The organism is Photobacterium angustum (assembly GCF_002954615.1).
Classification (GTDB): Bacteria; Pseudomonadota; Gammaproteobacteria; order Enterobacterales; family Vibrionaceae; genus Photobacterium; species Photobacterium angustum_A.
Genome location: NZ_MSCJ01000001.1, coordinates 2,479,871 through 2,710,556 on the forward strand (window position 1 = coordinate 2,479,871; position 230,686 = coordinate 2,710,556).

The window sequence follows — 230,686 nt, forward strand, 5'->3', positions numbered from 1 at the left end:
GTACTTACCAAAGAAGTGCTCACGTACATAAGCGCCATCTTTAGATTTAAATGTTTGGTAGTCACCATCGATAGTTTCGTTCATAAGCTGTAGTAGCTTACCAGACGTATCTTTCGCTAGTAGTGCATCCCAGTTGTTACCCCAGATAACTTTAACAACGTTCCAACCAGCACCTTTAAATAGACCTTCAAGCTCTTGAATGATCTTACCGTTACCCATTACTGGGCCGTCTAGACGCTGTAGGTTACAGTTGATTAGGAAACATAGGTTGTCTAGTTTCTCACGCGCAGCGAAAGAAATAGCACCGCGTGATTCTGGCTCATCCATCTCACCATCGCCCAAGAACGCATATACGCGCTGAGCTGAAGTATCTTTAAGGCCACGACCTTCTAGATACTTAAGGAAACGAGCTTGGTAGATCGCAGAAATTGGACCTAGACCCATAGAAACCGTTGGGAACTGCCAGAATTCAGGCATTAGTTTAGGGTGTGGGTATGAAGGAATACCTTTACCATCAACTTCTTGACGGAAGTTATCTAGCTGCTCTTCAGTTAGACGACCTTCAACAAACGCACGAGAGTAAATCCCTGGAGAAATGTGACCTTGGTAGTAAACCAAGTCACCGCCATCAACATCGTTAGGTGCACGGAAGAAGTGGTTGAAACATACTTCGTAAAAAGCAGAAGCAGACTGGTAAGAAGCCATGTGGCCGCCTAAGTCTAAATCTTTCTTAGAAGCACGTAGAACGATCATGATTGCGTTCCAACGGATGATAGAACGGATACGACGCTCTAATGTTACATCACCTGGGTACGCTGGTTCTTGTGCTGCTGGAATTGTGTTGATGTAGTTTGTGTTTACGCCAGTCGGCATATCTACACCATCTAAACGAGCTTTTTCTAATACTTGCTCAAGTAAGAACTGTGCGCGTTCTACACCTTCTTCACGGACAACTGATTCAAGTGCTTCTAGCCAATCTTGAGTTTCCAGTACATCCACGTCACTTTTCATGACTTCAGACATGCGATCTATCCTTTCGTTGATAATCTACTAACAATGTCGCGACTAGGTCCAACTTCGTTTTTAGGTATGAAGTTAAGACTCTAACCCGTCCTTGCGCTGTTGAATCCGACGAAGAGAGCGTTCACGCCTGCTATCTTCACGCGATAAATCCAACAAGGTTTCCTCGATGTAAGCCAAATGTGCGTGCGATGCTTCACGGGCCTTTTCAGGCTCACCAGAAACAATCGCCTGCACAATATTAGCTCGGTGCTTTCTTACTTTCTCCACCACTTCAGGTCGGCGGTTTAGGAGTTCGAAATTTTGTAATACGTTTTGCTCAAGTAGCGGTGCTAAACTACGAATAATATGCAGTAACACCACATTGTGAGCCGATTCTGTTACCGCAATAAGATATTGCATCACTGCGCTAGCTTCTAAGGGTAAATCCCCTTGTTGCTGCGCGTCTTGAATACGCTGATGACAATCGCGAATGCGAACAAAATCTTCTTCGTTACCTCGCAATGCCGCAAAATAAGAGGCTAAGCCTTCTAGTGCATGGCGAGATTCCAATAAATCTAATTGTGTTTCCGGATGAGTCGCTAATAGATCCAATAAAGGTTCAGAAAAGCTTTGCCATAACTTTTCTTTTACGAATGTCCCGCCACCTTGACGGCGAGTAAGCAAATGCTTTGCTTCTAAACGTTGGATCGCCTCACGAACGGAAGGACGAGAAACATCGAATTGTTTTGCCAACTCTCGCTCTGGAGGTAATTGCTGACCTGGGGACAAAATTCCCTCTAAGATCAAGCGCTCCAATTCCTGCTCAATAGCATCAGAAAGCTTTGGTTGTTTAATGCGTTTATAAGTCATTTTTATCGACGCTTCTTATATTAAATCCGTTTCATAAAGACCGAATCATCGGATAATTGGTATTACCAATTATTTTACAGGGGCAAAGTGTACAGAAATAAATAAAGATGTCCACACGCAACTTGATTGAAATCATAGAACGAAGTGGGTTTTAACAAAAATTTAAACTTTTGATACATTACTAAAACACTGAATCTTCAGAGCTAGAAACAGCCAAGCAACGAAAAAGGTGAAAGGAAGAGATAAAAAGCGGAGTGATTGTGGAAATTGGTCAGACCAATATGACCAATTTCCATTCGTAAATAAAACTTTAGTCTAATAACTGCCCTTTTAAAGCTGTTTTTTAAACCGTCGCCAATCAAAAGATAAACCGGGATCGGTTTTTCGCCCAGGGGCAATAAATTCATGCCCTGTTACACGATTTCGAGTAATGGCTGGGTAATTAGACATCAAAGATTGAGTCAATTTTGTCAGCATTTGATATTGCTCAGAAGTATACGGTAGGTGATCTGTGCCTTCCAATTCGATACCAATTGAAAAGTCATTACACTTATCCCGATCTTCAAACTTTGATACCCCCGCATGCCAAGCACGCTGATTAAAAGGTACAAACTGCACTATCTCACCATCTCGGCGGATCAAACAGTGAGCAGAAACACGAAACTGATGGATAATTTCAAAATACGGATCATCAGCAGGGTTTAATTGCCCAGTAAATAGCTGCTCAATATAAGGCCCACCAAATTTACCCGGTGGTAAGCTTATATTATGTACCACCAGCAATGACATCTCGTCATGAGGTCGCGCATCACAAAAAGGCGACGGCACATGCCTTGCTGTCTTTAACCAATGATCATCGTTAATCAATAACGTCATAATCCATCTTCTATTTACGTGTTACTAAAACCAAACAAGCACGTAAAGTATCATTAGCTTATATTGAAAAGCCAATTTCTTCTCATCGCTTTTGCCTATCGCAGTAATAGATAAAAACAACCAAATATTTCGTTATTAACATTCGATTAACCCGTATTCACTTTATCCCACTCCTTTCTCACGGTATGATTTGCACCATCATTCGCAGCACTTTTGCTGCTAAACGCGCAATGGATACAAGAAGACAGATATGGAACACAAACACGATAGCAGTGCCCGCCTCGCTTACCTAAAACAACTTCTCCCAATCGAGATCAGCCGTACTGTTGCCGACACACTTCGAGAAGATTTAGGTGGCGAGATTGATGCCAATCTCGATATTACTGCCAATCTAATTCCAGCCGATAGCCAAGGCGTTGCCACCATCATTACCCGTGAACATGGCGTATTTTGCGGAAAAATGTGGGCAGATGAAGTATTTAAGCAACTCGGTGGCGAAGTCACCATTGATTGGCACGTAGAAGATGGTGATGTAGTCGAGCCTAATCAAACCTTGTGTACCCTATCAGGCCCGTCACGAGCACTACTTACTGGCGAGCGTAATGCGATGAACTTTATTCAAACCCTATCTGGTTGCGCGACATTAACCGCCGAATATGTCAAACAACTGGAAGGCACCAACACTCGCCTACTTGATACCCGTAAAACCGTTCCTTGTCTGCGTAGCGCATTAAAATATGCAGTAACTTGTGGTGGTGGCTTTAATCATCGTATTGGCGTGTTTGATGCCTACCTAATAAAAGAGAACCACATCATTGCTTGTGGTGGTATTGAACAAGCAATTCGTACAGCAAAACAGCTAAATCCAAATAAACCCGTCGAAGTGGAAACAGAAAGCCTTGCAGAGCTAAAACAAGCCATTGAAGCCGGCGCTGATATTGTGATGCTGGATAACTTTACCTTAGCCATGATGCGTGAAGCAGTCGCGTTTAACGCAGGACGTGTGGCATTGGAAAACTCAGGTGATATAACCCTAAGCAATATCCGCGAATGCGCTGAAACGGGGGTGGATTATATTTCGGTAGGCGCACTGACTAAGCACGTTAAAGCGATGGATTTATCGATGCGTTTTAAGTAGCACCTCTCTAACATCAGATTTTTGTGACAAAAATATTTAACTGATACTTTTATTTACAAAGAAAGAGAAAAATAACCACCCATTTTTCTCTTTCCACTTCACATCTTACTGAATTAAATAAAAATCAAATCTAATTACGAGCGGTTACTCGCTTTGAGCTTTGCAACTTCTGCAACGCATTATTTATTTTTACCACCCGTGCCGAGCTATCCCTTTTTCGTTATTCACTCTAACAATAAAGCCTCTATTCTGAACTTAATTCCATTCGCGAATTTATGACGTTAACTCATTTATTATTTTGTTACTTAAGGACAGAGAAATGAAAAAACAACAGGGTTTTACACTTATTGAATTGATGATCGTAGTCGCGATCATTGGCGTATTAAGTGCTTTTGCTATTCCGGCATACCAAAGTTATGTTGCAAAATCAGAAGCCTCAACAGCTGTTGCCTCTGTAAGAGCTGTACTGACAAACTACGACATGCATGTGCAAGAAAATAATGCAGCACCTACAACATTAGCTCAAATTGGTACATCTGCATCAGCAGCAGGATCTTTGGGTGCTTTATCTTTAGTTGCAAGTGGAGCCAAATTTACATTTTCGTCAGGATCATTAAGTAATGCAACAGTAACATTTACCAGAAGTGCTTCTGGATGGGTGTGTTCTACCACAAACATCGCATCTGATTATATGCCTAAAGGCTGTCAATAATATCAATGCAAACCAATCTCGCTTCTATCTTGGCTCAAGCTAATTTAATTAGCCCAGAGCAAGAACAACAAGTAGTCGAGTTTGTAACGGCGGAAGGGATTAACGTCCCGACCGCCTTAACCCGTTTAGGTGTCCTCAGTGACCTAGATTTAGCCGATAACTTAGCTAACTTATTTGGATTACAAAAAGTCGATGTTCATCACTACGACTATGACGGTTGTTGTCAAAGTGTCTACCAACGTGAATTAGTGCTACGTCATCGTGCGCTGCCATTAACCCAAGATGCTAATAGTTTATTTTTAGGCGTCAGCGATCCTACTAATATGGATGCGCAAGACGAGTTTCGTTTTGCGGTAGGAAAAACCGTTGAGTTTCTGGTTTTAGAAAACAAACAGTTAGAATCAGCCATTCGCCGTGTTTATGGTAGCGATATTGGTGAAACCAGCCACAGTAAACAAGTCAGTGATGCAGATTTAGGTGAACTGGTTGATATTAGTGATGCTGAACTCGATGACGCTACCGATTTAAGCCAAGACAGCGCACCCGTTACCCGCTATATCAACCAAGTATTATTAGATGCAGTACGCCGTAAAGCATCTGATATTCATTTTGAGCCTTATGAACATAATTACCGTATTCGCTTTCGCTGTGACGGTATATTGCATCAACATTTAACTCCACCCGCCAGTTTATCGCGCCGTTTATCAACCCGTTTAAAGGTCATGTCAAAGCTCAACATTGCCGAGCGACGTCAACCACAAGATGGACGAATAAAACTAAAGCTCTCTGATAATTTGGCGATTGATTTACGTGTATCAACCCTGCCCACCCTATGGGGAGAGAAAGTCGTACTACGGATATTAGATAGCTCCGCTGCTAATCTTAATATTGATATTTTAGGCTATAACGATAAACAAAAATCCGATTATTTAACCGCCCTTGAGCGCCCACAAGGAATGATATTAATTACCGGCCCAACAGGTAGTGGTAAAACCGTCTCGTTATATACAGGGCTCAATATTTTAAATACCGATGAGCGCAATATTTCTACTGCTGAAGATCCAGTTGAAATTAACCTACCCGGTATTAACCAAGTACAAATTAATCAGCAAGTCGGTTTAAGCTTTGCCGATGCCTTGCGTTCATTTTTGCGTCAAGATCCCGACATTGTCATGGTAGGGGAAATTCGTGATTTAGAAACTGCCTCCATTGCAGTAAAGGCTGCTCAAACGGGACACTTAGTATTATCAACTCTGCATACGAATTCTGCTGCCGAAACCATTACCCGCTTAACCAATATGGGAGTGGAAGATTTTAACCTCGCCTCATCGCTAAGTTTAATTATCGCCCAACGGCTTGCCCGTCGTTTATGTAAAAGCTGCAAACAACCACACCCGCTTGATCCGATCACCTGCCAGCGATTAAGCCTACCGCAAAACTCCAGTGTTTATAAAGCTAATAACGCAGGGTGTGATGATTGTAATAAAGGCTACGCCGGACGCGTCGGTATTTATGAAGTCATGGTATTTAGCCGTGAGATCGCCGAAGCCTTAATGACCAATGCTACCGCACTGCAATTAGAAGATATTGCCGCCCAACAAGGGATGAAACGGCTTAAAGAATCCGGCATTGAAAAGTTAACCGATGGCATTACTAGCCTTGCCGAATTACAACGGGTATTACAATTATAACCTTCCTTACTTTGTATTAATTGTTTGATAGAGAGTTCCGCTTATGAGTACAGCAGCCACTAAAATTCGTTATTACAACTGGCGGGGAACCAACCAAGCAGGGCGTAAAGTCTCTGGCACCACTTTAGGATTTCAAGAACAAGAAGTGCGCCATCAACTGCTTGAACAGAAAATTGTTGTCAAAAAAATAAAGAAAACCTCACCTTCAACATTAACGAAGCTACGCGATCAAATGAAGGGGGAAGACGTCACTGCAGTAACCCGTCAGCTTGCCACCATGATCGAATCTGGCGTACCTGTGGTGCAAGCGCTGCAATTAATGGCGAGTAGTTACAACAAAGCCGAAATGCGTGCTACCTTGCTCCAAATCACCACCCAAGTTGAATCTGGCGCCTCGCTGTCTAGCGCGATGCGCTCAAGCTCGCCTCTGTTTGACAAATTCTTTTGTGATTTAGTCGCTACCGGTGAACAAACCGGCCACCTCGGGCAAGTCTTTGCCCGTATTGCGGTATACCGTGAAAAAAATGAAGCTATGCGTAAAAAAGTCATCAAGGCGATGATTTATCCTGCAATGGTCACTCTTACAGCAGTGCTTGTTACCGTAATGATGCTGGTATTTGTTATTCCTCAGTTTGCTCAAGTCTTTTCAAGCTTTAATGCTGAACTACCATTATTTACACAATTTGTTGTTCATGCTTCAGATTTTCTTATTGCTTATGGCGTCTATCTTGGGGCTGGTGTTGGAATAGCCGTTTTTCTTTACCGTTATTTTTATAAAAAATCTGATGATTTTCGCTATAAAGCTAATAAATTTGCCTTAACGTTGCCTATCTTTGGTGATGTGTTATTAAAAGCCACCACTGCCCGTTTTGCCCGCACCTTAGCTACCACCTTTATGGCAGGTATTCCACTGCTATCAGGGATTCAATCAGCAGGCAGAACCTGTGGTAACTTGTATATAGAAAAAGCAATTGAAGAAGTGTACGAAAGTACCGCTGGCGGTATGCCACTGTATTTAGCCCTGCGTCAATCAGGGGTTTTCCCTGAGCTCATGCTGCAAATGGTAATGATTGGTGAAGAATCAGGCTCGCTCGATGACATGCTAAATAAAATGGCGCAAATCTATGAAGCCGATGTTGATAATACCGTTGATAACCTTGGGCAAATTTTAGAGCCTTTCATTATCATTATTTTGGGTGGCTTAATCGGTGGCTTACTGGTTGCTATGTATATGCCAATCTTCACCTTAATGAGTGTGATGGGTTAATACTATTTTAGTAATCACCTTATAAGTTAATCGCATTATTCACTTCCCATAATCATCGGCTAGGATCACCTAGCTGTTTGCCTTACAATAACCGCCTAATTTTTAAGAGATCCTCACATGGCAGTACTTTCCTATTACCCTTGGTTATATCCCCTTTTTGCCGTTATTTTTGGTCTGTTAGTCGGCAGTTTTTTAAATGTGGTGATTTACCGCTTGCCGATCATGATGGAGCGTCAATGGCGTAAAGAGTGCCAAGAGTGTTTTCCTGAAATGGATAACCAGCCAGACGATTCGGTCTTTAATTTAAGTGTGCCACGTTCACGCTGCCCACACTGTAATCACGCCATTAGTGCACTGGAAAATATTCCAGTGATCAGTTGGCTAGCTCTGGGCGGCAAATGCAAAGAATGCAAAGCGCCAATAAGCAAACGCTACCCAGCGATTGAATTACTAACTGCAGCAATGAGCTTAACGGTATCGCTGATGTTGCCACCGACATGGTGGGCAATCGTGGTGATCTTTTTCACCTTCGCGTTAATTGCGCTTACCTTTATCGATGTCGATAAAATGCTATTGCCCGATCAAATTACCTTACCGCTAATGTGGGCGGGTATTTTACTCTCTGTAATGGGTATTAGCCCTGTATCTCTGACCGATTCGGTGATTGGTGCAATGGCAGGTTACTTATCACTGTGGAGCGTATTCTGGGTCTTTAAATTACTGACTAAAAAAGACGGCATGGGCTATGGCGACTTTAAATTACTCGCCGCATTAGGTGCATGGCTTGGCTGGCAGTTACTACCGTTTGTAGTGTTACTCTCATCTTTAGTCGGCGCGCTGTGCGGTATTGTGTTACTCAAAATGCAAGATGCTGATAACCAGACGCCATTCTCATTCGGCCCTTACCTTGCGGTTGCTGGTTGGATTGCATTGTTATGGGGCGAGCCTATTGTGAATTGGTATGTTACTTCGTACTTAGGAATGTAGATAATGAGTATTGTCATTGGCCTAACAGGCGGAATTGGTAGCGGTAAAACCACGGTTGCTAACTTATTTGCTGATAACTACGGCATTGATATTATTGATGCAGATATTGTTGCACGTGAAGTCGTCGAGCCGAATACCGTCGGTTTGAACACTATTATCGAAAAACTTGGTGCTGATATTTTACTTAAAGATGGTACGTTAAATCGGGCAAAACTGCGTGAGGCTATTTTTAGTCAGCCTGAATTAAAGCAATGGTTAAATGAGCTACTTCACCCATTGATCCGTGAAAAGATGCTCCATGATATTAAATTGAGCAAATCTCCCTATTGTTTATTAGTCGTGCCATTGATGGTTGAAAATAACCTACAAACCCTAACCAACCGTTTACTGGTTGTTGATGTCGATGAGCAAACCCAAATCGAACGAACGCAACAACGTGATAATGTCTCGATTGAGCAAATCAAAAATATCTTAGCGAGCCAAGCAACGCGCCAACAACGGTTAGATGCCGCAGATGATGTCATTACTAATTTTGGTGATAGTCCAGCATTAACATTACAAATCGCGCAACTTCACAGGCAATATCTCAAAATGGATCATGATCTGTAGTAAAATAGCGTCTTAACTATGATAATTCTTATTACGATCTTGGCTCCTCTTTGGTATTCCCTTTATGCAAGCTACGCAAATGACGCGCTATGAACACCCTTTGACAGAAAAAGTCCGTATTTATTTACGCCTTGATTATCTCTTGCGACAAATGCATCACAGCAGCAACCAAAATGATCCTTGGCAATATAAAATCTTCTTCAATGCCCTTTTTGATTTGCTTGAGATCTTAGACCAAGTACAAGTTAAAACCGATCTTGCCAAAGATATAGAGAAACAACGTCAGCAACTAATGAATTGGTTAAACATTGATGATGTTGACCAGTATGCTCTGCAACAAATGATCGATTCGATGGAGCAAGCCCATAAAGCGTTAATTTCATCCCCTCGCCTAGGACAGAACTTACGAGAAGATCGTTTTCTTTCTAGCATAAAGCAACGTTTTTCTATTCCCGGTGGTAGTTGTTGTTTTGATCTCCCTTCACTACATCATTGGTTGCATCTTAGCGATGAGCATAAACAACAGGCAATGAAAGGCTGGCTACATGAGCTTTCAGAGCTTGATGAAGCGCTCAGTCTCTGGTTGAAGTTAACCCGAGAAAGCGCACAATATAAAACCAATCATGCACGTAATGGCTTCTTCCAGTATGACGCTGAAGATGCCTGTTTATTACGGCTAGAAATTTGCGCTAAAGATGGCGTTTATCCTATGATATCGGGACATCGTAGTCGCTTTGCTATTCGTTTCTCTCCCTTTGTGGAAGGGGATCCTGTTGCAAGCGATATTGAATTTAAATTAGCCATTTGCTGAGGTTTTTGTGTCTCAATCAACAACCAATACCAATATTACTGTCGTAAAGTGTCCTACCTGTAAAACTGAAGTTGTTTGGGGTGAGCAGAGTCCATTTCGTCCTTTTTGCAGTAAGCGCTGCCAATTGATCGATCTTGGCGAATGGGCGGAAGAAGAAAAATCAATTCCAGGCGCACCTGATCTATCAGATTCTGATGGTTGGTCTGACGATATGGGTTATTAATAACATGGATAAGAAGCAAGTTTGGATTGCGGCAGGCATTATTTTAGATTCAGAGAAAAAGCATATTTTCATTACCCGCCGTGCAAATAAAGCACATCAAGGTGGCTTATGGGAGTTTGCTGGCGGAAAAGTAGAAACAGGTGAAACAGCAAAGCAAGCAGTGATCCGTGAGCTACAAGAAGAAGTCGGTATTCATGCCACTGACGTTGAACCTTTTATTGCCCTTGCTCATGATTATTCAGATAAATCACTAAAATTTGATTTCTTTCTGATCCATCAATTTGATGGCAAAGCCTTTGGTAAAGAAGGCCAACCAGGTGAGTGGGTCGCTATCAATGCATTAGCTAATTACCCTTTCCCTGATGCTAATAAACCTGTGCTAGATAAAATACAGCAATGTTTTGCCTAATGAATTAGCTTAAAGATCGACTAGAGTCTGAATCTTTGACCTTGATTTTAAGCCAATAAAAAAGTCGCCCGAGAGCGACTTTTTTTAATATCTACAATATGATCAATCTTAGTTGATCTTACCGTGACATTGCTTGTACTTCTTACCAGAACCACAAGGGCAAGGCTCATTACGGCCTACTTTACGCTCTTCACGCTCGTAAGTACCTTGTTGAGCTTCTACCTCTTCATTTGATGATTCATCAGTGATTTGGCTTTCTGCACTTTGATGTTGGAACTGTTGACGACGAGCTAGCATTTCTGCCATTTGGCGACGTTCTTCTTCCATGCGATCAACTTCTTCCTGCTGCTGTACACGTACCTTACTTAAGATAGCAACAACATCACTCTTCAAGTTATCTAGCATTTCTTCAAACAGTTCAAACGATTCACGCTTGTATTCCTGCTTAGGGTTCTTTTGTGCGTAACCACGTAGGTGAATACCTTGACGCAGGTGATCCATTGCCGCTAGGTGTTCTTTCCATAGCGTATCAAGGTTCTGTAGCATCACTGTTTTCTCGAAGTTACGTAGCACTTCAGCACCAACAACTGATTCTTTCTCACGGTAAACTTCAAGCGCTTTTTCTACAATGCGCTCACGAAGTGCTTCTTCGTAAAGTTTATCTTCGCTATCAAGCCAGTGTTGAATTGGTAGCTCAAGATCATAATCATCTTTCAGGCGAGTTTCTAACCCTTTGATGTCCCACATCTCTTCAAGCGATTGTGGTGGAATGTAGCTATCCATTAATGCATTTAGCACGTCTTCACGGTTGTGCTCAATCATTTCGCTGATATCTTCAGCATGCATTAATTCATCACGTAATTCGTAAACAACTTTACGCTGATCGTTGGCAACATCATCAAATTCAAGCAACTGCTTACGAATATCGAAGTTACGACCTTCAACTTTACGTTGGGCGTTCTCGATAGCCTTTGATACCCAAGGGTGCTCAATCGCTTCGCCTTGCTCCATACCTAACTTCTTCATCATGCCTGAAACACGATCTGAAGCGAAGATACGCATTAAGCCATCTTCCATCGATAGGTAGAAACGAGAAGAACCAGCATCACCCTGACGACCCGCACGACCACGTAGCTGGTTATCGATACGACGAGATTCGTGACGCTCAGTACCAATGATGTGCAAGCCACCTGACGCTAATACCGCATCGTGTTTTTCTTGCCATTTGCCTTTGATCTTCGCGATTTGATCTTCAGTTGGGTTATCTAGTTTTTCAACATCAGTCTTCCACGAACCACCAAGCATGATATCGGTACCACGACCGGCCATGTTAGTTGCAATAGTTACCGCACCCGGCGCACCAGCTTCTGCGATAATATCCGCTTCTTTTTCGTGGAATTTTGCGTTTAGTACGTTGTGTTTAATGCCTTCTTTCTTAAGTGCATTAGACAGTAACTCTGATTTTTCAATCGATACCGTACCCACCAAACAAGGCTGACCGTTTTGTACACGCTCTTTAATGTCTTGGCTAATTGCAGCAAACTTTTCAGTTTCTGTCATGTAAACCAAGTCACCGTTATCGATACGTGCCATTGGACGGTTAGTAGGAAGTACAACCGTATCTAGACCGTAGATAGACTGGAATTCAAATGCTTCTGTATCAGCTGTACCTGTCATACCAGAAAGCTTATCGTATAAACGGAAGTAATTCTGGAAGGTAATCGATGCTAGCGTTTGGTTCTCATTTTGGATCTTCACGCCTTCTTTCGCTTCAACGGCTTGGTGAAGACCTTCAGACCAACGACGACCTGGCATTGTACGGCCAGTGTGTTCGTCAACGATGATCACTTCGTCGTCTTGGACGATGTAATCAACATCTTTTTCAAATAGCACGTGTGCACGTAAACCCGCATTTACGTGGTGCAACAAGCTAATGTTTGCTGGAGAGTACAATGTATCGTGCTCTGCCATTAAGCCATTTTTGATTAATAGCTCTTCAACAAACTCCTGACCATTTTCAGTTAGATAAGCTTGCTTCGATTTTTCATCTACTGTGTAGTGACCTTCGCCACGGTACTCTTCGCTATCTTCTTTATCTTGACGAACAAGTAGAGGAATTAATTCATTAATCTTAATGTACATTTCAGAGCTGTCTTCAGCAGGGCCTGAAATGATAAGCGGAGTACGTGCTTCATCAATTAAGATGGAGTCAACTTCATCGACAACCGCGAAGAAACGTTCGCGTTGAACACGATCTTCTGGGCGGAATGCCATGTTATCGCGCAAGTAGTCAAAGCCAAATTCGTTATTCGTTCCGTAAAGAACATCTGCTGCATATGCTTCTTTTTTCGCAGGTGGTGACATATTAGGTACGTTTACACCTACAGTCATGCCGAGGAATTCAAATAACTCGCGGTTAGTTTCGGCATCACGTGCTGCTAGGTAATCGTTCACGGTTACGATATGAACGCCTTTACCTGTTAAAGCATTTAAGTATGAAGGAAGAGTTGCAGTCAGAGTTTTACCTTCACCGGTACGCATTTCTGCAATTTTACAATCATTCAATACCATACCGCCAAGCAGCTGGACATCGAAGTGGCGCATACCGTAAATACGCTTGGATGCTTCACGAACGGTCGCGAAGGCTTCTGGTAGTAGTTGATCTAGCGTTTCACCTTGCTCTAAACGCTCACGAAATTCAGCTGTTTTTGCTTTCAGCTCATGATCTTGTAGGCTTTCAAATTGAGGCTCTAGCTTATTGATTTGATCAACAATTTTGCGCATACGACGCAGAGTGCGGTCGTTACGGCTACCGATAACTTTAGTCAGTAGTTTTGATAACATGGCGATGCCGTTTTCTCTTTGTTATATCAGCGTATCTATTGCTGAATCGCTTAATCTGGTTTCATTCTCTGGGGGACCGTAAGCAATCCCTGTCCCACTAGAATCGCCACAATGGTGACTAAGAGGATAATCCTGAAACTGTGTCATACTAACATTGTGCCATGAAAACCACTTTTCAAGGGGTCTTCATTAATAACCATCACCACATAAAACGAGATAGCAATTTAACGCTTAAACACGACGGTGACAGTAACAACACTTGCAGGTACATCTTTCAAGTTATATTAACCTATATGAGTGATATAATAAGTCATATTAGTGTCATCGCCTATGGGAAAAGCAGGCTTAGCACTTTTTATATTCGAAAAATTAGGATCATATCCGCAATTTTTCAACTTTGAGCAACATCATTACTTAGGATCACTGACGATGAGAGATCGCCGTCCCCAAACTACCGGGGATCTTTTAGAAGAAACTGGGTTTAATAATATTCAACAACGAGCTATCGCATTAAGTCAGTTAAATACTGCGGTAAAGCAGCATGTTAATTGTGCTGAACATTGCCGTGTAAGTAATTATCGTCATGGAATATTAATTATAGAAACCGAATCTGCTGCGTGGTCGATGCGTCTTAATTACGAACGCCACACTTTGATGATGAAGTTACGAGAAAAACTATTGCCAAAGTTGCAAGATATTGAAATAAAAGTGAACCCTTCTCTTGCTGCGGTACAGAAACAGCGACAAGAAAAAATACCCGATATTATACAAAAGCCAATCACAGAAGTTGCTGCCCAGCATCTCTTAGCAACGGCCGCAAGCGCACCTGAAAAAGTTAAAAAGCGTTTAGAACGCCTTGCCCTGCTAGCACAAAAACAAAAACGCTAGTGTAAATAAAATCCAGATACAAAAACGCCGAGCAACAGCTCGGCGTTTTTTAATTCTTTTCGCATTTGGTATTAAGCGAGAACCATTCCTGGTTGAGCAAAAGTAACCGGTACCTGCTGCTCATCTTCAAAAGTGGACCATTCATAGGCTTCTTGATCAGCAAGTACTGCACGTAGTAATTGGTTATTTAACGCATGTCCTGATTTATAAGCACGCATCTCACCAATAATGTTATGACCACACATGTAGAGATCACCAATGGCATCCAATACTTTGTGAGTCACTAACTCATTGTCAAAACGCAAACCGTCATCATTAAGAATACGATAATCATCCAATACAATAGCGTTATCGAAACTACCACCTAAACATAAGTTTTGTGATTGTAAGTATTCGATATCACGCATAAAACCAAAGGTTCGTGCGCGGCTGATATTTTTAACAAAAGACTTACTTGAAAAATCTAACACTAGACGCTGCTGATCTGATTCAATCGCAGGGTGGTTAAACTCGATAGCAAAATCCAGACGGAAACCGTTATAAGGAACAAGTTCCGCCCATTTGTCGCCATCTTCAATGCGAACAGGTTTTTTGATACGTAAAAAACGCTTAGGCGCATTCAACGTTTCAATACCTGCAGATTGAAGCAGGTAGATAAATGGGCTCGCGCTACCATCCATAATAGGAATTTCTGGTGCGTTAACTTCGATAATCACGTTATCGATACCCATACCTGCTAGTGCAGCATTCAAGTGCTCAACCGTTGAAATACGCACGCCCTCTTCATTTACAAGAGCTGTACATAACATGGTATCGCGCACAGAGTCTGCATTTGCAGGAAAATCCACAGGGGGATTTAAATCTGTTCGACGATAAATCACGCCTGTATTAGCGGCTGCAGGACGCAGAATAAGCGTCACTTTACGTCCAGAGTGGAGACCCACACCAGTCGTTTGCACAATGCTTTTAAGTGTACGTTGTCTGATCATCTGCTCATATCTCAACTGTTAAACAAACTTTTGTCACAAAGCAACAAGGCTAAATAACACCCATTATCAAGTACAATTACGCAAAATGGGCATAAATAATACCATAAGCTACTAAATATCCAAAATAATTTGAAATAGGCTAAATGAGTGCCTTTAAACTAATCGTCAAAGGCACTAATAAGTTACTGATTATGTAGCGATAAAAGCATAATATTTCAATATAGAAATATCTAATATCATAAAGCTTTTATATACCCAATCAGCATTACCCTATTAACTATAGATATTAATCAGCTTGTTTACGCAAAAATGCAGGAATATCTAAGTAATCATGATCAGCTTGTGGCTTAGCCGCCGTCGCTTGACCATCATTATTAGTTACTGTCTTTTCTTCAGCAACAACTGTTTTTTCTTGTGCTACTGTCGCTTGTACAGGCTTAGATGAAGTCACTAGCGTAATATCCGCTTTCACTTCTTTACCAATACCTGTAGCAACAACTGTTACACGTAGTTCATCAGTCATATCTGGATCTAAAGATGTACCGATAACAACAGTTGCGTTATCAGAAGCGAATGCTTTCACTGTGTTACCCACAGTTTCGAATTCGTCTAGACGCATGTCCATACCTGCAGTGATGTTAACAAGAACACCACGTGCACCAGCTAGATCGATATCTTCTAGTAGTGGACTAGAAATTGCCATTTCAGCCGCTTCTTCAGCACGGTCGTCGCCAGAAGCAACACCGCTACCCATCATCGCATGACCCATTTCAGACATTACTGTACGTACGTCAGCAAAGTCGACGTTGATCATACCAGGGCGTGTGATTAGCTCAGCAATACCTTGAACAGCGTTCTTAAGAACGTCATTTGCTTTAGCAAAAGCGTCAAGCAATGTGATTCCACGACCAAGTACTTTTAGTAGCTTTTCGTTTGGAATCGTAATCAATGAATCAACATGCTTAGAAAGCTCATCGATACCTTGCTCAGCAAAAGCCATACGCTTCTTACCTTCGAAGCTAAATGGTTTAGTCACCACCGCAACAGTAAGAATGCCTAGCTCTTTTGCCACTTCAGCAATGATTGGAGCAGCACCTGTACCAGTACCACCACCCATACCAGCAGCAATGAAGATCATATCAGAGCCTTCTAGCTCTTTTTTGATTGCTTCACGGTCTTCTAGTGCAGAATCACGACCTACTTGTGGGTTAGCACCCGCACCCAAACCTTTAGTGATATCACCACCGATTTGAATAACTGTACTTACGCTTGTTTTACGTAGTGCTTGTGCATCAGTGTTAACACTAATGAACTGCACGCCTTCGATAGATTCACGTACCATGTGATCGACAGCATTACCGCCGCCGCCGCCAACGCCAATGACCTTAATTACCGCTTCATCAGACATTTCCATCATCGGTTCAAACATGTGTTCTCTCCGTTATCCTGTTCGCATCAGGTTTAAAATTCTTTTTTTAACCAACCACTGATTCGTGAAAATAAACCAGTAACTGAACGTTTAGGTTCTAGCTCATTTTCATCAAATGATTGACTGTCCTTTCCGTAATGCAGTAATCCTACTGCAGTTGCATAAGTTGGGGCCTGAACATAGTCAGTTAAACCACTTAACTCTAAAGGTTGACCAATACGCACTTGGTGACGGAACACCCGTTCTGCACATTCAGTCAAACCTTCCATTTGTGCAGCGCCCCCGGTTAGGACGATGCCCGCGGCTAAGTGGTGTTTAACACCCGCTTCACGCAACTGTTCTTGTACTGTTAACAGCTTTTGATTAACCAGCCCCAGCAATTCGCTGTAACGAGGCTCTATCACTTCTGCTAGTGTCTGGCTTTGTAAGCTACGAGATGGTCGACCTCCAACACTTGGGACATCAACCTTAGCATCTTTACTCACCAATTCACTCAGCGCACAGCCGTATTTCACTTTAATATCTTCAGCGTCACCCGGCGGTGTACCAAATGCATAAGCAATATCACTGGTTACCACATTACCTGCATACGGAATTACTGCCGCATGACGTAATGCACCACCAGACCAAATAGCAAGATCCATCGTACCGCCGCCAATATCGACAACACATACGCCGAGCTCTCGCTCATCCGGTGTCAGTACAGCATAGCTTGATGCTAATCCTGAGAAAATCAGATGATCAACTTTCAAGTCACAACGCTCTACTGCTTTAACGATGTTTTTCGCCATGTCATTGTGACACGTGATCAAATGAACACTGGCTTCCATACGAACTCCTGATAAACCAACAGGGTTTTTAATCCCCTCCTGATAATCAATAGCAAATTCCTGAGGAATTACATGTAAAGTTCGTTGTTCATCGCTTAATTTTACTGACTTCGCCGTATGAATAACATTATCGACGTCGTCTTGAGTTACTTCTTTTTCAGAAATTGGCACCATGCCTTTCTCTGTTTGGCAACTAATATGTTTACCTGATAACGACAAGTACACGGAACTGATTTGGCATTCAGCCATTAACTCAGCTTTATCAACGGCTCGTTGCACTGATTTAACAACAGATTCAAGGTCATTGACCCCGCCTTTATCCATTCCGCGTGACGGACTGCTTCCCATACCGATAACATTTACTGTGTTATCGGGCAGCACTTCCCCAACCAAAGCCGTAACTTCGGATGTGCCGATATCAAGACCAACGATAAGTTTTTGATCTGCAGCCTTAGTCATTAACACACGCTCTTATTTGGTATCCGATACATGAGCATCATGTTCCGGTATTGTTTTCCAACCCACAGCTGCGCCAGTATCATAACGCAAATCCACATATTCTATCGGTTTATTCAGTTTTACTAATTCTGGATAAATTTCGATAAAACGCTTAAGACGCTCCATTCGAGCCTCTCGGCCCAAGTCAAGCGTAATGCCATTGGCTAATAAGATTCGCCAAGCTCGACGTTCATTTAATGATAACGACGCGATACTTAAGCCAGCTTTCTTCAGTAAGGGACGCATTTCTCGCAATGCAGCTAATACCTCTTCACTACTAGCCTCAGGGCCAGAGAGATTAGTCAGGTTTAAATCTGCAACTTGCTCAGCAGGCGCTTTAAAGACTTGGCCATCTTTATTAACCAAATATTTATGATCCCATTGCGCTACTGGTTGGTTTTCTACAATGAAAACTTTGATCGTATCAGGCCACTGTTTTCGTACTGCAGCATGAGCAACCCACGGCAGAGCCTCTACATGAGCCTGAATCGTATTGACATCTTGGGTCATAAAAGTACCAAGATGATCAATTGTTAATATCGTCTGGCGTACATTGTCTTTGGTTAGATAATGCAATTGCCCTTGAATCACTAATTGTGACAAGGGCAGACGGTTAGTATCTGTCATCCAGCTTTTTGTTGCACTGAATAACCAAACCGTAAAACCAATGACAAAGAGGAAAAACGCCAACCCACCCCAACGTGACCACTTTTTTGGCGATGGATGCATATACTCTTGGTCTACGACTTCTTCAGTCATTGTTTACTCTTCGCTTTACTCATTCAGCTTAACCTTACCATACAGGTATAAATTAGCCGTCAGCTATCTCAGATGTAATAAGCAAAGTTAAACGATTATACCGAGCAACTCGACCCACTCCAACACTCATGAGGCGTTTTATGTGCACAACCTGAGAATAATTTTCTATATATCCACCAAAATATCGAAAAAAACAAAATAACTGGCTATTGTGTACACAATCTATAGCCAGCTATTATCATTTTCGACGCATACATATTGCCATATACTAATTTATACGTCTTTTTTCATCGTCTCGATATTTAGCTTCATTTCTGCTAGCTGACGCGCTATTTTGCCGACATCACCTGCACCTTGTGTCAAAACTAAATCATCATTTTGAATAATATTTGCAAGAATAGCTGGCAGCTCTTCTGCTTCAGGTACGAAAATAGGATCAATTTTGCCACGAGAGCGGATAGTACGACATAACGCTCGACCATCAGCCCCTGCAATAGGTGCTTCACCCGCAGAATAAACATCAAGCATTACCAATACATCCACTTGATCGAGTACATTGGCAAAGTCATCATAGAGATCGCGAGTACGGCTATAACGGTGAGGCTGGAAAATCATCACTAAGCGTTTATCTGCCCACCCTGCACGCGCAGCTTGAATCGTTACATCCACTTCACTTGGGTGATGACCATAATCATCCACCAGCATTACATTACCATTGCCCGTTTCAAATTCACCTAAATGATCAAAACGTCGACCTGTACCCTCAAACTCAATTAACGCGCGCATGATGGCGTCATCATCAACGCCTTCTTCTGTAGCAACAGCAATCGCTGCTGTTGCATTTAAAGCATTATGTTTACCTGGGATATTTAGGGTGATATTAAGAGCAGGTTTATCTTTGCGTAGTACTGTGAAATGACCTTGATGCCCTGTTTGCGTATAATTGGTGATGCGAACATCAGCGTCTTCCGCAAAACCATAAGTGATCATTGGACGACCCACACGCGGCAGTAATTCACGTACTACAGGATCATCAATACACATAACGGCTAACCCATAAAATGGCAGATTATGTAGAAAATCAATGAAGGTTTGCTTTAATACTTCAAAATCGCCGCCATAAGTATCCATATGATCAGCTTCAATGTTAGTGACCACACACACCATAGGTTGAAGGTGTAAGAAAGAGGCGTCACTTTCATCAGCTTCTGCGATTAAATAACGGCTGCAACCTAAGCGTGCGTTAGTCCCTGCACTTTTTACTAATCCACCATTAACGAACGTTGGATCTAAGCCGGCTTCAGAATAAATCTGTGTCGTTAATGCTGTCGTTGTTGTCTTACCGTGTGTGCCAGCAATGGCAATACCATGGCGATAGCGCATTAATTCAGCTAACATTTCAGCACGACGAACTACGGGAATACGTAACTCAGTTGCTGCCATCAGCTCTGGGTTTTCTTTACTAATAGCTGTTGAAGCAACAACAACGCTAGCACCCTGAATATTTTCAGCAGAGTGACCAAAAAAGATCTCTGCACCTTTCGCTGTCAAACGGTTTGTTACAGCATTCGGCGCAATATCAGAACCACTAATACGGTAGCCTTCATTTACAAGTACTTCTGCAATCCCGCTCATACCTGCGCCGCCAATGCCAACAAAGTGAATTCGCTCAACACGGCGCATCTCTGGCACCATTGTACGAATTTTTGCTAATTGCTGGTTATCCAGTTTACTCATCACTTTGTTCCCGTATTAATTTTTTACTAGTGATTTAATCACGTTGGCTACTCGTTCATCGGCGTCAATAATAGCAGCCTCTCGTGCAGCACACGCCATTTTTTCAAGCGTATGACGATCTAATTTTTGGATCTCTTGCGCTAAACCTGACACTGTTAGATCCATTTGCTCTATCATTTTTGCTGCGCCACATTGCACCAAGTGATCAGCATTAAGTGCCTGTTGACGATCTTTGTGCATAAATGGAATAAAGATGGCACCAACACCAGCAGCAGACAATTCAGAAACAGTTAACGCTCCTGAGCGGCAAACCACTAAATCAGCCCAACTATAAGCTGCAGCAACATCATCAATAAACTCGGTGACTTTGTGAGGCGTTGTGGTTTGATCGTTATAAGCCTGTTCAGTTGATTGCTGGCTACCTTTACCTGCTTGATGCCAAATGGTAACGCTATCACCTAACACTTTTGCCACTTCAGGCATGGTCTGGTTCAAAATGCGTGCACCTTGACTGCCACCCATCACCAAAATGCGAATAGGGCCTGTACGCTCAGCAAATCGTTCAGCTGGAGCAGGTAAAACTGTCACATCATGGCGCACAGGATTACCCACTACTTCTTTATTAGCAAATGCTCCAGGAAATGCCTGTAGTACTTTCGCGGCAATTTTAGACAGCCACTGGTTTGTTAAACCAGCCACGGCATTTTGCTCATGCAATACAACAGGAACGCCTGATAGCCAAGCCGCAACACCGCCTGGACCGCTAACATAGCCACCCATGCCAAGTACAACATCAGGCTGCCATGCTTTAATATATTTACGTGCTTGTAAAATAGCACCCACAATCTTAAATGGCGCAGTCAGTAAACGCAGTACACCTTGACCACGTAACCCTTTCACTTTGATGAAGTCGATTTCAATGCCATGCTTAGGCACTAAATCCGCTTCCATACGATCTGCGGTACCTAACCAGCGGATCTCCCATCCCTGCTGTTGTAATTTTTGTGCAACAGCAAGACCAGGAAAAACATGACCGCCAGTACCACCAGCCATTACTAATAAACGTTTATTCTTTGTCATGAGCGTCTTTTTTATCATTATTTAATTGAGTAGGCTCACTAAGTAAAGCCTCAGGATCGGTAGCAACTTGCTGTACCGCTCCGTCCATATTATCAAGCGCTTCATCATCAATTTCAGCCGGCTCTGCTGACTCAAATTTCTCCGCGATGCGCTGCTCAAAATCAATACGAATAAGAATGGCAACTGCTGCTGCCATAATAAATAAACTGGAACCACCGTAACTGATAAGTGGTAGCGTTAGACCTTTGGTTGGAACAATACCTGCAGCTGCACCAACGTTAACAAGGGTTTGGAATGCAAACCAAAAACCGAAGCCAAATGCCAGAAATCCACCAAACAGCAAACCACTTTCAAGACATTTACGACCAATCATTAAGGCCTTGTAAACCAGCGCAAACAGTAAACACAGTACAACAATAACGCCAGCTAAGCCTAACTCTTCAGCCAATACCGCAAATACAAAGTCTGTGTGTGCTTCAGGAAGATAAGCCAACTTTTGGATTGAGTTACCTAAGCCTTGTCCGAACCATTCACCACGACCAAATGCCATTAATGATTGAGTGAGCTGATAACCACTACCGTAAGGATCTTGCCATGGGTTAAGAAATGACGTTACGCGGCGCATACGATATGGCTCTAAAACGATCAAAAAGGCTATCCCCACAAGAGCGGTACCTAGCATCATTAAAAATTGCCAGAGTTTTGCACCTGCAATAAATAGCATACCGATAGTGGTAACGAACATTACTACCGATGAACCTAAATCGGGCTGCATCAGTAATAGCACACAAAGAATCCCCAATACGGCCAGCGGTTTTAAGAAGCCAATAAAACTACCGCGCACTTGGTTATATTGTCTGACGAGGTAACCTGCGAGAAATATAAACAAAGAGAGCTTGGCAACTTCGGCTGGCTGAAGGTTAAATATGCCTAATGGGATCCAACGCGCAGCACCATTAACTGAACGGCCAATAATTAACACAACGGCGAGTAAAATTATGGATACCAACAGCATAGGGAAACTGTATTGCTTCCATTTAGCTAATGGTATTTGCAATACAATGGCAGCAATAAAAATCGCGCCACAAAGAAAGAATGCGTGACGATAAGCAAAATAAAAAGGAATGCCTGTAAGGCGTGTCGCGACAGGAACAGAAGCCGATGTCACCATCACAAGGCCTGTGATCATCAATGCAATTGCGATCCAAACCAATTGGCGATCATATAAACAGGGCTTACTTGGTTTAATAAACCAGCCCCCCACAGCGGCAAATCCATTACGGATCATACTAAACATCAAATATTTCCTGAAACCGAATCTTGTAACTGAATCGCTTGTTCAACAAAAGCATCGCCACGTGCCATGAAGTTGGCAAATTGATCCCAACTAGCACAAGCCGGCGATAATAAAACCATATCTCCAGATTGAACGGTGCGGCTAATACAGACCATAGCATCACTCATGGTTTCAACACTGATGGCGTTATCAACAACATCGTTAAATAAGTGTCGATCACGACCAAAGCTATACAACTGTACGTTTAAGTCAGCTAAAACAGGTTTTAGTTCACTGAACTCGGCCCCTTTGCTATCACCGCCCATCAATAGATGTAATTTACCCTCAAGCTGCAAACCATTCAGCGCTGCTAACGTGCTTGCAAGGTTCGTGGCTTTTGAATCATTAACCCATCGAACACCATGACGATTAACCGCAAGTTGGCAACGATGCGCAAGGCCGGTATAACGTTGCATTGCACGACATGCTGCATCACGCGGGATCCCTGCAGCATCAGCAAGTGCAAGTGCTGCTAAACAGTTGGCAACATTGTGGCGACCAACTAAAGCAATATCAGCCACAGCCATTACAACTTCACCGTTCACCGCTAGCCACTCTTTGCCATTCACTAAAACAATGCCATAGTCTTGATCATCAAAACCAAAGCTTGTCAATGCACCGTTAAACTGAATCGGTTTTGTTGCTAAATCATCACGGTTGAAAACAGCCAGCTTTGCGTGATCAAAAATACGCATTTTCGCTTGGCTATATTGTGCTAAACCGCCAGGGTAGCGATCCATGTGATCTTCAGAAAGGTTTAAGTAAACAGCGGCAGTTAACTCAAGAGAAGTCGTTGTTTCTAATTGGAAGCTCGATAGCTCTAACACATAAAGTGCATGTTGTTGCGCCAGCATATCAAGGGCTGCAAAGCCAATATTACCGCCAACGCCAACATTAACTCCCGCTTCTTTTGCCATTTCACCGACTAAGCTCGTCACGGTACTCTTACCGTTTGAGCCAGTAATTGCCACAACAGGTTTATCGACTTCACGAGCAAACAGCTCAATATCACCAATAATTTCAATACCCGCTTCTGCTGCAACAACAAGCTCTGGCGTTGCTAATGCAATACCAGGGCTTGCAACGATTAAGTCAGCGGACAATAACCACTCGGTATTCCATTGCCCGCTACATAACTCAACAGAATCTGGCAATTGATCTTGGCCGGGTGGATTGTCACGCGTATCAATCACTTTAATGGTCAATGATTGCGGTAGACGCATTAAATGATTTACAACCGATAGCCCTGTCATACCTAGACCGATAACAACGATCTTATTCACACCAGCCAAGCCTTTCATTTTTAACGAACCTTAAGCGTTGCTAACGCAATCAATACCAACATCAATGTAATAATCCAAAAGCGCACAATAACACGTGGCTCTGGCCAGCCTTTTAACTCGTAATGGTGATGGATAGGCGCCATACGGAAGATACGTTGGCCACGTAGTTTGTATGATCCTACTTGTAGAATTACCGATACGGTTTCCATTACAAACACACCACCCATGATCACTAACAATAGCTCTTGGCGAACAAGCACAGCAATCGTACCCAGTGCGCCACCTAATGCTAATGAGCCCACATCGCCCATAAAGACTTGTGCTGGGTAGGTGTTAAACCATAAGAAACCAAGACCGGCACCAACGATAGCAGTACATACAATCACCAGCTCGCCAGCATCTTTGATGTACGGAATATGAAGATATTCGGCGTAGTTAAAGTTACCTGTTGCCCATGCAATAAAAGCAAGGCCTGCCGATACCATGACGGTCGGCATAATCGCCAAGCCGTCAAGACCATCAGTTAGGTTAACTGCGTTACTGGTACCGACAATCACAAAGTAAGTCATGACGATGTAGAACAAACCTAGTTGTGGCATAACATCTTTAAAGAAAGGAACCACAAGCTGAGTCGCAGCCGTGTCTTTACCGTATGCATATAGTGCAAACGCGACAACAAGTGCAATCGCTGATTGCCAGAAGTACTTCCAGCGTGCAATCAAACCGTCCGTGTTTTTACGGACAACTTTGCGGTAATCATCAACAAAACCGACTGCACCATAACCCAACATGACCACTAAAACGGCCCAGACATAAGGGTTAGATAAATCACACCACAGTAATACCGTAAATGTGATCGCAGCAAGGATCATGATACCGCCCATCGTTGGAGTACCACGCTTGCTAAAGTGTGATTCAGGACCTTCGTTACGTACGACTTGACCAATTTGCAACATTTGCAAACGGGCAATCATACGAGGCCCCATCCATAACGAAAACAGCAACGCTGTCAGAATACTCATGATCGCTCGGAATGTTAGGTATTCGAACAATCTGAAAAAAGGGAGTGTTGACTGAAATTGTTCAGCTAACCAGTAAATCATTATTTATCTTCCTGCAAGGCTGCAATTACGTCTTCCATCTTTGAACTTCTTGCGCCTTTTACTAGCACAGTGACAGTCTCAGCATCAGGTTGACGAGAATATTGTTGTAATTGTTGTTTCAGTGACATGATTAGCGCACCTTTATCACTGAAATGTTGTCCTTGATTGCACTCACTAACCACAGCGCTTGAGTGACCAAACGTCATCACACAATCAAGCTGTTTTTCTAAAGCATATTCGCCCACTTCTCGGTGTAAATTATCACTTTCTTCACCCAGTTCAGCCATATCGCCAAAAATGAAGTAGCGCTTACCTTCAAAGCTTGCTAGCACATCAATCGCTGCTTTTACCGCAGCAACACTGGCGTTATAGGTATCATCAATCAGACGTAACCCGGCAAGAGGCTCTGTAATATCAAGGCGACCTTTTACATTCGCCATGGTTTCTAGTCCAGCTTTAACATCAGCTAATTTCGCCCCTAATGAGACAGTTAACGCAGCAGCAGCTAATGCATTTGACACATTATGCATTCCCGCAAGTGCTAAATTAATGTCGATCTTGCCAATTGGGGTGCACATTGTAAAACAGGCTAACCCTTGAGTGGTAATCTTTATCTTCTCGGCAAAATAATCCGCTTGATGCGAATCTGTCGAGAATGTTAATACTTGATGCTCTGCTAATAATGGCTGCCATAACGCTAAATCATTCGATTCAAGATTAATAATCGCAGTACCGTTTTGTACCAATCCTTCGAAGATTTCACCTTTTGCTTTTGCTACACCTTGTAGCGAGCCGAAACCTTCTAAATGTGCAGCCGCAATATTATTAATCAATGCCACATTAGGCTTAACTAAATTCGTGGTATACGAAATTTCATTTTGATGATTAGCACCAAGTTCAATAACTGCATATTGATATTCAGGCGTTAAACGCAATAACGTCAGTGGCGCACCAATGTCATTATTAAAATTACCGGCGGTTGCTAATACTTGACCTTTGTTGGCCAAAATCGCAGCAGACATTTCTTTTACGGTTGTTTTACCGCAACTCCCGGTTAATGCTACTGTCTGTAAACCGTACTTTTCTGTCATTTGTGCTTTAAGCCACGCCCCCATCATACCTAAAGCAATGCGTGTATCACTAACCACTAACTGTGGTAACTCAACAGGTAAGGGTTTACTTACCAACAGCGCTTTAGCACCGTTTTCTTTCGCTGTTTGACAGAAATCATGAGCATCAAAACGCTCACCCTTTAACGCGATAAATAACGTTTCTGATGGGATGTTACGTGTATCTGTCGATACTGCAGCAATTGAAACATCAGCGCCAATTAACTCGGCATTTAATACCGATGCAAGCTGACTTAGTTGAACGTCAATCATGCCAATTCCTTTAATAATGCAGCTACCGTTTCGCGGTCAGAGTAGTGAATAGTACGATCAGCGAGAATTTGATAGTCCTCATGTCCTTTACCAGCCACTAAGATAATATCTTGGCAAGAGGCATGAGTAAGTGCATGACGGCAAGCCGTTTCGCGATCATGAATAATGATTGCTGATTCTGGAGAAATAAGACCAGCAAGCATATCTTCAACAATCCGGTTTGGATCTTCACTGCGAGGGTTATCGTCAGTCAGAATAACTTGATCTGCAAGGCGCTCGGCAACTTCAGCCATCATAGGGCGTTTACCGCTATCACGATCACCACCGCAACCAAAAATACACCACAACTTACCGTCACAGTGCACACGTAGTGCTTGCAATGCTTTCTCTAACGCATCTGGTGTATGAGCATAATCGACCACCATCATAGCTTTGTCAGTGTCTTGAAAAACTTCCATACGTCCAATTACTGCTTGTAATTGGGGGGCTTTTTCAAGTAAATCCGCCATTGAATGGTTAGTTGCAAGTAATGTTGCTAGCGCTAATAACAAGTTGGTGGCATTAAATGATCCAACCAAAGGCGCGGTAAACTTACCGTGCCCCCAACTTGAGTCAAACTCAATGGTGACACCTTGTGTGCTAAACCGGACATCTGTCGCCCACAGCTTTAGTCCTGCATGGTTGGCAACCGCTTGTGGATCAATCGCCACTGCCACCGTATTCGGTATATCTTTAAGCCATGACGCCCCGACAGCATCATCTGCATTGATGATCGCAATGCCACTTTGATGTTCAGTAAACAATGACTTCTTAGCATCAGCATAATTTTGCATGTTGCCATGATAATCTAAATGATCACGACTTAAATTGGTAAAGATACTCGCTTTAAAACGAAGATCACGAATACGACCTTGAACCAATCCATGCGATGAAACCTCCATCGCAGCAAAATCAGCACCTTGCTCTACCAGTTGAGCTAAGGTTTGTTGAATTTCAATCGCGCTACCTGTGGTATTTGCAGCAGGTTTTAAATCAATCAACAAACCATTTCCGGTCGTCCCCATCACGCCAGCTTTGTAGCCAACAAGATTTGCCCATTGTGCTAATAATTGACTGATGGTGGTTTTACCATTTGTTCCCGTAACGGCATACAGTGCCAGCTTTTGATCGGGATGATCAAAGAAACGTCCAGCAATTGCGGAAAGCTTCTGATTAAGATCCTGAAGATAAATAATATACACACCATCTTTAAGTGCTATATCACCTTCATTAGCGATCCCATCAGCCTCAGCAATAATCGCACTTGCACCAGCCTTTATCGCCGTTTCAATAAATCGACGACCGTCAACAGTATGCCCATTCACCGCAGTAAATAAACTTCCAGCGGTGACTTCTCTACTATCTAATGTTATCGCGTCAATCAGGCTCTCTGTAAGTTCAAGAGGCAACTTATCAATAGCCAGCCATGGTGATAACAGCGCCCCTAATTTCATCACACTCTTCGACGATGCCATTATTTAGACTCCCTTATCCACATCAACTTTATGCAACGTATCTGCATCTGGCGGCACATTTAAAATCTGTAAAGCGCTACCTAATACTTTTGACAGAATTGGCGCAGCAACAGCACCACCATAGAAAACTTTACCTTTCGGCTCATTGACCATAACGACGATTGCTAAACGTGGGTTGCTGATCGGTGCAACACCGACGGTATAGGAGAAATAATCATCACCGTAACCACCAGCAATCGCTTTTTTCGCAGTACCCGTTTTCACACCAACACGATAACCAGGAACGGCCGCACGCCAGCCACCGCCACCACCTTTTTTATCGGTTACTGATTCAATCATTAACAATACTTTCTTAACGATCGCTGGATCGAGCACTTGCTCACCAGGTACGACTCTTTCAGTTTTTAGTATTGATAGTGGACGCTTAATGCCATACGCACCCAACGTAGTGTAGGCATGAAGCAACTGAATCGGCGTTAACGATAAGCCATAGCCGTACGCTAACGTTGCACGTTCAATATCAGACCAACGGTAACGGTTAGGGAAGTGGCCAGTTGTTTCACCGATCAAGTTAATACCTGATGGCTCATCAAAACCGACTTTACGATACGTATCAAGGATGTAGTCAACAGGCATAGCAAGTGACAACTTGGTCACACCGATGTTACTCGACTTTTGTAGAATGCGTTGTACCGTCGCTAACGGTTCAACACGTGAAACATCGGTTATAACCTTGCTTCCAACACGGAAGTGCTTACTTTGAGGGATCGCAATTAAAGTATGTTCATTCGCAATACCGTGTTTCATCGCGGTATACACGACAAACGGCTTAACCGTTGAGCCCGGTTCAAAAGTATCGGTAATGACGCGGTTACGCATCTTGTATGGTTGACGATCATTGCGATTATTTGGGTTGAACGACGGCGCATTAACCATCGCCAAAATTTCACCAGTACGCACATCTGATATGGCGATGCTAACTGACGTAGCTGGGATATCCATCACGCCTTCTTTTGCCGCTCGATAGGCGACGGCCTGAATTCTTTGGTCAATACTGAGCTGTAACGGTTTGCCCGGTTGACGCTTTTGTTGGGAAATATTTTCAACCACACGACCATAACGGTCTTTACGTACGGTACGGCGACCCGGCTCACCCGTTAACCAGCCATCATAGGTTTTCTCGACACCATCAAGACCATGGCCATCGATGCCAGTAAAACCTAATAAGTGTGCACTAACTTCACCTGAAGGATAAAAACGACGAGATTCATCTTTTAAGCCAATACCGGGAAGTTTTAATTTGTGGACGTAATTTGCCATGGCGGGGCTAACTTGACGGGCAAGATAAATAAAGCGGCGATTTTTCTTTGTTTCTAATTCATGTAATAGCCAAGTGCGATCGAGATCTAGCACATCAGCTAATGCATGCCATCGCTCTACATCACTTAAGCCACCATGCTTAAATATTTCTGCAGGGTTAGCGAATACAGCTTGAACAGGCACACTAACAGCCAACTGTTCACCGTTACGATCAGAGATAATACCGCGCGCAGAAGGCATCAACTTAGTACGTAAAGAACGCGCATCACCTTCTTGAATAAGGCGACCCGGTTCAAGTACCTGAATATAAGCGGCACGAGCAATTAAGCCGAAAAATCCTAACAGGATAAAAATACAAACAACAGTAAAGCGCCATTTAATAAATGGTTTGGCTTTCTTGGTTACGCTATTTTTCGACGTCGAACGATTGAATAATTTCATGTTTATTGGATAACAATTTCACTATCAGCGGATGGTCGTTGCATTTTGAGTTCAGTCTCAGCTAATCGTTCAATACGACTGTGCTCTGCAAGCGAATTTTCTTCGAGGATCTGATTTCGCCATTCCACATCATATCCTTCACGTTCAGTTAACAATTGTTCTTGTTTCACAATTTGCTGGCGTGTGTCATGGGTGATGTACACCACTGACAATGCTGATGCGAGAATAATAAAAGAAAGAATGAGAGGAACAAGCCCGACAGTGACGAGATCACGTCCAATCAGGCGAGCCAGATTCAATGATGATTCTGTAGGTTGCTTCATAGACGCTCAGCCAACCGTAGTACAGAGCTACGCGCTCGCGTGTTGTACCCTAATTCATCTTGAGAAGGTTTAATCGCTTTGCCTACCGTTTTAAGCGCAGCACTACCTAAGGCTTTAATTTGCTCTTCAGTAAGCGGTAAACCAGCAGGAACTTCAGGTCCTTTGCTCTGTTTACGAATAAAGCGTTTTACCATACGATCTTCCAAAGAGTGGAAACTGATCACTGATAAACGACCTTCAGGAGCTAAAATATTCACCGCACCGTTTAGCGCTGTTTCAATTTCATCTAACTCACTGTTGATGTAAATACGAATCGCTTGAAAACTACGTGTTGCTGGGTGTTTGTGCTTATCTTTAAACGGCGATACCGCCGCAATTAAGCTTGCTAATTCACGGGTACGTGTTAGTGGCTCTTTTTCTGGGTTTTCACGGTGCTCAACAATACCGCGAGCAATACGCTTGGCAAAGCGCTCTTCACCAAACTCTTTTAGTACCCATGCAATATCATCCGCTTCCGCTTCAGCCAACCATTCAGCGGCTGACTGACCCGATGTCGGATCCATACGCATATCAAGCGGGCCATCTCGCATAAAGCTAAAGCCGCGTTCAGCATCATCTAATTGCGGTGATGACACACCTAAATCCAGTAACACACCATCAACACGACCAATTAAATCACGCTCTTCCATGTATTTTTCCATGCCAGAGAATGGACCATGGATAATTTCGAAGCGAGGATCATCAATCTTCTGAGCTTCAGCAATCGCTTGAGGATCTCGGTCAATGCTGTATAGACGACCATTCTCACCTAAATGAGAAAGAATAAGGCGACTGTGTCCCCCACGGCCAAAGGTACCATCGATATAAATACCGTCGGGTTTAATTGCTAATCCGTCTACAGATTCATTCAGTAAAACGGAAACGTGCTCAAATTGTTCAGACATAAATATAAGTTCAGCTAAAGTGAAAGCTCACTAAGGCGCGATGACTGTGCTATCGCATCCTCAGCCTGAAGGTTGATATCGTGTTCAATTTGCTGTTGCCACAAAGATTCAGACCAAATTTCAAATTTATTTAATTGGCCTACAAGCATAATCTTATCTTGTAAGTGCGCGTATTGTCGTAAGGTAGCAGGAAGTAGGATTCGTCCCTGCCCATCCATATCACATTCACTAGCGTGGCCGAGTAACAAACGTTGAATTCGACGCTCCGCAGGATGAAGGCTTGATAATGTCGCTAACTTCGCTTCAATGTGTACCCATTCATTAATGGGATAGAGCAACAAGCAAGAAAACTGGTGATCAATAGTGCATACGAATAAGCCATCGCAATGATTTATTACCTCCGCACGATAACGCTTAGGGATCGCAATGCGTCCTTTGTTATCGAGCGATATAACCGTTGCGCCTCTTAACATTCACATGCCCATTCAATGATACTAAAAATCAGCCGTAGTAACCGACTTTAGCAGAATTAAAAACAAAGAGAATGAGACAGCACCACTTTTCCCCACAAATTCCCACCATAAAGTGTACGTATGAGACAAAAACGATGTCAAGCGTCTGACAGTAATTCAAACAGAGTTCTAACACACTCTGTAGTCATCAAGCGAAAGTTATGTTTATGCGGGAATAAGACGAAAAAAAGGTGGTGTTTGTTATCCAAACACCACCTTCTCTAAATGTAGGGAGTCGGTCGATAAGCCGGGTTTTGTTCCGCTTGCGCGGCGGCAATCATTCGTCTAGGTCTGCAATCGCTCACAGACTCAAGCAACCTACCCGTCCCCAACGCGGGCCGCGCCATTAGGGACCTATTTGGTCTTGCTCCGGGTGGAGTTTACCCTGCCACAAACTATTACTAGCTGCGCGGTGCGCTCTTACCGCACCCTTTCACCCTTACCTGTGCACTATTGCAAGCAATAGGCCATCGGCGGTTTGCTCTCTGCTGCACTTGTCGTGGGCTTGCGCCCCCCAGACGTTATCTGGCACCCTGCCCTGTGGAGCCCGGACTTTCCTCCCCTTCATCAGTCTCCCAAAGGACATCAATGAAGCAGCGATTACCTGACCAACTCCGGCACGGATTGTATAAGACAACGATCACAGTTGCTAGCGAAAAACGAAACAAAATTACAGCCTGACTAAAAAAACAGCAAAAAAAGCTAATTCCCACCAAATCTAGTCATACAGCACACAAAAAATTAGCGGCCGTTAATTTTATTTTTAGCCTAGGTTTTCTAAACCCCACTTATACAGCGCATTCTTTTTCGCACCATGAATTTCCGCTGTTAGTGCAGCAGCCTTTTTCAATGGTAATTCTTTGACTAACAAGCCCAGTGTGCGTAATGATTCTGCTGATAGCTCTTCTTTTTGCGCGCGATGACCAGCGACTAAAACCACCATCTCACCACGAACACGATTACTGTCTTCAGCAAGCCACTCAATTAACTCTCCTAATGGCGCACCATGGATTGTTTCATAAGTTTTTGTTAACTCACGCGCTAATACTACTTGGCGTTCAGCACCAAGCACGGCTAACATATCACTCAGGGAATCATTAATACGATGTGGCGATTCGTAAAAAATTAACGTACGCTCATCGTTTGCTAACGCTTGAAAACAGTCACGGCGACCTTTACTTTTGGGTGGTAAAAAGCCCTCAAAGCTAAATCGGTCAGATGGTAAGCCTGCACCACTCAAGGCAGTGATTACTGCACATGGGCCTGGTAATGGCACAACTTTAACCCCCGCTTGACGACAGCGATTAACAAGATGATACCCTGGATCACTGATCAGTGGCGTACCAGCATCTGACACCAATGCAATACTGGTACCTGACTGAAGCTTTTCAATCAAGAAGTCAGCTTTTTGCTGCTCATTATGATCATGAAGCGCAAAGGTGCGGGTTGAGATAGAGAAATGGGATAACAAGCGTGATGTATGGCGAGTATCTTCAGCAGCAATCAAATCTACATTTGCTAACACGTCTAATGCTCGTTGTGTTATATCAGCCAAATTACCGATGGGTGTAGGTACGATGTATAACGTAGCAACATCAACCATGCTTGAATTGGTTTCACTCATTTGTCTTAGATCTCATCTGCAATTAATATCAAGAGTAATTTGTCACAGTTGAATGAATTCAATGCCCAATTTTACCCATAAGCGTAAAAGTGTATCACGACTAATGGCGCCTGTAGCCCTTGCTGTTATTTTAGCAGGCTGTAGCACGCCAAACCTGTACAATCAGCAGGCTCCATTAACGGATATCACTGCGGCAGCCGCTCAAAGCTCAGCCGCCTACCTCAGTAAAGCTCAAGCCAGTAAGGGTGCAGAGCGTATTAACTGGGAAATATTAGCCCTTAAGGCAATGATAGAAGAAGGTAAATGGCAGCAAGCTGACCAACAAGTTACCAAACTATCACAACAATCTATGAGCCCTTTGCAAATTGCTGAATGGCAACTTGCTCGTGCTGCGATCCGCTATCATCAAGGGCAATATCAAGAAGCACTTAATAGTCTAAATTTCCAACCCTCATGGCAATTGACGAAAAGTCAGTACCAACGTTATTACACTTTCCGTGCTGAATTATTAGATCAACTTAACCATAAATTTCAAGCCGCGCGTGAACGCAGTAAACTTGATTTTTACTTAAGCAGCGATCAAAAAGCGGCCAACTGGAATAACCTATGGCATGACTTATCTGGCTACTCCAACGCACAGCTGAGTAACGCCAAAATTGGTAGTGATGAAGGCGTATTAAAAGGTTGGGTTGAGCTTGCGATGCTTAAAAATAGCGCCAGCCGTCAACCAGGAAAGCTAAAAGATGCGGTTGAACAATGGTTAAGCCAACACCCGTACCATCCAGCTAATCAATACTTACCCGCTGAACTTGAAGCGGTAATGAACCTTAAAGCCATCAAGCTAGATCGTGTTGCTTTGCTTTTACCATTAACAGGTCGCTTTGCCGCACAAGGTAAAACTGTTCGTGATGGCTTTATTGATGCAATGATGGATGATGCTGACAGAAGCGCTGATACAAATCTTAATATCTATGATACAGAAGCAGAATCAATGGCTTCTATCATGGCGAAATTGCAGCAAAATGGCACTCAATTTGTTGTTGGCCCATTGCGTAAGGATAAGATTTCAGAGTTTCAACAAGATAACACTACACACATCAATACGTTGGCGTTAAATATGCCACCTGAAATTAACAGTAACCATCCTAACGCGTGTTATTTTGCCCTGTCACCAGAGCAAAGTGCAGAGCAAGCTGCAGAGCATATTTTCAGTGAAGGTCATCGAAATCCTGTCGTACTTGTACCATCAAATAGTTATGGTCAGCGCGTAAGTACTGCCTTTAATCAAGAGTGGACAAGCTTAAATAGTCAACCGGCACAAGTGGCTACATTTGGTGCAAGCGATGAGATACCACAACAAATCCGTCAGGTATTTGGGCGCGCTCCCGGTAGTAAAACAGATGCGATATATATCGTTGCTAGCAAAAATGAATTAATGACTATAAAGCCATTTATTGAAGCATCATTGCCGCCAAGTGGTAACCCACCACAAATTTATGTTAGCTCTCGAAGTAACCCAGATCGCAAAGGATACTCTCAAGAGATCCAAGGTGTAGAACTCGGTGATATTCCACTTCTAATCAATCCGCCGGCAAGTTATATGGAGCGTTTCAACCAATTGTGGCCGAATGAAGGTAATACCAGTGTTCGTCTTCATGCTTTTGGTATGGATGCTTACCTTTTAAGTAATGAATTACCACAATTACGTGCGATGAGTGATTACACAACACAAGGTGCTACAGGCAAATTAAGTGCCGATAGCCAATGTGTGATCCATCGTCAAATTGACTGGGGAAAAATTACTGTCGACGGTATTCAACCTGAATAAACGACAACAGGGTCAAACTTATGAACGGATGGCGGAACAGTTTCTGTCTCGCCACCGTCTTAAGCTTATCGAACGAAATTTTAGCTGTCGCGGTGGTGAAATTGATTTAATCATGCGACAAGGTAAATGTTTTGTCTTTATTGAAGTAAAATACCGGACACATCGCCATTTCGGTTCAGCTTCAGAAGCGGTGAATTGGCATAAACAACAAAAAATCAAACGCACCGCCCTTTTTTGGTTACAGAAAAATGGCTTTTCAATCGATCAAACCGAATGTCGGTTTGATGTCGTGACAATTGAAGGTCATGAACACCATATTGAGTGGCATACCAACATCTTAGTTGAAGGTTAATCATGCTAGATAGCATTCGCGAAAGTTTTACCGAAAGTATTCAAACTCAAATAGCAGCAGCAGAAGCACTTCCAGATTCCATATCAAAAGCCGCCCAAGTTATGGTGCAAAGCCTATTAAACGGCAATAAGATTTTGTGTTGCGGTAATGGTGGCTCAGCAGCTAATTCACAACACTTTGCTTCATGTCTTATTAATCGTTTTGAAACTGAACGCCCAAGCCTTCCCGCTTTAGCATTAACCGCAGACACAACAATTCTGACGGCGATTGCTAATGATTATCACCACGACGAAGTATTTTCAAAACAAGTACGTGCACTCGGTCAAGCCGGTGATATTCTGTTTGTCTTATCAACCAGCGGTAATAGCAAAAACATTATCAAAGCAATGGAAGCTGCACTTACACGTGATATGACTATCATCGCCTTAACAGGTAAAGATGGCGGCGAAATGGCAGGGTTACTTGGTATACAAGATGTTGAAATTCGTATCCCATCTCAACGTACCGCACGTATTCAAGAAGTCCACTTACTAACAGTACATTGCTTGTGCGATCTTATTGACCAAGTACTCTTCCCGCACCACGAAGGATAATCAATGAACTGGGTATGCCGCCTATTGCTAATTTTTAGCATTGTATTACAAGGATGTTCGAGTTTTTCCACGCAAGATCCACGAGATATAGAGCAACATTGGCAAGATCAAAAAGTAGAAATGGATATTGCGGGTTTGGCAAATAGCCGCCAATTTACTCGCTCAATTAGTGCTAACAGTATATCGCTTAACGGTAAAGTGCTACTGATAGGTCAGGCGACTTCTGCCGCTGCAAAAACACAATTTGGTCAACAGGTTAAGCATATAGATAATGTACAAGATCTTTATAACCAACTTGAAGTGAGGCCTTTACTTAGCGTAGGTGATATTAGTTATGATGCTTGGCTAACCACCAAGGTAAAATCTCAACTTATCGCAAGTAAGCAGTTAACGGGAGCGGTGATCCAAGTGATCAGCGAGGGGGGGCAGGTCTACCTTTTAGGTTATGTGACGCCGCGCCAAAAAGAAATAGCGATCAATATTGCACGGAATATCAATGGCGTTAAAAAAGTTGTGACATTATTCGAACCGAGTCAAAGTCGCTAGTCGCCCTTTCATCGATACAAAAAAACGCAGCCTATTGGCTGCGTTTTTATTAAAGAGAAACTATCTATTTAACAACACGTAAGCTTGGACGACCGCGAGGACGTGGCGGCTCATCATCAGGCTCATCACCGGCAGTTTCCGTTTCACTAACCACGGCAAATGGAGAACTAGGCTCTGATGCTTCATCAATCATATCTTCGATATCATCAACATCATCAAAGACTGGCATATCTGATTCATAGCTAGGCTCTGGCTCAAACATTGTTCCTGCTCCGTTTTCACGCGCATAAACAGCAAGCACAGCGTACATAGGTACGATAACAGAATGTGGACGACCACTAAAACGCGCATTAAAGCTAACCGCTTCATTACCCAGTTCTAAATTACCCACAGCACGAGGAGCAACGTTTAGGATGATTTGACCATCACTAACGAACTCCATTGGTACTTGTACACCTGGTAATGTTGCATCAACAACCAAGTGTGGTGTGAGATCGTTATCCACTAACCAATCATAAAATGCCCGCAACAAATAAGGACGACGCGGTGTCATTTTTTCCATATCCATATTACTGGCCAGCTAAACGCATTTCACGTTCAGCTTCAGTCAATGAAGCTAGGAAAGAGTCACGTTCAAATACACGTGTCATGTAAGTTTTCACTTCTTTTGCGCCAGCACCACTTAGTTCAATACCCATTTCAGGTAGACGCCATAGTAGTGGAGCAAGGTAACAGTCAACCAAGCTGAACTCATCACTCATGAAGAATGGGAATTCTGCAAACACTGGTGCTAATGCAAGTAACTCTTCACGTAATTGCTTACGTGCTTTGTCAGCTTCATCGGCAGTACCAGCATTAATTTTCTCTGCAAGTGAGTACCAGTTACGCTCAACACGGTACATCATTAGACGGCTGTTACCACGAGCAACAGGGTAAACCGGCATTAGAGGTGGGTGAGGAAAACGCTCATCCAAGTACTCCATAATGATGTTCGCTTGGTATAGTGCTAATTCACGATCAACCAATGTTGGAACTGACTGGTATGGATTCAGCTCTAACAGATCTTCAGGTAGATTCAATGGATCAACCAGCTCGATTTCAACACTAACACCTTTCTCGGCTAGTACGATACGCACCTGATGGCTGTAGATGTCTGAAGCATCAGAATACAGAGTCATCACAGAGCGTTTATTGGCAGCAACAGCCATCAACCCCTCCAGTATATTTAATACACAAAAAGCAATGGAGGCTTAAGCCCCCATTGCGAGATTCTTAACCCACTAGATTACCTTATCAGTGGACATCACGCCAATATTCTTTCTTCAACAATACTGTTAAAACAAAGAATACCGCAATAAAGCCCATCACCCACAAGCCCATTTGTTGTCGTTCCAGTTTCATTGGCTCTGCAGAGTAATCAAGGAAGTTAACCAAATCACGTACCATATCGTCATATTCTTCGGCGTTCAGCTCTCCGGTACCATCAGATTCGATCCCAACAAACTCTTGAACTTTCTCACCGTCAATCATTTTGGTCTCAAATGCTTTATGTGGTGCACCTTGTAACTCTTCGAGAGCATGCGGCATACCTACACTTGGGAATACTAAATTATTAACACCAAATGGACGACTAGGATCGGCATAGAAGGATCGTAAGTAAGTATAGATCCAATCAGTACCTCGAACACGCGCAACCAAGGTTAAGTCAGGAGCAGGTGCGCCAAATGAGGCTGACGCATACTCGGTTGAAATTGCATTTGTCATCAAGTCACCAATTTTGGCATTTTGATCAAAAATCAAATTCTCTTTCATTAACTTTGGTGGAATACCAAGATCTTCTGCCACTCTCTCGTAGCGTTGGTATTCAGTTGAATGACATCCAGAACAATAATTCATAAATGTCTTTGCGCCACGTTGAAGTGATGCTTTGTCTGTTAAGTCATTATTCGCCGCATCTAAAGGTACATTGCTACCTGCCGCAAAAGCAAAAGTAGGAAGCATTGCCAGCAGCGTTACAATCAATTTTCTCATTTGAATGTCACCCTCTCTGGCAGCGGTTTCGTTGCCTCATTTTTACTGTAAAAGAACAATAAAATGAAGAACATAAAGTAAGCAAAGCTAAAGATCTGTGCAAGCAATGTATAAGTAGGAGTTGCCGGTAACGTACCTAAAACACCTAGTGCAATAAAGCTAACAGTGAACTGACAAATATTGATAAAGTGCACTTTGCTACGATAACGGAAAGAGCGAACTTTACAGCGATCGAACCACGGTAACAGGAATAAAAAGACAATCGATGCTCCCATTGCCGCCACACCTAATAACTTATCGGGTACCGCACGCAAAATCGCATAGAACGGCGTGAAATACCAAACTGGCGCAATGTGCTCAGGTGTTTTTAGTGGATTTGCAGCTTCAAAGTTTGGCGGCTCAAGGAAATATCCCCCCATTTCAGGGTTAAAAAAGATCACATAGCTAAAGAAAAAGGCGAAAACTGCAACACCAATCAGATCTTTAACTGTTCCATAAGGATGAAATGGGATTGAATCAATGATGTCATACTTGTTGCTGTAGTATTCATGAAAACGAAATTGTGTTTTATACCCTTCACCTTTAGAGCCCTTAGGCAGTTTTGTCTCAATACCATCTGGGTTATTTGAACCCACTTCATGAAGTGCTAATACGTGCAACACAATGAGCAACAACAATACGATTGGCAGCGCAATAACATGTAATGCAAAGAAACGGTTTAGCGTTGCCCCTGAGACAACATAGTCCCCTCGAATCCAAAGAGTTAGATCGTCACCGATTACAGGTATTGCCCCAAATAGCGAAATAATTACCTGTGCGCCCCAGAATGACATTTGTCCCCATGGCAACAAATATCCCATGAACGCTTCAGCCATAAGAATGAGAAAAATCAACATACCGAATAACCACAGTAGCTCACGAGGCTTTTGATAAGATCCGTAGATCAAGCCGCGGAACATATGCAGATAAATCACTACAAAAAATGCGGAAGCGCCTGTTGAGTGCATATAACGCAGTAACCAACCATATTCTACATCTCGCATGATATATTCAATGGAAGCAAATGCCCCCTCACCTGATGGTACATAGTTCATGGTTAACCAGATCCCAGTTACGATCTGATTAACAAGCACTAACATGGCAAGAGAACCAAAGATATACCAAAAGTTGAAGTTTTTCGGCATTGGATATTCAGATAAATGCTTTCTATAAGCATTCGTGACGGGTAAACGTTTTTCAATCCAACCTAGTAGCGCATTCATTATACGGCCTCCCCATCAACACCAACGATAATCGTGTTGTCATCTAAGAATTGATATGGAGGTATCACGAGATTCAATGGCGCAGGCACGCCTGCAAACACACGACCGGCCATATCAAAAGTAGATCCATGACATGGACAGAAGAACCCTGACGATACGCCATTTACTTGTTCATTAAAGCTATCGGGTAAGTAAGTGGGAGAGCAGCCAAGGTGAGTACAAATACCCAAGGCTAAAAAGATTTCAGGCTTTACTGAACGGAATTCATTTTGTGCATAAGATGGCTGCTGAGGCTCTTCTGATGAAGGATCTCGCAATTCACCATCATGGGTACTTAACTCTTGTAAAACAGCCTTGCTGCGACGAACAACCCACACAGGTTTGCCTCGCCACTCAACGCGAACCATTTGTCCATCTTCTAATTTACTGATATCAACTTCGACAGGGGCACCGGCGGCTTTTGCTTTTGCACTCGGATTCCATGATTTAATAAAAGGAACGGCAACAGCTGCAGCTCCTAACCCGCCAACAACCGAGGTTGTTGCGGTCAGAAAGCGACGTCGTCCTTTGCTTACTGGCGCATTGCTCATCCAATATTCTCCCTTACTCCCGACTTGGATTATTATTATGTCCTTATGCGTCCCTGGAGCTACGGCTAACTTCCAACGAAAAGGTAACAGTAAAATTACAAATTCAAACTGTTTCCAACATAAAAAGGATATGTAACAGACCATATTTTGACAAGTTAAAGCTACTTTTTTGCAATAAATGTGAGAAAAACACTCTTTTTTACAACCCAAAGATAACGTCGTTACTCAAAACTAATTTTTTGCTGCATAGAGAGCGGTGAGAAATGAAGAGGACAAAGTAGGAAGTTGATAGCTTACTTATTAATAAATAAAAAAAAGCCCAACCCGAAGGTTGAGCTTTCTGTACACAGTAACCAGATAAAATCTGGAAGCGAAAATTAACGCTTAGAGAACTGTGGACGACGACGTGCTTTACGTAGACCAACTTTCTTACGCTCAACGCAACGAGCGTCGCGAGTAACGTAGCCAGCTGCACGTAGAGCAGGACGTAGAGTTTCATCGTACTCCATAAGAGCGCGAGTGATACCGTGACGGATTGCACCAGATTGACCAGTGATACCACCACCTTTAACAGTGATGTATAGGTCTAGGTTCTCTGTCATTTCAACAAGCTCTAGAGGTTGACGAACAACCATACGCGCTGTTGGGCGGCCGAAGTATTCTTCGATGCTACGCTTGTTGATAACGATGTTGCCAGTACCCGGTTTGATGAAAACGCGAGCTGCTGAGCTTTTACGGCGACCAGTGCCGTAGTATTGATTCTCTGCCATTGTCATAATTCCCAATTAGATGTCTAGTACTTTAGGCTGTTGTGCAGCATGGTTGTGCTCAGTACCTGCGTAAACTTTTAGCTTACGGTACATAGCACGGCCTAGAGGACCTTTAGGAAGCATGCCTTTAACAGCAGTTTCAATAACCATTTCTGGTTTCTTGTCGATTAGCTTATCAAAGCTGATTGACTTAAGGCCGCCGATGTAGCCAGTGTGGTGGTGGTACATTTTATCTGTACGCTTGTTACCAGTAACTGCTACTTTCTCAGCATTGATAACTACAATGTAGTCACCAGTGTCAACGTGTGGAGTGTACTCCGGCTTGTGCTTACCACGTAGACGAGAAGCGATTTCAGTTGCAAGACGACCTAGAGTTTTACCTTCAGCGTCAACAACATACCAGTCACGTTTTACAGTTTCTGGTTTAGCAACGAAAGTTTTCATGCTAATTAATACCCAATAATTTAAATAGTTTCACTTACTAGAACCATCAAATGATGATTCCTCTGTATAAGAGCCCAGTCATCACCCCTTCGAGTGGTTGGCACTCCAGGCTTTCGCCTTCACAGGTACGGTGGGTCGCAAGATTATAGGGAAGGGTGAGGAAAAAATCACCTCTTTTCCTAAAAAAAAATGTCTTTTTTTCTTATTAGCTACAATTTAGGGCAAAAGCAGTCGATAAATGCTGATTATCGTTAAATACGATATCCGTTAACGAAACGGTTTTCATGCTAAATGAGGCTTTGCCAAGTAATCATGGCTTTGCATTTCGATTAAACGTGAACAGCATCGCTTAAACTCAAAGGTTAATCGCCCTTGTTGATAAAGTTGTTCAAGAGGTACAGCCGCTGAGATAATTAAAGTAACATTTCGCTCATAGAACTCATCAACCATAGCAATAAAGCGCCGTGCAGCATCGTCTTCCTGCCCCGTAATTTGCGGCACATCAGACAAAATAACCGTATGATAAATATGCGCTATTTCCATGTAATCGTTTTGACTTCGAGACGTTTGGCATAATTGGTTAAAACTGAACTGCACGACACCATCCGCTTCTCGCTGCACCATCAATTGCCGCGCATTAATCGTGATCATTGTTTGCTGATTACGAGGCTCTGAGGTTAATTGTTCGAAATAACGTTTTAAATTCTCTGTTGCACATTCATCTAATGGATAATGATAAATCTCAGCTTGTTCTAATGTTCGTAACCGATAATCAATACCAGCATCAACATTTACTATCTCACAATGCTGTTCTATCAATGCGATAGCTGGTAAAAATCGCGCACGTTGCAAACCATTTCGATATAACTCTGGCGGTGGAATATTCGATGTCGCGACTAAACTAATCCCCCGCTTAAATAACGCTTCAAGCAAGGTGCCTAAAATCATTGCATCGGTAATATCAGAAACAAAAAACTCATCAAAACAAATAATGTCTGTTTCTTGTTTGAATTTATCAGCAACGTGTTCAAGTGGATTTTCCACACCATCTAATTTTTTTAATTCATGATGTACACGATGCATAAACCGGTGAAAGTGCATACGTGTTTTACGTTCTAATGGTAAGCAGTCATAAAAAGTATCAACAAGATAAGTTTTACCTCGTCCTACCCCGCCCCAAAAATATAATCCTTTCACTGGCACAATATCTGCTTTGGTTGAATTAGATTTAAAATAACGTTGGATGAAAGACAGTTTAGGCTCAGGTTTAGGCGCCAATATGCGATGGTATAAATTATCAAGATGGGAAACAGCATTCGCTTGTGCAGGATCAGCAAAAAAATCCGTTTTCTGTAAATCATATTGATATTTTTCTAGTGGCGTCATTCTAACCTTACCTATTACATCCGTGAGTTATCTCTAATTATGAGAGGCAGAGCCACTACATAACTCTTACATCATATTTATTGAGTATCATGTCGCTTAACCTCACGGTATAGTAACGTGACAGCCATCGTTGATAAACATTGATACACGAATATTCGTATAAGTCACAAGGAGTTTATTCATGACCATGACTTGGGCCATTATTATATTTTTAGCAGGGATCTTAATTGGTGCTCTTGCTGTTCGTCTAACAAACAAAAGTGTAAAACAGCAAAAAACACTCAAAAAAGAGCTTGATAAATCAAAGTACGAGCTTGAACAGTTTCGTCAAGAACTCGTTGATCACTTCGCTCGCAGTGCTGATTTACTCGACAATGTAGCTAAAGATTACAGCAAACTTTATGAGCATATGGCGAAAACCTCTACTGAGTTAATGCCAAACCTTCCTGCGCAAGATAACCCTTTTGCAAAACGCATCACGAGTTTAGAAGCAGTGAAAGACGATGCAAAAGAAGATGAGGGTGTTGAGCAAGCACCTCGCGATTATGCCAATGGTGCGACAGGATTATTTAACGGTGAAAACACCGCAGTAACAGAAGAAGAAAAAGCTCAGCTACATGCAGAGCCAAAAGCGAGTTAATTGTCACATTTATTCACTTTCACTTGCTTTTTATTCGTAAAATAGTGAGTGAAAGTGAACTTTGACTTCTTTTTATAGGTCTTAATTTCACTTGTAAACTGGAGTTCAATAATGATTAAAAAGCCTTTTCTTGTTCTTACTGCGTTAGCATTAGGTATCAGTTCTGCTATTACCCCAGTAACTGCAACTGCTGCATTACCGACCTCTGTTAATAGCCAACCTATGCCAAGCCTTGCGCCAATGTTGGAACAAGTCACACCCGCAGTTGTCAGTATTGCCGTTGAAGGTAAACATGTTTCTAAACAGCGTTTACCTGAATCTTTCCGTTATTTTTTTGGTCCAGACTTTCCTTCAGAGCAAGTCCAAGAGCGTCCATTTAGAGGATTAGGCTCAGGGGTTATTGTTGATGCAAAGAAAGGCTATATCGTCACTAACCATCATGTGATTGATGGCGCAGATAAAATCAGTGTTCAACTTTTTGATGGACGTGAAGTCGATGCTAAACTAATTGGTAGCGATGGCATGTCAGACATTGCATTACTACAGATAGACAAACCAGAAAACTTAACAGAAGTAAAACTAGCGAACTCCGATAAATTACGTGTCGGTGATTTTGCTGTCGCAATTGGTAACCCATTTGGCTTAGGTCAAACAGTAACATCAGGGATTGTCTCGGCACTGGGCCGTAGTGGCTTAAATATCGAGAACTTTGAAAACTTTATTCAAACTGATGCTGCGATCAATAGTGGTAACTCAGGCGGTGCATTAGTTAATCTCAATGGTGAGCTAATTGGTATTAACACCGCGATTGTAGGTCCAAACGGCGGTAATGTCGGTATTGGCTTTGCTATTCCCTCTAATATGGTGAAAAGCTTAACTGATCAAATCTTAGAATTTGGTCAAGTAAAACGCGGAATTTTGGGTGTTCAAGGCGGTGAATTAACTGCAGAGCTCGCTAAAACCTTCGGTTATTCAACTAACCACGGTGCATTTGTCAACCAAGTCATGCCTGACTCTTCTGCTGAAAAAGCGGGGCTAAAAGCGGGTGATATCATTACCGAAGTAAACGGCAACCCTATCCGCACCTTCAGTGAGTTACGAGCGAAAATTGCAACAATGGGCGCTGGTAAGGCGCTAACTTTAGGTATTATTCGCGACGGCAAAAAGCAGACCGTTAATGTGACCTTAAAAGCGGCAAGTGAAAATAAAGTGAAGGCTGATAATCTCCACCCTAGCCTAGCCGGTGCTGAATTTACCAATACTGTTGCTGGCGATAAAGTCAAAGGGGTTAAGGTATCAAAACTTGATGAGCGATCTATCGCTGCACGTTATGGCCTACAAAAAGGTGACATTATTATTGGTCTTAACCGTAATAAGATAAATAACCTCGGAGAACTTCGTAAAGCACTTGAAGCAAAACCTGATGTACTTGCGATGGAAGTCAAACGTGGTAACAACGTCCTGTATCTGATCATTAGATAACAATACGTTTCTCATTAACCTTCAAATAAAGTCAGGGTGAAACGGTGCTCTGACTTTATTATTGGTCTCTATAAGTAGGAATGGTATTCTTCTTGCCATTCACTCTCTGTATTATTTTAAGGACTCTTGATGTTGGCTTTCCTTGGTCGTTCTATTTTGCTCGGCCTTATCACAGCATGTGTTGTACTTGTTGCTGTACCAAGTTTGCGCCCATCATCACCGGTGTCTTTACCCCAATTAGACGATGCGCCTGCCCCTTTATCATTTAACTACGCTGTTAAACGCGCTTCGCCTGCGGTGGTGAATATTTATAACCGTCGCTATGAAAATAATGAATCACGACCAGAGCCAGAGTTAATCACCCAAGGATTAGGATCGGGTGTGATCATGAGTGATAAAGGCTATATCGTGACGAACTATCACGTTGTAGCCAATGCTGATCAAGTCATTGTTGCACTGCAAGATGGCCGTATTTTAAACGCGCAACTGATCGGCTTAGATCAATTAACCGATCTCGCGGTTTTGAAAATTAATGCTGATAATTTACCCGTGATCCCAGTTAATCCAGACTACAAAGCGACAGTTGGTGATGTCGTTCTTGCCATCGGTAACCCCTATAACCTTGGTCAAACTACGACCTTTGGTATTATTTCAGCAACAGGGCGTTCAGGCATGAGCTTTTATGGCCCACAAGATTTTCTCCAAACGGATGCCGCGATTAACCGTGGTAACTCAGGTGGAGCATTAGTCAATACCCGTGGAGAGCTCGTTGGTATTAATACCGCTTCTTTCCAACAAGCAACGAATATTGAAACCTACGGTATTTCATTTGCGATTCCTTACCAACTAACCATAAAAATTATGAATAAGCTAATCGCTGATGGGCGCGTTATCCGTGGTTGGATTGGTATTCAAGGACGTGAGATAAACCCTGTTATGGCAAGACTGTATGATGCCAATCAGGTAAATGGGATCATCGTAGAAGGCATGGATCCTAACGGTCCTGCGTCAAAAGCAGGCTTTCAGAAAAATGATATTGTAGTCGAGATTGCAGGTAAACAAGTTACTAATGTGCAAAGCGTTAGAGATATTGTTACTGATATCCGCCCTGGTACGAATGTGAATGTGAAAATTCTACGTGATGGCAAACCAATGATCATTCCTGTAACGGTGGCTAATCGTCCAGCCTCTGAGAATAAGCCAATGCGGTAGTCGTCATTGCAAATAGTGACTATAAAAAACGCCTCACATGTGAGGCGTTTTTTTGTTTAGACATTTCTTATTTAAAAATAAGACACTTTAGATACGTTCGATGTTCATACCTAATGCGCTAAACTTCTGCTCGATAAACTCGTAACCTCGGTCGATATGGTAAATACGATCAACAATCGTCTCACCTTTCGCAATGCTACCTGCAATCACAAGGCTTGCTGATGCACGTAAATCTGTTGCCATCACTTGAGCACCACTTAAACCTGCAGTATCACCACAAATAACAGTGTTACCTTCAATCTCAGCGTGAGCGCCCATACGAATTAACTCAGGGATATGCATGAAACGGTTTTCAAAAATCGTTTCAGTAATAATACCTGTGCCTTTAGCAATGAGGTTCAATAGTGAAAATTGCGCTTGCATATCTGTTGGGAAACCAGGGTGGGGCGCTGTACGGATATTTACCGCTTTCAGCTCACGTCCTGTCATGTCAAGACTGATCCAGTCTTCACCCGTTTCAACCAACGCGCCTGCTTCTTCAAGCTTTGCTAATACCGCTTCCATTAATTCAGGCTTGGTATTACGACACATAATCTTGCCACCAGAAACAGCAGCAGCAACAAGGAAAGTTCCCGTTTCAATACGGTCAGCAACCACTTCGTGGTAACCACCACCAAGACGCTCAACGCCTTCAATGGTAATGGTTGCAGTACCTGCACCTGAAATTTTTGCGCCAAGCGCATTTAAAAATGCAGCTGTGTCTTCAATTTCAGGCTCACGTGCTGCATTTTCAATAACAGTTGTGCCTTCAGCCAATGTTGCTGCTGACATAATCGTTACTGTTGCACCAACACTGACTTTATCCATCACGATATGTGCGCCCTTCAGGCGACCATCAACACTCGCTTTCACGTAGCCTTCATCAAGCGTGATTGTTGCGCCTAATTGCTCTAAACCTACAATATGAAGATCAACCGGGCGTGCGCCAATCGCACAACCGCCAGGTAATGAAACCTGACCTTGACCAAAACGAGCAACCAATGGGCCAAGTGCCCAGATAGAAGCACGCATCGTTTTCACTAAATCGTAAGGAGCACAAAACTCATTCACATCACTTGCATCGATATGAACAGAGCCATTACGTGATACTTTTACGCCTAAACGAGAAAGGAGTTCCATTGTCGTATCGATATCACGTAATTTTGGAACATTTGCAATTTCTACAGGCTCTTCAGCAAGCAAAGCGGCGAATAAAATCGGCAATGCTGCATTCTTAGCGCCAGAAATTGACACTTCACCGCTTAGTGGACCACCGCCCTGAATACGAAACTTCTGCATCATTTACCTCGTTATAACGACATTAGCTTTTTATCACGCATCCATTCTTCAGGTGTATACGTTTTGATACTTAATGCGTGAATGTCGTTTGCTGCAATTCGATCCATCAACGGACCATAAATAGTTTGTTGTTTTTTCACTCGGCTCATGCCGTCAAAAATAGTACTCACTGCAATAACTTCGTAGTGACTACCTTCACCTTTAACAATCACTTCATCAAGATCTAAGGCATTTTCTAAAATTTGTTTAATCTCGGAGATTTCCACAAGCTATCCTCTCTAAAGCTCACTTTATACTAGCGGCTAAAATGGGTTCAACATGGCTCAAGCGTAACAATGTTTTTAGCTGCTCGGGCACATTAAGCAGGGTGAAGTCACATCCTGCGCTGCTTAATTGCTGGTGAAGATGCAATAACATCACCATGCCAGCTGAGTCTACTCGACTCAAACCACCTAGATCGAGCAAGACCTTGTTTGAATCAGGTACCCACTCGTTTCTACGTCGCCAAAAAGCTGGCACTGTGTCACGTTCTAAACAACCTGACAAGCAATATTGGTCATTACCGAGAGCTTGCCATTTGATCCTATCCTCAGACATGATCATTTTTTCTCGATCTGAATTGGCTTAGCAGCAAGATCGCGTAGGTTTTGCGTTACCGCATCGATACCCTTAGTGCGAAGCTCACCACTCCACTCGCTTTGCTTAGTCGAAATCATACTGACTCCTTCAGCAACCATGTCAAATCCTTGCCATTCTTTTGTCTTTTTATTTAAACGAAGTTTAAAATCAAGACGAATAGGTGGGCGTTGATTATCAACAATATCAACACGTACTGACACGATACTGCGATCAGCAGGAACCGCTTTGGCTGGCTCTATCTGGATTTTCTGATCGGTGTACTGCGTTAATACCTGAGCATAAGATGCGACCAAATATTCAGTGAACGCTTCTGTGAACGCATCACGTTGCTCTGCGGTGGTTTTCTTTAAATTTGAACCCAATACTTTATAAGCGGCATAACGTGTATTGATATAAGGCAATAGCTCTTTTTTAACAATAATGCGTAACTCTTCTGGGTTTGCTTGGATCTTCGGTTGCTCTGCTTTTAAGGTTTTAAATAACTGAACAGAAACTTTATCCATCATAGTATACGGATTCGTCTGATCGACTGTTGCCGCTTGTACCAACATCGGTAGGGCAAGAAAAGCCAACATTAGGCATCGTAAAAATTTCATAGGTGCTCCTAGTCTTTTTTGTCACCGCCAATGCTATATAGCACTTGGCCTATCATATCTTCTAATACTAACGCAGATTTCGTGTCTTCAATAAGATCGCCGTTATGTAGCATCTCGACATCGTCATCAACAAATCCTGGGGAAATACCTAAATACTGCTCACCTAAAAGGCCAGATGTTAAAATTGAAGCCGAGCTAGTTTCAGGGAAATAACCAAATTTTTTGTTAATCGATAAAGTAACCATCGGAATGTAGGTTTCTTTATCAAGGTTAATTGCTGTTACTTCACCGACGGTTACACCACCAACTTTCACGGGAGAGCGTACTTTTAAACCACCGATATTATCGAAATGGGCTTTTAATGTGTAACTTTCATTACTACCAAAGCTTTGTAGGTTAGCTACTTTGAAAGCTAAAACTAATAATGCTGCAATTCCGGCTAACATAAAAATGCCAACCCACAGTTCTAAACGTTTATTTTGTTGCATGCTTTTATCCATTTAATTTGTTTTGTCACACTAAGGTCATATTGGTTTCTTTACGAATTAGCTACCAAACATCAGTGCAGTCAAAATAAAATCTAAGCCCAATACGGCCAATGATGAATTCACCACTGTTCGTGTCGTTGCTCGGCTGATCCCTTCTGAAGTAGGAACGGCATCATAACCATTAAATACCGCAATCCAGGTTACCGTTATAGCAAAAGCAACAGCTTTAATTATGCTGTTACCTATGTCATAACTAAAGTTCACTGAAGATTGCATAACCGACCAGAAACTGCCGTAATCAATCCCTTTCCAGTCAACGCCAACAATTTGCGCCCCCCATAAACCAACAACACTAAACATCATCGCTAATAATGGCATTGAGATAACACCAGCCCAAAAGCGTGGCGCAATGACTCGACGCAGCGGATCAACCGCCATCATTTCCATACTTGAAAGCTGTTCAGTCGCTTTCATTAAACCTATTTCAGCGGTAAGTGCAGAGCCTGCTCGTCCAGCAAACAACAGCGCTGTCACTACTGGGCCTAATTCGCGTAGTAAAGACAATGCAACCATTTGTCCTAAGCTCGTTTCGGCACCAAAGTCAGCCAGTACAAGATAACCTTGTAAACTCAGTACCATGCCGATAAACAAGCCAGATACAAGAATAATCGCTATTGATAAAACACCAACTGAATACAGTTGCTTTATTAATAGCGGAAACATTTTTCTTGGCTGAGGCTTACTCACCAATGCGCCAAACAACATTAACGTTGCTCGTCCCATTGTTTGGCATTTTTCAATACCACCTCGCCCTAAATGGGCTATCGCATCAACAATCATTTTTTGCTCGTAATCCATCGAATAATAAATGCGTATAACACGCATCGTGAATAACGCTTAACCAAATAAATCTTGCTCTAATGGCTGCGCTGGGAACTTAAAAGGAACAGGCCCATCAGCATCGCCGTCTAAGAACTGACGTACGCGAGGATCAGGGTTTTCTCGTAATTCTTGAGGGCTACCACTGCCAATAATTTTACCACCTGATAGTAAGTAAACATGATCAGCGATACTCATCACTTCGGGTACATCATGAGAAACGACGACTGATGTCATACCTAATGCTTTATTGAGACTACTGATTAATTGAACTAACACCCCCATCGTAATGGGATCTTGTCCCACAAAAGGTTCGTCATACATCATTAATTCAGGATCTAGGGCAATTGCACGAGCTAATGCCGCTCGACGCGCCATACCACCAGATAACTCATTAGGCATCAATTGTGCCGCACCACGTAATCCTACTGCTTCTAATTTCAATAACACTAAACTACGTAACAAGTCTTCAGGTAAATCAGTATGTTCTCGCAATGGAAAAGCAATATTGTCGAAAACATTCATATCAGTAAAAAGCGCACCCGATTGAAACAACATACTCATTCGTTTACGTGCTTGGTATAAATCACTGCGTTTTAAGGTTGGGATATTCCACTCATCAAACCAAACTTCACCTTTATCTGGCGCAATTTGACCGCCAATCAAACGCAATAATGTTGTTTTACCTATTCCTGAAGGCCCCATGATTGCTGTTACTTTTCCTCGTGGCACATCAAGGGAAATATCATCAAAAATGAATCGTTCACCACGAGAAAAAGTTAGGTTTTTAATCGAAATCAGTATATCGCTTTTAGCCATTGCTTCGTATTCGCCTCTAATTACTGGTAATTTCTCATAAAAAACACTAATTATTATTAAAAATCAGTAAATTATGACTTAACCACAAGAAAAAATCATATTTATCACGTGAAAACCATTATAGCTAAGGATAATAAGGAGAATAAAACATCAACTCAAGTTAGTCGGTTCATATCTGATCTATTGTTACAGTGTTAAGGCATATTGCTGCTAATTCATACGCCAAATACTTGTGTAACAATTCTTATTAACCACATCTTATGTTATTTTAACTCAATAATTGAACGCCATTCAAATACTCATATCAGCCATCAAAAGTAGGACGGTTTTACAATCCTCCCCGATAAATTCACTGTGATTGTTATTTTCCCTCATAAATGTTCACAATAGAGAGAATTAGTCATTTGTTATACTTCCCTTTTGCTTTGCTAACCGTCAAAATCACTCCCTAATATCAAAAGCGATTCAACGCTGGATTTACTGTCCTCGTTTTTAACGTGCCATTTTTAAAAGGGATTAGAATGCTCGAAGCCATTGTATTGCTCTGTGTAGGGTTAGTTTTATTAGTATGGAGTGCCGATCGATTGGTATATGGCGCTGCTGCACTGGCTAAAAATTTTGGTGTTGCGCCACTTGTTATCGGTATGACAATACTGGCAATGGGCTCTTCGGCACCCGAAATGATGGTTTCAGCGACCGCAGCACTTGCCGGTAAAACCGATACAGCGGTAGGTAATGTGCTTGGTTCTAACATCGCTAATATTGCACTAATCTTAGGTATAACGGCAATGTTGAAGCCGCTGTCGATCGGTTCAACCATTATTCGCCGTGAATTACCGCTAATGTTAGGCGTAACCGTTATTGCCGGCCTCTTGCTATGGGATAATTATTTAGGCCGCATGGAAGGCGCTTTTCTTGCCGTGCTTTTTGTCCTGTTTTTACTTGCTATGTTAAAAATCAGCAAGTCGAGCAAAAACGATCCTCTTGCTGAAGAGCAAGAAGCAGAGATCCCAACGGGCGTTAAAAACTCGTCAGCCATTATCTGGGTCTTTATAGGTCTAGGTTTACTGCTTTACTCTTCTGATATGGTAGTAGAGTCAGCCGTTGTTATTGCTAAACACTACGGCATGAGCGACTTAGTGATTGGTTTAACGATCATTGCTGTTGGTACCAGTTTGCCTGAGCTTGCCGCTTCTATCGCAAGTATTTACAAGGGCGAAGATGATATGGCGGTGGGTAATATCATCGGCTCTAATGTCTTTAATATTTTAGCTGTAATGGGTATACCAGGACTGCTGAATCCATCAGTATTAAGCCCTCTCGCGATGGGGCGTGATTTTTATGTCATGCTCGGACTGTCTGTATTGTTATTATTAATGGCATTAGGTAAACGTCGTCGAATCAATCGTGTTGAAGGCGGTATTTTGGTACTGTGCTTCATTGCTTACCAAGCTTACCTATTCTTAAATATTTCCGCATAATGGAGAATAATCAGATGTCTCGCTCCTTTGACTTTAGTAGTCATGGCAAAAAAGTGCTGGATATTGAAATTCAAGCACTACAAAACATCAGCCGATATATTGATGATAGCTTTAACAAAGCCTGTCAGCTGGTACTCGATTGCCAAGGTAAAGTCATTGTGATGGGAATGGGTAAATCGGGCCATATTGGTAGAAAGCTAGCAGCAACACTTGCGAGTACCGGTACACCTGCCTTTTTCGTTCATCCTGGTGAAGCAAGCCATGGCGATTTAGGTATGATCAAACAAGAAGATGTTGTGATCGCAATTTCTAACTCTGGCGAAGCATCTGAAATTTTAGCGTTATTGCCTGTCATTAAACGATTGGGTATTCCCATGATCAGCATGACTGGCAAACCGACGTCCAGTATGGCAAAAATGGCAGTGATAAACTTGCAGATCACTGTAGAAAAAGAAGCTTGCCCCTTAAACCTTGCGCCAACCTCAAGTACGACAGCAACACTTGTGATGGGTGATGCATTAGCGATCTCAGTTATGGAAGCGCGTGGATTTACGGCTGATGATTTTGCTTTGTCTCATCCAGGAGGAGCACTTGGACGAAAATTATTAATGCGTATCGCGGATGTCATGCATACCGGTAAAATGCTGCCTATTATTGAAGAAACAGCCAGCATTAAAGATGCCTTGCTAGAAATATCAAAAAAAGGCTTAGGCATGACAGCTATCGTTAATAATAAGCAACAGCTTAGCGGGATATTTACCGATGGCGATCTACGCCGTTTACTCGATAACCATGTTGATATCCACAATACGAGTATCGGTGATGTGATGTCTTGTAACCCGCAGACCATTTCCCCTCAACTGCTCGCAGCTGAAGGGTTAAAGATAATGGAAGATCGTAAAATAAATGGGTTGCTTGTGACTGAAAACGCTCAACTGGTTGGTGCATTAAACATGCATGATTTATTAAAAGCAGGCGTGATGTAGTAGCATACTCAGTATAACGCGTAACGAATTAGAACAATGAAACATGATAAAGGCTTAAGTCTATGACTTTAAAAAGGCTACTCTATGTACTTCTGGTAATATTTTGTGCATGGTTAGGCTACAACCAACTTGAACAAGTATGGCAAAAAGATCATCAAGTAAAACCTGATGACGAAAAGCCGATGTTCATTGGTAACGATATCAGTAATACAACCTTTGATCCTTCAGGTATTCGTAGTTATCAAATCGATTCAGATCATCTTGAATACTTTGAGAAAAGTGGTCAGACCGATTTTGTAAAACCTGTATTATGGGTATTTAAAGAAGGTAAAAATGCAGAGTGGCGGATCAGTTCCAATACCGCTACCTTAGATAAAAATAATGTACTGAACCTTCATGGTAATGTTCGTATGTTTAACTTATTACCTGATTCAGATATCCAAGTGATCAAAACAGATAACTTGCAATTGAATATTGAAACTCAAGATTTTAATACTCAAGACCATGTCATGATTACAGGCCCTGCCTTCCAAAACCAAGGTGATGGTATGACTGGTAATATGAAACGTAAAGTCGCTAAACTCTTAAAAAATGTGAAAAGCAGATATGAACCGACTGAAAACTAGTGCTCTACTATGCTTATTATGTGTTAGCACATCGTCTTGGGCATTAAAAAGTGATACTAAACAACCTATTAATATCAGCTCTAATAGCCAAGAACTTGATGTACAAAATAACATTGCAACCTTTACTGGTGATGTAAGATTACGTCAGGGCACGATTGATATTCATGCTGATAAAGTTGTTGTAACGCGCCCAAATAGCAATGCCAAAGAGCAAACGATTATTGCTTATGGTAAGCCTGCCACCTTCCATCAAATTATGGATGATGGTAAGCCTATTGATGGCGAAGCATTAAAAATGCGCTATGACACAAAAACAGAATTTTTGAAAATGACGGATCACGCAGTCTTGATTCAAGATGGTAGCGAAATCAAAGGTAATGTCATCACTTATAAGATTGATGAACAACGTTTGGTTGCAAAAAGTGGCGATAAACAACGCGTAACTACCGTCATCCAACCAAATCAATTGAACAATAACAAGAAATAAACAGTATCTATGGCTATTCTAAAAGCAGAACACCTCGCAAAAAGCTATAACGGACGTAAAGTTGTTTCTGATGTTAGCCTTGAGGTTGAATCTGGAAAAATCGTCGGTCTATTAGGGCCTAACGGCGCAGGTAAAACGACATCGTTTTACATGATTGTAGGTTTAGTTGCACGAGATGAAGGTGTGATCACCATTGATGGTGACGATATAAGCCTACAACCCATGCATAACCGTTCACGTATGGGTATTGGTTATTTACCTCAAGAAGCATCGATTTTCCGCCGCTTAAGCGTTTACGATAACTTGATGGCAGTACTCCAGACGCGTAAAGAATTAACGAAAGAAGAGCGCCAGGATAAAGCAGAAGATTTATTGGATGAGTTTAACATCCAGCATATCCGTAACAGTCTTGGTCAATCATTATCAGGTGGTGAGCGACGCCGTGTTGAAATTGCACGTGCATTAGCCGCAAACCCTAAATTTATTTTACTTGATGAGCCATTTGCTGGTGTTGACCCCATCTCTGTGATCGACATCAAAAAGATCATTGAACACTTACGTGATCGTGGGCTTGGCGTCTTAATAACAGACCATAATGTAAGGGAAACACTTGATGTCTGTGAGCATGCGTATATCGTAAGTCAAGGACAGCTAATTGCGAACGGTACACCTGAGCATGTTCTAAACGATGAACATGTTAAGCGCGTTTACTTAGGTGACCAATTCCGCTTATAACACATTACATAGGTCTGCTATTGAAGAAAAAGCCACAGTATAAAAATAATAACGACAAGGTATATCTACGTTAATGAAAACTTCTCTCCAGCTTAAGCTAGGCCAACAACTGGCCATGACGCCGCAGCTACAGCAAGCTATTCGCCTGCTGCAGTTATCTACTTTGGATCTCCAACAGGAAATTCAAGAAGCCCTAGATGGAAATCCATTGCTAGAGCTGGAAGAAAATGAAGATCTTTCGACAAACGATGATAAAGCTGCGACAGAATCTTCAACAGACGATGCCTCTGACAATATTGATGATATTGAAAGCTTTGACACCGCCGATGTTATCGATACCAATGAAATGCCAGAAGAACTTCCCGTCGATACGACTTGGGATGATGTTTATAGCGCAGGAACAGGCAGTACAGGTATTGCACTTGACGACGATATTCCTGCCTATCAAGGGGAAACCACAGAATCGTTACAAGACTATCTAATGTGGCAAGTACAGCTAACCCCATTTAGTGAAACGGATCTTGCCATTGCAACGGCTATCATTGATGCCGTTGATGAAAAAGGATATTTATCCTGCTCTGCAGAAGATATTCTCGATAGTTTTGATGATGATGAACTTGAGTTAGATGAAGTTGAAGCGGTATTAAAACGCGTACAACAATTTGACCCTCTCGGTGTCGCTTCTCGCAATTTACAAGAATGTTTGTTACTTCAACTGGCGACCTACCCAAAAGATACCCAGTGGCTCACTGAAGCCAAAATGCTGCTGTCTGAACATATTGCTCTTTTAGGCAATCGTGATTACCGACAGCTCATGCGTGAAACCAAACTAAAAGAAGCTGATTTAAAAGCCGTGATGGCGTTGATCCATTCTCTCGATCCTCGTCCTGGCAATCGTGTTATTAATTCAGATACCGAATATGTGGTGCCAGATGTCTCTGTATTTAAAGATCACGGTAAATGGGTCGTCACGATCAACCCAGACAGCGTGCCACGCATTAAAGTTAATGAACAATACGCTGCATTGAGCAAAAACACCCGTAATAGTGCTGATAGCCAGTTTATTCGCACCCATCTGCAAGATGCTAAATGGCTGATAAAAAGCTTAGAAAGTCGAAATGAAACATTACTCAAAGTTGCTCGCTGCATTGTCGAACATCAGCAAGACTTCTTTGAATATGGCGAAGAAGCGATGAAACCTATGGTCTTAAATGATATCGCCCTTGCCGTAGAAATGCATGAATCCACCATATCTCGAGTCACAACGCAAAAATACATGCATACACCTCGAGGTATTTTTGAATTGAAATACTTCTTCTCAAGTCATGTCAGTACGGATAACGGTGGCGAATGCTCGTCTACTGCAATCCGCGCACTGGTGAAGAAACTTGTTGCAGCAGAAAACCAAGCGAAGCCATTAAGTGACAGCAAAATTGCGACACTATTGGCCGAACAAGGCATTATGGTAGCAAGGCGAACTATCGCTAAGTATCGTGAATCCTTAGGTATTCCGCCGTCGAATCAGCGAAAACGTCTAATCTAGATTAATAGATCAGATCCAACAAAAGGAAGATGTCTATGCAAATCAATATTACAGGGCACCATGTTGATGTAACCGATTCTCTTCGTGAATATGTCACGACCAAGTTTGAAAAACTTGAGCGCTTCTTCGATAAAATAAACAATGTCCAAGTTATTCTTAATGTTGAAAAGCTCCAACAGATAGCTGAAGCTACGCTACACATTAACTCAGGGGAAATCCACGCAAAAGCGGATTCTGAAAATATGTATGCTGCGATTGATGAATTGACTGATAAACTCGTCCGTCAATTAAACAAACACAAAGATAAGCTCAACAGCCACTAACTATGCAACTTAGTCATGTATTGAGCCTGGACTGCACTAAAAGTGCAGTCCCTTGCTCCAGCAAAAAGCGCGCGCTAGAACTCATAAGTGAGATAGCTGCCGCTCATCTCGATCAAAACCCACAGCCACTATTCGAATGTATGCTCAATCGTGAAAAGATGGGCACTACAGGTATTGGTAATGGTATTGCGATCCCTCATGGCCGTATCAGTAACAGCGATCAAGCCATTGCCGTACTGGTTCAATGCCAAGAACCGATTGATTTTGACGCGATTGATAATCAGCCTGTTGATCTTCTGTTTGCGCTGTTTGTACCAGAAGAACAATGTAAAGAGCATTTAAAAACGCTTGCAAGCATGGCTGAAAAGCTAGGTAACAAGCAAGTATGTAAACAACTGCGTCATGCAACTAGCGATCAAGAGCTGTATCATATCCTTACCGATGAATCGTGAGCTTTTACTCCATATCCCAATTACCGAGGTAAATAAACCATGATGTTAATGGTTGTAAGTGGCCGTTCTGGTTCAGGAAAATCTGTCGCCTTACGTGTGCTTGAAGATCTCGGCTATTACTGTGTCGATAATCTACCTGTTACTCTACTGCCGCAATTTGTCAAAGACATTGCCCATACTGAGCAAGATATAGCAGTCAGTATTGATGTACGTAACATGCCTCAACAGCCAGGTGAAATACAGCGTATTCTCAAATCACTTGAGAACGATGTTGATGTTAACGTTGTTTTTCTCGATGCTGATGATAAAGAGCTAGTTAAACGTTATAGCGAAACTCGTCGCTTACATCCTTTATCTCGGCAAAATATGACACTAGAACAAGCGATTACCTCTGAAAGTGCCATATTAGGTGATTTAAAAGAGCACGCTGATTTAGTTATCGATACAACGAATAAATCCATTCATGATTTAAGTGAAACCGTTCGTGCTCGCGTATTAGGTCGAGAAGCAAAAGAGCTGATTCTTGTTTTTGAATCATTTGGCTTTAAGCATGGTTTACCTTCAGATGCCGATTATGTATTTGATGTTCGCTTTTTACCCAACCCTCATTGGGTCCCTGAACTCAAACCCCAAACAGGGCTTGATCAAGGGGTAAAAGATTTTCTTTCCAGCCAAAGTGAAGTGAATCAACTTAATTACCAAATTCGTAATTTCATCGAAAGTTGGCTGCCAATGCTTGAAAAAAACAACCGTAGCTATGTCACGGTAGCCATTGGTTGTACTGGCGGCCAACATCGTTCTGTCTATATTGCGCAATCTCTTGCTGACTACTTTGAGCATCAAGGTCAACAAGTCCAAGTTCGTCACCGCACATTAGAAGAAAAACAATGACTGTCCAACGCGAATTATTTATTAAAAACCGACTCGGCTTACACGCACGCGCGGCAATTAAACTGGTTGAACTAGCACAAAGCTTTACCGCAGTGATCACCGTGAGTAATGCTGATGTATCAGCTACCGCAGATAGTGTCATGGGGCTTTTAATGCTTGATTCCGCGCAAGGACAAAAAATCATGGTAAGTGCTGAAGGTTCAGACGAAGTATCAGCACTTAACGCTATTTCCGCTTTAATTGAAGCCGGATTTGATGAAGAAAATTAAACATTACGTTTAAGACTCAATGCCACTCACTTTTCAATTACACTTTAAATAATTTTCTCATGTGTAATTGACAACTAAATCTGAAATTCTGCTTTAATTATCGCTATTATTAATAACTCTGTAGGCAACTGGTGATAACTTTCCGTTAAATAACCTAGTAATTGTGTATGTGATATATGTGAGAAGGATAAATCTACTCATTATACGTAAAACATGTGAGACAAAAGCTAGGTGATTACGTTAAAATTCAGCTTATTGCGCCATCAAAATATAAGTGGGCCTAATACCTATGGCGGATGTATTAGAACAAGATCAAACCCATCAACGACTCCAAGAAGTTAATACTGCATTAGAAAATGGCATGTTTGTCCATGTTCGCCGACTCCTTCAAGAAATGGAGCCGGAAGATATTGCACATCTGTTGGAAGCCTCTCCTCCGAAAGAACGTCAAGTACTATGGCAACTGACCGATCCTGAAGAGCAAGGTGAAATCCTTGATGAACTATCTGAAGATGTAAAAGATGGTATCGTCTCGCAAATGGAGCCAGAGAAACTGGCTGCTGTGACCGAGGGGATGGAAAGCGATGATGTCGCTTATGTACTGCGTAGTCTTCCTGATGAACGTTATCAAGAAGTACTGGCGCAAATGGATAGCACTGACCGTCATCGTATCGAGAAAGCGCTCGCGTACCCTGAAGATACTGCTGGCGGTATGATGAGTACCGACTTCATCACTATTCGTGGTGATGTTACTGCAGATGTTGTCTTACGTTATTTACGTATGCGAGGCGAGTTACCTGAAGCGACAGATGCTTTATATGTCGTTGATAGCAACGAAACCTTAATAGGTCATTTATCTCTTGCAGCACTAATTACGACACAGCCTGATATTGAAATCAAAGATGTGATGGAAGATGCAGATGAAGCCATTCCTGTCGATATGCCTGACAGTGAAATCGCCAATTTGTTTGAACGTCGTAACTGGGTTTCAGCGCCTGTTGTCGATCAAAATAATCTATTACTTGGTCGTATTACTATCGATGACGTGGTCGATCTTATTCGTGAAGAAGCCGAACACTCAATGATGAGTATGGCGGGTATGGATGATGATGAAGATACCTTTGCGCCAGTTTTAAAATCAGCCAAAAGTCGTAGCATCTGGCTCGGTGTTAACGTTTTAACAGCATTAGCGGCAGCATCTGTTTCCAACATGTTTGAAAACACTTTACAACAGATGGCTACTGTTGCTGTATTGATGACTATCGTTCCCTCAATGGGCGGTGTCGCAGGTAACCAAACTGTTGCTCTGGTTATTCGTGGTTTAGCCGTTGGTCACATCGGTGATACCAACACCCGCTGGCTACTAAGTAAAGAGGCACGTGTTGGTTTAATTAATGGCTTTGTTTGGGCGTTAATTATCGGTGCGGTTGTCGTTGTTTGGAAAGGCAGCTTTATGCTGGGAGCAATAATGGCCGGCGCAATGCTCGCAAACTTATTTGTTGCCGGTGTTGCTGGTGTACTGATCCCTATTGGATTGAAAAAACTCAAGATCGATCCAGCATTAGCTGGCGGTATGGCATTAACGACGTGTACTGATATTGTCGGTTTAATGGTATTCCTTGGTCTTGCGACTATCTTCATTACCCCCTAAAAACAGCTCTTTCCTGTAATATGAATAAATAAAAAAAGCCCGAATCATGTTGATTCGGGCTTTTCGTTTTAATCAATTTAGCAAAAATTACTCACCAGCAATCTTCATTGAATCTAATAACATCGAGCCAGTTAAGATCTGACTGCGAGTTTCAGTATCATTACCAATAGCAACGATATTCTGCATCATATCTTTTAAATTACCCGCAATCGTAATTTCAGACACTGGATATTGAATTTGACCATTCTCAACCCAGAATCCCGCGGCACCACGCGAGTAATCACCCGTTACGATATTCACGCCTTGACCCATTAGCTCTGTGACCAATAAACCTCGATCCATCTTCTTCAGCATTTGCTCAAAAGACTCACCGGTCGATTTCACCATCCAGTTATGAATACCACCCGCATGACCTGTTGGTTGCATATTCATTTTACGGGCAGCGTAGCTGGTCAATAAGTAAGTTTGTAGCACACCGTCGGTAATGATTTCACGGTCATAAGTGGCTAAACCTTCGCTATCAAACGGGGTACTCGCCATACCACGTAAAATATGTGGACGCTCGCTAATACCTAACCACTCAGGGAAAATTTGCTCACCTAACTTATCAACCAAGAAAGAAGATTTACGGTACAGATTAGCACCACTGATCCCCATCACTAAGTGACCAAACAAGCCTGTGGCAATATCAGCAGCAAACATTACAGGTGCTTCACGGGTCGTCAGTTTCTGCGCATCAACACGTCCCACAGTACGCTCGGCTGCATGGCGACCAACACGCTCTGGTGTCCACATCTCAGAGGCTAAACGTGAAGTGGTGTAGCTGTAATCTCGCTCCATCTCACCATTTTTACCTTCAGCTATCACACAACAACTGATGCTGTGACGACTTGAGGCATAACTTGCCAACATGCCGTGGCTGTTTCCATAAACACGGACACCGTAATGGCTATCATAGCTTGCGCCATCACTTTGTTTAATTCGAGGATCATAAGCTAATGCGGCTTCTTCTGCAGCAATAGCAATCGCGGCTGCGCGATCGGGTTCTGGCTCATCTGGGTGGAATAAATCCAAATCAGGAATATCACGTGCCATTAACTCTTTCGGTCCAGGCCCTGCAAAAGGATCTTCCGAAGTGTAATTAGCAATATCAAGTGCGGCTGCTACTGTCTGAGCAATTGCTGATTCACTTAAATCAGAAGTTGATGCGCTGCCTTTGCGATTTCCGCGATAAACAGTGATCCCTAATGCGCCATCACTATTAAATTCAACATTCTCAACATCACACATACGTGTAGAGACACTGATCCCTGTTGTTTTGTTAATGGCTACTTCGGCGGCATCCGCTTGTTTACCAGCGACTTCCAGTGCTTTCGCAACCGCAGCTTCCAGTTCAACACGCTGCTGGGCTACCTGTTCTCTTACGTCCATACAATCACTTAAGGTTAGAGTTTTGCTTATTGGTTATAGAATAATGTAATTTACGCCCAAAATCGTTATTAAACTGATAAAATAGAGCTATTGATAGTGTTAGTGAGCCCATTATGAGCCGTAAAAACAAGAAAGCCCCTTGGGATGAAGAAGAAGAAATCATCTGGGTAAGTAAATCCGAGATGAAACGCGACATGGATGCGCTACAAAAAATTGGTGAGGAGTTAGTTGAATTAACACCTAATGCACTTGCTAAGATGCCTCTTGATGACGAAATGATGGATGCAATTAAAGACGCTCAGCGCTTTAATAAAGAAGCACGTCGCCGTCAACTTCAATATATCGGTAAGCAAATGCGCTTTATCGACATTGAACCAATCCAAGCGGCATTAGATAAATTACGTAATAAGCACTCTCAGCATACCGTTGCGCTGAAAAAGCTTGAGCTAAAGCGTGATAAGTTAATCGAAAATGGCGATAGCATGATCAATGCTATCTTAGTCGATCACCCAGATGCTGATCGCCAACATTTACGCCAGCTTGTTCGCCAAGCAACAAAAGAAAAATCACAAGAGAAGCCAGGTAAGGCTTACCGTGAAATTTTCCAATATTTAAAATCTTTATATCTAGAAGACTAAGTGATCACTCACATTTTCTAGCACTGATAAAGTAAAAAAAGCCAGCAAGGTTTATCCCTGCTGGCTTTTTCTTTATCAAATAGACGTGCGAGAAGATTTACTCAGTACCGCCTACTGTCATTGAATCAATTTTCAGGGTTGGCTGACCAACACCAACAGGTACGCTTTGTCCCGCTTTACCACACACACCCACACCACGGTCGATATCTAAGTCATTACCAACCATAGAAACTTGCTGCATCGCTTCAATACCGCTACCAATTAAAGTCGCACCTTTAATTGGACGAGTGATCTTACCATTTTCAATTAAGTAAGCTTCTGATGCAGAGAATACAAATTTACCCGATGTGATATCGACCTGACCACCACCGAAGTTAGGGGCGTAGATACCCTTCTTCACGCTGGAAATAATTTCTTCCGGTGTATGCTCACCAGGCAGCATGTAAGTGTTTGTCATGCGAGGCATAGGTAAATGCGCATATGACTCACGACGACCATTACCGGTAGGCGCTACGCCCATTAGACGTGCGTTAAGCTTATCTTGCATGTAGCCTTTTAACTTACCGCCTTCCACCAGCACATTGTATTGCGATGGTGTGCCCTCATCATCAATGTTAATAGAGCCTCGACGATCAACCAGTGTACCGTCATCAACAATGGTACATAACGGTGATGTGACTTGCTCACCGAGTTGACCGGAGAACATCGATGAACCTTTACGGTTAAAGTCACCTTCAAGTCCATGACCAACAGCTTCGTGTAATAATACGCCAGGCCAACCTGCTCCCAAAACCACAGGCATAGTACCTGCAGGGGCTGCCTCTGCTTCTAGGTTAATCAATGCTTGGCGGATAGCTTCATCAGCAAAATACAATGCTTGGCTTTTACCATCGGTTTCAGTTAAGAACATTTCATAGCCGTAACGACCACCGCCACCCGCACTACCACGCTCACGTTTGTCGCCTTTTTCAACCAGAACACTGATAGATAAACGAACAAGCGGGCGAATGTCTGCCGCATAAGTGCCATCAAGCGCGGCAACTAACACCTCTTCATAGACACCATTGATGCTAACAGACACTTCAGTGACTAATGGCTCTTTAGTCCGAATATAACGGTCAATCTCTTCCAATAATGCAATTTTTTGAAATTTATCAAGACTGCCTAATGGATTAATAGGGGCATAAATACCCGATGGTGTTAGTGGGCTGAAAGTTTGTACTTTGCCACTTCCCCCTTGGCGCACAATACCACGTGCCGCTTTGGCACTTTGCGTTAATGCCAATGGGTTTATTTGATCAGAATATGCAAAACCTGTTTTTTCGCCAGCAACCGCACGTACACCTACACCGCGATCGATATTAAACGAACCATCTTTAATAATACTGTCTTCCAGTACTAATGACTCATGCCAGCAAGATTGGAAATAAATATCGGCATAATCCACATCTCTTGCTGCAATTAGCCCAAGGATATTATGCAGTTCATCACGGCCAAGACCTGATTGGTCTAGCATGGTATTTTCTACGGTGTTAAGGGTCATTAATTCGCTCTTAAATTATTTAGCGCGGTTGAACACAAAATTTGGTATGTTCAGCAACAGGCATGTTGGCGCGGATCTTCTCAGATAATTGTAAATCAATATTGGCAGTCAGAACACCGGTGCCTTGCTGCTGACACGCAACAATTTGCCCCCAAGGATCAATAATCATTGAGTGGCCCCATGTTTCTCGCCCTTCATTATGCTCGCCCCATTGTGCTGCGGCAATCACCCAACACTGAGTTTCAATAGCACGAGCTCGTAATAATACTTCCCAGTGTGCTTTACCGGTTAATTTAGTAAAAGCTGCGGGCACAACAATAATATCAGCGCCTTGTGCGCGTAATGCACTATATTGCAACGGAAATCTTACATCATAACAAATCGACATGCCGATATTGCCATACGGTGTTTCTACAACTTTAAGCTCATCACCCGCTTTAAAAGTATCAGACTCTCGATAGCTACGGTGTTTATCAGCAACATCGACATCGAACATATGTAATTTATTATAATGTTCTTGGAGTTGACCTTTATCGTTATATAACAAGCTGGTTGATGTGATTGAACCATCAGGTTGCAAGATAGGCATTGAACCCAGTAAAAGCCAAATACCTAACTTTTCAGTTAATGCTGATAATTCTTTTTGAAATGGGCCATCATTGAGTGGTTCAGCCCATTTCTGGTAATCTGCTTTACTACCAAAAACTAAAGTATTTTCAGGAGTAACAACCAATTTAGCCCCTTGTAGCTGAAGCCCTTTCACTTTCTTTTTTAATTTAGTGAGATTATGTTCAGGATCGGCTCCCGAATTCATTTGTACTAAACCAATCTTCGCCATGACCTTCTCCCTGAGCCTATACACTCGTTGCTCGCAATCTTTCTAAAGCCTCAATTGCTCTTTCTTTGTTGTACCACTGATAAAAATTAACGCAATATATTCATTTATAGCTTACTTATCAGGTACGGTATATTCGCCCGATAAACGTGAACGCTCAGTAACATCTGGCGATTGAATCGGGCCTGTTACTTGGTAATTGACTTGGGTGATCACATCTAACACTGGCGATAACACCGTTGAAATAGCTAACACATATAACGCTGTTTGTGGCGCAACAGCAAAAGCGGTTAAAACAGGTAAGCCCGAGGTAAAGTCAGGAATAAACTTCACATTTGCATCAACCTTTTCATTCACCAGATCAACCTTACCTTTAATGTACATATCACCTGCTAATGCTTGCATCTTAATATTGTTACTATAAAAGGTGCCTTGCTTAATTGTTCCTGTCCCTTTGATATAGTTAAATGCCAAGCCTTTATCAAATACCCCAGAGAAATCGAGCTGCATTTTTCGAATAATAGAATCTAAACTAAACAGGCCAAGTAATCTCCCTGCGCCAAATGCACCACTGACCAGCCCTTTACCAATATCTGTTTTCACATTGCCATTTAATGTTCGGCGATCCATTGCCCAAGGTGAACCTTGCCATGACGCAGAGATGCTCGTATCAAACGATGCATTTTGCACGCCACCTTCAATACCAAAGCGATTTAAAAAATCAGAGCTATTGTCACCTTTCACCATGAAACTTAACGCCGAATGATTACGATTATCTTTAAAATACCAATGTCCATCAGCATCTAACTTGATATTACCTGCATTAATATTGAACGTTTTCAATGTTAATTGATTTGAGGATTTCTCAAGTACAGCATTGACTTGTCCTAATCGATAACCCTGTAGCCATGCATCCGATACCGTAAGTTTAATCGCAGGGATCGCAGCCATTACCTTACGATCTAGCGCTGTGACTATCGGAGATAATAAAGGAGGCGCTTTTTTAGTAACATCAGCTTGCTGCTGAGTAACTGACTTTTTATCTAATTGTGGAAAGTTAAGATGAAGGGATTTAAAGATCGCATTCACCGTATTTTTCTGATCCCAAGTAATATAGCCTTCAGCTTGTCGGCTCTCTAATTTCGCGGACCACTGATGACCATGTTTGATATGCAAATTAACATCATTCCACACTAACCCGCCCAAGGTTAACTGCTTAACTTTTGCCTCTATCTTATTTGGGATCGGCCATACAATCCCCTCATTACCATGGCTTTTATTGGTGTTTGATTGTTGCCACTTATTCGCAAGAGCAATCCACGGATCAACATTGAATGCCTTAGTATCAATATTCACCACATGTCCAATACCTAATGTTGGCTCAATTTCTTTTTTACCAATCATCAAATCACTGGCTGCTAATTGTGGTTTTCCATCAATAAGGTTCACACGTACTTGGTAAGCCGCATCTGGTAACTGAAGTTGCCCATTAAAAGTTTGTGCATTGCCATCAACATTCACCGTCATAAACTGCGATTGATTAGGCTTAGGTTGATAAGATAACGGATAGGGTAAATCACTCTTTATATGGGTAAGAGGTATTAAGCTTTTTACTTTGTAAGTAAAATCGTCACCTTCTAAATCCACCTGAACATCTGTTTTCCAATCACTGCTACCGGATAAGTGATTTAATAATTGAGCAGGAGCATAAGGTTGTAAACGAGCGACTTGCCAATCGCCAGCCACATTAACATTCACTCGGTAGTGATTGCTTTCAACACTATTACCCGTAAATCCAAGTCCTACCGGTTGTTCAAATAGCTTGCCGCTTAAGCCTTCGGCCCTAATTTTTTCATTATCAAAGGTTAAACTACCGTAAGTATTATCAATAATCAGAGGTGGTGTTTGTAAATCGATACGATTATTTTTAAAAAATACCTGACCTTTCGCATCCACATCACTGCCGTCAAAAGGAATATCAAGTGTTAATTTAGCAGTAACAGGCCCATTCACCCTCACCGTTTGTAATGCGCTCCCCACAGAATCAGCTAATGGCGTTTTAAGCATGTACTCTGTGACATCTTTGCCGCTAGCAGCAAGATCAAGTGCTAGTTTCAAATGTCCATCAGGGGATAATTTTGCACCACCAACCACATTAGAACCGACTGCTGATAGCGTTTTTACATAACTGGCATCGAGCGTCATGCGATCATTTTTAAAGCCTAAATTAAGATTGAGATCAGTTAACAATGGCCAATCAGGATCAAACTGGAATTTTGCTTTTTTCAGTGGGACCTTAACTTCAAAGACACCATCATGATTAGGATAAGGGAATGTGTTTAAAGGACCAAACCACAGTAGCTCAGCATCTTTCACCGTACCGCCTTTTATAGCGGTAGCTAGATAATGGGTTAATTTATTACCAAGCGCTGGGCGAGGTAAATAACGCCATGTTTGCCCTGCATCTTTAACAGACACTTCACCATAAAAAGCCAACCATGCTGGCGCTTTTTGATAAAAATCGAGTCTAAATTGCCCTTTTGCATTGAGATCTGGAGTGGCAACACTCAATTTATCGCTCCATAAACTGGTGCCTTGATTATCATGTTTCCAATACGCATCAATCGTCGCGTCATTGATCTTTAATGGTTTAGGAAAAACCTTACCATAAGGCAGAGCATCATCATCGACTCGAATGTTCACTGTACCTTGTGTTGTATCACCAGCAATACGCGCATTTAACTTATTAATACCAGGTAATAACTGCCACTGCTTAAACGCTAAATCATCCAGATTTAATGAAAAATGAATCGGCTTATCTTGCTCACCTGCAACCCGAATTTTTGTCACCAGTCCTGTCGGCTGTAACTCGGTGATAGCTTCCGTAATGCTGTTAGACTTGGGTAAAAAAGATCGCAATGGTAGTAATCGATCTAATTTGATATTGGTCAGTGCCGCTTTCCAATTTACAGGATGCCATTGCTTATTAAGTGAAAATTGCGCTGCGACATCAAATTTAGGCCACGATATCTTATCGGTAGTAATATCAAATTTCTCAGTATCAATACGCCATACTCGTTGCTGCTTATCAAAGGTAGGATTTAGCGCAACAACACCACCATTAATAATAATTTGGTGGGATTTATGTTGAGTCGTCCAATCAATATGACTTTTGGCAAGTTGGATCATCGCTGAACTTATCGTGCCTTGATCTAACGATAACCACGCTTGCATACTCAATTTACTGTCTGAAATATCAGCAACACCAGTAAATTTTTTATTTAGCCACGGTGTGACCGAAATATTTTTTCCTTTGAGATATAGCGTTCCATTAAGACTAGACAAACCACCTTGTTCGGTAATATCTGCTTTTATGTCAACTTGACCTAATTGACTATTAATCAATCCAACAGAACCTTCAGCAAAATGATGCCCTCCCTCATTTCGCCAGTTAAGTTGTGTAACGGCTAAATGTAGTGCTTTACCAGAAGGAGAAGGTACGGTGACCGTCGCGTTTTTTAATGTGACATTATTAATACGCGTGAAAAAAAACTGTTCTAACCGTTTAGCAAAAGAAATATCAGAAGAGGGTTTTGAAGCACTACGTGGGAGTTGTGTAATATCTAAATCGAATTGCTCAATCTGGACATGTTTAAAGACGGGTCTAAATGTCATCACCGACTGCCAGAAATCTAAATAGATCTCGGCTTGTCCAACCTTAACTAATGGGGCTGAATGATTATTCTCAGCCACCGATAGTTGATTAAATTTTATTTCGGGGCCCGATAGTAGCCAGCGTCCATCAATATTTTCTACCGATATTTTCGTATGTGTTTGCTGAGAAAGCCATTGTGCTATTGGCTGACGATAATGGTCAAGGTGAGGAAGAGAAAAGCGGATAGTGCTGATCAAAATAGCCAATGTTACTGCAACAATAACCACTATCCACAATACACCACGTAAGGTTTTTATCACCATACGGTTCACTGACTCTTCCCCATCTGTATCATTACATCATTACCACATCAAACTGCTCTTGGTTATACAGCGGCTCTGGCTTTATTTTTACTTGTTTACCAATAAAGACCTCAAGCTCAGCTAATGCATGCGATTCATCACCCATAAGAGCCTCACCCACCGCGGATGAAACATACACGATAAATCGATCAGCATCGTAAGCACGATTGACTCGGGTTATTTCTCGCAACACCTCATAACAAACACTTTCAACTGTTTTCACCGTACCACGACCATCACAAGATGGACACGTGCCACACAACACATGTTCAATACTTTCACGAGTACGCTTACGCGTCATTTCAACCAAGCCTAATTGCGTAAAGCCATTAATATTGGTTTTCACTCGATCATAAGAAAGTGCTTGCTCAAGTGCTTGTAAAACGCGTTGTTGGTGTTCATCTGAAATCATATCGATAAAGTCAATAATGATAATGCCGCCTAAATTACGTAAACGTAATTGGCGTGCGATCGCTTTCGTTGCTTCAATATTGGTATTAAAAATAGTCTCGTCGAGATTTCTTCGCCCAACAAACGCACCGGTATTAATATCAACCGTGGTCATCGCTTCTGTTTGATCTATGATCAAATACCCGCCAGACTTCATTTCAACTTTACGATCTAAGGAACGTTGAATTTCAGACTCAGTATCATAGAGATCAAAGATAGGCTGCTGGCCTGAATAATATTCAATATTATCTGTTACTTCAGGTACAAACTCATCTGTAAATTCTTTTAATTTATCAAACGCTTGGCGCGAGTCGACTTTGATGTTATCAATTTCAGTACCAACAAAATCACGTAAGATACGTTGCGCAAGTCCTAGCTCGCCATACAGCATCGAACGTGGCTTATACTTAGCACGACGCTCTAATACTTTACGCCATAAGTGCTTTAAAAAAGCGGCATCTTGAGCGACTTCATCAGTATTCGCTCCTTCTGCAGCCGTTCGAATAATAAAGCCACCTAAATCATCACAATGCTGTAAAACCGCTTTTTTCAAACGGTCACGCTCTTTCTCACTTTCAATCCGCTGAGACACACCAACATGGCTTGCTCCCGGCATAAAAACAAGGTAGCGAGACGGTAAGGTAATATCAGTCGTTAAACGCGCACCTTTAGTTCCCAGAGGATCTTTCACCACCTGTACGACAATGTCTTGCCCTTGACGAACAAGCTCTGAAATGTCGCGCACCTGAAATTGTTTTTTCTCATTTTCAGCCACGCATTCAGTGTGGGGAACAATATCTGAAGCATGTAAAAATGCAGCTTTATCTAACCCAATATCGACAAATGCAGCCTGCATACCAGGAAGTACGCGACTTACTCGCCCTTTGTAAATATTTCCGACGATACCGCGTTTCGATTCACGTTCAATGTGGATCTCTTGCAATACGCCATGTTCAATCATTGCGACACGGGTTTCACTCGGCGTCACATTGATCAGCAGCTCAGTGCTCATGGTTGCCTCTACTTATAACTTTAAAAAATCTTGTAACAGGATGTCGGTTTCCACTAGCGGTAACCCCATCACTGCATAAAAACTGCCATCGATGCGTTCAACGAATTTGCCACCTAAGCCTTGAATGCCATAACTGCCCGCTTTATCTTGTGGCTCTCCACTTTGCCAATATTTTTTGATTTCGTTATCTGACAAAGGCTTAAACCACACTTGCGTGATCACTAGCTTAGTTTCAATCCTTTCTTTCGTTGCGACTGTCACTGCGGTCATCACTTGATGTTGACGACCAGACAGCATTTTCAGCATACGCGCTGCATCATTAAAATCGACAGGTTTTTCTAATATTTGCTGATCAGCCACAACAATTGTGTCAGATCCTAAAACAGGTAAATCAGCCGGCGCTGCTTTTACTCCAGCTAAAGCTTTATCGCGCGATAAACGCTGAACATAATTTTCAGGGCTTTCGCCTGCTTGGTGGCACTCTTCAACATCTACCACAACACGTTCAAACTGATAGCCTAACTGATTTAATAACTCCATTCGACGAGGCGAACCTGAAGCAAGATATAATTGAATTGCAGCCATGATACACCTCAAACTTACATTTATACTTTAAAAACATTTAATTATAAATAAGGGGAAGACCAATTGGCTTCCCCTTTATGTTATTGCGATTAACGAATCGAAAACTTACGACGTATACGCCGTAATAATAAGAACAACCATGGCCATAATATAAAGTTTAATACGACAGCCCATAATTGTTGTGGCTCAAAAGTCACATTAGAGACTAAGTATTCAGCCCAATATTCAATAAGCTTACCGGCTAATGATAACAGCGCGAATACAATCGCTTGTTGTCCTAATGACAGGTTACGAAGCACTCTAAAATTTAAAGCAACAATGTAAGCAATCACCGACATCATTAAGCCACGGACACCTAATGTAGAACCTAAAATTAAATCCCACAATAAGCCGATAATCAAAGCACTTCCCACGTTAACACGATGTGGTAAGGCTAATACCCAATAACAAGTAACCAATAAAACCCATGAAGGTCTAAACGGTTCCAACATTCCGGGCCAAGGAGCTGCTTGCAGCACCAGAGCAAAAACGAATGACAACCAAATCCAAATTCGGCCATGTGCTTGGCTAGTTGGCATTATTCACCTCATTGCTCGGCTTTTTGTTCTCAATAGGTGCTGTTGGTTTTACACCATTTGCTGGTACAGCAACTGCAGGAGAAATGGTTGAAACCGCACTTGAAGGCGCAATCGATTTTGTTGCTGACGTTTCTGCCGCTTTCATTCTATCGGTTGGCCAGACTAATAATAAGTAACGTAATCGGTCAAATTGCACGGTTGGTTTAGCGATAATTTGTGCAAATGGGCGTTTATTGTCAAAAGAGAACTCAGTTACACGTGCAACCGGATATCCTTCAGGATAACGACCACCGAGCCCAGAGCTCACCAATAAATCACCTACACGAATATCCGTGCTGCTTGGGACATGCTCAAGTTGAATTTCATTACTTTTTCCAGTCCCTGTTGCAATAACTCGGATGTCGTTACGCACAACCTGTACTGGAATAGCATTCGTCGGATCGATCAGTAATAGAACACGACTATTATGCGCGCCAACATAGGAGATCTGTCCAACAATACCTTTATCATTAATAACAGGCTGGCCTTCATACACTCCATCAACACGTCCTTTATCAATCATCACTTGATGACTATAAGGATCAGAGTCGACAGCCATCACTTCGGCGATCATCTTACGCTCACCACGAACAAACGGTGAACCTAATAAATTTCTTAAACGCTGATTTTCTTGCTGTAATTGATCAAGCAATAAAACATTACTTTTCATCACCAACAAATCACGCTTCAACGCTTTATTCTCAACTAATAATTGCTGATGAGAACTCATTTGACCATTCAGGCCATCAAGTAATTCACGCGGTAAATTAGCCGCATACTGAAGCGGAGCGATTGCTGAGTTCAAAAAATAACGAACATTGGCAAAAGCATCAAGACGACTATCGGCTAGCATAAGGCTAGCCGATAGTAATATGGCAAGAAACAGGCGTAATTGCAGAGAAGGACCTCTGCCAAAGATAGGTTTCATCTAACGCTATAACCTGTTTTATAGAAAACTAACGCAGGCATTATTACTCTTCGCTGAAGAGATCGCCACCGTGCATATCAATCATTTCTAACGCTTTACCGCCGCCACGAGCCACACATGTTAGTGGGTCTTCAGCAACAACCACAGGAATACCTGTTTCTTCTGTTAGTAGACGGTCTAAATCACGAAGTAGTGCACCACCACCCGTCAGTACCATACCACGCTCTGAAATATCAGATGCAAGCTCTGGCGGACACTGTTCTAGTGCAACCATTACTGCAGACACAATACCTGTTAGAGGTTCTTGTAATGCTTCTAGGATTTCATTTGAATTTAACGTAAAGCTACGCGGTACACCTTCTGCAAGGTTACGACCACGCACTTCAATTTCACGTACTTCATCACCTGGGTACGCTGAACCGATTTCATGCTTAATGCGCTCAGCGGTTGCTTCACCAATAAGACTACCGTAGTTACGACGTACGTAGTTGATAACGGCTTCGTCAAAACGGTCACCACCAATACGAACCGATGATGAGTAAACCACACCGTTAAGTGAGATCACTGCAACTTCTGTTGTACCACCACCAATATCGATCACCATAGAACCTGTAGCTTCAGACACTGGCATACCAGCACCGATAGCAGCCGCCATTGGCTCATCGATTAAGTAAACTTCACGAGCACCAGCACCTTGTGCTGATTCACGGATTGCACGACGTTCAACTTGAGTAGAGCCACAAGGAACCGCAACTAATACACGAGGACTTGGGCGAAGAATACTGTTGTCATGTACTTGCTTAATAAAATGCTGCAACATTTTTTCAGTCACATAGAAATCAGCAATTACACCGTCTTTCATTGGGCGGATAGCAGCAATATTACCTGGTGTACGACCAAGCATTAATTTTGCGTCATGACCTACCGCAGCAACACTTTTTGTTGCGCCTGCACGGTCTTGACGGATTGCAACCACGGAGGGTTCATCTAGAACGATGCCCTGTCCTTTGACATAAATAAGGGTGTTGGCAGTACCCAAGTCAATAGACAGGTCATTAGAAAACATGCCACGAAGTTTTTTAAACATAGTCTTCGGCTAATCCTGAAAGCTCAAAATTCGTTAAATTGCACTAAATGTACCAAGCGCTAGACACTGAAACAAGGTAAGGATTGTCAAACCTACCACAGATTTGCAATTTATTTGCGCTAAGGCCTAATTTAACCCTTTTTCACCTCGATAAACGATGCGATCACTCCCGCGATATACACCAAATGTCACAATCGCTGATGGATCTTCATCACCTAATTCTCGCCAGTTATAGGTCAGCCAAGGTTGGTGTTCTTTGTTGGTTTGGCTACAACCAATATTAGTTGGTGTGTTGGTTGCTATACGTAACCAAAAACGGGTTTGTTGTTTTTTATAATTAGCAGGCGGTGATAGTTGTGGATGAGCTTCAATTTCATCGCTTTCACCAACGCTGACCTTTCCCGTTACATTAGTTGTTAATATCGATGTATTCGATCCATCAACCGGATGTAATGCCAGCTTACAATAATAATTACTGTTGTATGTTGAGCCACTATCATCAGTATGCGTTTGAAATTCACTACCATCCCAATATTCAATCTTTAACGGAAGACTAACGGGTTGATCAAATGGGCTTGTCGCATCATCTAGAACCATTCGCCCATAACGTAAATTAGGCGTTTCTTCGAATTGTGCGACGGTGTGTGTATCGACAGTATCGTTATTAACCGATGTGCTATTTCGGATGGATATAGGATCTTGATTTTCAGTTATATACCCACCAAAGCGACTATTACTTGAAGACCAAGGACCATCTGCTTCTGTTGTTGGGTTGATGGCAGAAGTAGCCTTACGTGCTAATAGCCATGTTTGTTGAACTTCACGATTCCAGAGCCTCTTAAAGCTCTTTTCTGCCAAGCCTGTTATGTGATGATATGAAAAACGATGATTTAAGCTCGTTAATGATGGATCCTCATACGCAGTCAGTGCAACATCAGCTTGATACGCCAAACCAAAGTTGTTGTAGTTATTCACTTGATTACCCAGCGTATTTTTCGCTTTAATCATTACTTGAACATTAAATGGCTGGCTTAAATAAGCAAATTGATCATGTCCGTTTCGATATATAATGCGGTTAGGTTGAAGCTCTAAATATTTAGGATAAAAACGCCCAATATTGCGATAGCCTTGATTAACATCCATACCCAAATATTGTGCTGCCGTATTCGCTTGTAAACGCACACTGCCGACTTCACTCCAAGATAAATCTTTATAGGTTAAAGCTTCAGTATGTTCTTGTACTTTAATGCCTTGCAATTCACCGGGCTCACCATTCATAGGTGTTATTGAATGATCTGATGGAATAGATAATTTAACATTTGCAGCTGGAGCACCTGCTTTAGAAAAGTTAGGTGTAATTGTGCTTTCACACAAATCAATGCGACTAGAATACCGACTATTAATATCTGCAGTTTCAGATCCCGCATTGCGCCAGACAATAGGTTTTACATCAACATCAAATTTCTCACCCGATGCCATAAAGCCTTCACCTGATGATGATGTACCGTCTGCTTTAACATATTCACCATCTTGATTTTTTGGACACACGGCAAATGTCCATGGGCGGGCATGTACTTCAACAGAGCCTTCCAGTAATTCCCAACCATCGTACTCTTCCTCAGTACCTGAGGTTAACTCGCTATCACAGCCCGTTTCTAATGAACAATTAGGATCTGACACAGACAAACTCACTTTACCCGCATCTGAATATTTCAAATCAAAATTAGCCACACCCGATGAGAAATTTAACGTTTCTTGTTCTCTTTGCCAGGCATTACCATTCGGCTTTCTAATTTCAATCTTGCCATTACCCATTTCTCGCGGCGCAATAAAGGTAGTATTAATGGTTAACTCTTTATTACCACTGTAACCTGTCGCCACACTTGCCGTTCCATCATTACATGACAGAGCTGATATAGTGACAGAGGTAGGTTTACCCGCAATTGTTTTTATTGGACTAGGTATAAAACCAAACTTAAATGGCACAAAGGTATAGTTACCTTCCACCTCATTAGTGATAGTTGAATCAACGGCCTTACCTGTAACTTTTATATTGCCAATATAATCAGGGCTATGTAATCGTAAGCGCCCTTGACCATTTTTAATCATGACATCTGTTGGTGTATAAGCATCAAAAGAAGTGGAATCATCGTTAGGTAAAGACCAGTATGCTAAGCCAGTTTTCTTAATATCAGTGCTAACAGTGACGGTACCATTAAAACCATTGGCTAACTCACCATCCTCATTTTTGACATTAAATGTCACCAGTAAATCATCACAGGTTAATGAATAATGTTCGGTTGGTGTTATTTCTAATGTATAGTTACCATCAGGCGGATTAATACAAATACCATCACCAATAATATTAGACTCTGTATCTAAACGAATATTTCTAGCAGTCACAGCGCCTCTAAGAGTAACTTTCCTCTCTACTCCCAAACTCGTATAGTTTGCAGAAAATAAAACATTACCCACTGAATATATATATGCGACTATTTCTGCCGTTTCATTTGCCTTTATAGATGCAGGCATATAATCAGTACCTTGATTTAAATCAGAGTCCTTAGTAACACCAAAAATATAAAGATTTTCAGGCTTTCCTTCCGTGTTTACCTTTCCATTTAAATCTGCATTTCGGACATATATTTCTGTCTTTTTATTTTTATCACGCAATTTAAATGTAGAATCTTTACGTAAAGCTAAACTTTCAATTGTATACTTACCAGAAGAAAATATAACAGTTGTCCCTTGTCCTATTTCAATATTTTTATAAGCACCCGGCTCTAATTCTAATGGGTTATTTTTATCATAATGGTATACGTTATTAATATTACCATTAGGTACAGATGATATATCATTGTATGGTTGTATTATTAAGCTTTCGTTTAATATACATTCCCATTTATCTCGAACATTACGACAAGTTTCAGACTTTATATTTCCATCATATGCTGATTTTTTAAAACCCAATTCAAATTTTTCTGACGTGTTATTTTTAATATAGGGACCTTTAATTCCCATCATCACCAGATAGCTATCATCATAATGGGACTGTGCAACACTTGGAAAATACTCACAATAGTCATTAACTTTCGGAGCAAACGCCATAAAGCCAATATGTTCACTGGTATGGCTACGTTTACTGATCTTAGTATCTTCAGGGATATCTTCATCAATAACAAAACTTACCCCATTTTCTGTGAGTTCACAGCGACGCAGCCACCCACCTTGACCACCTTTTCGCTCTAACTTCCCTCCAATAACAAAGGGTAAAGAATCATATCGTTGTTGAAAGGCATTACTACCATCACAAGCCATTTTCAACGGTGTATTACCACTTGAGCGAGGAACAAGACCTTTAGTGAACTCATATTGGTAACCACCGGATAAACCAAAGGTAGGCTCACTAATAAGATAAGCAATTTTTTCTGTTTTATAGAATGATTTTTCATCATCAGGAACATCATCACGGTCAACTCGTGTGATCTCTAAACCTAAATTAAGATCTCTCGTTGTGACAGAGTGAACAGCAGAGGTAAACCAACGATTATTATTTCGTGTTTGTACTTCTGAAAGGACGACTGGCGATTCTGAAAATGAGAAGCCATTAAAGTTTATATTTTCATAAGATGGTTTTGAATCCTCTCCATCACCCGCATATTTTCCTGTATCAATCGAACCTGCATATATTTTATGGCCATCATCAAGTGTCAATTCACCCGGCTCTATAACAAAGTAACTAATACTCATCATCAGTTCTTTTTTTAATTTAATATCATCGTCTAACGGCGCAGAAAATTGCTTTATCGTGAAACTTTCTTTCGTGACATTAAGTAAAGAAACGGTTTGAGGCCTATCTCCATCAGGATTATTTGCAGGAATAGTTGGCATTAAAAAAACCAGCGGCGTCTGACTATATTTCTTTTTAAGTGGAATCGTACAACCATTTACACTATTTGATAAATGGCACTTGTCAGTTACTAAATACTCATAATGACCAAACTCATACTGGCTAGCGTAAGCAGAAGAAGATATAAAAGCAGAAAATAAACATAATAATACAGCCTGAAAGCACGCTCTCATAAAAATCCCTTTTAACCATAATAAAGAGCATTCCTACGCTCTAAAGGTATTTAACAAGTTTTATATTGATATTTTAATTATTAACAAAGTAAACATCTACATTTAGATCTAATAATCAGCTATAAAAAAGCCGAGAGCTCACACTCTCGGCTTTCTGATGAATAAATGAGACTTACTGGTAATCAGCAGCAGGGATCCCTGGCTCATCTCGGTATAATATTCGGTCATTACCTCGATATACGCCAAAAGTCACAATAGCCGATGGGTCTTCATCACCTAAATTCCGCCAATTGTATCGTAGCCAAGGTTGATGAGAGTACGCGCCAAAACAGTTAATTGGATTTTTATCTTTTAACCGTGGTTTCACCGCACTCAAACGCTGCCAAAATCTTACCTGTTGTTTAAAAGTAGTACTATTTGAACTGGTACCATATCCAGAGATTTGGCTTGGGTTAGCCATAAAGTCTCCAGATAAGGCTTTGCCCTTCATTACTTTTCCACTACCGGATGTATAAGCACTGCTCTTACTATCTTCAGGATACATACTGATCACTTGGCGACAGTAATTTGCCCCATCAAACAGCGAGACTGAATCATCCATATTTTTAACAAATTCTGTACCATCCCAATATTCAATACGTAACGGCACTGCTAGCGATTTACGAATATCACCACCGACATTTTCTAATACCATACGTCCATAACGGAGATCGTTAACTCCCACTAGCGCACCCTGTGCATTAACCTTTTCCCCCGCCCATGTCACATGATCTGGAAATGAAGTATCTTGTTTAACTCGCAACTGCCATTGGTCAAACGGTCCATCTTCAACGGTAGTGTCAGTATCTTTTTCTTTACGTTGGAATATCAGTTTAGACGGCTTAAAAACAACCTCAGAGTTACCTTGGCTATCTTTCTGCCAATTACCTATTTTAGGGGATATTAAAGATCTATCACTACGCATTTGTTTTAAACGCAGATCTAATGGCAAATAACCACTTTTGTAATTACCTGATGCTAGTTTGAATTGACTCTGCAAATTAGAAGCAAACAAGTCATAATTTTTCACAGGATCGTTCGCTGCATTAAAAGCATTAATCGTAAAGTTAGCATCAAACGGCTGATTCATATAAGTGAATGTTCCTATCGCAGGTGTTACTTCACTCTTAGAAAAAGCAAAATACTTAGGATAAAAACGTCCTATTTGACGTTTACTCTGATTAATATTATTGCCAGTCTCTATATAATCGTTCATCCCAACCTGTAGCCAAATACTGCCGACTTCAGACCATCTATTACCAGTAAGTAATAACCCTTTTAATGTTGGTTTTACTGTCATTTGACCTTGCGTAAACTTGCCTTTAGAGCCGCTTTCAGGCGTTGCTAAATGGGTTTGAGTTAGCAAACCACCGCCCATCGCTGGTGCGTCAGGAGCAAGGAAGTTTTCTGTGACTGAATAGCTACAGTAGTTATTAGCAACATCTATGACAGAACTTTTTATTTTATTTTCCTGCCATACCAACGGCTTGAGCAACACATTAAAAGGTAGCCCCGCAGCGATATAACCCTCACCACCTTTTGATGTACCATTCGCTAAACGTAATTGATTCTTACCATTTAACGTTAATGGACAAATCGCAAACATCCACGGCCTTGCATTAACTGCAACAGAACCAGTTAATCCATTAGGAAGCAACTCACGTAACGCTTTTGCTTCCTTCGTTTTCTTTGTCGTTAACGAGCAGCTATCGCTAGTACAATTTGGATCAGAGACATGCCAAGCAATGACACCAGCATCACGGTAACGCAAAGTAAGCAGCTCTGACTTCCCTTGCTCGAACTCTATTTTTGCCTGCTTAGATGCGCCTGTCGCTGACTCAATATGTTTTCCTTTTACAATCTCGATAGTAATAGGATTATTAGGATCCGCTGCTTTTTTCGGCGCTTGATATTCAGTTGAAAAGTCTAATAACCGTGTTCCAGTATAATTTTCAACTAGCTTGATATTCTTACCAGTTGGGCATGTCATGGCTTTGATTGTGGCGGTAAAGTCTTTACCCGCCACGATATTGTGACCATCCTTAAGATCAATAGCGAAACCATCAGGGATAAAGGTGTAATTACCCTCCGGTGCATCACCAGCCATAAATTCAATACTTGCCGTTATTTTCAACGTCTCTGCGCCATTTGGTAATACCCAAATAACCGCATGTTGATTTTTCGCTGGCAACGTAAATGTATGCGTACCCGCAGTGAACTGATGAGATGATGCTAGCGCTGAATTATCTGCCCAAATGCCACCTGTTGACGAGGTAATATTAACCGTAATATCACCGTCAAATTCTTTAGTACCATCCTCTGATGTCACATTAAAATCAACTTGCTGGGCATGACATAAAGTCTTCGTGATTTCAGTCGGTGTGATTGTAAGTTCAAATTTAGGTTCTGGCTCAGGATCAAAACAGGCACTGCTACCGATAATCTCAGTTTCTACATTATTCACATCACCAGTCATCGTGATGTCAGGCGCCGTTACTGCACCGGTAATCCGCGTGATCTGGTTATTCAAGCCATCACTCATCGTAAGCTTACGCTCAGAGTAAATTAAGCCATTGATCTGACTACCTTTGTTTAGCTCAATATAATCATGGAGAATATCATTCACCGGTTTTAAGTCATGAACAACAATAAGTAAATCATCAGCAATTCCAGATAATGGCTTAATGGTTGAGCTGATCAAACTCATCTTTTTCACATGAACAACAGAGCCCGTAGGAAAGATAATATTTTTATTACTTAAATTAATAGTGTTAAACCAAAATACCGTTTTATTGCCAAAGTCTCTCTGTGATTGTAAATCGCCATCATCAACAGCAGGCCATGTATCTAACACTTGTTTTTTAGCAAATAAGCTCGGGTAAGGCTGAGCCGTATGACATTCTTCGCCATTACAATAATTGTTCTCACCACCACTTGAATTAATTGTCTTAAAACCTATATAGCGTTTGCCTTCTTTTACGGCTGAACCTTTAATTAAGACATTATGGCTAGCGTTAAATGCGCCAGTAGAGGTTTGCCATGTCTGAGCGGGACCTGGGAATACATTACAGACTTCTTCTGATGCACGACGTTGGAAAGCCATAAAACCAACCATTTCATTGGCATGTTGACGCTCAGGGTTATTATGCTCATTTAAGTCTTCATCAGTAACAAAGCTCACTTCAAGAACATCTTTACCCGGCTTTTGTTGATTTTTACATAAACGGATCCATCCCCCGTTAGGTCCTAAACGGGAATTTTTTGAAGCAATAACTAAAATGGGGTTTTTTGACTGATCCGAAAAATCAAAATCACTGCCTTTTAAATCAGTAAAACCTGCACATTGCTCCGTAACAGGCTTAGTGATCTTTTCAATCCCATGATAATTCCCATTTAGGGTGTTGGGTGTTTCGGCAGGACCTAAAGCAAACTGTAAACCTTTGTATAAACCACTACCTTCAACTAATAAATAACCAATCGTCACATTATGGTTAAGCACATATTGAGTTTCAGAGCTATCCACCCCTAAATAAAAATGGCCATTATTGCTCGTACCTTGATTTATCGTGCCACGAATAATAAACGGCGTTATCCACTCTGATTCTATACCTGTAGCAGAAATAACAGACGGTTTATTTCTTGGCTGAATTTCTGCGATTCCTCCAGGTGTTTTACTTTTAAATCCACTAGGAATCGTAACAGGCGTTACTTTGCCTTTCTTTATTAATGGATTTAACTTGTTGTAATCGATATCGCCTTTACTTGTTTGAAATTTAGGATCTTTAGCATCAAGCTGTTTATGTACAGTCAGTTCAGCCGCAGTAATACGACCATTATTGCCTAATGCAATGGTGCCTTTCTCCATCGCAAAATAGGTGATTTTACGCATAGGAATACGATATAAGGTATAGGTTTTATTTTTAAAATGATGCCATTTCGCTTCCCATGACTCCCAAGAACCTAAAAGACTATCTTCATCTTCTAAACGAATTGCGCTCGATACTTTCGGATAAACCTGTCTTACCCCAAATGCATAAGTATTACCTTTTTTGTATATTCGGGTAATTTTTAAAGATGATGGCGCATCAAGACCGTTATCTGTAATGGTCGGCATGAGGAAAATTAACGGTTTCGTCGTAAATTCTTTATTTAAAACAATTTCACACTCTTGGTTAATACAGCCATTGGGGCGTGAAATATCACTTTGTCCAAAATCGAATACTGGCCCACCTTCACTCGCAAACACCATACTGCTCAGCATCATTAAGGAGATAAAAAAAACAAAATTTTTAATCATTTAAATCTTTCGCCCACACTTCTTGGGTGCGTGTCATTGCCACGTTATTACTACCGCAGGTAGCTGTACTTTCTAGGTGGTACTCATTCACTGTTTTACCACTTGATAACCTAATCTTTTTCCTTGTACATACCACCTTTATTACTTGGCACCCTTTTTGGAATGGCGGCATAATTTTTTCAATTTCAGATGATGTATAAGTTATGCATTTATCGGAATCACTCTGAAATGGACTTTCTAGTGGGAAAAGTCGAGTTAATACAACCTCATTTGCCGAATGGGCTGTAAACCATGCTCGTGTTCCAAGCACCTCTTTGGTAGTCATGGTTTGACTAGAGGTACCAATTTTCGTCATCACCATAGCCATAAGCCCCATAACGACAATGACAAACAACACTATCATTAAGCCACTACCACGTTGCTTGTTATAACTGCTATAAGACATTCATCACCTGTACACTATGGTTGTAATCTGACTTTTCTTGAGTACGTAAGTCTAGGTACTGAATAGAAAATAACGCTATCGCATTACTGTTTAAGCCCGTGGTTTGTACATGAGGAATAAATTTATCGATGTTCTCAGCCATTAATACGCCCTCAAGCTCATCATTGACCTTTCGCACAATAGTCTTACCACTTTGGCAATAACTGATCTTATCTTTGTATAAATATAATCGTTTACCGGGTGAAGACGCATCCTTAATTGGCGACGTTAATGTCAATTGATACGTCTCATCTTTTGAAGCTGGCGCAGTAATACTGCGCACAGCTATGGTGTTATTTTTATATTGCTCAGATGAGGCAAAGCCCACTGCGACAAAATTACCGCTATTACTCCAGTTAGTAGAAAAACGTAACGGAGTTATCGCAATAGTATTGCTGTTATTCGATAAACTATCGTAATACACCGCTGGGGCAATAATCGGATAAAAGCTCAGACAATTAGATGTATAACTTAAACTGTTCGGTGCTGCATGACGGATTTCTTTGGTCATACGTGCAACTAAAAATCGGGCTTGAGACTGTAAACGCTCACGATCAACCGTATTGGTATACCCCTTTACACCAATCGCAATATAACTACCAATACCAATCATAATGATAGATAGCACGACAATTGCTATCACCATTTCAAATAGAGTGAAACCGCGCGGCTTAGCCATCAATAATTCCCCCTATAGGCGATATAGTCATATTTGCCATAGCGTCCAGCATCCACATTCACTGTGATTTTTTTCAGTGACAGTGAAGGTACATACTCAACATCAATAGTGGCATGAATATGGGCATAATTAGCGGTTGATAAACTTGGCACTAAATCTGTTAATTCACCACGACGAGAAGTTAAACTGGGTTTAACATAATTATTACCATTATATGTATAAGGGTTCGGGCATTGACTTGTATCTCCCCAACAGCCAATAAAATCATCGACGTCATTAGCCATTGCTGGATTCGTCGCTTCTAAAGGGTCATCCGGCCCTAAACGTGCTGGCAAGGTACATGGATTACGATTTCCTTTAGCGTCATCCTCACCACAGCGGTAAACACTGTCACCATTAGGATCAGAATTTTGGTCGAACTGACGCGCTAATACTTCATTAAAAATCGCATCAGCCATTGCCGCTGAACGCGCTTGATATTGAGGAACCGCAGATCGCTCAACTTGAGGAAAAAGAAAACTCACTAGAGTAATCATCGCAATAGCGAGTAATACAATAGTGATGATCCCTTCAATAAGGGTAAAACCGTGCTGTTTTATGTAAGTATTCACTTACTACACACCTCATCATCTTTCTTTTTATACACATAACCTTGGCTATTAATACAAAGACTGGCAGTTTGTTTATTTTTTGCCGTAATCGTAATAGTACAACCGTTAGCACACACTAACGTAGGCGCCGTTACAGATGTATTTACGGGCTGACCAAGCAAATTAAAGTACAACTTAGCACGTGTATTTCCGCCATCGACTAATGAAAATTCGGTATTGGTTTGTGATTGACGCAAGCTACCATCCGTTTCTGGATGAGCAGCGTCGCAGACACCTAAGCATTGCGAAGAAACATTCAAGGGAGCGCGTTGCCCTTGCATTGAGGATATTTGAATTTGGCGAATAACAGAAATCGCCTGATCACGGGTCAGTTGCGCATCAAACTCGCTCCGACCTGAAAAACGAGCAGCTGCAGTGGCACTGATGATCCCAATAATTACGATCACCATAATGAGTTCAACGAGAGTAAAACCTTGTTGCTGCTTCACATTACCACCTAAACATGACCTATTTTATTGTTATGTAATTTATCAGATTAAAACAAAAAAGGCGCAGCCGGGTGACTGCGCCTTTAAATGTACATTACAGCCTAACTATTCACCTGCACAATCATCACCTAACGTGACTACTGTTGTTGCTGGAGAAGAAACGCTAGTTGCTTGGGTGTAAGTAACAATACACGCATCCGTTTTACTATTACTTTTGTAAGAGTAGGTAATAGAAGTATCATCTACTGATGAGACAACTTTCCAATCTTCATTTAAGCCTGTTACAACTTTGCCCAGTGCAGCCGATGTTGCTTTAGGGAAACCAAATGCTACTGGCACAGCCCCATCAGTCGTTGTAGAACTCGACACTGATTCAACACCATCAACCGCTGCTCGACCATAAGTAATACCCGCAGCGCCATCAATAGCACCTTTAAGACCTTGCAATGATGCTTTACGTGCGTCACCTTGTAGGTTTAAAAACTTAGGGGCTGCTGTTACTGCTAAAATGCCAAGAATGACGATAACAACAACTAATTCAATTAAGGTAAAACCTTTTTGTTTATTCATTTTTACTTCCTTGTGAAATTACTTACATGAATCGCCTGATGTAATTGCTAATGTTGAAGCTGCGTTAGATACATCAGCAGCTTTGTATTCAACATAACAACCTGTAGCTTCAATGGTTGCTGCGTTTGAACCTGCGGCGACCAAATTATCAAATGTAACAAGATACGAACCAGTCCCCGTTGAACCAGATACTGCACCGATCCAATCACCACCACTTTCTAATCCATTAACAGCCTTAACAATACCATTCGCATCCGCAGCAGGATAACCATATACGACATTGATACCTTCAATCTGCTTTCCAGATGCGGCGCCTTCCACGCCATCAATCGCAGCTTTACCGTAAACAATGCTAGCTGCACCTTGAATTGCGCCTTTCAGCCCTTGGAGAGAAGCATTACGGGCATCATTCTGAAGGTTCAAAAACTTAGGTGCAGCCGTTACTGCAAGAATACCTAAGATAACAATGACAACGACCAACTCAATTAAGGTAAAGCCTTTTTGCTTAATCATAAATGTACATCCTTGTGGTTTTATTTAATTAAGCCCCATCACAAATGAAGCTTAATTAAATAGCGCTCATCCGAGCGCTATTTGCGGTATTAGCTACAAGAGTTACCTGTTGCTACTACTGTCGTTGAAGCTGCTGCAGAAGCACTTTTAGCTTGTGTGTATTCAACGTAACAAGCATCAGCACTCGTCAAATATGAATCTTTACCTTTGAATGTACACTTGATTGAGTCACCACTTGGTGTACCACATGTCCAATCAGTGCTTAGACCATTTACTGCCGCACCAAGAGCAGCTGAAGTCGCTTGAGGGTAGCCAAACTTAATAGGAATACCAGAAACCTCTGCGTCAGCCGCATCACTTGCTTCTAAACCATTAATAGCAGCTTTACCGTACACGATACCTGCAGCGCCTTGGATAGAACCTTTTAAACCTTCTAGTGATGCTTTACGTGCATCGTTTTGAAGGTTCATGAACTTAGGTGCAGCCGTTACCGCAAGAATACCTAAAATCACGATAACAACGACTAATTCGATTAGCGTAAAGCCACCTTGACGTTTCATATACATTTCTCTCTTTATTTCAAATCTACTTCAACACGGCCCACTGCCGGTTGGTAAGTAAAAGAATGCCCAGCTAATGGATTCACTTCGCCTGAGCTGTTTTTGCTAGCTGATGCTAGCTGGTAATAACGACACTGTTTAGCGGCACCTGTGCCTTCAACCGTGACGAAAAATAAATCTTTGCCACTCGCAAGATCATCGCGTGATGTCGTTGCTAACGGTGGGTTTTGCATCAATTCTTGCAACAAATCTAAACAGTCCGTCGCAGTCATATCGACCACATCAGTTGTTGCACTGGTGTTTAACGCAAACGGATAACCAGGACGTATATTTAACGTGGTATCTTCTTGGGTTAATTTAAATTCAGTACCGTCGTAATCAACAATATTATTATTTCCACTATCAACAGGACGACCATACGCTTCCCATTGTGCTCTTGCTGAAATCACAGCGGTTGCAAAACCACCCGTCATTCCTTCTATTGCAGATTGCTTAGCTTGATCGGTGATATTCATAAACCGAGGTAAAGCGGTTGCCGCTAAGATCCCGAGCACAATAATCACAACGACTAATTCGATAAGCGAAAAGCCGGCGTTTTTTTTCATTTCCCTATCCTTACTGTAAGAAACTCGACACTATAGCGACAAATTACTGGCAATATGTATTTTGTCATTAATATAAAGTATTGCCAATTTTTTCTTAATGCCTATGTCATATAAACATGTATTATAACTGCTTGAATCATCAGTTTTTCTATAACTAAATGAATTATATTCAGGCTTTCCTATTCCATTTGATAATAAAGACCATATTTTAGGGCAGTCCAACGCCCCCTGTTTCAACACAATTGGCCATCCTAATTGGGTATATTCAAACGCAATATCACCAACCTTGTCGGAATGAGGTTTATTATTTAATTCCCAGTTCTGGCGCAGGTTTACAGCACCTTGATACAAATTATTTCGGGTTAAATCAAACTGAAGAAACTTGGCATTTTTCTGTACTTGCTGCCATTCGTATAACAAAACACTTATTAATATAAATGTAATTATTAGCCACGAAATATTTTGTAACCTTTTTTTGTGCTGTAACTCACGATCCCTTAGCGACATCGAGCATTCCCCACATAGGTAAAAAGATACCTAAGGCTAATAACAACACCATGCCAGCCACAACAACCAACATGATTGGCTCTATTCGAGCCGTTAATGTTTTTAAATCGTATTCCACTTCACGATCATAAAAATCAGCGACTTCTAACAGCAACTCATCGACTTGACCGGTTTCTTCGCCTACGGCAATCATTTGTAAAACGAGTGGCGTAAACACCCCTGATTTGGTTGCCGTTCGTGAAATACTGCTGCCGCCTTCGATCCCTTGCTTCATTTCTATCAAACGGTTTTCTAAAAAGCGATTACCTAACGATTCCGCTGCCATTTGAATCGCTTGATTTAAAGGCACACCAGCACGGATCATTAAAGAAAACGTACGAGCAAAACGCGCCATTTGAGCACGATTAACAATGCTTCCCGTAATAGGCATACGTAAGCGCCAGTTATCCCACTTTTCGGCACCTTTTGGCGTATTACGCCAAAATCGTATACCTAACCAAATAGCGACGGATACGCCAATCATCATCGGCCAGTAATGAACAAAAAAGTTCGATGTTCCAATCAACACTCGAGTTGGCCATGGCAGTTCAACGCCAAAGCGCGAGAACATCGACGCAAATTGTGGAATAACTTTGGTATTTAATATCCCCATTGCTATCACGATAGCCGTTAATACAAATGTGGGATAACGCATCGCCGACTTAATTTGTCGACGGGTATTCATCTCTTGTTCGTAGTAATTCGCAAGCTGTAACAATACCTGATCAAGACGACCTGTATTTTCGCCGACATGGATCATCGAGATAAATAACCGAGAAAAAACCCGAGGATGTTGCTGCATCGCCACTGACAACGCGCGACCATTCGTCAAATCAAGGGTTAACGCTTCTAGGGTTGTTTTTAATAAAGGGTGACTCGCACTTTGCGATAAACCTTTAAAAGCCCGTAATAGTGGGACACCCGCTTTGGTTAAACTGTATAGCTGTCGACAAAAGATCACGAGAACTTCTAGCGGTAATTGCGCTTGAAACAAAGCACTTAAATCAAACGCTTGACCTTTTGCTTTACCGTGCGATTCTCGGATCTCAAGGGGGATCACACCTTGACGTATCAAGAGATCGGCTGCGGCATTAGCATTTGATGCTTCAATCGTTCCCTGTTTTAATTGGCCTTTCTCACCGCGCCCTCGGTAGCTAAATACTGCCATCTTCGTCTCTACTACTAGTTAAGAACATCCAGTACTTCACCTTCACCAAGAAGCAGTACTTCATCAATGCTGGTCTTACCCGCTAAAGCAAGCTCCATTGCAGATTCCACCAGCGGTTTATAGCCTTCACTCTTTCTCGCCAGTTGGGTAAATAGCACCGCATTATTTTGGCGTAGCGCATCCATCATATCTTGACGCATCTCAAGTAATTCAAAGACACCAATACGGCCTTTGTAACCAGTAAAGTTACAGCTATGACACCCTCGTCCACGACGGAAAACATGATTGTTGTAGAATGGGAAACGGGTTTCTAGCCACGCTTTTTGTCCCAGCTCTAAAGCCGCATCTTCACCACAATCACTACAAATACGACGTACCAATCGCTGCGCTAATACTGCACGAACGGCACTTGCCACCAAGTAACCCGGCGCTTCCATATCGATCATACGCAGTGCACTGTCTACCGCATCGTTAGTATGAAGTGTAGATAAGACTAGGTGACCCGTTAATGCCGAACGCAAGCCAATTTCGACAGTTTCCTGATCGCGCATCTCACCAATTAAAATGACATCGGGATCCTGACGTAAAAAAGTGCGTAGAATAGATGAGAAATTAAGCCCAATCTTGCTGTTTACCTGAACTTGGTTAACACGCGGCAATCGATATTCAACCGGATCTTCGGCAGTAATGAGTTTCTTACCCGGCTTATTTAATTCGCTTAATGCGCCATATAGCGTCGTAGTTTTACCTGAACCTGTTGGCCCTGTTACCAAAATCATGCCATGAGGACGTTTTAGCTGGCGACGAAAACGCTGCACGATATCATCCGGCATACCGATTTCATCAAGGCTTAAAATACCGGCTGACTGATCAAGTAAACGCATTACTACCGATTCGCCATGTTGAATTGGCATAGTAGAAATACGCACATCAACCGAGCGGTTACGCACCATCATGTTAAAGCGTCCATCTTGAGGCAGACGCTTTTCTGAAATATCGAGGCCGCTCATTAGCTTTAAACGCAATACTAACGCAGAAGAAATACTGCTCTCATCAATCAGGTTTTCATGCAGTACACCATCAATACGTTGACGGATACGCAACACTTCAGCATCTGGCTCTATGTGAATATCTGAAGCGCCCACTTGCACTGCATCTTCAAACAATGAGTTGATCAGTTTTACAACAGTCACTTCTTCATTATCGGCCTCTTCCATGCCGAATGTGAATGTGTGGTGATCTTGGTGCTCTGCTTTTAATTGCTCAGCAAATGACGCAATTTCTTGTGTTCTACGATAGTAGCGATCAAAGGCTGCCAACAACTGACGTTCTGGCGCAATCACAAGTTCAACACGGTATTGACTCAGCTGATCAAACACCGCTTCTTGTGCCGCTAAGTCAGCAGGATCACTCATCGCAACACGAACCGTATCACCGTGCTGACCTAAGACTAAAGCACGCAAGCGACGCGCATTTACTTCTGAAAGTAAACCAACATGTTCGCTATCCACTTGCACTCGTGTTAAATCAACAAGCGGCACATCAAGTTGTCGCGCCAAAAACTGCAGCATTTGCTGTTCAGTAAGAAATCCTAAATTAATTAGGGTGTCACCGAGCTTACGTCCCGTTGATTGCTGTTTTGTCAGTGCTTGTTCTAGTTGTTGCTGAGTAATAATATTTTCATCAACTAGAAGATCGCCTAAGCGTTTACGTAATCGAATTTGCATCGGCTAGCTCCTATGCGATTTTAATGCAACTAAACGCTGCTGAATAAATTGTTGTGATGACGCTGAGATATTACCTAGCTGTAATGCTTTTTGGTAAGACTCACGGGCTTTCTCTGCATTACCACTCCGGTCTTGAGCAATCGCTAATCCCATCCACCAGCGGCCATCAAATGACGCTAAGCGCACTAATTGTTGATAACTTTGAAGTGCTACCACATTGTTATTTAACCTTTGTGCTAACGCACCACGCATGGCTAAATACTGCGAATCCATACTGCCACTTTTATCATTTAACACAGCTAATGCCGCTTGATTTTGGTTTTCATTGACCAATAATTTTGCGAGTGTTAAACGTAACTGTGGTTGATTCGGTTGCTTTGCTAGCCCTTTTTCAAGCGTCGCAATCGCTTCTCTTACATTGCCTCGCCCATAATACAATGCCGCTAAACGTTGTCTTACCATGATCCAATCCGGACGATAATTTAAAGCCGACTCTAAATTAACAACCGCTTGTTTACTGTTTTGCTGCTCTAAGGCTTTTTCTGCATTCAAATATTCAACTTGCGCCAATTCTTTTGGCGTTAAGGAAACCGTTTGAATCGATAATTCACTTTTAACGGGTTTAGGCGCAGGCGGCTTTGGCTGCGCTTTATGTTCTTGCTCAACCGCAGCCAATGCTTTTTCATAACCACTTTCATAGCCTTGATCATAAGAGCTTTGTAACTCTTTTTGTTCATCTTCACTTTCAAGTGATTCTTGAGCGACAGGCATATTCGCAAGCTCAGCTATCGCTGATTTATCAATACTCTTTGAATGTGATTTTTCTGTAACAACTGCCGTTTTATTTTCATCTGATGTTACAGGTGCTTTCACTGCAATGGTTGATAACGGTTTAACTGATGCAATCTCTTTCGTTGTTTCCGGTTGTTCAACAATCGGCTCTGCAGCTATTTCTGTTTGTGCCATAGCCGGTGTAACCACACTATCTGGTTGATTGAACCACCACGCCATACCGACAAATGCCATGATACAACAACCAACGGTTACCCATTTAGGCCATACTGATGTTGGTATAGGTGCTATTTCTGCTGCACGTAATGGAGAGCCCTGCTGCGATGCAGAAGCGAGTTTTACTTGGCTCAACTCATTAAGTCGGCGATTTAATTCACTCATGAATGACTCCATCCCCACAATATAGGAAATGACCACTTAGGTTGTTTAGCACCAAGGGTATCCCGAATAGCCATGAGGACTTCTTTTTTACTAACGATATATTGTTGCTCACAAAAAGTGGCAAGTAAGGACTTATGGCATAATTGATTGATTAATCGTGGCGTGCCACCACTGGCATACCAAATTGCGCGGCATATCGACAAGCTAAACACCATGTCGGTATAACCGGCTTGATACAGTCGGTGTTGTATATATGCCACGGTTTCAGCCAAGGTTAATGGTCGTAAAACAGCACGAAATGTGATCCGTTGACGTAATTGACGCAATTGATGCTGGGCTAATCGTTGATCAAGCTCTGGCTGTCCGAGTAAAACGATATGTAGCAGCTTTTCTTGTTCGGTTTCTAAATTGCCTAATAAACGAATCGCTTCTAACGCATCATCTGATAACGCTTGTGCTTCATCGAGTAGCACCACTACCGATTGGCCATTCAACCGACGAGAGATGAGTTCATCCTGAATTTGCTCAGTCAGTAGAGCATGGTCACTATTGGGTAGGAGGCTTAATTCTTTTGCCAATGAACGCTTTAATTCTATTCCACTACAGGCTGGCGTCGGTAGGTAAGCAAGATCAAAATGAGTTGGCAATTGGGTCATCAACATACGACACACTAAGGTTTTACCCGTTCCTACTTCTCCTGATACCTGCGTGATCCCTTCACCCATTTGTAGTGCTGCCAACACGGTTTGAATCGCTTCAATATGTGATGGCAGCGCATGGAAAAGAGAGGTATTCGGTGTTAAAGAAAAAGGCTGCTGACTAAAACCAAAGTGTTCGAGATACATGAATTACCCTTCTTCAGGGAACCATTCATTAATCAGGGATCGAGAGCGTTCAATTTCTTGTTTCCAAGTATTGTCAGTCACAACTGTCGGTTTAAGTAAGATCACCAATTCAGTTTTCTTTTTCACTTTATTGATATGACGGAATAAATTACCAATCCCAGGAATATCACCTAGTAGTGGTACTTTCGAGACTTGATCATTAATGCTTGATTTCATTAAACCACCAATCACCACAACATCACCTGTTCGGGCGTGGATGATTGAATCAGATTCGCGAATAGTACTTTTTGCCAACGGTAATACCATAGGTTTTGCGGTACCAACTTCAATCGTCTTCTGTTCATTCTGCACATCAACAACTGCTGGGTGAACATGCAATAAAACGCCGCCTTGATCGTCAATCTGTGGCGTCACGTCTAACGAAATACCAGAGAAAAACGGGGTTAATGATACATCTGGCGAAACATTATTGTTATCACCTGAAACGTTGCTGCTTGAAACGTCTGTCACAAAGTATTCATCACCACCTACTTTGATCACCGCTTTTTGGTTATTTGCAGCTGTCACTCGCGGGCTAGAAAGTACATTCAAATCCCCTTGAGTTGATAAGAAGCTCATCACCGCACTGAAATTACCATCGGTGATCTTTATATTAGTTTGTCCGCCCAATAGCTCTGAAATAGCATTACCGCCCGGTAAGATACTCGCGGCGGCATCTGCAGCATTTTTCATTTCATTAACGATAATGCCAGTGCCGCCAATACTTGAGGTTAGATTATTCCAATCTATCCCTTGTTGGTAACTATCATTGAGCGTCACTTCCATAATTTTCGCCTCAAGCACGACTTGACGCTTTAGACGACGTTGAGACATGCCCAAGAACTCTTTTACTTCACGTAATTCATTAGGGAAGGCTCGTACAGAAATGAGACCCGCTTGTGGTGATACCATGACATTTCGACCATCACCAGAGCCAATCATGCCACTAACAACTTTCTCTAACTGTGTCCAAAAATCACTGTCCGAGGTCGTTTCAATCGTCGTGCCGCCCGTTGTGGTATTACCGCCACTTGATGATGAGCTACTGCTATTGTCATCATCACCTGATGACGAATTATTATCGCCATCACTAATAGAACCGGAGGTAATAGAGGTTAATGACTTACCTTTACGTTGTAATTGTAAATAATCAACGGGGATCACTTCAGTCCGTAACGTTGCAGGGAAAACCTGAATAATATTCCCTTTACGCGTCGTACTATAACCGTAAATATCAGACACGACATTTAGCACTTCATCGAGTGTGACATCATTTAATTTCATTGTAATACGGCCAGTAACACCGGGATGAATAACGATATTAAATGGTGTGCCTTTTACTAAACTGGTAAAGAATGCATTGGCTTCAACATTTTTAGCATTAACACGAAAACGCTTTTCTAACGAAGAATTAGCTGGGTTAATATTGCTATCAAGTGATGGCATAAGATCAGCATTAACGGCAGAAGGTAGCTCCATTAAAGGACGGCTACTCGCTTCATTCGCAGCTTCATTTAAGGCCTTCTTCACTTCAACAGGGGTTTGGTGTCCCATATTAGTTGAACAGCCCGCTAAGGATGCAATGGTGATCCCTAGAAGAATTCGACGCATAATATTTAACCTTAATTCGTTCGTATATTTTCAGCAAATAACGCCAAATGCCACTTTTTGCCACTACGGCTTAAAGTAACACTACTTTCAGAAACATTTGTCAAAGTGTACCCATTAACGCGTTCGCCAATACTGACCACTTGACCACTTAAAATCACCGAGCACTGCTTACCATCACAAATAATACTTTGTAACTGTGGCAATCGTGCCTTTGCTTGGTTCGTTTGTGCTTTACTCGCCACCCAACCTAATGGTGCAGTAGGATCTTGAGCAGCATGAGCACCGAAGGCACATAAACTTAAAAGTAAAGCAGCCATCCATGTCATTTTCTTATCCACCAATAAAGTCCTTACTTTCACCCAAGGTATACACTTCAAGTTCCACTTTCGCCCATGGATACTCATCAACCTGATAGCTCAGGCTTCGCCAGTAATATTTAACAGGTAACGCTTCCAATTTATTTAAGTAATTAACCACATCAAAGTAACGCCCTTTGAACGTTAGGCGAATGGGGTGAACAAAGTACCCCTGTTGATCACCACTCACTAATTGAGATGACGGTAATGACGTCATTGACTCTAATTTTAATGCCGAGCTATGACGTAGAACTTGCTCTAGCAAACCTGCCATTTGAACTGGCGTGATCAAACTACCAATTTTGGCTTCTAGCACTTGTTGTAAGGCTTTATCTTCTTGCCGATATTGTGCCAATTTTTGATTAATCGCTTTATCCGGATCTTGCTGTAATTTTCTATTCGCAACAATCAATTGATTTTGTGCGGTGATCATGTCGTTTTTGGTATCCACCAATGCCGTTTTAACCGTTTGTGATGTCACCATTTGTGGCTCAATAATTAGCATATAGCCAATAAACAAGATGCCAAACCAACCTGTGATTGCAATTAACCATTGTTCACGCACCGACAAAGCAGCAAATCGCTGACTTAGCTCATCCCACTTGATCATTGTTCGCTCCCCTTAATGCTTTTACGCTCAGCTTGTAACTGAAAGGTCACGACATTTTTATCATTACGACCCAATGACATCATTTGGAAACGACGTTCAGCTAAGGATGGATAAGTTTTAAATGCCCTTACCCAGCGAGGAACAGCATCAGGATTACGTGCTAACCCACTTAAATCCATTGAAGTACCTGAGACATAAATCTGTTGAACCGAGATATCACCACTCGCGGCATCAGCTAATTGCTGCAACAATCCAGCATAACCAACCTTTAAGCTATCATCATGCTCTTCAATGACTTTTAGGGTCGCACGCTTTGCCGCGATTTCTTTTTCAAGCTCATGGGCTTGATTCTCTTTTAAAGGATCCGACAGCAATGCGGCAACTTGTACTCGGGCATGATCAAGTTTTTGCTGTTCAGCACTTAATAGCGATGATTGTGTCGCTAATTTTTTTTGTTCAGCCGTATTCTGCCATGCATTCCAACCCGCCCACATCACGAAAATAGCAATAAGTGCCACCCAACTTGCAACGATATTGGTTAATGTCATCCACTGTTTAGTTGGCAGTAAATTGTCAGAATATAAATTGATTATCGCGTTTTTAGGCCGCTGTAATGCCGCCCAACCTAAACGCGCTGCATTCGTATCAAGTAAAGGATCAACTTCTTTAATCGCCTCTACATTGATATTTAGACGTTTATTTAATTCTTCAGCTAAAGCTTGGTTATCTTCATTATCACAACTAATGATCAGCTGACTAATTGGATTATTACGTAACTGAGCACTAATAAAATCTAATGAACGCTGTAATTCAAGCGCTAAATTATCCAGCTGAAAACTACCACCATCCAGCGCTTGGCGATCAAATAGCGGTAAAGAAAAACCACGTAATTGACGTTGAAAACACAGCATTTGTTCATTAAATGCGGTTAATTGCAGGTTACCATCAACATCGGCATGGAGAATAAGTTGGCTACGATTAGGATCAGAAAAGCGACTCCATGCAATGTCTTCTGTTGTGATATCAGAGACACGGCAACCACAGTCATGACACGCTAAGACAACCTGAGTGATCAGTTGTTTTGATGCGACAAAAACCTGTAAACGATCTTTTGCTGTCGCAGGAAAACCATCAGCGACCAATTCAGACGGTGATTCATTAACTAAATCTTTGACTAAAAAAGGCAGTGCGGTTGACAGTTCATCAATACTCACTTCTGGTTTATCAATCACTAAACTTTGATATAAACCATGTCCTAGTACTAATTTTAAATCGCTACCTGACAGTTGGTATTGTGTAATCAAGTTGCGTGCAGCATCGCTCCAATCTGAAACATTAGAGACGCCCATACGATCAACAATAAAATGTTCAGTTTTCGCTTGGACAAGGACAACCGTGTCGGTATAGAAAACCAAAGCAGCAGAGGGTTGAAAACTCGCTCGCTGAAAAAGCTTAGAGAATACGTATTTCATAATCGACCAGAAAAAGGCTGTACATCCTGTATGATGCTTTTTATTGACAAGGTTAGCAGCAGTTAATTACCTCCCCAATGATATACGATAAAATTATTGATAAACATCACTTAATTAATACAGTTTGAAAAACATTAAATTTATTAAAATAAAACAATCAGTTACTTTTTTATAAAATTACATCTTCTTTCGCGAATAGACGACCTTGACCTGCAGAAACGCCCAATTGTTTTAATATTTCCCATTCTTTATCGGTTTCAACGCCCACAGCAATAATTTGAACATTTGAGTCATCACAAGCGCCTAACATACTTCTTACAAAAAGCTGATTTTCTTGTCGCTTATTAATATCTCTCACAAGTCCTCGGTGTAATTTAAGGTAATTAACTTTTACCTCTTTTATGTAGTGAGTACTTACAATAGTACGTCCTGCTTGATCAACAGCTAACTTGCATCCAAGCCCTACTAATTTTTTTAATATCGGACGTAAGGGATCAAGATTCTTAACTAATTGGCTTTCTGATACTTCAAATATTACATGGCTCAATAATGGTCGTGGCATTTGTAATAATTCATTGAACAACCATTTGGTAAAAGATTTATCTAATAATGAATAAGCACTAATATTAATTGAGTAAACGTCTGGCGTTAATTCTCTTTTTAATAACCCTAAGATCTGATTAATGACTGCGCGATCAAAGCGCTGATTAAATCCGACTTGATTAACAACAGGCATAAAGTGCGACGCTTTGAGCAACTCTCCATGCTCATCTTTAATACGTGCAAGTATTTCACGACTGATAACAATATTATTAGCGGCATTAAGAATTGGCTGCTGATATAACAACGGGCCGCCATGCGTCAAAATACGATCAAACAGTGTTCGCCAACGTACACTTCCTCGATCATCTTCATAGTGGCTTTCTTTAGTAAAACGATTCCAACTATTTGAACCCTGTAATTGCGAACTACGTAACGCGATATCAGCTTCATCCATAATACGACCTCGACGCTCTCCACCTTGGAAGTGCGTAACGCCAATATGACACCAATTGTCTCGCTCCGTCGATAATGGTGGAGATAAACGTTCAAGCGCATTTAACAGTTGATTAATAAAGATTTTAATTTCTTTTGCTGATTGTTGTGGGATCAAAATTGCGAATTCAGCATCGTAGTAACGTGATAACATAGTGTCAGGGAAGCGCTGAATAAAATTAGACAAAATAATACTGACATCTTGGATAAACTCATCAGCAATGACTCTCCCTTCTTCAGCAACCACTTCATCCCAATCAGCTAAGCGTAACAAGATCACTGAACCTTGATTATCAGGCTCTTGTAGCATGGACTTTAAGCGACTATCAAATAGGATGCGATTCGCAGCACCTGTGAGTTGATCAAGGAAGGTATGGGTACGAATAAAAGTATCAAAGCGGCTACGCTCTTGGCGAGCGTCTTTCAGTTCTTTGATTAATTGATCCATCGCTAAACTCGCCGTACCAGGCCATTCATGATCATCACCCACCGCATAATCATCAACCTTGCCAGCTAAAATCATTCTTCCCCGCGTTTCTAATAATTCAGATCCCCGCAATTGAAGTTTTAACCAACGTACACCTTGCACTAAACCGAAAATAACAATGCCGAGAGCTAAACTAATAAATGACATCGCGCCGAGTGAATAAGTGAATTCCGCATAAGGTGGAATAGATTCAATCGTCACTTTGTACTGAGGGTTTAATTGAAGTTGATATTCACTGTCATACAGAATATTAGGATCAGTAATCGATTCCATACTTTTATAGGCATACACCACGCCATGTGGACTCGTTACCGTTAACGCGATGACATTACTAGATTTTAAGAGTTTAGGTAGCCAACGAGATAATGATGCGCCACCTTGAGGATCAGCAAGCTCTTGATCAATGACTTCAACAACACCGTTTAAATAATGGGTTAAGTAATCCTGACCAAGCTTACGAAAACTCAATGCACCGCCGATAAAAATAACGAAGATGGCGCAAATAACAATCATTGTAACAAAAGCAACTAACCGATTAGTTAACTTCATCCCTGAGGCTTTTCTCATAACATCCTAACTCTACACTCTATTATTCAAATCAACTTACTATCATCAGCTACAACTTATATAGTAGAGCACCATTATGCAGTGTTTTTCATTTTAAGGTTAATATATCAACTATATCATTCCATCACGCGCTATTTTCATTTAACGAGATACGTTACATTGAGCAAAACACAATGTATTGCGTAATGAAACAATCAATCTCGTATTATGCGTGAAAGGAACAAGGAAAGGTTATCACCATGGACTGGATCACCTGTACTAAAAGCTTTGTCGCTGTAATCCAACAAGGATCGCTTTCTAAAGCCGCTAACTCTCTTGATATATCAAACTCAGCATTATCAAAACGCTTGTCTTGGCTTGAGCAACAACTTGGCGTCCCTTTATTAAAGCGCACAACCCGTCATTTATCACTCACTGATGCAGGAGATGTTTTTTTTCAACGAAGTCAGACTTTATTAGAACATTGGCAACAGCTGATCACCGAAACAACAGCAACTAATGAAGAGATGAGTGGCACATTACATGTTGGCGCCCCATTAAGTACGGGAAGCCATTTTTTGATCAATATTATTGCGGCGTTTTGTCAGCGATACCCCAATATCAATATTACGCTTCACACCATCACGTCAGGACAATTACCTGATTTAAATCTCGACATTATTATTTGTAGTGAAATCGATAATTTTAACTCTGCCAGTTATATCGCCACCCCTCTATTTTCAGATAATGCGAGATTTTACGCCTCTCCGACTTATTTAGAACAATATGATCCTATTGAGTCACCAGAACAACTGACACAACATAATTGCTTACTGTTGAATCAGCACAATCACGCCCATGAATATGTCTTCGAGAATGGCTTAACGCTGCGCTTACAAGGTAATTTTACTACCTCTAATCCAGAAGTTTTAATCGCAAGTGCCGTCGAACATATGGGGCTAATATTAATCTCACCACAAAATGTACAACGAGAGTTAGCCCATGGTTTGCTGATCCCTGTTTTAACACACTTACAATTGCCCCAACAGACGACGTTTGCCTACTACCTTAAGTTGAACTACCAACACACTAAAACGAAATGTTTTATTGATTTTATTAAACAAAGCACCTGACTTATCATCAAGATATAAAAAAAGCAGCGTTAAACGCTGCTTTTTAATATTCAATCATTATTTTATACAGGATTTAGAACGGGATATCGTCATCAAAATCCATTGGTGGTTCATTGTACTGCTGCTGAGGCTGTTGAGGAGCCTGTTGCTGTGGCGCTGATTGCTGCTGCGGCGCATAGTTCTGCTGAGGTGCAGGTGCTGAAGCAGGCTGCTGAGGCTGACCCCAGTTATTGTTTTGCTGTTGGCCACCCATTTGCGCTTGACCGCCTTGGTTTTGACGACCACCAAGCATTTGCATAGTACCGTTAAAGCCTTGAACAACCACTTCTGTTGTGTACTGATCTTGACCTTGCTGGTTCTGCCATTTACGCGTCTGTAATTGACCTTCAATGTATACCTGTGAACCTTTACGTAAGTATTCACCAGCAACTTCTGCTAACTTACCGTATAAAGCAACGCGGTGCCATTCGGTTTTTTCACGCTGCTCGCCAGTATTTTTATCACGCCATGATTCTGATGTCGCAATAGTAATGTTTGCTACTGCACCGCCATTTGGCATGTAACGAACTTCAGGATCATTTCCTAAGTTACCGACTAAGATAACCTTATTTACGCCACGACTGGCCATAGTTCACTCCAAATCTGATAGCGTACTATTGGTTTCTAATAGCCGCTTATTGAAAGTTTATACTCAATCGCGCAGTTTATCACGCTAGTAGAATTTTTACATAGTCCAAGTACAACGCAATAAAAGCAGCTATCACAATTTCAGCGGATATCAGCGAAAAATCTTTACCTCAACAACCACAACGTGTTGTATTTATTTAAACCTGTCAATTTTCTGACACTCTCATACATTAAGTCGCTATCCTATATCGAGATATGACAATAATAGTGCGAATCAAAGATAGCCTAATCATCACTCTCTGTGATGTTAGGTGGAGCCACCGCTATTGAAAGTTATAAAAATTGTAACCCTATGATTTTATGGCTACCATTGATTTACTTTTAACACCATAAATTAGGTGTAATAAATGCGAATTAAAGCGTCAAAAATAGTTAATGTGATAACTATTTTTGACGCTTTTAAACTAATTGCTAAAGAAAAGGCAGCAAAATTCAACTCTACCGATAACACCACAAGCACTTTGGGAGCTTTAACCTAAGGGCGGTAGCGTAAAAAATAATCGGAACCTATCATATAAAGTACGCCTCAGAGTCGTAGGCTTATTCATTTTTAGTATCTAATTCAGAGAACACAAAAAAGACATGCGTTTAAAAATAGTACTTCTATTATTATCGAGCTGTATGACTTTTTCTGTATGGGCTAACCCTTTACATGTAAAAGTAAGTCCTTTCATATTCAGTAAGTATTTAATTAACGATAATATTACCCAAGTGGCCAAAAACCCTATTTCATCTCCTGTTATAGAGCTAACGCCTGGATTGATTATTAATGGTGAGAAAAGTACCAATACTTATGATCTTACCTACTACGCTAAGAAAGCAACGTTCTTAAACAGTGAACAAGATGATTTTATTGATCAGAACTTAGAATTAGACATTGAACAACATTTTACAATGCGCAATAAAATAAAGTTTAAATATCAATATATGCAATCACATGATAGTCGTGCTGACATTCGTGATGATCTTCTTCCCTATGTAACTGAACCCGTTAAATATGATGCGCAACACGGCATGCTTGATTACATTTACGGTGCACAATGGGCGCGAGGACGGTTAGAGTTTGGTGCTGGTTTTAACACTAAGCGTTTTAAGAACTACCGATACTTACCGGCGCCTAGTGATTTATCTTCTACTCGTTTTGATGACTTCAATGATCTATTACTAGAAGGTCAATTTACTTACCGCCCTTCCGATGTGAGTGAGTTTTTTATCCGAGTAGAAAATCAAGATCGTACTTATCTCTACAATCGTTTTGAAGGCAGCACTCTTGATAACAATACGAGCTATTTCTTTTTGGGATCGAAATTAGGCATTAATAAAGATACCAATGGTTCACTGATGCTTGGCTGGCAAAATAAAAGCTTTGCTCAAGCGGATCGTCCAACATTTAGTGGTTTAACATGGCGAGGTGATTTCGCTTGGTCGCCAGTAAAACGTTCAACATTTCGGTTAGAAACAAAACGAGAAATTCTCGACCCTGATGCCAAAAACGATTATCGCAAAGAAACTTATTACGATTTTTCATGGAAGCACTTTTGGCTTAACCGACTGTACAGCGAAGTTAAGGCAAACTATTTAACCGACGAATATACCAGTGGTCTTCGAACAGATAAAACCACAGGCTATGAAACCTCTATCGGGTATGTCTTTAGAAATTATTTAACCTTTGTTACTGGATGGACTAAAGAGAGCAATCGCTCGACCGTCCCTATTAATGATTACGACCAAAATATTGTCTACTTTTCTGCTAATTTTAAATTGGATTCGCTATGAAAAATAAATTAAAAGCGTACCTATGCTTGTTTTTATTTGCCTTTGTTCCCCATGTTTATGCGGCACAAATTGATACAACACATTACCAACTATCCCCCGGTGATAAGATCCAAATAAAAGTCTATGGCGAAGACAATTTATCGTTTGATGAAATCCTGATTCCTGACAGTGGTCAAATTAATTATCCTTACCTTGGCACTATCACTTTAAAAGGTCGTACCTTATCTCAAGTTAAAAATGAAATCACACAAGGATTAAAAGGCGACTACCTTCTTAATCCTCAAGTGATGGTAAATCTGCTGAACTTCAAACAAATTTATGTGGGAGGTGAAGTAAGAAGACCAGGTGGTTACGAGTATCAACCGAATCTGAGTGTAGAAAAAGCAGTTGCACTTGCTGGCGGTTTTACCGATCGCGCTGACACGGATGACATCACCATTAAAGATGCTGACAATAAATTAAAAACTGACGATGCCAGTGTCAATATGGAAATTCAACCTGGCGATATCATTGTCGTTGGACAAAGCTTTTTCTAATTTTTATAGAGTCAAATTAATATGTTATTTAAATCACCAGAAGAGTTGGTTGTAAAAGACGAAACGATTAATTTCTCTAAATATTTTAATCGCATCAAAAATAACTGGCAGTGGATTGTTTTACTGACCGTGGTTTTCTGTACCTTAGCCTTTTTGAAGTCCCCGTTAGCAACGAACTCTTATTCGGCAACTTCTACATTAATGATTGATGCAACACCACTAAAACCGATTTCACTTCAAAATTTACCCAATTACGATCCTACGCAAAAAGAATTTTATGCCACACAATATGCATTATTGCGTTCCAACGTCATTGCCGCAAAAGTGATCTCGAATTTAGATCTCACGAATAATACTGCGTTTATGGGGACGGATACATCACAACACAGTTCAATAAAAGCAAAAATTAAACAGTGGTTGATTGACTTAAAACAGCCTTCGGATGGCAGTGTAAGTGTTAATGATAGTTTGACTCACACCACACCTGCACAATTAAAAGCATTACAGATTTTTGCTAAAAACTTATTGATTACACCCGTTGATAAAACCCAATTAGTGATGGTGACATACACCTCTAAAGATCCGACTTTAGCAGCCAATATTGCCAATGCTGTAGGTCAGGCTTACATCAATTATTATGTCGATATTAATGAAGAGACAAATAAAAAAGCCTCTGACTGGTTAACCTCACGTTTAACCGAATTGAAAGCGCAACTTAATACTTCTGAGAAAAAGCTTACGGACTACTTAGCCAAAGAGAAATTGGTTAATACGATTGCGGTTGATGAACTTGCTAATAGTGAATTGATTAACTTAACCAATCGGTTAGCGGCAGTGACGGATAAACGCTTACAAACAGAGTCTCTTTACACCACACTAAGAGGTAATCGTCATCTTAGTTACAACCAAATAGATTCAATCAGTGAAATCTCCAATCACCCACAAATTCGAGACATCACTAACGCGGAAACAGATGCTGAAAATGTAGTTGCTGAGCTATCAAAACGCTACGGTCCTAAACATGAAAAAATGCTTGAAGCAGAATCTCAACTAAGAACTATTAGGGCGCGTAAAGATCGCATGCTTAAACGTTTAGTTGAAGGTATTCATAAAGAACTTGAAAGCAACCAACGCCAAGAACAAGAGCTCACCGCTGAAATAAACAAGAAAAAAGAAGAGTTCCAATCACTTGCCGTTAAAAAGTTACATTATCAGTCACTAAAACAAGAAGTGGATACCAATAAGCGACTACTTCAAGCTTTTCTTGATCGCCAAAAAGAAACACTTGCGACAGATAACTACAAAGATTCTATTGCCCACTTTACGGACTACGCATTAAAAGCTTATCCGTCTGGCCCTAATATTAAAAAGAATGTCTTGATTGCAGGTATTGTTGGCTTTGGCTTAGCACTCTGTATTCTTTTCGCTATCCAGTTCTTCGATACAACGGTTGAATCATCAGAAGAGTTCGAACGTTACTTCGCACTCTTTTCATTAGGTGATCTCCCGTTTGTAAAACGTCTAGCGAAAAAGAAAGGTCCTATTGATGAACAAACGCTAAATATCAAAGAAAAACCCGCTTTCTTTGAAGGGATCCGTAACATAAGAACCGCATTAAATTTAGCATTAACCCCAGATCAACGTACCGTGATGATCACATCAGTACTCGCAAATGAAGGTAAGACAACACTTGCCGTTAATCTGGCACAATCATTAGCACAAACAGAGAAAGTAGCATTGATCCATGTTGATCTTCATAACCGTGGAACGGCGCTATCAACACCTAAAGGATTAAGTGATTTACTCAATAATACGCTTTCTATCAATGATCTTATGGCAAAATCTCACCTCGATAACTTGCTTGTCATTGATGCTGGGGAGCCCGTTTCCGATCCCCAGCAGTTGCTTTCATCACCGCGTTTTAACGCTGTACTTGATGAATTAAAACAGCATGTTGATAAGATCATTATCGATGCGCCAGCCTGTCTTATCAGTAGCGATGCCTTAATTGTGGCAAAAATATCAGATGTGAATCTCTTAACTATCGCTGCGAATAAAACCAAACGTAATGACATAGAGCAAGCGATACATAAGTTCAGTGCGTATGGGATCAATATTGATGCCGCTATGCTCAATAAAGTGATGTAACCGCTATTTAAAAAGGTTTAGCGGGCGGTTAACTCTCTGTTATTCGCTCGCTTTAAATAATAACGATGCTTGAAATTAAAAAAGATACTGCAATAGGTATTACCGCCTCTTTCCTTATCACCTCAGCACTGGTTTGGAATACCTTTCTAGGTTCGGTAGCCGCTCTCTTATTTATCCTTGTCGGTGGCACCGTTATTATCTTCCATCTTCACCGTACATTATTAGGTATCCAATATAATTGGATAGTAATGGCTTATCCGATATTAGCTTTGCTTTCCGTATTATGGTCACAATATCCAGAAGCGACATTTCGCTCATCAATTCAATTTATCTTAACAACGGTGATAGGTATTACCGTTGCCTATAACATCAAAAAAGAACAGTTCTTTGTCGGCTTATCAAGCAGTGTCATTATTATTATGGCGCTTAGCTTAGTCTCTAATCGGGTAGAGACGAACGGTATGACAGGAGAAACTGTTTTAATTGGCTATCTAGGTAGTAAGAACTTTTTAGCGCAAACCGCTTCAATTGGTTTTTTCGTGGGATTTGGCTTATTTTACACCCTCGCTAAAAATAAAATTGAGAAAATTATCGGGCTGTTATCGATAGTATTTTCTATTGCAGTACTGTTAAAAGCCAAATCACTGGGCGCGACAGTAACCTCTTTTGGCTCTATTTTCGCGTGCTTTTGTTTATATCATTTCTCCAATTTAGCGATCACCCAACGCGCACAAAAAGCGACCGTTAATCTGCTTTATTTGCTCGCACTGTGCGTCATCATTTTTGTCTATATCATCTTTGGCACTCCAGAATTTAACCACTTTATGGTTGAAATAGGGAAAGATCCTACCTTAACCAGCCGAACGCTAATTTGGGCTGAGGGTGATAAAGCTATTGCTCAAGCGCCCATTTTAGGTGCTGGTTATGATGCTATATTCCAGATTGGAAATCCGATCGGCGATGCGGTATGGAAGATTGGTTTAGTACCACCGGGGGTGGGATTTAACTTCCATAATATGTTTGTCCATTGGACTGTACATTTCGGTTATGTCGGTCTCACAATCTACCTTTTGATACTGGCACGACTGCTTTATAACATTCGTTTAATTGCCTGCGGACACTTTCAAAAAAGTGATTTCATTCCCGTTGCGTACTTTGTGTTTTTCATATCAAGAAGTGTGCTTGAAGTTGACTGGTTTGCCCAATTCACCCTCGCACATGTCATGTTTTGTTTTTGCTGGATTGAGCTAGAAAGTAGTGCTCAAAAAGCAAAAAAATTAAATAATAAAGGTAATTTTTCATGAAAACAGTGGCTATTTTTGGTGGTTCCGGTTTCATTGCTTCCCATTACATCAAGAAATTTATTGCTGAAGGCGTGAAGGTTTATTCGATTGATATTCGCGAGCCTAAAGTGCGTCACGATGAAGTTACTTACATAAACCATGACGTTAGAAACCTTGATGGCTTAGTGATTGATGAGCCTATTGACTGTATTTACAACTTTGCTGCGATTCACACCACACCTGGGCACCCCACTCACGAGTACTACGAAACCAATATTGCTGGGGCCAATAACGTTTGTCAGTTTGCTGAACGTAATAATATTAAAGAAATCGTATTTACTAGCTCTATTTCACCATACGGTCCAGGTGAAGAGCAAAAAGATGAAAATAGCCCATTAACGCCAAACTCAGCCTATGGTTACTCGAAAATGTTGGCTGAACAAATCCATAAAGCATGGCTTGAACGCAATAGTGAGCATCAACTAACTATTGTTCGTCCTGCTGTGGTGTTTGGTCCTGGAGAAGGTGGCAACTTTACTCGTCTTGCTACAATGATGCGTAAAGGCTTCTTTATTTACCCTGGTCGTAAAGACACGATTAAAGCCTGTATCTATGTTGAAGATTTAATCTTTGCGATTGAAACAGCGCGTGCAACTGAAAATAAGTTTGAACTGTTTAATGGTGCTTACCCAGATCGTTATACCCTAGAGCAAATCATAGAGGCATTTAAAGCAGAGCACTTCCCAGACGTAAAAGTCTATATGGTGCCAAAATTGGTGGTATTAACCGCCGCAAAACTACTTCAAGTTGTGAACTTCTTAAATATTGGTATTCACCCTGATCGGGTGATGAAGTTGATCCGCTCAACCAATGTTTACCCTGGCTGGTTAGTTAAAAACCACATCGAATTACCTGGCAATCTAGAAACCGCATTAGCACGTTGGTCTAAAGACACTGACGGTAAATTCGACTAATTATCCCCCTTTGATGCAGCAAGTATCTCAACTTGTTGCATCTCTTTAATTAGCGTCTCTCTTCGATTAAACAGCAAAGAAACTATCTATGTCGAAATCGTCTGTATCCGGTATGTTATGGCTGTTTTCCAGTAAGCTATTTCCACCAATCATTAACTTTGCTGTATTTACTTATACAGCCAGAATTTTAGCGCCAGAAGACTTTGGCTTAGTCGCACTGGCACTATCCATTATTTATATTATTTCAAGTTTTCTGCCTTCGGGCTGGCAAAGTGCGATTGTTAAATACCAAGAGTTTGGCAAACGTGAATTCAGTACCATTTTAGCGTTTCTTAGTTTATCGGGATTAGCCTTTGCACTGATCGCTTGCTTTGTTATTTCTTTAAATCTATTTAGCTTTCAGTCTCAGGTATTTAATCTCGCTTTCTATTTAATGGCGATAAAAATGCCCTTTGATGCTGCAGGACACACTCTCACCTTTATGTTAGTCCGTGAGCAAAAATACAAAGCTTTGGGTTATCGCACTATTTTAGGTGCGATGGTTTCAGCCGTGACTATCCTAAGTTTGCTCTACTTTGATTTTAATATTTGGGCGCTGGTGCTATCGCAAACCATTATTTCGATTTTCAACTTGCTCGCCGTCTATATTCCGACACGTAAAATGTTGGGCTGGTCATTCCGCTGGAGCTTAATTAAAGATACGTGGGAGTTTGGCTTATATAACACCCTAATCACAACCGTTGAAAGCATTTCAACACACTTTGAATCCTTTGTGATTGGTAGCAATATCGGTAAATACGACTTAGGCTTTTTCAACATCGCCAAACGTCTATCGAATATCATCAACGATATTTTAACCGGTACGTCTTATGACATGTCACTGCCGTATTTATCAAACAGTCAAAACGATCAACAAAGCTTACAACGGGCGATCCGCCAAGCTTTATTCATTACAGGGGCGATCACCTCTCCATTGTTTGTTTATGGTTTTATTTATTCTGAGACGATCTTTAATTTCTTATTCTCAGAAAAGTGGATCACCTCGGCAGGTTATTTCAAATTTTTCTGTATCGCCTTTTTGTTTATCTCTTACAGCATGATCAATAAAACTGCGATTATCGTGACTAACCGATCACGCTTGTGGTTTAGAGTGCAAATGATCATTGCGGTAATTTATCTGCCGACATTGTACTTTGCTTCTACTATTAATATTCACGCCGTGTTATGGAGTTTCTTAGGTGTTAATGCGCTGTATTTCTTTACGTCCACCTATTTGGTAACCAGTGAAATTAACACCTCGTTTTACCGCTATTTAAAAAGTTTATGGCCTATTTACAGTGCGTTAGGTATCACCGCATGTGCGGCGATAAATTTAACTCTGATGCCGTTTAATAACGAGTTTTTCAATTTGTGTTTTAGCGCCATTCTCTTCCTCAGTTGTTATATCGTGTTATTACTGCTGTTTTCACGACACTTTTTATCGATTGATTTATCCAATAAAAAAATCACCTTCCGATAGTGATTTCTGCTTTTTAACTAAGACTTAAAGGTAATATTTTGAGCTGTTTAATTATCATTCCTTGTTTAAACGAAGCTGATCATATTGGTGATCTTTTAACGCATTTTTCTCCATCATTAACAGGCAACAGTAAACTGGTTGTGGTTGATGGTGGCAGCCATGACGGCACGCAAGAAATCGTGGAGCGTTGGTCTGAAAAAGATGATCACATTGTATTGCTTCACAACCCAGATAAGATCCAAAGTGCTGCTATGAACTTAGCGGTGGATCAATTTGGTGATGATTACGAATACTTCATCCGTATTGATGCCCATGGCCAGTACCCAGATGATTTCATCGCGTCTTTACTCAGTGAAGCAGAAAAACACCAAGCAGATTCTGTTGTCGTCAGTATGTATACCGAGGGTTATACGCCTTTCCAAGTATCAGCAGCTATTGCGCAAAACTCTAAACTGGGTAATGGTGGCTCACCACACCGCAACACACAAAACGATGGTAAGTGGGTTGAGCATGGTCACCATGCATTAATGAAAATATCCGCTTACCGCGCAGTGGGTGGCTATGATGAAACCTTCATCGCCAATGAAGATGCAGAATTAGATAAGCGTTTAACCGATGCGGGGTACAAAATTTGGCTAACGGGCCAAACGGACATGACTTATTTCCCTCGTAAAACGCCAGAATCGCTATTTAAGCAATACTACAACTATGGCAAAGGGCGTGCCGCAAACTGTATTAAACACAATACGATCCCTAAACTACGTCAGTTGATCCCATTATCTGTGGTACCAGTATTACTCATGGCGTTATTGCTTAGTGAATGGCACTTTATCTTCGCGCTACCAGCTCTATTGTGGATCGCCGCCTGTTTAATCGTCGGCGCGACGGGTAAATCTGAGCAGTTCCCACTCAGTGCTAAGCTTTCAGGGATCCCTGCAATGATCATGCACTTTGGTTGGTCTCTCGGTTTTTGTGCTGCATTGATCTTCCCTGCATTAAGAAGGAAGCCTGTTCATGATTGATGCTAATTTAATTACGATCGGTTTATGTACTTATCATCGCCAAGAAGTCACTGATACTCTTGATAGCTTGACGAAGATCGTGATCCCCGAAGGTAAGCTAATTCAGATCGTGATTGCAGATAACTCGGTAGATGCTAACTCAAAAGCCTTAATCGAAAGCTATGCCGATCAGTCACCATTAGCGATTCACTACCTCCATGCGCCAGCTTCTAATATCTCAATTGCACGTAATGCTTGTTTGGAGTGGGCACTCAATTATAGTCAATATTTGATCTTCCTTGATGACGATGAATTTGTGGTGAAGAACTGGCTCTGCGCCCATCTTGATACCGCACAACGTGAACAAGCGGATGTAGTGATAGGCCCTGTACTTGGTATGTATCCAGAGCAAGCACCTGAATGGGTTAAAGCGCTCGACTTACAGTCGGTAAAAGAACCGATCATCTCGCCAAATGGAAAAATTGAAACAGCCAATTCCGGTAACACCTTAATCAACCTTGATTTTATTCGACAGCACCCACTGCGCTTTGATTTGGAATACGGTCGCTCTGGTGGTGAAGATTCGATTTTCTTTCGCCAGCTAACGATGCAAGGCGGCACCATTGCTTTTTCCGAGCAGGCTGAAGCATCAGAGCATGTACCATTAGCGCGCACCGAGTATAACTGGCTGTATCAACGTCGTTTTCGCTGCGGGCAAACCCACGGTAAGATGTTACTGCTAGATAATCCAAGTACTTTCAACCGCTTAAAGCAGATTTTTCTTGCTGGCGCTAAAGCTGGATTTAGTTATGTCTATACGTTGCGCTTTATAAACCAAGAAACCAGCCAAAAGTATTTTTGGAAATTACGTGTTGCACTTCACCTCGGCGTGGTAAGTGGTTTATCAGGTAAACAACATCTTACTCAATACGGCAGCAATCACTGATCTTGTTCGTTTTTATTCGTGGCTAAATTATGAAAAGAGTTCTGCTCACAACCTTAACTACGGGCTCTCGTATGGCAACATTCTGCCAGTGCATTGAGAGCCTACAGCAGCAAAAGATTAACGACACATTAAGCGTTGATATTTTAGTTGTTGAAAATAATAAAACTCACAATCAAGCGGTAGTTGAGGCGATTGCTCGGTATCAGCACGCCCCTTTTACTATCCATCATCAATTGGAAACTACGGCAGGTATCCCTTTCGCACGTAATAACGGGTTACGCTTCGGTCAACAGCAAGGGTTTGATTATTTAGCCTTTGTTGACGATGACGCAATCGCAGATCCAAACTGGATCCTCACGCTATTCTCTGCTCTGCAAGATCACAATGTACAAGTCACTACTGGGCCACAATTTCCGATTTATCCCGACAACACAGAAACCTTGTATACCGCAGCCAAGGTTTACCATGAACGTAAACTGACTGATGGTACTACGCTTTCTTGGGCGGCTACCAACAACGTATTACTTGATCTGAACTTCTTTGCGCAAAACCAATTAGTATTTAATAACCAACTGATTTTTGGTGGTGAAGATAAAGCACTATTTCAACAAGTTAGCCGTCATGATGGCAAGATATTATGGGTACAAAACGCGATAATCAGTGAGTTTATTAGTCCAGAACGCCTTAGTCTTAAATGGGCTCTTAAACGCCGTTTTCGCATTGGCGCTACCGAACTTCAGATTGAATCTTGCATTAACTCTCAAGCGAAAAGTTATGTTCGCTGCCTGTTCAAAGGTTCAGCTTACTTAGCAAAAGGCGCATTACTATTATTGCCTGATGCCATACTACCAAAGCGCAGCATTCTCAATTCATTAGGCGATCTTGCCCATGGCTGTGGGTTCTTTTACGGCTTATTTGCCAACGTTAAAAGCTACACTTGATCTGACTTATTACGAGATTCTATAGATGGCAAATCCAATTCAAGTTTCCGTTGTCATGGCGGCATGGAACTCTGCTCAATTTATTACTCAAGCCATTAATTCTGTTTTGCAGCAAACCGACGTTGAGCTTGAAGTGTTAGTGGTCGATGACGCATCAACCGACAATACCGTCGAAGTTGTCAGCAAACATCCCGACCCTCGGGTCAAAGTGATCACTAGTAAGCAAAATGGTGGGCCGGGTGCAGCTCGCAATCTTGGTTTTCAAGCCGCACAAGGTGAATGGATTGCAGTGGTCGATTCTGATGATGCAATGAAACCAGAACGCCTTGCTACCATGCTAAAAATGGCATCTAGTGATAGCGATATCATTATCGATAACTTCTGTGAGCAAACGCCTGATGGTGTACAAACAGCACCGATTTATAACAGTGCCGAATTGCCCGTTGGGAACTTCAACCTTGCCCATCTCATTGCAACTAATCTAATGTTCAGTGATGTGCATTCAACAGGCTACGTAAAACCGCTGTTTCGCAATGCTTTTATCAAACAACATCAAGTGCGATATTGGCCAGAAGTGAAGATTGGCGAAGATTATTATTTCTTGGCTAATTGCCTCGCTTTTGGTGCAAAAGCGCAAGTTATTGATTACTGCGGTTATATTTACACCATTCGTGAAGGGTCAATTTCTCGCGTTATTAATATCGAACATATCGATACCTTACTAAAATATGACACCCAATTAATCAATCGCTTTAACTTTGATGGCGACGCAACAAAAGCTCAGCGTTATCGCACTAAAAATATGTATACGGCACGTAAATATTTACAGATCGTTGCCAAATTAAAAAACAAAGATCTGTCAGCGTTTATCGACATGATTAAATATCCACACTCAGCATTATTATTATCGCTACCAGTGAAAAAGCGTCTCAACAGAGTACTTAATAAATAGGTTTTGTCATGAAAAAAACACTTCTCGCTAGCGCATTACTTTTATTTTCTGGCTATAGCTTTGCCGCGCAATACGCCACTTCATCTCACGTTGTCGATAAACAACACAAACGTTTAATTTGGGCGGATGAGTTCAATTCAGGTACACGTCCGAACCCTAAAGATTGGACATACGAAACAAAGTTTGTTCGTAACCAAGAAGATCAGTACTACACCACCAGCAGTAAAAACTCGCGTATTGAAAATGGAAACTTGGTGATTGAAGCGCTGAAAGAAACCGTACCAAATGCTGATTATGATCCCAACGGCACACAGTGGCACCAACAACGTAAAGATGCTTATTACACCTCGGCCAGTTTAACGACTGCGGGGAAACATTCTTGGGTACATAAACGCGTTGAAGTACGAGCGAAATTACCACAAGGGCGTGGTACATGGCCTGCGATTTGGTTGCTAGGTGATAATATTTCAACCGTAGGTTGGCCTGCATGTGGTGAAATAGACATCATGGAATATGTTGGCTACAACCCTCATTTTGCCTATTCCACCACTCATAAATCTGATCGTAACCAAACCTTAGGCAACTCTATTCCCGGTGTTATTCAAGACAACAAGTTAGAAGATGGTTTCCATACCTATGCTACCGAGTGGGATGACAATGAAGTTCGCTTCTACTTCGACGGTAAGCTTTATCATACCCAGCAGCGTAACGGTGAAGATTGGCCATTTGATAAGCCAATGTACTTGATATTAAACCTCGCTATCGGTGGTGGCTGGGGAGGACAGCAAGGGATTGATGACTCTATTTTCCCACAGAAATTTTTAATCGATTATGTTCGTGTCTACGATCTGAAATAACAAGCTTTAAAGTCACAAATAATGAAGCCTTTCGCATTTCAAAAGAAAGGTGCTCTATTTACTGATATATGCATTAAGTCTCTAATAATATAGCAGTATAAAACGTGATAACTCTATATACATACTAGGATGTACCATGATAAAAAAATGTCTCTTTCCTGCCGCTGGTTACGGCACGCGCTTTTTACCCGCAACCAAATCAATGCCAAAAGAAATGATGCCAGTGGTTAACAAACCATTAATTGAATATGGCGTAGATGAAGCAATCCAAGCAGGCATGAACCGTATTTGTATTGTAACGGGTCGTGGTAAAAACACCTTGATGGATCACTTCGACAAGAACTATGAGTTAGAGCATCAAATCAGTGGTACTAACAAAGAAGAGCTATTGGTTGATATTCGCGACATTATTGATTCAGCGTATTTCACTTACATTCGTCAGCGTGAAATGAAAGGCTTAGGTCATGCAATCCTAACAGGGCGTGAGCTTGTGGGTAACGAACCTTTTGCTGTAGTACTTGCCGATGATCTTTGTGTAACCAATGAAGAACAACAAGGCGTACTCGCGCAAATGGCTGAGCTTTATAAGCAATTTCGCTGCTCCATTGTTGCGGTTGAAGAAGTGCCAGAAGAAGAGACACATAAGTACGGCGTGATTTCAGGTCAAATGCTACGTGACGATCTATTCCGTGTTGATAATATGGTAGAAAAACCAGAGCCCGGTACTGCGCCAAGTAATTTAGCAATTATTGGTCGCTACATTCTTACGCCTGACATCTTTGACATTATTGAACAAACAGAGCCCGGTAAAGGTGGCGAAATCCAAATTACCGATGCCCTAATGCAACAAGCACAAACAGGCTGTGTATTAGCATATAAGTTTAAAGGTAAACGTTTTGACTGTGGTAGCGTTGAAGGCTATATCGATGCAACTAACTATTGTTTTGAACATGTTTACAAAAAAGGTAAACATAAAGAGCTAGCCAAACAGCAAACTGGCAAGAAATAAACACACAATCCCGCTTAACCGCGGGATTTTTTTATCCGTTTTACTGTGTTTTTACTCAGTATTTTTTGCTCATTATGATCCGCTGTGAAATACTAGTCGTTAAATAAAATAAAAGAATCATCACTGATATGGATAACATCGAAGTCAGGGGTGCTCGCACCCATAACCTTAAAAATATTAATCTAACGATCCCCCGCGATAAGCTCATCGTTATCACAGGGTTATCAGGTTCGGGGAAATCCTCTCTGGCTTTTGATACCTTATATGCGGAAGGCCAACGTCGTTATGTTGAATCTCTTTCTGCCTACGCGCGTCAGTTTTTATCCTTAATGGAAAAGCCTGATGTCGATCATATTGAAGGGCTTTCACCTGCTATCTCTATCGAGCAGAAATCGACCTCGCACAACCCACGCTCAACCGTTGGTACGATTACCGAAATTTACGACTATCTACGTTTATTGTACGCGCGTGTCGGTGAGCCTCGCTGTCCAACTCATGACATTACTCTTGCGGCGCAAACTGTGAGCCAGATGGTCGATCAAGTCTTAGCCATGCCAGAAGGCAGTAAGCTAATGCTACTGGCACCTATCATTAAAGAGCGTAAAGGTGAGCACGTTAAAACGCTGGCGAACTTAGCCGCTCAAGGTTATATCCGTGCCCGCATTGATGGTGAAGTTTGCGATCTTTCCGATCCACCAACATTGGAGCTTCACAAAAAGCACACTATTGAAGTGGTCGTTGATCGCTTCAAAGTTCGTGACGATCTACAGATCCGCTTAGCCGAATCGTTTGAAACCGCTTTAGAGCTATCAGGCGGTAATGTAGTGATAGCACCGATGTCTGGTGAAGAAGGTGAAGAGCAGGTATTTTCTGCCAATTTTGCCTGTCCACACTGTGGTTATAGTATGCAAGAGCTTGAACCACGCCTGTTCTCGTTTAACAACCCAGCCGGTGCGTGTGGTACTTGTGATGGGCTTGGTGTTCAGCAGTACTTCGATCCCGAACGGGTGATTCAAAATGGCGAATTAAGTTTATCTGGCGGCGCTATACGCGGTTGGGATAAACGTAATTTTTATTATTTCCAAATGCTTAAATCACTTTCTGAGCATTATAAATTTGATGTTGAAGCGCCCTTTGATTCGCTATCGAAGAAAATCAAAGAAGTCATTTTAAACGGTTCTGGCAATACAGAGATCGAGTTTAAATACATCAACGATCGTGGTGACATTACCGTAAGACGCCATCCATTTGAGGGGATCCTCAATAATATGGAACGTCGTTACCGTGAAACCGAATCAAACTCGGTACGTGAAGAGCTAGCTAAATTTGTTTCGACTAAGCCATGTTCAAGCTGTCATGGTTCACGATTACGTCAAGAGGCACGTCATGTGTTTATTGGTGAGACTAACTTGCCACAAATCTGTGAAATGAGCATTAGTGGCGCGCACCAATTCTTTGATGAGTTAGCTTTAACGGGGCAACGGGCACAAATTGCAGAAAAGATCTTAAAAGAGATCAACGAGCGTTTAAGTTTCTTAATCAATGTTGGCTTAAACTACCTGAGCCTATCTCGAAGTGCAGATACTTTATCTGGCGGTGAAGCACAACGTATTCGTCTTGCCAGCCAAATTGGTGCGGGGCTTGTGGGCGTGATGTACGTTTTAGATGAGCCTTCCATTGGTCTCCACCAGCGTGATAACGAACGACTACTCAAAACCTTAATTCACCTTCGTGATTTAGGAAATACCGTGATTGTGGTGGAACACGACGAAGATGCCATTCGTGCAGCCGATTATGTGATTGATATTGGTCCTGGCGCAGGTGTTCACGGTGGTAATATTATTGCGCAAGGTGGCGTTAAAGATATCTTAAAATCAAAAGAATCGTTAACAGGACAATACCTCAGTGGGAAAAAAGCAATTGAAATCCCCGCTGAGCGAACACCGTTTGATCCCGAAAAAACGGTTAAACTACTGGGCGCTACGGGTAACAACCTAAAAGATGTCAATGTTGAGATTCCAGTTGGTTTATTTACTTGTATTACCGGTGTTTCTGGCTCAGGTAAATCAACGCTTATTAACGATACCTTCTTTGAAATTGCTCATCACAAATTAAATGGTGCAACGACAGGCACACCAGCGCCGTATCGTGAGATCCAAGATCTAGAACATTTCGATAAGGTTATCGACATTAACCAAAGCCCGATTGGTCGTACTCCGCGTTCAAATCCTGCCACTTATACAGGTATTTTCACCCCGATTCGTGAGCTTTTTTCAGGCACTCAAGAAGCCCGTTCCCGTGGTTATAAACCAGGACGTTTTAGCTTTAACGTTCGTGGTGGTCGCTGTGAAGCATGCCAAGGTGATGGTGTTATTAAAGTTGAAATGCACTTCTTACCAGATGTCTATGTACCTTGTGATGCCTGTAAAGGTAAGCGTTATAACCGTGAAACCTTAGAGATCCGCTATAAGGGTAAAACCATTGATGAAGTGTTAGAGCTCACGGTTGAAGATGCACGAGAATTCTTTGATCCGGTTCCCGCTATTGCAAGAAAGTTACAAACCTTAATGGATGTTGGTTTATCGTATATTCGTTTAGGTCAAGCGGCGACAACCTTATCAGGCGGTGAAGCACAACGTGTTAAACTAGCAAAAGAGTTATCGAAACGCGATACCGGAAAGACACTTTATATTCTGGATGAACCAACAACCGGATTACACTTCCACGATATTCAGCAGCTATTAACAGTACTGCATAAATTGCGTGATAAAGGTAATACCATTGTGGTGATCGAACATAACTTAGATGTAATAAAAACCGCAGATTGGATCATCGATCTTGGTCCTGAAGGCGGTAGCGGTGGTGGTGAAATCATTGCAACAGGAACACCTGAAGATGTAGCGAAAGTGAAAGGCTCACATACAGCAAGGTTCCTTAAACCGCTGCTAGGTTAGAATATGAAAACACGCTAATATATGATAACAGGCTGATTTTATTCAGCCTGTTTGCTTATTCATACTCAGGAACAACCATGACAGTGTTACAACTCGAAGGCACCAGATTAGAACAGAAACGGATTTCTAAACCATTGGTACGCTATTTCCTTGCAACAATCGGTGTTATTTTTATTGTTGCTATGCACTACTTCCAACATAACCCCGGCGGTTCAGGGCTTGAGCTCTCGTTTAACGCTGCAGTTTGGATCCCTTTTAGTTTTGCTATCTCCTTCGGCTTACTGGAAATTTGTCGCCAACAAATCTGGCGTTATTCACGCCTAACACTATTATTGTTTGCTTGTTGTGTTCTGCTGACTCTCCCCATTTTTTATTCCAATGCTGATGCAGGAGCGGCGTTTAATCGCTTGTTTACCTTGTGGGCTGGATTTCTATTTTTTGTCAGCTTGCAGCAATTCGTTTTTACCCACCAGCAACGCCAACGTTTGTTATGGTTTATTTTAATTGGGGTACTCATTGAAGCCATATTTGCATGGTACCAATACCTTTGGATCCCAGCAAAGAACCCTATCGGCTATGACACTATCGCTAACCGCCCTTATGGTATTTTTCAACAACCAAATGTGATGGCGAGTTTTCTTGCAACAGGGCTCGTGATTGGTACGTATCTATTAGCACGTATCCCATTATATCGCGGTAAATGGTCATGGCAGCATGTCATATTACTCATGACCCCTGTACTCACCATTCCGGTGTTAGTGGTGTTGAACTCTCGTACAGGTTGGTTAGGTGCAGTTATTGGCGTAGTACTAATGCTGCCGTATTTGCGTCGCTTTGCCGCAAAACAAGCACAACGTTTGTGGTTGTTAATGGTTGCATTAGGGCTTTGTTTGGCATGGAATATTTCATCTACTGAAAATTGGTCTCCAAAATCAAACGCAACACAAGTTACAAGTGGTGCTAGAGGAGTAATATATCCACAAGCCTATGATATGTTAATCAATAAACCACTTACAGGTTATGGCTACGGTAAATTTGAAGCCGCTTACATCACGCAAACTGCGTTATGGCACAATGAAGATCCAGCACAACATGCAGGTGTTCCTAGCTTAGATCACCCACATAACGAGTTACTTTTCTGGGCAGACGAAGGCGGTATAGTCCCACTTATCGGCTTATTGCTTGCTGCATTTGCGGTAATGGTAAAAATAAGAAAAGCGCCTAATGGTACCCAGTTAGCCTTAATAGGATTGTTTTTCCCTATCGTTCTGCATACCCAACTTGAGTATCCTTTCTACCATTCATTAGTCCATTGGCTGATCTTTATCATACTGATATTTTGGGTGGATAACCTCACCACCAAATATCACCGCCAATCATTAAGCTACGTACTAGGGCTGAAAGTTTTTGCACTTATTGTACCAATATTTATCTCTAGCTTTATGATAACGACCCTGTATTCAGGTTGGCAGTTAACTAAATTTGAAACCACTCGCCCAGTAAATATTGAATACTTACTTAAGGTGAATAATCCATGGTCGTGGAAAAACCGTTTTGATTGGGACTTACAATTAACCCAGTTACAGCTCGGAATTAGCAGTAATAAGCCAGCACTAATTGAAGACTATATTCAATGGGCAACCGAGAAAGCGAAAACATGGCCGCGACCTGCACTGTATCAAAACCTGATCCTCGCTTACGATGCCCTCGGCAATAAAGAGCAAGCATCACAAATCAGAGATGAAGCGCTGTTCTTGTTTCCATCTTTAAATTTTGAGCAGCAAAACAGCGAAGCAAAGGCAACGTCTGCTGCTAAATAACCATAAAAAATGGCTACCCTATTGGTAGCCATTTTTATTTACTCATCAATAAATTATTTCAATGTAGTTTCTAGCGCTTTTAAACACAGAGCAACATTTTCACTTCTCGCACCATACCCCATCAAACCGATACGCCACGCTTTACCAGCCAGCGCACCTAAACCTGCTCCGATTTCCAAGTTGTAACGTTGCAGCAACTCATTACGTACCTCGGCATCATCAACACCTTCAGGGATATAAACCGCATTGAGTTGGGGTAAACGTGAGGTTTCTTCTACTACAAATTTAATACCAAGCTTTTCAAGCCCAGCTTTAAGCTCTTCATGGGTATTTCGATGGCGCTGCCATGCATTTTCTAACCCTTCGTTTTGCAATAATACCAAGGCTTCATGCAACGCATATAAACTGTTTACAGGTGCTGTGTGGTGATAGCTACGCTTACCTTCACCACTCCAATAACCGAGCACCAAACTTTGATCTAAAAACCAGCTTTGTACTTTGGTTTTACGTTGCTGGATCTTATCTATCGCCTTTTGAGAAAACGTTAATGGCGATAACCCCGGCGTACAAGACAAACACTTTTGGCTACCAGAATAAACCGCATCTAATTGCCACTCGTCCACCAGCAAAGGAACACCACCAAGTGATGTCACCGCATCAACAATCGTTAAGCAATCATGTTTATGGGCAATTTCCGCCAATGTTTTCGCATCACTCAATGCGCCGGTTGAGGTTTCGGCATGAACAAAAGCGACAATTTTAATTTCAGGATCGTTTTGTAACGCTTGTTCCACTAAATCAGGATCAACCGCCGTCCCCCATTCGTTATCCACAACGATAGCAACACCACCGCAACGCTCGACATTTTCCCGCATCCGCTCCCCGAAAACGCCATTACGGCAAACTAGCACTTTATCCCCAGCTTCAACGAGATTAACAAAGCAGGCTTCCATTCCAGCACTACCTGGCGCTGAAACAGCGATAGTAAAGGCATTTTGGGTTTGAAAGGCATATTGCAACAATTGTTTTAATTCATCCATCATGCCTATAAATAACGGATCAAGGTGCCCTACCGTAGGACGACTAAGCGCTTGTAATACTTGCGGATAAATATCTGATGGTCCCGGCCCCATGAGGGTTCGATGCGGCGGGATAAAGCTGGTAATTGTCATTCTTTTGCTCCGTAAAGTCATTGTCCCTGTCGATATTTTTATGTGGAACGCGTTGCTATCTCTTTTAGAGTATTAGAGCCCCTTCATTGGTGCAAGCGACCAATACCCATCTCATGACACATATTGATGAAATATCATATGTAAATAAATTGTCATATTCCATTTGACAACAGGGTGATGAATCTTATTCAATAAGATGATATTTTATTCAAGCACTTATTATTCAAACAGTACGACTTAAAACGGAAGAGGAGCGTTACCTAGGTATCATAATGACAGGACCCCATCCAATCGCCATTATGAGAGGGAGAGTAACGCCGAGGTATAACTGATTAGGGGATGAGTTATATCGGCTATGAAGGTTGAATCCTTCTAGCTGTCACCAAGGTCAATGATTGACATTGGTGGGGAGCTTCTGGGTGAGTGACTATTCACCTCTTATGCTCTCCTGACAGGATGTCGGGAATACTCCCGAAAAAATAGCCTACCTTGTGATGTGTTTACTATTTAGGGAGAAATTAATTATGGACAAGGCTACAACACATTCAGATTCACTAACTGTCGCAAAATTTGGCGGTACCAGTGTTGCTGATTACACCGCAATGAGCCGAAGTGCTGCAATTGTTACTGCTAACCCAGAAACTAAAATTGTGTTAATCAGCGCCTGCTCTGGTGTCACTAATATTCTAGTAGAACTTGCCAATGGCGTGAGCGATTCAACGATCCGTCAACAGCGTATTCAGACATTGACCCAAACCCACCAAGATGTTCTTGATCAACTTCAGCACCCAGAGAATATTCAAGACGCTATTTACGGCCTACTTGATAACATCGCAACCTTAGCTGAACATGCGGCATCAACAACCTCAGCACAATTGACCGATCAAATTGTTAGCCATGGCGAGTTGCTTTCAACCCATCTTTTTAGTCAAATATTAGTCGAGCTAAACGCCCCAGCTGTACGTGTAGATATTCGTTCCATCATGCGTACTGATGATCAATTTGGTAAAGCGATCCCACAGCCAGAAACCATTAAGCAATTAGCAACTGAGCAATTATTACCACTATTAGACAATAATATCGTGGTATCACAGGGCTTTATTGGATCAAACAGCCAAGGTGTTACGACAACACTTGGTCGTGGGGGGAGTGACTATAGTGCCGCTTTAATTGCAGAAGCCGTAAATGCTAGCACATTAGAGATTTGGACTGACGTACCGGGTTTATACACTACCGACCCACGTATTACATCAGCCGCGAAACCGATCAAAGAGATCAGTTTTAGTGAAGCTTCTGAAATGGCAAACTTTGGTGCTAAAATTTTACACCCATCAACTCTAGTGCCTGCTGTTCGTCAACAGATCCCAGTATTTGTAGGTTCATCAAAAGCACCAGAGCAAGGCGGTACTTGGATCAGACAATCCGTTGAAGAAGCGCCACTATTTAGAGCACTCGCATTACGTGCCAACCAAACCATGGTGACACTTACTAGCTTAAATATGTTCCATGCATATGGCTTTCTAGCAGAAGTCTTTCGTATCTTGGCTGAACATAAAATCTCAGTTGATCTCATCACAACCTCAGAGGTAAGCGTTTCACTTACCTTAGATCAAACCGATACTGGTGGCGGTGCGCCAACTCTTCCGCTTCAAGTCGTTGAAGAATTAAGCCAATTATGTGTGGTTGACGTCGAGCAAGGGCTATCACTGGTTGCACTTATCGGTAACCAAATGAGTGATACGAAAGGCTCAGCAAAAGATATCTTTGGCGCGCTAGAAGATCATAACCTTCGTATGATTTGCTACGGTGCTAGCCCACATAATTTATGTTTCTTAATTAATGAAGATGAAGCTAAAGACGTGGTTCGCACACTACACGCATCTTTGTTGGAATAAGCTCTTTCTAACGAACCCAAATAAAGTTCCGATAAACAAAAAGGCGCATTGAGCGCCTTTTTTAACTATTGATTAAGCATTAAAGATTTGGGCCTAACCATTTCTCAGCTTCGATCAAATCCCAACCTTTTCGATCAGCATAACTTTCTAACTGATCTTGCTGGATCTGAGCAACCGCAAAGTAACGAGAATCAGGATGTGAGAAATACCATCCCGATACTGCAGCACCAGGCCACATCGCATAACTTTCCGTTAGTACCATGCCAGTATTTTTCTCTGCATCAAGTAACTGCCAAATAGCACCTTTTTCGGTATGCTCAGGACATGCGGCATAACCAGGAGCTGGACGAATGCCTTGATACTTTTCTCGGATCAAATCGTCATTATTCAGATCTTCATCGGCTGCATAGCCCCAAATCTCTTTACGTACCATTTCATGCATACATTCAGCAAAGGCTTCCGCTAATCGATCCGCGACGGCCTGTACCATAATGGCATTGTAATCATCACCTTTTGCTTTGAATTGCTCGGCAATATCATATTCACCAATACCACCGGTTACCGCAAAAGCGCCAATCCAATCAGCCTTGCCGCTCTCTTTAGGCGCAATATAGTCAGATAAACAATAGTTAGGACCTTTCGGCTTTTTGGTTTGCTGACGTAAACCATGCAGTACCGTTAAGACTTCTGTTCGGCTATCGTCGGTGTAAACTTCAATGTCATCACCGACATTATTAGCAGGGAATAAACCACAAACACCGTTAGCTTTAATCATGCCTGTTTTCTCGATCTCATCTAAGATTTTATTAGCATCATTAAACAACTTGGTCGCCTCTTCACCGACAACTTCATGACGAAGAATCGTTGGGTATTTACCACTTAATGACCACGTCATGAAAAATGGCGTCCAATCGATATACTTACGAATTTCAGCTACAGGGAAATCAGTGAAGGTGTGAACACCGGCTTTTTTCGGTACTGGCGGCGTATAATTTTGCCAATCAATATTAACCGCATTAGCACGTGCTTCTTCTAACGAAATAGGTGCGGTACGTGGTTTCTTACGCGCATGTTGTTCACGTACCACATCGTACTCTTGGTTTAAACGCTCAACAAACGCTGGCTTTTGTTCATCAGACAATAACGCTGAACAAACACCTACCGCGCGTGATGCATTAGATACATACACTACTGGCTGATTGTAGTTTTGCTCAATCTTAACCGCCGTGTGGGCTTTAGAAGTTGTTGCACCACCAATAAGCAAAGGAATATCGAATCCTTGTCGCTCCATTTCTTTAGCAACATGGACCATTTCATCAAGCGATGGCGTGATCAAACCCGACAAGCCAATAATATCGACGTTTTCTTCTTTGGCGACTTTTAGAATTTTATCGCATGACACCATCACCCCAAGATCGATGATCTCGTAGTTATTACATTGCAGTACAACACCAACTATATTCTTACCAATGTCGTGAACATCGCCTTTTACGGTTGCTAGAAGAATTTTACCGTTGGTTTGTCCAGCTTGTTTTTCAGCATCAATATACGGTTCTAAATAGGCAACCGCTTGTTTCATTACTCGAGCCGATTTTACGACTTGCGGTAAGAACATCTTACCTTCACCAAATAGATCACCAACGACGTTCATCCCAGCCATTAATGGGCCTTCGATCACTTCGAGTGGTTTACTGGCTTTCTGACGAGATTCTTCAGTATCTTCAACAATAAATTCGGTTATACCTTTAACTAGCGCATGCTCTAACCGCTTTTCAACTGGCCATCCGCGCCATTCTGCAGCGCTGCGATCTTCTTCAACATTACCGCTATCTCTGTATTTAGCGGCAATGTCTAATAAGCGCTCTGTACTATCATCACGGCGATTAAGCACAACGTCTTCAACCGCATCGCGTAATTCATCCGGCAGATCATCATAAATTGCAAGCTGACCTGCGTTAACAATCCCCATATCCATACCGTTTTTAAAACAGTAATACAGGAAAACAGCGTGGATCGCTTCACGAACAGCGTTGTTACCACGGAAAGAGAAAGACACATTCGACACCCCACCAGATACCATGGCGTACGGCAGTGTTCGTTTGATATCCCCTACCGCTTCAATAAAATCAACGGCGTAATTGTTGTGCTCTTCAATACCGGTCGCAACAGCAAAAATATTAGGGTCAAAGATAATATCTTCTGGCGGAAAGCCGACTTCATCAACCAACACACGATAAGCATTAGTACAAATTTCAATTTTACGTTCGCGAGTATCAGCCTGACCAACTTCATCAAATGCCATCACGATAATCGCAGCACCATAACGACGAAGTAACTTCGCTTGAGTAATAAAGTTTTCTTTACCTTCCTTCAACGAGATAGAGTTAACTACCGGCTTACCTTGAACACATTTAAGCCCAGCTTCTAACACTTCCCATTTAGAAGAATCGACCATTATAGGCACTTTAGATATTTCAGGCTCGGTAGCACAAAGGTTTAAAAAACGTATCATTGCAGCCTTGGCATCAAGCATCCCCTCATCCATATTAATATCGATGATTTGAGCCCCAGCCTCTACTTGCTGGCGAGCAACCTCTAATGCTTCATCATAAAGCTCTTCTTTGATCAGGCGCTTAAATCGAGCAGAACCCGTCACATTGGTACGTTCGCCAACGTTAATAAATAAGGTATCAGCATCAATCGTTAACGGCTCTAATCCAGATAAACGACAAGCTATAGGAATATCAGGTAGTTGGCGAGGTTTCAGGTTTTTAGTCGCTTCATACATGTGGCGGATATGCTCAGGTGTAGTCCCACAGCAGCCCCCCACCATATTGAGAAAACCACTTTTCGCCCATTCATGGATATGTTCCGCCATTTCTTCAGCTTCAAGATCATATTCGCCAAAGGCATTAGGTAAACCCGCATTTGGGTGAGCTGAAACTGCACATTCAGAAATACGCGATAACTCTTCAACATACTGACGTAATTCATCAGGCCCAAGCGCACAGTTCAAACCAAAGGAAATAGGTTTAACATGACGTAATGAGTTATAAAACGCTTCCGTTGTTTGTCCAGAAAGAGTACGTCCCGAGGCATCTGTTATGGTGCCTGAAATCATGACTGGTAGTTCAAAGCCCAACTCTTCAAAAACCCCAGAAACAGCAAAAGCGCAAGCTTTAGCATTCAAGGTATCAAAGATAGTTTCAAGCAAGATAATATCGGCGCCACCTCGAATTAAGGCATGTGTCGATTCAGAATAGGCTTCAACTAGTTCATCAAAGGTAACATTACGATAGCCAGGATCGTTAACATCAGGAGAGATAGAGCAAGTACGGTTTGTCGGTCCTAAAACACCGGCAACAAAGCGTGGTTTTTCTGGTGTTTTAGCGGTCCATTCATCGGCAGCAAGACGAGCGAGACGCGCTGCTTCATAGTTAATTTCCGCGCTCAACGATTCCATGTCGTAATCCGCCATAGCAATCGTTGTAGCATTAAAAGTGTTGGTTTCTAGAATATCCGCCCCGGCTTCTAAATACGCGAGGTGAATATCTTTAATCAGCTGGGGTTGGGTTAATACTAAAAGATCATTATTCCCTTTTAGATCAGAATGCCAATCAGCAAATCGTTGATCTCGATAATCATCTTCTTCCAATTTATAACCTTGGATCATGGTGCCCATGCCACCATCAATGATCAGGATTTGCTCTTCCAACCGCTTATGCAGTAATTCCTTGCTGTTTAACACGTCACTACATCCTTATAATCCATTACAGCTTTGTAACATCCTACCACACTTCAATTAGGGATAAAGAAGGCTAAATATAATTTACACAACAAAAGCTTTTCAAAATAAAACAAATTATCAGTAGCCATTAATTACTGATGGTTTTACTATTTCGTCACAAATTTTCTAACAACCCACCAATCTAGAGGTTACGCATGTCGGTCTATAGCACGCTCTGCTTTCTGGCTGCAGCAGCAATGTTTATTGCTTTTGTAAACAGTAAAATAGGTAAAATGCAAACAACCATTGCCATCACTGCCGGATCATTAATCCTGTCACTATTGATCATCATTGCGGGACAAAACGGTTGGTTCCATCTTGAAGATGTTGCCGCGACTCAAATCAGCAAAATTAACTTTGAAGATTTTCTCTTAAAAGGCATTTTAGGGTTCTTATTATTTGCTGGCGGCTTAGGTATCAAGTTACCCCATCTTGAAGATCAAAAATGGGAAATTACCGTATTAGCACTGGGCGCCACTTTATTTTCCACCTTTTTTATTGGCTTTAGTCTATGGGGTATCTGTCAAGTAATCGGGATTCAACTTGATCTGATTTACTGTTTACTCTTTGGTGCATTAATTTCACCGACCGATCCTATTGCCGTATTAGCTATCGTTAAGAAAATGAATGCGCCTCGACGTATTTCGACTCAAATAGAAGGCGAGTCTTTATTTAATGATGGTTTTGGCCTAGTTATCTTCGTAACCATGTTTACCATTGCTTTTGGTGATACTGCACCAACCGTGATGGGCGTAACCCAGTTATTCTTACAAGAAGCTATTGGTGGCATTGCTTACGGTTTTGTTCTGGGTCTAATTTTCCATTACCTCATTAGCTCAACCAATGATCACTCTATGGAATTACTGCTTACTATCGGTATTCCAACCGCAGGTTATGCTTTAGCAGAAGTTCTTCATGTCTCTGGCCCACTTGCTATGGTGGTATCAGGAATCATGATTGGTAACTGGACCCGTTATATTGGCTTTTCAAAAGAAAGTGAAGAACACCTTGATCACTTCTGGGAGTTGGTTGATGAGTTCTTAAATGGTGTCTTATTCCTATTAATCGGTATGACCATGCTTGATTTTAGCTTCCACCAAGAAGACTGGATCCTAATGATTATTGCCGTACCTTTAGTTCTTCTAAGCCGTTACATCAGTGTAAAACTGCCATATGTGGGCTTTAACCGCTACCGTCAATACAACCCAATGTCAGTCAAGATCCTCACTTGGGGCGGCTTACGCGGTGGTTTAGCATTAGCAATGGCGATGGCTATTCCTGCTGGAGTCATGGTAATTCCAGAGAAGGGTATCGATGTGCGAGAAATCATCCTCGTAATGACATATTCAGTGGTTGTATTCTCTATCCTTATCCAAGGTTCAACCATTACCCCATTAATTGAAAAAGCCAAGCTTTGGGAATTAAAAAATAAATAAGTAATTATTCCACTAACAAAAAAGCCTGCACTTCAATGCAGGCTTTTTTATTATTCGTCTTTCGTAAAACTCGCTTCGGAGAAGTGCTCTAAATCGTAAGGCGTTTGCTGATATACACAATAGTTTAGCCAATTACTAAATAGTAAATGACCATGACTACGCCAACTCGCAATAGGTGCATTCGAAGGATCATTCTCAGGATAATAGTTCACAGGTACTGCTGGCTCCATCCCTTGTTCGCTATCTCGTACAAACTCATTATGCAATGTATCTACATCATATTCAGGATGCCCCGTTACGAATACATTACGTTTATCTTTTGTTGCTGCTAAATATACTCCAGCCTGCTCTGAAGTCGCTAATATATCAAGATCAGTATGCTTGGTTAAATAATCATGAGAGAAGTCAGCATAGCGAGAATGGGGGGCAAAGAAAGTATCATCAAACCCTCGTAGTACCGGGTGATGACAATCATGAATTCGATGTTGATAAACACCTGATAATTTCTCTTTACGTGTACGCTTCGGCAAGTCATAGAGAAGTTTTAGCCCAGCTTGAGCAGCCCAACAAACAAACATAGTTGATGTTACATGCTCCTTCGCCCAATTCATGATGATTTGAATTTCTTCCCAATAAAGCACATCTTCAAATTGAACTAAACCTAACGGCGCTCCCGTTACAATTAATCCATCAAAATTACGTTGCTTCACCATTTCAAACTGACGATAAAAAGTATCTAAGTGCTCTTGAGGAGTATTTTTTGTTGGGCGATTATCGATTCGTAATAGCTCTACATCTACTTGAATTGGACTATTTGATAATAAGCGTAAGAACTGTGTCTCTGTCTCAATTTTTTTTGGCATTAAGTTTAATAACAATACCTTCAACGGACGAATCCCCTGACTCGCAGCACGCTTCTCTGTCATCACAAAGATATTTTCACTGCGCAGAATATCAGTAGCAGGTAGGCGATCAGGTATTTTTATTGGCATCTTTGTTGACTCCTTTCGACACAAGATGTTTAGCCGTCTAAACTTCCATCAACGTTATAGAAAAAGGAAGGCAGACGCAAGTTTAGTCCAAAAATAATAACATAATAGATAAATATAGAGATAAAGAGATGTGGGAAATATGAGGGCTGATAAACGAGAAAACCCAGCCTAAGGCTGGGTTTTAAAATAAGATTTAGCGATGTCCTACTCTCACATGGGGAGACCCCACACTACCATCGGCGCTACAACGTTTCACTTCTGAGTTCGACATGGGATCAGGTGGGACCGCTGCGCTATGGTCGCTAAACAAATTAATGGTGCTAGTACCCAGATTTGAACTGGGGACCTCACCCTTACCAAGGGTGCGCTCTACCAACTGAGCCATACCAGCACACAAAGCTTGTATGAAAGCTGCTTCTGCAACATTCTGAAATTTAAAGCCTGGCGATGTCCTACTCTCACATGGGGAGACCCCACACTACCATCGGCGCTATTACGTTTCACTACTGAGTTCGGCATGGGATCAGGTGGGTCCATAACGCTATGGTCGCCAAGCAAATTCGGTTTTATTTATTGTCATCGACAATAAATAGCAATCTGGGAAAGTTAACTAGTGTTCTCTACACGTTCAAGTGTACTTGGAGTCCGCTTTTCTCTTTACGAGATAAAACCCCTTGGGTGTTGTATGGTTAAGCCTCACGGGCAATTAGTATCGGTTAGCTCAATGCCTCACAGCACTTACACACCCGACCTATCAACGTTGTAGTCTTCAACAACCCTTTAGAGACCTTAAAGGTCTAGGGATGACTCATCTTGAGGCTCGCTTCCCGCTTAGATGCTTTCAGCGGTTATCGATTCCGAACTTAGCTACCGGGCAATGCGTCTGGCGACACAACCCGAACACCAGCGGTTCGTCCACTCCGGTCCTCTCGTACTAGGAGCAGCCCCTCTCAATCATCCAACGCCCACGGCAGATAGGGACCGAACTGTCTCACGACGTTCTAAACCCAGCTCGCGTACCACTTTAAATGGCGAACAGCCATACCCTTGGGACCGACTTCAGCCCCAGGATGTGATGAGCCGACATCGAGGTGCCAAACACCGCCGTCGATATGAACTCTTGGGCGGTATCAGCCTGTTATCCCCGGAGTACCTTTTATCCGTTGAGCGATGGCCCTTCCATTCAGAACCACCGGATCACTATGACCTGCTTTCGCACCTGCTCGAATTGTCATTCTCGCAGTCAAGCGGGCTTATGCCATTGCACTAACCTCACGATGTCCGACCGTGATTAGCCCACCTTCGTGCTCCTCCGTTACTCTTTGGGAGGAGACCGCCCCAGTCAAACTACCCACCAGGCACTGTCCGTAACCCCGATAAGGGGCCAACGTTAGAACATCAAGCATACAAGGGTGGTATTTCAAGATTGACTCCACAACCACTGGCGCGGTTGCTTCAACGTCTCCCACCTATCCTACACATGTAGGGTCAATGTTCAGTGCCAAGCTATAGTAAAGGTTCACGGGGTCTTTCCGTCTAGCCGCGGGGACGCAGCATCTTCACTGCGATTTCAATTTCACTGAGTCTCGGGTGGAGACAGCGTGGCCATCATTACGCCATTCGTGCAGGTCGGAACTTACCCGACAAGGAATTTCGCTACCTTAGGACCGTTATAGTTACGGCCGCCGTTTACCGGGGCTTCGATCAAGAGCTTCGACCGAAGTCTAACCCCATCAATTAACCTTCCGGCACCGGGCAGGCGTCACACCGTATACGTCATCTTTCGATTTTGCACAGTGCTGTGTTTTTAATAAACAGTTGCAGCCACCTGGTATCTGCGACTCCCGGCAGCTTAGAGAGCAAGTCTCATCACCGCTAGGAGCGTACCTTCTCCCGAAGTTACGGTACCATTTTGCCTAGTTCCTTCACCCGAGTTCTCTCAAGCGCCTTGGTATTCTCTACCTGATCACCTGTGTCGGTTTGGGGTACGATTTCTTATAATCTGAAGCTTAGAAGCTTTTCCCGGAAGCATGGCATCAATGACTTCGTTACCGTAGTAACTCGACATCGTATCTCAGCCTTAAGATGGTCCGGATTTGCCTAAACCATCAGCCTACATACTTGGACCTGGACAACCGTCGCCAGGCTCACCTAGCCTTCTCCGTCCCTCCATCGCAATTATAAGAAGTACGGGAATATTAACCCGTTTCCCATCGACTACGCCTTTCGGCCTCGCCTTAGGGGTCGACTTACCCTGCCCCGATTAACGTTGGACAGGAACCCTTGATCTTCCGGCGAGGGAGTTTTTCACTCCCTTTATCGTTACTCATGTCAGCATTCGCACTTCTGATACCTCCAGCAAACCTTACGATTCACCTTCAACGGCTTACAGAACGCTCCCCTACCCAATGCAGTAAACTGCATTGCCGCAGCTTCGGTGTATAGCTTAGCCCCGTTAAATCTTCCGCGCAGGCCGACTCGACCAGTGAGCTATTACGCTTTCTTTAAATGATGGCTGCTTCTAAGCCAACATCCTGGCTGTCTGAGCCTTCCCACATCGTTTCCCACTTAGCTATAACTTTGGGACCTTAGCTGGCGGTCTGGGTTGTTTCCCTCTTCACGACGGACGTTAGCACCCGCCGTGTGTCTCCCGGATAGTACTTACTGGTATTCGGAGTTTGCAAAGGGTTGGTAAGTCGGGATGACCCCCTAGCCTTAACAGTGCTCTACCCCCAGTAGTATTCGTCCGAGGCGCTACCTAAATAGCTTTCGGGGAGAACCAGCTATCTCCGAGTTTGATTGGCCTTTCACCCCTAGCCACAAGTCATCCGCTAATTTTTCAACATTAGTCGGTTCGGTCCTCCAGTAAGTGTTACCTCACCTTCAACCTGCCCATGGCTAGATCACTCGGTTTCGGGTCTAATCCTAGCAACTCATTCGCCCAGTTAAGACTCGGTTTCCCTACGGCTCCCCTAAACGGTTAACCTTGCTACTAAAATTAAGTCGCTGACCCATTATACAAAAGGTACGCAGTCACCCAACAAGTGGGCTCCTACTGCTTGTACGTACACGGTTTCAGGTTCTATTTCACTCCCCTCACAGGGGTTCTTTTCGCCTTTCCCTCACGGTACTGGTTCACTATCGGTCAGTCAGGAGTATTTAGCCTTGGAGGATGGTCCCCCCATATTCAAACAGGATATCACGTGTCCCGTCCTACTCGTTTTCACTGATAATGCGTTGTCGGTTACGGGGCTATCACCCTGTATCGCAGAACTTTCCAGAACTTTCACCTAACGCAAAACTAGCTTAAGGGCTAATCCGGTTTCGCTCGCCGCTACTACCGGAATCTCGGTTGATTTCTCTTCCTCGGGGTACTTAGATGTTTCAGTTCCCCCGGTTCGCCTCATAGTGCTATGTATTCACACTATGATACGTGCTTATGCACGTGGGTTTCCCCATTCGGAAATCCCAGAGTCACCGGTTTTTACTACCTTCTCTGGGCTTATCGCAAGTTAATACGTCCTTCATCGCCTCTGACTGCCAAGGCATCCACCGTGTACGCTTAGTCACTTAACCATACAACCCCAAGAGGTTTCGTATGTTCAAACAACCAAGGTTTGTGTTCAACACTTCGATCAAGAAAGTATTAAACGTTGGTTTTTCGCCGGACTCGATACAAGACACTTGAATGTGTATTGTTTGAGAACTCGTTTTTATCTAAAGATAAAAACATTTTTTAAAATCAATCTATCGATTGAATTTACTAGTCAGCTTTCCAGATTGTTAAAGAGCATTGTGTTTCTATTTAAAGATCCACGTTCTAATCACACTCAATGAATGTCTTTAGAAAGTGGCGTCCCGTAGGGGAGTCGAACCCCTGTTACCGCCGTGAAAGGGCGGTGTCCTAGGCCTCTAGACGAACGGGACATTGGTGGAGCTATGCGGGATCGAACCGCAGACCTCCTGCGTGCAAGGCAGGCGCTCTCCCAGCTGAGCTATAACCCCATATTTTACTTCATAAAGAAGTTCTCTCAAAAGAGAAATTGGTGGGCGATACCGGGCTCGAACCAGTGACCCCCTCCTTGTAAGGGAGGTGCTCTCCCAACTGAGCTAATCGCCCACGATAGTTTTACTTCCTTCGTGAGAAAGAATGGTGGGTCGTGCAGGATTCGAACCTGCGACCAATTGATTAAAAGTCAACTGCTCTACCAACTGAGCTAACGACCCATTGGCGTCCCGTAGGGGAGTCGAACCCCTGTTACCGCCGTGAAAGGGCGGTGTCCTAGGCCTCTAGACGAACGGGACAATGTTCATACTTAATGTTGTTGGGCAACATTAAGTGGCTCTCTTACATTTTAACCAAGCAATCTGTGTGGACACTGCATTAAACAGCAAGTCTTTAGGTAAGGAGGTGATCCAGCCCCAGGTTCCCCTAGGGCTACCTTGTTACGACTTCACCCCAGTCATGAACCACACCGTGGTAAACGCCCTCCCGAAGGTTAAGCTATCTACTTCTGGTGCAGCCCACTCCCATGGTGTGACGGGCGGTGTGTACAAGGCCCGGGAACGTATTCACCGTGACATTCTGATTCACGATTACTAGCGATTCCGACTTCATGGAGTCGAGTTGCAGACTCCAATCCGGACTACGACGTACTTTCTGGGATTCGCTCACCATCGCTGGTTGGCAGCCCTCTGTATACGCCATTGTAGCACGTGTGTAGCCCTACTCGTAAGGGCCATGATGACTTGACGTCGTCCCCACCTTCCTCCGGTTTATCACCGGCAGTCTCCCTGGAGTTCCCACCATTATGTGCTGGCAAACAAGGATAAGGGTTGCGCTCGTTGCGGGACTTAACCCAACATTTCACAACACGAGCTGACGACAGCCATGCAGCACCTGTCTCAGAGTTCCCGAAGGCACCAAAGCATCTCTGCTAAGTTCTCTGGATGTCAAGAGTAGGTAAGGTTCTTCGCGTTGCATCGAATTAAACCACATGCTCCACCGCTTGTGCGGGCCCCCGTCAATTCATTTGAGTTTTAATCTTGCGACCGTACTCCCCAGGCGGTCTACTTAACGCGTTAGCTCCGAAAGCCACGGCTCAAGGCCACAACCTCCAAGTAGACATCGTTTACGGCGTGGACTACCAGGGTATCTAATCCTGTTTGCTCCCCACGCTTTCGCATCTGAGTGTCAGTATCTGTCCAGGGGGCCGCCTTCGCCACCGGTATTCCTTCAGATCTCTACGCATTTCACCGCTACACCTGAAATTCTACCCCCCTCTACAGTACTCTAGTCTGCCAGTTCAAAATGCTGTTCCGAGGTTGAGCCCCGGGCTTTCACATCTTGCTTAACAAACCACCTGCATGCGCTTTACGCCCAGTAATTCCGATTAACGCTCGCACCCTCCGTATTACCGCGGCTGCTGGCACGGAGTTAGCCGGTGCTTCTTCTGTTGCTAACGTCAAACGCTGAAGCTATTAACATCAACGCCTTCCTCACAACTGAAAGTACTTTACAACCCGAAGGCCTTCTTCATACACGCGGCATGGCTGCATCAGGGTTTCCCCCATTGTGCAATATTCCCCACTGCTGCCTCCCGTAGGAGTCTGGACCGTGTCTCAGTTCCAGTGTGGCTGATCATCCTCTCAGACCAGCTAGGGATCGTTGCCTTGGTGAGCCATTACCCCACCAACAAGCTAATCCCACCTGGGCTAATCCTGACGCGAGAGGCCCGAAGGTCCCCCTCTTTGCTCCGAAGAGATTATGCGGTATTAGCTATCGTTTCCAATAGTTATCCCCCACATCAGGGCATATTCCCAGGCATTACTCACCCGTCCGCCGCTCGTCAGCATTGATAGCAAGCTATCAATCTGTTACCGCTCGACTTGCATGTGTTAGGCCTGCCGCCAGCGTTCAATCTGAGCCATGATCAAACTCTTCAATTAAAGTTTTTGTGGTCTTTCGACCGGCTCAATGAATACTGTTAAAATACCGCTAACTAGAAGCTAGTTAGGATATTTGAATTGACTGTGCCAAATAACCGAAGTTATTTGTATTGGTCACTAGTATCATTGATAAATCTTTCGACTTAACTTTTCAACGAGTGCCCACACAGATTGCATGGTCAAATTGTTAAAGAACATAGACTTTCAACACTTTAGCGTTAACCGCTTCAGCAAGTCAGGTGGCGTATAATACGCTTTTCTGATATTCAGTCAAGACAAAACTCTCATCTTTTTAGCCAGTTGGTTAAAAAGTGAAAACCTTCTTTTGACGTCGCTCACATTGCAATCAGTTGGAGCGAAATAAAAGCCCGTTCAGGGAACGAGCTCTCAAAAGTTGAGCCTGGCGATGTCCTACTCTCACATGGGGAGACCCCACACTACCATCGGCGCTATTACGTTTCACTACTGAGTTCGGCATGGGATCAGGTGGGTCCATAACGCTATGGTCGCCAAGCAAATTCGGTTTTATTTATTGTCATCGACAATAAATAGCAATCTGGGAAAGTTAACTAGTGTTCTCTACACGTTCAAGTGTACTTGGAGTCCGCTTTTCTCTTTACGAGATAAAACCCCTTGGGTGTTGTATGGTTAAGCCTCACGGGCAATTAGTATCGGTTAGCTCAATGCCTCACAGCACTTACACACCCGACCTATCAACGTTGTAGTCTTCAACAACCCTTTAGAGACCTTAAAGGTCTAGGGATGACTCATCTTGAGGCTCGCTTCCCGCTTAGATGCTTTCAGCGGTTATCGATTCCGAACTTAGCTACCGGGCAATGCGTCTGGCGACACAACCCGAACACCAGCGGTTCGTCCACTCCGGTCCTCTCGTACTAGGAGCAGCCCCTCTCAATCATCCAACGCCCACGGCAGATAGGGACCGAACTGTCTCACGACGTTCTAAACCCAGCTCGCGTACCACTTTAAATGGCGAACAGCCATACCCTTGGGACCGACTTCAGCCCCAGGATGTGATGAGCCGACATCGAGGTGCCAAACACCGCCGTCGATATGAACTCTTGGGCGGTATCAGCCTGTTATCCCCGGAGTACCTTTTATCCGTTGAGCGATGGCCCTTCCATTCAGAACCACCGGATCACTATGACCTGCTTTCGCACCTGCTCGAATTGTCATTCTCGCAGTCAAGCGGGCTTATGCCATTGCACTAACCTCACGATGTCCGACCGTGATTAGCCCACCTTCGTGCTCCTCCGTTACTCTTTGGGAGGAGACCGCCCCAGTCAAACTACCCACCAGGCACTGTCCGTAACCCCGATAAGGGGCCAACGTTAGAACATCAAGCATACAAGGGTGGTATTTCAAGATTGACTCCACAACCACTGGCGCGGTTGCTTCAACGTCTCCCACCTATCCTACACATGTAGGGTCAATGTTCAGTGCCAAGCTATAGTAAAGGTTCACGGGGTCTTTCCGTCTAGCCGCGGGGACGCAGCATCTTCACTGCGATTTCAATTTCACTGAGTCTCGGGTGGAGACAGCGTGGCCATCATTACGCCATTCGTGCAGGTCGGAACTTACCCGACAAGGAATTTCGCTACCTTAGGACCGTTATAGTTACGGCCGCCGTTTACCGGGGCTTCGATCAAGAGCTTCGACCGAAGTCTAACCCCATCAATTAACCTTCCGGCACCGGGCAGGCGTCACACCGTATACGTCATCTTTCGATTTTGCACAGTGCTGTGTTTTTAATAAACAGTTGCAGCCACCTGGTATCTGCGACTCCCGGCAGCTTAGAGAGCAAGTCTCATCACCGCTAGGAGCGTACCTTCTCCCGAAGTTACGGTACCATTTTGCCTAGTTCCTTCACCCGAGTTCTCTCAAGCGCCTTGGTATTCTCTACCTGATCACCTGTGTCGGTTTGGGGTACGATTTCTTATAATCTGAAGCTTAGAAGCTTTTCCCGGAAGCATGGCATCAATGACTTCGTTACCGTAGTAACTCGACATCGTATCTCAGCCTTAAGATGGTCCGGATTTGCCTAAACCATCAGCCTACATACTTGGACCTGGACAACCGTCGCCAGGCTCACCTAGCCTTCTCCGTCCCTCCATCGCAATTATAAGAAGTACGGGAATATTAACCCGTTTCCCATCGACTACGCCTTTCGGCCTCGCCTTAGGGGTCGACTTACCCTGCCCCGATTAACGTTGGACAGGAACCCTTGATCTTCCGGCGAGGGAGTTTTTCACTCCCTTTATCGTTACTCATGTCAGCATTCGCACTTCTGATACCTCCAGCAAACCTTACGATTCACCTTCAACGGCTTACAGAACGCTCCCCTACCCAATGCAGTAAACTGCATTGCCGCAGCTTCGGTGTATAGCTTAGCCCCGTTAAATCTTCCGCGCAGGCCGACTCGACCAGTGAGCTATTACGCTTTCTTTAAATGATGGCTGCTTCTAAGCCAACATCCTGGCTGTCTGAGCCTTCCCACATCGTTTCCCACTTAGCTATAACTTTGGGACCTTAGCTGGCGGTCTGGGTTGTTTCCCTCTTCACGACGGACGTTAGCACCCGCCGTGTGTCTCCCGGATAGTACTTACTGGTATTCGGAGTTTGCAAAGGGTTGGTAAGTCGGGATGACCCCCTAGCCTTAACAGTGCTCTACCCCCAGTAGTATTCGTCCGAGGCGCTACCTAAATAGCTTTCGGGGAGAACCAGCTATCTCCGAGTTTGATTGGCCTTTCACCCCTAGCCACAAGTCATCCGCTAATTTTTCAACATTAGTCGGTTCGGTCCTCCAGTAAGTGTTACCTCACCTTCAACCTGCCCATGGCTAGATCACTCGGTTTCGGGTCTAATCCTAGCAACTCATTCGCCCAGTTAAGACTCGGTTTCCCTACGGCTCCCCTAAACGGTTAACCTTGCTACTAAAATTAAGTCGCTGACCCATTATACAAAAGGTACGCAGTCACCCAACAAGTGGGCTCCTACTGCTTGTACGTACACGGTTTCAGGTTCTATTTCACTCCCCTCACAGGGGTTCTTTTCGCCTTTCCCTCACGGTACTGGTTCACTATCGGTCAGTCAGGAGTATTTAGCCTTGGAGGATGGTCCCCCCATATTCAAACAGGATATCACGTGTCCCGTCCTACTCGTTTTCACTGATAATGCGTTGTCGGTTACGGGGCTATCACCCTGTATCGCAGAACTTTCCAGAACTTTCACCTAACGCAAAACTAGCTTAAGGGCTAATCCGGTTTCGCTCGCCGCTACTACCGGAATCTCGGTTGATTTCTCTTCCTCGGGGTACTTAGATGTTTCAGTTCCCCCGGTTCGCCTCATAGTGCTATGTATTCACACTATGATACGTGCTTATGCACGTGGGTTTCCCCATTCGGAAATCCCAGAGTCACCGGTTTTTACTACCTTCTCTGGGCTTATCGCAAGTTAATACGTCCTTCATCGCCTCTGACTGCCAAGGCATCCACCGTGTACGCTTAGTCACTTAACCATACAACCCCAAGAGGTTTCGTATGTTCAAACAACCAAGGTTTGTGTTCAACACTTCGATCAAGAAAGTATTAAACGTTGGTTTTTCGCCGGACTCGATACAAGACACTTGAATGTGTATTGTTTGAGAACTCGTTTTTATCTAAAGATAAAAACATTTTTTAAAATCAATCTATCGATTGAATTTACTAGTCAGCTTTCCAGATTGTTAAAGAGCATGCAATCATCTAACGATAACCACTTTCTAACGATTTTCAGCGACAAAAATGCGGACTTAACAAAGGTATTCTTCATTAAATCTGCGAAATCCGTGCAGAAAACTTTTAGAGAGTGGTGGGCGATACCGGGCTCGAACCAGTGACCCCCTCCTTGTAAGGGAGGTGCTCTCCCAACTGAGCTAATCGCCCACGATAGTTTTACTTCCTTCGTGAGAAAGAATGGTGGGTCGTGCAGGATTCGAACCTGCGACCAATTGATTAAAAGTCAACTGCTCTACCAACTGAGCTAACGACCCATTGGCGTCCCGTAGGGGAGTCGAACCCCTGTTACCGCCGTGAAAGGGCGGTGTCCTAGGCCTCTAGACGAACGGGACAATGTTCATACTTAATGTTGTTGGGCAACATTAAGTGGCTCTCTTACATTTTAACCAAGCAATCTGTGTGGACACTGCATTAAACAGCAAGTCTTTAGGTAAGGAGGTGATCCAGCCCCAGGTTCCCCTAGGGCTACCTTGTTACGACTTCACCCCAGTCATGAACCACACCGTGGTAAACGCCCTCCCGAAGGTTAAGCTATCTACTTCTGGTGCAGCCCACTCCCATGGTGTGACGGGCGGTGTGTACAAGGCCCGGGAACGTATTCACCGTGACATTCTGATTCACGATTACTAGCGATTCCGACTTCATGGAGTCGAGTTGCAGACTCCAATCCGGACTACGACGTACTTTCTGGGATTCGCTCACCATCGCTGGTTGGCAGCCCTCTGTATACGCCATTGTAGCACGTGTGTAGCCCTACTCGTAAGGGCCATGATGACTTGACGTCGTCCCCACCTTCCTCCGGTTTATCACCGGCAGTCTCCCTGGAGTTCCCACCATTATGTGCTGGCAAACAAGGATAAGGGTTGCGCTCGTTGCGGGACTTAACCCAACATTTCACAACACGAGCTGACGACAGCCATGCAGCACCTGTCTCAGAGTTCCCGAAGGCACTAAGCTATCTCTAGCGAATTCTCTGGATGTCAAGAGTAGGTAAGGTTCTTCGCGTTGCATCGAATTAAACCACATGCTCCACCGCTTGTGCGGGCCCCCGTCAATTCATTTGAGTTTTAATCTTGCGACCGTACTCCCCAGGCGGTCTACTTAACGCGTTAGCTCCGAAAGCCACGGCTCAAGGCCACAACCTCCAAGTAGACATCGTTTACGGCGTGGACTACCAGGGTATCTAATCCTGTTTGCTCCCCACGCTTTCGCATCTGAGTGTCAGTATCTGTCCAGGGGGCCGCCTTCGCCACCGGTATTCCTTCAGATCTCTACGCATTTCACCGCTACACCTGAAATTCTACCCCCCTCTACAGTACTCTAGTCTGCCAGTTCAAAATGCTGTTCCGAGGTTGAGCCCCGGGCTTTCACATCTTGCTTAACAGACCACCTGCATGCGCTTTACGCCCAGTAATTCCGATTAACGCTCGCACCCTCCGTATTACCGCGGCTGCTGGCACGGAGTTAGCCGGTGCTTCTTCTGTTGCTAACGTCAAACGCTGAAGCTATTAACATCAACGCCTTCCTCACAACTGAAAGTACTTTACAACCCGAAGGCCTTCTTCATACACGCGGCATGGCTGCATCAGGGTTTCCCCCATTGTGCAATATTCCCCACTGCTGCCTCCCGTAGGAGTCTGGACCGTGTCTCAGTTCCAGTGTGGCTGATCATCCTCTCAGACCAGCTAGGGATCGTTGCCTTGGTGAGCCATTACCCCACCAACAAGCTAATCCCACCTGGGCTAATCCTGACGCGAGAGGCCCGAAGGTCCCCCTCTTTGCTCCGAAGAGATTATGCGGTATTAGCTATCGTTTCCAATAGTTATCCCCCACATCAGGGCATATTCCCAGGCATTACTCACCCGTCCGCCGCTCGTCAGCATTGATAGCAAGCTATCAATCTGTTACCGCTCGACTTGCATGTGTTAGGCCTGCCGCCAGCGTTCAATCTGAGCCATGATCAAACTCTTCAATTAAAGTTTTGTTGGTCTTTCGACCGGCTCAATGAATACTGTTAAAATACCGCTAACTAGAAGCTAGTTAGGATATTTGAATTGACTGTGCCAAATAATCCTTCTCTATAAAGAGATGAGTTATTTGTATTGGTCACTAGTATCATTGATAAATCTTTCGACTTAACTTTTCAACGAGTGCCCACACAGATTGCATGGTCAAATTGTTAAAGAACAATACTGATTTCGTTGCTAGCCAGTGGCTTGCTCCGTGTCAGTGAGGTCGCATTATAAGAGCAAAAACAAAGATGGCAAGCATAAATTAAACAAAAACAACTGAGTGTTCACAATTCAAACAATACTCCCATTGATGATTGTTTTTACCTCTATTTGTGCCTTTTCTTCTACTACATAAACTCACTCAAGCTTAGTGATTAATTGCAAAACACAAGACGTTTAATCACGATGCGATGCAATCTGTCTCAATAGCTGATGATTTTCTTACTTAAGTGTCACTGAAACATGGCACTAAGTTTGAATTCTTTATTGAAAGTCATTCGCGGAGCACTGTGATGAAGACAATTGGTTATGTGATCCCTTGTTTCCCTACCTTATCTGAAACGTTCACGGGCGTTGAAATGAGAGCAATGATTGCACTTGGACATCATGTTGTTCCGTTTTCATTTATAAAAGGTCAACACTTTCAACGTGCTGATATTCCATTAATGAAGCAATGCAGCTATCCCTCAAACCTTCCCTACTATAGTTTTCGCCACATCACCCGTTCGGTAAGAAGTTTGCCCTTCATTTACCAGCAACATGAGTTTGGAAAGCTCGCACTTCTTCGGCAAGGTCTACAATTAGCGCTATGGGCACATCGCTACCAATGTCGACATCTCCATGCGCATTTTGCTTGGCATAGTGCTGCGATTGCAATCGTTGCGGCAAAAATATTGAATATTCCAGTGTCATTTGTTGGGCATGGCGCTGATATCTATGCTGGACCTCAAGATTTACAAGCCAAGCTTTCCCATTGTCAGTTTTGCTGCGCTGTGACAAAGGCAATGCATGATCATCTGCAATCACTAACAAAAACACCAGTTCACTATTTACCTTGTGGGATTGAAGAACAAAACTATCCCACTTTAAATAATGATTGGTCTCCATCTAAACGTTTTTTATTTATTGGTCGATTGGTTGAAAAAAAAGGGCTTATAACGTTATTGAAGGCTGTACAACTACTAAAACACCCGATTGAAATTGATCTTGTTGGTGATGGTCCACTAAAAGCGGAGCTAATGTCTTTTTGTAAACAGCATGGACTCATAAACGCTGTTTCTTTTCTCGGAAGTCAAAATGCAGATTGGCTTCGATCTCACGCAGAACGCTATCAAGGACTAATTGCTCCTTTTACCATTGCTAAAAATGGTGATACAGATACTGGTCCATTAGTCTTAAAAGAAGCACTTGCATTAGGAATCCCTATTATTACTACCAACCTTGTTGGCTGTACTGAGATCCTTTGCCCTGATATAGGAGTGATGATAAAGAAAGATTCACCTAAAGAGTTAGCAACGGCGATTACAAACCACCAGCGAAAAAGCCATCAAGAATTAAAAATTCAAAGAGAGCTCGGTTATCGGCATGTAATGAAAACCTTTACTGCAAAAGCTCAAGCGCAACGGCTATCACAGTGGATTGAAGCACTATGAACACATTAAAGGTTGTTGCAGTTTATGGTATTGGTATCGTCTTTTGTAAGCTAATAGGATTGCTACTTCAACCTTATGTTACAGATCAATTAGGCTTAGAAGAGTACGGTAAGCTTGATGTCTTATTAGTCTTAACTACATTCCTATCACTGATCATTAGCTTAGGCGTCATTGATGGTCTTTATCGTTTTTATCATGATTCATCCAATCCAACACGTTTGTTAGGTCAGGCTTTATGGCAAGTTATATTATGTGGCGCAATAATCACAAGCCTGCTTGTTTTTTTTAATCACGATATTCAAGCGCTTTTACCTGGGCCGCCACCACTTTTTGCCTTTAATTGTTTTATTTTTACTATTTACTTTAACTCTCTGAACGCGATCCCTTTAGCAAAGCTGCGAATTGATAACAATGCTAAACACTTTGTAAGTATTTTACTTATCACGGCATTATTGCAAGCAGTCTTAACGCTCTTGTTGGTCACTACATGGAAAGTTGATGGTATGGCTTTAGCGGGATTGATCGCACAAGTCGTGTGTGGTGTTCTGCTCTATAAACAATGGCCAATACCGCATTTTTCAATTAGCCCCGCATTATTAAAATATGGCGCTATTCTAACTCTCTCAGGATTATTGGGTTTTATTTCATTAGGTGCAGAGCGTTGGGCTATCGCGCATTATTTAGGGGTAGAAGCAGTATCTCCTTATGCTATTGCAATGCAATGGGGGGTTGCCGCTAGTTTATTAATAGAACCTTTTGCGTTGTGGTGGTTTCCAAAACGATTTAGCTTCATCAATACAGAGCAGCGTAAGCAACACTTAGCCAATATTACTATTTTAGCATGTCAGCTTTGCGTACTTATTTCTGCTCTTGTGCTTTTGTTTGGCCCTATTTTTTTACGGTTTTGGCTTAATGCTGAATTTGATTACAGTAGTGTTCTTATCCCATTTATCGCATTATGGTTAATGTTAAAAGGCTGTTGTACTTTTCTCAATGTCGGCTGCTATTACCACGAACATGGACAGGGAATATTATTGATTAATAGCCTGTCAACACTACTATCGTTACTCGTTTTTATTTATGTCTTACCCTTATTCGATATTCTCGCATTGATCTATTGTGGAATTGCGATTCAAGCATTACGTCTTTTTATTTTTTACTTTTATAGTCAATACCATCTCCCTCTGTTGTACCCTCTCTCTGATTTGTTTGTCAGCTTTTCACTTGTTATGTTGATTTGTTTTTGTCAGCAATATCAACTCACTTATTTTCTCATCCTATTAACTTCTCTTCTTTGCCTTCAAGTCTATTGGCCTTGGCGTCACCTTTGTAACTATCGTCATGTATTACAGGTGATCTATGACAAGGGGTAAGCAAATTATCATTGCTTTGTTTAGTACGATAAGTTGCTTTATTGTTAGCAATTACACGTTTAAACATTACTTTGCTTTTCTTGGGATACTGGCATTACCCTTTGTTGTTAAACGTGCCTTTTTACTCTGTATTTGGTTTATTCTTTTTTCATATTTTCGCTTACATGAAGCAATGCCATTTCTTGAACCCTTTAAAATCCCAAAGTTATTAGCACTTGCTTGCTTGGTCGGATTAAGTTGGCAGTTGTGGATGAACTATCGCAACTTCAAGTGGCATCCATTACATACGTGGCTACTTTGCTTTGCATTTTGGGTCAGTATTAGCTGTGCTTTTGCTTCTAATAGAGAAGAATCATTTGAAATGTTGTCAGGTAACTTTCTAAAAATCGTTTTAATGGTTTTTGCTATTAGTTTATTACCCACCCATATTTCTCAACTGAAAAGAATTCCTTTTTTACTCTTTCTTTGTGGTTTATTGATTGCGTCTATTACGTTATATAACAAACACTATGAGATTGGATTAGTTGAAGAAACGCGTGTCACGATCGGGCGAGCATTTGGATCAATGCTAGGTGATCCTAATGATCTCTCTTTAGTCCTTTTATTCCCGTTATCATTTACTGCTGTCTATATTTTTCACGGTCACATCATTTCTCGTATTATTGCTATGATCATCAGTATTACACTCCTCGCTGGTATTGCAGCAACGGAAAGCCGAGGCGGGCAACTGGGGATAATTAGTGTGGTATTTATGTCACTGCTACTTCGTAGTAAAAATATCGTCACACCACTTATCATTACCGCCCTTGGGATCATTGTTTTATTTGTCGCTGCGGGTATTGAAAACAGATTTGTTTCATCGGCTAGTTCAGGCGCTATTGATGAGTCTGCTATGGGGCGTCTATATGCTTGGGGTGCGGCGATAATGATGGCAGTTGATCATCCATTGACAGGAGTTGGACTAAGTAATTTTTATAATAATTACTATTTTTACTCAGTACATTGGGATGGTAAGAACCATGCTGTTCATAGCTCTTGGTTTGAAATATTAGCTGAGAATGGATTTGTCGGGCTGTTCTTATTTACTACTTTGTTAATAAAAACTTTCCAACTTAGTTACCGCTTACTTAAACGATTAAAAAAAACAACATATCAACCACTTGCTGAAGGGCTATGGCTTGGCATGGTTTCCTTTTCTGTCAGTGGTACTTTTCTAACACAAGGAACAACGTGGCCTTTTTATATTTTATTAAGCTTATTAATTGCAACCGATCGATTAACCCGTAATACCGAACAACTCGATTAAAAGGATTTGAATCATGGGGCGTGATATAGAATTTATTATTTTTGGTGAAGATTGGGGGCGACACCCTTCTAGCACTCAGCACTTAATATCAATCATTGCTAAGCAATATCCCGTCTATTGGATCAATTCTATTGGTTTAAGGCAACCCCAACTTCAAGCTAAAGATATCAGGCGTATCATCGAAAAGATCATGGCTTTTACTCGCCGTACTGCAATAGCTGATACTGAAATCTCCTCCACAAATTTAAAAAAGATCATCAAACCTCTCGTTTGGCCATTAGCTCGAAATAAAGTGATGAAGTACATCAATAAGAAGCTATTGACGACACAACTCCCCAAAAAAAAACACTATCGTGTTTTATGGATAGCCTTACCAAGTGCGATTGAATATATCGAACTCTGCCAAGCTGATTTAATTATTTATTACTGTGGAGATGACTTTTCTGCATTAACTGGCGTCGATCATGATAAAGCAATGCAAGCAGAACAAACGTTGAGCATGCAAGCCGATCTTATTTATGTCGCAAACAAACAATTAATGACGCGTTTCCCAAAGCACAAGACACATTATTTGCCCCATGGTGTTGATCTTCATTTATTTCAATCAAAACATGCGTGCCCACCAGCCATTGATAAAGGGACAAAAAATATTGGCTTTTATGGCAGTTTAAATAATTGGCTTGATTACGATTTATTACAACAACTCGCATTAGCGCGTCCACAGATACAATTTTATTTACTTGGGAATAAGGAGTGTCATCAAGTTCAGCAATTGCAAAATGAGAATATCCATCTATTACCAGCGGTCCCTCACAATCAACTTGCTAGTTATGTACAACATTGGCACGCCGCTATTTTACCTTTCATCAACAATCAACAAATTAAAATGTGTAACCCCTTAAAATTAAGAGAGTATTTAGCGGCTGGATGTCCTGTCATCAGCAGTGATTACAAAGCCGCAGCAGAGTACTCACCTTTAGTATCAATTGCGACAACTCAGAAAGAATGGCTATCGGCAATTGATCGCATTACACAATTAAGCCCACAGCAAGCCTCAGAATATAAACGAAAAGCATATCAATGTGTTCAGCATGACAGCTGGCAGCTACGCATAGAAAAGATCATTCATGCCATACAAAAAATACGATATTCGACGACTGAATAACAAACCCTTACATCAGGCACTCTTTTTGCAATCTTTCTTATACACACAAGAAAAAGGAATGCGTGATGATAAGAACAATTTATCTAATCATCTTGTTAGGATTGGTTGGGTGTGCCAGTACCTCGCAATCAAATAAGCAGTTGGAGCTATTTTTTAGTTCGGAACAAGTGACGTTAACGGCAGAGCAACACCGTAAAATTACCCAATTTTTTTCAACCTTCTCATATAACCAAATAACAGCGACTGTCGGCCCTGCTAAGCTCAATAATAAATTTGAAGCTTTATTACACAGCCAAAAACGCATGCAAAACATAGAAAAGATCGCACAAGACCATCAAATCCCTTTAACGTTGGAGTATTCCCCTCAAATAACAATCGATACGTTGCTTCTTCGGAGTAACTAACGGTATGCGTCACCTCTTTATAACGCGGCTGTATCCATTACTTTATGGATTATGGCTTCATCGTTATTTATTAGTTTTACCCATCATCATTATGCCTTTTTTAATGACGATAGGCGGTTTTCTTAAAACTAAGTATTACTACTCTGAAACCACTATTTTGGTTCAGGAGGCCGCATTGCTTAACCCTTTTTTAGAAGATTTGTCTATTTCAATGAATCTACAGCAGCGAATTAAAGCACTCCAAGTGGTGATCCAAAGCCAATCGACTTTGGCGATCGTAATTGATGAACTCGATCTAGTACCAGATAAAGACCCACAAAAAATTAAACACGTTACCGCTCAACTCGAAAAAGGAATTACCCTTGATTTGACAGGTAACGATCTCGTTCAAATGAGTCTTGTATGGCAACAACCTGAACAAATTCCAGAGATATTAAATACTCTCTCTCGAATTTTCTTAGAAAAGCTACGAGCCCCAGGACGAGCCTCGGTTGATAATTCAGAAGTTTTTTTACAAAAACAATTAACGACAACCCAAAAAGATTTAGAACTTGCGGAAAGTGAGCTTGCCACCTTTAAAGCAGAAAATGCTGATAACTTACCGCTCCTGCAAGGCGTCAATGTTGATACGAGTATTAAATTAGTAAGGAAAATAAACGAATCAGAGCTGGCTTTACTCCATGCCAAAAGTAAACGTGACAGCATGTATAAAACGCTCATTAATACTAATCCTGTTATCGGCAAACTAGAGCAAGAAATTGTTATCGCCGAAGCCGAACTTGCTATCTTACGTGCCAGTTATACCGATAAACACTCATCAATTAAGAATGTGCTCCGCCGTTTAAACCGGTTAAAACAAGAGCGAACTCGACAAGTTGAATTACAGCAATCACTTACTCCAGAACAAATCGACAGTTTATGGCAACGACTAGCCAATAGCTCTCAAGATCCTGAAAAACAATCTCAACCAATATTACTCAGCCAATTTGAAGCATTGCAGCAAGCAGAATCTGAAATCGATGCCATTAATCAAGAGCTCGTATTACTCAAAAAACAAGCTGCAAATATCATAGGAAAACGGGTGGAGTTTGCAGAATTAGAAAAAAAACTTACCAGCTTAGATCGTAATTATAAGGTCAAATCGACTATTTATAACCAACTATTAGAACGCTATGAAATGGCCAGAGTCACCGGTCACCTTGGCCGTTTTGAAGAACCAGACAAATTAAAAATAATAGACAAACCTTCAGTACCGAATGCCCCTCAAAATTGGCCTTGGTGGATGAACTTTTTATCTGGCATTCTTTTTGGCGCAGTCATTGCTTTATTTCTTGTAGGCATCTCGATTATTTTTGATACGCGATTATATCAATCCAACCATATCAGACAGTTAGTATCTTACCCAATCTTGGTGCGCATTCCTTACTTCTCAAAGGAACTTAAGCATGATTAGAACACTACAAGTTGTCCAACATTTACGTCCTGGCGGATTAGAAAAGCTCGTTCTTAATTTGGTTCGTTTTGCCTCATCAAATCATCGTGTTTATGTCGCTTCATTAGAAGAAACAGCCACATCCGCTATTTCAGCGTGGCCTGAGTTATCAGCCTTTAGAAACCAATTAATATTTTTAAATAAACCCTCAGGTATACATCTCCACACCGCTTATCAATTAAGAAAGCTCGTTAATAAGCTTAAGATCACCACAGTTCATAGCCATCACCTAGGTCCTTTACTCTATAGTCGACTCGCACTACTAGGATTAAGCACAACCCACATACATACTGAGCACGACAGCTGGCATCTAGAAGAACCAAAACAACAAACCCTCACTCGTTGGCTATTAAAATATAAGCATGTTGAACTCGTTGCCGATGCCCCAACAATAGCCAAAGATCTTCATCAACGATTAGGTCGTCCAGCCGATCATATTATTAATAACGGTATCGACTGTCACTTTTACTGTATTGGTGATCAAGCAGAGGCTCGTCATGATTTAGCGTTGCCTCAGAAACAAATATTTATTGGTTGTGCTGGGCGACTGGTTTCAGAGAAAGGGATTGATACCATGCTCATCGCCCTATCATCACTTCCAGAACATTATCATCTTGTTATTGCAGGTGATGGCGAGCAGTTATCAAGCCTCAAACAGCTCGCCTGTCGTTTACAGCTTGAGCATCGTATTCACTGGTTGGGTTACTGTAAAAACATGCGTTCTTTTTATCGCGCTATTGATGTGTTCTGCATGCCATCACGTCATGAGGGACTTCCCTTAGCTTTGCTTGAAGCACAAGCTTGCGGTAAACCTATTGTGGCATCAAATATTGGTGCGATCCCCGATGTCGCCCACCCAGAAAACAGCGTATTAATATCGCCTAATGATCCTGTCCAATTAGCTCACGCTCTAGATCATGTACTGACACATAAACCTAATGAAACAAAAACAGCGCATTTCATCCAACACGTTGCTGATGTGAGAACGATGACAGCAGCTTATGAAGCCCTCGCGAAGTAAGGAGCAAACCATGATGATAAGTTGGTTTATCCTTTTAATTCTAACAATCATTATTATTTATCACCATGTTATCTATAGCGCTGTAATGGTGTGGTATGGACAACATTTAAAACGAAAAGCCATTACTGTAGAACCTGATAGTTTTCCAGCCATTGCGATCCTCATCCCTGCTTATAATGAAGAGGCGCATATTAACGCTAAACTAGCTAATTTATTAATGCTCGATTATCCCGCCGAAAAACTTTTTATCTTCATTTGTTGCGATGGTTGTAGCGATGCAACCGCAAAACTTTGTCGCCAATGGGAGAGGCAATTTCAACGAGCTAATATTCATTTTCAGTTGCAAATAAGCACCAGCAATAAAGGAAAGTTAGCGCGCCTTAATCAACTAATGACAATGGCACAACCTTATGCAGAACTGGTTGCATTAAGTGATGTATCTGCGCTTATCTCGATAGATGCCCTTAAACAAGCCACCCATAGTTTCAACGATCCTAAAGTTGGTGCAATCACTGGTAATTATCTTATTTATGACGGTAATACAGGTGAGAAGCAATACTGGTCTTGGCAAAATAATATGCGCTTTGCGGAATCACATTTAGGCAGTGTTATTGGTGGCAATGGTGCTTTTTATATTATGCGAGCTCGCTTATTTCAGCCATTGCCTCACGACACCATCAATGATGATTTTATGCTGCCGATGCAAGTACTTAAGCAAGGTTATAATGTTATTTATAATGAATGCATTAATAGTATTGAACTCGATATCAGTAGCAATGAACAAACCCATCAACGAAGACAACGTATTGGCGCCGGTAACTTACAACAACTGATCCGCTGCCGCTTTGTGTTTAACCTCCACCAGCCTGGGGTCAAATGGTTATTCGCTTCCGGTAAAGGTTTAAGGACCTTAATGCCTTTCCTTTTCATCATGTACCTAAGCATAACCTGTTATCTCGCTGTTCATGGATCACATCTCGCCCTATGGTTGACGGGATTACAAGTTGTTGGATATGGTCTTGCGGCACTACCTCTATTGGGTGTAAAAAATAAACTGTTAGATAAATTACATTATTTAATAGGCAGTTATCTGTCTTCTTTAATTGGTATGCTGCGCTATATCTTTGGACAATTTAGACATGGCTGGAAAAAACAACCGCCTCTCAATACTTATCAACATTCTTTTACAATTATCCTCAAACGCTTCTTCGATATTCTTCTTAGCTGTATCGGATTATTAGTCACACTCCCGTTATGGCCTCTGATTGCTTTACTTATACGATTAGATTCCAAAGGTGATATTTTTTATCGACAGGTACGAGTCGGGCAAATCAATGATGAACATATCATGTTGTTCTCCATGTTGAAATTTCGCACCATGAAACCTAACGCTGAAGCAAAAAGTGGCGCGGTATGGTCACAGAAAAATGACCCTCGCATCACACGTATAGGCTGTTTCTTAAGAGATACGCGGTTAGATGAACTGCCTCAATTTATTAATGTGATAAAGGGAGACATGTCATTAATAGGCCCCCGTCCTGAGCGCCCTGAACTATGTGGAAATTTGCAAAATGCATTGCCTTTCTACTTAGAACGCACTCGCGGTTTACGCCCTGGTATCACTGGGTTAGCACAAGTAAATCAAGGCTATGACAGCTGTATAGAGGACGTTAAAGCGAAGATCGCGTGGGATCATGCCTACGCGATCGCGTTAGCGTCACCATTACAATGGCTTAGAATGGACTGCTGGATATTGCTTAAAACAGCATACATTATGGTAACGAGACGTGGACAATAGTTGGCACAACCTTTGAATCATATTATTTAAAATAGAGAATAAGGAATAACTATGTTCGCATCGTCCAGTTCGGTTATCGCACTTGCTCTACAAGATGAATTTGATGCGCAAAGAGCAAGAGAGCTTGAAAGTGAATTTGATGTTCTCAGCCAAACCGAGCGTATGGAACTCGTCATTGATATGACACAAGTCCAATTTATCGATTCATGTGGTATTGGTGCCATTGTTTTTCTCTATAAACGCTTAAAAAGCCGAGGTCGTCGTTTACGTCTACTTAATGTTAACGGTCAACCTAGAGAGCTGATGCAAATGCTCAGGATTGATAAAGTGATCCCACTTATCACATCAGCAGAGTTAACCTAATGAAATCGCCTTTATTGCTACTTGTCGCCTTATTATTACTACTGACAGGTTGCAGTACTTTTTGGCCTGCGCAGGGAGAAATTCCGCTTCCACCTCCAAATCAAACACAACTTCATCAACTCGAACATCATCAGTTTGAACTCCAATTACTTGCAACACGAGGCGCTAAACATTGCCTTCCTGGTCAATATATCCGATTACAAAATCTGTATTTAAAAGCGAGAGAAGAAGCTCTTCACGGTTTTGAGCGTGATGCTGAAATTACCCTTTTAAAATACCAAACCCAGAATGCCGTGATCCAAAAGCAAATGGATTGGTTGGAATACCACACACTATGTCTTGACCCAAATTATTCGGAAGTAGAACTCAAAGAACGTTTCTTATTATATATGGCTGTCGATAACCAGTTTGCGCTAAATAAAACAGCCTTGTTGCCTGATTATCAAGAATCACTCCGCTATGCGGCTGGAATTATTAAACGTCAAGAACACTGGCACTTGCAACTTATTGGCTATACCGATAGCCAAGGTAATGAACAGAATAACTATGTTCTTGGCTTAGAAAGAGCCAATACAGTTAAAGACTTCTTGGTTGAAAATGGCGTTGATCCTAATCAGATAAGTGTACTGAGTGTTGGGGAAACACAAGCCATTGCCGATAATACTCTCACAAAACAGCTTAATAACAGGAAAGTAGAAGCAAAAGTCTTGGTTGAACATCACGCTCAGTCTATTCATCGCGTATTTGATATTAAGGACTGGCATGCAATTCGAGATGGCTTATGATCCGTGTCTTCTGCCTACTCATTCTCTTTATATGCTTCCCTTTACAAGCAGACAATACAATTACGCTAACAGCAGGCGATCGTATTTACCTATTTGTGCCTGGCGAAAAAGCATTCAGTGACGATTTCACTATTGATGATAACGGAAAAATTCAACTCCCAGAGGTAGGTACTGTATCCATCGCAGGACTCACGATCAAAGATGCTGAACAAAAAATAAAGCAAAAGCTATCGTCTATCTACCTTAACCTTGATGACTTTAAGCTTACCTTAAAAGAACAACTCATCCGTATTCATGTACTTGGCTATGTTGAAACTCCAGGTACTGTTTCACTTAAACCCGATAGTAATATTCAATTAGCGCTTGCTGCTGTTGGCGGCGCAAGACCAGGTGCACAGTTAGACAAGTTCTCTATCACCCATAATGGTATATCCCAACCTTTTAATTATAAAAAGTATTTAGATACTGGTGATATCTCGAATCTACCGACCTTAACCAATGGCGATACCCTCTTCGTCCCCGTCTCTCCACTGCTCGGCAATATTGAAGTTGATTTTGATGCCGCAACGATTCAAAACACAGGTGATTCAAACAAAAACAGTGGATTAACATTATTTGGTGAAGTCCGAAATCCGGGCACATTCAGCTATAAGCCAGAAATGAATGTGGTTGATGCACTCATGCGTGCAGATGGTGTGACACGCTATGCCGATGTTACAAAAATTCGAGTGGTTACCGATAATAAACCTTATATCTTTGATCTAAAAACCTTCTTAGATACAGGTGACACCCAACACCTTCCTCCTATAAAAGAGGGAACCACAATTTTCGCACCGATTGAAATTGATGACATCAGTACAACAGCAAGAACAGTGTTTGTCATGGGGGAAGTGAAAGCTGCAGGCGCATACGAAATAGGAAAAAAAACAAAATTTATTGATGTACTCGCCAATGCCGGAGGACCTACCCGTTTCGCTGATACCACTCAGATAAAAATACTTAGCGAAACAGAAGCTCCAATGACAATAAACTTAGTCGAATATACCAAGTCACCGCATACTTATGATATTCCACTGATGAAAACTGGCGATGTTGTTTTTGTCCCAGAGAAAGCAACTGTTAGTGAAAAGTCATGGCTTAAAATAACAGAAGACCGCTCAATTAAAATCATCGGTGCCGTCAACGTACCGGGACGCTATGAATGGAGTCCCGCAATGGACTTTATGGATTTACTAGCCCATGCCGAAGGTCCAACAAAACGAGCCAACTTAAGTAATATTCGATTAATATTAGAAAATGAAAATCTCGATAATGGACATGATGTATCTTTCTTTAACCTTCAAAACTTCATGAAAGAAGGAAGCCCCAAAAGATTACTACCGCACTTGTCCGCAGGAATGACAATCATTGTCGATGAACTCCCTGATGATCCCAGTGATAATAAGGCAAGCTGGTTACGCCAATCACCGAAAGACTCAATTTATATATTTGGTTCTGTTGGAGCCCCTGGACGATATGCGTTTAACGATGAGCAGGGATTTCTTGATATTCTCTCAGCCGCTGATGGTCCAAATAGTGATGCTGATTTACAAGATGTTCTCATCACTCACCGTAATGGTAAAAGAACAATAGTTTCTCACCTTGACCTCGCTAATTACTTTGAAACTGGTAATGAGAACCTTCTTCCTACCGTACTTCCTGGCGATGTCATTTATGTGCCGCAAACAACTCAAACGAAAGACGATAAAACCGTCATGGTTATTGGATCAGTAAAAGGGCCTGGGCGATTTAAGTGGAACAAAAAACTCACTTTCTTAGAGATTTTTGCTCTTGCAGGCGGCCCATTAGAAAGCGCTAACTTAAGCAGTATTCGCATTATCAAGAAAAACAAAAACGATCCAAATAGTATTATTTATTTTAATTTAGAGAAATTCATCGATCGCGGCGGTAACTTTGCAGCACTCCCCACCATCAGAGCGGGAGATACCATTATGGTCGATGAGCTGCCGCATGATCCCAGTGATAATAAATCAACATGGATACGACAAAATGCAGATGAATCTATTTATGTCTTTGGGGCGATAAACGCGCCAGGTCGATATGCATTTAATAGTGAGTTAGGTTTTTTAGATATTCTTTCTGCAGCAGATGGCCCGAACAAAGATGCGAACTTACAGCAAATAAAAATCAGCCATCGTAACGGGACTCATGCCAATGTCACAACACTAAACCTTACTCTGTATTTTGAAACTGGCGATGAAAGCTTATTGCCTAAAGTCGTCCCTGGCGATGTTATTTATATTCCACAACGAGATGGAAATTGGTTAGATAAACCTGCAAATCGCGTTGTAAGACTCATGGGAGAAGTAAAAAAACCAGGACGTTACTCATTCAATAGTCAGATGTCTTTACTCGATTTATTAGCAGAAGCAGGCGGTCCAACAGATAAAGCTTATATAGATAAAATAATGATCGTCAATAGTTCATGTTGCGGAGATAAAAGCCAAACGTTCAGTCTACGGGACTACATAAAATATCCATCAGAAACACCGATCCCCATGCTTCGTCCAGGAGATACGGTATATGTACCCAATGAAGATGATTCAACAAGCACGCTATTAAGACAGGGTCTTCAAGACGCATTTAGTTTTGTAACGACCTTACTTGTAATAGGAGCTGCATTATGAAACCTTGGTTGAGCGAAGAAATGGAACACCTATTCCAACAATTACACCAGCAACAACTACGCATTATTTGTGTTGCTAGCTGTAATCAAAAGTGCGGAAGTTCAACAATGAGTTATTGGCTAGCGGAACGTTGCTCTGTAAACCAAACAAAAGTGCTATTGATCGATCTTGATCTTTCTGGATCAGGACAAGGATACGAGTCAATACCATGGGAAACCGAAAATAAGAATAAAGATCAAAACCTCATCAAAAAACATCCCTTTCTCGATATATTGCCTCAACCTAAAGATCAATCCACTGTACTCACATTACGACAACCCCATAAACTTCGCTATCTTCTTCAATATTGGCAGCAACATTATCACTATATTATTTGCGATACAGGTAATATCAACACCGCTAACTGGCGTAATTTACCCGCCGTTAACATCGCCAATGCCAGCGATGGCATTCTTCTATGCCTTTCCGCAGCCAAAACGACAGAAAGTGAACTACTAACAAGTATTACCAAACTAGAAAAAAGTAACTGCAATATCATCGGTATTATTATTAATGATCAGTTTAATCCGACGCTCGCACAACGATTATTAAAAAGTCTCAATACCAAAGCGTGGTGGCTTCCCGAAAGAATCAAAGCAAAAATTACCGCAATGCTAAAAAGCAGCCAGCTCCTACAAGGAAAGTATCAATGATCAATCAGATATTATTCAAACAGACTTTTTGCTTAAATTACGAAAACTTAAAAACAATCAGACACTGGCTAAAATCACAAAGCCATAAGCTCAATTTAAACTATGAGCTAAGTCAGCATATGATCCTAGTTTGTAATGAGTACTGTGTTAATTTACTTGCACATCAACGGTTAACCGCAAGCCACGTTGAATTAAAATATGGCTTACGTAATAATCAAGCACGATTTGAAATCATTGATAACGGCTCTCATTGGCAAGCAATGAAAGAAAAAATAAGCTCAGCAACATTACCTGAAGAGCCAACTTGCAATAAACTAGGGCTAGCCCTGATCAATACCTACTTCCCTGACTTTAAATATTTTCTGACCAACCACCAAAATATTATTCAATTCAACCTTCCACAACAAAAGCCAAAACCGCAGCTCCTTATTGTTGATGATAGCCCAAGTCAACTCGCACTCTTTGCAACCTTTCTTCGCCACCACTATCAACTCATTCTCTTCAGTAAGCCCAGTGAAGCTCTCGATTGGTTAGCGCATAGCCAATGTGACATGGTGATAACAGATTTACACATGCCCAATATAGATGGTTTCAGTTTTAGAGATAAAGTGACAAAGCTCAAACACTGCCAATCATTACCCTTTATCTTCATATCAGCAGACAACAAAGACGCCACACTTTTAGAAGCTGCAAGAGCAGGTATTGATGACTATTTAACAAAACCACTGAATAAAGAAAAATTACTTACAATCTTAAAACGAGTACTAAAGCGCCATAGCACGCTAGCCTCTGTTTTTGAAAAACAATTACTAGCACAAATGACACCTTATCAATCAGAATTTCCATCCCAAATTACACTTCGCGATATCACTATAGATATTGATCAATACCCAATAAATCAAGGCGATTTTTTACTATATCGAAAACCAGAGAAAGAAAAGCCTGCAATGCTAATCCTAGGAGATAATATGGGACATGGTCCATTAGCGAAAGCTAACGGTATAGGCTGGTTTGGTTATATTGCTGGTTTGCTTGATGCAGGTATAGAGAGTCCTAAAGAAATATGTGAAATACTCAATCAACAACTTATTGCTGCACCTAATAATCGTCATTTAATTTGCTTAATGATAATGATCATAGATAACAATAATACTGTACACATCTACAATGCTGGTATGCCAGCAGCACTCCAACTAAGTCATGATAAGAGCATACATCTAGAAGAAAATATGGGCTTATTAGGGATCAATACCCAATTAACCATAGAACCAAAACTCATTACACTAACCAAAAATGTCAGCCTTCATTGTTACAGCGATGGACTCATAAACCACCCAATAACAATCAAACAAATCAATCGATTAACACATTATCAAGCAAAAGAAAGGCATAAGAAAATCTGGCAAAACCCACAACGCTCAACCATTGATGATAAAACATTAATTAGCATATATAGATAAATTACTGCTCAATTCCATAGGCGTTAGCAAGTATCTTCCAGCGTTGTTTTCCACTAAATTTAGTTACAATTTGAATGTAACTATATTTAGAGCACGCTTGCCACTCTTTGTTAGTCATAGAATCAAAACATAGGATATACCAGACTAACTTTGACCAATCGAACTCATCAACAAGCCATCTCGTATCAACAAGTAAAGGTAAATCACCCACTTTGGTTCCTATAACAGGAATGCCATATGCCATCGCCTCTAAAGCTGCCATTGGTAGTCCTTCTGCGCGAGAAGAGATAAGCAATAAATCAATTTTATTCCAGTGCGATGACATATCTTCTACGGCACCATGCCATTTAATATTGGGATAACTCCCCAATAAATTAGATTCTTCACCATCACCAAAAACATGGAATTTAATGGTTGGACATTGGTTAGAAAGTTGTAGATAACGGTCAATGCCTTTGACATGACACAGTCGTCCAACAAAACCGACTTGCAAAATCGTATGTCGGCTACGCAAAACAAAGGAAGGAATAGAATGAATAAAGTTATTTAGGACGTAACACTGAAAAGGCACTTTCGATTTAATCTCGTCACTTACAGCAAAATTCGTCGATAAAAAACTAGTCGAACGATTAAGCCACTCATAAAAAGCTAAACGTCCAATTAAAAACTCACCTGCGTGAAAACTGGTAAGTACCTTACATCTCCGTAGCAGCTTTAAACATCGCGCCCATAGTGAAGATTTATATCCATGAGCATGCAAAATATCATGAGACTGAACTAGCAATGAAAAATGGACAAAACTCGCTGCGGTAAAGTATTCAATTTGGTTTTGTTCTAATAAACGATAAAGCGGGTGATTAAATGCTTTAGAGATAAAAACGACTTTAAACGGAATTTTCTTATCTTTAAGAAGTAATGAAAGCTGTAGTACATGACTTTCAATCCCTCCAAACCCTGAACTATCAAGCATCACATAGAGCATAGTAACCACATAATGAATTCATCATTATAAATTACATGCAAAAAAAAAGCCGAGTCTAATGACTCGGCTTCTCTTCTTATTTAACGGCTATTGCTTATTCAGCAGCAGCTTCTTCCTTTGCAGGACGGTCTAATAACTCGATGTAAGCCATAGGAGCTTTATCACCAGTACGGAAACCGCACTTCATGATACGAGTGTAACCACCAGGACGCGCAGCAAAGCGTGGACCTAGTTCGTTAAATAGTTTCGCAACAACTTCGTTGTCACGAGTACGAGCGAATGCAAGACGACGGTTAGCAACACTGTCTGTCTTAGCTAGGGTAATCAAAGGCTCAATTACGCGACGTAGCTCTTTTGCTTTAGGCAAGGTAGTCTTAATTAATTCGTGACGTACCAGAGAGCTAGCCATGTTGCTGAACATCGCTTTACGATGACTGCTGTTGCGGTTGAGTTGACGACCACTCTTACGATGGCGCATGACCTAATCCTTCTAACTAGATATCAGTAAACTATTAATCTTCAGCGATTGAAGCTGGCGGCCAATTTTCTAGGCGCATACCTAGAGATAGACCACGAGATGCCAATACATCTTTGATTTCTGTCAAAGACTTCTTACCAAGGTTTGGCGTTTTAAGAAGCTCAACCTCAGTACGCTGAACAAGATCACCGATGTAGTGGATCGCTTCTGCTTTTAGACAGTTAGCAGAGCGAACAGTTAGTTCAAGATCGTCTACAGGACGCAGTAGGATCGGATCGAACTCCGGCTTCTCTTCTTTCTCTTCAGGAACACGTACATCTCGAAGATCTACGAATGCATCCAATTGTTCAGCAAGAATAGTTGCTGCACGACGGATAGCTTCCTCAGGATCAAGAGTACCATTAGTCTCCATATCGATTACTAGCTTGTCTAAGTCAGTGCGTTGTTCGACGCGAGCTGCTTCAACAGCGTAAGCAATACGGTCCACTGGGCTGTAAGTAGCATCTACTAACAGACGACCAATTGGACGCTCATCTTCTTCAGTGTGAATACGAGCTGATGCTGGTACGTAGCCGCGACCACGTTCTACCTTGATGCGCATGCTTAATTCAGCATTGTCATCAGTAATATGGCAGATTACGTGCTCTGGGTTCGCAATCTCAACATCACCATCATGGGTGATGTCACCTGCAACAACAGGGCCTGCACCAGATTTGTTCAGAGTAAGAATAACTTCATCTTTACCCTCAACCTTAACGGCTAGACCTTTAAGGTTTAGAAGAATTTCAAGGATATCCTCCTGAACGCCTTCTTTGGTGCTGTACTCATGTAACACACCGTCGATTTCAACTTCTGTTACAGCACAACCTGGCATAGAAGATAATAAAATACGACGAAGAGCGTTTCCTAAAGTGTGGCCAAAACCACGCTCTAATGGCTCTAGAGTTACTTTTGCGTGTGTCGTGCTAACTTGTTCGATGTCAACAAGACGCGGCTTAAGAAATTCTGTTACAGAACCCTGCATTGTGTCCTCTCTTAACTGTAGCCTTACTTAGAGTAAAGCTCGACGATCAGGTGTTCATTGATGTCGGCAGACAAATCAGAACGTTCTGGAAGACGCTTAAACGTACCTTCCATCTTGCTGCTGTCTACTTCGACCCAAGTCGGTAGTTCACGCTGTGTAGCAACTTCTAGAGCTGCTTTAATGCGTGCTTGGTTCTTAGCTTTCTCACGAATGCTAACAACGTCGTTTGCCGCTACCTTGAAAGAAGGAACGTTTACGACTTGACCGTTAACTAGGATCGCTTTGTGGCTTACCAGCTGACGTGCTTCTGCGCGAGTTGCACCAAAGCCCATGCGGTAAACTACGTTATCTAGACGACCTTCAAGAAGCTGAAGCAGGTTTTCACCTGTGTTACCCTTGATGCGGGCAGCTGTCTTGTAGTAGTTACGGAATTGTTTTTCTAGTACGCCATATGTACGACGAACTTTCTGCTTCTCACGAAGCTGAACGCCGTAATCAGATAGACGACCACGACGAGCACCATGTTGGCCCGGCGCGTTATCAATCTTACACTTGGTATCAATCGCACGTACACCAGACTTAAGGAATAAGTCAGTGCCTTCGCGACGGCTAAGCTTTAGCTTAGGACCCAAATATCTTGCCATTTTTCTTTCTCCAATTTCCTAGAAACGAAACGTTATACGCGACGTTTCTTAGGTGGACGACAACCGTTATGAGGGATCGGAGTCGCATCAACAATGTTAGTGATACGGAAACCCGCTGCGTTTAAAGCACGGATTGTAGACTCACGACCAGGACCAGGGCCCTTAACCATAACTTCTAGGTTCTTAACGCCATATTCTTTGGCCATTTCACCACAACGCTCAGCAGCAACCTGTGCAGCGAACGGAGTAGATTTACGAGAACCACGGAAACCTGAACCACCTGCAGTAGCCCAAGATAGAGCGTTACCTTGACGGTCAGTAATGGTTACGATTGTGTTATTGAAAGAAGCATGGATGTGCGCAACGCCATCAGCTACTTGCTTGCGTACGCGCTTACGAGCGCGAGTTGGTTGTTTTGCCATTGTACTCTACCTTATCCGACTATTTTTTGATCGGCTTGCGCGGACCCTTACGGGTACGAGCGTTGGTTTTAGTACGCTGTCCACGTAGAGGTAGACTGCGACGGTGACGAAGACCACGGTAACAACCAAGATCCATTAGGCGCTTGATGTTCATGGAAATTTCACGACGAAGATCACCTTCTACAGTGTACTTAGCTACACCATCACGCAGTAGATCGATCTGCTCTTCAGTTAGTTCACTGATCTTAACATCTTCAGCAATACCCGTTTCAGCTAAAATAGCTTGAGAACGTGTTTTACCAATGCCGTAGATCGCAGTTAATGCGATAACAGCATGCTTTTGATCAGGAATGTTAATGCCTGCAATACGGGCCACTATTCACTCCTAGTACTTTACAAGAATAACCGCTGCAGAGCCCGTTGAGGATACGCAGCGGTGGTACAATTCTTTTGCACATAACAAAATATGGTTGGCTAATGTAGCCAACCTATCTTCAATTTGCAAGAAATATTTCTGCTAATTAGCCTTGGCGTTGTTTATGCTTTGGCTCACTGCAAATTACACGCACAACACCGTTGCGCTTGATAACTTTACAGTTACGGCAGATTTTCTTAACGGAAGCACGAACTTTCATTGCTAAACTCCGTAAATATGGATAACTAAACTTAGCGACCGTAGCCTTTCAGATTAGCCTTTTTCAAAACTGACTCATATTGTTGAGACATCAAATGTGTCTGAACTTGAGCCATGAAATCCATAATAACAACAACTACGATTAGTAGGGAAGTACCACCAAAATAAAAGCGTACATTCCATGCTATCATCATGAACTCGGGGATCAGACAGATAAAGGTAATATATAACGCACCTGCAAGAGTCAAACGCGTCATCACTTTATCTATATATTTTGCGGTCTGTTCACCCGGGCGTATACCAGGTATAAATGCACCAGACTTCTTCAAGTTATCAGCTGTCTCGCGTGGGTTAAACACCAACGCGGTGTAGAAGAAACAGAAGAATATAATCGCAGCAGCATAAAGCATTACATATAAAGGCTGACCAGGGCTTAAAGCAAGTGAAATATCACTTAACCAACCTAGACCTTCACTTTGACCAAACCACTGAGCCAGTGTACCTGGGAAAAGAATAATACTTGATGCAAAAATTGCTGGTATAACACCTGCCATGTTGATTTTCAACGGCAAGTGTGTGCTCTGTGCAGCAAAGACACGACGGCCTTGTTGACGCTTGGCGTAGTTAACGACGATACGACGCTGACCACGTTCCATGAACACTACAAAGTAAATAACAGCAAAAGATATAACTGCAATTAACAGTAGAAGAAGTACGTGCAATTCGCCTTGACGCGCTTGCTCTACGGTCTGTCCAATCGCTGGCGGTAAACCAGCAACGATACCGGTGAAAATAATCAACGATATACCGTTACCAATACCACGCTCGGTAATCTGTTCACCTAACCACATTAAAAACATGGTGCCGGTAACCAAACTAACCACTGCAACAAAATAGAAACTAGGGCCTGGATTATGTACAAGCCCTGGAATCATACTCGGTAACCCCGTTGCAATACCAATTGCTTGGAAGGTTGCCAAGACAAGCGTACCGTATCGGGTGTACTGACTTATCTTACGACGGCCAGCCTCACCTTCTTTCTTCAACTCAGCTAATGCTGGATGAACTACAGTTAGCAACTGGACAATAATAGACGCAGAAATATACGGCATTATGCCCAGAGCTAAAATAGAAGCACGCGAGAGTGCACCACCAGAGAACATGTTAAACATCTCAATGATGGTACCCTTTTGCTGTTCGAACAGACTGGCAAGTACAGCAGCGTCAATACCAGGAATAGGTACAAAAGAACCTGCTCGGAATATTAAGATCGCACCTAATACGAATAATAGGCGTGACTTAAGCTCTGCTAGGCCACCTTGTGCACTACGAAAATCTTGTCCTGGTTGTTTAGCCATCTGTACCTCATCCTCGAGTTAATTATTCCTCGATTTTACCGCCGGCAGCTTCGATAGCAGCTTGAGCGCCTTTAGTAACGCGTAGGCCTTTCACTGTTACTGAACGAGCGATTTCACCAGAAAGTACAACTTTCACGAACTTAATGTCCTTAGTGATAACATTCGCAGCTTTTAGTGTTTCAAGGCTTACAACATCACCTTCAACTTTCGCTAGCTCAGCTAGACGAACTTCAGCTGTTACAAGGCTCTTACGAGACGTAAAACCGAATTTTGGTAGACGCTGTTTCAAAGGCATTTGACCGCCTTCGAAGCCTGGACGTACAGAACCACCTGAACGTGATTTCTGACCCTTGTGACCACGGCCACAAGTTTTGCCCAGACCTGAACCGATACCACGGCCTACGCGCTTCGCAGAAGGCTTAGAACCAGCAGCCGGTGATAGAGTATTCAAACGCATACTGATTACTCCTCAACTTTAACCATGTAGTAAACCTTGTTGATCATGCCGCGTACGCAAGCAGTATCTTCAAGTTCTACAGTATGGTTGATGCGACGAAGGCCTAGGCCACGCAAAGTAGCTTTATGCTTCGGTAAACGACCGATAGAGCTCTTTGTTTGGGTTACTTTAATAGTTTTAGCCATGTCGATTACTCCAGAATTTCTTTAACAGAAAGACCACGCTTAGCAGCGATCATTTCTGGAGAGTTCATTCCACTAAGACCATCAATTGTTGCGCGAACAACGTTGATAGGGTTAGTAGAACCGTATGCTTTAGCTAGTACGTTACGGATACCCGCAACTTCTAGCACTGCACGCATTGCACCACCTGCGATGATACCTGTACCTTCTGATGCTGGCTGCATGTACACTTGAGAACCAGTGTGACGGCCTTTAACAGCGTGGTGAAGAGTACCTTCGTTGATTGCAATTGTAACCATGTTACGACGTGCTTTTTCCATCGCTTTCTGGATTGCAGCTGGCACTTCACGTGCTTTACCGTAACCAAAACCGATGCGACCGTTACCGTCACCAACTACTGTTAGTGCAGTAAAGCTGAAAATACGACCACCTTTAACCGTTTTTGAAACACGGTTAACAGCGATCAGCTTTTCATTCAAATCTGATTGTGTCTTTTCGTTAGCCATCTTCCGCCTACCTTAGAATTTCAGACCAGCTTCACGAGCAGCTTCTGCTAGTGCAGCGATACGGCCGTGGTATTGGAAACCAGAACGATCGAATGCAACGTTAGAGATGCCTTTTTCAATCGCGCGCTCAGCAATAGCTTTACCTACAGCTGTAGCAGCGTCTTTGTTTCCGGTACTCTTAACTTGCTCACGGATCGCTTTTTCTACGGTAGAAGCGGCTGCGATAACCTCAGAGCCGTTCGGTGCAATTACCTGAGCGTACACGTGACGTGGAGTACGGTGTACAACTAGGCGAGTTGCGCCCAGTTCAGCAATCTTACGACGTGCTCGGGTCGCACGACGGATACGAGATGCTTTCTTATCCATAGTGTTACCTTACTTCTTCTTAGCTTCTTTAGTACGCACAACTTCGTCGGCGTAACGAACACCTTTACCTTTGTAAGGTTCAGGGCTACGGTAAGCGCGAATATCAGCAGCTACCTGACCAACTAACTGCTTATCAGTACCTGTAAGTACGATTTCAGTTTGTGATGGGCATTCAGCTTTGATACCTGCTGGAAGTTCGTGCTCAACTGGATGAGAGAAACCTAGAGTTAGACCTACAGCGTTGCCTTTAACAGCAGCACGGTAACCTACACCCTTAAGAGTCAGCTTCTTAGTGAAGCCTTCAGTAACACCAACAACCATATTGTTCACTAGTGCACGAGCAGTACCTGCTTGTGCCCAAGCTTTATCGAATCCTTCACGAGGACCGAAAGTAACTTTGTTCTCTTCCAAAGTTAAAACTACTGCATCATGGATAGTACGAACTAGTTCGCCTTTACTACCTTTCACAGTAATTTCCTGACCGTTAAGTTTAACTTCTACGCCGGCAGGAATAACTACAGGTGCTTTTGCAACACGAGACATATCCTACTCCTATTATGCTACGTAGCAGATAATCTCACCGCCAAGACCCGCTTTGCGTGCAGCACGGTCGGTCATAAGACCCTTGGAAGTGGAAACAACAGCAATACCAAGGCCACCCATCACTGATGGTAGCGCATCTTTTTTCTTGTAGATGCGTAGACCAGGACGTGATACACGTTGGATTTGCTCAATAACTGGGTTAGCTTCGAAGTACTTAAGAGTAACTTCTAGCTCAGGCTTAACATCACCAGATAAGGTGTAGTCAGCCACATAACCTTCTTCTTTAAGTAGAGCAGCGATAGCTACTTTAAGCTTAGAAGATGGCATTTTTACAGCAACTTTTTTCGCTGCCTGACCGTTACGAAGACGGGTCAGCATATCCGAAATCGGATCTTGCATGCTCATAAGTTAATACTCCGTGATTCTGAATTGCTTACTGGATTACCAGCTTGCTTTACGTAGACCCGGAATCTCGCCTTTCATGCAAGCTTCACGAACCTTGATACGGCTAAGACCGAACTTACGTAGGTAGCCGTGTGGACGTCCAGTCTGGTTACAGCGATTACGCTGACGAGACTTCGCAGAATCACGTGGTAGTGACTGAAGTTTAAGCACTGCATTCCAGCGATCTTCTTCAGACGCATTCACGTCGCTAATTAGAGCTTTTAGCGCTGCACGCTTTTCAGCGAACTTAGCTACTAGCTTGGCACGTTTAGCTTCGCGTGCCTTCATAGATTCTTTAGCCATTAGTAACCCTTACTTTTACTTACGGAATGGGAAGTTAAAAGCAGACAGTAGAGCTAGAGCTTCTTCATCAGATTTAGCAGAAGTTGTAACAGTGATGTCTAAACCACGTACACGATCTACTTTATCGAAATCGATTTCTGGGAAGATGATCTGCTCACGAACGCCCATGCTGTAGTTACCACGACCATCGAATGACTTAGGGTTTAAACCACGGAAGTCACGAATACGCGGTACAGCAATTGAAATTAGACGGTCGAAAAAGTCCCACATACGCTCGCCACGTAAGGTTACTTTACAGCCAATAGGGTAGCCCTCACGGATCTTAAAGCCTGCAACTGACTTACGTGCTACAGTGATTAGCGGCTTCTGACCTGAAATTGCAGTCATGTCAGCAGCAGCATTCTCTAGCAGCTTCTTGTCGTTGATAGCTTCGCCCACACCCATGTTAAGTGTGATCTTTTCGATCCTTGGGACTTGCATGATACTCTTGTATTCAAACTTTTCAGAAAGCTCTTTTACAACAGTCTCTTTGTAGTAATCATGCAGTTTCGCCATAGTACTACTCCAAACTTACTTAATAGTTTCGCCAGTCGACTTGAAGAAACGAACTTTTTTGCCGTCTTCAAATCGGAAGCCTACACGGTCCGCTTTACCTTGACCGTTAACGATAGCAACATTAGACGCATCGATCGCAGCTTCCTGCTCAACGATACCGCCCTGAACACCCATTGCCGGAACTGGCTTCTGGTGTTTCTTAACCATGTTGATACCTTCAACGATAACTTTACCGGTTGCTAGAACCTTAGTTACTTTACCAGTCTTGCCTTTGTCTTTACCAGCAAGAATGATAACTTCGTCGTTTTGACGGATTTTAGCTGCCATTATAGTCGCTCCTTAAAGTACTTCTGGCGCTAGTGATACAATCTTCATGAATTTCGCATTACGAAGTTCACGAGTCACAGGGCCGAAAATACGGGTACCGATAGGTTGCTCAGTGTTGTCGTTCAACAATACGCAAGCATTACGGTCAAAGCGAATGACAGAGCCATCTTGACGACGAACGCCTTTACGGGTGCGTACAACCACCGCTTTCAGTACATCACCTTTCTTTACTTTACCGCGAGGAATTGCTTCCTTCACTGTAACCTTGATGATGTCACCGATATGTGCATAGCGACGGTGAGAACCACCCAGAACCTTAATACACATTACGCTACGTGCGCCGGAGTTATCCGCTGCATCAAGCATACTTTGCATTTGGATCATGTTAGTGCTCCGCTAATTTTTTAAACATCTAGACCCAAAACGAGTCGATATGCCTTTTCTTCAAAGGCGGCGAATGATAACACCATTTTCGCTCGATGGGTAGATAAAAAATGAACGGCCCCAAAATTTTTAGGGCCGCTAACTTAAATAGCTGAAAAGTCAGTAATTAGATACGTGCTTTTTCAACTACTCGTACCAGTGTCCAAGACTTAGTCTTTGACATTGGACGACATTCACGAACTTCAACAGTATCGCCTAGGCCACACTCGTTGTTTTCGTCATGTGCATGAAGCTTAGTCGTGCGTGTGATGTACTTACCGTAGATCGGGTGCTTCACTTTACGCTCGATAGCAACAACAATAGACTTATCGCCTTTGTCGCTAACTACGCGACCAAGCTGAGTACGAATTTTCTCGCTCATTATGCGCTAGCCTTCTCAGTCAGAACGGTTTTAACACGTGCGATATCACGACGTACAGTTTTTAGATTGTGAGTCTGCTGTAGTTGACCAGTCGCAGCTTGCATGCGCAAGTTAAACTGTTCACGTAGCAAGTTCACAAGCTCTGCATTCAGCTCTTCAACGCTTTTAGCGCGTAGATCTTGTGCATTCATCACATCACCGCCTTAATTACGAAAGTGGTTTTGATTGGTAGCTTACGTGCAGCAAGGTTAAATGCTTCACGTGCTAGTGATTCAGAAACACCGTTCATTTCGTATAGAACTTTACCTGGTTGAACTTGAGCAACCCAGTAAGCCACACTACCTTTACCTTTACCTTGACGAACTTCAAGAGGCTTAGATGTGATTGGTTTGTCTGGGAATACACGAATCCAGATTTGGCCCTGACGTTTGATATGACGAGTCATAGCACGACGTGCAGCTTCGATTTGACGAGCAGTTAGTCGACCACGACCAACAGCTTTAAGGCCAAATTGACCAAAGCTTACTTCAGTACCGTTCGCTAGACCGCGGTTACGGCCTTTAAAGGCCTTGCGGAATTTAGTGCGTTTTGGTTGCAGCATCAATAAACTCCTTATTTACGGCTTTTGCGCTGCTTCTTAGGCTTCTCAGCCTTTGGCTCTTCAACCGGCATACCGCCTAGAACTTCACCTTTGAAGATCCAAACTTTAACGCCGATAACACCGTATTGGGTGTGAGCCGAAGAAGTTGCGTAATCAATGTCAGCACGAAGAGTGTGTAGAGGCACACGGCCTTCACGGTACCACTCAGTACGTGCGATTTCAGCGCCGCCTAGACGACCACTTACTTCAACTTTGATACCTTTAGCGCCAAGACGCATAGCGTTTTGAACTGCACGCTTCATAGCGCGACGGAACATAACACGACGCTCTAGCTGAGACGAAATGCTGTCTGCTACTAGTTGACCGTCTAGTTCTGGCTTACGTACTTCAGCGATGTTGATCTGAGCTGGAACGCCCGCGATCTTCGCTACTGCTGCACGTAGTTTCTCTACGTCTTCACCTTTCTTACCGATAACTACGCCTGGACGAGCTGTGTGAATAGTCACACGGATGCTCTTAGCAGGACGCTCGATAACGATGCGTGATAGAGATGCTTTTGCTAGTTCCTTAGTAAGGAACTGGCGTACCTTGAAATCGCCGTCTAGGTTGTCAGCGAACTCTTGGCTGTTAGCAAACCAAGTGGTATTCCAAGGCTTAACGATGCCTAAACGAATACCATTAGGATGTACTTTCTGACCCATTGCTTTCTCTCCTAGTCTCTTAGCGGTCTGCTACAACAACAGTGATGTGGCTAGAACGCTTCAAGATGCGATCGGCACGGCCTTTAGCACGAGGCATAATACGCTTCATGGTAGGACCTTCGTCAACGAAGATTTTAGCAACATTAAGATCATCAATGTCTGCGCCTTCGTTGTGTTCTGCGTTAGCGATAGCTGACTCTAAAACTTTCTTGATTAAATCAGCAGCTTTTTTGTTGCTGAAGTTAAGAATTTCTAGAGCTTGAGCAACTGGCTTACCGCGCAGTTGATCTGCAACCAAACGAGCTTTTTGCGGCGAAATGCGAGCAAAGCGATGTTTAGCGATAGCTTCCATTACCTACTCCTTAGCGCTTTTTAGCTTTCTTATCCGCAGCATGGCCACGGTAAGTACGTGTTGGTGCAAATTCGCCTAGCTTGTGACCGATCATTTCTTCAGAAACGAAAACAGGTACGTGCTGACGACCATTATGGACAGCGATGGTCAAACCGATCATCTGAGGGATGATCATTGAGCGACGGGACCAAGTCTTAACAGGCTTTTTGTCACCGCTTTCCAACGCTTTCTCTACCTTCTTCAGCAAGTGTAGGTCAATAAATGGACCTTTCTTGAGAGAACGTGGCATGGCGTATCCTCTTTATAATTACTTATTACGACGACGTACGATGTACTTGTCGGTACGCTTGTTCTTACGAGTCTTGTAACCCTTAGTTGGAACACCCCAAGGTGTTACTGGGTGACGACCGCCTGATGTACGACCTTCACCACCACCGTGTGGGTGATCAACTGGGTTCATTACAACACCACGTACAGTTGGACGAACACCGCGCCAACGTGAAGCACCAGCTTTACCTAGCTCACGTAGCATGTGTTCTGCATTACCAACTTCACCTAGAGTCGCACGACCTTCAGCAAGAACTTTACGCATCTCACCAGAACGTAGACGTAGAGTCACATAAGTGCCTGCACGTGCAATGATCTGAGCGTATGCACCAGCTGAACGAGCCAGCTGAGCACCTTTACCAGGCTTAAGTTCAACACAGTGTACTGTTGAACCTACTGGGATGTTGCGCATTGGTAATGTGTTACCAACTTTAATAGCAGCATCTTGACCAGACTGGATAACATCACCAGCTTGGAGACCTTTAGGTGCGATAATGTAGCGGCGCTCACCGTCTGCGTACAGAACTAGAGCAATGTTTGCGCTACGGTTTGGATCGTATTCTAGGCGCTCAACTTTCGCTGGGATGCCATCTTTAGTACGTTTGAAGTCGATTAGACGGTAATGTTGTTTATTACCACCACCGATGTGACGTACTGTGATACGACCGTTATTGTTACGACCACCAGTCTTAGAGTTTTTCTCTAGTAGTGGTGCGTACGGCTTACCCTTATGCAGGTCAGAGTTAACCACTTTAACTACGTGGCGACGACCTGGGGAAGTCGGCTTACATTTTACAATAGCCATTCTTCTTTGCTCCTAGCCTTACTCTGCACTACCAGCGAAGTCGATGTCTTGACCTTCTTTCAAGATAACGTACGCTTTCTTCACGTCTGAACGACGGCCTTGGCGCATACCTTGACGTTTGGTCTTACCCTTAGTGATAAGAGTATTTACAGACTTAACTTCAACCTCGAACAGTTTCTCAACTGCTGCTTTGATCTCTTTCTTAGTTGCTGTCAATGCTACTTTGAAAACGATAGTATTAGCGTTTTCTGCAGCCATTGATGCTTTTTCAGAGATGTGCGGAGCACGTAGAACTTTTAAAATACGCTCTTCAGTGATCATGCTAGCATCTCCTCAACTGCTTTAACTGCTGCTGCAGTCATAACAACTTTATCGAAAGCGATTAAGCTAACTGGATCGATTGCCTTCGCATCACGTACGTCTACTTTGTATAGGTTACGTGCTGCTAGGAATAGATTTTCTTCTAGCTCACCAGTTACGATTAGTGCATCAGTTAGCTCAAGCTCTTTAAGCTTAGCTACTAGTGCTTTTGTCTTTGGTGCTTCTAGAGCAAAGTTATCAACAACGATTAGACGCTCTTGACGAACTAGCTCAGAAAGAATGCTCTTCATAGCACCGCGGTACATTTTCTTGTTTACTTTTTGGCTGTGATCCTGAGGACGAGCAGCGAAAGTAACACCACCAGAACGCCATAGCGGACTGCGGATTGTACCTGCACGAGCGCGACCAGTACCCTTCTGGCGCCATGGCTTAGCGCCACCACCAGAAACGTCTGAACGAGTCTTCTGAGCACGTGTACCCTGACGAGCACCTGCTGCAAAAGCAACAACTACTTGGTGTACAAGCGCTTCATTGAAATCACGCCCAAAAGTAGTTTCGGAGACAGTTAGCGCGTCAGCGCCTTTGACTACCAATTCCATTACTAACTCCTCGACGTTACGCTTTAACAGCTGGTTTAACGATCACGTTGCCGCCTGTTGAGCCCGGTACTGCACCTTTAATAAGAAGCAGATTGCGCTCAGCGTCAACACGTACGATCTCTAGGTTTTGAGTCGTTACACGCTCAGCACCCATGTGACCAGCCATTTTCTTGCCTTTAAATACGCGACCTGGAGTTTGACATTGGCCAATTGAACCCGGAGCACGGTGAGACAAGGAGTTACCATGGGTCATATCTTGAGTACGGAAGTTCCAGCGCTTAACAGCACCTTGGAAACCCTTACCTTTAGATGTACCAGTAACGTCTACTTTTTTAATATCGTTGAATAGTTCAACATTTAGCTCAGCGCCAACTGCAAACTCTTCACTGTTTTCTAGACGGAATTCCCAAAGACCGCGACCAGCTTCAACACCTGCTTTCGCAAAGTGACCTGCTTCTGGCTTAGATACGCGGCTAGCTTTCTTAGTTCCAGCTGTTACTTGAATAGCGTTGTAACCGTCAGTTTCTACAGATTTAACCTGAGTAACGCGGTTGTTTTCAACTTCAACAACAGTAACTGGAATAGAAATGCCATCTTCGGTAAAGATGCGGGTCATGCCCACTTTACGACCGATTAGACCAATCATTCTCTTATCTCCCCTTAACCTAGGCTGATCTGTACGTCAACGCCAGCAGCTAGATCTAGACGCATAAGAGCATCAACAGTTTTGTCTGTAGGCTCAACGATGTCGATAAGGCGCTTGTGAGTACGGATTTCGTACTGATCACGTGCGTCCTTATTAACGTGAGGAGAAATAAGAACAGTGAAGCGCTCTTTGCGAGTAGGAAGAGGGATTGGACCCTTAACCTGTGCGCCAGTACGCTTAGCTGTTTCAACGATTTCCGCAGTTGACTGATCGATCAAACGGTGATCGAACGCCTTTAAGCGGATACGAATACGTTGGTTCTGCATTAGACAGAGCTCCAAATAAAAATTACACAAACAATATCGCCACTCACGCTCGTAAAGACGAGGGAATGTCGATTGATTTATGTGAACGTAGCATCCCTATCGGATGCATTGTCAGTCAATTTAATGACTGCGAACATAAGTCAGAGTATTCATTATGAAATAAACCCGGCATAGCCTGCAGTAGATTTCTCCTCAATGCTTATTGGTTCACAACTGCGCTTACAAGACTAACTCTCGGGCAGTGCGGTGCATTATACAGATCACACTTTTGAAAACAAGCTTTGTTTGATTATTAAACACAAATATTTATAAAGGCTTTTATTTTCAATAGATTAATCTAATACTTATATATCAAATTCGCTTTGTTAAACCTATAAAATCCACCGCGAGCTATATAATCAACCAACACTTTCTGCGCATTCAAGCTACGGTAATATAAATAGGAAAAATGTCAGTGATTTTTAGGCAATAAAAAAGGGAGCCGAAGCTCCCTTTTTCTGTACGTAAGTACTAAATGTTATTAAGCAACGATAGTTGCAACAACACCAGCACCAACTGTACGGCCACCTTCACGGATAGCAAAACGTAGACCTTCGTCCATCGCGATTGGAGCGATTAGAGTAACAGTCATAGCGATGTTATCACCAGGCATTACCATTTCTACGCCTTCTGGTAGCTCGATAGTACCAGTTACGTCAGTTGTACGGAAGTAGAACTGTGGACGGTAACCTTTGAAGAAAGGAGTGTGACGACCACCTTCATCTTTAGAAAGAACATAGATTTCTGAAGTGAAAGTTGTGTGTGGAGTGATTGAACCTGGCTTAGCAAGTACTTGACCACGTTGAACTTCGTCACGCTTAGTACCACGTAGAAGAACACCAACGTTCTCACCAGCACGGCCTTCGTCAAGAAGCTTACGGAACATCTCAACACCAGTACAAGTAGTTGTAATAGTGTCTACGATACCAACGATAGCAACTTCGTCACCAACTTTGATGATACCTTGCTCAACACGACCAGTTACAACAGTACCACGGCCTTGGATTGAGAATACATCTTCGATTGGAAGAATGAATGGTAGATCGATAGCACGCTCTGGCTCAGGAATGTATGAATCTAGCGCTTCTGCTAGTTCAACAATCTTGTCTTCCCACTCTTTCTCGCCGTTTAGAGCGCCTAGAGCAGAACCCATGATTACTGGGCAATCATCACCTGGGAAGTCGTACTCAGAAAGAAGTTCACGAACTTCCATCTCAACTAGCTCAAGTAGTTCTTCATCATCAACCATGTCACACTTGTTCATGAATACGATGATGTAAGGAATACCAACCTGGCGACCAAGTAGGATGTGCTCACGTGTTTGTGGCATTGGGCCGTCAGTTGCAGCAACAACTAGGATACCGCCGTCCATTTGAGCAGCACCAGTGATCATGTTTTTAACATAATCGGCGTGTCCAGGACAGTCAACGTGTGCGTAGTGACGAGTTGGAGTATCGTACTCAACGTGAGAAGTTGAGATTGTGATACCACGCTCGCGCTCTTCAGGAGCGTTATCGATAGATGCGAAGTCTTTAGCAACACCACCGTACACTTTTGCAAGTGTAGTACAGATAGCAGCAGTTAGAGTTGTTTTACCGTGGTCAACGTGACCGATAGTACCAACGTTTACGTGCGGTTTTACGCGTTCAAATTTTTCTTTAGACACAATTGTGTTCCTTCCTAGTTAAGATACGCCCCCTACTAGGTCGGGGACGGCTCTGAAGTTTGTATTTTATGCGTCAATAGCGATAGACGCAATAATGAAATTAGTTACGTTCTGCAATAATTTTGTCAGTAACATTCTTTGGCATTTCAGCGTACTCGCTAAATTCCATAGAATAAGACGCACGGCCTTGTGTTGCTGAACGCAAATCAGTTGCATAGCCAAACATTGCAGATAATGGAACTTGTGCACGAATAATTTTAATACCCGCGTTGCCTTCGTCCATACCTTCGATCATGCCGCGACGACGGTTAAGATCGCCAACAACATCACCCATCCAATCTTCCGGCGTGGTAATTTCAACTTTCATCATAGGCTCAAGCAATACAGGGGTTGCTTGTAGCGCACCTTGTCTTAATGCCATTGAACCTGCGATTTTAAATGCAATATCGTTAGAATCAGTTTCGTGGAATGAACCGTCGAACAGAGTTGCTTTAACATCTACCATTGGGTAGCCAGCAAGCACACCACTCTTCATTTGTTCTTCGATACCAGTCGCAGCCGCCGTGATATACTCTTTCGGCACGCTACCATTCACGATTTCATCTACGAATACGAAACCTTCACCAGGCTCTGTTGGTTCTAATCGTAAGCAAACGTGACCATATTGGTTACGTCCACCTGTTTCACCAGCTTGGCGAATGAATTTACCTTCGACTTCCGTTGTACCACGAATACTTTCACGGTAAGCAACTTGTGGGTTACCCACATTACAGTCAACGCTAAATTCACGTTTCATTCGATCAACAATGATATCAAGGTGAAGTTCACCCATACCAGAGATTAGTGTCTGGCCTGATTCATTATCAATTTCTACTCGGAAAGATGGATCTTCCATCGCTAGTTTTTCTAGCGCGATTGCCATCTTATCCTGATCGGCTGTTGAACGAGGCTCAACAACGATCTGAATTACTGGTTCAGGGAAGTCCATGCGCTCAAGAATCACTTTATGATTTTGATCACACAGGGTGTCACCTGTTGTCGCAAATTTAAGACCAATGGCGGCAGCGATATCGCCAGCACGCACTTCTTTGACCTCTTCACGCTTATTCGCATGCATTTGAACAATGCGACCTAAACGTTCACGTTTCTCTTTAATGCTGTTAAATACAGTATCACCTGAATTTACAACACCAGAATAAACACGCATGAAAGTTAACGTACCTACAAACGGGTCTGTTGCAATTTTGAACGCAAGCGCAGCAAAAGGTTCGTTGTCATCTGAATGACGTTCAACAGGATTACCGTTTTCATCTTCACCAGTAATTGCTTTTACTTCTGTTGGTGAAGGAAGGAAGTCAACAACCGCATCAAGTACCGCTTGAACACCTTTGTTCTTGAATGCAGAACCACAAGTCGCGAGTACGATTTCGTTGTTGAGTGTACGTTGACGAAGACCAGCTTTAATTTCAGCTTCAGTCAGTTCGCCTTCTTCAAGGTATTTATCCATTAGTTCGTCGTTCGCTTCAGCGGCAGACTCAACTAAATTCATGCGCCATTCTTCTGCTTCTTCTAATAAATCAGCAGGAATGTCTTCATAGGTAAAACTAGTCCCTTGATCAGCTTCTGACCAGTTAATGGCCTTCATTTTGATCAGGTCAATTACACCTTTAAATTCATCTTCAGCACCAATATTCAGTTGAATAGGTACTGGGTTTGCGCCAAGACGGGTTTTGATTTGCTCGATAACGCGAAGGAAATCGGCACCAGTACGGTCCATCTTGTTAACGAAAACCATGCGTGGTACTTCGTATCTATCAGCTTGACGCCATACAGTCTCTGACTGAGGCTCTACACCTGAAGAACCACAGAACACAACAACAGCACCATCTAATACACGTAGTGAACGTTCAACTTCAATGGTGAAGTCTACGTGTCCAGGAGTATCAATGATGTTGATTCGGTGCTCGTCGAACTGCTTGTCCATACCGCGCCAAAAGGTGGTTGTTGCAGCAGAGGTGATCGTGATGCCACGTTCTTGCTCCTGCTCCATCCAATCCATAGTAGCAGCGCCGTCGTGTACTTCACCAATCTTATGAGATAGGCCTGTGTAAAACAGGATGCGCTCGGTCGTTGTTGTTTTACCGGCGTCAACGTGAGCACAGATACCAATATTACGGTAGCGCTCGATAGGCGTTTTGCGTGCCACGGTTGTATCCTCTTACTAAGGTGAACCTTAGAATATGGTTTAGGCACAGCAGGAAGACCTGCCGTGCCCAAGCGGTATTACCAGCTATATTACCAGCGGTAATGTGCGAACGCTTTGTTCGCATCTGCCATACGGTGAACGTCTTCACGTTTCTTAACAGCAGAACCTTTGTTGTCAGCCGCATCAAGCATTTCGCCTGCTAGACGCTGAGCCATAGATTTTTCACCACGCTTACGCGCAGCTTCAACTAACCAACGCATAGCTAGTGCATTACGACGTACTGGACGTACTTCTACAGGCACCTGGTAAGTTGAACCACCCACACGGCGAGATTTAACTTCTACCGCTGGACGTACATTTTCAAGAGCTTTTTCGAATACAGCTAGGTGTTCTTCACCAGAACGCTCAGCCATAGTTTCTAGTGCAGAGTAAACAATTTTTTCTGCAGTAGATTTTTTACCGTCAACCATTAGGATGTTAACGAATTTTGCCAGCAATTCTGATTTGAATTTAGGATCTGGAAGGATCTTACGCTGACCGATTACGCGACGACGTGGCATGGATTATCTCCGTTGTCTTCTTCAGGTTATCCAAAACTTTTCAGTTTCTTCAAAATTAAATAATTTTAGTGTTTGGCCTTACTTAACGGAATCCATTAAGACTTAGGACGCTTCACACCGTACTTAGAACGACCTTGTTTACGGTCATTAACGCCTGCACAGTCAAGTGCACCACGAACAGTGTGGTAACGAACACCCGGTAAGTCTTTAACACGACCACCGCGGATAAGAACAACTGAGTGCTCCTGAAGGTTGTGACCTTCACCGCCGATGTATGATGTTACTTCGAAACCGTTTGTTAGACGAACACGACATACTTTACGTAATGCTGAGTTCGGTTTTTTAGGTGTAGTAGTGTAAACACGAGTACATACACCACGTTTCTGTGGGCACGCTTCTAGTGCTGGCACGTTGCTTTTTACAACTTGCTTAGCACGTGGCTTACGTACCAACTGGTTAATAGTTGCCATTAAATAGCTCCTGAATATTACTTTCGTAAGGTGAAAAATCTGCCTCCCAACAACAGGAGGACGCGAAATTTTAGGCATCGCACCCTAGGGTGTCAAGATCTAACCAACGATCAATCAAATGATCATTTCTTAAACAATCCGTTTTTTATCACTTTTAAGGCTTATATCATACTTATTTAAGCCCATTTCATATGCTGTTCATGCTTCACCATTAACGAAACAAAGCCTTTATAATCAACAACATTAAGATATTCATCACATTTACCTTGCAACCCACGTGCAATGAGATCAGCCTCAAGTAAATAAATTTTTACACCAATATTTTTTATTACATTTAAATAATTATTTTTTACTAAACCGGCGATCACAGCGTCTTCTAACAGCAATATTTCATCACCAGCGGCAACATATGCTAAACATTGAGCCAAAGATTGGCTTTGATAAGGTGAGCGAGTAACGGTATGAAGCATTACGACCTCAAAATGTAAGAAGTTGTCGACATTGATGCATTTTTTCTATCAATTGTGCTTGTTCACAAACAATCACATCGATGATCAAATCATCTGTTGTTAGTCCGCGCGCACGGAGTGATTCTGCATTCACATAAATATTTTCAACATCATAAAGTTCAAGCATCTTAAATGTCGCAATATAATCTCGACTTAAAATTGCTTGTGGCTGCTGCTGTTTTAATAACTGAAATACGCCATCATCAATAAAATACAGTGACAACTCTTCAGTATAAGCTGAACTTGCCAATACAGCATCTAGCCCTTCTCGCCCACTATTGTTGCCATGTGGTGAAGTTCTAAAGATAAAGCCCAGTGAATTCATATCTATACCACTAAAATTGTATGACGCGATCTGCAGTTAACATGACTTCAGCAAGACCACCAAGCCCTGCCTGTTCAAAGCCATCTGCAAGATTGACAGCAGATAATTGGTTTTGCTCTGCTTCTTGTTCACTGACAATACCGCGACGCAATGCGGCTGCAACACAGGTTTGCAATTCAACATTATGCGTTTTAGCTAATGCTTGCCATGCCGCCACAAGATCAAATTCATCGGATGCTGGTGCCGTTAATGCAGAGCCATTTAACACGCCATCTTGATAAAAAAACACGCGTTGTAATACGTGTCCTTCTTCAATTAATGCATTTGCAAATTGATAAGCTGAACGCGATGTTTGGTTTCCGTATGCAGGGCCATTAACCACGATAGCGAAAGTTAAACTCACTTCTCACCATCCTCGGTTTTTCGCTGGCGAATATACAGATACACGGTGTGTTTGGAGATATTTAGACGATCTGCAACACGATTAATCGCATCTTTAATATCGAAAATACCTTTATCAAACAGTTCCATCACGATTTGGCGATTTTTGGCATTATTTGATACGTTCTTATCCGCATTAATTTCTTCGATGGTACGTTCAACCGTCTGATCAACGAGCTCATCAACATCGCTGGCAAAATTAACCGTTGATGCCGCTTGTTTTGCTTCATCTGTTGGCATAAACGACTGCAAAATTTGAGAGAAAGGGGCATCTAAATTAACGTTTATACACAGCAGGCCAATGATATTATTTTCACCGTTACGAATGGCAATCGTGATTGACTTCATTAAGTCACCACCTTTAGCACGGGTGAAATAAGCACGAGAAAAATTGCGCTCAGAACCTTCAATATCACGTAGCATGCGTAATGCAAGATCTGTGATTGGCGAGCCAACTTTACGGCCGGTATTTTCTCCGTTAGCAATCTTAATCGCAGAGGTGTTGAGATCGGCTAATGAATGGAGCACGATTTCACAAAAAGGACCAATTAACGCTGCTAAACCATCAACAACGGCTTCATAAGAGCGAAGAATAATATAATCATGCTCAGAGAAGATTCGGCTATCGACGATATCACTGTCGACCATCACCTCTGAACCAAAGTTATCAGTTGAAACCACTTTTCAATCTTCCATGTTGCAATCAATACTATTAATACGACTTATACATTCAGCTTATGTATTAAATAGAATCAATAAAATTTAAAATATTGCTAGTAAGTTTATCAGATAATTAAAAAGAAAAGACCCGACATAAGTCGGGTCTTGATATTTCTCAGCATATTTATTGGTAAATATTGCTCAATTATTGTGTTTTTGTCTCTGTAGCTGCTGGTTTTTCAGCTGGTGCCGCTGCAGGTTTTGCAGTTTTATCACCTTTAATACCTAGTAGTTCAACTTGGAATACCAATGTTGAGTTAGCAGGAATACTTGGGTTTGCTTGTGCGCCGTAAGCAAGTTGTGGCGGAATAACAAACTCAAACTTAGAACCTACAGGCATTAGCTGAACACCTTCAGTCCAACCAGGGATTACTTGATTTAGAGGGAAAGTAGCAGGTTGATTACGCTGGTAAGAACTGTCAAATACAGTACCGTCAGTTAGCATGCCTTTGTAATGAACTTCAACTGTATCGGTTGCTGTTGGTTTTGGACCTGTACCTTCTTTTTCAATCTTGTACATTAAGCCCGTTTTAGTTGTTACAACCCCCGCTTCTTTCGAGAACTTAGTACGGAATTCTTCACCGGCTTTTACGTTTTTCTCAGCTTCAGCTTTTGCTTTTTCTTCAACAATTTTAGCTACACGCTGGTCAAGCTCTTGAAGCGCTTGTTGGGTTTGCTCTTGCGTTAAACGACTCTTACCCGCAAATACATCTTCAACACCTTGAAGTACGTCTTGACGGTTTAGGTCTAGACCCAACTCTTTTTGCTGATCAAGGTTAGCAGATAGGTATTGCGCCAGTGACGCACCAATTGCATAAGCTGCTTTTTGATCTTCAGTTTTAAATTCAACTTTAGCATCAGCTGCTGGAGTCTTAGCAGCAACCTGCTCTACTTTCGCAGGCTCTGCAGGCTTATTGGTGTCTGCTTTATTGTCATCCTGACAACCAACAGCGAGGAAAATTGTTGCTGCCAATACAGACATCTTTAGAACAGGTTTCATGTATTTCTCCATCAGTCAGTGAGGCAATGCCTCATTTTTTAACTGTACTTTTTAGAATGAGTATGAAAATAAAGTTATAACAATATACTACTAGCATTTGATTAAGTAACTGTAAAAAGCAAGTCAGTTCAGTTATTTAATCAGACTAATTTACTCTACTAGTTACCCTATGCAAGCGGAACAAGAGCTTAATGTATAAAACTTTTTTTTCATTTTGTTTATTTTTATCCACTTTGACCCTGAGTGGTTGTTTCTTTTCTGGCTCAGAAGTCCAACGCTGGCAATTAGCCCCACAAGGTGCAACCAGTTTTAGCCTTAGCCGAGATGGTCGTTTTGCAATAGTTAGTGCAGTCGAACAAGGTATCGCGCTATGGGACTTACATCAAAACAAAAAGTTAGCTGATTTTGGTTCTCAAGATCAACATCACAGTACGGTGGTAAGTAGCCATATTTCTGACAATAAACGTTTTGCTATCACGGCAACAGCACAAAATTTTGCTATTTGGGATCTTGGCTGGTCCCAAGCTCAAGGTTTATGGTCTATTGATGACGCTACCATTAGAGATGTCGCTATTGCCAATAATGGCGACGACATCTTATTAGCGCTAAGTAATGGTAAGGCCTTGTTTATCAATATTAGCACAGGAAGAAGACTTGAGTTTTTAGCACACAAAGAGAAAGTGAATAGTGTCGCTCTCTCTCCTAATGGCCGTTACGCTCTATCCGGCGGCAATGATCATAATGGCTATTTATGGGATACCCGAACAGGACAAATCTTGTATCATTTCCCTCATAAAAGTCGCATTACTCGAGTCGCACTACAACGAGATGGAAAATTTGCTCTGACTGCCGATGGCACCAATGATGTCTTTATTTGGGATTTAACCAACGGCAAGAAAGTATCAGAGCTAGACATTACCCTTCGCCAACAAACCCTTTCCAGTGCACGTTTTTCTGACGACGGATCAATGATAGCAACCGGCACTCCCTCACGCCGAGTGGAACTATGGCAAACATCAGATGGGAAAAATATCGGGAGTTGGAAGGCTGAACCTCAGCAAGATACTCGACCCGCTACAGCAGTGGTGTATGATGTCGCTATTAGCCCAACAGGTAACGTCATCTCTGGATCATCATCTGGATTTGCCCAAGCCTGGTCAACCGATTGAAAACGACCATGACTGAGATTGAACAATTACAACACCGTATTGATGAACTTGAAATGAAACAAGCCTTTCAAGAGCAAACTATTGATGATCTTAATGATGCCCTTACCAAGCAACAGTTCATGATTGACCGCATGGAAGTTCAGATGAGATTTTTAGTGGGTAAAGTAAAAGGTATGCAAGCACCAAATATGGCTAGCGAGTCGGAAGAAACTCCGCCGCCACACTATTAATCGTGTTTGACTAAAAAATGAAAACAAAAAAGGAAGCCTAAGCTTCCTTTTTTATTGATATCATCAAATGATATTAGTGAGAGCAGCAACCGCCTTTCTCTTCGCCACCACAGCAACCTTCGTCACTGTCACCGTGATCGCCACAACCGCCTTCGCCGCCACAACAACCACCACCTTGATGTAGGTGACCGTGTGCAATTTCTTCTTCAGTCGCTGCACGTACTGCTACAACTTCAACGTCAAAACCTAGAGTCTGACCAGCAAGCATGTGATTACCGTCAACAACTACGTGATCGCCATCAACTTCAGTTACTTCAACAGGGATTGGACCTTGATCTGTATCTGCTAGGAAACGCATACCAACAGTAATTTCATCAACACCTTGGAATACGTTTGCAGGAACACGTTGAACCATTTCATCCATGTGCTCGCCGTAAGCGTCAGCAGGAGCAACAGTTACTTCGAACTTGTCGCCAGCTACATGACCTTCAAGCGCTGCTTCAAGGCCAGGAATTAGATTGTTGTGACCGTGAAGGTAATCAAGTGGAGCTTCAACTGTTGACTGATCTACAACTACACCATCTTCAGTTTTCACTTGGTAAGCTAGGCTTACTACTGTGTCTTTAGCGACTTTCATGTTTACTCCAAAATTTGAGCTTGGGGTGATAAGTTTTGCGCGACATCATACAGGATAATATGGCAATGATGCTAATACCGTATTAGTCAGGTTTAAAAACACCTATCACTTGTTGTTTGGTCGTTGACGAAAGTTGTTCACTTTCTTGTACCGATTGTGGCACCCGTGTATCTGAATGATCACAAGCCACACACTCGACATATTCAACATCATCTTGCTGCCACCAGCGTAAAGTATCGATGGTTTGACAACTAGGGCATGCAGCCCCTGCGATAAATCGTTTTTTTATCATCCTGCTCTTTCCTTGATCATTACACAAGCGTTAGCTTAATCCCAACCATGATGGCGTTCTTCCTCGCCTCGCATCTCACGATCGAAAATTTCTTCTAACTCTTTACGGGCTTCTTTTTGTCGAGAAGCTAAATTGACTTCTTCACTATGTTGCGGCAATAGATCCCGTAATGCTTGTGTATCTATTTTACGAAAATGTGCCTCAGCACGTTTCGCTTTATACGGATGCATACCTAGAGATATGAGGGCTTGGCGACCTAAATCAAGAGCACCAGCAAAAGTTTCACGTGAAAAACATTCAACGCCTTGACCTAGTAATTGATGTGCTTCAACACGACTTCTCGCTCGCGCTAATATTTTTAAGTGCGGGAAGTGTTGTTGGCAAATAGCCACCACTTCCATTACCTCTGTCGGTGCGTCAGTACAGATAATAATTGCTTCCGCATTATCCGCCCCTGCTGCACGTAGCAAATCTAACTGAGTAGCATCACCGTAAAAAACTTTATAACCGAACTTGCGTAAAAATTGGATTTGGCTCGGATCTCGTTCAAGTACGGTTACTTTAATCTTATTAGCAAACAGTAATCGTCCTATAACTTGTCCAAAGCGTCCAAAACCCGTAATGATGACACGAGGTGCGCGGTCAACAATATCCGACTCTGGCTCCGGTTGCTCACTCGCTTTGAAGCTTCGTACAAACCAACGCTTTTGAAGCGTTAATACGAGCGGTGTTGTCATCATTGATATACTTACAACCACCAGCAAAAAAGCTAATAATTGCGCATCGAGTAAACCTTCAGCACGAGCGGCCGTAAACAGGACAAACGCAAACTCACCACCCTGACTTAAAATCGCCGCCATCTGACTACGTGACTTTTCTCTTACGCCGAATATCCGAGCTAAAAGATAGAGCACGATTCCTTTTACTGCGATTAACGCTAATACCGCGGCTAAAATCTGTAATGGATATTGCCACAGTAACCCAATATTTACCGCCATACCCACTGAGATAAAAAACAGCCCCAGTAATAATCCTTTAAACGGCTCTATCGCAATTTCTAATTCATGGCGATATTCGCTCTCAGCTAATAGCACCCCCGCTAAGAATGCCCCTAAAGCCATGGATAATCCAAGCGCCTGCATAATCAATGCAATACCAAGCACTAACAGTAATGCCGCAACATTAAACAATTCACGAACACCACTCATCACCACATAACGAAACAGTGGACGAAGTAAAAAATGCCCACCGACAAGTAATACGGCGATACCACCTAACATCCAGAACGCATCATTCCAACTCCCCCCTTTACCGCCAGCGAGAGCTGGGAGTAAGGCAAGCATTGGGATCACTGCTATATCTTGAAATAGCAGTACCGCAAAACCCGATTGCCCAGTTTCACTTCCTGATAATTGCTGCTCTTCTATCACACGTAGTGCAATGGCTGTTGAAGATAACGCCAGCCCCATGCCAATCACGGCTGAATCGCGCCACGTCAACGAAGGTAAAAATCCATTAAAGCTCATAACCACTACGGCAATAACCCCACTAGTGATCACCACCTGCCCACCACCTAACCCTAAAATGGGTTTACGCATTTGCCACAGTGTTTTCGGATTAAGCTCTAAACCAATCAGAAACAGTAACAACACAACGCCAAATTCAGAGAAATGGAGGATAGCATCAACATCGGAGATCAAGCCTAAGCCCCAAGGGCCAATGGCAATACCCGCAATCAAATAGCCTAACACTGAACCTAAGCCAAGCTTTTGCGCCAAAGGGACGGCAATAATAGCTGCGGCCAAAAAAACCACACTTAGAACAAGGAAATCATTGGTCATTGTTGGTCTCCTTCTTCGTTAAGCTAATTCGAGGCTCAATAATCAAAGGGTTCGCTAACCATGATTGGTATGCGCGTGCATGTTGGTTTAATTCATCCTGCGTGACGCGTCTTGCCCAGTGCAAGATAAGTGGCGGTAACCAATGCATTTGGCAAAGATCAGCACAAATTTCAAATGGCTTTAAAATGGTATCAATACCATAACGGTTATAACCATCCGGACTATAAGCTTCTGCTCCACCGCCAGTCGTGATCACCGAGCGCCAATATTTACCCACGGTTTCATTACCGTCACCGTGAGCGAAACCTTTGCTTAACACTCTATCAAACCACTCTTTCAACAATGATGGGCAGGAATACATATAGAGCGGATGCTGGAAAATAATGATGTCGTGACTCGCGATCAGCTCATGCTCTGCGACAACATCGATAAAGAAATCGGGGTACGTGGCATATAAATCATGCACAGTAACGTGACCTAATAGCTCAATGTCTTGCAACATTGCGCTATTAGCAACGGACTCATCAGGATCAGGATGAGCAAAAATAATGAGAATTGATGGTAAGTTTTGTCGTGTCATAACATCCTTTTACAATCGTTCATATTCATCATGTGCAACAATAAGTACTTGCTCAGTATTATTCCATCATACCTAATTGTTAACAAACATGATCTTTTGTTTATCATTTGTTCAGCAAAACGTAACCTAAAGCAATAGAGAGATGTTAGCCACTCTGCGCTGTTTGAGTTAGACTTCCGCCCATAAGTCCAGTTTATTTAGTGGAGCGGGCAAGACCCCGGCAATATTGATGATTATCTTTTCAGATATCCAACTTCTACGTGGTGGCAAAGTATTACTTGAAAACGCCACTTCAACGATCCACCCGGGCGACAAAGTCGGTCTTGTCGGTAAAAACGGTTGTGGTAAATCGACCCTGTTCGCTTTACTGAAAAATGAGCTCAGCTTAGATGCTGGCAACTGCCAATTTCCGAGTAACTGGGAAATGGCATGGGTTGCTCAGGAGACACCTGCGTTAGAGCGCGCAGCTATTGAATATGTCATTGATGGCGACCGTGAATACCGTGAACTTGAACGCCAACTCCTTGCCGCAGAACAAGCTGATGATGGTACTAAAGTCGCAGAGCTTCACGGTAAAATGGACACCATTGGTGGCTATAGTATCAATGCCCGCGCGGCAGAATTACTTGACGGCCTAGGCTTTTCACAGCATCAAATGCAATGGAACCTAACCCAATTTTCGGGTGGTTGGCGTATGCGTCTTAACCTTGCTCAAGCGCTATTATGCCGCTCTGATCTACTACTACTCGATGAGCCAACTAACCACTTAGATTTAGATGCAGTAATGTGGCTGGAAAAATGGCTCCAAAGCTACCGTGGTACTTTGGTGTTAATTTCCCATGACCGCGATTTCTTAGATCCTGTGGTTAACCGCATTATCCATATTGAAAATCAAACCATGCACAGTTACACCGGTAACTATTCGTCGTTTGAAGTACAACGCGCCGAAAAGCTAGTACTACAACAAGCAATGTACCAGAAACAGCAAAAACAAATGACGCACATGCAGTCATATATTGAACGTTTCCGTTACAAGGCCAGTAAAGCACGCCAAGCGCAAAGTCGTATTAAAGCCCTCGAACGCATGGAAAAAGTGTTACCGGCTCAGTTTGATAACCCATTCAGTTTTGAATTCCGCGAGCCAAGTGCTCTGCCGAACCCAATCTTAATGATGGATCAGGTTGCCGCTGGTTATGACGACTTACTGATTTTAGAAAAAATTCGCCTGAATCTTGTTCCTGGTAGTCGTATTGGCCTACTTGGTCGAAATGGTGCCGGTAAATCGACCCTGATAAAAATGCTATCGGGTGATTTACCAGCGAAAGCCGGTGATATGGCGTATTCGCAGGGGGTTAAAATTGGTTACTTTGCCCAGCACCAATTAGAAACCTTGTACCTTGATGATACCCCAGTTCAGCATATGGCACGTATTGCGCCACAAGCAACCGAGCAACAACTCCGTGATTATTTGGGTAGTTTTGGTTTTATTGGTGATAAAGCGCTTGAAAAAGTCGGTCCGTTTTCTGGCGGTGAGAAAGCCCGTTTAGTACTGGCTCTTATTGTCTGGCAACGCCCTAACCTATTGCTGCTCGATGAGCCAACCAACCACCTTGATTTAGATATGCGCCAAGCACTGACGTTGGCACTGCAATCTTATGAAGGTGCAATGGTTATTGTCAGTCACGACCGTTACTTACTGCGTGCAACAACCGATGACTTATATTTAGTGCATGATCGCCAAGTCGTACCATTTGATGGTGATTTAAATGATTATCACAAATGGCTTACCGAGCAACAACGTAATGATCGCCGTGATCAACAAGCAACAAAACCTGAAACCAACAAAGATAACAGCGCGGCATCGCGTAAAGAGCAAAAACGTCTAGAGGCAGAGTTCCGTAAACAAACAGCCCCTATTCGTAAAGAAATCACCAAGCTTGAAAAACAGATGGACAAACTCAATGCCATTATCACCGATGCTGAAACCGCATTAAGCGATAGCAGTATTTATGAGGCCGAGAACAAAGTCCGTATGAACGAGCAATTAAAACTGCAAGGTGATGCAAAATCGGATTTGGAAGATGTTGAAGTTGCTTGGATGGAGTTACAAGAGCAATTAGAAGAGATGGAATCTCAATTTAGTGCCGAATAATATCGCCTAACACCTACAACGCCAACGAGCACTTCGTTGGCGTTGTTATTTTCAGTTATCTAGAACATAGGACAACCACTTACCAAATCATCACCACGCACGCAGCCGTTAGCGCTCCCATCGTCTGATTAAACCAAACCGTGCGACGTTCTGATGTTAGCCAATGACGTATCACTACCCCAGTTGCAGTCCATAGCGAAACGCAAGCAAACCCCACCACGAAAAATACCGTTACAATTATTAATATCGATAACCAATAATGCTCCCCGCTAACGGCGAAGGTGCTTACTGCCGTTGCTGACATCATCCATGCTTTAGGATTAACGTATTGAAACAGAGCAGCAGAGAATATACTCATCGGTTTCGCCTTCACTTTTTGCTCCGTTTTACTCATGCTGCCAGCGGTGGCTATTTTCCATGCTAAATACAATAAGTACGTACACCCAACAACTTTTAATACCTCGTGAACCATAGGATAACGTTCAAAAATAATGCCGAGCCCTGCCGCCAGTAAACTGATCATGCTCGCCATACCCACACTGATCCCCGTAATATGCGGAACACTACGCCAATAACCAAAGTTCGCTCCAGAGGCGGTCACCATCATGTTGTTAGGCCCCGGCGTGCCTGTCATTAATATGGCAAATAAAATAACTGAAATGATTGCTGATCCTTCCACACACTTTCCTTAATAAATAATAGAAATAAAACTATCCAGATCATCCCCCACGAAATTGTACCGATACAATTTCAGTTATTTCGCGACAACATAAAAAATCTCTGGCAATACGGTTGTTTTGTGCGCACAATTTAACCTAACAAGGGAAGTTATTAAGATCAAAGGATTTATTGTCACCATGACAATCGAGAAGAAGTTATTAAATATCCAACTTATCGCTAGAACTAAAGAACCACTTTATCGTCAAATTGCAGATGGAATTGCACGAGCTATCGAGCAAGGTGACATCGCAATTGGGGAGAAACTCCCCACACACCGCGCACTTGCCGATCAATTACAGGTTACCGTCGGTACAGTGACACGTGCTTATGCAGAAGCGGAACGACGTCATCTTGTCGAAGCGCGTATTGGGGCTGGGACGTATGTCTGTGATAACAATAAAAACCATCACTGGATCTATCAATTAGAAGAATTACAGACTGAAGAATGTAATTTCGGCTATAACATTCCTCCGCGATTTGATCGCAGTGAGATGATAAGCAACGCCATGGCAAAAATTAGTGCCAATCCCTCGCAATTAAATGACATGATGCTGTATCAGCCACCGCAAGGGATCGATAATCATCGTCATATCGTTTGCCAATGGCTAAATCAGAAAGGTATTGATGTTTCATCAGAGCAGATGTATTTCACCTCAGGCGCACAACATGCTGCGGAATTATTGCTGAGTATTTTCTGTCGTGCTGGTGATACCGTGTTAGTCGAACAATTTTGCTATCCCGGCTTTCTAACCCTTGCTCGTCAACATGGTATTACCCTAAAAAGTGTTGAGATGGATGAAGATGGGGTGATCCCTGCAAGTCTCGCATCGGCCTGTGAACTCTACCAACCACGGCTAATATATTTAACACCAACCCAGCAAAACCCAACTTCGGTAACAATGCCGCTCTCTCGTCGTGAAGAAGTGATTAGCGTGTGTCGTGAGCATAATGTGTTAATTGCGGAAGATGACGTCAACGGATTACTGCCGCCCTCACCGCCACCGCCTTTAATCAACCTAGCACCTGAACATGTAATCCACATCGGAGGGTTATCAAAATGCCTCGCACCAGGACTTCGCTTAGGTTACATCCAAGTGCCGAAACAGTGGCAGCAACACCTAAGTGCAGCACTCTATAACCACAGCTTAATGATCAGCCCACTGCTCTCTGCTATCGCTTGTGAATTAATTGTTCAAGGTGATGCCGATCGGGTATTAACGACCGTCCGTACTGAAATACAACAACGGCAATTATTGGTACAGCAATACCTTGGTGAGTTTGCCATTACAACCCAGACTTATAGTTTTCATGTTTGGCTGCAATTACCAGAAGACTGGCGCTTAAGTGATTTTATGGCAGCAACAACAGCTCGTGGGGTCATAGTTAAATCAGCAGAATTATTTACTCCCAGAGGTAATCATATTCAACCAGCAGTACGACTCGCCATTAGCTCGCCGTTAAATCAGCAGCAATTGATCTTTGGCTTAAAAACCATTGCTGAGTTATTACGCCACCCCCCTTTATCCCATTTTTCGCTGTAACAGAGGATATTCATGTCTCAATTTACGCCAGCATCAGGATTACAAAATCCACATATTCAAACCTTATTACCGCGATTTGTTCGTCGCCAGCCACTATTTACACCAGTGACACAGCGACTGACCACGCCTGATGATGACTTTCTTGATCTCGCTTGGACAGAATCTCCTACCGACGATAGCAAACCATTAATGATCCTATTTCATGGTTTAGAAGGTAGCTTCCATAGTCCGTATGCCAATGGACTATTGTATGCTGCAAAACAACAAGGTTGGCTTGGGGTAATGATGCATTTTAGAGGATGCAGCGGTGAACTAAATCGTCAACCTAGAGGCTATCACTCAGGTGAAGTCAATGATGCACGCTTTTTCATTACATGGTTACGTGAGCAATTCCCCCAACGGCCTTTTATCGCAGTGGGAGTATCCCTTGGCGGCAACATGCTGATTAACTACCTGGCAAAATATGGTGATGACAGTGATCTCGTTGCCGCTCAAGCGGTGTCTCCCCCATTAAATTTAGCCTCATGCTCGGCACGTATCCAACAAGGCTTTTCTAAGATCTATCAGCAATATTTACTCAGTTCGATGAAACGCACAATGGCAAAACGAATAACACTTCATCAAGACAAAATGCCCATCACCCACCAGCAATTAGAGGCGATAAATACGGTATGGCAATTTGATCAGCACATTACCGCCCCTCTCCATGGTTTTATTGATGCTGACGATTATTATCAACGTTGTAGTGGCCTTCAACAGCTCAACTTGATCAGCACACCACTGCGAATTATCCATGCCAAAGACGATCCGTTCATGACCGAATCGGTGATCCCATCACAACCATTGCCGGATAATATCGACTACAACTTATATGAAAAAGGTGGCCATGTTGGGTTCGTTAGTGGTTCTATTTTTAAACCGACGTTTTGGCTCGAACACAGCGTTCCAACATGGTTTAAAACCAAACTCACCACTCCTCAATAGGGCTAGTGATATTTTTATCATATACTGCGCATATCAGTAACGCAGTCGACGAGACATAAAATGATCATTCCTTGGCAAGATATCGCCCCAGAAACACTGACTAACCTGATTGAACAATTTGTGCTTCGTGAAGGCACTGATTACGGAGAAGTTGAAATGAGCTTAGAAAACAAAGTGAATTACGTAATGCAGCAATTGAAATCCGGTGATGCTGTGATTGTATTTTCTGAATTACATGAATCTGTCGACATAAAATTACGCAATCAGTTGCAATAAGTTTTATTAATGTGAGTCGTGCTTAGAGAGTTACGACTCAAAACTTGCCTCCGCTAGCAGTTTCACTTTTCAATCCCGACATCCTTGTTAACTTGTAGTAGCATTGTCGCCCTATCTGGCAATTTTATTATTGCCTGCTTTATCATTTATCTTTCGATAATCAACAACGACAAGGTTAGTCATGTCTGCAAAACATCCTATTATTGCAGTTACTGGTTCATCAGGAGCAGGAACCACGACGACTTCTGAAGCATTCCGAAAGATGTTCAATATGATGAACATTAATGCGGCATGGCTAGAAGGCGATAGCTTCCATCGCTATACCCGCCCTGAAATGGACACTGAGATCCGCAAAGCTAAAGAGCAAGGTCGACACATCAGCTATTTTGGCTCAGAAGCCAATGACTTTGCCCAATTAGAGCAATTTTTCAAACAATATGGTGAAGATGGCACAGGTCGCTTTCGCCGTTATCTACACACGTTTGACGAAGCTGTGCCCTACAACCAAATGCCCGGAACCTTTACTCCGTGGCAACAATTAGCAGAAAACACCGATTTACTCTTTTATGAAGGTTTACATGGTGGGGTTGTCGATGGCGAGATCCATGTCGCACAACATGTTGATCTTCTAATTGGCATGGTACCCATTGTTAACTTGGAGTGGATCCAAAAAATTGTTCGTGACACGAGAGATCGAGGGCATTCTCGCGAAGCGGTGATGGAGTCTATCGTTCGATCAATGGACGATTACTTAAATTATTTAACCCCGCAATTTTCACGTACGCATATCAACTTTCAACGTGTACCAACCGTTGATACCTCAAACCCTGTGAGTGCCAAAGGGATCCCAAGCTTGGATGAAAGCTTTGTTGTGATTCGATTCCGCGGTTTAAATAATGTCGATTTTCCGTATTTACTTTCTATGATCCAAGGCTCATTTATGTCACGTCATAACACGCTTGTCGTCCCTGGCGGAAAAATGAGCTTTGCAATGGAATTGATCATGCGTCCACTTATCGAGAAACTGATTAATACGGGGAAAATCAGTTAAGTCAGCACAAAACCAAAATGAATAGAAAAAAGGTTGGCGTAAACACCAACCTTTTTCATCTCAATCAATATTAGGCAGTGATGATTTCATACGAATGAGTCAACTTAACCTTTTCACCAATCATCAAGCATACAGAGCAATATTTCTCTAAAGAATCAGCAATGCTGTTAGCCACTAAGGTTTCATTTAAATCAAAACCTGAAACGATAAAATGCAAATTGGCTGTGGTAAATAAACGTGGAGCTTGCTCTCGACGCTCTGCTGAAATAAGAACTTCACAACCCACAATATTTTGCACCTGGGATTGTAAAGCACTGACAACATCTACTGAGCTACACCCTCCCGCCGCCATTAATACCAATTCCATCGCACTTGGGGCTTTATCCCCTCCATTACCATCCATGACTACACTGTGACCAGAGCTTGATTGACCTAAAAAGGTCATATCTTCTACCCATTTTACTCGGGACTGCATCGCTTAATCCTTATTCAAACGCCCAATAATTGTCTCTAGTTTTATTGATATAATAATGAATGTAAATCCTAATTCTCCGCATTAATAACAACTTTTTTCCTCTCTAAAAATCGTCGTAATAATCTTTACTTATCACACTGCTTAAAATTATCTCGCCGCATTGTGATCCTGTGCACAGTTATCCATATGAAATGAACGAATCTACTAGATCAATATCAAGAAAAAGGCGTAGAAAAAGGATACACTCTAACTTATTCAAGTTAGCTTGCAGCCCAGCGGCTGAATGGATACCCTGTCAGTAGGCAGTTTTTTTTCTCATGATAAAACTTAGAAGAAAAGAGACCAATGCTGTTGGGCAACAAATGCAGAGGAAGTTAGTAATATGGTTCCAGGTAAACCGCAAACAGATCCAACTTTAGAGTGGTTTCTTTCCCATTGTCATATTCACAAGTACCCATCGAAAAGTACGCTGATCCACGCAGGTGAGAAAGCAGAAACGTTGTACTACATTGTGAAGGGTTCTGTTGCTGTACTAATCAAGGATGAAGAAGGTAAGGAGATGATCCTTTCTTACCTAAACCAAGGTGACTTTATTGGTGAGCTTGGCTTATTCGAAGAAGATCAAGAGCGTACTGCTTGGGTTCGTGCGAAAAGTCCTTGTGAAGTAGCAGAAATTTCATTCAAAAAATTCCGTCAGTTAATTCAGGTTAACCCTGATATTCTGATGCGCTTATCTGCTCAAATGGCAAGTCGCCTACAAGTGACAAGCCAGAAAGTAGGTGATTTAGCATTCTTAGACGTTACAGGTCGTATCGCACAGACATTGCTAAATCTTGCAAAACAACCAGATGCAATGACGCACCCTGATGGCATGCAGATTAAGATCACTCGTCAAGAAATCGGTCAAATTGTTGGCTGTTCTCGTGAAACAGTGGGTCGTATTCTGAAAATGCTTGAAGAGCAGAACTTAATTTCTGCTCACGGTAAGACGATTGTTGTTTACGGTACGCGTTAATTTTTAACGTCTTTAGCCGTACAAAAAGCCGCACACTGTTGCGGCTTTTTTCATTTTCTTACCCTTTCAAACAAGTATGAACCTGCTTTTTATCAAGCTTTGCTTCGTTAATTCTGGCGCTATGCATGCAGTAAAAAAAGTAGCTAACATACTCTTTCATCTCTTCTTTCGCAGAAATAATTTCATCACCACGCCCCATTTGTTTAAGCGCTATCTGCTGGCACATGCTGTTATAGCGACTTAAGGTTTGGTTACACTCCTCAGTAGAACTAAACTGCAAGCAACGTTTAGATTTAGCTTTATCACAAACAAGCGCATCACCATTTTGACCTAACCATGAACGAGTACTATTCAGCATGAATGCAGTTTCAAAAGTGTTTTTTAAAGATTGATTTAACTGCTCATGATTAGCGACCGTAAACTCACGTTTAGCAACGACCTGATCTTTATACAGCAATTCAAATACCCAAGAACCACTGACTAATTCATAAGGTTCTGAAAACTGCCAAAGCGCCAAGTTTTTATCGTGTTTGTACATGGTATCGGACCATGTTGATACCGTCGTTGCTTGCTTCGTTGCTGGGTTTATCAGTTTAGGATGCGTCATACGCGCTGTAATAGGAAATGCCGTTTTTGATTTCATCTCATCACTGGCGCCATCAGGGATCTCTATTGCATAACGAAACCCGATATATTGCCCAAGTTTCGGGGTCACTAATTTAGTACTTGCCTTTACCGTATAAACAGCCCCATTTTGGGTGATCACACCACCTTCTGAAATCGTCACCTTAGGTACATTGTTATCCACTGAAGATAAAGAACTACATCCGGTCAATGCTAACAATAACAGCCCTACTATTGTGATCCATCTAAGATTCATATTACTTCCACCTAATCCAAAAGCATTGAAGAAAGAAATACTTATTGATAACTTTCTAACTAAAACAAAGCATTAGATAATAAAGCAATGTGACATTTTTGATGTACCGATAAGATCACAAATTAGCAATTACATGCAAAATAAAATCGCTAAAAGGAATGAGTAATGCTTTAACAAATAATTCATCAATCCCATTCAAACTTTGTGTCTTTTATGAGAACAATTAATTTGTATTGCTCAAATTAAGTGCTACATTCTGCGTATGAATGGACTTTCTTTTTCTCGCGGTAATGGAATATGGATATTGAACGTTTTGCCCCGAATAGCTACACCACTGTACCTGGCGCTATCGCTCCTCAACCTACAACTATTGAGATGACAGGCTTTAGTGACCGTCGTTGTTATTTAGAACAGCAGACAGGTTTACGTCGCTGTCCTGCTGAAGACAGTGGTATTTGGGGATCCCCCCTCGACAATTAACAGATTCAAAAAAAGCAGCCAAATGGCTGCTTTTTTAATGCATCGCTTACATCATTCAAGAGTTATAAGTACTCTCAAAGATCTTATCAGCCGAAGCTTCAACAAACCCGCTATAAATCTCACCATCAGGCTGCAAATAACGTTTAGCAAACTCATAAAACCCACCAGAGACCAGCATCTCACCATCAGAAAACGTGACCATGACTTTATCAGCCATGGTTGCTGATTGCTCTAGCATCACAGTAGGATCGCCTTTTACCGCACCGCCTGCCTGATTAATATCAAAACCACTCGATTCAAGAAAATGGTTCACTTCAGAAATTTCATTAAATTGCTCAAGCTGATTAATATCAACAGTAAAATGATTGGCACCAAAACCATGTGCTGCTACCCATCCTGCATATTCACTTTCTGCATTTAAAAGCTGATAACTATCGCGACTTAATTGCCATGGTTTACCTTGAGAGAGAAAAGCAGGATTGGCAAAATAGTCATCATCAACTTGATCGACAAGCTGCCGTACTTCTGTTTGCAACTCTGTTGAACATAATCCTAATTGCAGTTCACTAATAAATACTTTAGGCGCAGCAGGATCGGGGTGTTCAAAATGCTCTGCATATAACTTTTTCGCTTTGAAATGGTATCGACCTTTGGGTTTATAACCTACCGCAATAAATGGAGCCGCTAATCTTGCTAAACCACATTTAGGTAAGGCAAAGGTACGCAACGCAATATGATCATTTCTAAGTGGCGCATCTTCGGTAAGCAATTGCCGAATATTCAGCGCTGAAGGACATAATCGCTGAGTATAATCTTGCCATAACGCGGTAAATAGTTGTTCCATGCTGCACAATCCTTACTGTAAATAATACAGTGAACTTATTAATCTCAGAGTGAAATACCCGGAGATAACTGCTCAGGTAAGCATGTTGACTCACCTTCCATTGATGCCATTGGGTAAGCACAATAATCAGCAGCGTAGTAAGCACTTGGGCGTAAATTACCAGATGCTCCTGGGCCACCAAACGGTGCATCTCCACTCGCTCCCGTTAACTGGCGATTACGATTTACAATCCCCGCGCGAATATGATCAATAAAATATTGCCATTCACTATCATCGGTTGATACAAGCCCAGCTGATAAGCCATAACGGGTGTCGTTCGCAAGACAGACGGCTTGAGCGAGATCTTGATAACGCACTACCTGCAATAATGGGCCAAAATATTCTTCATCGGGTAAATTTTCGATATTCGTAACATCAATGATCCCTGGTGTAACCACCGCACCTTGTCCGCGCTTTGCCTCTACCAATACTTCGCCACCAAGCGATACTAATTGTCGCTGAGTTTGCACAATATTGTCTGCTGCTTGACGGGATATTTGAGGCCCCATAAACGGTGCAGGCTCGGCAAATGGTCCATCGACAACAATAGCTTTGGTTGCTTCCACTAAAGCTGCCAACAACGTATCCCCTTCGCTACCCAAGGGTAAGTATAGTCGGCGAGCACAAGTACAACGTTGTCCTGCGCTGATAAAAGCAGATTGTAAAATGGTATAAACGGTAGCATTGAGATCACCATAAGCATTGGAGATCACCATAGGGTTATTCCCCCCCATTTCTAATGCCAGCATCTTGCCCGGTTGACCTGCAAATTGGCGATGCAGAATATGCCCAGTATTAGCACTGCCCGTAAATAATAAACCATCAATATCTTTTGAAGCGGCGAGTGCCTCTCCGGTTGGGCGAGCTCCCTGCACAAGATTAATAACCCCATCAGGTAATCCTGCTTGTTGCCAGAGTTTCATTACAACTTCAGCCGTTTTAGGCGTTAATTCAGAAGGTTTGAATACCACCGTATTACCTGCAAGCAATGCGGGTACGATGTGGCCATTGGGTAAATGACCGGGGAAATTATAGGGCCCAAATACAGCCATCACCCCTAATGGTCGATGACGTACAATCGCTGTCGTACCTGCGATATCTTTTTCGCGTTGGCCTGTCCGTTCATGATAAGCACGTAAAGAAATCGCCACTTTCCCTACCATTGCTCCTGCTTCTGTTCGAGTCTCCCATAACGGTTTACCCGTTTCTTCTGCTATCGTAATGGCAATATTTTCACTATTCTCCTTCACCAACTCGGCAAATTGTTCCACGATGGCTTGGCGCTCAACAAGGGAAGTATGACGCCATTGAAGTAACGCTGCACGCGCAGCATTCACCGCTTGCGAGACTTGCTCGCTTGTCGCGGCTCGGCCTTGCCAAATCACTTCATCAGTAAAGGGGTTGAGCGATGTTATCTCATCACCTAAACCATCGACCCATTGACCCGCAATCCATTGACTCATACTTCTCTCCCCTCTTTGTATTCGTAGTTTTACAGCTCAATAAAGCGCACAGGCTCACCGGTATTAACCATGAGAGTATCAGCGACCTCTTGCGTCATAACCACGGTTTGCGCTTTATCATTGATTTCCAGTGGGCTCGCAACAGCACGAAAATCAGTAAATGATGTATTCGCCACTAGGCACTGCTGTTCACTTTGATGATCGTTAATTTCAACGATATAACGTTTTGAATGACGAACAGTTTCAACATTACGTACATCACATTCAACCGTAGGGCCTGCATCAAAAATATCGACATAGCCACGGCATGAAAAACCTTCATTTTCTAGCAAGCGTAATGCAGGACGCGTATTGTCATGAACTTGACCGATGACCGCTTGGGCTTCTTTGCTCAGTAAATTGACGTATATCGGAAGTTTAGGCATTAAGTCCGCAATAAAGCCTTTTGCTCCGATACCCGTTAGATAGTCAGCATGAATAAAATCAATCGAGAAAAAGTTATCTTTTAACCATTGCCAAAAAGGTGAGTTCCCTTCTTCATCGGAAACACCGCGCATTTCGGCAAATACCACATCAGCGAAACGATGGCGATGCTCTGCCATCATTAAAAAGCGCGCTTTAGACAATAGGCGACCATTTAAACCTTCACGCCATGGTGTACGTAAAAATAATGTGCAAAGCTCGGTATCACCGGTGTAGTGATTACCTAATGTCAGTAACTGTACGGTATTGTGTACCCCTAATCGGCGCGAGGCATGAACCACAGTACTTAGATGATAGTTATAAAAAGGGGCTTCTAAGCCAATCGCCGCTTCAATGGCAGTAGTACCTGCTATCTCGCCGGTATCTGTATCTTCAGCGACCATCAGGTAGCCTTCATCCTCAGGGCGAACGACATGTTTGGCAAAGCTGCGCTCTGAATGAGCAATGCGGTTACGAAGCATTTCTTCGTTAACAGGTAATGAAGTAAAACCATGACCTGATTCTTCAGCGCACTGCATGAGTGCAGAATAATCATCAGCGATGATAGGACGAATGACCAGCATCGACTTCCCTCCTGATGCAGGTAGTGACTATTGCCACTAACTAGATGGATAACAATAAGTCTTATAAGATAACTGGCAGTCGTTCCTCAACTGCCAGCAGCAATGCAAAGTAGAATTACTCGGCGTTATAGAGTGTTGCGATAGCGCGTTCTAGACGAGCCATACCTTCATCCACATCGGCTTTTTCAATCACTAGCGATGGCGTAAAGCGCACAACACTCGTACCAGCAACTAACATCATCAAGCCTTCTTTACCGGCTTGAACAAGAATGTCACGTGCACGACCTTGCCACTCTTCTGTGAGAGACGCTCCCAGCAGTAAACCTTTACCGCGGATCTCAGCAAAAATTGGGTATTTAGCATTAATCGCTGTGAGCCCTTCACGGAACCATTGTTCACGCTCTTTCACTCCAGCTAAAACATCGGGTTTACTCACTTCATTAATTACCGCTTCCGCAACAGCGCACGCTAACGGATTACCACCATACGTTGAACCATGAGTCCCGACTTTTAAATGCTCTGCTAATGCTGTTGTGGTAAGCATTGCGCCAATAGGGAACCCCCCCCCCAGCGACTTAGCCGTGGTTAAAATATCAGGTGTGACACCTAAACCTTGATAAGCATAAAAATCGCCAGTACGACCATTACCGGTTTGGACTTCATCAAATATCAATAAGGCTTGGTGCTTATCACATAATTCACGCACGCCCTGAACAAACTCAACACTCGGGCTAACCAAACCACCTTCACCTTGCAATGGCTCCATCATCACCGCACAAGTTCGCTCAGACATGATCTCGGCTAAAGCTGATAAATCATTGTAAGGAATATGCGTTACCGCTTGAGGTTTAGGGCCAAAACCATCGGAGTAAGCTTCTTGCCCACCAACCGTAACGGTGAAAAAAGTACGACCGTGGAAGCCTTGATGAAAGGCAATAATTTGATCTTTTTCAGCACTAAACTTATCGACTGCATAACGGCGAGCCAATTTCAGTGCCGCTTCGTTAGCTTCAGCACCCGAGTTAGCAAAAAAGACTTTGTCAGCAAAACATAACTCAGTGAGTTTTTTCGCTAAACGCAACGCGGGTTCATTGGTTAACACATTACTTAAATGCCATAATTTATCGGCTTGATCTTTTAATGCGTTAACCATTATTGGATGGCAATGACCCAGACAACTCACCGCAATTCCACCGGCAAAATCGACATATTCACGATCATGTTGATCCCATACTCGCGCACCACTGCCACGTACTGGGATCTCAGCCATAGGTGAATAACAAGGTACCATTACCTCATCAAATAAATTACGTTCTACTCTTTGCTCTGTAGTCATCACATTATCCTTCTGTGTATAACGCTATAATCATAGTATTTACATTTTATTAACCTTTGCCAATAGCAGAATATTTTTTTTGCTCTTTGGCAATGATGCTGTTTTTAATAAAACTGACATAGTTATGCGTTATCTCGGCAAGTTTATTAACTAACAAAGGCAGAAAGGTGTGTTTCCTATCAGGAAATGAATAGTACAGAGAAATATGCTAGTGAATAGCTTTGCAATTTCAACAAATGAGAGTTGGAAGTATAAAAATAGAAGAGATGTGGGTGATATCGCGATTTTAAGACAGGAATATAATAAAAATCGCGATTTAATTCGAAATCTAGCGCTTAAGAAAGTTGGCTAATAAGGCGTGACCTTGTTCGGTCAGAATGCTTTCAGGATGAAATTGTACCCCTTCTAACGGCAATGTTTTATGGGCAATCCCCATAATTTCATCAAACTCCCCTTCACGTTCTGTCCAGGCAGTGATGTTAAAGCAATCTGGCAGCGTATCTTGTTTAACAACCAATGAATGATAGCGAGTCACTGTTAATGGATTATTTAACCCTTCAAATACATTGGTATTATTATGCTTGATCGGAGAGGTTTTACCATGCATCACTTGCCTTGCTCGTACCACATCCCCACCAAAAGCTTGTGCTAACGATTGATGACCTAAGCACACGCCTAAAATAGGCAATTTACCAGCGAAGTATTCAATAGCTTGTAGTGATATACCTGCTTCATTTGGGGTACAAGGTCCAGGAGAGATGACTAAATGGGTGGGTGCTAGCGACTCAATACCTGCGAGATCAATCTCATCATTACGGACAACCTTAACCTCAGCGCCTAACTCACAAAAGTATTGATACAGGTTATAAGTAAATGAATCATAGTTATCAATAATTAACAGCATATATCTACAGCGACCTTTTCTATTCTGCGCCCTATTGTGCAACACATCACTAGAAACGCAAACCATAAAAAAAGCAGAGCAAATGCCCTGCTTAATCTATTTAATCATTATTGATCAGTATGGACGCGCCACAAAGCCTACCGCTTGGTATGCTTTTTTCAGTACTTCAGCCGCGCGTGCAGAGGCTTTTTCAGCACCTTGCTTCATTACGCTATCAAGGTAAGCACGATCAGCACGAATACGATGGTATTCAGCTTGTACTGGCTCAAGCATAGCAACTAATGCTTCACCGACATCTTTCTTAAATGGGCCATACATTTCAACGCCTGCATATTGTGCTTCAATTTCAGCATACGTCTTTCCTGTTGCGCCTGAATACAGACCCATTAGGTTTGAGATCCCTGCTTTGTTCTCTGTATCAAATGCAATACGTGGCGGTGTTTCTGCATCAGTTTGTGCTTTGTTAACCTTCTTAAGAATCGATTTTGGATCTTCCAACAAAGTGATCACATTCTTACGGTTATCATCAGACTTAGACATTTTCTTAGTCGCGTCTTGTAGGCTCATTACACGCGCACCAACCGATGGAATGTACGGCTCAGGAATTTGGAAAATTGAACTTTCTTCTGTGCCGTACAAATTATTAAAACGCGTAGCAATATCACGAGCTAACTCTAAGTGCTGCTTCTGATCGCTACCTACAGGTACTTGATGTGCGCCATATAATAAAATATCAGCAGCCATCAATACTGGGTAACCGAATAAGCCCACGTTTACATCATTCGCATGACGCGCTGATTTGTCTTTAAACTGCGTCATACGACTTAGCTCACCCATTTGGGTGTAACAGTTTAATAACCAGCCTAGTTGAGCATGCTCAGGCACATGTGACTGAACAAATAACGTGCTCTTTTGTGGATCAACACCCACCGCTAAACAAATCGCTAATGCATCTAACGTTGCTTCATGCAGCGCTTTAGGATCTTGACGTACTGTAATGGCATGCAAATCAACCACACAGTATTGGCAATCGTAATCGTCTTGCATCTGTTCCCACTGACGCAGCGCACCTAGGTAGTTACCAATACTTAATTCACCAGAAGGCTGTACGCCACTTAATACAATGGGTTTACTCATGATCAGACAATCCTGTTAGTTTCTTATTCATAGAAAAGCGAGAGGCATACTCCCGCTTTTTACTTTGTTAGCCAGTGTACACTGGAATGTACTAGTCGCCTAGTTTAACCACATTTGCTAATTGCTTGAAGTGATCGCACACAACATCAGGTGCACTCTCTGCAATAGGCTGACCGTAGTTATAGCCATAGGTTAAGCCCAACGAATGGCATGTTGCAGCTTTTGCTGCCAAGATATCATTGCGAGAATCCCCCACCATTAACATCTCAGACGCGGCAATATTATGTTTTTCCATTAACCAATGCAGTGCATAAGGATCTGGTTTTTTCAGTGGGAAAGTATCACCACCAATCACATCAACAAAATACTCGCTGATGCCATGCTCTTCAAGTAAATGCGGGACAAATTGCGACGGTTTATTGGTCACAATCGCCATTGACATACCCGATTGATGAAATGCAGCGAGAGTCGCTTTTACGTCGGCATACAATGCACTTTTTACATGACCGCCAAGCTCGTAGTAGTGATCAAATAATTGGCGAGCTTCTTTTTGTAGCTCTGGATCAATCGTTGGATCGACATCAACACTTCGGCTTAATGCGCGACCAATTAAAATATCAGCACCATTACCGATCCAAGTGGTAACTTGCTCTACGGTCACGCCTTCTCGTCCAAGGTGACGCATCGTTTTATCAGCAGCATCCGCTAAATCAGGTACGCTATCGAGTAATGTGCCATCTAAATCAAACGCTATAAACTTGATGTTTTCAAATACCATTAGCATTTAGCCTCAGCCAATTCTGCGCGCATTTTGTCTATCGCGACTTTATAATCAGGTTCATTAAAAATGGCAGAACCCGCGACAAACATATCTGCGCCAGCAGCTGCAATTTCTCGAATATTATCAACTTTCACGCCACCATCAATTTCAAGACGAATATCACGGCCTGATGCATCAATACGTTTACGAACTTCACGTAGTTTATCAAGTGTTGCTGGAATAAAAGATTGACCGCCAAAACCTGGATTCACTGACATCAATAAAATCATATCGACCTTATCCATTATGTAATCAAGGTGGTGAAGTGGCGTTGCCGGATTAAAAACCACACCCGCTTTACAACCATGCTCTTTGATCAGTTGTAAAGTACGGTCAACATGATCTGACGCTTCAACATGAAACGTGATCATTGTTGCACCAGCTTTAGCAAAATCAGGAATAATGCGATCCACCGGTTTTACCATTAAATGCACATCAATCGGTGCGGTAATACCGTAGTCACGAAGAGCCTTACAGATAGGTGCACCAAACGTTAAATTAGGCACGTAATGGTTGTCCATTACATCAAAGTGAATAACGTCTGCACCCGCTGCTAACACCTTGTCAACGTCTTCACCCAAACGTGCAAAATCAGCCGATAAGATAGATGGAGCAATCAAGAAGTCCTTCATGTACTTGCCTCTCTTCGATACACAAAACCTGATACTTGGAAAACCAAGCCCAATAAATTGCCATAATTCTACCCGAACCGCGAAATATTGTCCCAATGGATTTATTTATTACTTCAGTTGATCAAAATGATGAGACAAGCCACTACACTCAGTAAAAGAGCGAGATAAAAAGAGGCGAGGTGGATATAACTAAGTCAAAGAAAAGCACACCAATACAAGTTATTGTGAGTGTGTTAGCAGCGTTATTTGGCGTTCAATCAGATAATAATCGGCAGCATGATTTTAAACAATCAAGCCCATGGCCATTTATAGTTGTGGGAATTGTAATTATTGGCGCAATGATTATGGCAATCATTGCCGTTGCGCGATGGGCAACGGCGATATAATCATTCTTCTTCAGAAGAAAACGCGGGCGCCTGCTCTGTGCTTGATACAGAGAATAGGGCTAACAGCTCATCGACCTTATTGCGCCCACTGCCATTGCGGCTAATGGTGCGTTTTACTTTAACTACTGAAAGATCTGCACCTGTGTATAAACGACGCGTTAGTGCTGTATCGTGGTTAGAAATTAACACCGCAATATCTCTATCCGTTGCTGCTTTTTCTGCAACATCAGCAAGGGTGGCTTGATCATCTAAGCTAAAACCATTACCTGAATAAGAGGTAAAATTAGCCGTGCTAGATAATGGCGCATAAGGCGGATCGCAGTACACCACACACCCTTTTCTCGCGCGTGAAAATGTTTGGAGATAACCTTCACAGACAAACGTGGCTCGTTTTGCTTTTTCCGAGAAATAATACATTTCAGCTTCAGGGAAATAAGGCTTTTTATACGAGCCGAACGGCACATTGAAGCCACCTTTTTTGTTATAACGACATAAGCCGTTAAAACCATGGCGGTTCATGTATAAGAAATACAATGAGCGTAAATACGGATCATCACTCGCATTAAATTCTTCACGAATTTTCAAATACGCTTCTTTGTTATTGTATTCAGGCGTGAAAAGTTTACGTGCATCTTCAATATAACGTTCAGGCTCATGCTTGAGGATGTTATAAAGATTGATCAGATCAGGGTTGATATCGGCCAATAAGTAATGGTCGTAATCGGTATTAAGAAAAACCGACCCCGCCCCAACAAAAGGCTCAACCAATTTACGCGCAGGCGGTAGATGTCGTTTAATATCCTCAACGAGAGAGTATTTACCCCCAGCCCATTTTAGGAATGCACGATGCTTTTTCATTAAGCTAAACCCACCAACACTAGCAATATTGTCACGAAAGGTCGCGGATTGTACCTCATTTCTACCCTCTACCGATACCAATTCACGTAAATAACTGCCCTCATGGCTTTATTTTCAACGTTCTATTTCTTGTTGAATTTTTCGATATGATTTAGGCCACGGGCTTAACGCTTTTAATTGCTTCGGTAAAGCTTTTATTGCCGAGCGTGCCCGAGTCGCTGTTGTGTAATCACCCGAAATAACAATAAACCATATTTTGCCGTCTCGACGTGTTTTATAAATACGAGAAGAAGACTGGATCTTATTCTTTTCAATAAAGGCTTTGGTTTCATTCCAACTCATTGAAGCTGACAATTGAATTGCATAATGCCTTTTATTTATCGCTAGTATCGAGGCCGTATTAGCAAGCTTAATCGGCGTTTGAACAACTACCTCCTTTTTCGGCAGACGCAGTTTACTGTCTGGCTTTGCAGTCATTGCCGTTGCAGAGAGCTTTACTTCGGGCTCTGTCACCTTAACAGCAGGTAAAGAGTTTACATCATGTGACGTAATATCAGTCGCTGACGCACTTGGGGCTTTTACGTTCGTCGCATCTTCTGAAATCACTATATTATCTGAAGCGGTTTGCTGGCGAGTTTGGGTTGCTACACCATCAGATACAGCAGGTTCATTTTGAGCAGGTACGTCTAGCACCTCTTGGGTAAATTCTTTGGCTGCACTTTCGCCTGTACCACCAACACGTTGCTCATCCATCATCGCATCAATCAAGGGTGATGGTACAACTACCCGTTGCGCTTCTTTTTCAGCACGCCCCACCGTCAGCCCTTCACTATGGATCTCTATCGGTAATGGCTTTTCATCAATAACGATGTCTGTATTCTCGATAGGATCAGCCACAATAGGCTTGGCCTCAGATGCAAGAGAGGTATCACTAGGCGTAACTTCAGTTGTATTTGTATTTTGTAATGTCTTAAATCCAAACCATCCCGCAATGATGATGCAGACTATAACAATTAAACCTATTAACAGCTGCGTTGGGGGTAAACGTCGCGATCCTTTAGTCATAGCAGTAACGTCCTGTTGTGGTAATTGTTGTAATGCACCAGGGCGAGGTTCAACTCTCGCTAATCGTGACTTAATGTCTCGTCGATGCTGACTTCCGAGTTGCTCATCATTAAGTAACATTTCGCTAAACTGACTAATTTCATTAGGGCTTAGCTCACTAATGTCTAACTCAAGTAAGGCCGGCCCTATTGTACGAACAATATCGCCGAATGGCTGAGTTATGGCATTAGGATCAGCAAAGAGCAATACATTAATTTGCCAACCAGAATGCATTTCTGTTTGACGAACCAGTGCCCATAATTCAGTAAGTAATTCAGGCGCCAAAAAGTGTGCATTATCAATAATAATAACGAAGTTGATCTTTTCAGGCAGTAAATGCTCAGCACTTTGACTTAACGAGTCTTGCTCGTTAAACATCGGAGTGGAGTGAAATTGTTGCAGTAGAAGTGTTCGTTGTTGCAGTAGTGTTTGATCATCAGTGCACGTTAGCAATGCTTGTTCAGCATGTTGTGCATAGTTTTCGAGATATTGATGCGCGAGCCACGTTTTTCCAGAGCCTTGCGTACCGTTCAATAAAATAAGATGAGAGCTAAATCGAGTAAGAAATTGTACTCGAGAGAGCAACTGGATCTGGCTATCCAGATCCAAGTTTTTTGCCTCTAGTGTGCTACGCATGATTAACCACTACTTAGTGATTAATCACATCCCGCAATACTTCATGTGTCACATTAGACACGACTTCAGCACTGCCAATGGATGTCGGTAGAACCAATCGTAGTTGGCCTGATAATACCTTTTTATCGCGCATCATGTGCTTAATAAAATCATCGAAGCCCATTGTTTCAGGTGCGATTACCGGTAGCTTTGCTCGCTCATGTAGTCGAATAATTCGCGCTACATCGTCATCACTAATAAGGCCTTGTATTGCAGCAGTTTTAGCCGCTAGTACTGTACCTGCCGACACCGCTTCGCCGTGCAGCCAGTTACCATAGCCCATCTCTGCTTCAATCGCATGACCAAATGTATGACCGAGATTAAGTAAAGCTCGTACACCTGATTCTTTTTCATCAGCCGCAACAACATCTGCCTTAATTTGACAACAACGTGCAATGGCATAACACAATGCATCGTTATCGAGTGCTTGTAAGCGTTCAATGTTGTCTTCTAACCAGACAAAAAAGTCGTGATCGGCAATAATGCCATACTTGATCACTTCAGCCATTCCCGCTGCAAACTCACGTTCAGGTAGGGTTTGTAAGCAGTGATTATCAATCACTACCGCTTTGGGCTGATAAAAAGCGCCTATCATATTTTTACCCAATGGATGATTCACTGCGGTTTTGCCACCAACAGATGAGTCCACTTGAGAAAGTAATGTTGTAGGTACTTGAATAAAATCTACGCCACGTTGATAACTTGCAGCAGCAAAGCCCACGACATCACCAATGACGCCGCCACCGAGCGCTACAATCACAACATCACGACCATAATTACCATCAAGTAAGAAAGTCATGATTTGATTAAAAGTCTCTAACGTTTTGTATTGTTCACCATCAGGGAGAGAAAGTAATGCCACTTGGCACTCTAATGAACTGATGGTTTCCATTACCTGCTGTGCATACAGCGGGGCAACAGTTTCGTTACTGACCACTACCACCCGCTTTCCCGCAGGAATCGCAGATGCAAACAACGCCGAGTTGCAAAACAACTCGGCGCCAATTGAAATAGGGTAGCTTCTGTCATCTAAATTGACATTGATCCGTTCCATGGTCAGCTTCTCTCTTTTTGTTGATTAACGCTCTTCTAGCATTTTGATGATTTGGTTTGCCACTACCTTCGCACTTTGATCATCAGTGCGAACAACGTAGTCAGCTACTTCTTCATATAATGGATTGCGCTCTTCTGCAAGTGCTTCCAGCACTTCACGAGGCGTATCAGTTTGAAGTAGAGGACGCTTTTTATCGCGTTGAGTTCGAGCTAGTTGCTTCTCGATAGTCGTCTCTAGATAAACTACGATACCACGTGCAGAAAGGCGATTACGGTTCTCTTTAGTTTTAACAGAACCACCACCAGTTGCCAGAACAATGCCTTGCTCTTGTGTTAGATCGTCGATAACTGCTTCTTCGCGAACACGGAAACCGTCTTCACCTTCAACATCAAAGACCCAACTAATATCAGCACCTGTACGTTCTTCAATAACTGTATCTGAGTCAAAGAATTCCATATGCAGCTGCTGTGCAAGGTGTCTACCAATAGTGCTTTTGCCGGCACCCATTGGGCCGACCAAGAAAATATTTCGTTTTTCAGCCATTTTTAGCAATTTTACGCGCGGTTAATAAAACGACACCACCCGCAGGCTCTATTAATTAATAAGCCCGAGGCGCCAAGTTCCTCACATATAATTCGTGATAAGACAGAAAATTATCTCAGGACTGATAGCTATATTGCAAGCGCTAGTCACTCCTAATCAGTATTTTATTATGCCTGTCCTACCAAAAGAGGTCGCCATAATGGCTCAGCAGCGGTCTAAGGTCAATCGTAATAACCTTGTAATTCCGCTATCGCTGAGCATGAATACGGCAAAATAATAATTATATAGCCCAATAAAAACAACGGATGGAACTAATTTAATAAGAATCCATCCGTTGCTATAACAGTGTAGCTAAATTTTTATGGTTTGTTGATTAGCAGTAAATACTACTGAATAACAATTTTAGGCGTCACGAAGATAAGTAATTCACGTTTACCCATTTGTTCCATTTTATGACGGAATAATGCACCTAATACTGGAATATCGCCCAATAACGGTACCTTACGTGTCACGTTAGTCATACTATGTTGGTAAATACCGCCTAAGACCACTGTCTCGCCGTTATTTACCAGTACTTGAGTACCAATACGTTGAGTATTAATAGAAATCGCAGTACCCGTGCCTGTAGGGACATCTTCACCTTTGTTATCTTGAGTCACTTCAAGATCTAACACAAGTTTATCATCCGGTGTAATTTGTGGTGTAACCATTAAACTCAGCACTGCTTTTTTAAACGATACCGATGTTGCACCACTGGATGATGCTTCTAAATACGGAATTTCTGTACCTTGCTCGATATACGCCGTTTTCTTATTGGTTGTCATCAAACGAGGACTAGAGATAATTTCTGCTTTATTTTCAGTCTGTAACGCCGAAAGCTCTAAATCAAGTAAGATATTCCCTAGCTTTGCCACTTGGAACGCTATTGAAGCCGCACCTGCGCCAGCACCTAGATTGACGTTAAGGAAATCATCAACGGTTGCATCTTCACCTAATAAGCCAGAGCTTGCTAAATTACCTTCAATTGAACCGCCAACCGTCGTATCACCATTAACTTTCGATACCCCCCAACGCACACCAAGCTCATCAATATCACCTTCATTAATGGTGACAATACGCGCTTCGATTTGTACCTGCTTAACCGGGATATCAAGTGATGACACAATATCTTTGATACTACGAATATTATCAGGGGTATCTTTGATGATGAGCGCATTGGTACGCTCATCAACATGTAATGAGCCACGCTCAGAGAGCATCCCAACACCATCAGTACTGCCGCTTAAAAGCTCTGCAATGTCCGTTGCTTTCGCATAGTTCACTTGAATCAAATCAGAACGCAGACTCAACAACTCTTGTTGCTTGCGCTTAGCTTCCATTACCTGATGTTCGCTTGCGGTGAGTTCCGCTTTAGGGGCAACCAATAACACAGAGCCACGCACACGCTTATCTAAGTCTTTTGATTGCAGAATAATATCTAACACTTGCGGCCAAGGCACATCATCAAGACGTAGCGTGACATTACCACTAACAGAATCTGAGACCACCAAGTTAAAGTCGTTATAATCAGCAATTAACTGCAAAACATTACGCACAGGGATATCTTGGAAGTTAATTGAGATCGGCTTGCCTTTATAATTGATCTTGGCGTTAGAGCTAGTGCCTTTTACCGCTTTTTTCACACGCTTTTCAATGATAACTTCAAGACGCTTACCACGAAGATTATAATCATAATCGTAGCTGCCTTTCATATTGAAAATTAAGCGCGCACCTTTAGATACACGCATAGTTTCTATACTATTAACAACCGTTGCAAAATCAACGACATCAAGCGTATAAACCATGTCATCTTTAAGTACGGTATCAAAAATATCTAGCTGCAGTTTGTTACCATTACGACGTAAATCAACTAACGACTGCGGCTTATCTAAACGAACGGTTAATACCCCTCGTCCTTTTCCATCACGACGAAAATCAATGGCTTGAATCTGATTATCGATCATTCCAGCTGCAGGTACAGCAGCAACACTCGGAAAAGCTAATGCTCCACAGCATAATAGCCAAAGTGTTGCTAGATACTGGCGGCTTAACATCCACACATTCCCTTTCATAACTTATCCTTGATTACTGCTGAACTAGCGCCAGTTTAGTCGGTCGTTTAAGCCAACATCCTTTGCCATCTGGTAATGTTTCTTCGATTTCAATTATTTTGTCGCTAACCGTAAGTACCTTGCCGCGATTTAGACCAATATATTGCCCTGGCTTAATTTTCATTAAGTCGCCTTCAGGTGTAAAAACTAATCCCCAAAGTTGCTTCTTGTTTCCAATCGCCCCTTTCATTGAGAGTTTTTCTAACGCAAAGTTTTCAAGTTTGCTGAGTTGGCGGTCAAGCTGAGGTTGCCAACACTCGCCCGTTTCTTTCTTGGCTAGTAACTGCTCTGGAATTGGTTTAACAAACGGTACTCGTTTGCTCGTCATGACAAACTTTTCAGCCTCAAAGACAAAAGGCTCAGGCAAAGGCTTAACTCGCGCTTTTGCTTCGTTATGGGTCGTTGCGATAAACTCTGCGACAGAATCATCATTGGCCTGACACCCCACTAAACCAATAACAATAGGTAATAACCACACTACTTTTTTCATAGCTTAGCCCTCATCACTATTGATCTTTTCTTGGCTTGGTGTCTTGAAACGATAGGTCGTTGCAGAGACTTTCAAAGACAAGGTTTCATCAGGCTGACCTAACGGCTTAACTCGACTTAACTCAGCATTGTTTAAGTTAACAATACGAGGCAAGCTCGCAACGGCTTCCGCGAACTTACCAATTTGCTCGTAATTCCCCGTCAACTGCATATTGATAGGTAATTCGTAATATAACTCGTGCTCAACTCTGGGTGCCCATTTGATTGATTGGAACACCAAACCATTATTGACACCGATATCATTAATCCCCGCGAGCAAACTCGCTAGCTCTTGCTCCTCCGGTAATTGCTCAATCATTTCATTGTAACGGCGGTTTAATTCTGCAACTTGCTCTTTAACCCTCGGCAGTGCAGCGACTTGTGAAGCTCGACTGACTAACTGTGATTTAAGGGTCTGCTCTTTTTGTTTCATTTGCTCAAGCTGATCATTTTTAGGGCTAACCCAATACCAATAACCAAACGCGCTTAACGCCACAGCCAAGACCGTTGCCACAATACATTGAGGCAGCAAAGGCCATTCAGTGATTTCATCTAATTCAAGTTCTTGCCAATCAGCCATATCACTTACCCTTATTAATGTCTTTTTTTGCGACTTTATTTACTTTTGGTTGCGCAAAAGAAGGCACAGTTAAATCAAAAGAAGCATTGAACTGAGAAAGCTGCTCAGACTGACTACCTTTGGTTGTCACCAAGGAGTGCATATCAACATTAATGAACCATTTAGATTGCTCTGCCCCGCCAAGTAATGCGGCTAAGTGACCATTAGAGTCACCCACCCCTTTAATGCCGACTCGTTGTGAGTTCAAATTTAATGATTCAAGATACACACCGCCTGGTACAACATTCGGTAATTGATTCAATAACTGCGTTGCGCGATTACGTGATTGTTGAATATCAGCAATCACGTTTAGCCTCAGCTGAATCGCTTTACGCTGCTCTTCTAACTTAGGTAGAAAGGCTAATCGTTTTTCGAGTAAATCAATTTCTTGTTGAAATTGGTCATTACGGCCTTGTTGCTGTTGTTGCTGCAAATCTAGGTATTGAACTACCCCATAATTCGCTAAAAACGCGACCAACACCGCAGAAGCCATAAGCCCGATAAAACGCTGTTTATGTTGCTTACGACGTTCTTCACGCCATGGCAGAAGGTTTAATTTATCGATCATGCCATCCCCCGTAACGCTAATCCGGTCGCGACAGCATATTGACTCGACATATCACTCGGCAATATCACTTTCTTCGGCTGGCTAAAATGTTCGAACGGTTTGATCCAAACAACCTCTAATCCCACTAACTGCTTTAATAGGGCATCTGAAATCAAGGACTGACAACCACCAGCAAGCCATAACCCTTTAATGCTACAGCGAGGATGTGTTGAGTTATAAAGCTGAATTTGGCGCTTTAATTGTTCAGCAAATTGCTCGGTAAAACGCTCGACAGTATTCTCTTCTTCAGCATCTTGTTGATATGGTGAATCCTCAAATTGACTAGTACCAAAGCGAATTTCACGATGGTAAGCATTGCTACCTTCCGGTTTCATGCAAAATTCTGTGTGGCATTTACCGACATCAACCAGCCCCCACTGCGTATACTGACTGCCTATCTCAGCTAAATATTCGGTTAGCCATAACAATGCGTTGGTCTGTAATTCAACGACCGTTGGTTTAAAGCCAACTTTCTTTAACACAGTAACGCGGCTATCGATGGTTTCTTTACGAGAAGCAAAGACTTGATATGGTGCTGTAGTGGCTACTTCTGAGAAACGTTCACTCACCATTGGGAAATAATCAAACCACAGCTCTTCAACAGGAAAAGGGGACGCAGCGCCTAAGGCTTGGACGATCGCAAACTCAGCCTCATCTTCATTGAGACTGGTATCGAGTTGGACAACTTTGCTGATAACAGCACTATCTGGTAAGGCTAAAGTAACGTTTTTGGCTTGCCACGGCAGTTGTTTCTTTAATTGACGTATTGCTGACAACAGCGCTGTCGCATTTACATTATGCTGTTCGTTGATTACCGATTTGGTTAATTCAACCTCAGCGTATGCAGCCAATTCAAACTGATCTTTTTTCTGCTGTAGCGCCACAGCTTTTATGCTATGGCTACCAATATCTACCCCAACACTTAATGGGTTCCGAAACATCCGTGTTATGCTCCCATGTGGCGAAAAAACAAACTATTTCGAATAAACACCATCAATGGCATTAATTTTCTTTTTGTTATCTTTATACTAGTAATTGAAAGATAATGGATAATGACAATTAGCACGATGGCGTAACGGGAAATCTCAAGTGAAGTTCATAAAGCGATTACTAATACTTGCATTAATTTGCATAATTCTTGGAGTTGGTACTATTTTTGGCTTTTATCTGTATGTAAAGCCAGACCTTCCAGATGTAGCAAAGTTAAAAAATGTCGAGCTGCAAACACCGATGCAGGTGTATAGCGAAGATGGTAAACTGATCTCACAGTTTGGTGAAAAGCGACGTATACCTCTGACATTAGATGAAATTCCTCTTCTCATGCGAGAGGCTTTTATTGCGACGGAAGATAGTCGTTTTTATGAGCACCCAGGTGTCGATCCTATCGGTATTGCCCGTGCAGCTTTTGTCGTATTGACATCAGGATCAGCTCGTCAAGGTGCCAGTACCATTACCCAACAGCTTGCACGAAATTTCTTCTTATCCAATCAGAAGAAAATTATGCGCAAAATTAAAGAAGCTTTCATTGCTATTCACATTGAAAAGCTGCTGACTAAAGATCAAATTCTTGACCTCTATTTAAACAAAATTTACCTCGGTTATCGCGCCTATGGTGTAGGTGCTGCAGCGCAGGTGTATTTTGGTAAAACGGTTGATCAACTGACATTATCTGAAATTGCAGTTATTGCGGGCTTGCCAAAAGCACCATCCACAATGAATCCAATTTATTCCATTGACCGAGCAACAACTCGTCGTAATGTCGTTTTAGGTCGTATGCTTGAAGAAGGCTACATCACCAAAGCACAAATGGATGCTGCGCGCGCTGAACCTATAGTCTCTCACTATCATGGCGCAGAAATTCAACTTTACGCACCTTATGTTGCAGAGCGTGCTCGTGCATGGATGGTGGATCGCTATGGTGCTGCTGCGTACGAAAAAGGCATGAAGGTATATACGACCATCAATAGCAAACTTCAGCTTGATGCCCAGCAAGCCGCAGTCAATAACCTGCTAAATTATGACCACCGTCATGGTTACCGTGGTCCAACAGCCGTTCTTTGGAAGCCAGGGCAGCCGGCATTAAATGCCAATCAAATTGTAAATAAACTTCAAGATCAGCCTATCTATGGCAAGCTTATCCCTGCTGTCGTAACGAAAGTTGATGGTAAAACCGCAGCTATCGTGACTAAAAATGGTGATATTGCCACTATCGATTGGAATGGTATGAAGTGGGCTCGCAAGTTCCTTTCTGACTCTAGTCAGGGTCCAGCTCCCAAAAAAGCCAGCGATATCCTTACTGCAGGTCAACAAATTTGGGTTCAACATAACCAAAATGTTGTGAGTGATAAAAAAGACGGTGCAACAGTCACGACGAATCAATGGCTACTTAGCCAAGTTCCTGCGGCAAATACGTCTTTTGTTGCTATGTCACCAGAAAATGGTGCCGTGTTGGCAATGGTCGGTGGTTTTAATTACACCCGAAGTAAATTCAACCGTGCAACGCAATCTATTCGTCAGGTAGGCTCAGGTATTAAGCCATTTATTTACTCTGCAGCAATAGAGAAAGGCTTAACCCTCGCAACTCTCATTAATGATGCGCCAATTACTAAATGGGATAAATGGCAAGGTACAGCATGGCGCCCTAAAAATGCTGATGGTAAATATGGTGGTCCTACCCGTGCTCGTATCGGTCTAGCTCGCTCAATTAACGTAATGGCTATTCGTGCACTTCGTATTGCTGGGCTAGATTTCACCATTGATTACCTTACTCGCTTTGGTTTTAAACGTGCAGATTTACCTCGCGCAGAGCCTATTGCTCTTGGTGCTGGTAGCTTAACGCCACTAGAACTTGTACAAGGTTACTCAGTATTTGCTAATGGTGGTTATGCTGTTGAACCGTTCTTAATTAACAAGGTTGATAACAATGATGACCAGTTAATTTACTACGCTGATCCTGCTGTTGTTTGTAACGATGCATGTCAAGCAACAAACCCACAAGCAAAAATGCAAGTGGCAATGGCAACCGCTGTTGAAGATCATAAATTCGATCAATCAACAGATACCACAACAACGACTACGGCAACTACCACAGCGCCGAGTGAAACTGAAAAACCAACGCCGGAAGATCTAGAAAAAGTGATACCTATGCCACCAGTTCGCTACGCACCAGAGGTGATCAGCGAGCAGAATGCGTTCCTTGTGCGCGAAATGCTAAACAGTAACATCTGGGGTGAGCCGGGACATCTATATGGGACAGGCTGGCGTGCAAGAGTACTTAAGCGTCATGATATTGGTGGTAAAACAGGTACAACCAATAACGCGAAGGATGCATGGTACACAGGTTATGGTCCAAACATTGTGGCAACGACTTGGGTTGGTTTTGATGATCATCGTCGTGAATTAGGTCGCACCAGTTGGAACAATAATCTTGGTAAAAACCAAACAATCGGTGGTGAGTTCGGTGGTAATGCTGCACAACCCGCATGGATTAACTTTATGCGTCAGGCGTTGAAAAATACCCCTGAACAAGAAAAGCAAATTCCAAGTGATATTGTAAAAGTGCGTATCGACCGTGCAACAGGTCAACTGTCAAACCGTAATGATGCAAGCTCAATGTATGAGTATTTCATTAAAGGTACTGAGCCGACACGCTCTGTACAGCAAGCGGTATCAGAGCAAAAATTTGATACAGAAACGGCTGAAGAGTTGTTCTAAACGCTGTTACCGATATAAAAAGAGCGCTCATTGAGCGCTCTTTTTTTATTTCAGTAAACAGAGATTATGGCTGAGTATGTTTAGCAAAAACTTCTGGCATTTTTTCTTTGATCACTTCAGCTAGCTTTTCATATCGCGCTTTAAGTGGTGAGCCTGGACGATAGGCTAATGTGATCAAACGCGTTGGCTGAGGATGTTTCGCTGCGATATAACACACCCCATCACGGCAATGCTCTTTCGGGCTTGCCAATTGTGGTAGTAACGTAATACCACTGCCCGCTGCAACCATGTTACGTAACGTTTCTAAACTGGTGGCTTTAAAGCGACCGTCATCACGCGCGCCTGCTGCAAAACAAAAACCAAGAGCTTGATTACGTAAACAGTGTCCGTCTTCTAGCATCAATAAACTTTCGCCGTGCAACAAAGACATATCAATATCTTTTTCACTCGCCCATTTATGTGTTTCAGGCACAGCTAACATCATCGGCTCATCATAGAGCGGCAACTCAATGAACGGTTCACTTTCTTTTACCGCAGCTAAAATAATGCAATCTAATTTGCCTTCTTCTAACTGTTGTACCAATTGATGAGTTTGCGCTTCATGTAAAAAAAGTTCTAACTCAGGAAATGCTTCTTTCAAGCTTGGGATAATTTGCGGTAACAGGTACGGACCAACCGTTGGAATAAAACCAATATGCAGCGGTCCAGACATACTTTCTCCTTGCACACTAGCAAGTTCTGTAAGTATTTTGACTTCAAGCAACACTTTCTGTGCCTGAGCGACTAAACTCAGACCTGCGTCAGTGAACAGTACTCGACGGCTAGTTCTTTCTAATAATGAAACACCTAGCTCATCTTCTAGTTTTCTTATTTGTCCACTTAATGTGGGCTGACTGACGTAACAAGCTTCGGCTGCTTTGCGAAAATGTTTGTGCTCAGAGAGAGCAACAAGATATTCCAGATCACGAATATTCATTGGCATGTCTTATAATAGGATTTAACTATTGAAACCATAGCAGCAAACGATTGGAGCTATCAAGAGTAAAGTTACATAATAACCACAGTAAACGGCGCAAATGATTAAACACTCCGATTACATCAGACTCATTTATATTTTTAAGGGATTACATTATGTTCGCATCTAAAGAAGGTCAGGCTGTACCACAAGTTACTTTTCACACACGTAAAGGTGATCAGTGGGTTGACGTAACAACTGAAGATTTATTCGCTAATAAGACCGTTGTCGTATTCAGTCTACCTGGCGCATTTACACCAACATGCTCTTCAAGCCACCTACCTCGTTACAATGAGTTAGCACCTGTATTTGCTGAAAATGGCGTGGATGACATCCTATGTGTATCTGTAAACGATACGTTCGTAATGAATGCATGGAAAGCCGATCAAGACGCTGAAAACATCACTTTCATTCCCGATGGTAATGGTGAGTTCACTAAAGGCATGGGCATGCTTGTTGAGAAAGATGACCTAGGTTTTGGTGCACGTTCATGGCGTTACAGCATGCTAGTTAAAAATGGCGTTGTTGAAAAAATGTTCGTTGAAAATGAAGAACCAGGCGACCCATTCAAAGTGTCTGACGCAGACACTATGCTGAAGTACATCGCACCAGAGCAAAAGCTACAAGAATCAATTACCGTATTCTCTAAACCTGGTTGCCCTTTCTGTGTGAAAGCGAAACAGAACTTGATCGACAAAGGTCTACAGTATGAAGAAATTATTCTAGGCAAAGATGCGACAACCGTTTCTTTACGTGCAATTACAGGTCGTAGTACGGTTCCCCAAGTATTCATCGGTGGTAAGCACATCGGTGGTAGCGAAGAGCTAGAAACTTACCTAGGCTAAGTTTTCAAGTATTGTCTGGATTGTGGTCCAGATTGTTCATCAATTAAAACCTGCAGTTTAATTGGTGAGCAAAACAAAACCGCAACAACTCTCCAAATAAAAAGCCCTCTGATGAGGGCTTTTTTTGATCTAGATAATTCGCATATTAACCGTTAAGCAACATTGACTGTTGCTATACGTTGCTCTTGATCTAAACGCACTTCTAATGCGACTTCATCACAAGCATGTTGACGCGGACAACGATCGCAATCTTTCATTACCTTTTCTGGCAGTAATGATTTCGATGTCGGGGTAAAGCCTCGCTTCATAAAGAACTCTGGGACACGTGTTAGTACAAAGACTTTCTTAATTGCCATTTGCTCGGCTTTTTCAAGCAAATGCTCAACAATTGCTTTGCCTTGTCCTTGTTGTTGCCAGCCAGCTTCAACACCTAAAGAGCGAATTTCCGCAAGCCCTGAATCATAAACATATAACGACGCACAACCGGTCACGACACCATGATGTTCTGCCACCGCAAACGAGCCAATATCACGAACTAATTCATTTCGGTTACGTGGTAGGTTTTCACCCAGCCCTGCCCAGTACACCACCATGCCTTCAATGGCATCAAGATCCGTTAAACGAGCACCACGAACCTTCACGCTTGGTGAGTAACGTTTTTCTAACCGCTTCTCTGCTTGACCAATCGCATAATCGACTTGATTTGGCGCAACGCCACCCAGCGCGCAACGCTTATCAAGACAAGATTCAATGGTCAGAATTGGATACACGTCATCATCAATCACTTCAGAGAATTGCTTCATTTCCTCAAGCGATAACTCTTCTAATGCGCAACCTTTGGCAATGGCAGCAACCACAGCTACTCCGACAATATGGTGCGCTTCACGGAATGGAATCCCTTTCGCCACTAAATAATCAGCAAGCTCTGTCGCATTAGAATAACCTTGCATTGCAGCTTCTAAGGTACGGTCTTTATTAACCTGAATACCATCAAAACAAAGCGCAGCCATTTCCATACAGTCATGCCAGCTATCGAGGGCATCAAACAAGCCTTCTTTGTCTTCTTGCATATCTTTGTTATACGCAAGCGGCAACGCTTTCACTGTCATCATCATGCCAGTCATCGCACCATAAACACGCCCACATTTACCACGAATAAGCTCTAATGCATCTGGGTTTTTCTTCTGAGGCATTAAAGATGAACCTGATGTCACCGTATCTGCCAGCTCAATAAAGTTAGATTCACCTGAGTTGTAGAAGATCAAATCTTCTGCCATACGTGATAGATGAAGCATAGAAATAGAGGCAGTAGAAAGAAGCTCCATCACATGATCACGATCAGAAACCGAATCCAAGCTATTACGCGTGGCACGATGGAAACCTAAGCTATGTGCTAGCACTTCACGGTCAATCGGATAAGCCGTACCCGCCAATGCGCCAGAGCCTAACGGACAAGTATCTAAACGTTCAAGGGCATCAGTTAAACGAGAATAATCACGCTCAAACATTTCGACATAGGCTAAGCACCAATGAGCAAAAGTCACAGGCTGAGCACGTTGAAGGTGGGTGTAACCCGGCAGAACCGTGGCTTGATGATCACGTGCGACTGTCACTAACTGCTGCTGTAAGCGGTCAAGCATTAATAGCAATTGCTGACCTTGCTGACGACACCATAATTTTAAATCGGTCGCCACCTGATCATTACGTGAACGTCCGGTATGAAGCTTTTTACCAAGATCACCGACTTTAGCGATCAATTGTTGCTCTACCCAACTATGAATATCTTCAGCATCTGAGCGTAAAATTTGCTCAGGATCTTCCATCACAGCAAGCTTTAATTCATTCAATGCTAACTCAAGCTTTTGCTGCTCTTGCTCGGTTAATACATCGACCTGACGTAGGGCTTTAGACCATGCGATTGAGCCAACAATATCTTGCTCTGCTAGACGATAGTCAAAACGCAGTGAATCATTGAATTGTTTAAACCGTGTGTCAGCTGCCTGACTAAAACGTCCGCCCCATAATGCCATGGTACCTCTCCTTTGCTCTACGTATCGACTTGCTTATCTTGTTATGGCGTGATCAAACGGGGCTTAAGTAGGGAGCCCCGTGATTGTTTTTGTTATTTCTTTTGGCTATTTAAAGCACGAATACGACTTGCTAGTGAGTAAAGACGAATGAAGCCGCCAGCATGGCTGTGATCATAAACATCATCTTCACCAAAGGTCGCAAACTCTTCAGAATATAAGCTGTTAGTTGAGCGTTTCTGAATTACAGTTGCTTGGCCTTTGTACAGCTTAACGACCACTTCACCACTCACATCTTTTGCTAGCTCATCAGCTGCTGCAATTAATGACTGGCATAATGGCGTAAACCAACGACCATCATAAATAAGGTGCGACGCTTTAAGACCCAATGTTTGACGGAAATCGAACGATTCTTTATCGAGAACTAGCTGCTCAACCGCACGTAGCGCTTCCATCATAATCGTGCCTCCAGGTGTTTCATAACAACCACGAGACTTCATACCGACTAAGCGGTTTTCTACGATATCGATACGACCAACACCATGCTCGATACCTTTTTCATTGAGGTACGTTAGCACGTTGTATGGCGTCATCGCTTCACCATCAACCGCAACCACTTCACCTTGTTCAATCTTAAGTGTTACCGTTTCAGCTTGATCTGGTGCTTGCTCTGGATCTTTTGTCCATACCCAACATAGATCGTTTGGTGCGTTCCACGTATCTTCTAGCACCCCACCTTCTGTTGATACGTGCCAAGCATTCGCATCACGAGAGTAAATTTTTTCCAGCGATGCTGTACATGGAATATCACGCTCAGCAAGGTAATCTAACAATGCTTCACGACTACGTAGATCCCATTCACGCCAAGGAGCAATCACTTTAAGCTGTGGTGCTAGTGCAGCAAATGCACCTTCAAAACGTACCTGATCGTTACCTTTACCAGTACAACCGTGACATAACGCATCAGCACCAACTTCTAATGCACATTCAACTTGTGCTTTAGCAATAATTGGACGCGCCATTGAAGTACCCAGTAGGTATTTACCTTCATACACTGCACCAGTTTTTAGTGATGGGTAGATATAATCTTTCACCATCTCTTCTTTAAGATCAGCGATGTAACAAGATGAAGCTCCTGAAGCCAATGCTTTTTCTTCAATCCCAACCAGTTCTTCTTCGCCTTGACCTACATCGGCCACGAATGCGACAACTTCACAGTCATAGTTCTCTTTCAACCATGGAATGATAGCCGATGTATCTAAACCGCCAGAATAGGCTAATACAACTTTATTAATCTTGCTCATGTGCTGTTCTCCTTATCAGCCTTGCGGTTATTCCGTTCAGGCGATGTGCTAAATATTGTTAACTTAAAATTCAATTACAACGTAAATTTGGTACCGATACTTTGCCCGTCAAATAAGGCGGTTAACTTTTCAGGATAACGCCAACTTGCCACTTCAATAGGACGACCTAGCGCTTTTGCGGCATCAAATGCTGCGCGTACTTTGACAATCATGCCATCGGTGATCACCGCTTGTTCAATTAACAATTCAGCCTCAGCTTCTGTTAACGCTTCAATTAACTGCCCTTTGCCATCTAATACACCACTCACATCAGAGAGTAATACCAATTCACCATCAACGGCGGCGGCAACGGCAACGGCGGCTTGGTCGGCATTAACATTCATCAACTCGCCCTGTGCATCTAAGCCAATTGAGCTAATGATTGGCATATAACCTGATGTCATAATTTGTGTGATCAGTACGCCATTACCCGGCTCAGCTTTACCTACAGAGCCTAATTCTGGATCTAATTGTGAAACGTCACACAAACCACCATCAGCCAGGCTGAGTCCTACCGCTTTAACGCCAGATTTAATCGCCTGCCCTTGAAGTAATTTGTTCGCCGTCCCTGCTAATGCACCAGCAATAACAGCAATTTGATCGCTAGGCGTTACGCGTAAACCTTGTTTTTTCACTGTCGGTAGTTGCAGTTTTGCCATTAAGTCATCAACTAAATAACCGCCGCCGTGGACTAACATCAGTGGGCGATGAGAGTTTTCTTGATAAGCATTAATCGCTGAAAACAATTTTTCTAACGTTTCAGTACATGAAAGTACTGCACCACCTAATTTAATGACCAGTGGAACCTGACTCATCATCGAACTCCTACACTAAAGCGGTTAATTGCGGGAAACCATTTCGAATATTTATGCACTGCATCGCTTGCGAAGATGCACCTTTTAACAGGTTATCAATCGCAGATGTTAAAATAATATGCTGACCATTCACCTGCCAGCCAATATCACAGAAGCAAGTCCCTACCACATTCTGTAGACGTGCCGCTTGTGTTCCTAAAAGACGTACCGCATGTTTATCTGCTGTAGATGCATATGCTAGGTTCAATGCTTCCGTTACCTGCTCTAGCGTAACGCCTTGTGCTAGCTTCGCTGTAATAGTTGCAAGAATGCCACGTTTAAAGTTGCCAAGATGGGGGGTAAAAATAACGTCACGACCTAGATGAGTACTGATTTCAGGTTGGTGGCGGTGGGAAAATAAACCGTAAGCTTGCAGGCTTACTTCGCAGAAACTATTAGTCATGGTCGCTTTTCTACCAGCGCCAGACACACCACTGACCGCATTAATCACTGGCCACTGCTCGGTATCAAGTAAACCCGCTTCAATTAATGGTTTAAGCGCTAATTGTGAAGCTGTTGGGTAACAGCCCGGAACAGCAATTAGTTGTGCTTTGGTAATTGCATCATGATTCCACTCCGCCAAACCATAAACCGCTTGTTCAAGCCAATCTGAATATTGATGTTCAAAGCCATAATATTGGGTATAGAAATCATCACCTTTGACACGAAACGCACCAGACAAATCAAAAACCTGACACCCTTGTTCAAGAAAACTGGCAGCAAGGTCATGGCTGACTTGGTGGGCTGTGGCAAGTAAAACAACGTCAGCATTTTTAGCAATATCACTTGGACTGATTAACGGCTGTAACGGTAAATCAACAATGCCTTTCAATTGACCATGCAAATCACTTAACGGTTTACCCGCATCAAGGCTGTTTTCAGAAACAAATAAACCCGCAAGTTCTAAGTGAGGGTGCTTAACCACCATTTTCGCAAGTTCTGCGCCGGTATAGCCGCTTGCACCGATAATTAGAGTCTTTAACATTACAAATTCCATTTTTAGTCTAATGATTGTTGTTACCGTTTAGGCGCAAATCTGGCTTGAGTCTTTATTTTTTTGCAGCAGTAACGTGTAACAAGGAGTGCTGAAAACAGCAAATATGAGGGGCGCATACGCACCAAGCGAATATGACTTAGCGTCGTCGGAAGGTATGAGTAAAAAGCTTCGCTTGGTTCATGTTAAAACATCCTAAATTAACAATGGAGACCCGGCATTCCTTGCTCAGGTTACGGCTAAATAAAGCAATAAATTATTCGTTTGCGTTGCATTTATATGTTTACTGATTAATTAACGTACTGTCAACAGAAAAGCCTTAAAAACCTCACTTTCCCAATCCTTTTCAAAACTTTTCCTTCATCTTTTTGTAACATTTTCATCATTCATCGATTTGACATCAGTTTGAGACAATATTATTACTAACTGTTATTTGTTAGCAAACGAGCAATAATGAAACAAAATTACAGACTTCAATCGCATTTATGACCAAAATCAAAATAGATCGGTTTTAACACTTATAAATGTAATGATAGTTGACCTCAAAGTGAGATCACGGCTAGATTGTCTGTTAGAAGTTTAAATTGGATGTAACTAAATTACGAGATGGATGCGATATGAATGAGAAATACAGCACGTTAAAAAGTAACGTAAGTATGCTAGGCCACCTGCTTGGTAATACCATTAAAACGGCACATGGTGACGAACTGTTAGATAAAGTCGAAACTATTCGTAAACTATCTAAATCAGCACATTCTGGTAGTGAAGAAGATCGTGCAAAACTTATCGATGAGCTACAGAACTTACCCGATGATCAATTACTTCCAGTTGCTCGCGCCTTTAGCCAATTCCTGAATCTCACGAATATTGCAGAGCAATACCATACTATCTCTCGTCAATGTGAAACCACATTATGCAGCCCTGATGCACTCGATGAGCTATTTAATAAGCTGACCGATAATGATGTCAATCAGCTTGATTCTATTGAAGCGGTTCGTGAACTTAATATTGATTTAGTGCTAACAGCACACCCAACAGAAATCGCTCGACGTACCATGATTCACAAATTGGTACAGATTAATAAATGTTTATCTCAATTAGAGCTTAGCGAGTTATCAACCTCTGAACGAGCACGTATTGAGCAGCGCCTTGAACAGCTTATTGCCCAAGCATGGCACTCAGATGTTATTCGTCAGCAACGCCCAACCCCAATTGATGAAGCTAAATGGGGCTATGCCGTTATTGAAAATTCACTATGGCAAGCTGTACCAGAATTTCTTCGCCTATTTGATGAAAAATTACAGCAACACCTTGGCGAAGCCCTTCCTCTTGACGCATCACCAGTCACCTTCTCTTCTTGGATGGGTGGAGACCGAGATGGTAACCCATTTGTTACCTCAAACGTGACACGTGAAGTGCTCTCTTTATCACGTTGGAAAGCGGCAGATCTTTACCTCAATGATATTCAAGAGTTGATCAACGAATTATCCATGACTCAGTGTAACGAGACAGTGCGTGAGCTTGCGGGCGAAGAGCATGAACCTTACCGCGCGATTCTAAAGCAACTACGTAATAAGCTAGTTCATACTCGTGACAATCTTGATGCGAAGATTCATGGTCAAAAACCCGCCTCCGATATTGTTATTGAAGATATTGCAGAGCTGTGGGATCCACTGTATGCGTGTTACCAATCACTGCATGAGTGTGGCATGGCTATTATTGCTGATGGCCTACTGCTTGATACATTACGTCGCGTTAAATGTTTTGGCGTACACTTAGTCCGTTTAGATATTCGTCAAGAAAGTACTCGTCATTCAGATGTGATATCAGAGCTTACTCGTTACCTTGGACTGGGTGATTACGACCAATGGAGCGAGCAAGATAAAATTGCTTTCCTTGTTCGTGAACTATCATCGAAACGTCCACTTCTTCCTCGTGACTGGGAACCATCGGCTGAGGTTAAAGAAGTCATTGAAACCTGTAAAACTATTGCAGAGCAATCCCGTGAAGCACTAGGCTCATACGTCATTTCAATGGCGCGTACGGCCTCTGATGTACTTGCCGTTCACTTACTACTGCAAGAAGCTGGCTGTCCATTTAGAATGGATGTCTGTCCATTATTTGAAACGCTTGATGACTTGAATAATGGTGCTGATGTTATTGAGCAACTACTGAATATTGACTGGTATCGTGGCTTTATTCAAAACCACCAAATGGTCATGATCGGCTACTCAGATTCAGCTAAAGATGCGGGTGTAATGTCGGCAGGTTGGGCGCAATATAGCGCAATGGAAAAACTGGTTGATGTTTGCGAACAAGCTGGGGTTGAAATCACCCTATTCCATGGTCGTGGCGGTAGTATTGGCCGTGGTGGTGCACCTGCACATGCTGCACTGTTATCTCAACCACCACGCAGCTTAAAAGGTGGCTTACGTGTAACCGAACAGGGCGAAATGATCCGCTTTAAGTTAGGTTTACCAGAAGTCGCTATCAATAGTTTAAGCCTTTACGCGAGTGCAACACTTGAAGCCAACCTACTTCCGCCTCCAGCACCTAAACAGGAATGGCGTGAACTGATGGATGTGTTATCTGAAGTCTCTTGTGAAGCTTATCGCAATGTTGTCCGTGTTGATCCTGAATTTGTTCCTTACTTCCGTGCGGCTACGCCTGAACTTGAGTTAGGTAAACTGCCTCTTGGTTCTCGTCCAGCGAAACGTAATCCGCAAGGTGGCGTAGAGAGCTTGCGTGCGATCCCATGGATTTTTGCATGGAGTCAAAACCGTCTATTGCTACCAGCATGGCTGGGTGCAGGCGAAGCAATTCAGTATTCAATCAACAAAGGTCACGCGAAATTGTTAGAAGATATGTGTCGAGAGTGGCCTTTCTTCTCTACACGTCTAGGTATGCTTGAAATGGTTTATGCCAAGACCAACACCGGTATTGCTAAATACTATGACGAGCGTCTAACAGATGAATCTCTATGGCCATTAGGTCAAAAGCTTCGTGATCAATTAGGTAAAGATATTAAGGCCGTTTTAACGGTTGAAAATAACGATCACTTAATGGAACAAGACCCTTGGGGCGCTGAATCAATTCGATTACGCAACATTTATGTTGAGCCTCTTAACATGCTACAAGCAGAGCTGTTATATCGAACTCGACAGCAGGAAGAGTTACCTTCAGCACTTGAAGAAGCCTTAATGGTTACTATTGCTGGTATTGCAACAGGCATGCGTAATACTGGCTAGCAGATTGCGATAATTAATAAGGGCCATTTGATGGCCCTTTTTTTTCCCGTTATTTATCGATATGTTAAGAAAAATCTTTTTTGTCTCAATATTGATACAGCATAAAGTTTCTTAACAGGGCTATGATAGTTGTAACTTCGATATGAGCGATGATGTATAAGATTATCCAAGCCTTAATGGTACGAGTGATTTTTCGCTATCGAAGTAAGGTCACAAGATAATAAATTTGCAAGCCCGTATATCAGATATTTCATCTTGAAGTATCGATATTAAGCAAATTAATGATATTGTATGCGGTCTCAACCGAACTATAAGATATTAAGATTATAAATAAAAAGCGCCATTACGAAGCGTATGTAATCTAGTTCAGTTGTTATTTTTATTTGACGTATTTAACGGATAGAAGAGATGTCACTACCACACGTAATTTTAACCGTGCTGAGCAACAGAGAAGCAACGGGTTATGATATAACTAAAGAGTTTTCTCATAGTATTGGCTATTTTTGGAAAGCGAGCCACCAGCAGGTGTATCGTGAACTGAATAAGATGGCTACTAACGATCAAGTAACATGTCGACTTGAGCCTCAAGAGGGTAAACCTGATCGTAAAGTCTATGCCATCACAGATGCCGGTCGCCAAGCACTATTTAATTGGTTTGAAGAGCCAGCACGTAATCCCACAACTCGCGATGAGTTCTCAGCAAAGCTGTTAGTTTGTGGTGTTCACAATTCAGAGCCAATGCAAAAGCAACTTGCTGCATTGATCGATGAATCTCAAACACTGATCGGCCATTACAAAGAGCTAGAAAAACTTCATTTCAGCGATTACAAATCAATGGACCGCCAGCAACGCTTAGATCGTTTAACACTTCGTCGTGGTTTACATAACCGCCAAGCTTGGATTGACTGGGCTGAAGAAGTGATTATTGAGCTAAAAGATATGGACAGTAACGGTAGCCCTGTTGCGCTATAGGTTATTATCTTTCTAATCAAATAATTAAACCGCAGTTTACTGCGGTTTTTTTTCGAAAAAAACATCGCAACGCTGCATTAAAAAATAAAAAGCCCGCTAATAAGCGGGCTTTAAAATTTTATCAAACCGTTACAGTAAACAGGCCAGACGATTTATATCTGATAATAATGCACCAGCAGTTACATCACGCCCCGCTCCAGGTCCTCGAATCACTAACGGATTATCACGGTACCAATGGCTTTCAATGGCAAAGATATTATCGCACGGAAGCAAATTAGCTAGCGCGTGCTCTTGTGGTAATGCTTCAACACCAACATAAGCGTTGCCATGGCGATCTAATCGAGCTACATAACGCAGAACTTTGTCTTCCTCACGCGCACTTTCTAATCGCTCGGCTAAAATCTCATCTAGCACTTGAGTTTGTTCAAAAAACTGCTCAACAGATAATGCTGCAAGTTCGCTTGGGACTAAGCTTTCAACTTTAACCTGTTCAGGCTCAATTTCTAGGCCTGATTCACGGGCTAATATCACGAGCTTACGCATCACATCACTGCCATCTAAATCATGGCGAGGATCAGGCTCAGTGAGTCCTTGTTGCCACGCTTGTTCTACTAACTCAGAAAATGACACGCTGCCATCATACTGTTGGAACAACCAAGACAAAGTGCCTGAGAAAATACCAGAAACAGCAATGATCTGATCGCCACTCTCTCGTAAATCACGAACAGTATGATTCACCGGAAGCCCAGCACCAACCGTCGCGTTATACAACCAATGACGGCTACTTTTCGCAAACGCATCAATCACCTCATGATAATCTTTACTGCTCGCAGAGCCCGCCACTTTATTGGCTGAAATTAAGTGCAAACCGTGTTCTGCTATTTCAGCATAACGCTTTGACAGCTCACTACTTGCTGTGACATCAAGCACAATCACATCGTCATAATCAGCATTCGCAAGATGAGAGAAAAGCGCACTCTCTTGATACTCTATGGCTTCTTGTTCGAATTGTGTCAGTGCTAGCGAAGGATCGATACCTGTAAAATTCATCCAACAACGACGACTATCGAGTACCCCTATTAAAGTAAAACTTAAACCATGACGTTTTTCTAACGCTGATTTCTCTCGGTCGAATAATTCAAGCCAACGAGTACCAATATTGCCTTTACCACAAAGTACTAGCCCTACTCGTTTTTGAGCTTGAAAGAGCGCTTGGTGAATATTACTGACCAAGCTTTCAGTTTCGACATGGCGCAATACAGCAACCAAACTTAATCCCGAATCCGCTTCTGTCATAAACTCAACCGGTAAGCCTTTTAGCTGCTGATAAAAACCATGACAGTGGATAGGGTTATTGATCACCCCAGCGCCCACAGCAGCAACCATTGAGAAGCCTTCTCGCAACCGTAATTCGGCAGGTGTTCCGCTATCTTGCAGTAAATTTAATACGTCATTCACCACCTCTCGAGTATAAGCCAGCATAATACGGCCTTTACTCTGCTCTAGGCTTTGCGCTAAAGGTGCTAATTGATGGCGCGACAATAAACGCTCAACGTCTTCACGTACATGTTGAACATCCATACCTCGTGGTACATCAACTTCAATCAAACACACATCATCAAGCGAAGAGACAATTTTTGCCCCTCGACCCGATGCCAGAACACGCTCTACTCGCGTAGAGCCTGATTCAGGTTGATGACTACAACGCAATGTTAAATCTATCGCACTTTGTGCCACAGGTTGTAATGTACGGCTATGCAAAACAGGGGCTGCAAGACGAGCAAGCTCATTGGCTTCATCTAATCGTAATAACGGTAATAGGCAGGCATCGCTAACTTTACGTGGATCAGCACTATAGACTCCAGCCACATCACTCCAAATCGTAACTCGAGAAACATCTGCTAATGCACCAATGATTGTCGCAGAATAATCTGAACCATTTCGACCAAGTAAGACAGTTTCCCCTTGCTCATTTTGAGCCATGAAGCCTGTGATCACTAAACGGTGATGGCTATGTTGTGCAAACTGCTGTTGTAATAATGGCTTCGACGATCGGCTATCGACTTCTGGCTGTGCGGCGTGTTCGGCGCGTAAAAATAACCGAGAATCCAAATCTGTGGCGGGTAAGTCACGCTGGCACAGTAATGCCGCTAATAATCGCGCAGACCATACTTCACCATACCCTTGAATGGTGCCTCGAAGTGCAGGGCTAATAGGGCTTTCACCATAGCGAGCAATCGTTGATAAATCATCATGTAGCAATTCAATCAAACGTTCTGCTGTCGGTGAATAAAGCAAAGACTCAATTAATTGTTGCTGATAGCTGCGGACAGATAACAAGGTCTCATGGGCTTGACGACCATCTTTTTCTAGTTGCGCTAACCATAATATAAGTTGGTTTGTTGTCTTTCCCGCGGCTGACACAACAATTAAATCTTCATTGTTTGAATACTCCGCCAGAATATCCGCTACTCGGCGATAGCACTCAGGATCAGCTAAGCTACTACCGCCAAATTTATGTAATTGGCGTAATGCTTTTGTCATTAGTGAGCCTCCGCCGCGAGTTTAAAGGCTTGATCAAGATCTTCTATTAAATCACGAGGGTCTTCAAGACCAACCGAAAGACGTAATAATGAGGTGGTGATCCCCGCTTCTGCCTGTGCTTCATCAGACATTGCACGGTGAGTCATACTTGATGGATGCGCAATTAAGCTTTCAGTGCCACCTAACGACTCAGCCAGTGAAAACAGCTTTAACTCTTTCACAAACACTTCAAGTTGGGTTTGATCACCCGCAAACTCAAAACTCATCATAGAGCCAAAACCTTTTTGCTGGCGCTTGGCAATCTCATGACCAGGATGTGATGGAAGGCTTGGATGATAAATAGTGCCCACCATCGCCTGTTGCTGAAGGTAACCTAATACCGCGACACCATTCTCTTCATGCATTCTCATACGCGGTGATAATGTACGTAGACCTCGCAGAGTTAGGTAAGCATCAAATGGTGCGCCAGTTGCACCAATGCAGTTCGCCCACCAAGCAATGGTTTCTGCCATTTCGGCATCTTTTGAAATCAGTACCCCACCAACCACATCCGAGTGACCATTGAGGTACTTAGTTGTTGAGTGAACAACAAAGTCTGCGCCTAATTCAATTGGCTGTTGTAGTAACGGCGATAAGAAAGTGTTATCTACAGCAACAAGACAACCCACGGCTTTTGCTTGCTGACACAGCGCCGCAATATCAATCACACGCACTAATGGGTTAGATGGCGTTTCAACCCAGATTAATTTTGGTTTTTTTGCTAAAGCGGCAGCCAGTGCTTCTTGATCAGATTGATCAACAAACTCAACCTTAAAGTCACCTTTATTGGCGCGAGTATTAAATAATCGGTGAGTACCGCCATAACAATCATGCGGCGCAACAATCAAATCATCAGGGCCTAATAATGCCGTTACTAATAAATTCATCGCAGCCGTACCACAACTGGTAACAACACCACCTGCACCGCCTTCCATCTCACTAAGCGCATCAGCTAACGTATTTCTAGTTGGATTACCTGAACGAGAATAATCATATTGCGGTACTTCGCCAAAAGCTGGAAAGCTATAGGTCGACGTTAAATAAATAGGAGGAACAACAGCGTTATATTGAGAGTCAACATCAATACCGGTTCTTACTGCAATTGTCGCCAGTCGCTTATCACTCATACAAACATTCCTTGTCGGGGCAGGATTTAAACCCAAGATAATAAATTTATAACAACTTTAACCACTACAAAACAAGACGTCAACACATCTGGACGTCTATATGTCTTTGCTTATGGCAGTAAATCCCGCTAAAATTCAGCCATAACAAAATAATGGTAACAACCTTACTGTAATTTTTCTGTTCAATACGGGACAAAACCGCGATGTTCACGTAATATCGCCGCCCTACAATCCCCCGTTGCTAACAGAAAGTGTCGATTCCTGTTACCACCATTATTAACCCAAATATCGCTGAGAAGGTAGAACATGGCAAAGTGGAATGGCGAATATATTAGCCCTTACGCGGAACACGGTAAGAAAAACGAACAAGTAAAAAAAATTACTGTTTCGATTCCATTGAAGGTGCTTAAGATTCTGACAGATGAACGTACTCGTCGTCAGGTGAATAACCTTCGCCACGCAACAAATAGCGAATTACTTTGTGAAGCCTTTCTTCATGCCTACACAGGTCAACCGCTTCCCACTGATGATGACATTCGTAAAGATCGTCCAGACGATTTACCTGCAGAAGCAAAAGCATTAATGGATGCGATGGGCATTAGCTACGAAGACATTAATGAATAATTATTGCAGTACTATGTATACTAAAAAACCAGCCTAATGGCTGGTTTTTATTTGTTTATCATCAATGCAATAGCGCGATTACACTTCCATATAACCCATAGGCATCTCAATACGCGCTACGCCTGAATCAATGGCCGCTTGTGCGACAGCTTTTGCGACACGTGGTAATAAACGCGGATCCATCGGTTTTGGAATAATATACTCTCGGCCAAATTCAAGGTGTGATGCACCCGAAGCCTCAAGCACACTTTGTGGTACTGGCTCTTTCGCTAACTCTCTAATTGCATGAACGGCAGCTAATTTCATTTCATCATTAATTTGACTTGCACGCACATCCAATGCTCCGCGGAAAATAAACGGAAAACACAGAACATTATTCACTTGGTTAGGGTAATCAGATCGCCCCGTTCCCATAATTAAATCATCTCGAACTTGATGAGCTAATTCTGGTTTTATTTCAGGATCAGGGTTAGAACAAGCAAATACAATAGGGTTTTCAGCCATTAGCGCTAGCGCTTCAGGTGGTAATAAATCAGGGCCTGATACACCAACGAAAATATCGGCTCCCGCAATCACATCTTCTAATGTGCGCTTATCTGTATTGTTAGCAAATAGCTGCTTATATTCATTTATATCATCACGGCGAGTATGAATAACGCCTTTACGATCGAGCATATAAATTTTTTCACGTTGCGCGCCACATTTTATCAATAGCTCCATACACGCAACAGCAGCAGCTCCCGCTCCCAAACAAACAATCACCGCTTCACTAATTTCTTTACCTTGTAGCTCTAAGGCATTGATCATACCTGCAGCTGTGACAATCGCCGTACCATGCTGATCATCGTGAAACACGGGAACATTACAACGTTCAATTAAGCGCTGTTCGATCTCAAAGCAATCTGGCGCTTTAATATCTTCTAAATTAATGCCACCAAAGGTATCGGCAATATTTGCAACAGTATCAACAAACTCATCTATAGTGCGATGTTTTACTTCAATATCAATTGAGTCAATACCAGCAAAACGCTTAAAAAGTAATGATTTACCTTCCATAACAGGCTTAGAGGCTAACGGACCTAAATTACCAAGACCCAAAATAGCGGTACCATTGGTGATCACCGCGACCATATTACCTTTCGCGGTATATTTATAAACGTTATCAGGATCTTGAGCGATTTCCCTAACGGGCTCAGCAACACCAGGGCTATACGCTAAAGCAAGGTCTTCAACCGTATTAGCAGGCTTTGTCAGTGCAACGGCTATTTTTCCAGGAGTAGGAAGGGAATGGTAATCTAGAGCTTGTTGACGAAAATCTTCGGTCATAGTGATATTTGAGCCTCAACGCTGACATTTATAATGGCAAATTACATCTATGTGTAATTCGTATTTGTTATTAA

The 230,686-nt window shown here is 42.4% G+C and carries 213 protein-coding genes, 9 tRNA genes, 7 rRNA genes, 1 other RNA gene and 1 riboswitch (1 of these 231 only partly in view); of the genes, 75 read left to right on the forward strand and 155 right to left on the reverse strand.

Going from position 1 to position 230,686, the window contains the following annotated elements; translation table 11 throughout:
• The 3 genes from aceE to ampD form a co-directional block, all read right to left on the reverse strand.
• On the reverse strand, positions 1-1,023 hold the 5' portion of the coding sequence (gene aceE / locus BTO08_RS11145) for a pyruvate dehydrogenase (acetyl-transferring), homodimeric type (RefSeq protein ID WP_105060986.1). 1,644 nt of this gene lie to the left of the window's left edge; the window shows 1,023 of its 2,667 coding nt (coding positions 1-1,023); the start codon lies at positions 1,021-1,023; its stop codon lies beyond the left edge, outside the window.
• A 72-nt stretch (positions 1,024-1,095) separates the two neighbouring features.
• Positions 1,096-1,872 (reverse strand): pyruvate dehydrogenase complex transcriptional repressor PdhR, encoded by a 777-nt coding sequence (pdhR, locus tag BTO08_RS11150; protein WP_045083961.1) that lies wholly within the window; start codon positions 1,870-1,872, stop codon positions 1,096-1,098.
• A gap of 330 nt (positions 1,873-2,202) precedes the next feature.
• The gene (gene ampD, locus BTO08_RS11155; protein WP_105060987.1) at positions 2,203-2,748 is read right to left on the reverse strand and encodes a 1,6-anhydro-N-acetylmuramyl-L-alanine amidase AmpD; all 546 of its coding nucleotides are present in this window, start codon (positions 2,746-2,748) and stop codon (positions 2,203-2,205) included.
• A gap of 250 nt (positions 2,749-2,998) precedes the next feature.
• On the opposite strand from ampD, the gene nadC reads away from it, so the two are divergent.
• The 9 genes from nadC (at position 2,999) to mutT (ending at position 10,595) form a co-directional block, all read left to right on the forward strand.
• Positions 2,999-3,886, forward strand: coding sequence for a carboxylating nicotinate-nucleotide diphosphorylase (gene nadC / locus BTO08_RS11160; protein WP_105060988.1), 888 nt, complete (start codon positions 2,999-3,001; stop codon positions 3,884-3,886).
• Positions 3,887-4,205: 319 nt separating this feature from the next.
• On the forward strand, positions 4,206-4,598 hold the full coding sequence (locus tag BTO08_RS11165; protein ID WP_105060989.1) for a pilin: 393 nt from the start codon (positions 4,206-4,208) through the stop codon (positions 4,596-4,598).
• Positions 4,599-4,603: 5 nt separating this feature from the next.
• Positions 4,604-6,289 carry a type IV-A pilus assembly ATPase PilB gene (gene pilB, locus BTO08_RS11170; RefSeq protein ID WP_105060990.1) on the forward strand — a complete coding sequence of 562 codons (1,686 nt, stop codon included), beginning with the start codon at positions 4,604-4,606 and terminating at the stop codon, positions 6,287-6,289.
• A 43-nt stretch (positions 6,290-6,332) separates the two neighbouring features.
• A complete protein-coding gene (locus BTO08_RS11175) occupies positions 6,333-7,556 on the forward strand; it encodes a type II secretion system F family protein (RefSeq protein ID WP_105060991.1) in 1,224 nt (407 codons plus the stop codon).
• Between the two features lie 117 nt (positions 7,557-7,673).
• Positions 7,674-8,543, forward strand: coding sequence for a prepilin peptidase (locus BTO08_RS11180; protein ID WP_105060992.1), 870 nt, complete (start codon positions 7,674-7,676; stop codon positions 8,541-8,543).
• A 3-nt stretch (positions 8,544-8,546) separates the two neighbouring features.
• Positions 8,547-9,152, forward strand: a complete 606-nt coding sequence (gene coaE, locus BTO08_RS11185; RefSeq protein WP_105060993.1) for a dephospho-CoA kinase — start codon at positions 8,547-8,549, stop codon at positions 9,150-9,152.
• Positions 9,153-9,216: 64 nt separating this feature from the next.
• Positions 9,217-9,963, forward strand: a complete 747-nt coding sequence (gene zapD, locus BTO08_RS11190; protein ID WP_431356668.1) for a cell division protein ZapD — start codon at positions 9,217-9,219, stop codon at positions 9,961-9,963.
• 7 nt (positions 9,964-9,970) lie between these two features.
• Positions 9,971-10,186: a DNA gyrase inhibitor YacG gene (gene yacG, locus BTO08_RS11195; protein ID WP_105060994.1), complete on the forward strand. Its 216-nt coding sequence runs from the start codon at positions 9,971-9,973 to the stop codon at positions 10,184-10,186.
• A gap of 4 nt (positions 10,187-10,190) precedes the next feature.
• The gene (gene mutT / locus BTO08_RS11200; protein WP_105060995.1) at positions 10,191-10,595 is read left to right on the forward strand and encodes an 8-oxo-dGTP diphosphatase MutT; all 405 of its coding nucleotides are present in this window, start codon (positions 10,191-10,193) and stop codon (positions 10,593-10,595) included.
• A gap of 108 nt (positions 10,596-10,703) precedes the next feature.
• On the opposite strand, the gene secA is transcribed toward mutT, so the two are convergent.
• Positions 10,704-13,439, reverse strand: a complete 2,736-nt coding sequence (secA, locus tag BTO08_RS11205) for a preprotein translocase subunit SecA (RefSeq protein WP_005371244.1) — start codon at positions 13,437-13,439, stop codon at positions 10,704-10,706.
• Between the two features lie 429 nt (positions 13,440-13,868).
• Here secA and BTO08_RS11210 point away from each other — a divergent pair, with 429 nt between their 5' ends.
• Positions 13,869-14,327, forward strand: a complete 459-nt coding sequence (locus BTO08_RS11210) for a DUF721 domain-containing protein (RefSeq protein ID WP_198038437.1) — start codon at positions 13,869-13,871, stop codon at positions 14,325-14,327.
• A gap of 71 nt (positions 14,328-14,398) precedes the next feature.
• On the opposite strand, the gene lpxC is transcribed toward BTO08_RS11210, so the two are convergent.
• From lpxC to rsmI, 17 genes are all read right to left on the reverse strand, one after another.
• A complete protein-coding gene (lpxC, locus tag BTO08_RS11215; protein WP_005371241.1) occupies positions 14,399-15,316 on the reverse strand; it encodes a UDP-3-O-acyl-N-acetylglucosamine deacetylase in 918 nt (305 codons plus the stop codon).
• Between the two features lie 286 nt (positions 15,317-15,602).
• Complete coding sequence (gene ftsZ, locus BTO08_RS11220) at positions 15,603-16,745, reverse strand: cell division protein FtsZ (RefSeq protein ID WP_005371240.1); 1,143 nt, start codon at positions 16,743-16,745, stop codon at positions 15,603-15,605.
• 32 nt (positions 16,746-16,777) lie between these two features.
• Complete coding sequence (gene ftsA, locus BTO08_RS11225; RefSeq protein ID WP_005371239.1) at positions 16,778-18,034, reverse strand: cell division protein FtsA; 1,257 nt, start codon at positions 18,032-18,034, stop codon at positions 16,778-16,780.
• A 12-nt stretch (positions 18,035-18,046) separates the two neighbouring features.
• Positions 18,047-18,832, reverse strand: coding sequence for a cell division protein FtsQ/DivIB (locus BTO08_RS11230; protein WP_105060997.1), 786 nt, complete (start codon positions 18,830-18,832; stop codon positions 18,047-18,049).
• 273 nt (positions 18,833-19,105) lie between these two features.
• Positions 19,106-20,569 (reverse strand): UDP-N-acetylmuramate--L-alanine ligase, encoded by a 1,464-nt coding sequence (gene murC, locus BTO08_RS11235; protein WP_105060998.1) that lies wholly within the window; start codon positions 20,567-20,569, stop codon positions 19,106-19,108.
• A gap of 15 nt (positions 20,570-20,584) precedes the next feature.
• The gene (murG, locus tag BTO08_RS11240) at positions 20,585-21,649 is read right to left on the reverse strand and encodes an undecaprenyldiphospho-muramoylpentapeptide beta-N-acetylglucosaminyltransferase (RefSeq protein WP_105060999.1); all 1,065 of its coding nucleotides are present in this window, start codon (positions 21,647-21,649) and stop codon (positions 20,585-20,587) included.
• Entirely contained in the window at positions 21,636-22,946 is a 1,311-nt protein-coding gene (gene ftsW, locus BTO08_RS11245; protein WP_105061000.1) for a cell division protein FtsW, read from the reverse strand. The genes murG and ftsW overlap by 14 nt, the downstream gene beginning before the upstream one ends.
• Entirely contained in the window at positions 22,946-24,286 is a 1,341-nt protein-coding gene (murD, locus tag BTO08_RS11250) for a UDP-N-acetylmuramoyl-L-alanine--D-glutamate ligase (protein WP_105061001.1), read from the reverse strand. The genes ftsW and murD overlap by 1 nt, the downstream gene beginning before the upstream one ends.
• A gap of 2 nt (positions 24,287-24,288) precedes the next feature.
• Positions 24,289-25,371, reverse strand: a complete 1,083-nt coding sequence (mraY, locus tag BTO08_RS11255; protein ID WP_105061002.1) for a phospho-N-acetylmuramoyl-pentapeptide-transferase — start codon at positions 25,369-25,371, stop codon at positions 24,289-24,291.
• On the reverse strand, positions 25,371-26,753 hold the full coding sequence (gene murF, locus BTO08_RS11260; protein WP_105061003.1) for a UDP-N-acetylmuramoyl-tripeptide--D-alanyl-D-alanine ligase: 1,383 nt from the start codon (positions 26,751-26,753) through the stop codon (positions 25,371-25,373). Before murF ends, mraY begins: the two co-directional genes overlap by 1 nt.
• On the reverse strand, positions 26,750-28,267 hold the full coding sequence (gene murE, locus BTO08_RS11265; protein ID WP_105061004.1) for a UDP-N-acetylmuramoyl-L-alanyl-D-glutamate--2,6-diaminopimelate ligase: 1,518 nt from the start codon (positions 28,265-28,267) through the stop codon (positions 26,750-26,752). The genes murF and murE overlap by 4 nt, the downstream gene beginning before the upstream one ends.
• Before the next feature lie 3 nt (positions 28,268-28,270).
• Positions 28,271-30,028: a penicillin-binding transpeptidase domain-containing protein gene (locus BTO08_RS11270; protein ID WP_105061005.1), complete on the reverse strand. Its 1,758-nt coding sequence runs from the start codon at positions 30,026-30,028 to the stop codon at positions 28,271-28,273.
• A 2-nt stretch (positions 30,029-30,030) separates the two neighbouring features.
• A complete protein-coding gene (gene ftsL / locus BTO08_RS11275; RefSeq protein ID WP_045083944.1) occupies positions 30,031-30,351 on the reverse strand; it encodes a cell division protein FtsL in 321 nt (106 codons plus the stop codon).
• Entirely contained in the window at positions 30,348-31,295 is a 948-nt protein-coding gene (rsmH, locus tag BTO08_RS11280; protein ID WP_045083943.1) for a 16S rRNA (cytosine(1402)-N(4))-methyltransferase RsmH, read from the reverse strand. The genes ftsL and rsmH overlap by 4 nt, the downstream gene beginning before the upstream one ends.
• A gap of 14 nt (positions 31,296-31,309) precedes the next feature.
• Entirely contained in the window at positions 31,310-31,768 is a 459-nt protein-coding gene (gene mraZ, locus BTO08_RS11285; RefSeq protein ID WP_105061006.1) for a division/cell wall cluster transcriptional repressor MraZ, read from the reverse strand.
• A gap of 266 nt (positions 31,769-32,034) precedes the next feature.
• Positions 32,035-32,423: RNase P RNA component class A (gene rnpB / locus BTO08_RS11290), an RNA gene on the reverse strand.
• A gap of 147 nt (positions 32,424-32,570) precedes the next feature.
• Positions 32,571-33,431 (reverse strand): 16S rRNA (cytidine(1402)-2'-O)-methyltransferase, encoded by an 861-nt coding sequence (gene rsmI / locus BTO08_RS11295; RefSeq protein ID WP_005371210.1) that lies wholly within the window; start codon positions 33,429-33,431, stop codon positions 32,571-32,573.
• Between the two features lie 61 nt (positions 33,432-33,492).
• Here rsmI and BTO08_RS11300 point away from each other — a divergent pair, with 61 nt between their 5' ends.
• The 4 genes from BTO08_RS11300 to BTO08_RS11315 are packed head-to-tail and all read left to right on the forward strand — an operon-like array spanning position 33,493 to position 36,750.
• Positions 33,493-35,259 carry a penicillin-binding protein activator gene (locus tag BTO08_RS11300; RefSeq protein WP_105061007.1) on the forward strand — a complete coding sequence of 589 codons (1,767 nt, stop codon included), beginning with the start codon at positions 33,493-33,495 and terminating at the stop codon, positions 35,257-35,259.
• Positions 35,252-35,611 carry a YraN family protein gene (locus BTO08_RS11305; protein WP_277949269.1) on the forward strand — a complete coding sequence of 120 codons (360 nt, stop codon included), beginning with the start codon at positions 35,252-35,254 and terminating at the stop codon, positions 35,609-35,611. Before BTO08_RS11300 ends, BTO08_RS11305 begins: the two co-directional genes overlap by 8 nt.
• A 2-nt stretch (positions 35,612-35,613) precedes the next feature.
• Entirely contained in the window at positions 35,614-36,204 is a 591-nt protein-coding gene (diaA, locus tag BTO08_RS11310) for a DnaA initiator-associating protein DiaA (RefSeq protein WP_105061009.1), read from the forward strand.
• Positions 36,205-36,207: 3 nt separating this feature from the next.
• Positions 36,208-36,750: a BON domain-containing protein gene (locus BTO08_RS11315; RefSeq protein ID WP_105061010.1), complete on the forward strand. Its 543-nt coding sequence runs from the start codon at positions 36,208-36,210 to the stop codon at positions 36,748-36,750.
• A 64-nt stretch (positions 36,751-36,814) separates the two neighbouring features.
• On the opposite strand, the gene sspB is transcribed toward BTO08_RS11315, so the two are convergent.
• From sspB to zapE, 8 genes are all read right to left on the reverse strand, one after another.
• The gene (gene sspB, locus BTO08_RS11320) at positions 36,815-37,318 is read right to left on the reverse strand and encodes a ClpXP protease specificity-enhancing factor (protein ID WP_039872726.1); all 504 of its coding nucleotides are present in this window, start codon (positions 37,316-37,318) and stop codon (positions 36,815-36,817) included.
• Between the two features lies 1 nt (position 37,319).
• Positions 37,320-37,958 (reverse strand): stringent starvation protein SspA, encoded by a 639-nt coding sequence (gene sspA, locus BTO08_RS11325; protein WP_105061011.1) that lies wholly within the window; start codon positions 37,956-37,958, stop codon positions 37,320-37,322.
• Between the two features lie 85 nt (positions 37,959-38,043).
• Positions 38,044-38,781, reverse strand: a complete 738-nt coding sequence (locus BTO08_RS11330) for a cytochrome c1 (RefSeq protein ID WP_105061012.1) — start codon at positions 38,779-38,781, stop codon at positions 38,044-38,046.
• Complete coding sequence (locus BTO08_RS11335; protein ID WP_105061013.1) at positions 38,778-40,043, reverse strand: cytochrome b; 1,266 nt, start codon at positions 40,041-40,043, stop codon at positions 38,778-38,780. Before BTO08_RS11335 ends, BTO08_RS11330 begins: the two co-directional genes overlap by 4 nt.
• Positions 40,043-40,633, reverse strand: coding sequence for a ubiquinol-cytochrome c reductase iron-sulfur subunit (gene petA, locus BTO08_RS11340; RefSeq protein WP_105061014.1), 591 nt, complete (start codon positions 40,631-40,633; stop codon positions 40,043-40,045). Before petA ends, BTO08_RS11335 begins: the two co-directional genes overlap by 1 nt.
• Positions 40,634-41,010: 377 nt before the next feature.
• Positions 41,011-41,403 carry a 30S ribosomal protein S9 gene (rpsI, locus tag BTO08_RS11345; protein ID WP_005371189.1) on the reverse strand — a complete coding sequence of 131 codons (393 nt, stop codon included), beginning with the start codon at positions 41,401-41,403 and terminating at the stop codon, positions 41,011-41,013.
• A gap of 15 nt (positions 41,404-41,418) precedes the next feature.
• Positions 41,419-41,847: a 50S ribosomal protein L13 gene (gene rplM / locus BTO08_RS11350; RefSeq protein ID WP_005371187.1), complete on the reverse strand. Its 429-nt coding sequence runs from the start codon at positions 41,845-41,847 to the stop codon at positions 41,419-41,421.
• Between the two features lie 282 nt (positions 41,848-42,129).
• The gene (gene zapE / locus BTO08_RS11355; protein WP_105061015.1) at positions 42,130-43,233 is read right to left on the reverse strand and encodes a cell division protein ZapE; all 1,104 of its coding nucleotides are present in this window, start codon (positions 43,231-43,233) and stop codon (positions 42,130-42,132) included.
• 181 nt (positions 43,234-43,414) lie between these two features.
• On the opposite strand from zapE, the gene zapG reads away from it, so the two are divergent.
• The 3 genes from zapG to degS all read left to right on the forward strand — a co-directional run bounded on the left by zapG (position 43,415) and on the right by degS (position 46,567).
• A complete protein-coding gene (gene zapG, locus BTO08_RS11360) occupies positions 43,415-43,873 on the forward strand; it encodes a Z-ring associated protein ZapG (RefSeq protein ID WP_105061016.1) in 459 nt (152 codons plus the stop codon).
• A gap of 111 nt (positions 43,874-43,984) precedes the next feature.
• Complete coding sequence (locus tag BTO08_RS11365) at positions 43,985-45,355, forward strand: Do family serine endopeptidase (protein ID WP_105061017.1); 1,371 nt, start codon at positions 43,985-43,987, stop codon at positions 45,353-45,355.
• A 129-nt stretch (positions 45,356-45,484) separates the two neighbouring features.
• The gene (gene degS / locus BTO08_RS11370; RefSeq protein ID WP_105061018.1) at positions 45,485-46,567 is read left to right on the forward strand and encodes an outer membrane-stress sensor serine endopeptidase DegS; all 1,083 of its coding nucleotides are present in this window, start codon (positions 45,485-45,487) and stop codon (positions 46,565-46,567) included.
• 87 nt (positions 46,568-46,654) lie between these two features.
• Here the strand turns inward: degS and murA are convergent, their stop codons facing one another.
• Genes murA through mlaF form a run of 7 tightly spaced genes read right to left on the reverse strand, consistent with a single transcriptional unit; the run spans position 46,655 to position 51,326 of the window.
• Positions 46,655-47,905: a UDP-N-acetylglucosamine 1-carboxyvinyltransferase gene (gene murA / locus BTO08_RS11375; RefSeq protein ID WP_105061019.1), complete on the reverse strand. Its 1,251-nt coding sequence runs from the start codon at positions 47,903-47,905 to the stop codon at positions 46,655-46,657.
• A gap of 11 nt (positions 47,906-47,916) precedes the next feature.
• Positions 47,917-48,171 carry a BolA family iron metabolism protein IbaG gene (ibaG, locus tag BTO08_RS11380; RefSeq protein WP_005371165.1) on the reverse strand — a complete coding sequence of 85 codons (255 nt, stop codon included), beginning with the start codon at positions 48,169-48,171 and terminating at the stop codon, positions 47,917-47,919.
• Positions 48,172-48,190: 19 nt separating this feature from the next.
• Positions 48,191-48,508: an STAS domain-containing protein gene (locus BTO08_RS11385; RefSeq protein WP_198038438.1), complete on the reverse strand. Its 318-nt coding sequence runs from the start codon at positions 48,506-48,508 to the stop codon at positions 48,191-48,193.
• Positions 48,505-49,140, reverse strand: a complete 636-nt coding sequence (mlaC, locus tag BTO08_RS11390) for a phospholipid-binding protein MlaC (RefSeq protein WP_105061020.1) — start codon at positions 49,138-49,140, stop codon at positions 48,505-48,507. The genes BTO08_RS11385 and mlaC overlap by 4 nt, the downstream gene beginning before the upstream one ends.
• Positions 49,141-49,148: 8 nt before the next feature.
• Positions 49,149-49,628 carry an outer membrane lipid asymmetry maintenance protein MlaD gene (gene mlaD / locus BTO08_RS11395; RefSeq protein WP_005371156.1) on the reverse strand — a complete coding sequence of 160 codons (480 nt, stop codon included), beginning with the start codon at positions 49,626-49,628 and terminating at the stop codon, positions 49,149-49,151.
• A gap of 57 nt (positions 49,629-49,685) precedes the next feature.
• On the reverse strand, positions 49,686-50,468 hold the full coding sequence (mlaE, locus tag BTO08_RS11400; RefSeq protein WP_105061339.1) for a lipid asymmetry maintenance ABC transporter permease subunit MlaE: 783 nt from the start codon (positions 50,466-50,468) through the stop codon (positions 49,686-49,688).
• 57 nt (positions 50,469-50,525) lie between these two features.
• Complete coding sequence (gene mlaF, locus BTO08_RS11405) at positions 50,526-51,326, reverse strand: phospholipid ABC transporter ATP-binding protein MlaF (protein ID WP_005371151.1); 801 nt, start codon at positions 51,324-51,326, stop codon at positions 50,526-50,528.
• Between the two features lie 521 nt (positions 51,327-51,847).
• On the opposite strand from mlaF, the gene BTO08_RS11410 reads away from it, so the two are divergent.
• The 11 genes from BTO08_RS11410 (at position 51,848) to mgtE (ending at position 60,770) form a co-directional block, all read left to right on the forward strand.
• The gene (locus tag BTO08_RS11410) at positions 51,848-52,807 is read left to right on the forward strand and encodes a calcium/sodium antiporter (protein WP_105061021.1); all 960 of its coding nucleotides are present in this window, start codon (positions 51,848-51,850) and stop codon (positions 52,805-52,807) included.
• A gap of 14 nt (positions 52,808-52,821) precedes the next feature.
• On the forward strand, positions 52,822-53,793 hold the full coding sequence (locus tag BTO08_RS11415; RefSeq protein WP_105061022.1) for a KpsF/GutQ family sugar-phosphate isomerase: 972 nt from the start codon (positions 52,822-52,824) through the stop codon (positions 53,791-53,793).
• Between the two features lie 62 nt (positions 53,794-53,855).
• Positions 53,856-54,419: an LPS export ABC transporter periplasmic protein LptC gene (gene lptC / locus BTO08_RS11420; protein WP_105061023.1), complete on the forward strand. Its 564-nt coding sequence runs from the start codon at positions 53,856-53,858 to the stop codon at positions 54,417-54,419.
• Positions 54,400-54,906, forward strand: a complete 507-nt coding sequence (gene lptA, locus BTO08_RS11425) for a lipopolysaccharide transport periplasmic protein LptA (protein ID WP_045149788.1) — start codon at positions 54,400-54,402, stop codon at positions 54,904-54,906. Before lptC ends, lptA begins: the two co-directional genes overlap by 20 nt.
• Positions 54,907-54,915: 9 nt before the next feature.
• A complete protein-coding gene (lptB, locus tag BTO08_RS11430; protein WP_005371141.1) occupies positions 54,916-55,641 on the forward strand; it encodes an LPS export ABC transporter ATP-binding protein in 726 nt (241 codons plus the stop codon).
• Positions 55,642-55,714: 73 nt separating this feature from the next.
• A complete protein-coding gene (locus tag BTO08_RS11435; RefSeq protein WP_105061024.1) occupies positions 55,715-57,184 on the forward strand; it encodes an RNA polymerase factor sigma-54 in 1,470 nt (489 codons plus the stop codon).
• 35 nt (positions 57,185-57,219) lie between these two features.
• Entirely contained in the window at positions 57,220-57,507 is a 288-nt protein-coding gene (gene hpf / locus BTO08_RS11440; protein WP_006647365.1) for a ribosome hibernation promoting factor, read from the forward strand.
• A gap of 2 nt (positions 57,508-57,509) precedes the next feature.
• Entirely contained in the window at positions 57,510-57,959 is a 450-nt protein-coding gene (ptsN, locus tag BTO08_RS11445; protein WP_105061025.1) for a PTS IIA-like nitrogen regulatory protein PtsN, read from the forward strand.
• A gap of 39 nt (positions 57,960-57,998) precedes the next feature.
• A complete protein-coding gene (gene rapZ / locus BTO08_RS11450) occupies positions 57,999-58,850 on the forward strand; it encodes an RNase adapter RapZ (protein WP_045083930.1) in 852 nt (283 codons plus the stop codon).
• Positions 58,847-59,119, forward strand: a complete 273-nt coding sequence (locus BTO08_RS11455) for an HPr family phosphocarrier protein (RefSeq protein ID WP_005371131.1) — start codon at positions 58,847-58,849, stop codon at positions 59,117-59,119. Before rapZ ends, BTO08_RS11455 begins: the two co-directional genes overlap by 4 nt.
• Positions 59,120-59,408: 289 nt before the next feature.
• Positions 59,409-60,770: a magnesium transporter gene (gene mgtE / locus BTO08_RS11460; protein WP_005371129.1), complete on the forward strand. Its 1,362-nt coding sequence runs from the start codon at positions 59,409-59,411 to the stop codon at positions 60,768-60,770.
• Positions 60,771-60,857: 87 nt separating this feature from the next.
• Here mgtE and pmbA read toward each other — a convergent pair whose 3' ends face one another.
• Positions 60,858-62,201, reverse strand: coding sequence for a metalloprotease PmbA (pmbA, locus tag BTO08_RS11465; RefSeq protein ID WP_105061026.1), 1,344 nt, complete (start codon positions 62,199-62,201; stop codon positions 60,858-60,860).
• Positions 62,202-62,314: 113 nt separating this feature from the next.
• Here pmbA and yjgA point away from each other — a divergent pair, with 113 nt between their 5' ends.
• The gene (gene yjgA / locus BTO08_RS11470) at positions 62,315-62,839 is read left to right on the forward strand and encodes a ribosome biogenesis factor YjgA (protein WP_005371125.1); all 525 of its coding nucleotides are present in this window, start codon (positions 62,315-62,317) and stop codon (positions 62,837-62,839) included.
• Positions 62,840-62,936: 97 nt separating this feature from the next.
• Here the strand turns inward: yjgA and tldD are convergent, their stop codons facing one another.
• The 28 genes from tldD to csrD form a co-directional block, all read right to left on the reverse strand.
• Positions 62,937-64,382: a metalloprotease TldD gene (gene tldD, locus BTO08_RS11475; protein ID WP_105061027.1), complete on the reverse strand. Its 1,446-nt coding sequence runs from the start codon at positions 64,380-64,382 to the stop codon at positions 62,937-62,939.
• A gap of 19 nt (positions 64,383-64,401) precedes the next feature.
• Positions 64,402-65,220, reverse strand: a complete 819-nt coding sequence (locus tag BTO08_RS11480) for a carbon-nitrogen hydrolase family protein (RefSeq protein WP_105061028.1) — start codon at positions 65,218-65,220, stop codon at positions 64,402-64,404.
• A 111-nt stretch (positions 65,221-65,331) separates the two neighbouring features.
• On the reverse strand, positions 65,332-69,195 hold the full coding sequence (locus BTO08_RS11485) for a YhdP family protein (protein ID WP_242446268.1): 3,864 nt from the start codon (positions 69,193-69,195) through the stop codon (positions 65,332-65,334).
• Positions 69,196-69,226: 31 nt separating this feature from the next.
• Positions 69,227-70,696 (reverse strand): ribonuclease G, encoded by a 1,470-nt coding sequence (rng, locus tag BTO08_RS11490; protein WP_105061030.1) that lies wholly within the window; start codon positions 70,694-70,696, stop codon positions 69,227-69,229.
• Between the two features lie 12 nt (positions 70,697-70,708).
• Entirely contained in the window at positions 70,709-71,281 is a 573-nt protein-coding gene (locus BTO08_RS11495; protein WP_105061031.1) for a Maf family protein, read from the reverse strand.
• 89 nt (positions 71,282-71,370) lie between these two features.
• Positions 71,371-71,859 carry a rod shape-determining protein MreD gene (gene mreD / locus BTO08_RS11500; RefSeq protein WP_005371109.1) on the reverse strand — a complete coding sequence of 163 codons (489 nt, stop codon included), beginning with the start codon at positions 71,857-71,859 and terminating at the stop codon, positions 71,371-71,373.
• The gene (gene mreC, locus BTO08_RS11505; protein WP_105061032.1) at positions 71,849-72,826 is read right to left on the reverse strand and encodes a rod shape-determining protein MreC; all 978 of its coding nucleotides are present in this window, start codon (positions 72,824-72,826) and stop codon (positions 71,849-71,851) included. Before mreC ends, mreD begins: the two co-directional genes overlap by 11 nt.
• Positions 72,827-72,869: 43 nt before the next feature.
• Entirely contained in the window at positions 72,870-73,913 is a 1,044-nt protein-coding gene (locus tag BTO08_RS11510) for a rod shape-determining protein (protein ID WP_005371106.1), read from the reverse strand.
• A 126-nt stretch (positions 73,914-74,039) separates the two neighbouring features.
• Positions 74,040-77,996, reverse strand: coding sequence for a DUF6701 domain-containing protein (locus BTO08_RS11515; RefSeq protein WP_105061033.1), 3,957 nt, complete (start codon positions 77,994-77,996; stop codon positions 74,040-74,042).
• A 172-nt stretch (positions 77,997-78,168) separates the two neighbouring features.
• Positions 78,169-82,332, reverse strand: a complete 4,164-nt coding sequence (locus BTO08_RS11520; RefSeq protein ID WP_105061034.1) for a DUF6701 domain-containing protein — start codon at positions 82,330-82,332, stop codon at positions 78,169-78,171.
• Positions 82,325-82,777 carry a hypothetical protein gene (locus BTO08_RS11525; RefSeq protein WP_045149779.1) on the reverse strand — a complete coding sequence of 151 codons (453 nt, stop codon included), beginning with the start codon at positions 82,775-82,777 and terminating at the stop codon, positions 82,325-82,327. Before BTO08_RS11525 ends, BTO08_RS11520 begins: the two co-directional genes overlap by 8 nt.
• Entirely contained in the window at positions 82,767-83,495 is a 729-nt protein-coding gene (locus BTO08_RS11530; protein WP_105061035.1) for a PilW family protein, read from the reverse strand. Before BTO08_RS11530 ends, BTO08_RS11525 begins: the two co-directional genes overlap by 11 nt.
• Entirely contained in the window at positions 83,495-84,106 is a 612-nt protein-coding gene (locus BTO08_RS11535) for a type IV pilus modification PilV family protein (RefSeq protein WP_105061036.1), read from the reverse strand. The genes BTO08_RS11530 and BTO08_RS11535 overlap by 1 nt, the downstream gene beginning before the upstream one ends.
• Positions 84,103-84,594 (reverse strand): prepilin-type N-terminal cleavage/methylation domain-containing protein, encoded by a 492-nt coding sequence (locus BTO08_RS11540; protein ID WP_105061037.1) that lies wholly within the window; start codon positions 84,592-84,594, stop codon positions 84,103-84,105. Before BTO08_RS11540 ends, BTO08_RS11535 begins: the two co-directional genes overlap by 4 nt.
• Before the next feature lie 105 nt (positions 84,595-84,699).
• On the reverse strand, positions 84,700-85,164 hold the full coding sequence (locus BTO08_RS11545; protein ID WP_105061038.1) for a type II secretion system protein: 465 nt from the start codon (positions 85,162-85,164) through the stop codon (positions 84,700-84,702).
• An 18-nt stretch (positions 85,165-85,182) separates the two neighbouring features.
• A complete protein-coding gene (locus tag BTO08_RS11550) occupies positions 85,183-85,677 on the reverse strand; it encodes a type II secretion system protein (RefSeq protein WP_105061039.1) in 495 nt (164 codons plus the stop codon).
• Positions 85,678-85,766: 89 nt separating this feature from the next.
• Positions 85,767-86,237, reverse strand: coding sequence for a type II secretion system protein (locus BTO08_RS11555; protein ID WP_105061340.1), 471 nt, complete (start codon positions 86,235-86,237; stop codon positions 85,767-85,769).
• 14 nt (positions 86,238-86,251) lie between these two features.
• Positions 86,252-86,842, reverse strand: a complete 591-nt coding sequence (locus BTO08_RS11560; RefSeq protein WP_105061040.1) for a type II secretion system protein — start codon at positions 86,840-86,842, stop codon at positions 86,252-86,254.
• Between the two features lie 30 nt (positions 86,843-86,872).
• A complete protein-coding gene (locus BTO08_RS11565; protein ID WP_105061041.1) occupies positions 86,873-87,349 on the reverse strand; it encodes a hypothetical protein in 477 nt (158 codons plus the stop codon).
• Complete coding sequence (locus BTO08_RS11570) at positions 87,330-88,556, reverse strand: type II secretion system F family protein (protein ID WP_105061042.1); 1,227 nt, start codon at positions 88,554-88,556, stop codon at positions 87,330-87,332. The genes BTO08_RS11565 and BTO08_RS11570 overlap by 20 nt, the downstream gene beginning before the upstream one ends.
• 14 nt (positions 88,557-88,570) lie before the next feature.
• On the reverse strand, positions 88,571-90,283 hold the full coding sequence (locus BTO08_RS11575) for a GspE/PulE family protein (protein WP_105061043.1): 1,713 nt from the start codon (positions 90,281-90,283) through the stop codon (positions 88,571-88,573).
• Positions 90,284-90,286: 3 nt separating this feature from the next.
• Entirely contained in the window at positions 90,287-91,456 is a 1,170-nt protein-coding gene (locus BTO08_RS11580; RefSeq protein WP_105061044.1) for a tetratricopeptide repeat protein, read from the reverse strand.
• A complete protein-coding gene (locus BTO08_RS11585) occupies positions 91,453-92,301 on the reverse strand; it encodes an ExeA family protein (RefSeq protein WP_105061045.1) in 849 nt (282 codons plus the stop codon). The genes BTO08_RS11580 and BTO08_RS11585 overlap by 4 nt, the downstream gene beginning before the upstream one ends.
• A 3-nt stretch (positions 92,302-92,304) precedes the next feature.
• Complete coding sequence (mshL, locus tag BTO08_RS11590; RefSeq protein ID WP_105061046.1) at positions 92,305-93,951, reverse strand: pilus (MSHA type) biogenesis protein MshL; 1,647 nt, start codon at positions 93,949-93,951, stop codon at positions 92,305-92,307.
• An 11-nt stretch (positions 93,952-93,962) separates the two neighbouring features.
• Complete coding sequence (locus BTO08_RS11595) at positions 93,963-94,289, reverse strand: MSHA biogenesis protein MshK (RefSeq protein WP_105061047.1); 327 nt, start codon at positions 94,287-94,289, stop codon at positions 93,963-93,965.
• Positions 94,282-94,917: a type 4a pilus biogenesis protein PilO gene (gene pilO / locus BTO08_RS11600; RefSeq protein ID WP_105061048.1), complete on the reverse strand. Its 636-nt coding sequence runs from the start codon at positions 94,915-94,917 to the stop codon at positions 94,282-94,284. Before pilO ends, BTO08_RS11595 begins: the two co-directional genes overlap by 8 nt.
• Positions 94,914-96,389: a PilN domain-containing protein gene (locus BTO08_RS11605; protein ID WP_105061049.1), complete on the reverse strand. Its 1,476-nt coding sequence runs from the start codon at positions 96,387-96,389 to the stop codon at positions 94,914-94,916. Before BTO08_RS11605 ends, pilO begins: the two co-directional genes overlap by 4 nt.
• Before the next feature lie 169 nt (positions 96,390-96,558).
• On the reverse strand, positions 96,559-98,478 hold the full coding sequence (gene csrD / locus BTO08_RS11610) for an RNase E specificity factor CsrD (RefSeq protein ID WP_105061050.1): 1,920 nt from the start codon (positions 98,476-98,478) through the stop codon (positions 96,559-96,561).
• 239 nt (positions 98,479-98,717) lie between these two features.
• Here csrD and BTO08_RS11615 point away from each other — a divergent pair, with 239 nt between their 5' ends.
• A complete protein-coding gene (locus BTO08_RS11615) occupies positions 98,718-99,590 on the forward strand; it encodes a LysR family transcriptional regulator (protein WP_105061051.1) in 873 nt (290 codons plus the stop codon).
• Between the two features lie 73 nt (positions 99,591-99,663).
• Here BTO08_RS11615 and BTO08_RS11620 read toward each other — a convergent pair whose 3' ends face one another.
• Positions 99,664-100,218, reverse strand: coding sequence for a single-stranded DNA-binding protein (locus tag BTO08_RS11620; RefSeq protein WP_005371054.1), 555 nt, complete (start codon positions 100,216-100,218; stop codon positions 99,664-99,666).
• Between the two features lie 406 nt (positions 100,219-100,624).
• On the opposite strand from BTO08_RS11620, the gene BTO08_RS22485 reads away from it, so the two are divergent.
• The 15 genes from BTO08_RS22485 to BTO08_RS11690 all read left to right on the forward strand — a co-directional run bounded on the left by BTO08_RS22485 (position 100,625) and on the right by BTO08_RS11690 (position 118,993).
• The gene (locus tag BTO08_RS22485) at positions 100,625-100,756 is read left to right on the forward strand and encodes a hypothetical protein (RefSeq protein WP_277949264.1); all 132 of its coding nucleotides are present in this window, start codon (positions 100,625-100,627) and stop codon (positions 100,754-100,756) included.
• A gap of 142 nt (positions 100,757-100,898) precedes the next feature.
• A complete protein-coding gene (locus BTO08_RS11625; protein ID WP_242446254.1) occupies positions 100,899-102,053 on the forward strand; it encodes an outer membrane beta-barrel protein in 1,155 nt (384 codons plus the stop codon).
• Entirely contained in the window at positions 102,050-102,589 is a 540-nt protein-coding gene (locus BTO08_RS11630) for a polysaccharide biosynthesis/export family protein (RefSeq protein WP_045153185.1), read from the forward strand. Before BTO08_RS11625 ends, BTO08_RS11630 begins: the two co-directional genes overlap by 4 nt.
• Before the next feature lie 21 nt (positions 102,590-102,610).
• Positions 102,611-104,737: a GumC family protein gene (locus BTO08_RS11635; protein ID WP_105061053.1), complete on the forward strand. Its 2,127-nt coding sequence runs from the start codon at positions 102,611-102,613 to the stop codon at positions 104,735-104,737.
• Positions 104,738-104,802: 65 nt separating this feature from the next.
• On the forward strand, positions 104,803-106,041 hold the full coding sequence (locus tag BTO08_RS11640; RefSeq protein WP_105061054.1) for an O-antigen ligase family protein: 1,239 nt from the start codon (positions 104,803-104,805) through the stop codon (positions 106,039-106,041).
• Positions 106,038-106,994: an NAD-dependent epimerase/dehydratase family protein gene (locus tag BTO08_RS11645; RefSeq protein WP_105061055.1), complete on the forward strand. Its 957-nt coding sequence runs from the start codon at positions 106,038-106,040 to the stop codon at positions 106,992-106,994. Before BTO08_RS11640 ends, BTO08_RS11645 begins: the two co-directional genes overlap by 4 nt.
• 88 nt (positions 106,995-107,082) lie before the next feature.
• On the forward strand, positions 107,083-108,513 hold the full coding sequence (locus BTO08_RS11650; protein ID WP_105061056.1) for an oligosaccharide flippase family protein: 1,431 nt from the start codon (positions 107,083-107,085) through the stop codon (positions 108,511-108,513).
• 38 nt (positions 108,514-108,551) lie between these two features.
• The gene (locus BTO08_RS11655) at positions 108,552-109,535 is read left to right on the forward strand and encodes a glycosyltransferase family 2 protein (protein WP_105061057.1); all 984 of its coding nucleotides are present in this window, start codon (positions 108,552-108,554) and stop codon (positions 109,533-109,535) included.
• Complete coding sequence (locus BTO08_RS11660; protein ID WP_105061058.1) at positions 109,528-110,460, forward strand: glycosyltransferase family 2 protein; 933 nt, start codon at positions 109,528-109,530, stop codon at positions 110,458-110,460. Before BTO08_RS11655 ends, BTO08_RS11660 begins: the two co-directional genes overlap by 8 nt.
• 29 nt (positions 110,461-110,489) lie before the next feature.
• Entirely contained in the window at positions 110,490-111,401 is a 912-nt protein-coding gene (locus tag BTO08_RS11665) for a glycosyltransferase (RefSeq protein ID WP_105061059.1), read from the forward strand.
• A gap of 25 nt (positions 111,402-111,426) precedes the next feature.
• On the forward strand, positions 111,427-112,353 hold the full coding sequence (locus tag BTO08_RS11670) for a glycosyltransferase family 2 protein (RefSeq protein ID WP_105061060.1): 927 nt from the start codon (positions 111,427-111,429) through the stop codon (positions 112,351-112,353).
• Positions 112,354-112,361: 8 nt separating this feature from the next.
• Positions 112,362-113,210, forward strand: a complete 849-nt coding sequence (locus BTO08_RS11675) for a glycoside hydrolase family 16 protein (RefSeq protein ID WP_045153194.1) — start codon at positions 112,362-112,364, stop codon at positions 113,208-113,210.
• A gap of 136 nt (positions 113,211-113,346) precedes the next feature.
• Positions 113,347-114,219 carry a UTP--glucose-1-phosphate uridylyltransferase GalU gene (galU, locus tag BTO08_RS11680; protein WP_105061061.1) on the forward strand — a complete coding sequence of 291 codons (873 nt, stop codon included), beginning with the start codon at positions 113,347-113,349 and terminating at the stop codon, positions 114,217-114,219.
• Between the two features lie 128 nt (positions 114,220-114,347).
• Positions 114,348-117,173, forward strand: a complete 2,826-nt coding sequence (uvrA, locus tag BTO08_RS11685) for an excinuclease ABC subunit UvrA (protein ID WP_105061062.1) — start codon at positions 114,348-114,350, stop codon at positions 117,171-117,173.
• Between the two features lie 77 nt (positions 117,174-117,250).
• Positions 117,251-118,993 carry a PglL family O-oligosaccharyltransferase gene (locus tag BTO08_RS11690; RefSeq protein WP_105061063.1) on the forward strand — a complete coding sequence of 581 codons (1,743 nt, stop codon included), beginning with the start codon at positions 117,251-117,253 and terminating at the stop codon, positions 118,991-118,993.
• 53 nt (positions 118,994-119,046) lie between these two features.
• Here BTO08_RS11690 and BTO08_RS11695 read toward each other — a convergent pair whose 3' ends face one another.
• A complete protein-coding gene (locus BTO08_RS11695) occupies positions 119,047-120,165 on the reverse strand; it encodes a pyridoxal-phosphate-dependent aminotransferase family protein (RefSeq protein WP_105061064.1) in 1,119 nt (372 codons plus the stop codon).
• Between the two features lie 238 nt (positions 120,166-120,403).
• Positions 120,404-120,588, forward strand: a riboswitch (Lysine riboswitch).
• A gap of 101 nt (positions 120,589-120,689) precedes the next feature.
• Between BTO08_RS11695 and lysC the strand changes: the two genes are divergently transcribed.
• Positions 120,690-122,060 (forward strand): lysine-sensitive aspartokinase 3, encoded by a 1,371-nt coding sequence (gene lysC / locus BTO08_RS11700; RefSeq protein WP_105061065.1) that lies wholly within the window; start codon positions 120,690-120,692, stop codon positions 122,058-122,060.
• A 79-nt stretch (positions 122,061-122,139) separates the two neighbouring features.
• Here the strand turns inward: lysC and metH are convergent, their stop codons facing one another.
• The gene (gene metH / locus BTO08_RS11705) at positions 122,140-125,808 is read right to left on the reverse strand and encodes a methionine synthase (protein ID WP_105061066.1); all 3,669 of its coding nucleotides are present in this window, start codon (positions 125,806-125,808) and stop codon (positions 122,140-122,142) included.
• A 194-nt stretch (positions 125,809-126,002) separates the two neighbouring features.
• On the opposite strand from metH, the gene BTO08_RS11710 reads away from it, so the two are divergent.
• On the forward strand, positions 126,003-127,283 hold the full coding sequence (locus tag BTO08_RS11710) for a cation:proton antiporter (RefSeq protein ID WP_105061067.1): 1,281 nt from the start codon (positions 126,003-126,005) through the stop codon (positions 127,281-127,283).
• A gap of 50 nt (positions 127,284-127,333) precedes the next feature.
• On the opposite strand, the gene metA is transcribed toward BTO08_RS11710, so the two are convergent.
• The 17 genes from metA to BTO08_RS11795 all read right to left on the reverse strand — a co-directional run bounded on the left by metA (position 127,334) and on the right by BTO08_RS11795 (position 139,994).
• On the reverse strand, positions 127,334-128,275 hold the full coding sequence (gene metA, locus BTO08_RS11715) for a homoserine O-acetyltransferase MetA (protein ID WP_045185647.1): 942 nt from the start codon (positions 128,273-128,275) through the stop codon (positions 127,334-127,336).
• Positions 128,276-128,466: 191 nt separating this feature from the next.
• Positions 128,467-128,582 (reverse strand): 5S ribosomal RNA (gene rrf / locus BTO08_RS11720).
• Positions 128,583-128,590: 8 nt separating this feature from the next.
• Positions 128,591-128,666 (reverse strand) — tRNA-Thr (locus BTO08_RS11725).
• 48 nt (positions 128,667-128,714) lie between these two features.
• Positions 128,715-128,830, reverse strand: a 5S ribosomal RNA gene (gene rrf / locus BTO08_RS11730).
• A 130-nt stretch (positions 128,831-128,960) separates the two neighbouring features.
• Positions 128,961-131,851: ribosomal RNA gene (locus BTO08_RS11735) — 23S ribosomal RNA — on the reverse strand.
• A 275-nt stretch (positions 131,852-132,126) separates the two neighbouring features.
• Positions 132,127-132,202: transfer RNA gene (locus tag BTO08_RS11740), tRNA-Glu, on the reverse strand.
• 2 nt (positions 132,203-132,204) lie between these two features.
• Positions 132,205-132,280 (reverse strand) — tRNA-Ala (locus tag BTO08_RS11745).
• A 39-nt stretch (positions 132,281-132,319) separates the two neighbouring features.
• A tRNA-Val gene (locus tag BTO08_RS11750) sits at positions 132,320-132,395 on the reverse strand.
• 31 nt (positions 132,396-132,426) lie between these two features.
• Positions 132,427-132,502, reverse strand: a tRNA-Lys gene (locus BTO08_RS11755).
• Positions 132,503-132,504: 2 nt separating this feature from the next.
• Positions 132,505-132,580 (reverse strand) — tRNA-Glu (locus tag BTO08_RS11760).
• Positions 132,581-132,679: 99 nt separating this feature from the next.
• A 16S ribosomal RNA gene (locus tag BTO08_RS11765) occupies positions 132,680-134,224 on the reverse strand.
• Between the two features lie 398 nt (positions 134,225-134,622).
• A 5S ribosomal RNA gene (gene rrf, locus BTO08_RS11770) occupies positions 134,623-134,738 on the reverse strand.
• A 130-nt stretch (positions 134,739-134,868) separates the two neighbouring features.
• A 23S ribosomal RNA gene (locus BTO08_RS11775) occupies positions 134,869-137,759 on the reverse strand.
• A gap of 330 nt (positions 137,760-138,089) precedes the next feature.
• Positions 138,090-138,165, reverse strand: a tRNA-Val gene (locus BTO08_RS11780).
• Positions 138,166-138,196: 31 nt separating this feature from the next.
• A tRNA-Lys gene (locus BTO08_RS11785) sits at positions 138,197-138,272 on the reverse strand.
• 2 nt (positions 138,273-138,274) lie between these two features.
• Positions 138,275-138,350: transfer RNA gene (locus BTO08_RS11790), tRNA-Glu, on the reverse strand.
• 99 nt (positions 138,351-138,449) lie between these two features.
• A 16S ribosomal RNA gene (locus tag BTO08_RS11795) occupies positions 138,450-139,994 on the reverse strand.
• The 16S, 23S and 5S rRNA genes sit together here with 9 tRNA genes alongside, the layout of an rRNA operon.
• A 548-nt stretch (positions 139,995-140,542) precedes the next feature.
• On the opposite strand from BTO08_RS11795, the gene BTO08_RS11800 reads away from it, so the two are divergent.
• The 13 genes from BTO08_RS11800 to BTO08_RS11860 all read left to right on the forward strand — a co-directional run bounded on the left by BTO08_RS11800 (position 140,543) and on the right by BTO08_RS11860 (position 156,228).
• Positions 140,543-141,682 carry a glycosyltransferase family 4 protein gene (locus tag BTO08_RS11800; protein WP_105061068.1) on the forward strand — a complete coding sequence of 380 codons (1,140 nt, stop codon included), beginning with the start codon at positions 140,543-140,545 and terminating at the stop codon, positions 141,680-141,682.
• The gene (locus BTO08_RS11805) at positions 141,679-143,055 is read left to right on the forward strand and encodes a lipopolysaccharide biosynthesis protein (RefSeq protein WP_105061069.1); all 1,377 of its coding nucleotides are present in this window, start codon (positions 141,679-141,681) and stop codon (positions 143,053-143,055) included. The genes BTO08_RS11800 and BTO08_RS11805 overlap by 4 nt, the downstream gene beginning before the upstream one ends.
• The gene (locus BTO08_RS11810) at positions 143,042-144,361 is read left to right on the forward strand and encodes an O-antigen ligase family protein (protein ID WP_105061070.1); all 1,320 of its coding nucleotides are present in this window, start codon (positions 143,042-143,044) and stop codon (positions 144,359-144,361) included. The genes BTO08_RS11805 and BTO08_RS11810 overlap by 14 nt, the downstream gene beginning before the upstream one ends.
• Before the next feature lie 13 nt (positions 144,362-144,374).
• Positions 144,375-145,526 (forward strand): glycosyltransferase, encoded by a 1,152-nt coding sequence (locus BTO08_RS11815; RefSeq protein ID WP_105061071.1) that lies wholly within the window; start codon positions 144,375-144,377, stop codon positions 145,524-145,526.
• 65 nt (positions 145,527-145,591) lie between these two features.
• A complete protein-coding gene (locus BTO08_RS11820) occupies positions 145,592-145,930 on the forward strand; it encodes a hypothetical protein (RefSeq protein ID WP_105061072.1) in 339 nt (112 codons plus the stop codon).
• A 4-nt stretch (positions 145,931-145,934) separates the two neighbouring features.
• Positions 145,935-147,383, forward strand: coding sequence for a sugar transporter (locus BTO08_RS11825; protein ID WP_105061073.1), 1,449 nt, complete (start codon positions 145,935-145,937; stop codon positions 147,381-147,383).
• A complete protein-coding gene (locus tag BTO08_RS11830; protein ID WP_105061074.1) occupies positions 147,376-148,443 on the forward strand; it encodes a glycosyltransferase in 1,068 nt (355 codons plus the stop codon). Before BTO08_RS11825 ends, BTO08_RS11830 begins: the two co-directional genes overlap by 8 nt.
• 10 nt (positions 148,444-148,453) lie before the next feature.
• Positions 148,454-150,241, forward strand: a complete 1,788-nt coding sequence (locus tag BTO08_RS11835; RefSeq protein WP_105061075.1) for a sugar transferase — start codon at positions 148,454-148,456, stop codon at positions 150,239-150,241.
• A gap of 51 nt (positions 150,242-150,292) precedes the next feature.
• Positions 150,293-150,604, forward strand: coding sequence for an STAS domain-containing protein (locus BTO08_RS11840; protein WP_105061076.1), 312 nt, complete (start codon positions 150,293-150,295; stop codon positions 150,602-150,604).
• Complete coding sequence (locus BTO08_RS11845; protein WP_105061077.1) at positions 150,604-151,389, forward strand: OmpA family protein; 786 nt, start codon at positions 150,604-150,606, stop codon at positions 151,387-151,389. Before BTO08_RS11840 ends, BTO08_RS11845 begins: the two co-directional genes overlap by 1 nt.
• Positions 151,386-154,076: an SLBB domain-containing protein gene (locus BTO08_RS11850; RefSeq protein ID WP_105061078.1), complete on the forward strand. Its 2,691-nt coding sequence runs from the start codon at positions 151,386-151,388 to the stop codon at positions 154,074-154,076. The genes BTO08_RS11845 and BTO08_RS11850 overlap by 4 nt, the downstream gene beginning before the upstream one ends.
• Positions 154,073-154,768, forward strand: coding sequence for a hypothetical protein (locus tag BTO08_RS11855; protein WP_105061079.1), 696 nt, complete (start codon positions 154,073-154,075; stop codon positions 154,766-154,768). The genes BTO08_RS11850 and BTO08_RS11855 overlap by 4 nt, the downstream gene beginning before the upstream one ends.
• Positions 154,765-156,228: a response regulator gene (locus BTO08_RS11860; protein ID WP_105061080.1), complete on the forward strand. Its 1,464-nt coding sequence runs from the start codon at positions 154,765-154,767 to the stop codon at positions 156,226-156,228. The genes BTO08_RS11855 and BTO08_RS11860 overlap by 4 nt, the downstream gene beginning before the upstream one ends.
• A gap of 1 nt (position 156,229) precedes the next feature.
• Here BTO08_RS11860 and BTO08_RS11865 read toward each other — a convergent pair whose 3' ends face one another.
• The 38 genes from BTO08_RS11865 to fkpA all read right to left on the reverse strand — a co-directional run bounded on the left by BTO08_RS11865 (position 156,230) and on the right by fkpA (position 178,872).
• Positions 156,230-157,210, reverse strand: coding sequence for a glycosyltransferase family 4 protein (locus BTO08_RS11865; protein ID WP_105061081.1), 981 nt, complete (start codon positions 157,208-157,210; stop codon positions 156,230-156,232).
• A gap of 94 nt (positions 157,211-157,304) precedes the next feature.
• Complete coding sequence (gene rplQ / locus BTO08_RS11870; RefSeq protein ID WP_005370955.1) at positions 157,305-157,688, reverse strand: 50S ribosomal protein L17; 384 nt, start codon at positions 157,686-157,688, stop codon at positions 157,305-157,307.
• 34 nt (positions 157,689-157,722) lie between these two features.
• On the reverse strand, positions 157,723-158,712 hold the full coding sequence (locus BTO08_RS11875) for a DNA-directed RNA polymerase subunit alpha (protein ID WP_005370957.1): 990 nt from the start codon (positions 158,710-158,712) through the stop codon (positions 157,723-157,725).
• A 23-nt stretch (positions 158,713-158,735) separates the two neighbouring features.
• Positions 158,736-159,356: a 30S ribosomal protein S4 gene (rpsD, locus tag BTO08_RS11880; protein WP_005370959.1), complete on the reverse strand. Its 621-nt coding sequence runs from the start codon at positions 159,354-159,356 to the stop codon at positions 158,736-158,738.
• Positions 159,357-159,388: 32 nt separating this feature from the next.
• Entirely contained in the window at positions 159,389-159,778 is a 390-nt protein-coding gene (rpsK, locus tag BTO08_RS11885; protein WP_005370963.1) for a 30S ribosomal protein S11, read from the reverse strand.
• A gap of 19 nt (positions 159,779-159,797) precedes the next feature.
• A complete protein-coding gene (rpsM, locus tag BTO08_RS11890; protein ID WP_005370966.1) occupies positions 159,798-160,154 on the reverse strand; it encodes a 30S ribosomal protein S13 in 357 nt (118 codons plus the stop codon).
• Positions 160,155-160,299: 145 nt separating this feature from the next.
• Entirely contained in the window at positions 160,300-160,413 is a 114-nt protein-coding gene (gene rpmJ, locus BTO08_RS11895) for a 50S ribosomal protein L36 (protein WP_000868186.1), read from the reverse strand.
• Between the two features lie 31 nt (positions 160,414-160,444).
• The gene (gene secY, locus BTO08_RS11900) at positions 160,445-161,770 is read right to left on the reverse strand and encodes a preprotein translocase subunit SecY (protein ID WP_005370968.1); all 1,326 of its coding nucleotides are present in this window, start codon (positions 161,768-161,770) and stop codon (positions 160,445-160,447) included.
• Positions 161,771-161,792: 22 nt separating this feature from the next.
• Complete coding sequence (rplO, locus tag BTO08_RS11905; RefSeq protein ID WP_005370970.1) at positions 161,793-162,227, reverse strand: 50S ribosomal protein L15; 435 nt, start codon at positions 162,225-162,227, stop codon at positions 161,793-161,795.
• Between the two features lie 5 nt (positions 162,228-162,232).
• A complete protein-coding gene (gene rpmD, locus BTO08_RS11910) occupies positions 162,233-162,412 on the reverse strand; it encodes a 50S ribosomal protein L30 (RefSeq protein ID WP_005302823.1) in 180 nt (59 codons plus the stop codon).
• 5 nt (positions 162,413-162,417) lie between these two features.
• Positions 162,418-162,915: a 30S ribosomal protein S5 gene (gene rpsE, locus BTO08_RS11915; RefSeq protein ID WP_005370977.1), complete on the reverse strand. Its 498-nt coding sequence runs from the start codon at positions 162,913-162,915 to the stop codon at positions 162,418-162,420.
• A 12-nt stretch (positions 162,916-162,927) separates the two neighbouring features.
• A complete protein-coding gene (gene rplR, locus BTO08_RS11920) occupies positions 162,928-163,281 on the reverse strand; it encodes a 50S ribosomal protein L18 (protein ID WP_005370979.1) in 354 nt (117 codons plus the stop codon).
• Positions 163,282-163,290: 9 nt separating this feature from the next.
• Positions 163,291-163,824, reverse strand: a complete 534-nt coding sequence (gene rplF, locus BTO08_RS11925) for a 50S ribosomal protein L6 (protein ID WP_005370981.1) — start codon at positions 163,822-163,824, stop codon at positions 163,291-163,293.
• A gap of 12 nt (positions 163,825-163,836) precedes the next feature.
• Positions 163,837-164,229 carry a 30S ribosomal protein S8 gene (gene rpsH / locus BTO08_RS11930; RefSeq protein ID WP_005370983.1) on the reverse strand — a complete coding sequence of 131 codons (393 nt, stop codon included), beginning with the start codon at positions 164,227-164,229 and terminating at the stop codon, positions 163,837-163,839.
• A 36-nt stretch (positions 164,230-164,265) separates the two neighbouring features.
• Entirely contained in the window at positions 164,266-164,571 is a 306-nt protein-coding gene (gene rpsN, locus BTO08_RS11935) for a 30S ribosomal protein S14 (protein WP_005370985.1), read from the reverse strand.
• A gap of 15 nt (positions 164,572-164,586) precedes the next feature.
• A complete protein-coding gene (gene rplE / locus BTO08_RS11940; RefSeq protein ID WP_005370989.1) occupies positions 164,587-165,126 on the reverse strand; it encodes a 50S ribosomal protein L5 in 540 nt (179 codons plus the stop codon).
• Between the two features lie 15 nt (positions 165,127-165,141).
• The gene (gene rplX, locus BTO08_RS11945; RefSeq protein WP_045084935.1) at positions 165,142-165,453 is read right to left on the reverse strand and encodes a 50S ribosomal protein L24; all 312 of its coding nucleotides are present in this window, start codon (positions 165,451-165,453) and stop codon (positions 165,142-165,144) included.
• Positions 165,454-165,465: 12 nt separating this feature from the next.
• Positions 165,466-165,837 (reverse strand): 50S ribosomal protein L14, encoded by a 372-nt coding sequence (gene rplN, locus BTO08_RS11950; RefSeq protein ID WP_005370993.1) that lies wholly within the window; start codon positions 165,835-165,837, stop codon positions 165,466-165,468.
• A gap of 166 nt (positions 165,838-166,003) precedes the next feature.
• Positions 166,004-166,258 (reverse strand): 30S ribosomal protein S17, encoded by a 255-nt coding sequence (gene rpsQ / locus BTO08_RS11955; protein WP_005370996.1) that lies wholly within the window; start codon positions 166,256-166,258, stop codon positions 166,004-166,006.
• Positions 166,258-166,449 (reverse strand): 50S ribosomal protein L29, encoded by a 192-nt coding sequence (gene rpmC, locus BTO08_RS11960; protein ID WP_005370998.1) that lies wholly within the window; start codon positions 166,447-166,449, stop codon positions 166,258-166,260. The genes rpsQ and rpmC overlap by 1 nt, the downstream gene beginning before the upstream one ends.
• Positions 166,449-166,859 carry a 50S ribosomal protein L16 gene (rplP, locus tag BTO08_RS11965; RefSeq protein WP_005371000.1) on the reverse strand — a complete coding sequence of 137 codons (411 nt, stop codon included), beginning with the start codon at positions 166,857-166,859 and terminating at the stop codon, positions 166,449-166,451. Before rplP ends, rpmC begins: the two co-directional genes overlap by 1 nt.
• Positions 166,860-166,870: 11 nt before the next feature.
• Positions 166,871-167,560, reverse strand: a complete 690-nt coding sequence (rpsC, locus tag BTO08_RS11970; RefSeq protein ID WP_005371002.1) for a 30S ribosomal protein S3 — start codon at positions 167,558-167,560, stop codon at positions 166,871-166,873.
• Positions 167,561-167,579: 19 nt separating this feature from the next.
• The gene (gene rplV / locus BTO08_RS11975; protein WP_005302797.1) at positions 167,580-167,912 is read right to left on the reverse strand and encodes a 50S ribosomal protein L22; all 333 of its coding nucleotides are present in this window, start codon (positions 167,910-167,912) and stop codon (positions 167,580-167,582) included.
• Between the two features lie 10 nt (positions 167,913-167,922).
• Positions 167,923-168,201, reverse strand: coding sequence for a 30S ribosomal protein S19 (gene rpsS / locus BTO08_RS11980; protein ID WP_005302795.1), 279 nt, complete (start codon positions 168,199-168,201; stop codon positions 167,923-167,925).
• A gap of 18 nt (positions 168,202-168,219) precedes the next feature.
• Positions 168,220-169,044 carry a 50S ribosomal protein L2 gene (rplB, locus tag BTO08_RS11985; protein ID WP_045084936.1) on the reverse strand — a complete coding sequence of 275 codons (825 nt, stop codon included), beginning with the start codon at positions 169,042-169,044 and terminating at the stop codon, positions 168,220-168,222.
• 18 nt (positions 169,045-169,062) lie between these two features.
• A complete protein-coding gene (rplW, locus tag BTO08_RS11990; RefSeq protein ID WP_005370910.1) occupies positions 169,063-169,365 on the reverse strand; it encodes a 50S ribosomal protein L23 in 303 nt (100 codons plus the stop codon).
• Positions 169,362-169,964 (reverse strand): 50S ribosomal protein L4, encoded by a 603-nt coding sequence (rplD, locus tag BTO08_RS11995; protein ID WP_005370911.1) that lies wholly within the window; start codon positions 169,962-169,964, stop codon positions 169,362-169,364. Before rplD ends, rplW begins: the two co-directional genes overlap by 4 nt.
• A 16-nt stretch (positions 169,965-169,980) precedes the next feature.
• On the reverse strand, positions 169,981-170,610 hold the full coding sequence (gene rplC / locus BTO08_RS12000) for a 50S ribosomal protein L3 (protein ID WP_005370913.1): 630 nt from the start codon (positions 170,608-170,610) through the stop codon (positions 169,981-169,983).
• A gap of 14 nt (positions 170,611-170,624) precedes the next feature.
• Entirely contained in the window at positions 170,625-170,936 is a 312-nt protein-coding gene (gene rpsJ / locus BTO08_RS12005; RefSeq protein ID WP_002541412.1) for a 30S ribosomal protein S10, read from the reverse strand.
• Positions 170,937-171,456: 520 nt separating this feature from the next.
• Positions 171,457-172,641 (reverse strand): elongation factor Tu, encoded by a 1,185-nt coding sequence (gene tuf / locus BTO08_RS12010; RefSeq protein WP_105061082.1) that lies wholly within the window; start codon positions 172,639-172,641, stop codon positions 171,457-171,459.
• Between the two features lie 100 nt (positions 172,642-172,741).
• A complete protein-coding gene (gene fusA / locus BTO08_RS12015) occupies positions 172,742-174,847 on the reverse strand; it encodes an elongation factor G (RefSeq protein ID WP_105061083.1) in 2,106 nt (701 codons plus the stop codon).
• 89 nt (positions 174,848-174,936) lie between these two features.
• Positions 174,937-175,407, reverse strand: coding sequence for a 30S ribosomal protein S7 (rpsG, locus tag BTO08_RS12020; RefSeq protein WP_005371760.1), 471 nt, complete (start codon positions 175,405-175,407; stop codon positions 174,937-174,939).
• 95 nt (positions 175,408-175,502) lie between these two features.
• Positions 175,503-175,877: a 30S ribosomal protein S12 gene (rpsL, locus tag BTO08_RS12025; RefSeq protein WP_004399892.1), complete on the reverse strand. Its 375-nt coding sequence runs from the start codon at positions 175,875-175,877 to the stop codon at positions 175,503-175,505.
• Positions 175,878-176,053: 176 nt separating this feature from the next.
• On the reverse strand, positions 176,054-176,347 hold the full coding sequence (gene tusB / locus BTO08_RS12030) for a sulfurtransferase complex subunit TusB (RefSeq protein ID WP_105061084.1): 294 nt from the start codon (positions 176,345-176,347) through the stop codon (positions 176,054-176,056).
• A gap of 7 nt (positions 176,348-176,354) precedes the next feature.
• Positions 176,355-176,711, reverse strand: coding sequence for a sulfurtransferase complex subunit TusC (gene tusC, locus BTO08_RS12035; RefSeq protein ID WP_005371769.1), 357 nt, complete (start codon positions 176,709-176,711; stop codon positions 176,355-176,357).
• A gap of 10 nt (positions 176,712-176,721) precedes the next feature.
• Positions 176,722-177,114: a sulfurtransferase complex subunit TusD gene (gene tusD / locus BTO08_RS12040; RefSeq protein WP_105061085.1), complete on the reverse strand. Its 393-nt coding sequence runs from the start codon at positions 177,112-177,114 to the stop codon at positions 176,722-176,724.
• A complete protein-coding gene (locus BTO08_RS12045) occupies positions 177,111-177,833 on the reverse strand; it encodes a helix-turn-helix transcriptional regulator (protein ID WP_005371773.1) in 723 nt (240 codons plus the stop codon). The genes tusD and BTO08_RS12045 overlap by 4 nt, the downstream gene beginning before the upstream one ends.
• A 184-nt stretch (positions 177,834-178,017) precedes the next feature.
• Positions 178,018-178,872, reverse strand: coding sequence for an FKBP-type peptidyl-prolyl cis-trans isomerase (gene fkpA / locus BTO08_RS12050; protein WP_105061086.1), 855 nt, complete (start codon positions 178,870-178,872; stop codon positions 178,018-178,020).
• Between the two features lie 191 nt (positions 178,873-179,063).
• Between fkpA and BTO08_RS12055 the strand changes: the two genes are divergently transcribed.
• Together BTO08_RS12055 and BTO08_RS12060 are read left to right on the forward strand one after the other, a co-directional pair.
• Complete coding sequence (locus tag BTO08_RS12055) at positions 179,064-180,041, forward strand: WD40 repeat domain-containing protein (RefSeq protein WP_105061087.1); 978 nt, start codon at positions 179,064-179,066, stop codon at positions 180,039-180,041.
• A gap of 8 nt (positions 180,042-180,049) precedes the next feature.
• Positions 180,050-180,271 carry a SlyX family protein gene (locus tag BTO08_RS12060; RefSeq protein ID WP_005371779.1) on the forward strand — a complete coding sequence of 74 codons (222 nt, stop codon included), beginning with the start codon at positions 180,050-180,052 and terminating at the stop codon, positions 180,269-180,271.
• Between the two features lie 73 nt (positions 180,272-180,344).
• On the opposite strand, the gene slyD is transcribed toward BTO08_RS12060, so the two are convergent.
• The 4 genes from slyD to kefG all read right to left on the reverse strand — a co-directional run bounded on the left by slyD (position 180,345) and on the right by kefG (position 183,621).
• Positions 180,345-180,908: a peptidylprolyl isomerase gene (gene slyD, locus BTO08_RS12065; protein WP_005371781.1), complete on the reverse strand. Its 564-nt coding sequence runs from the start codon at positions 180,906-180,908 to the stop codon at positions 180,345-180,347.
• Positions 180,909-180,990: 82 nt separating this feature from the next.
• On the reverse strand, positions 180,991-181,200 hold the full coding sequence (locus BTO08_RS12070) for a YheV family putative zinc ribbon protein (protein ID WP_005371784.1): 210 nt from the start codon (positions 181,198-181,200) through the stop codon (positions 180,991-180,993).
• A 35-nt stretch (positions 181,201-181,235) separates the two neighbouring features.
• Positions 181,236-183,041 (reverse strand): glutathione-regulated potassium-efflux system protein KefB, encoded by a 1,806-nt coding sequence (kefB, locus tag BTO08_RS12075; protein ID WP_105061088.1) that lies wholly within the window; start codon positions 183,039-183,041, stop codon positions 181,236-181,238.
• Positions 183,031-183,621 (reverse strand): glutathione-regulated potassium-efflux system ancillary protein KefG, encoded by a 591-nt coding sequence (gene kefG / locus BTO08_RS12080; RefSeq protein ID WP_105061089.1) that lies wholly within the window; start codon positions 183,619-183,621, stop codon positions 183,031-183,033. Before kefG ends, kefB begins: the two co-directional genes overlap by 11 nt.
• Positions 183,622-183,850: 229 nt before the next feature.
• Here kefG and BTO08_RS12085 point away from each other — a divergent pair, with 229 nt between their 5' ends.
• A complete protein-coding gene (locus BTO08_RS12085; RefSeq protein WP_105061090.1) occupies positions 183,851-185,773 on the forward strand; it encodes an ABC transporter ATP-binding protein in 1,923 nt (640 codons plus the stop codon).
• A 79-nt stretch (positions 185,774-185,852) separates the two neighbouring features.
• On the opposite strand, the gene BTO08_RS12090 is transcribed toward BTO08_RS12085, so the two are convergent.
• The gene (locus tag BTO08_RS12090) at positions 185,853-186,452 is read right to left on the reverse strand and encodes a LysE family translocator (protein ID WP_105061091.1); all 600 of its coding nucleotides are present in this window, start codon (positions 186,450-186,452) and stop codon (positions 185,853-185,855) included.
• Positions 186,453-186,630: 178 nt separating this feature from the next.
• Here BTO08_RS12090 and BTO08_RS12095 point away from each other — a divergent pair, with 178 nt between their 5' ends.
• The 4 genes from BTO08_RS12095 (at position 186,631) to BTO08_RS12110 (ending at position 190,345) form a co-directional block, all read left to right on the forward strand.
• Positions 186,631-188,034 carry a PLP-dependent aminotransferase family protein gene (locus tag BTO08_RS12095; protein ID WP_105061092.1) on the forward strand — a complete coding sequence of 468 codons (1,404 nt, stop codon included), beginning with the start codon at positions 186,631-186,633 and terminating at the stop codon, positions 188,032-188,034.
• A gap of 12 nt (positions 188,035-188,046) precedes the next feature.
• A complete protein-coding gene (locus BTO08_RS12100; protein ID WP_045130380.1) occupies positions 188,047-189,018 on the forward strand; it encodes a hydrolase in 972 nt (323 codons plus the stop codon).
• A gap of 60 nt (positions 189,019-189,078) precedes the next feature.
• On the forward strand, positions 189,079-189,294 hold the full coding sequence (locus BTO08_RS12105; protein ID WP_005371799.1) for a YheU family protein: 216 nt from the start codon (positions 189,079-189,081) through the stop codon (positions 189,292-189,294).
• A 181-nt stretch (positions 189,295-189,475) separates the two neighbouring features.
• Complete coding sequence (locus BTO08_RS12110) at positions 189,476-190,345, forward strand: phosphoribulokinase (RefSeq protein WP_005371800.1); 870 nt, start codon at positions 189,476-189,478, stop codon at positions 190,343-190,345.
• Between the two features lie 70 nt (positions 190,346-190,415).
• Here the strand turns inward: BTO08_RS12110 and BTO08_RS12115 are convergent, their stop codons facing one another.
• Complete coding sequence (locus BTO08_RS12115; protein WP_005371801.1) at positions 190,416-190,820, reverse strand: OsmC family protein; 405 nt, start codon at positions 190,818-190,820, stop codon at positions 190,416-190,418.
• 382 nt (positions 190,821-191,202) lie between these two features.
• Between BTO08_RS12115 and crp the strand changes: the two genes are divergently transcribed.
• The gene (gene crp / locus BTO08_RS12120; RefSeq protein ID WP_005371802.1) at positions 191,203-191,835 is read left to right on the forward strand and encodes a cAMP-activated global transcriptional regulator CRP; all 633 of its coding nucleotides are present in this window, start codon (positions 191,203-191,205) and stop codon (positions 191,833-191,835) included.
• Positions 191,836-191,893: 58 nt separating this feature from the next.
• Here the strand turns inward: crp and BTO08_RS12125 are convergent, their stop codons facing one another.
• Positions 191,894-192,715: a DUF3859 domain-containing protein gene (locus BTO08_RS12125; RefSeq protein ID WP_105061093.1), complete on the reverse strand. Its 822-nt coding sequence runs from the start codon at positions 192,713-192,715 to the stop codon at positions 191,894-191,896.
• Between the two features lie 297 nt (positions 192,716-193,012).
• On the opposite strand from BTO08_RS12125, the gene BTO08_RS12130 reads away from it, so the two are divergent.
• A complete protein-coding gene (locus BTO08_RS12130; protein WP_005371804.1) occupies positions 193,013-193,195 on the forward strand; it encodes a hypothetical protein in 183 nt (60 codons plus the stop codon).
• Positions 193,196-193,250: 55 nt separating this feature from the next.
• On the opposite strand, the gene BTO08_RS12135 is transcribed toward BTO08_RS12130, so the two are convergent.
• From BTO08_RS12135 to rpe, 8 genes are all read right to left on the reverse strand, one after another.
• The gene (locus tag BTO08_RS12135) at positions 193,251-194,039 is read right to left on the reverse strand and encodes a DUF1338 domain-containing protein (protein ID WP_105061094.1); all 789 of its coding nucleotides are present in this window, start codon (positions 194,037-194,039) and stop codon (positions 193,251-193,253) included.
• A 44-nt stretch (positions 194,040-194,083) separates the two neighbouring features.
• Positions 194,084-195,541 (reverse strand): succinylglutamate-semialdehyde dehydrogenase, encoded by a 1,458-nt coding sequence (gene astD, locus BTO08_RS12140; RefSeq protein WP_105061095.1) that lies wholly within the window; start codon positions 195,539-195,541, stop codon positions 194,084-194,086.
• A gap of 29 nt (positions 195,542-195,570) precedes the next feature.
• The gene (gene astA, locus BTO08_RS12145; RefSeq protein WP_105061096.1) at positions 195,571-196,587 is read right to left on the reverse strand and encodes an arginine N-succinyltransferase; all 1,017 of its coding nucleotides are present in this window, start codon (positions 196,585-196,587) and stop codon (positions 195,571-195,573) included.
• 115 nt (positions 196,588-196,702) lie between these two features.
• Complete coding sequence (locus BTO08_RS12150) at positions 196,703-197,923, reverse strand: aspartate aminotransferase family protein (RefSeq protein WP_105061097.1); 1,221 nt, start codon at positions 197,921-197,923, stop codon at positions 196,703-196,705.
• 328 nt (positions 197,924-198,251) lie between these two features.
• Positions 198,252-198,827 carry an aminodeoxychorismate/anthranilate synthase component II gene (locus BTO08_RS12155; protein WP_105061098.1) on the reverse strand — a complete coding sequence of 192 codons (576 nt, stop codon included), beginning with the start codon at positions 198,825-198,827 and terminating at the stop codon, positions 198,252-198,254.
• Between the two features lie 114 nt (positions 198,828-198,941).
• Positions 198,942-199,964, reverse strand: coding sequence for a tryptophan--tRNA ligase (gene trpS, locus BTO08_RS12160; RefSeq protein ID WP_105061099.1), 1,023 nt, complete (start codon positions 199,962-199,964; stop codon positions 198,942-198,944).
• A 91-nt stretch (positions 199,965-200,055) separates the two neighbouring features.
• Positions 200,056-200,742, reverse strand: coding sequence for a phosphoglycolate phosphatase (locus BTO08_RS12165; protein WP_431356670.1), 687 nt, complete (start codon positions 200,740-200,742; stop codon positions 200,056-200,058).
• Complete coding sequence (gene rpe / locus BTO08_RS12170) at positions 200,742-201,416, reverse strand: ribulose-phosphate 3-epimerase (RefSeq protein ID WP_105061101.1); 675 nt, start codon at positions 201,414-201,416, stop codon at positions 200,742-200,744. The genes BTO08_RS12165 and rpe overlap by 1 nt, the downstream gene beginning before the upstream one ends.
• Before the next feature lie 179 nt (positions 201,417-201,595).
• On the opposite strand from rpe, the gene BTO08_RS12175 reads away from it, so the two are divergent.
• Entirely contained in the window at positions 201,596-201,802 is a 207-nt protein-coding gene (locus tag BTO08_RS12175; protein WP_105061102.1) for a DUF2970 domain-containing protein, read from the forward strand.
• On the opposite strand, the gene dam is transcribed toward BTO08_RS12175, so the two are convergent.
• The 9 genes from dam to pilM all read right to left on the reverse strand — a co-directional run bounded on the left by dam (position 201,803) and on the right by pilM (position 210,881).
• Positions 201,803-202,660, reverse strand: a complete 858-nt coding sequence (gene dam, locus BTO08_RS12180) for an adenine-specific DNA-methyltransferase (RefSeq protein WP_105061103.1) — start codon at positions 202,658-202,660, stop codon at positions 201,803-201,805.
• 114 nt (positions 202,661-202,774) lie between these two features.
• Positions 202,775-204,400 carry an AAA family ATPase gene (locus BTO08_RS12185; RefSeq protein ID WP_105061104.1) on the reverse strand — a complete coding sequence of 542 codons (1,626 nt, stop codon included), beginning with the start codon at positions 204,398-204,400 and terminating at the stop codon, positions 202,775-202,777.
• 13 nt (positions 204,401-204,413) lie between these two features.
• Entirely contained in the window at positions 204,414-205,493 is a 1,080-nt protein-coding gene (gene aroB / locus BTO08_RS12190) for a 3-dehydroquinate synthase (RefSeq protein WP_045083869.1), read from the reverse strand.
• A 24-nt stretch (positions 205,494-205,517) separates the two neighbouring features.
• The gene (gene aroK, locus BTO08_RS12195; protein WP_105061105.1) at positions 205,518-206,036 is read right to left on the reverse strand and encodes a shikimate kinase AroK; all 519 of its coding nucleotides are present in this window, start codon (positions 206,034-206,036) and stop codon (positions 205,518-205,520) included.
• 386 nt (positions 206,037-206,422) lie between these two features.
• Positions 206,423-208,147, reverse strand: a complete 1,725-nt coding sequence (locus tag BTO08_RS12200) for a type IV pilus secretin PilQ (protein WP_242446255.1) — start codon at positions 208,145-208,147, stop codon at positions 206,423-206,425.
• A gap of 13 nt (positions 208,148-208,160) precedes the next feature.
• A complete protein-coding gene (locus BTO08_RS12205) occupies positions 208,161-208,676 on the reverse strand; it encodes a pilus assembly protein PilP (protein ID WP_105061106.1) in 516 nt (171 codons plus the stop codon).
• A 3-nt stretch (positions 208,677-208,679) separates the two neighbouring features.
• Positions 208,680-209,294, reverse strand: coding sequence for a type 4a pilus biogenesis protein PilO (locus tag BTO08_RS12210; protein ID WP_045149904.1), 615 nt, complete (start codon positions 209,292-209,294; stop codon positions 208,680-208,682).
• Between the two features lies 1 nt (position 209,295).
• Positions 209,296-209,901 (reverse strand): PilN domain-containing protein, encoded by a 606-nt coding sequence (locus BTO08_RS12215; RefSeq protein WP_105061107.1) that lies wholly within the window; start codon positions 209,899-209,901, stop codon positions 209,296-209,298.
• Positions 209,898-210,881, reverse strand: a complete 984-nt coding sequence (pilM, locus tag BTO08_RS12220; RefSeq protein ID WP_105061108.1) for a type IV pilus biogenesis protein PilM — start codon at positions 210,879-210,881, stop codon at positions 209,898-209,900. The genes BTO08_RS12215 and pilM overlap by 4 nt, the downstream gene beginning before the upstream one ends.
• Before the next feature lie 148 nt (positions 210,882-211,029).
• Here pilM and BTO08_RS12225 point away from each other — a divergent pair, with 148 nt between their 5' ends.
• On the forward strand, positions 211,030-213,654 hold the full coding sequence (locus tag BTO08_RS12225; RefSeq protein ID WP_105061109.1) for a penicillin-binding protein 1A: 2,625 nt from the start codon (positions 211,030-211,032) through the stop codon (positions 213,652-213,654).
• Positions 213,655-213,718: 64 nt separating this feature from the next.
• Here the strand turns inward: BTO08_RS12225 and oxyR are convergent, their stop codons facing one another.
• Positions 213,719-214,630 carry a DNA-binding transcriptional regulator OxyR gene (gene oxyR, locus BTO08_RS12230; protein WP_005371846.1) on the reverse strand — a complete coding sequence of 304 codons (912 nt, stop codon included), beginning with the start codon at positions 214,628-214,630 and terminating at the stop codon, positions 213,719-213,721.
• A gap of 155 nt (positions 214,631-214,785) precedes the next feature.
• Here oxyR and BTO08_RS12235 point away from each other — a divergent pair, with 155 nt between their 5' ends.
• Positions 214,786-215,514 (forward strand): glutathione peroxidase, encoded by a 729-nt coding sequence (locus tag BTO08_RS12235; RefSeq protein WP_005371847.1) that lies wholly within the window; start codon positions 214,786-214,788, stop codon positions 215,512-215,514.
• A 152-nt stretch (positions 215,515-215,666) separates the two neighbouring features.
• Here the strand turns inward: BTO08_RS12235 and argH are convergent, their stop codons facing one another.
• The 4 genes from argH to argC form a co-directional block, all read right to left on the reverse strand.
• A complete protein-coding gene (gene argH / locus BTO08_RS12240; RefSeq protein ID WP_105061110.1) occupies positions 215,667-217,544 on the reverse strand; it encodes an argininosuccinate lyase in 1,878 nt (625 codons plus the stop codon).
• Between the two features lie 92 nt (positions 217,545-217,636).
• Positions 217,637-218,845, reverse strand: coding sequence for an argininosuccinate synthase (locus BTO08_RS12245; RefSeq protein WP_045083862.1), 1,209 nt, complete (start codon positions 218,843-218,845; stop codon positions 217,637-217,639).
• A gap of 74 nt (positions 218,846-218,919) precedes the next feature.
• Positions 218,920-219,699 carry an acetylglutamate kinase gene (gene argB / locus BTO08_RS12250; protein ID WP_105061111.1) on the reverse strand — a complete coding sequence of 260 codons (780 nt, stop codon included), beginning with the start codon at positions 219,697-219,699 and terminating at the stop codon, positions 218,920-218,922.
• 10 nt (positions 219,700-219,709) lie between these two features.
• Entirely contained in the window at positions 219,710-220,723 is a 1,014-nt protein-coding gene (gene argC / locus BTO08_RS12255; RefSeq protein WP_105061112.1) for an N-acetyl-gamma-glutamyl-phosphate reductase, read from the reverse strand.
• A 626-nt stretch (positions 220,724-221,349) separates the two neighbouring features.
• On the opposite strand from argC, the gene ppc reads away from it, so the two are divergent.
• Positions 221,350-223,980 carry a phosphoenolpyruvate carboxylase gene (gene ppc, locus BTO08_RS12260; protein ID WP_105061113.1) on the forward strand — a complete coding sequence of 877 codons (2,631 nt, stop codon included), beginning with the start codon at positions 221,350-221,352 and terminating at the stop codon, positions 223,978-223,980.
• 408 nt (positions 223,981-224,388) lie between these two features.
• Positions 224,389-224,952 carry a PadR family transcriptional regulator gene (locus tag BTO08_RS12265; RefSeq protein ID WP_105061114.1) on the forward strand — a complete coding sequence of 188 codons (564 nt, stop codon included), beginning with the start codon at positions 224,389-224,391 and terminating at the stop codon, positions 224,950-224,952.
• Between the two features lie 129 nt (positions 224,953-225,081).
• Here BTO08_RS12265 and BTO08_RS12270 read toward each other — a convergent pair whose 3' ends face one another.
• Complete coding sequence (locus BTO08_RS12270; RefSeq protein WP_105061115.1) at positions 225,082-227,496, reverse strand: bifunctional aspartate kinase/homoserine dehydrogenase II; 2,415 nt, start codon at positions 227,494-227,496, stop codon at positions 225,082-225,084.
• On the reverse strand, positions 227,496-228,662 hold the full coding sequence (locus BTO08_RS12275; protein WP_105061116.1) for an O-succinylhomoserine (thiol)-lyase: 1,167 nt from the start codon (positions 228,660-228,662) through the stop codon (positions 227,496-227,498). The genes BTO08_RS12270 and BTO08_RS12275 overlap by 1 nt, the downstream gene beginning before the upstream one ends.
• A 306-nt stretch (positions 228,663-228,968) precedes the next feature.
• Between BTO08_RS12275 and metJ the strand changes: the two genes are divergently transcribed.
• Positions 228,969-229,286, forward strand: a complete 318-nt coding sequence (metJ, locus tag BTO08_RS12280) for a met regulon transcriptional regulator MetJ (protein WP_005371859.1) — start codon at positions 228,969-228,971, stop codon at positions 229,284-229,286.
• 78 nt (positions 229,287-229,364) lie between these two features.
• On the opposite strand, the gene BTO08_RS12285 is transcribed toward metJ, so the two are convergent.
• Positions 229,365-230,612: a malic enzyme-like NAD(P)-binding protein gene (locus BTO08_RS12285; protein ID WP_105061117.1), complete on the reverse strand. Its 1,248-nt coding sequence runs from the start codon at positions 230,610-230,612 to the stop codon at positions 229,365-229,367.
• Between the last annotated feature and the right edge of the window lie 74 nt (positions 230,613-230,686).

Bases quoted from the DNA above. Each gene is read 5' to 3' on its own strand.
- pdhR (WP_045083961.1), bottom strand. From the start codon at position 1,872: ATGACTTATAAACGCATTAAACAACCAAAGCTTTCTGATGCTATTGAG.
- ampD (WP_105060987.1), bottom strand. From the start codon at position 2,748: ATGACGTTATTGATTAACGATGATCATTGGTTAAAGACAGCAAGGCAT.
- nadC (WP_105060988.1), top strand. From the start codon at position 2,999: ATGGAACACAAACACGATAGCAGTGCCCGCCTCGCTTACCTAAAACAA.
- BTO08_RS11165 (WP_105060989.1), top strand. From the start codon at position 4,206: ATGAAAAAACAACAGGGTTTTACACTTATTGAATTGATGATCGTAGTC.
- pilB (WP_105060990.1), top strand. From the start codon at position 4,604: ATGCAAACCAATCTCGCTTCTATCTTGGCTCAAGCTAATTTAATTAGC.
- BTO08_RS11175 (WP_105060991.1), top strand. From the start codon at position 6,333: ATGAGTACAGCAGCCACTAAAATTCGTTATTACAACTGGCGGGGAACC.
- BTO08_RS11180 (WP_105060992.1), top strand. From the start codon at position 7,674: ATGGCAGTACTTTCCTATTACCCTTGGTTATATCCCCTTTTTGCCGTT.
- coaE (WP_105060993.1), top strand. From the start codon at position 8,547: ATGAGTATTGTCATTGGCCTAACAGGCGGAATTGGTAGCGGTAAAACC.
- zapD (WP_431356668.1), top strand. From the start codon at position 9,217: ATGCAAGCTACGCAAATGACGCGCTATGAACACCCTTTGACAGAAAAA.
- mutT (WP_105060995.1), top strand. From the start codon at position 10,191: ATGGATAAGAAGCAAGTTTGGATTGCGGCAGGCATTATTTTAGATTCA.
- secA (WP_005371244.1), bottom strand. From the start codon at position 13,439: ATGTTATCAAAACTACTGACTAAAGTTATCGGTAGCCGTAACGACCGC.
- BTO08_RS11210 (WP_198038437.1), top strand. From the start codon at position 13,869: ATGAGAGATCGCCGTCCCCAAACTACCGGGGATCTTTTAGAAGAAACT.
- lpxC (WP_005371241.1), bottom strand. From the start codon at position 15,316: ATGATCAGACAACGTACACTTAAAAGCATTGTGCAAACGACTGGTGTG.
- ftsZ (WP_005371240.1), bottom strand. From the start codon at position 16,745: ATGTTTGAACCGATGATGGAAATGTCTGATGAAGCGGTAATTAAGGTC.
- ftsA (WP_005371239.1), bottom strand. From the start codon at position 18,034: ATGACTAAGGCTGCAGATCAAAAACTTATCGTTGGTCTTGATATCGGC.
- BTO08_RS11230 (WP_105060997.1), bottom strand. From the start codon at position 18,832: ATGACTGAAGAAGTCGTAGACCAAGAGTATATGCATCCATCGCCAAAA.
- murC (WP_105060998.1), bottom strand. From the start codon at position 20,569: ATGAGTAAACTGGATAACCAGCAATTAGCAAAAATTCGTACAATGGTG.
- murG (WP_105060999.1), bottom strand. From the start codon at position 21,649: ATGACAAAGAATAAACGTTTATTAGTAATGGCTGGTGGTACTGGCGGT.
- ftsW (WP_105061000.1), bottom strand. From the start codon at position 22,946: ATGTTTAGTATGATCCGTAATGGATTTGCCGCTGTGGGGGGCTGGTTT.
- murD (WP_105061001.1), bottom strand. From the start codon at position 24,286: ATGAAAGGCTTGGCTGGTGTGAATAAGATCGTTGTTATCGGTCTAGGT.
- mraY (WP_105061002.1), bottom strand. From the start codon at position 25,371: ATGATTTACTGGTTAGCTGAACAATTTCAGTCAACACTCCCTTTTTTC.
- murF (WP_105061003.1), bottom strand. From the start codon at position 26,753: ATGATTGACGTTCAACTAAGTCAGCTTGCATCGGTATTAAATGCCGAG.
- murE (WP_105061004.1), bottom strand. From the start codon at position 28,267: ATGGCATCGTCGAAGAGTGTGATGAAATTAGGGGCGCTGTTATCACCA.
- BTO08_RS11270 (WP_105061005.1), bottom strand. From the start codon at position 30,028: ATGAAATTATTCAATCGTTCGACGTCGAAAAATAGCGTAACCAAGAAA.
- ftsL (WP_045083944.1), bottom strand. From the start codon at position 30,351: ATGAAGCAACCTACAGAATCATCATTGAATCTGGCTCGCCTGATTGGA.
- rsmH (WP_045083943.1), bottom strand. From the start codon at position 31,295: ATGTCTGAACAATTTGAGCACGTTTCCGTTTTACTGAATGAATCTGTA.
- mraZ (WP_105061006.1), bottom strand. From the start codon at position 31,768: ATGTTAAGAGGCGCAACGGTTATATCGCTCGATAACAAAGGACGCATT.
- rsmI (WP_005371210.1), bottom strand. From the start codon at position 33,431: ATGAGTGAAACCAATTCAAGCATGGTTGATGTTGCTACGTTATACATC.
- BTO08_RS11300 (WP_105061007.1), top strand. From the start codon at position 33,493: ATGCCCAATTTTACCCATAAGCGTAAAAGTGTATCACGACTAATGGCG.
- diaA (WP_105061009.1), top strand. From the start codon at position 35,614: ATGCTAGATAGCATTCGCGAAAGTTTTACCGAAAGTATTCAAACTCAA.
- BTO08_RS11315 (WP_105061010.1), top strand. From the start codon at position 36,208: ATGAACTGGGTATGCCGCCTATTGCTAATTTTTAGCATTGTATTACAA.
- sspB (WP_039872726.1), bottom strand. From the start codon at position 37,318: ATGGATATGGAAAAAATGACACCGCGTCGTCCTTATTTGTTGCGGGCA.
- sspA (WP_105061011.1), bottom strand. From the start codon at position 37,958: ATGGCTGTTGCTGCCAATAAACGCTCTGTGATGACTCTGTATTCTGAT.
- BTO08_RS11330 (WP_105061012.1), bottom strand. From the start codon at position 38,781: ATGAGAAAATTGATTGTAACGCTGCTGGCAATGCTTCCTACTTTTGCT.
- BTO08_RS11335 (WP_105061013.1), bottom strand. From the start codon at position 40,043: ATGAATGCGCTACTAGGTTGGATTGAAAAACGTTTACCCGTCACGAAT.
- petA (WP_105061014.1), bottom strand. From the start codon at position 40,633: ATGAGCAATGCGCCAGTAAGCAAAGGACGACGTCGCTTTCTGACCGCA.
- rpsI (WP_005371189.1), bottom strand. From the start codon at position 41,403: ATGGCAGAGAATCAATACTACGGCACTGGTCGCCGTAAAAGCTCAGCA.
- rplM (WP_005371187.1), bottom strand. From the start codon at position 41,847: ATGAAAACTTTCGTTGCTAAACCAGAAACTGTAAAACGTGACTGGTAT.
- zapE (WP_105061015.1), bottom strand. From the start codon at position 43,233: ATGACGCCACTAGAAAAATATCAATATGATTTACAGAAAACGGATTTT.
- zapG (WP_105061016.1), top strand. From the start codon at position 43,415: ATGACCATGACTTGGGCCATTATTATATTTTTAGCAGGGATCTTAATT.
- BTO08_RS11365 (WP_105061017.1), top strand. From the start codon at position 43,985: ATGATTAAAAAGCCTTTTCTTGTTCTTACTGCGTTAGCATTAGGTATC.
- degS (WP_105061018.1), top strand. From the start codon at position 45,485: ATGTTGGCTTTCCTTGGTCGTTCTATTTTGCTCGGCCTTATCACAGCA.
- murA (WP_105061019.1), bottom strand. From the start codon at position 47,905: ATGCAGAAGTTTCGTATTCAGGGCGGTGGTCCACTAAGCGGTGAAGTG.
- BTO08_RS11385 (WP_198038438.1), bottom strand. From the start codon at position 48,508: ATGATCATGTCTGAGGATAGGATCAAATGGCAAGCTCTCGGTAATGAC.
- mlaC (WP_105061020.1), bottom strand. From the start codon at position 49,140: ATGAAATTTTTACGATGCCTAATGTTGGCTTTTCTTGCCCTACCGATG.
- mlaD (WP_005371156.1), bottom strand. From the start codon at position 49,628: ATGCAACAAAATAAACGTTTAGAACTGTGGGTTGGCATTTTTATGTTA.
- mlaE (WP_105061339.1), bottom strand. From the start codon at position 50,468: ATGATTGTTGATGCGATAGCCCATTTAGGGCGAGGTGGTATTGAAAAA.
- mlaF (WP_005371151.1), bottom strand. From the start codon at position 51,326: ATGGCTAAAAGCGATATACTGATTTCGATTAAAAACCTAACTTTTTCT.
- BTO08_RS11410 (WP_105061021.1), top strand. From the start codon at position 51,848: ATGCTCGAAGCCATTGTATTGCTCTGTGTAGGGTTAGTTTTATTAGTA.
- BTO08_RS11415 (WP_105061022.1), top strand. From the start codon at position 52,822: ATGTCTCGCTCCTTTGACTTTAGTAGTCATGGCAAAAAAGTGCTGGAT.
- lptC (WP_105061023.1), top strand. From the start codon at position 53,856: ATGACTTTAAAAAGGCTACTCTATGTACTTCTGGTAATATTTTGTGCA.
- lptA (WP_045149788.1), top strand. From the start codon at position 54,400: ATGAACCGACTGAAAACTAGTGCTCTACTATGCTTATTATGTGTTAGC.
- lptB (WP_005371141.1), top strand. From the start codon at position 54,916: ATGGCTATTCTAAAAGCAGAACACCTCGCAAAAAGCTATAACGGACGT.
- BTO08_RS11435 (WP_105061024.1), top strand. From the start codon at position 55,715: ATGAAAACTTCTCTCCAGCTTAAGCTAGGCCAACAACTGGCCATGACG.
- hpf (WP_006647365.1), top strand. From the start codon at position 57,220: ATGCAAATCAATATTACAGGGCACCATGTTGATGTAACCGATTCTCTT.
- ptsN (WP_105061025.1), top strand. From the start codon at position 57,510: ATGCAACTTAGTCATGTATTGAGCCTGGACTGCACTAAAAGTGCAGTC.
- rapZ (WP_045083930.1), top strand. From the start codon at position 57,999: ATGATGTTAATGGTTGTAAGTGGCCGTTCTGGTTCAGGAAAATCTGTC.
- BTO08_RS11455 (WP_005371131.1), top strand. From the start codon at position 58,847: ATGACTGTCCAACGCGAATTATTTATTAAAAACCGACTCGGCTTACAC.
- mgtE (WP_005371129.1), top strand. From the start codon at position 59,409: ATGGCGGATGTATTAGAACAAGATCAAACCCATCAACGACTCCAAGAA.
- pmbA (WP_105061026.1), bottom strand. From the start codon at position 62,201: ATGGACGTAAGAGAACAGGTAGCCCAGCAGCGTGTTGAACTGGAAGCT.
- yjgA (WP_005371125.1), top strand. From the start codon at position 62,315: ATGAGCCGTAAAAACAAGAAAGCCCCTTGGGATGAAGAAGAAGAAATC.
- tldD (WP_105061027.1), bottom strand. From the start codon at position 64,382: ATGACCCTTAACACCGTAGAAAATACCATGCTAGACCAATCAGGTCTT.
- BTO08_RS11480 (WP_105061028.1), bottom strand. From the start codon at position 65,220: ATGGCGAAGATTGGTTTAGTACAAATGAATTCGGGAGCCGATCCTGAA.
- BTO08_RS11485 (WP_242446268.1), bottom strand. From the start codon at position 69,195: ATGGTGATAAAAACCTTACGTGGTGTATTGTGGATAGTGGTTATTGTT.
- rng (WP_105061030.1), bottom strand. From the start codon at position 70,696: ATGAGCACTGAGCTGCTGATCAATGTGACGCCGAGTGAAACCCGTGTC.
- BTO08_RS11495 (WP_105061031.1), bottom strand. From the start codon at position 71,281: ATGGCTGCAATTCAATTATATCTTGCTTCAGGTTCGCCTCGTCGAATG.
- mreD (WP_005371109.1), bottom strand. From the start codon at position 71,859: ATGCCAACTAGCCAAGCACATGGCCGAATTTGGATTTGGTTGTCATTC.
- mreC (WP_105061032.1), bottom strand. From the start codon at position 72,826: ATGAAACCTATCTTTGGCAGAGGTCCTTCTCTGCAATTACGCCTGTTT.
- BTO08_RS11510 (WP_005371106.1), bottom strand. From the start codon at position 73,913: ATGTTTAAAAAACTTCGTGGCATGTTTTCTAATGACCTGTCTATTGAC.
- BTO08_RS11515 (WP_105061033.1), bottom strand. From the start codon at position 77,996: ATGAGAGCGTGCTTTCAGGCTGTATTATTATGTTTATTTTCTGCTTTT.
- BTO08_RS11520 (WP_105061034.1), bottom strand. From the start codon at position 82,332: ATGATTAAAAATTTTGTTTTTTTTATCTCCTTAATGATGCTGAGCAGT.
- BTO08_RS11525 (WP_045149779.1), bottom strand. From the start codon at position 82,777: ATGTCTTATAGCAGTTATAACAAGCAACGTGGTAGTGGCTTAATGATA.
- BTO08_RS11530 (WP_105061035.1), bottom strand. From the start codon at position 83,495: ATGGCTAAGCCGCGCGGTTTCACTCTATTTGAAATGGTGATAGCAATT.
- BTO08_RS11545 (WP_105061038.1), bottom strand. From the start codon at position 85,164: ATGAATAAACAAAAAGGTTTTACCTTAATTGAATTAGTTGTTGTTATC.
- BTO08_RS11550 (WP_105061039.1), bottom strand. From the start codon at position 85,677: ATGATTAAGCAAAAAGGCTTTACCTTAATTGAGTTGGTCGTTGTCATT.
- BTO08_RS11555 (WP_105061340.1), bottom strand. From the start codon at position 86,237: ATGAAACGTCAAGGTGGCTTTACGCTAATCGAATTAGTCGTTGTTATC.
- BTO08_RS11560 (WP_105061040.1), bottom strand. From the start codon at position 86,842: ATGAAAAAAAACGCCGGCTTTTCGCTTATCGAATTAGTCGTTGTGATT.
- BTO08_RS11565 (WP_105061041.1), bottom strand. From the start codon at position 87,349: ATGTCGCTAAGGGATCGTGAGTTACAGCACAAAAAAAGGTTACAAAAT.
- BTO08_RS11570 (WP_105061042.1), bottom strand. From the start codon at position 88,556: ATGGCAGTATTTAGCTACCGAGGGCGCGGTGAGAAAGGCCAATTAAAA.
- BTO08_RS11575 (WP_105061043.1), bottom strand. From the start codon at position 90,283: ATGCAAATTCGATTACGTAAACGCTTAGGCGATCTTCTAGTTGATGAA.
- BTO08_RS11580 (WP_105061044.1), bottom strand. From the start codon at position 91,456: ATGAGTGAATTAAATCGCCGACTTAATGAGTTGAGCCAAGTAAAACTC.
- BTO08_RS11585 (WP_105061045.1), bottom strand. From the start codon at position 92,301: ATGTATCTCGAACACTTTGGTTTTAGTCAGCAGCCTTTTTCTTTAACA.
- mshL (WP_105061046.1), bottom strand. From the start codon at position 93,951: ATGCGTCGAATTCTTCTAGGGATCACCATTGCATCCTTAGCGGGCTGT.
- pilO (WP_105061048.1), bottom strand. From the start codon at position 94,917: ATGATCAAGTGGGATGAGCTAAGTCAGCGATTTGCTGCTTTGTCGGTG.
- BTO08_RS11605 (WP_105061049.1), bottom strand. From the start codon at position 96,389: ATGAAATACGTATTCTCTAAGCTTTTTCAGCGAGCGAGTTTTCAACCC.
- csrD (WP_105061050.1), bottom strand. From the start codon at position 98,478: ATGAGAAAAGCCTCAGGGATGAAGTTAACTAATCGGTTAGTTGCTTTT.
- BTO08_RS11615 (WP_105061051.1), top strand. From the start codon at position 98,718: ATGGACTGGATCACCTGTACTAAAAGCTTTGTCGCTGTAATCCAACAA.
- BTO08_RS11620 (WP_005371054.1), bottom strand. From the start codon at position 100,218: ATGGCCAGTCGTGGCGTAAATAAGGTTATCTTAGTCGGTAACTTAGGA.
- BTO08_RS22485 (WP_277949264.1), top strand. From the start codon at position 100,625: ATGCGAATTAAAGCGTCAAAAATAGTTAATGTGATAACTATTTTTGAC.
- BTO08_RS11625 (WP_242446254.1), top strand. From the start codon at position 100,899: ATGACTTTTTCTGTATGGGCTAACCCTTTACATGTAAAAGTAAGTCCT.
- BTO08_RS11630 (WP_045153185.1), top strand. From the start codon at position 102,050: ATGAAAAATAAATTAAAAGCGTACCTATGCTTGTTTTTATTTGCCTTT.
- BTO08_RS11635 (WP_105061053.1), top strand. From the start codon at position 102,611: ATGTTATTTAAATCACCAGAAGAGTTGGTTGTAAAAGACGAAACGATT.
- BTO08_RS11640 (WP_105061054.1), top strand. From the start codon at position 104,803: ATGCTTGAAATTAAAAAAGATACTGCAATAGGTATTACCGCCTCTTTC.
- BTO08_RS11645 (WP_105061055.1), top strand. From the start codon at position 106,038: ATGAAAACAGTGGCTATTTTTGGTGGTTCCGGTTTCATTGCTTCCCAT.
- BTO08_RS11650 (WP_105061056.1), top strand. From the start codon at position 107,083: ATGTCGAAATCGTCTGTATCCGGTATGTTATGGCTGTTTTCCAGTAAG.
- BTO08_RS11660 (WP_105061058.1), top strand. From the start codon at position 109,528: ATGATTGATGCTAATTTAATTACGATCGGTTTATGTACTTATCATCGC.
- BTO08_RS11665 (WP_105061059.1), top strand. From the start codon at position 110,490: ATGAAAAGAGTTCTGCTCACAACCTTAACTACGGGCTCTCGTATGGCA.
- BTO08_RS11670 (WP_105061060.1), top strand. From the start codon at position 111,427: ATGGCAAATCCAATTCAAGTTTCCGTTGTCATGGCGGCATGGAACTCT.
- BTO08_RS11675 (WP_045153194.1), top strand. From the start codon at position 112,362: ATGAAAAAAACACTTCTCGCTAGCGCATTACTTTTATTTTCTGGCTAT.
- galU (WP_105061061.1), top strand. From the start codon at position 113,347: ATGATAAAAAAATGTCTCTTTCCTGCCGCTGGTTACGGCACGCGCTTT.
- uvrA (WP_105061062.1), top strand. From the start codon at position 114,348: ATGGATAACATCGAAGTCAGGGGTGCTCGCACCCATAACCTTAAAAAT.
- BTO08_RS11690 (WP_105061063.1), top strand. From the start codon at position 117,251: ATGACAGTGTTACAACTCGAAGGCACCAGATTAGAACAGAAACGGATT.
- BTO08_RS11695 (WP_105061064.1), bottom strand. From the start codon at position 120,165: ATGACAATTACCAGCTTTATCCCGCCGCATCGAACCCTCATGGGGCCG.
- lysC (WP_105061065.1), top strand. From the start codon at position 120,690: ATGGACAAGGCTACAACACATTCAGATTCACTAACTGTCGCAAAATTT.
- BTO08_RS11710 (WP_105061067.1), top strand. From the start codon at position 126,003: ATGTCGGTCTATAGCACGCTCTGCTTTCTGGCTGCAGCAGCAATGTTT.
- metA (WP_045185647.1), bottom strand. From the start codon at position 128,275: ATGCCAATAAAAATACCTGATCGCCTACCTGCTACTGATATTCTGCGC.
- BTO08_RS11800 (WP_105061068.1), top strand. From the start codon at position 140,543: ATGAAGACAATTGGTTATGTGATCCCTTGTTTCCCTACCTTATCTGAA.
- BTO08_RS11805 (WP_105061069.1), top strand. From the start codon at position 141,679: ATGAACACATTAAAGGTTGTTGCAGTTTATGGTATTGGTATCGTCTTT.
- BTO08_RS11810 (WP_105061070.1), top strand. From the start codon at position 143,042: ATGACAAGGGGTAAGCAAATTATCATTGCTTTGTTTAGTACGATAAGT.
- BTO08_RS11815 (WP_105061071.1), top strand. From the start codon at position 144,375: ATGGGGCGTGATATAGAATTTATTATTTTTGGTGAAGATTGGGGGCGA.
- BTO08_RS11820 (WP_105061072.1), top strand. From the start codon at position 145,592: ATGATAAGAACAATTTATCTAATCATCTTGTTAGGATTGGTTGGGTGT.
- BTO08_RS11825 (WP_105061073.1), top strand. From the start codon at position 145,935: ATGCGTCACCTCTTTATAACGCGGCTGTATCCATTACTTTATGGATTA.
- BTO08_RS11830 (WP_105061074.1), top strand. From the start codon at position 147,376: ATGATTAGAACACTACAAGTTGTCCAACATTTACGTCCTGGCGGATTA.
- BTO08_RS11835 (WP_105061075.1), top strand. From the start codon at position 148,454: ATGATGATAAGTTGGTTTATCCTTTTAATTCTAACAATCATTATTATT.
- BTO08_RS11840 (WP_105061076.1), top strand. From the start codon at position 150,293: ATGTTCGCATCGTCCAGTTCGGTTATCGCACTTGCTCTACAAGATGAA.
- BTO08_RS11845 (WP_105061077.1), top strand. From the start codon at position 150,604: ATGAAATCGCCTTTATTGCTACTTGTCGCCTTATTATTACTACTGACA.
- BTO08_RS11850 (WP_105061078.1), top strand. From the start codon at position 151,386: ATGATCCGTGTCTTCTGCCTACTCATTCTCTTTATATGCTTCCCTTTA.
- BTO08_RS11855 (WP_105061079.1), top strand. From the start codon at position 154,073: ATGAAACCTTGGTTGAGCGAAGAAATGGAACACCTATTCCAACAATTA.
- BTO08_RS11860 (WP_105061080.1), top strand. From the start codon at position 154,765: ATGATCAATCAGATATTATTCAAACAGACTTTTTGCTTAAATTACGAA.
- BTO08_RS11865 (WP_105061081.1), bottom strand. From the start codon at position 157,210: ATGCTCTATGTGATGCTTGATAGTTCAGGGTTTGGAGGGATTGAAAGT.
- rplQ (WP_005370955.1), bottom strand. From the start codon at position 157,688: ATGCGCCATCGTAAGAGTGGTCGTCAACTCAACCGCAACAGCAGTCAT.
- BTO08_RS11875 (WP_005370957.1), bottom strand. From the start codon at position 158,712: ATGCAGGGTTCTGTAACAGAATTTCTTAAGCCGCGTCTTGTTGACATC.
- rpsD (WP_005370959.1), bottom strand. From the start codon at position 159,356: ATGGCAAGATATTTGGGTCCTAAGCTAAAGCTTAGCCGTCGCGAAGGC.
- rpsK (WP_005370963.1), bottom strand. From the start codon at position 159,778: ATGGCAAAACAACCAACTCGCGCTCGTAAGCGCGTACGCAAGCAAGTA.
- rpmJ (WP_000868186.1), bottom strand. From the start codon at position 160,413: ATGAAAGTTCGTGCTTCCGTTAAGAAAATCTGCCGTAACTGTAAAGTT.
- secY (WP_005370968.1), bottom strand. From the start codon at position 161,770: ATGGCTAAACAACCAGGACAAGATTTTCGTAGTGCACAAGGTGGCCTA.
- rplO (WP_005370970.1), bottom strand. From the start codon at position 162,227: ATGCGTTTGAATACTCTATCACCGGCTGCTGGTTCTAAGCCTTCTGCG.
- rpmD (WP_005302823.1), bottom strand. From the start codon at position 162,412: ATGGCTAAAACTATTAAAGTAACCCAAACAAAGAGCTCTATCGGTCGT.
- rpsE (WP_005370977.1), bottom strand. From the start codon at position 162,915: ATGGCTAACGAAAAGACACAATCAGATTTGAATGAAAAGCTGATCGCT.
- rplR (WP_005370979.1), bottom strand. From the start codon at position 163,281: ATGGATAAGAAAGCATCTCGTATCCGTCGTGCGACCCGAGCACGTCGT.
- rplF (WP_005370981.1), bottom strand. From the start codon at position 163,824: ATGTCTCGTGTTGCAAAAGCACCTGTAGTTATTCCTGCCGGCGTAGAA.
- rpsH (WP_005370983.1), bottom strand. From the start codon at position 164,229: ATGAGCATGCAAGATCCGATTTCGGATATGCTGACCCGTCTTCGTAAC.
- rpsN (WP_005370985.1), bottom strand. From the start codon at position 164,571: ATGGCTAAAGAATCTATGAAGGCACGCGAAGCTAAACGTGCCAAGCTA.
- rplE (WP_005370989.1), bottom strand. From the start codon at position 165,126: ATGGCGAAACTGCATGATTACTACAAAGAGACTGTTGTAAAAGAGCTT.
- rplX (WP_045084935.1), bottom strand. From the start codon at position 165,453: ATGGCAGCTAAAATCCGTCAAAACGACGAAGTTATCATTCTTGCTGGT.
- rplN (WP_005370993.1), bottom strand. From the start codon at position 165,837: ATGATCCAAATGCAAAGTATGCTTGATGCAGCGGATAACTCCGGCGCA.
- rpsQ (WP_005370996.1), bottom strand. From the start codon at position 166,258: ATGAGCGAGAAAATTCGTACTCAGCTTGGTCGCGTAGTTAGCGACAAA.
- rpmC (WP_005370998.1), bottom strand. From the start codon at position 166,449: ATGAATGCACAAGATCTACGCGCTAAAAGCGTTGAAGAGCTGAATGCA.
- rplP (WP_005371000.1), bottom strand. From the start codon at position 166,859: ATGCTGCAACCAAAACGCACTAAATTCCGCAAGGCCTTTAAAGGCCGT.
- rpsC (WP_005371002.1), bottom strand. From the start codon at position 167,560: ATGGGTCAGAAAGTACATCCTAATGGTATTCGTTTAGGCATCGTTAAG.
- rplV (WP_005302797.1), bottom strand. From the start codon at position 167,912: ATGGAAGCTATCGCTAAACATCGCTTTGCTCGCATTTCGCCGCAAAAA.
- rpsS (WP_005302795.1), bottom strand. From the start codon at position 168,201: ATGCCACGTTCTCTCAAGAAAGGTCCATTTATTGACCTACACTTGCTG.
- rplB (WP_045084936.1), bottom strand. From the start codon at position 169,044: ATGGCTATTGTAAAATGTAAGCCGACTTCCCCAGGTCGTCGCCACGTA.
- rplW (WP_005370910.1), bottom strand. From the start codon at position 169,365: ATGATCACTGAAGAGCGTATTTTAAAAGTTCTACGTGCTCCGCACATC.
- rplD (WP_005370911.1), bottom strand. From the start codon at position 169,964: ATGGAATTGGTAGTCAAAGGCGCTGACGCGCTAACTGTCTCCGAAACT.
- rplC (WP_005370913.1), bottom strand. From the start codon at position 170,610: ATGATTGGTCTAATCGGTCGTAAAGTGGGCATGACCCGCATCTTTACC.
- rpsJ (WP_002541412.1), bottom strand. From the start codon at position 170,936: ATGCAGAACCAACGTATTCGTATCCGCTTAAAGGCGTTCGATCACCGT.
- rpsG (WP_005371760.1), bottom strand. From the start codon at position 175,407: ATGCCACGTCGTCGCGTAATCGGTCAGCGTAAGATCCTTCCAGATCCT.
- rpsL (WP_004399892.1), bottom strand. From the start codon at position 175,877: ATGGCAACTATTAACCAGTTGGTACGTAAGCCACGTGCTAAGCAAGTT.
- tusB (WP_105061084.1), bottom strand. From the start codon at position 176,347: ATGCTTCATACCGTTACTCGCTCACCTTATCAAAGCCAATCTTTGGCT.
- tusC (WP_005371769.1), bottom strand. From the start codon at position 176,711: ATGAATTCACTGGGCTTTATCTTTAGAACTTCACCACATGGCAACAAT.
- fkpA (WP_105061086.1), bottom strand. From the start codon at position 178,872: ATGAAACCTGTTCTAAAGATGTCTGTATTGGCAGCAACAATTTTCCTC.
- BTO08_RS12055 (WP_105061087.1), top strand. From the start codon at position 179,064: ATGTATAAAACTTTTTTTTCATTTTGTTTATTTTTATCCACTTTGACC.
- BTO08_RS12060 (WP_005371779.1), top strand. From the start codon at position 180,050: ATGACTGAGATTGAACAATTACAACACCGTATTGATGAACTTGAAATG.
- slyD (WP_005371781.1), bottom strand. From the start codon at position 180,908: ATGAAAGTCGCTAAAGACACAGTAGTAAGCCTAGCTTACCAAGTGAAA.
- BTO08_RS12070 (WP_005371784.1), bottom strand. From the start codon at position 181,200: ATGATAAAAAAACGATTTATCGCAGGGGCTGCATGCCCTAGTTGTCAA.
- kefB (WP_105061088.1), bottom strand. From the start codon at position 183,041: ATGACCAATGATTTCCTTGTTCTAAGTGTGGTTTTTTTGGCCGCAGCT.
- kefG (WP_105061089.1), bottom strand. From the start codon at position 183,621: ATGACACGACAAAACTTACCATCAATTCTCATTATTTTTGCTCATCCT.
- BTO08_RS12085 (WP_105061090.1), top strand. From the start codon at position 183,851: ATGATTATCTTTTCAGATATCCAACTTCTACGTGGTGGCAAAGTATTA.
- BTO08_RS12095 (WP_105061092.1), top strand. From the start codon at position 186,631: ATGACAATCGAGAAGAAGTTATTAAATATCCAACTTATCGCTAGAACT.
- BTO08_RS12100 (WP_045130380.1), top strand. From the start codon at position 188,047: ATGTCTCAATTTACGCCAGCATCAGGATTACAAAATCCACATATTCAA.
- BTO08_RS12105 (WP_005371799.1), top strand. From the start codon at position 189,079: ATGATCATTCCTTGGCAAGATATCGCCCCAGAAACACTGACTAACCTG.
- BTO08_RS12110 (WP_005371800.1), top strand. From the start codon at position 189,476: ATGTCTGCAAAACATCCTATTATTGCAGTTACTGGTTCATCAGGAGCA.
- BTO08_RS12115 (WP_005371801.1), bottom strand. From the start codon at position 190,820: ATGCAGTCCCGAGTAAAATGGGTAGAAGATATGACCTTTTTAGGTCAA.
- crp (WP_005371802.1), top strand. From the start codon at position 191,203: ATGGTTCCAGGTAAACCGCAAACAGATCCAACTTTAGAGTGGTTTCTT.
- BTO08_RS12125 (WP_105061093.1), bottom strand. From the start codon at position 192,715: ATGAATCTTAGATGGATCACAATAGTAGGGCTGTTATTGTTAGCATTG.
- BTO08_RS12130 (WP_005371804.1), top strand. From the start codon at position 193,013: ATGGATATTGAACGTTTTGCCCCGAATAGCTACACCACTGTACCTGGC.
- BTO08_RS12135 (WP_105061094.1), bottom strand. From the start codon at position 194,039: ATGGAACAACTATTTACCGCGTTATGGCAAGATTATACTCAGCGATTA.
- astD (WP_105061095.1), bottom strand. From the start codon at position 195,541: ATGAGTCAATGGATTGCGGGTCAATGGGTCGATGGTTTAGGTGATGAG.
- astA (WP_105061096.1), bottom strand. From the start codon at position 196,587: ATGCTGGTCATTCGTCCTATCATCGCTGATGATTATTCTGCACTCATG.
- BTO08_RS12150 (WP_105061097.1), bottom strand. From the start codon at position 197,923: ATGACTACAGAGCAAAGAGTAGAACGTAATTTATTTGATGAGGTAATG.
- BTO08_RS12155 (WP_105061098.1), bottom strand. From the start codon at position 198,827: ATGCTGTTAATTATTGATAACTATGATTCATTTACTTATAACCTGTAT.
- trpS (WP_105061099.1), bottom strand. From the start codon at position 199,964: ATGAGTAAACCCATTGTATTAAGTGGCGTACAGCCTTCTGGTGAATTA.
- BTO08_RS12165 (WP_431356670.1), bottom strand. From the start codon at position 200,742: ATGGTATTTGAAAACATCAAGTTTATAGCGTTTGATTTAGATGGCACA.
- rpe (WP_105061101.1), bottom strand. From the start codon at position 201,416: ATGAAGGACTTCTTGATTGCTCCATCTATCTTATCGGCTGATTTTGCA.
- dam (WP_105061103.1), bottom strand. From the start codon at position 202,660: ATGAAAAAGCATCGTGCATTCCTAAAATGGGCTGGGGGTAAATACTCT.
- BTO08_RS12185 (WP_105061104.1), bottom strand. From the start codon at position 204,400: ATGCGTAGCACACTAGAGGCAAAAAACTTGGATCTGGATAGCCAGATC.
- aroB (WP_045083869.1), bottom strand. From the start codon at position 205,493: ATGGAACGGATCAATGTCAATTTAGATGACAGAAGCTACCCTATTTCA.
- aroK (WP_105061105.1), bottom strand. From the start codon at position 206,036: ATGGCTGAAAAACGAAATATTTTCTTGGTCGGCCCAATGGGTGCCGGC.
- BTO08_RS12200 (WP_242446255.1), bottom strand. From the start codon at position 208,147: ATGAAAGGGAATGTGTGGATGTTAAGCCGCCAGTATCTAGCAACACTT.
- BTO08_RS12205 (WP_105061106.1), bottom strand. From the start codon at position 208,676: ATGAAAAAAGTAGTGTGGTTATTACCTATTGTTATTGGTTTAGTGGGG.
- BTO08_RS12210 (WP_045149904.1), bottom strand. From the start codon at position 209,294: ATGGCTGATTGGCAAGAACTTGAATTAGATGAAATCACTGAATGGCCT.
- BTO08_RS12215 (WP_105061107.1), bottom strand. From the start codon at position 209,901: ATGATCGATAAATTAAACCTTCTGCCATGGCGTGAAGAACGTCGTAAG.
- pilM (WP_105061108.1), bottom strand. From the start codon at position 210,881: ATGTTTCGGAACCCATTAAGTGTTGGGGTAGATATTGGTAGCCATAGC.
- oxyR (WP_005371846.1), bottom strand. From the start codon at position 214,630: ATGAATATTCGTGATCTGGAATATCTTGTTGCTCTCTCTGAGCACAAA.
- BTO08_RS12235 (WP_005371847.1), top strand. From the start codon at position 214,786: ATGTTCGCATCTAAAGAAGGTCAGGCTGTACCACAAGTTACTTTTCAC.
- argH (WP_105061110.1), bottom strand. From the start codon at position 217,544: ATGGCATTATGGGGCGGACGTTTTAGTCAGGCAGCTGACACACGGTTT.
- BTO08_RS12245 (WP_045083862.1), bottom strand. From the start codon at position 218,845: ATGAGCAAGATTAATAAAGTTGTATTAGCCTATTCTGGCGGTTTAGAT.
- argB (WP_105061111.1), bottom strand. From the start codon at position 219,699: ATGAGTCAGGTTCCACTGGTCATTAAATTAGGTGGTGCAGTACTTTCA.
- argC (WP_105061112.1), bottom strand. From the start codon at position 220,723: ATGTTAAAGACTCTAATTATCGGTGCAAGCGGCTATACCGGCGCAGAA.
- ppc (WP_105061113.1), top strand. From the start codon at position 221,350: ATGAATGAGAAATACAGCACGTTAAAAAGTAACGTAAGTATGCTAGGC.
- BTO08_RS12265 (WP_105061114.1), top strand. From the start codon at position 224,389: ATGTCACTACCACACGTAATTTTAACCGTGCTGAGCAACAGAGAAGCA.
- BTO08_RS12270 (WP_105061115.1), bottom strand. From the start codon at position 227,496: ATGACAAAAGCATTACGCCAATTACATAAATTTGGCGGTAGTAGCTTA.
- BTO08_RS12275 (WP_105061116.1), bottom strand. From the start codon at position 228,662: ATGAGTGATAAGCGACTGGCGACAATTGCAGTAAGAACCGGTATTGAT.
- metJ (WP_005371859.1), top strand. From the start codon at position 228,969: ATGGCAAAGTGGAATGGCGAATATATTAGCCCTTACGCGGAACACGGT.
- BTO08_RS12285 (WP_105061117.1), bottom strand. From the start codon at position 230,612: ATGACCGAAGATTTTCGTCAACAAGCTCTAGATTACCATTCCCTTCCT.